196 protein-coding genes, 3 tRNA genes, 2 pseudogenes and 1 CRISPR repeat array (2 of these 202 only partly in view) are annotated in these 230686 nt (G+C 47.0%); of the genes and pseudogenes, 104 read left to right on the top strand and 97 right to left on the bottom strand.

The genetic code is table 11. The features are described from left to right. The 5 genes from OU814_RS10325 to OU814_RS10305 all read right to left on the bottom strand — a co-directional run. Window positions 1–657, bottom strand: partial view of an NAD-dependent epimerase/dehydratase family protein gene (locus OU814_RS10325; protein ID WP_268182533.1) — the 5' portion only. 300 nt of this gene lie to the left of the window's left edge; only the first 657 of its 957 coding nucleotides appear in the window; its start codon is at window positions 655–657; its stop codon lies off the left edge, out of view. Beyond that, entirely contained in the window at window positions 654–1778 is a 1125-nt protein-coding gene (locus OU814_RS10320; RefSeq protein WP_268182530.1) for a GNAT family N-acetyltransferase, read from the bottom strand. Before OU814_RS10320 ends, OU814_RS10325 begins: the two co-directional genes overlap by 4 nt. A 63-nt stretch (window positions 1779–1841) precedes the next feature. Continuing rightward, window positions 1842–3107: an FAD-dependent oxidoreductase gene (locus OU814_RS10315; protein WP_268182527.1), complete on the bottom strand. Its 1266-nt coding sequence runs from the start codon at window positions 3105–3107 to the stop codon at window positions 1842–1844. Window positions 3108–3150: 43 nt separating this feature from the next. Beyond that, complete coding sequence (locus tag OU814_RS10310) at window positions 3151–4689, bottom strand: phytoene desaturase family protein (protein ID WP_268182525.1); 1539 nt, start codon at window positions 4687–4689, stop codon at window positions 3151–3153. 237 nt (window positions 4690–4926) lie between these two features. Then, window positions 4927–5661: a GerMN domain-containing protein gene (locus tag OU814_RS10305; RefSeq protein ID WP_268182523.1), complete on the bottom strand. Its 735-nt coding sequence runs from the start codon at window positions 5659–5661 to the stop codon at window positions 4927–4929. Between the two features lie 214 nt (window positions 5662–5875). Between OU814_RS10305 and OU814_RS10300 the strand changes: the two genes are divergently transcribed. The 5 genes from OU814_RS10300 (at window position 5876) to OU814_RS10280 (ending at window position 10849) form a co-directional block, all read left to right on the top strand. Continuing rightward, entirely contained in the window at window positions 5876–8269 is a 2394-nt protein-coding gene (locus OU814_RS10300) for a response regulator (RefSeq protein ID WP_268182520.1), read from the top strand. A gap of 100 nt (window positions 8270–8369) precedes the next feature. Beyond that, entirely contained in the window at window positions 8370–9017 is a 648-nt protein-coding gene (locus OU814_RS10295; RefSeq protein ID WP_268182518.1) for an Hsp20/alpha crystallin family protein, read from the top strand. Window positions 9018–9039: 22 nt separating this feature from the next. Beyond that, entirely contained in the window at window positions 9040–9213 is a 174-nt protein-coding gene (locus tag OU814_RS10290) for a hypothetical protein (RefSeq protein ID WP_017285856.1), read from the top strand. 68 nt (window positions 9214–9281) lie between these two features. Then, a complete protein-coding gene (gene ybaK, locus OU814_RS10285) occupies window positions 9282–9791 on the top strand; it encodes a Cys-tRNA(Pro) deacylase (RefSeq protein ID WP_017285855.1) in 510 nt (169 codons plus the stop codon). A gap of 65 nt (window positions 9792–9856) precedes the next feature. After that, complete coding sequence (locus tag OU814_RS10280) at window positions 9857–10849, top strand: glycosyltransferase family 2 protein (protein ID WP_268182516.1); 993 nt, start codon at window positions 9857–9859, stop codon at window positions 10847–10849. Between the two features lie 5 nt (window positions 10850–10854). Here the strand turns inward: OU814_RS10280 and OU814_RS10275 are convergent, their stop codons facing one another. From OU814_RS10275 to OU814_RS10255, 5 genes are all read right to left on the bottom strand, one after another. Continuing rightward, window positions 10855–11778, bottom strand: a complete 924-nt coding sequence (locus OU814_RS10275; RefSeq protein WP_268182514.1) for an RluA family pseudouridine synthase — start codon at window positions 11776–11778, stop codon at window positions 10855–10857. Between the two features lie 37 nt (window positions 11779–11815). Beyond that, complete coding sequence (locus tag OU814_RS10270) at window positions 11816–12160, bottom strand: HepT-like ribonuclease domain-containing protein (protein WP_017285852.1); 345 nt, start codon at window positions 12158–12160, stop codon at window positions 11816–11818. Further along, window positions 12132–12458: a nucleotidyltransferase family protein gene (locus OU814_RS10265; RefSeq protein WP_017285851.1), complete on the bottom strand. Its 327-nt coding sequence runs from the start codon at window positions 12456–12458 to the stop codon at window positions 12132–12134. Before OU814_RS10265 ends, OU814_RS10270 begins: the two co-directional genes overlap by 29 nt. Beyond that, complete coding sequence (cobA, locus tag OU814_RS10260; RefSeq protein ID WP_017285850.1) at window positions 12455–13264, bottom strand: uroporphyrinogen-III C-methyltransferase; 810 nt, start codon at window positions 13262–13264, stop codon at window positions 12455–12457. Before cobA ends, OU814_RS10265 begins: the two co-directional genes overlap by 4 nt. 146 nt (window positions 13265–13410) lie before the next feature. After that, the gene (locus OU814_RS10255; protein ID WP_268182510.1) at window positions 13411–14139 is read right to left on the bottom strand and encodes a sirohydrochlorin chelatase; all 729 of its coding nucleotides are present in this window, start codon (window positions 14137–14139) and stop codon (window positions 13411–13413) included. Window positions 14140–14233: 94 nt separating this feature from the next. On the opposite strand from OU814_RS10255, the gene OU814_RS10250 reads away from it, so the two are divergent. Further along, window positions 14234–15292 carry a hypothetical protein gene (locus OU814_RS10250; RefSeq protein WP_017285848.1) on the top strand — a complete coding sequence of 353 codons (1059 nt, stop codon included), beginning with the start codon at window positions 14234–14236 and terminating at the stop codon, window positions 15290–15292. Window positions 15293–15297: 5 nt separating this feature from the next. Here the strand turns inward: OU814_RS10250 and OU814_RS10245 are convergent, their stop codons facing one another. Continuing rightward, window positions 15298–16578: a hypothetical protein gene (locus OU814_RS10245; protein WP_268182507.1), complete on the bottom strand. Its 1281-nt coding sequence runs from the start codon at window positions 16576–16578 to the stop codon at window positions 15298–15300. A 417-nt stretch (window positions 16579–16995) separates the two neighbouring features. On the opposite strand from OU814_RS10245, the gene pds reads away from it, so the two are divergent. Both pds and OU814_RS10235 read left to right on the top strand, forming a co-directional pair. Then, window positions 16996–18411, top strand: a complete 1416-nt coding sequence (gene pds, locus OU814_RS10240) for a 15-cis-phytoene desaturase (protein ID WP_017285846.1) — start codon at window positions 16996–16998, stop codon at window positions 18409–18411. Window positions 18412–18422: 11 nt separating this feature from the next. Next, window positions 18423–19391: a phytoene synthase gene (locus OU814_RS10235; RefSeq protein ID WP_316425900.1), complete on the top strand. Its 969-nt coding sequence runs from the start codon at window positions 18423–18425 to the stop codon at window positions 19389–19391. Here OU814_RS10235 and OU814_RS10230 read toward each other — a convergent pair. Beyond that, window positions 19388–20200, bottom strand: coding sequence for a C39 family peptidase (locus OU814_RS10230; RefSeq protein ID WP_017285844.1), 813 nt, complete (start codon window positions 20198–20200; stop codon window positions 19388–19390). The two genes, OU814_RS10235 and OU814_RS10230, sit on opposite strands and share 4 nt — an antisense overlap. A gap of 149 nt (window positions 20201–20349) precedes the next feature. On the opposite strand from OU814_RS10230, the gene ilvD reads away from it, so the two are divergent. The 3 genes from ilvD (at window position 20350) to OU814_RS10215 (ending at window position 25297) form a co-directional block, all read left to right on the top strand. Continuing rightward, the gene (gene ilvD / locus OU814_RS10225) at window positions 20350–22035 is read left to right on the top strand and encodes a dihydroxy-acid dehydratase (protein ID WP_268182485.1); all 1686 of its coding nucleotides are present in this window, start codon (window positions 20350–20352) and stop codon (window positions 22033–22035) included. 348 nt (window positions 22036–22383) lie between these two features. Continuing rightward, window positions 22384–24252, top strand: a complete 1869-nt coding sequence (locus tag OU814_RS10220) for a GTPase family protein (protein WP_268182483.1) — start codon at window positions 22384–22386, stop codon at window positions 24250–24252. 97 nt (window positions 24253–24349) lie between these two features. After that, window positions 24350–25297 (top strand): GDSL-type esterase/lipase family protein, encoded by a 948-nt coding sequence (locus OU814_RS10215; RefSeq protein ID WP_268182481.1) that lies wholly within the window; start codon window positions 24350–24352, stop codon window positions 25295–25297. A 130-nt stretch (window positions 25298–25427) separates the two neighbouring features. Here OU814_RS10215 and OU814_RS10210 read toward each other — a convergent pair whose 3' ends face one another. Genes OU814_RS10210 through OU814_RS10200 form a run of 3 tightly spaced genes read right to left on the bottom strand, consistent with a single transcriptional unit; the run spans window position 25428 to window position 28786 of the window. Beyond that, window positions 25428–26093: a GAP family protein gene (locus OU814_RS10210; RefSeq protein WP_190653010.1), complete on the bottom strand. Its 666-nt coding sequence runs from the start codon at window positions 26091–26093 to the stop codon at window positions 25428–25430. Then, complete coding sequence (locus OU814_RS10205) at window positions 26086–27321, bottom strand: ATP-binding protein (protein ID WP_268182478.1); 1236 nt, start codon at window positions 27319–27321, stop codon at window positions 26086–26088. The genes OU814_RS10210 and OU814_RS10205 overlap by 8 nt, the downstream gene beginning before the upstream one ends. Before the next feature lie 4 nt (window positions 27322–27325). Next, window positions 27326–28786: a site-2 protease family protein gene (locus tag OU814_RS10200; RefSeq protein ID WP_268182476.1), complete on the bottom strand. Its 1461-nt coding sequence runs from the start codon at window positions 28784–28786 to the stop codon at window positions 27326–27328. A gap of 104 nt (window positions 28787–28890) precedes the next feature. Between OU814_RS10200 and OU814_RS10195 the strand changes: the two genes are divergently transcribed. Then, complete coding sequence (locus OU814_RS10195) at window positions 28891–29619, top strand: MBL fold metallo-hydrolase (protein ID WP_268182474.1); 729 nt, start codon at window positions 28891–28893, stop codon at window positions 29617–29619. Here the strand turns inward: OU814_RS10195 and OU814_RS10190 are convergent. Then, window positions 29611–31650: a PAS domain S-box protein gene (locus OU814_RS10190; protein ID WP_268182472.1), complete on the bottom strand. Its 2040-nt coding sequence runs from the start codon at window positions 31648–31650 to the stop codon at window positions 29611–29613. The two genes, OU814_RS10195 and OU814_RS10190, sit on opposite strands and share 9 nt — an antisense overlap. A gap of 200 nt (window positions 31651–31850) precedes the next feature. On the opposite strand from OU814_RS10190, the gene OU814_RS31315 reads away from it, so the two are divergent. Beyond that, entirely contained in the window at window positions 31851–35624 is a 3774-nt protein-coding gene (locus tag OU814_RS31315; protein ID WP_326498296.1) for a DUF4912 domain-containing protein, read from the top strand. 15 nt (window positions 35625–35639) lie between these two features. Beyond that, the gene (locus OU814_RS10175; protein ID WP_268182469.1) at window positions 35640–36479 is read left to right on the top strand and encodes a carbonic anhydrase; all 840 of its coding nucleotides are present in this window, start codon (window positions 35640–35642) and stop codon (window positions 36477–36479) included. 79 nt (window positions 36480–36558) lie between these two features. On the opposite strand, the gene OU814_RS10170 is transcribed toward OU814_RS10175, so the two are convergent. The 6 genes from OU814_RS10170 to crtR form a co-directional block, all read right to left on the bottom strand. Continuing rightward, window positions 36559–37530 (bottom strand): ABC transporter substrate-binding protein, encoded by a 972-nt coding sequence (locus OU814_RS10170; protein WP_268182467.1) that lies wholly within the window; start codon window positions 37528–37530, stop codon window positions 36559–36561. A gap of 134 nt (window positions 37531–37664) precedes the next feature. After that, a complete protein-coding gene (locus tag OU814_RS10165; RefSeq protein ID WP_017285832.1) occupies window positions 37665–37922 on the bottom strand; it encodes a hypothetical protein in 258 nt (85 codons plus the stop codon). Between the two features lie 145 nt (window positions 37923–38067). Continuing rightward, entirely contained in the window at window positions 38068–38433 is a 366-nt protein-coding gene (locus tag OU814_RS10160) for a phage holin family protein (protein ID WP_026148352.1), read from the bottom strand. A 91-nt stretch (window positions 38434–38524) separates the two neighbouring features. Then, entirely contained in the window at window positions 38525–41794 is a 3270-nt protein-coding gene (locus OU814_RS10155; protein WP_268182462.1) for an efflux RND transporter permease subunit, read from the bottom strand. Between the two features lie 38 nt (window positions 41795–41832). After that, window positions 41833–43269 (bottom strand): efflux RND transporter periplasmic adaptor subunit, encoded by a 1437-nt coding sequence (locus OU814_RS10150; RefSeq protein WP_017285829.1) that lies wholly within the window; start codon window positions 43267–43269, stop codon window positions 41833–41835. Window positions 43270–43669: 400 nt separating this feature from the next. Beyond that, window positions 43670–44605 (bottom strand): beta-carotene hydroxylase, encoded by a 936-nt coding sequence (gene crtR, locus OU814_RS10145; protein WP_017285827.1) that lies wholly within the window; start codon window positions 44603–44605, stop codon window positions 43670–43672. A 226-nt stretch (window positions 44606–44831) separates the two neighbouring features. Here crtR and OU814_RS10140 point away from each other — a divergent pair, with 226 nt between their 5' ends. Then, a complete protein-coding gene (locus OU814_RS10140) occupies window positions 44832–45629 on the top strand; it encodes a COP23 domain-containing protein (RefSeq protein WP_017285826.1) in 798 nt (265 codons plus the stop codon). 126 nt (window positions 45630–45755) lie between these two features. Here the strand turns inward: OU814_RS10140 and OU814_RS10135 are convergent. Then, window positions 45756–45828: transfer RNA gene (locus tag OU814_RS10135), tRNA-Gln, on the bottom strand. A 169-nt stretch (window positions 45829–45997) separates the two neighbouring features. On the opposite strand from OU814_RS10135, the gene OU814_RS10130 reads away from it, so the two are divergent. Next, window positions 45998–46423, top strand: coding sequence for a hypothetical protein (locus tag OU814_RS10130; RefSeq protein ID WP_017285825.1), 426 nt, complete (start codon window positions 45998–46000; stop codon window positions 46421–46423). Here OU814_RS10130 and OU814_RS10125 read toward each other — a convergent pair. The 7 genes from OU814_RS10125 to OU814_RS10095 form a co-directional block, all read right to left on the bottom strand. Then, window positions 46407–46733 carry an MGMT family protein gene (locus OU814_RS10125; protein ID WP_190653003.1) on the bottom strand — a complete coding sequence of 109 codons (327 nt, stop codon included), beginning with the start codon at window positions 46731–46733 and terminating at the stop codon, window positions 46407–46409. The two genes, OU814_RS10130 and OU814_RS10125, sit on opposite strands and share 17 nt — an antisense overlap. Before the next feature lie 4 nt (window positions 46734–46737). After that, the gene (locus OU814_RS10120) at window positions 46738–47100 is read right to left on the bottom strand and encodes a hypothetical protein (RefSeq protein ID WP_017285823.1); all 363 of its coding nucleotides are present in this window, start codon (window positions 47098–47100) and stop codon (window positions 46738–46740) included. Window positions 47101–47126: 26 nt separating this feature from the next. Continuing rightward, window positions 47127–47549 (bottom strand): hypothetical protein, encoded by a 423-nt coding sequence (locus OU814_RS10115; protein ID WP_017285822.1) that lies wholly within the window; start codon window positions 47547–47549, stop codon window positions 47127–47129. Window positions 47550–47833: 284 nt separating this feature from the next. Further along, the gene (locus OU814_RS10110) at window positions 47834–48727 is read right to left on the bottom strand and encodes a tetratricopeptide repeat protein (RefSeq protein WP_268182454.1); all 894 of its coding nucleotides are present in this window, start codon (window positions 48725–48727) and stop codon (window positions 47834–47836) included. Window positions 48728–48795: 68 nt separating this feature from the next. Continuing rightward, the gene (locus tag OU814_RS10105) at window positions 48796–50343 is read right to left on the bottom strand and encodes an ABC transporter ATP-binding protein (RefSeq protein ID WP_268182452.1); all 1548 of its coding nucleotides are present in this window, start codon (window positions 50341–50343) and stop codon (window positions 48796–48798) included. A gap of 136 nt (window positions 50344–50479) precedes the next feature. Then, window positions 50480–51427: an ABC transporter permease gene (locus OU814_RS10100; protein ID WP_268182449.1), complete on the bottom strand. Its 948-nt coding sequence runs from the start codon at window positions 51425–51427 to the stop codon at window positions 50480–50482. A gap of 6 nt (window positions 51428–51433) precedes the next feature. Continuing rightward, window positions 51434–52528: an ABC transporter permease gene (locus OU814_RS10095; protein ID WP_017285818.1), complete on the bottom strand. Its 1095-nt coding sequence runs from the start codon at window positions 52526–52528 to the stop codon at window positions 51434–51436. Window positions 52529–52644: 116 nt separating this feature from the next. Here OU814_RS10095 and OU814_RS10090 point away from each other — a divergent pair, with 116 nt between their 5' ends. The 7 genes from OU814_RS10090 to OU814_RS10060 all read left to right on the top strand — a co-directional run bounded on the left by OU814_RS10090 (window position 52645) and on the right by OU814_RS10060 (window position 62714). After that, on the top strand, window positions 52645–54051 hold the full coding sequence (locus OU814_RS10090; protein ID WP_268182445.1) for an ArnT family glycosyltransferase: 1407 nt from the start codon (window positions 52645–52647) through the stop codon (window positions 54049–54051). Then, window positions 54048–54410, top strand: a complete 363-nt coding sequence (gene folB / locus OU814_RS10085) for a dihydroneopterin aldolase (RefSeq protein ID WP_268182443.1) — start codon at window positions 54048–54050, stop codon at window positions 54408–54410. Before OU814_RS10090 ends, folB begins: the two co-directional genes overlap by 4 nt. Before the next feature lie 783 nt (window positions 54411–55193). Beyond that, a complete protein-coding gene (locus OU814_RS10080; protein ID WP_268182441.1) occupies window positions 55194–56297 on the top strand; it encodes a glycosyltransferase family 4 protein in 1104 nt (367 codons plus the stop codon). Window positions 56298–56730: 433 nt separating this feature from the next. After that, a complete protein-coding gene (locus OU814_RS10075; protein WP_268182439.1) occupies window positions 56731–57396 on the top strand; it encodes a hypothetical protein in 666 nt (221 codons plus the stop codon). A 973-nt stretch (window positions 57397–58369) separates the two neighbouring features. Beyond that, on the top strand, window positions 58370–59896 hold the full coding sequence (bchB, locus tag OU814_RS10070) for a ferredoxin:protochlorophyllide reductase (ATP-dependent) subunit B (protein ID WP_268182437.1): 1527 nt from the start codon (window positions 58370–58372) through the stop codon (window positions 59894–59896). A 367-nt stretch (window positions 59897–60263) separates the two neighbouring features. Next, window positions 60264–61184, top strand: coding sequence for a DNA polymerase III subunit delta' (locus OU814_RS10065; RefSeq protein WP_268182435.1), 921 nt, complete (start codon window positions 60264–60266; stop codon window positions 61182–61184). Between the two features lie 180 nt (window positions 61185–61364). Further along, window positions 61365–62714 carry an FAD-dependent oxidoreductase gene (locus OU814_RS10060; protein WP_268182433.1) on the top strand — a complete coding sequence of 450 codons (1350 nt, stop codon included), beginning with the start codon at window positions 61365–61367 and terminating at the stop codon, window positions 62712–62714. A 15-nt stretch (window positions 62715–62729) separates the two neighbouring features. Here OU814_RS10060 and OU814_RS10055 read toward each other — a convergent pair whose 3' ends face one another. Both OU814_RS10055 and OU814_RS10050 read right to left on the bottom strand, forming a co-directional pair. Beyond that, entirely contained in the window at window positions 62730–64109 is a 1380-nt protein-coding gene (locus OU814_RS10055; protein ID WP_268182431.1) for a serine hydrolase, read from the bottom strand. A gap of 148 nt (window positions 64110–64257) precedes the next feature. Then, entirely contained in the window at window positions 64258–64977 is a 720-nt protein-coding gene (locus tag OU814_RS10050; protein WP_017285808.1) for an RNA methyltransferase, read from the bottom strand. A 60-nt stretch (window positions 64978–65037) separates the two neighbouring features. On the opposite strand from OU814_RS10050, the gene OU814_RS10045 reads away from it, so the two are divergent. The 7 genes from OU814_RS10045 (at window position 65038) to OU814_RS10015 (ending at window position 70057) form a co-directional block, all read left to right on the top strand. Further along, window positions 65038–65196: a DUF2256 domain-containing protein gene (locus OU814_RS10045; protein WP_071596137.1), complete on the top strand. Its 159-nt coding sequence runs from the start codon at window positions 65038–65040 to the stop codon at window positions 65194–65196. A gap of 61 nt (window positions 65197–65257) precedes the next feature. Beyond that, window positions 65258–66211, top strand: coding sequence for an isoaspartyl peptidase/L-asparaginase (locus OU814_RS10040; protein WP_268182427.1), 954 nt, complete (start codon window positions 65258–65260; stop codon window positions 66209–66211). Between the two features lie 288 nt (window positions 66212–66499). Then, window positions 66500–66682, top strand: coding sequence for a hypothetical protein (locus tag OU814_RS10035; RefSeq protein WP_268182425.1), 183 nt, complete (start codon window positions 66500–66502; stop codon window positions 66680–66682). Between the two features lie 81 nt (window positions 66683–66763). Further along, complete coding sequence (locus OU814_RS10030; RefSeq protein WP_190652986.1) at window positions 66764–68032, top strand: valine--pyruvate transaminase; 1269 nt, start codon at window positions 66764–66766, stop codon at window positions 68030–68032. Between the two features lie 3 nt (window positions 68033–68035). Continuing rightward, entirely contained in the window at window positions 68036–68563 is a 528-nt protein-coding gene (gene rimM, locus OU814_RS10025) for a ribosome maturation factor RimM (RefSeq protein WP_017285804.1), read from the top strand. Window positions 68564–69074: 511 nt separating this feature from the next. Beyond that, window positions 69075–69605 (top strand): hypothetical protein, encoded by a 531-nt coding sequence (locus OU814_RS10020; RefSeq protein WP_017285803.1) that lies wholly within the window; start codon window positions 69075–69077, stop codon window positions 69603–69605. 134 nt (window positions 69606–69739) lie between these two features. Next, complete coding sequence (locus tag OU814_RS10015; RefSeq protein WP_268182421.1) at window positions 69740–70057, top strand: hypothetical protein; 318 nt, start codon at window positions 69740–69742, stop codon at window positions 70055–70057. A 96-nt stretch (window positions 70058–70153) separates the two neighbouring features. Here the strand turns inward: OU814_RS10015 and OU814_RS10010 are convergent, their stop codons facing one another. The 7 genes from OU814_RS10010 to OU814_RS09980 form a co-directional block, all read right to left on the bottom strand. After that, window positions 70154–71917 (bottom strand): mechanosensitive ion channel family protein, encoded by a 1764-nt coding sequence (locus OU814_RS10010; RefSeq protein WP_268182419.1) that lies wholly within the window; start codon window positions 71915–71917, stop codon window positions 70154–70156. 152 nt (window positions 71918–72069) lie between these two features. Further along, a complete protein-coding gene (locus tag OU814_RS10005; RefSeq protein ID WP_268182416.1) occupies window positions 72070–72768 on the bottom strand; it encodes a hypothetical protein in 699 nt (232 codons plus the stop codon). A gap of 65 nt (window positions 72769–72833) precedes the next feature. Beyond that, a complete protein-coding gene (locus OU814_RS10000; protein ID WP_268182414.1) occupies window positions 72834–73439 on the bottom strand; it encodes an SH3 domain-containing protein in 606 nt (201 codons plus the stop codon). A 144-nt stretch (window positions 73440–73583) separates the two neighbouring features. Then, window positions 73584–74645 (bottom strand): PrsW family glutamic-type intramembrane protease, encoded by a 1062-nt coding sequence (locus OU814_RS09995; protein ID WP_268182411.1) that lies wholly within the window; start codon window positions 74643–74645, stop codon window positions 73584–73586. A 94-nt stretch (window positions 74646–74739) separates the two neighbouring features. Continuing rightward, window positions 74740–74913 (bottom strand): hypothetical protein, encoded by a 174-nt coding sequence (locus tag OU814_RS09990; RefSeq protein ID WP_268182409.1) that lies wholly within the window; start codon window positions 74911–74913, stop codon window positions 74740–74742. A gap of 19 nt (window positions 74914–74932) precedes the next feature. After that, the gene (locus OU814_RS09985; RefSeq protein ID WP_268182406.1) at window positions 74933–76903 is read right to left on the bottom strand and encodes an alpha/beta fold hydrolase; all 1971 of its coding nucleotides are present in this window, start codon (window positions 76901–76903) and stop codon (window positions 74933–74935) included. Window positions 76904–76978: 75 nt separating this feature from the next. Next, window positions 76979–77608, bottom strand: coding sequence for a hypothetical protein (locus OU814_RS09980; RefSeq protein ID WP_197693296.1), 630 nt, complete (start codon window positions 77606–77608; stop codon window positions 76979–76981). A gap of 555 nt (window positions 77609–78163) precedes the next feature. On the opposite strand from OU814_RS09980, the gene OU814_RS09975 reads away from it, so the two are divergent. Continuing rightward, a complete protein-coding gene (locus OU814_RS09975; RefSeq protein ID WP_268182403.1) occupies window positions 78164–79519 on the top strand; it encodes an AAA-like domain-containing protein in 1356 nt (451 codons plus the stop codon). A 7-nt stretch (window positions 79520–79526) separates the two neighbouring features. Beyond that, a complete protein-coding gene (locus OU814_RS09970) occupies window positions 79527–83453 on the top strand; it encodes an AAA-like domain-containing protein (RefSeq protein WP_268182401.1) in 3927 nt (1308 codons plus the stop codon). Window positions 83454–83503: 50 nt separating this feature from the next. On the opposite strand, the gene OU814_RS09965 is transcribed toward OU814_RS09970, so the two are convergent. Together OU814_RS09965 and OU814_RS09960 are read right to left on the bottom strand one after the other, a co-directional pair. Then, entirely contained in the window at window positions 83504–89716 is a 6213-nt protein-coding gene (locus tag OU814_RS09965; RefSeq protein ID WP_268182398.1) for an ATP-binding sensor histidine kinase, read from the bottom strand. Window positions 89717–90012: 296 nt separating this feature from the next. Continuing rightward, window positions 90013–90504 (bottom strand): hypothetical protein, encoded by a 492-nt coding sequence (locus tag OU814_RS09960; RefSeq protein ID WP_190651026.1) that lies wholly within the window; start codon window positions 90502–90504, stop codon window positions 90013–90015. Window positions 90505–90829: 325 nt separating this feature from the next. On the opposite strand from OU814_RS09960, the gene OU814_RS09955 reads away from it, so the two are divergent. The 5 genes from OU814_RS09955 (at window position 90830) to OU814_RS09935 (ending at window position 94554) form a co-directional block, all read left to right on the top strand. Next, the gene (locus OU814_RS09955; RefSeq protein WP_017285788.1) at window positions 90830–91429 is read left to right on the top strand and encodes a Crp/Fnr family transcriptional regulator; all 600 of its coding nucleotides are present in this window, start codon (window positions 90830–90832) and stop codon (window positions 91427–91429) included. Window positions 91430–91579: 150 nt separating this feature from the next. Further along, entirely contained in the window at window positions 91580–91822 is a 243-nt protein-coding gene (locus OU814_RS09950; RefSeq protein ID WP_268182393.1) for a hypothetical protein, read from the top strand. A gap of 104 nt (window positions 91823–91926) precedes the next feature. Continuing rightward, window positions 91927–92508 (top strand): histidine kinase dimerization/phospho-acceptor domain-containing protein, encoded by a 582-nt coding sequence (locus tag OU814_RS09945; protein ID WP_268182391.1) that lies wholly within the window; start codon window positions 91927–91929, stop codon window positions 92506–92508. Continuing rightward, window positions 92499–92828, top strand: coding sequence for an ATP-binding protein (locus OU814_RS09940; protein ID WP_326498307.1), 330 nt, complete (start codon window positions 92499–92501; stop codon window positions 92826–92828). The genes OU814_RS09945 and OU814_RS09940 overlap by 10 nt, the downstream gene beginning before the upstream one ends. A gap of 625 nt (window positions 92829–93453) precedes the next feature. Next, window positions 93454–94554: a glycosyltransferase family 4 protein gene (locus OU814_RS09935; RefSeq protein ID WP_268182389.1), complete on the top strand. Its 1101-nt coding sequence runs from the start codon at window positions 93454–93456 to the stop codon at window positions 94552–94554. Window positions 94555–94716: 162 nt separating this feature from the next. On the opposite strand, the gene OU814_RS09930 is transcribed toward OU814_RS09935, so the two are convergent. The 5 genes from OU814_RS09930 to OU814_RS09910 form a co-directional block, all read right to left on the bottom strand. Continuing rightward, window positions 94717–95148 carry a DM13 domain-containing protein gene (locus OU814_RS09930; protein WP_268182387.1) on the bottom strand — a complete coding sequence of 144 codons (432 nt, stop codon included), beginning with the start codon at window positions 95146–95148 and terminating at the stop codon, window positions 94717–94719. Window positions 95149–95363: 215 nt separating this feature from the next. After that, window positions 95364–97025, bottom strand: a complete 1662-nt coding sequence (locus tag OU814_RS09925) for a GAF domain-containing sensor histidine kinase (RefSeq protein ID WP_268182385.1) — start codon at window positions 97023–97025, stop codon at window positions 95364–95366. Between the two features lie 451 nt (window positions 97026–97476). Beyond that, on the bottom strand, window positions 97477–98151 hold the full coding sequence (locus OU814_RS09920) for a response regulator transcription factor (RefSeq protein WP_017285780.1): 675 nt from the start codon (window positions 98149–98151) through the stop codon (window positions 97477–97479). Further along, on the bottom strand, window positions 98148–99152 hold the full coding sequence (locus OU814_RS09915) for a sensor histidine kinase (protein ID WP_268182381.1): 1005 nt from the start codon (window positions 99150–99152) through the stop codon (window positions 98148–98150). Before OU814_RS09915 ends, OU814_RS09920 begins: the two co-directional genes overlap by 4 nt. Window positions 99153–99421: 269 nt before the next feature. Next, entirely contained in the window at window positions 99422–99781 is a 360-nt protein-coding gene (locus OU814_RS09910) for a hypothetical protein (protein ID WP_268182379.1), read from the bottom strand. A gap of 254 nt (window positions 99782–100035) precedes the next feature. Here OU814_RS09910 and OU814_RS09905 point away from each other — a divergent pair, with 254 nt between their 5' ends. From OU814_RS09905 to OU814_RS09875, 7 genes are all read left to right on the top strand, one after another. Then, window positions 100036–100428 (top strand): hypothetical protein, encoded by a 393-nt coding sequence (locus OU814_RS09905; protein ID WP_268182377.1) that lies wholly within the window; start codon window positions 100036–100038, stop codon window positions 100426–100428. A 48-nt stretch (window positions 100429–100476) separates the two neighbouring features. After that, window positions 100477–100773: a hypothetical protein gene (locus OU814_RS09900; RefSeq protein ID WP_268182375.1), complete on the top strand. Its 297-nt coding sequence runs from the start codon at window positions 100477–100479 to the stop codon at window positions 100771–100773. 681 nt (window positions 100774–101454) lie between these two features. Then, window positions 101455–102729 carry a precorrin-3B synthase gene (gene cobG, locus OU814_RS09895; protein WP_268182373.1) on the top strand — a complete coding sequence of 425 codons (1275 nt, stop codon included), beginning with the start codon at window positions 101455–101457 and terminating at the stop codon, window positions 102727–102729. Continuing rightward, a complete protein-coding gene (locus tag OU814_RS09890; RefSeq protein ID WP_268182371.1) occupies window positions 102722–103345 on the top strand; it encodes a precorrin-8X methylmutase in 624 nt (207 codons plus the stop codon). The genes cobG and OU814_RS09890 overlap by 8 nt, the downstream gene beginning before the upstream one ends. 3 nt (window positions 103346–103348) lie before the next feature. Then, window positions 103349–104044, top strand: a complete 696-nt coding sequence (locus OU814_RS09885; RefSeq protein ID WP_017285772.1) for a precorrin-2 C(20)-methyltransferase — start codon at window positions 103349–103351, stop codon at window positions 104042–104044. After that, entirely contained in the window at window positions 104032–105411 is a 1380-nt protein-coding gene (gene cobJ, locus OU814_RS09880; RefSeq protein ID WP_268182368.1) for a precorrin-3B C(17)-methyltransferase, read from the top strand. The genes OU814_RS09885 and cobJ overlap by 13 nt, the downstream gene beginning before the upstream one ends. A 71-nt stretch (window positions 105412–105482) precedes the next feature. Further along, on the top strand, window positions 105483–105938 hold the full coding sequence (locus OU814_RS09875) for a hypothetical protein (RefSeq protein WP_190651008.1): 456 nt from the start codon (window positions 105483–105485) through the stop codon (window positions 105936–105938). Window positions 105939–105948: 10 nt separating this feature from the next. Here OU814_RS09875 and OU814_RS09870 read toward each other — a convergent pair whose 3' ends face one another. Further along, the gene (locus OU814_RS09870; protein WP_268182365.1) at window positions 105949–107271 is read right to left on the bottom strand and encodes an SGNH/GDSL hydrolase family protein; all 1323 of its coding nucleotides are present in this window, start codon (window positions 107269–107271) and stop codon (window positions 105949–105951) included. Window positions 107272–107930: 659 nt separating this feature from the next. On the opposite strand from OU814_RS09870, the gene OU814_RS09865 reads away from it, so the two are divergent. Continuing rightward, on the top strand, window positions 107931–109136 hold the full coding sequence (locus tag OU814_RS09865) for a hypothetical protein (protein WP_268182363.1): 1206 nt from the start codon (window positions 107931–107933) through the stop codon (window positions 109134–109136). A 102-nt stretch (window positions 109137–109238) separates the two neighbouring features. Here OU814_RS09865 and OU814_RS09860 read toward each other — a convergent pair whose 3' ends face one another. Then, on the bottom strand, window positions 109239–109676 hold the full coding sequence (locus OU814_RS09860; protein ID WP_268182360.1) for a type II toxin-antitoxin system VapC family toxin: 438 nt from the start codon (window positions 109674–109676) through the stop codon (window positions 109239–109241). A gap of 26 nt (window positions 109677–109702) precedes the next feature. Beyond that, on the bottom strand, window positions 109703–109927 hold the full coding sequence (locus OU814_RS09855) for a hypothetical protein (RefSeq protein WP_268182358.1): 225 nt from the start codon (window positions 109925–109927) through the stop codon (window positions 109703–109705). Window positions 109928–110020: 93 nt separating this feature from the next. Between OU814_RS09855 and OU814_RS09850 the strand changes: the two genes are divergently transcribed. The 3 genes from OU814_RS09850 to OU814_RS09840 all read left to right on the top strand — a co-directional run bounded on the left by OU814_RS09850 (window position 110021) and on the right by OU814_RS09840 (window position 111885). Continuing rightward, complete coding sequence (locus OU814_RS09850; RefSeq protein WP_268182356.1) at window positions 110021–110611, top strand: helix-turn-helix domain-containing protein; 591 nt, start codon at window positions 110021–110023, stop codon at window positions 110609–110611. Between the two features lie 31 nt (window positions 110612–110642). After that, a complete protein-coding gene (locus OU814_RS09845; protein ID WP_017285764.1) occupies window positions 110643–111230 on the top strand; it encodes a Uma2 family endonuclease in 588 nt (195 codons plus the stop codon). A 112-nt stretch (window positions 111231–111342) separates the two neighbouring features. Beyond that, the gene (locus OU814_RS09840) at window positions 111343–111885 is read left to right on the top strand and encodes a Dps family protein (protein ID WP_017285763.1); all 543 of its coding nucleotides are present in this window, start codon (window positions 111343–111345) and stop codon (window positions 111883–111885) included. Window positions 111886–111942: 57 nt separating this feature from the next. Here the strand turns inward: OU814_RS09840 and OU814_RS09835 are convergent, their stop codons facing one another. Beyond that, window positions 111943–113442, bottom strand: coding sequence for a phytoene desaturase family protein (locus OU814_RS09835; protein ID WP_268182352.1), 1500 nt, complete (start codon window positions 113440–113442; stop codon window positions 111943–111945). Between the two features lie 136 nt (window positions 113443–113578). Beyond that, window positions 113579–114166: a Uma2 family endonuclease gene (locus tag OU814_RS09830; protein WP_268182350.1), complete on the bottom strand. Its 588-nt coding sequence runs from the start codon at window positions 114164–114166 to the stop codon at window positions 113579–113581. A gap of 167 nt (window positions 114167–114333) precedes the next feature. Here OU814_RS09830 and fxsT point away from each other — a divergent pair, with 167 nt between their 5' ends. Then, window positions 114334–117318, top strand: a complete 2985-nt coding sequence (gene fxsT, locus OU814_RS09825; RefSeq protein WP_268182348.1) for an FxSxx-COOH system tetratricopeptide repeat protein — start codon at window positions 114334–114336, stop codon at window positions 117316–117318. On the opposite strand, the gene OU814_RS09820 is transcribed toward fxsT, so the two are convergent. Beyond that, on the bottom strand, window positions 117302–117547 hold the full coding sequence (locus OU814_RS09820) for a hypothetical protein (protein WP_268182346.1): 246 nt from the start codon (window positions 117545–117547) through the stop codon (window positions 117302–117304). The genes fxsT and OU814_RS09820 overlap by 17 nt on opposite strands. 2 nt (window positions 117548–117549) lie before the next feature. Between OU814_RS09820 and OU814_RS09815 the strand changes: the two genes are divergently transcribed. The 9 genes from OU814_RS09815 to menB all read left to right on the top strand — a co-directional run bounded on the left by OU814_RS09815 (window position 117550) and on the right by menB (window position 124983). Beyond that, the gene (locus OU814_RS09815) at window positions 117550–117768 is read left to right on the top strand and encodes a hypothetical protein (protein WP_268182343.1); all 219 of its coding nucleotides are present in this window, start codon (window positions 117550–117552) and stop codon (window positions 117766–117768) included. A 3-nt stretch (window positions 117769–117771) separates the two neighbouring features. Further along, entirely contained in the window at window positions 117772–118113 is a 342-nt protein-coding gene (locus OU814_RS09810; RefSeq protein WP_268182341.1) for a type II toxin-antitoxin system PemK/MazF family toxin, read from the top strand. A 152-nt stretch (window positions 118114–118265) separates the two neighbouring features. Continuing rightward, window positions 118266–118478 carry a hypothetical protein gene (locus OU814_RS09805; protein ID WP_268182339.1) on the top strand — a complete coding sequence of 71 codons (213 nt, stop codon included), beginning with the start codon at window positions 118266–118268 and terminating at the stop codon, window positions 118476–118478. A gap of 16 nt (window positions 118479–118494) precedes the next feature. Continuing rightward, a complete protein-coding gene (locus OU814_RS09800) occupies window positions 118495–118776 on the top strand; it encodes a type II toxin-antitoxin system RelE family toxin (protein ID WP_268182337.1) in 282 nt (93 codons plus the stop codon). Window positions 118777–118910: 134 nt separating this feature from the next. Beyond that, a complete protein-coding gene (locus tag OU814_RS09795) occupies window positions 118911–120287 on the top strand; it encodes a cytochrome P450 (protein WP_268182335.1) in 1377 nt (458 codons plus the stop codon). A gap of 109 nt (window positions 120288–120396) precedes the next feature. Continuing rightward, window positions 120397–121779 (top strand): isochorismate synthase, encoded by a 1383-nt coding sequence (locus tag OU814_RS09790; RefSeq protein ID WP_268182333.1) that lies wholly within the window; start codon window positions 120397–120399, stop codon window positions 121777–121779. Then, the gene (locus OU814_RS09785) at window positions 121776–122453 is read left to right on the top strand and encodes a Uma2 family endonuclease (RefSeq protein ID WP_017285752.1); all 678 of its coding nucleotides are present in this window, start codon (window positions 121776–121778) and stop codon (window positions 122451–122453) included. Before OU814_RS09790 ends, OU814_RS09785 begins: the two co-directional genes overlap by 4 nt. Next, window positions 122450–124153 carry a 2-succinyl-5-enolpyruvyl-6-hydroxy-3-cyclohexene-1-carboxylic-acid synthase gene (menD, locus tag OU814_RS09780; protein ID WP_268182330.1) on the top strand — a complete coding sequence of 568 codons (1704 nt, stop codon included), beginning with the start codon at window positions 122450–122452 and terminating at the stop codon, window positions 124151–124153. Before OU814_RS09785 ends, menD begins: the two co-directional genes overlap by 4 nt. Further along, window positions 124150–124983 (top strand): 1,4-dihydroxy-2-naphthoyl-CoA synthase, encoded by an 834-nt coding sequence (gene menB, locus OU814_RS09775; protein ID WP_017285750.1) that lies wholly within the window; start codon window positions 124150–124152, stop codon window positions 124981–124983. Before menD ends, menB begins: the two co-directional genes overlap by 4 nt. A gap of 184 nt (window positions 124984–125167) precedes the next feature. Here the strand turns inward: menB and OU814_RS09770 are convergent, their stop codons facing one another. Further along, window positions 125168–126070 carry an ADP-ribosylglycohydrolase family protein gene (locus OU814_RS09770; RefSeq protein WP_268182329.1) on the bottom strand — a complete coding sequence of 301 codons (903 nt, stop codon included), beginning with the start codon at window positions 126068–126070 and terminating at the stop codon, window positions 125168–125170. 192 nt (window positions 126071–126262) lie between these two features. Here OU814_RS09770 and OU814_RS09765 point away from each other — a divergent pair, with 192 nt between their 5' ends. Beyond that, complete coding sequence (locus OU814_RS09765) at window positions 126263–126673, top strand: XisH family protein (protein WP_268182326.1); 411 nt, start codon at window positions 126263–126265, stop codon at window positions 126671–126673. Further along, complete coding sequence (locus OU814_RS09760) at window positions 126664–127017, top strand: XisI protein (RefSeq protein ID WP_017285747.1); 354 nt, start codon at window positions 126664–126666, stop codon at window positions 127015–127017. The genes OU814_RS09765 and OU814_RS09760 overlap by 10 nt, the downstream gene beginning before the upstream one ends. 135 nt (window positions 127018–127152) lie before the next feature. Here OU814_RS09760 and pdhA read toward each other — a convergent pair whose 3' ends face one another. Beyond that, window positions 127153–128184: a pyruvate dehydrogenase (acetyl-transferring) E1 component subunit alpha gene (pdhA, locus tag OU814_RS09755; protein ID WP_268182322.1), complete on the bottom strand. Its 1032-nt coding sequence runs from the start codon at window positions 128182–128184 to the stop codon at window positions 127153–127155. Window positions 128185–128531: 347 nt separating this feature from the next. On the opposite strand from pdhA, the gene OU814_RS09750 reads away from it, so the two are divergent. The 9 genes from OU814_RS09750 to OU814_RS09710 all read left to right on the top strand — a co-directional run bounded on the left by OU814_RS09750 (window position 128532) and on the right by OU814_RS09710 (window position 143511). Next, window positions 128532–130619, top strand: a complete 2088-nt coding sequence (locus OU814_RS09750) for an IMS domain-containing protein (RefSeq protein ID WP_268182319.1) — start codon at window positions 128532–128534, stop codon at window positions 130617–130619. Window positions 130620–130683: 64 nt separating this feature from the next. Further along, on the top strand, window positions 130684–131685 hold the full coding sequence (locus tag OU814_RS09745) for an AEC family transporter (protein ID WP_017285744.1): 1002 nt from the start codon (window positions 130684–130686) through the stop codon (window positions 131683–131685). A gap of 80 nt (window positions 131686–131765) precedes the next feature. Further along, window positions 131766–132530, top strand: a complete 765-nt coding sequence (locus OU814_RS09740) for a response regulator transcription factor (protein WP_017285743.1) — start codon at window positions 131766–131768, stop codon at window positions 132528–132530. Between the two features lie 54 nt (window positions 132531–132584). Then, window positions 132585–133871 (top strand): sensor histidine kinase, encoded by a 1287-nt coding sequence (locus OU814_RS09735; protein ID WP_190650965.1) that lies wholly within the window; start codon window positions 132585–132587, stop codon window positions 133869–133871. 157 nt (window positions 133872–134028) lie between these two features. Then, window positions 134029–134817, top strand: a complete 789-nt coding sequence (locus OU814_RS09730) for a pseudouridine synthase (protein WP_268182313.1) — start codon at window positions 134029–134031, stop codon at window positions 134815–134817. Next, complete coding sequence (locus OU814_RS09725) at window positions 134814–135605, top strand: helix-turn-helix domain-containing protein (protein ID WP_017285740.1); 792 nt, start codon at window positions 134814–134816, stop codon at window positions 135603–135605. Before OU814_RS09730 ends, OU814_RS09725 begins: the two co-directional genes overlap by 4 nt. A 161-nt stretch (window positions 135606–135766) precedes the next feature. Beyond that, window positions 135767–137104 (top strand): UDP-N-acetylmuramoyl-tripeptide--D-alanyl-D-alanine ligase, encoded by a 1338-nt coding sequence (locus tag OU814_RS09720; protein ID WP_268182310.1) that lies wholly within the window; start codon window positions 135767–135769, stop codon window positions 137102–137104. 159 nt (window positions 137105–137263) lie between these two features. After that, on the top strand, window positions 137264–140452 hold the full coding sequence (locus OU814_RS09715) for an MFS transporter (protein ID WP_268182307.1): 3189 nt from the start codon (window positions 137264–137266) through the stop codon (window positions 140450–140452). A gap of 200 nt (window positions 140453–140652) precedes the next feature. Then, window positions 140653–143511, top strand: coding sequence for a UPF0182 family protein (locus tag OU814_RS09710; RefSeq protein WP_268182305.1), 2859 nt, complete (start codon window positions 140653–140655; stop codon window positions 143509–143511). Window positions 143512–143522: 11 nt separating this feature from the next. On the opposite strand, the gene OU814_RS09705 is transcribed toward OU814_RS09710, so the two are convergent. Then, window positions 143523–145583 carry a recombinase family protein gene (locus OU814_RS09705; protein WP_268182302.1) on the bottom strand — a complete coding sequence of 687 codons (2061 nt, stop codon included), beginning with the start codon at window positions 145581–145583 and terminating at the stop codon, window positions 143523–143525. Between the two features lie 165 nt (window positions 145584–145748). On the opposite strand from OU814_RS09705, the gene OU814_RS09700 reads away from it, so the two are divergent. Beyond that, window positions 145749–147215, top strand: a complete 1467-nt coding sequence (locus OU814_RS09700; protein WP_017285735.1) for a proton extrusion protein PcxA — start codon at window positions 145749–145751, stop codon at window positions 147213–147215. A gap of 89 nt (window positions 147216–147304) precedes the next feature. Here the strand turns inward: OU814_RS09700 and OU814_RS09695 are convergent, their stop codons facing one another. Continuing rightward, window positions 147305–148261, bottom strand: a complete 957-nt coding sequence (locus OU814_RS09695) for an RNA polymerase sigma factor, RpoD/SigA family (protein ID WP_190650944.1) — start codon at window positions 148259–148261, stop codon at window positions 147305–147307. A gap of 322 nt (window positions 148262–148583) precedes the next feature. On the opposite strand from OU814_RS09695, the gene OU814_RS09690 reads away from it, so the two are divergent. Next, window positions 148584–148733 carry a hypothetical protein gene (locus OU814_RS09690; RefSeq protein ID WP_268182299.1) on the top strand — a complete coding sequence of 50 codons (150 nt, stop codon included), beginning with the start codon at window positions 148584–148586 and terminating at the stop codon, window positions 148731–148733. 198 nt (window positions 148734–148931) lie between these two features. Here OU814_RS09690 and carB read toward each other — a convergent pair whose 3' ends face one another. From carB to OU814_RS09665, 5 genes are all read right to left on the bottom strand, one after another. Then, on the bottom strand, window positions 148932–152168 hold the full coding sequence (gene carB, locus OU814_RS09685; protein WP_017285733.1) for a carbamoyl-phosphate synthase large subunit: 3237 nt from the start codon (window positions 152166–152168) through the stop codon (window positions 148932–148934). Between the two features lie 87 nt (window positions 152169–152255). Then, on the bottom strand, window positions 152256–152546 hold the full coding sequence (locus tag OU814_RS09680) for a protealysin inhibitor emfourin (RefSeq protein WP_268182296.1): 291 nt from the start codon (window positions 152544–152546) through the stop codon (window positions 152256–152258). A gap of 15 nt (window positions 152547–152561) precedes the next feature. Then, window positions 152562–153635: a M4 family metallopeptidase gene (locus OU814_RS09675; RefSeq protein WP_268182294.1), complete on the bottom strand. Its 1074-nt coding sequence runs from the start codon at window positions 153633–153635 to the stop codon at window positions 152562–152564. Between the two features lie 132 nt (window positions 153636–153767). After that, the gene (locus OU814_RS09670; RefSeq protein ID WP_017285730.1) at window positions 153768–154028 is read right to left on the bottom strand and encodes a hypothetical protein; all 261 of its coding nucleotides are present in this window, start codon (window positions 154026–154028) and stop codon (window positions 153768–153770) included. A gap of 4 nt (window positions 154029–154032) precedes the next feature. Next, window positions 154033–154806, bottom strand: coding sequence for a tetratricopeptide repeat protein (locus tag OU814_RS09665; RefSeq protein WP_017285729.1), 774 nt, complete (start codon window positions 154804–154806; stop codon window positions 154033–154035). 608 nt (window positions 154807–155414) lie between these two features. Between OU814_RS09665 and OU814_RS09660 the strand changes: the two genes are divergently transcribed. Continuing rightward, window positions 155415–156170 carry a 2-phosphosulfolactate phosphatase family protein gene (locus tag OU814_RS09660; RefSeq protein ID WP_017285728.1) on the top strand — a complete coding sequence of 252 codons (756 nt, stop codon included), beginning with the start codon at window positions 155415–155417 and terminating at the stop codon, window positions 156168–156170. A gap of 74 nt (window positions 156171–156244) precedes the next feature. On the opposite strand, the gene OU814_RS09655 is transcribed toward OU814_RS09660, so the two are convergent. The 4 genes from OU814_RS09655 to OU814_RS09640 all read right to left on the bottom strand — a co-directional run bounded on the left by OU814_RS09655 (window position 156245) and on the right by OU814_RS09640 (window position 159367). Continuing rightward, window positions 156245–156315: transfer RNA gene (locus OU814_RS09655), tRNA-Gly, on the bottom strand. A gap of 162 nt (window positions 156316–156477) precedes the next feature. Next, complete coding sequence (locus OU814_RS09650) at window positions 156478–157026, bottom strand: Uma2 family endonuclease (protein WP_268182291.1); 549 nt, start codon at window positions 157024–157026, stop codon at window positions 156478–156480. 125 nt (window positions 157027–157151) lie between these two features. Further along, on the bottom strand, window positions 157152–158774 hold the full coding sequence (locus OU814_RS09645; protein ID WP_268182289.1) for a B12-binding domain-containing radical SAM protein: 1623 nt from the start codon (window positions 158772–158774) through the stop codon (window positions 157152–157154). A gap of 74 nt (window positions 158775–158848) precedes the next feature. Further along, window positions 158849–159367, bottom strand: a complete 519-nt coding sequence (locus OU814_RS09640; RefSeq protein ID WP_017285725.1) for a DUF4330 domain-containing protein — start codon at window positions 159365–159367, stop codon at window positions 158849–158851. A 179-nt stretch (window positions 159368–159546) separates the two neighbouring features. Between OU814_RS09640 and OU814_RS09635 the strand changes: the two genes are divergently transcribed. After that, window positions 159547–160377 carry a M48 family metallopeptidase gene (locus OU814_RS09635; protein WP_268182287.1) on the top strand — a complete coding sequence of 277 codons (831 nt, stop codon included), beginning with the start codon at window positions 159547–159549 and terminating at the stop codon, window positions 160375–160377. Window positions 160378–160534: 157 nt separating this feature from the next. Here the strand turns inward: OU814_RS09635 and OU814_RS09630 are convergent, their stop codons facing one another. Together OU814_RS09630 and OU814_RS09625 are read right to left on the bottom strand one after the other, a co-directional pair. Beyond that, window positions 160535–161287, bottom strand: coding sequence for a metallophosphoesterase family protein (locus tag OU814_RS09630; protein ID WP_268182285.1), 753 nt, complete (start codon window positions 161285–161287; stop codon window positions 160535–160537). 143 nt (window positions 161288–161430) lie between these two features. Beyond that, entirely contained in the window at window positions 161431–162153 is a 723-nt protein-coding gene (locus OU814_RS09625; protein ID WP_017285722.1) for a DUF1995 family protein, read from the bottom strand. A gap of 73 nt (window positions 162154–162226) precedes the next feature. On the opposite strand from OU814_RS09625, the gene OU814_RS09620 reads away from it, so the two are divergent. Beyond that, the gene (locus tag OU814_RS09620) at window positions 162227–163126 is read left to right on the top strand and encodes a class II fructose-bisphosphate aldolase (RefSeq protein ID WP_190650924.1); all 900 of its coding nucleotides are present in this window, start codon (window positions 162227–162229) and stop codon (window positions 163124–163126) included. A 2-nt stretch (window positions 163127–163128) separates the two neighbouring features. On the opposite strand, the gene OU814_RS09615 is transcribed toward OU814_RS09620, so the two are convergent. Both OU814_RS09615 and gshA read right to left on the bottom strand, forming a co-directional pair. After that, complete coding sequence (locus OU814_RS09615) at window positions 163129–163299, bottom strand: hypothetical protein (protein WP_154660817.1); 171 nt, start codon at window positions 163297–163299, stop codon at window positions 163129–163131. A gap of 258 nt (window positions 163300–163557) precedes the next feature. Beyond that, entirely contained in the window at window positions 163558–164877 is a 1320-nt protein-coding gene (gshA, locus tag OU814_RS09610; protein WP_326498295.1) for a glutamate--cysteine ligase, read from the bottom strand. Window positions 164878–164952: 75 nt separating this feature from the next. Here gshA and OU814_RS09605 point away from each other — a divergent pair, with 75 nt between their 5' ends. Next, the gene (locus tag OU814_RS09605; RefSeq protein ID WP_017285718.1) at window positions 164953–166557 is read left to right on the top strand and encodes a DUF1565 domain-containing protein; all 1605 of its coding nucleotides are present in this window, start codon (window positions 164953–164955) and stop codon (window positions 166555–166557) included. Window positions 166558–166570: 13 nt separating this feature from the next. On the opposite strand, the gene OU814_RS09600 is transcribed toward OU814_RS09605, so the two are convergent. Then, a complete protein-coding gene (locus OU814_RS09600; RefSeq protein WP_225885719.1) occupies window positions 166571–166870 on the bottom strand; it encodes a DUF3493 domain-containing protein in 300 nt (99 codons plus the stop codon). Window positions 166871–166939: 69 nt separating this feature from the next. Between OU814_RS09600 and OU814_RS09595 the strand changes: the two genes are divergently transcribed. The 4 genes from OU814_RS09595 to OU814_RS09580 all read left to right on the top strand — a co-directional run bounded on the left by OU814_RS09595 (window position 166940) and on the right by OU814_RS09580 (window position 170937). Further along, window positions 166940–167011 (top strand) — tRNA-Thr (locus OU814_RS09595). Window positions 167012–167303: 292 nt separating this feature from the next. Further along, window positions 167304–167846: direct repeats of the CRISPR family, unit length 37 nt; unit sequence CTTTCAACCCACCCATGTCTAGGAGGGCGATTGCGAC. Between the two features lie 622 nt (window positions 167847–168468). Beyond that, window positions 168469–169164 carry a DUF4058 family protein gene (locus tag OU814_RS09590; RefSeq protein WP_268182278.1) on the top strand — a complete coding sequence of 232 codons (696 nt, stop codon included), beginning with the start codon at window positions 168469–168471 and terminating at the stop codon, window positions 169162–169164. A 185-nt stretch (window positions 169165–169349) separates the two neighbouring features. Continuing rightward, window positions 169350–170123: a peroxiredoxin-like family protein gene (locus tag OU814_RS09585; RefSeq protein WP_268182276.1), complete on the top strand. Its 774-nt coding sequence runs from the start codon at window positions 169350–169352 to the stop codon at window positions 170121–170123. Further along, entirely contained in the window at window positions 170116–170937 is an 822-nt protein-coding gene (locus tag OU814_RS09580; RefSeq protein ID WP_268182274.1) for a class I SAM-dependent methyltransferase, read from the top strand. Before OU814_RS09585 ends, OU814_RS09580 begins: the two co-directional genes overlap by 8 nt. 26 nt (window positions 170938–170963) lie before the next feature. Here OU814_RS09580 and OU814_RS09575 read toward each other — a convergent pair whose 3' ends face one another. Further along, a complete protein-coding gene (locus OU814_RS09575) occupies window positions 170964–171296 on the bottom strand; it encodes a hypothetical protein (RefSeq protein WP_268182273.1) in 333 nt (110 codons plus the stop codon). 210 nt (window positions 171297–171506) lie between these two features. Further along, window positions 171507–172214 carry a hypothetical protein gene (locus tag OU814_RS09570; RefSeq protein ID WP_268182271.1) on the bottom strand — a complete coding sequence of 236 codons (708 nt, stop codon included), beginning with the start codon at window positions 172212–172214 and terminating at the stop codon, window positions 171507–171509. A 173-nt stretch (window positions 172215–172387) separates the two neighbouring features. On the opposite strand from OU814_RS09570, the gene OU814_RS09565 reads away from it, so the two are divergent. Both OU814_RS09565 and OU814_RS09555 read left to right on the top strand, forming a co-directional pair. Next, complete coding sequence (locus OU814_RS09565) at window positions 172388–172564, top strand: hypothetical protein (RefSeq protein ID WP_268182269.1); 177 nt, start codon at window positions 172388–172390, stop codon at window positions 172562–172564. A gap of 170 nt (window positions 172565–172734) precedes the next feature. Next, window positions 172735–173882, top strand: a pseudogene (locus OU814_RS09555) (ISAzo13 family transposase). Window positions 173883–173884: 2 nt separating this feature from the next. Here the strand turns inward: OU814_RS09555 and OU814_RS09550 are convergent. Both OU814_RS09550 and OU814_RS31360 read right to left on the bottom strand, forming a co-directional pair. Beyond that, entirely contained in the window at window positions 173885–174220 is a 336-nt protein-coding gene (locus tag OU814_RS09550) for a hypothetical protein (protein WP_268182264.1), read from the bottom strand. A gap of 388 nt (window positions 174221–174608) precedes the next feature. Beyond that, window positions 174609–174704 (bottom strand): WYL domain-containing protein, encoded by a 96-nt coding sequence (locus tag OU814_RS31360; RefSeq protein WP_442786143.1) that lies wholly within the window; start codon window positions 174702–174704, stop codon window positions 174609–174611. A gap of 125 nt (window positions 174705–174829) precedes the next feature. On the opposite strand from OU814_RS31360, the gene OU814_RS09545 reads away from it, so the two are divergent. The 4 genes from OU814_RS09545 (at window position 174830) to OU814_RS09530 (ending at window position 178768) form a co-directional block, all read left to right on the top strand. Then, on the top strand, window positions 174830–176323 hold the full coding sequence (locus OU814_RS09545) for an ATP-binding protein (RefSeq protein WP_268182261.1): 1494 nt from the start codon (window positions 174830–174832) through the stop codon (window positions 176321–176323). Further along, window positions 176320–176583: a hypothetical protein gene (locus OU814_RS09540; protein WP_017285469.1), complete on the top strand. Its 264-nt coding sequence runs from the start codon at window positions 176320–176322 to the stop codon at window positions 176581–176583. The genes OU814_RS09545 and OU814_RS09540 overlap by 4 nt, the downstream gene beginning before the upstream one ends. Window positions 176584–176825: 242 nt before the next feature. Continuing rightward, window positions 176826–177497: a response regulator gene (locus tag OU814_RS09535; protein WP_268182257.1), complete on the top strand. Its 672-nt coding sequence runs from the start codon at window positions 176826–176828 to the stop codon at window positions 177495–177497. Window positions 177498–177502: 5 nt separating this feature from the next. Continuing rightward, complete coding sequence (locus OU814_RS09530) at window positions 177503–178768, top strand: hypothetical protein (RefSeq protein ID WP_268182254.1); 1266 nt, start codon at window positions 177503–177505, stop codon at window positions 178766–178768. On the opposite strand, the gene OU814_RS09525 is transcribed toward OU814_RS09530, so the two are convergent. Genes OU814_RS09525 through OU814_RS09515 form a run of 3 tightly spaced genes read right to left on the bottom strand, consistent with a single transcriptional unit; the run spans window position 178702 to window position 185320 of the window. Further along, window positions 178702–179910 (bottom strand): tetratricopeptide repeat protein, encoded by a 1209-nt coding sequence (locus tag OU814_RS09525; RefSeq protein WP_268182252.1) that lies wholly within the window; start codon window positions 179908–179910, stop codon window positions 178702–178704. The genes OU814_RS09530 and OU814_RS09525 overlap by 67 nt on opposite strands. A gap of 6 nt (window positions 179911–179916) precedes the next feature. Continuing rightward, window positions 179917–181104 carry a S8 family peptidase gene (locus OU814_RS09520; protein ID WP_268182250.1) on the bottom strand — a complete coding sequence of 396 codons (1188 nt, stop codon included), beginning with the start codon at window positions 181102–181104 and terminating at the stop codon, window positions 179917–179919. 4 nt (window positions 181105–181108) lie between these two features. Then, entirely contained in the window at window positions 181109–185320 is a 4212-nt protein-coding gene (locus OU814_RS09515; protein WP_268182248.1) for a DUF7910 domain-containing protein, read from the bottom strand. Between the two features lie 235 nt (window positions 185321–185555). Between OU814_RS09515 and OU814_RS09510 the strand changes: the two genes are divergently transcribed. Both OU814_RS09510 and OU814_RS09505 read left to right on the top strand, forming a co-directional pair. After that, entirely contained in the window at window positions 185556–186170 is a 615-nt protein-coding gene (locus tag OU814_RS09510) for a CHRD domain-containing protein (RefSeq protein ID WP_268182246.1), read from the top strand. A 22-nt stretch (window positions 186171–186192) separates the two neighbouring features. Continuing rightward, window positions 186193–186492 (top strand): hypothetical protein, encoded by a 300-nt coding sequence (locus tag OU814_RS09505; protein WP_268182244.1) that lies wholly within the window; start codon window positions 186193–186195, stop codon window positions 186490–186492. A gap of 310 nt (window positions 186493–186802) precedes the next feature. Here OU814_RS09505 and OU814_RS09500 read toward each other — a convergent pair whose 3' ends face one another. Further along, the gene (locus tag OU814_RS09500; RefSeq protein ID WP_268183946.1) at window positions 186803–187090 is read right to left on the bottom strand and encodes an SDR family oxidoreductase; all 288 of its coding nucleotides are present in this window, start codon (window positions 187088–187090) and stop codon (window positions 186803–186805) included. Between the two features lie 38 nt (window positions 187091–187128). On the opposite strand from OU814_RS09500, the pseudogene OU814_RS09495 reads away from it, so the two are divergent. Beyond that, window positions 187129–188286, top strand: a pseudogene (locus OU814_RS09495) (IS701 family transposase); the annotation flags it as partial. 518 nt (window positions 188287–188804) lie between these two features. Here the strand turns inward: OU814_RS09495 and OU814_RS09490 are convergent. From OU814_RS09490 to OU814_RS09445, 10 genes are all read right to left on the bottom strand, one after another. Further along, window positions 188805–190001 (bottom strand): cupin domain-containing protein, encoded by a 1197-nt coding sequence (locus OU814_RS09490; RefSeq protein ID WP_268182240.1) that lies wholly within the window; start codon window positions 189999–190001, stop codon window positions 188805–188807. Window positions 190002–190034: 33 nt separating this feature from the next. Continuing rightward, on the bottom strand, window positions 190035–191501 hold the full coding sequence (locus OU814_RS09485; protein WP_268182238.1) for an MBL fold metallo-hydrolase: 1467 nt from the start codon (window positions 191499–191501) through the stop codon (window positions 190035–190037). Beyond that, the gene (locus OU814_RS09480; RefSeq protein ID WP_268182236.1) at window positions 191498–192634 is read right to left on the bottom strand and encodes a quinone oxidoreductase family protein; all 1137 of its coding nucleotides are present in this window, start codon (window positions 192632–192634) and stop codon (window positions 191498–191500) included. The genes OU814_RS09485 and OU814_RS09480 overlap by 4 nt, the downstream gene beginning before the upstream one ends. 27 nt (window positions 192635–192661) lie before the next feature. Continuing rightward, the gene (locus OU814_RS09475; protein ID WP_268182234.1) at window positions 192662–194437 is read right to left on the bottom strand and encodes a hypothetical protein; all 1776 of its coding nucleotides are present in this window, start codon (window positions 194435–194437) and stop codon (window positions 192662–192664) included. Between the two features lie 32 nt (window positions 194438–194469). Continuing rightward, window positions 194470–196230 carry a 2OG-Fe(II) oxygenase gene (locus tag OU814_RS09470; RefSeq protein WP_268182232.1) on the bottom strand — a complete coding sequence of 587 codons (1761 nt, stop codon included), beginning with the start codon at window positions 196228–196230 and terminating at the stop codon, window positions 194470–194472. Between the two features lie 64 nt (window positions 196231–196294). Continuing rightward, window positions 196295–197245 carry an FkbM family methyltransferase gene (locus OU814_RS09465; protein WP_268182230.1) on the bottom strand — a complete coding sequence of 317 codons (951 nt, stop codon included), beginning with the start codon at window positions 197243–197245 and terminating at the stop codon, window positions 196295–196297. Window positions 197246–197257: 12 nt separating this feature from the next. Continuing rightward, window positions 197258–198712 (bottom strand): MBL fold metallo-hydrolase, encoded by a 1455-nt coding sequence (locus tag OU814_RS09460; protein WP_268182228.1) that lies wholly within the window; start codon window positions 198710–198712, stop codon window positions 197258–197260. A gap of 213 nt (window positions 198713–198925) precedes the next feature. Then, the gene (locus OU814_RS09455) at window positions 198926–199258 is read right to left on the bottom strand and encodes a Nif11-like leader peptide family natural product precursor (RefSeq protein ID WP_268182226.1); all 333 of its coding nucleotides are present in this window, start codon (window positions 199256–199258) and stop codon (window positions 198926–198928) included. A gap of 11 nt (window positions 199259–199269) precedes the next feature. Beyond that, window positions 199270–199986 (bottom strand): FkbM family methyltransferase, encoded by a 717-nt coding sequence (locus OU814_RS09450; RefSeq protein ID WP_268182224.1) that lies wholly within the window; start codon window positions 199984–199986, stop codon window positions 199270–199272. Between the two features lie 4 nt (window positions 199987–199990). Continuing rightward, the gene (locus OU814_RS09445; protein ID WP_268182222.1) at window positions 199991–203290 is read right to left on the bottom strand and encodes a type 2 lanthipeptide synthetase LanM family protein; all 3300 of its coding nucleotides are present in this window, start codon (window positions 203288–203290) and stop codon (window positions 199991–199993) included. A gap of 814 nt (window positions 203291–204104) precedes the next feature. Here OU814_RS09445 and OU814_RS09440 point away from each other — a divergent pair. Together OU814_RS09440 and OU814_RS09435 are read left to right on the top strand one after the other, a co-directional pair. Beyond that, window positions 204105–204458 carry a Nif11-like leader peptide family RiPP precursor gene (locus tag OU814_RS09440; protein WP_268182220.1) on the top strand — a complete coding sequence of 118 codons (354 nt, stop codon included), beginning with the start codon at window positions 204105–204107 and terminating at the stop codon, window positions 204456–204458. 221 nt (window positions 204459–204679) lie between these two features. Then, window positions 204680–205009 (top strand): Nif11-like leader peptide family natural product precursor, encoded by a 330-nt coding sequence (locus OU814_RS09435; protein WP_268182218.1) that lies wholly within the window; start codon window positions 204680–204682, stop codon window positions 205007–205009. Window positions 205010–205100: 91 nt separating this feature from the next. Here OU814_RS09435 and OU814_RS09430 read toward each other — a convergent pair whose 3' ends face one another. Continuing rightward, window positions 205101–205763 (bottom strand): 2OG-Fe(II) oxygenase, encoded by a 663-nt coding sequence (locus OU814_RS09430; RefSeq protein WP_268182216.1) that lies wholly within the window; start codon window positions 205761–205763, stop codon window positions 205101–205103. 186 nt (window positions 205764–205949) lie between these two features. Further along, the gene (locus OU814_RS09425; RefSeq protein WP_268182214.1) at window positions 205950–206207 is read right to left on the bottom strand and encodes a hypothetical protein; all 258 of its coding nucleotides are present in this window, start codon (window positions 206205–206207) and stop codon (window positions 205950–205952) included. A gap of 631 nt (window positions 206208–206838) precedes the next feature. Between OU814_RS09425 and OU814_RS09420 the strand changes: the two genes are divergently transcribed. The 14 genes from OU814_RS09420 (at window position 206839) to OU814_RS09355 (ending at window position 218965) form a co-directional block, all read left to right on the top strand. Then, entirely contained in the window at window positions 206839–207207 is a 369-nt protein-coding gene (locus OU814_RS09420; RefSeq protein WP_268182212.1) for a Nif11-like leader peptide family natural product precursor, read from the top strand. Window positions 207208–207235: 28 nt separating this feature from the next. After that, entirely contained in the window at window positions 207236–207601 is a 366-nt protein-coding gene (locus tag OU814_RS09415; protein WP_190650303.1) for a Nif11-like leader peptide family natural product precursor, read from the top strand. 19 nt (window positions 207602–207620) lie between these two features. Beyond that, on the top strand, window positions 207621–208541 hold the full coding sequence (locus OU814_RS09410) for a TauD/TfdA dioxygenase family protein (protein ID WP_268182209.1): 921 nt from the start codon (window positions 207621–207623) through the stop codon (window positions 208539–208541). Between the two features lie 118 nt (window positions 208542–208659). After that, window positions 208660–209064, top strand: a complete 405-nt coding sequence (locus OU814_RS09405; RefSeq protein WP_268182207.1) for an NHLP leader peptide family RiPP precursor — start codon at window positions 208660–208662, stop codon at window positions 209062–209064. A gap of 210 nt (window positions 209065–209274) precedes the next feature. Next, window positions 209275–209580 (top strand): NHLP leader peptide family RiPP precursor, encoded by a 306-nt coding sequence (locus tag OU814_RS09400; protein WP_268182205.1) that lies wholly within the window; start codon window positions 209275–209277, stop codon window positions 209578–209580. Between the two features lie 240 nt (window positions 209581–209820). Beyond that, window positions 209821–210168 carry an NHLP leader peptide family RiPP precursor gene (locus tag OU814_RS09395; protein WP_268182203.1) on the top strand — a complete coding sequence of 116 codons (348 nt, stop codon included), beginning with the start codon at window positions 209821–209823 and terminating at the stop codon, window positions 210166–210168. A 168-nt stretch (window positions 210169–210336) separates the two neighbouring features. Further along, window positions 210337–210714 (top strand): NHLP leader peptide family RiPP precursor, encoded by a 378-nt coding sequence (locus OU814_RS09390; RefSeq protein WP_268182201.1) that lies wholly within the window; start codon window positions 210337–210339, stop codon window positions 210712–210714. 122 nt (window positions 210715–210836) lie between these two features. Further along, complete coding sequence (locus OU814_RS09385) at window positions 210837–211190, top strand: NHLP leader peptide family RiPP precursor (RefSeq protein WP_268182199.1); 354 nt, start codon at window positions 210837–210839, stop codon at window positions 211188–211190. Window positions 211191–211237: 47 nt separating this feature from the next. After that, complete coding sequence (locus tag OU814_RS09380; protein ID WP_190650291.1) at window positions 211238–211660, top strand: NHLP leader peptide family RiPP precursor; 423 nt, start codon at window positions 211238–211240, stop codon at window positions 211658–211660. 47 nt (window positions 211661–211707) lie between these two features. Beyond that, a complete protein-coding gene (locus OU814_RS09375; protein WP_268182198.1) occupies window positions 211708–212064 on the top strand; it encodes an NHLP leader peptide family RiPP precursor in 357 nt (118 codons plus the stop codon). A gap of 97 nt (window positions 212065–212161) precedes the next feature. Then, window positions 212162–212536 carry an NHLP leader peptide family RiPP precursor gene (locus OU814_RS09370; protein ID WP_242044333.1) on the top strand — a complete coding sequence of 125 codons (375 nt, stop codon included), beginning with the start codon at window positions 212162–212164 and terminating at the stop codon, window positions 212534–212536. 42 nt (window positions 212537–212578) lie between these two features. Continuing rightward, on the top strand, window positions 212579–213460 hold the full coding sequence (locus tag OU814_RS09365) for a phytanoyl-CoA dioxygenase family protein (protein ID WP_190650286.1): 882 nt from the start codon (window positions 212579–212581) through the stop codon (window positions 213458–213460). A gap of 11 nt (window positions 213461–213471) precedes the next feature. Then, the gene (locus OU814_RS09360; protein WP_268182197.1) at window positions 213472–215649 is read left to right on the top strand and encodes a prenyltransferase/squalene oxidase repeat-containing protein; all 2178 of its coding nucleotides are present in this window, start codon (window positions 213472–213474) and stop codon (window positions 215647–215649) included. Window positions 215650–215677: 28 nt separating this feature from the next. Then, the gene (locus OU814_RS09355) at window positions 215678–218965 is read left to right on the top strand and encodes a type 2 lanthipeptide synthetase LanM family protein (RefSeq protein ID WP_268182195.1); all 3288 of its coding nucleotides are present in this window, start codon (window positions 215678–215680) and stop codon (window positions 218963–218965) included. Between the two features lie 127 nt (window positions 218966–219092). Here the strand turns inward: OU814_RS09355 and OU814_RS09350 are convergent, their stop codons facing one another. From OU814_RS09350 to OU814_RS09320, 7 genes are all read right to left on the bottom strand, one after another. Beyond that, entirely contained in the window at window positions 219093–222011 is a 2919-nt protein-coding gene (locus OU814_RS09350) for an NHLP bacteriocin export ABC transporter permease/ATPase subunit (RefSeq protein ID WP_268182193.1), read from the bottom strand. Window positions 222012–222052: 41 nt separating this feature from the next. After that, complete coding sequence (locus OU814_RS09345; RefSeq protein ID WP_190650277.1) at window positions 222053–224278, bottom strand: NHLP family bacteriocin export ABC transporter peptidase/permease/ATPase subunit; 2226 nt, start codon at window positions 224276–224278, stop codon at window positions 222053–222055. Window positions 224279–224283: 5 nt separating this feature from the next. Continuing rightward, window positions 224284–225780: an NHLP bacteriocin system secretion protein gene (locus OU814_RS09340; RefSeq protein WP_268182191.1), complete on the bottom strand. Its 1497-nt coding sequence runs from the start codon at window positions 225778–225780 to the stop codon at window positions 224284–224286. Next, complete coding sequence (locus OU814_RS09335; protein WP_268182189.1) at window positions 225777–226883, bottom strand: cyclic nucleotide-binding domain-containing protein; 1107 nt, start codon at window positions 226881–226883, stop codon at window positions 225777–225779. The genes OU814_RS09340 and OU814_RS09335 overlap by 4 nt, the downstream gene beginning before the upstream one ends. Before the next feature lie 19 nt (window positions 226884–226902). Further along, on the bottom strand, window positions 226903–228090 hold the full coding sequence (locus OU814_RS09330) for a DUF7005 family protein (RefSeq protein WP_190650271.1): 1188 nt from the start codon (window positions 228088–228090) through the stop codon (window positions 226903–226905). A gap of 166 nt (window positions 228091–228256) precedes the next feature. Continuing rightward, window positions 228257–229651 (bottom strand): AAA-like domain-containing protein, encoded by a 1395-nt coding sequence (locus OU814_RS09325; protein WP_268182187.1) that lies wholly within the window; start codon window positions 229649–229651, stop codon window positions 228257–228259. Window positions 229652–229735: 84 nt separating this feature from the next. Beyond that, window positions 229736–230686, bottom strand: the 3' end of a protein-coding gene (locus tag OU814_RS09320) for an AAA family ATPase (protein WP_268182185.1). Its footprint extends 4350 nt past the window's final position; the window shows 951 of its 5301 coding nt (coding positions 4351–5301); its start codon lies beyond the right edge, outside the window — the gene reads right to left on this strand; its stop codon occupies window positions 229736–229738.

The raw sequence follows: 230686 nt of genomic DNA, 5'->3' as shown, positions 1-230686 counted from the left end.
TTTTGCGCGATCGACGGCGAGAATCATTGCTTCTGCAAGATCATCGACATGGACAATTCCGGTGACTCTGCTGCCTCCTGCCCAAACTTTCAGCCGGCCTTTTTGAAATGCACTCAAGACAGGTAGGAAGTGTGGATCATCTTGACCGAAAATGCCAGAAGGCAGAACGCTAGCAATCCATAAGCCATCTTTTACCGCTTGATTAACGAGTTGTTGAGCTTCGTATTTCGTACGATCGTAAGCAGAAGAAAACTCTGCTTGAGTACGCTGGAAGGTTTCATTAATCACGTTACCCTGCGTATCCCCAAAAATCCCGATCGTGCTGCAATAGATCATTTTGGGGACATTGATCGCTTTCGCGACTTCTAAGACAGCACGAGTTCCTTCAACATTCACCCGCTCCATTTCAGCCGCATTCACAATCCCAAGTTCAACATAAGCGGCGGTATGAAAAACGACATCTACGCCTGTCATCGCTTCCGTTAAAGCAGCACGATCGGTAATGTCACCATAAACAAATTTGACATCACAATCCGCAAGGCGAGAGATATTACTAGATTTGCGAACTAGTCCAGTAACTGAATCACCTCGCGCTAGGAGTAATTTGACTAAATGAGATCCGGTAAATCCATTTGCTCCAGTTACTAATGCTCTCATAGCTGTTTTTCATACATACGATAGGTCTTGTAGATTTTAGCGCCTGCGGCTTCGATCAATTTTCTAGAACGATCGTTGTCTTCATAGACCCAAGACAGTTCTGCTCGTTTGTAAGGTTTTCCTTTCTTGAGTCCACCTTGGAGTCCTAAGTAGATTAATCCGAGGGGCACAAGCTTTCTCTGGAATTCGGGTAGAGAGCAAATGGCAATCACTCGACCTTGATTAATTTGGCGACGATACCAGAGGAATTTCAGAATTCCAATCCAGTTGAGCTTGCCATTGACGTATTTCAATGGAATATTGTAGTCGGGTAATCCCATCCAGAAGCCAATCATTTCACCGTTGTATTCTGCGATCGGAAAAACATCGGGATCGACTAAATCTTGCAGCGATCGTGCTTCGTCTAAGAATTCTTCTAATGTTCGAGGAGTTGAACTCCAATTATTCGCAAATGCTTTGTTGAAGAGGTTATATAAGCTCACACAGTCCTGCTCAAATTCCTCGCCTTTAGTTCTCAAAGGTCGGAAAGTAACACCTGATTTACACGCAATCTTGTAGCCTTTTTCAAACTCAGGAGAAAGGGGCTGATCGAGTGGAAAATCATAGGCATAGGCATCTTTTGCTTTTGTCCAGCCGAGGGTTTCTAGATAAGTTGGATAGTAGGCTGGATTGTAAGGCATCATCACCATTGGAGGTGAGCCAAAGCCATCCACTAAAAATAAACAGTTATTGTGAGTCGAGAGATCAATTGGGCCTCGAACTTCGGTCATGCCTTGCGATCGCAACCAATTCTCTGCGGTTTCAAACAGTGCTTTTGCGACCTCAATATCATCAACGCACTCAAAGAAACCAAAAATCCCGATCGCTTTTCCTTCGCGTTCCACTAAGCGATCGTTTACCGCTGCGACGATTCTTCCGATCGCAGTGCCTCGACTAATGGCAATAAACTGTTTGAGTCTGCCATATTGAAAAAAGGTATTTTCAGGCTTGAACTGCTTCGCGACATCGCTCCGTAAAGGAGGAACCCAGTTTGGATCTCCGGAGTACACAACCCAAGGCACATTGATAAACATGTCTTGCTCGGTTGCAGATGTCACCGGAAATACGTCAAAGGTTGGCATGATTCTTGACCAGTTCTTCACTGCTGACTATACACTGGCAGAATCCCCGAAGCAATTTTTGAATTATGAGCTGGCATAAGTTTCTTGGTTTCGCACACTTGACGATCGCTCAATTCCAGCTATCCGATGTGCGACTCGCAGTGCCGAAGTAATGGCTCCCTCGTGCAATCCATCTCCAAGATATGCGCCAGCATGATACGTATTGTTTTCTCCATTGGTGCGGATGACTTCATTTCTGTATTGCAAAGCGTCTACCCTATAGAACGGAGTATGGTGCTGCTGAATATGTAGCACCTTCGCAGGATCAATCAAACTTTCCAGATTAAACGCTAAGCTATACTGCACCGATGAGGAAATGCCGCAGAGTTGATTGAGATACGCGTTATATCCCCATCCTCGATCGGTTTGAAAGAAATCAAATTCTGAAAAGTGCTGAACCCCATGCTGCTGATACATTGAGCGATCTGTATGCATCAGGGTTTGAACATGGGTTTCTTGCCAATTCGCAAACCGCTGAATTTCTTCTGGCGTTGGATCACCCAGTAATTTCAAGACTTGATCAGGCGGCGTTGCAAAGACGACTTTATCAAATATCTGTGTTGCTCGATCGTTGAACGCAATTCTGACGTTATTAGGCGTTCTGAGAATCTCTGTAATCCTGCAATTGGTGACAATCTCGCCCTGAAAGCGCTCTAAGATCTTTTTGATATAAGAATAGACACCACCTTTAATTCTGACCCAATCGACAAACACATAATCTCGTAGTGCTGGAATTGCTAGCTCTGCGGGAAAGTTATCGATCGAGCTAAATGGCATTGAGTAGCTATACATGGTCAGCAACTTCAGCCAGTCCATTTGAATGCACGATCGCTGCCAAAAATCAGACATGGATTGCCCATGTAGTGATTGAGGCGTAGCACGGCGCGTCTTTCTCCATAACCCGATTGAGCGAGCATAAAGCAGAGTCAGGTTGAATGTCTCGATCGCATGTCGCATTCCCGCAAAATTCTGTTGAATCACACCTCTCGATAGAAAGTGCCGCCCATTTTGAAAATACAAAGCAGACCCAACTTGGACAGGCTCTAATTCGACTTCTAGCTCTTGCATCAATTTCAGAAAGTTCCGAAAAGCAACTGGAAATTCTAGTACTCCGCCTTCTAGTACCTGATCACAGTCAGAGCAGCTAGGTTGGACGTTTTGATTGAGCGTGCGAATGTGTCCACCTAAAATCGACTGACGTTCAAAAACACTCACCTGATGCCCTTGTTGATGAAGCAAGTAGGCAGTGACTAGCCCACTTGCTCCCCCGCCTACGATCGCGATTTTCATTGTTATTCTTCCAGACGAATCGGATGTTTTAATCTATGAATTTTTAGCCTTTCGATAAAATCACATCGCCTGATAATCGTTGATACAAAAGTGCTCCCGTCCAAAAGGTCGGAGCAAATCCGGGATATCCTGATGAAGCATTACAGAAGTAGAAGTTCTTCAGCGAGGTTTCGCGATTGAGTCTACCTAGCGTCATGTTTTTTGGGGTCAGACTTGAGCCGTAAGAATTCCCCTGAGGACACCCACAGAATCGCTCATTCGTCGTTGGGCTGCCAGTTACTTTGAAGACGATATGCTCTCTAAAATTCGGAACATAGTACTGCTCAACCACATCTAAAATCGAGTCTAAGATCTCTTCTTTTTTCTGGTAGTACGCTTTACGATCGCTCTCCTTCAACTTCCGAAAGTACTCGTAGTTCGCAACCGTCAGAAATTCCACAATCTGACAGTCTTCCGGGCAGTCTCGGTGCGTGTCGCTCATCAATGTGGGTGTTGTAATCGCAAAGCTAGGACGAGAAAAATCATTCTTCTCATACATCTCATAGAAAGCTTCGTTTAAGTCTGGATGCTCCGTGTGAAATGTATTCCATCTTCCAAAGCCATAGTCTCGCAAATCTAAATCTTTCACCACACAGTACGCCATGTAGTTTGAAGGCGAATAGTCATAGTTCAGTTTTTGCCGAATCGATCGCGAAAACTTCTCTTCTCCAATCATTTTGGCAGCTTTCTTCGGGTCGATGTTACACACGATCGTATTGCCTGTAAATTCATGCAGTTGATGCGTAACGCGATCGAAGGTTTGCACCCCAATGACTGCATTATCCTGAAGCATAAAATTGGTAACTTCCTGATTAAGCAAAACTTCGCCGCCATTTGCTTCGATGACGTTGACGAGGGAATTGATCACATGCTCAAAATGCTGCACAGGGTAGAATGCGCCGTTTTGATACCCTGTAAACAGAATTACCCAAGCATAAAATGACAGTTGATCCGGTGGAAGTAAAAAGTCTTGCCATTGTAGAGCTAGTAGAGTTTGTGCCTCTTTCGGGAGCTTGAATTTATCAAACACATCCTGAAGTGTGCTATTGAGATAGAGCACTGTAGAGAATACTTCTCCAGAATGCTGTAACAATTCAACTGGATTGATCGGTGGCGATAATCGCTTTAAGCCTGAGCCAGTCTTTTCTACTTCTAAAACAAACCGGCGAATTTGATCGGTTGCTTCAGGAAAAAGAGCTGACAATCTGCGAATCAGTTCTTGTGGGTCTGAAGGAATGTTTAGCTTGTACCCAGGCATCCGCATGTGGTCGAATCCATCGGGATCGTACCGATTAAAGGTGACATCCTGATCTAAGCCTAGTTTTTTTAAGACTCGATTGACGGTTTGCCCTTCTCCACAGTCCCAAACATAATGCAACTGGGCATTAAAACGATACTTCTTGGCTAAGGTAAACGTATGCCCAAACCCGCCTGGATACTCATGAGCTTCTAAAAGCTGCACTTTTTTGCCAGAGTTTGCCATGAGAGCTGAAAAGACCAATGCGGATAAACCACTGCCCACAATCAGATAATCCGTAGTCATGGGACATTTCCTGCAATTGTGATTAACGAGTAAAAAAGCCTTGTTCGCTTGATATTGACGGATGCAATGAATTTACTCATCCATCTCTAGATAGGGGCACGATCGCGCTCTTATCTGCCATTACTGAGAAAAGAAGCCAGCCAATAGCAGAGGAACGAGCAATAGAGCAGCAGCAATCAGAAGCAATGTGCCAGGCTCAACAGTGAAAACCCACGGTTTTTTGGGATCAGACATTATTTACTCCTGAGTTAAGTAATCGTTGACAAATTGTTGACGGGTCATCGGTTGTCGCAAGATTAAACCTTCGCCGCCTAGCGGATTGTCTTCATTCAATGGTTTCCCTTCTACAGACAAGTACACTTTGGCTTGTGGATCAAGACTGGTCGCCGTATAAAGCACTTGTGCGACTCGATAGATCATCGAAGTACTGCCACCGCCTTGTGTAAATTCTTGCGACAGGTTGAGGTGAATGCCATCCGGTTTGATCTGCAAGCTTAACAATCGCGTTCCCTGCGGAATCGTACTGTCTAAGCGATCGAGCTTCGGATGCGTGAAGAGATAATTGAGTGCTTCAGTCAGGGTAGCAGTTTCAGTTCGTTGAGGAACGCGCGACATGGCAACTGGAACCATCTCAATCTGTTGTCCTCTAGCTTGTAGCCAATAAACTTGAGCAGGAGGCTCAAAGATCGGTTGGGTGACCGTTTCTTCCCCAGATGGAACCCGTTTCGGTGCAGTAGGCGCAGAGAAAATTGGAGTCTTTGGGGTTGGCTGAGCTTTTGCTGTCGAGTGTGGACCTGTACTCGGAACTGTGTTTGCAGATTGCTCGATCTGAGTCGAGGGTTGAGACTGTATCACCAAGCGAGGATGGTTCGTTTGCCAGATGATCCAAGCCGTGCCTCCGGTTAAAGCTAAAAGCAGCGATAATCCAGCAATGACATCAGGATGAGGGGAACGAGGGATCTGAAGTTTCATAAGACACTCCTGTCCGGAGAATCATGGTTCAGAGGCAGGAACTGCTCTCTTAGCTTTTACTCTAAATCAAAAAATTGAGGAACTTGTGAGGATGAAATTGTAACGGTTTGCGAAACTGTTTCATTGAATTTTTGTTACCAATTCTTTCTAGAAACTGTCAGCATCTTCAGACTGGCACACAATAGAAATGGCAACCTGGCTATCAAGAGGCGTTATGAGGATTCTAGTCATTGAAGATGACGAACTAACGGCTCAGGCATTGACTACGATTCTTACTGCCCACCACTATGCTGTAGAAGTCGCGAAAGATGGCAAATCCGGACTCGCACTCCTCGACAGTTTTGAATACGATCTATTAATTCTAGACGTTGGACTGCCGGACTTAAACGGGATCGAAGTTTGCCGACAAGTCCGCAGTGCAGCCCCGACCCCTGACAAACCCCACACTCCTCAACTTCCGATTCTGCTCCTCACGGCTTACCAAAGTCCTCACGATCGCGCACTTGGACTGGATGCAGGCGCGGATGATTATGTCGTAAAACCTTTTGATGAAGAAGAATTAGTCGCCAGAATCCGCGCACTGCTTCGTCGAGCGAGTTCGACAGGGACTCCGATGCTCGAATGGGGAGATTTAGAATTAAATCCTAGCTCTTGTGAGGTCAGTTACGGTTCTACACCGTTGATCTTAACGCCAAAAGAATACGGACTCTTAGAACTCTTCTTACGCAACAGTCGCAGAGTTTTTAGCTGTGGCAATATTCTCGAACATTTATGGGCTTATGATGCGCCGGGAGAAGAAGCCGTTAGAACGCATATCAAAGGCTTGCGTCAGAAACTCAAAGCAGTGGGCGCACCTGCGGATTTTATTGAAACGGTTTATGGGATTGGATATCGGCTCAAACCTTTAAGCAATGCTGCTCTACTGACATCGACGATTCCGACTTCGGTCGAGCAAGAAGTTCGATCGAAGCTCGGAGCAGTTTGGACAAGCTATAAAGAGCGGATCAATGAACAGATTGCAATTATCGAGCGCGTTGCTTGTGAGTCTGATTGGACACTACAGGCATCAGCGACTCGACAAGCCCATACCTTAGCTGGAGCTTTGGGCACGTTTGGGTTTACAGAAGGCTCACAGATTGCTCGAAACATCGAACAAATCTTGGCAGGATGCCCCTTAAAGCCAAGAGCATTGACCCAACTGCAAGAACTGCTTGCGACGCTCCGTCGAGTCATTGATGTTCCAGCTTCGAGTTCTGCTCCGATTTGTCCAGAAGTCACTCCGGCGATCGCGAATCTAGCAACTGTTCAGTTGCCCTCTATCCTGGTCATCTCGCAGGATCGTGATTTTCTGGATGCGCTAGAGAGTGAATTTTTGTTGTGGAACTATCAATGCACGATCGCGACGACTGCGAAAGCGGTAATCAAGATTTGCCAAAATGATGCTCCTAGCCTTGTTCTCCTCGATCTCGACTGTTTTGATTCGATCTCAACCAGCATGGCATTGCTGACTTCGTTGCAGCAATGCTGCTCGACGATTCCAACGATTGTCCTAACCTCGCACAATGAACTGACAGAACGCCTAGAAGTTTCCCGACATGGTGGACGATTACTTTTACAAAAAACAACTCCGATTCCACAAGTCCTAGAGGCAGTCTCTCAAGTCCTTCAACGCGCACTACCCACACCATCGAAGATTCTAGTTGTCGATGATGATATCGCTCTCCTTGATGCTTTGACAGTCTTGCTTAGTCCTTGGGGATTGAAGGTGTATACGCTCAATGATCCGCATCGCTTTTGGGAAACTTTAGAAACGGTTTCGCCGGATGTGTTAGTGCTTGACTTAGAGTTTCCTGATTTTAAGGGGATTGAACTCTGTCAAGTCGTGCGGAACGATTTGCATTGGCATCACCTACCCGTTGTGATTCTGACTGCTCATTCAGAATCTGAAACGATTTCTCAAGTCTTTGCTGCGGGTGCGGATGATTTTGTTAGTAAACCGATCGTGGGTGCAGAACTGGTCGCCCGGATTCTCAATCGGTTAGAGCGGGTCAGACTCGTTCGCCAAATTCTAGACACTGACCCGCTGACGGGCGTAATGAATCGGCAGAAATCAACCCAGGAACTAGAAGCATTTTTACGATCGTCGGATCGGTCTCACCAATCTGTTGCGATCGCGGTAATTGATGTCGATCATTTACGCAGTGTCAATGCCCAATATGGTCATGCCGCAGGCGATGCGGTCTTGCGGCAATTTGGGCATTTACTCCAGCAATCGTTCTGTAGCGAGGACATTGTTGCACGCTGGGGTGGAGAAGAGTTTGTGATTGGCATGTATGGCGTAACGCGCGAAGATGGTGTGCAACGCTTGATGCAAGTGCTAGAGCGATTGAATCAGCAAGCTTTAACGACCGAGAACGGAGAAATCGTACATGTGAGCTTTAGTGCTGGAGTTGCACAATATCCCGAAGATGGCAAAGACTTAAAAACTCTCTATCGCACAGCAGATTTAGCGCTGCGTCAAGCGAAACGCTTGCGAGAGGAAACCCATTCTCAGCATACGATTAGCTCAATTCTCCCAGCCGAATCGGATGTCGTTTTAAAGTCTTGAGCGATCGTGCTTCCTCACAAGTTCCTCACAGTGTTTTTTTATCCTGAACTTAGAGCGATCTTCCCTCGCTCTCATCGAAAGAACGCCAGGAGGAACAGATATGTCGCTGATTCATTGGCAACCGCTGAAAGATTTGGAAACTCTGCGTCATCAGATGAATCAGATGTTTGATACGTGGACGCATCATGACACGGGAGGTGCACCGGGACGTGGAATGACTTGGACACCTGCGATCGAGCTAAAACAAACCGAAACTGATATTGTTCTCAAAGCAGAAGTCCCAGGTGTGAACGCGAAAGATTTAGATGTTCAAGTGACCGAGAATGCTGTGTCGATCGCGGGCAGCCATCACGCTGAAGAACGAACCGAAACCGAAGGCATGGTTCACTGTGAGTTGCGTTATGGTCAGTTTCAACGTTGGGTTCCACTACCAACACCTGTCCACTATGAGCAAGCTAAAGCAGACTTCAAGAATGGCATTCTTACTTTGACCTTGCCGAAACTTGAACCCACTCAGCAACCTGTGTTCAAAGTAAATCTAGAAGACAAGCTGCGAACTACAGCCACCCAAAATCGTCTCGATGATGAACATCGTCAGCAGACCGTGCATCGCCGAGCGGAAGATGCGCTGGAAACGATGTCGGAAGGCGATTTGGATCAAGCCGTCCGAGAAACGGTGACTCAGGATCGACAACACGAAGAACATCGGCAGGACGCTGTTCATATGCGAGCAAAGAGCGAAGGCTAACTTGATTTTGAGGAGAAATGGTATGTCTACTACACACGATCGATCTCTATGGCAAACGGTGAAATCGATTCCGCATAACGTGATTCAGTTTATGTCAGGCGCGATCGTTCGGATCTTTGGCACGAGTGATGATGACTATCCTGCCACTGGGGTGCAACCGTTTGAAGGAGAACCAACCAAGGAGAAACATTTCTAACTTGGCTGGTTCTAACTTGACTATGGAAGGCTGGTGAGGAGTGACAAAAGCTGAGAGGTTTGATTACTATGATCAAGCCTCTCAAATTTTTGGTGATGAAGACGAATGCGGTTCGAGTTCTAGATAACTTAGGAATCTCTTACGAACTCAAAGAATACGAAGTTGATCCAGATGATTTGGCAGCAGAATCGGTTGCCAAAAAGATTGGGTTGCCTCCAGAACAAGTGTTCAAAACGTTAGTCGCGCGCGGGGATAGAAATGGCATTTGTCTTGCCGTCATTGGGGGCGATATGCAGCTTGACCTGAAGGCACTGGCAAAATTAACGGGCGATCGCAAAATTGAAACTGTCGCACTCAAAGAAGTTCAACCTCTCACAGGTTACATTCGCGGCGGAGTCACGGCACTCGCTTGTAAGAAGGATTACCCCGTTTATGTCGATGAATTGATTGAACTGTTTGACACGATTTCGATTTCGGCAGGAATGCGCGGATTGCAGATTTTATTAGCGCCGAGCGATTATCTTCGGGCGGTAAAGGGGACGTTGGGAGCAATTGCACAAGACAAACCGGCAACTTAATTCGAGAAAAAATGGTCTTTTTGACATAAGCTAAAGCTTGCTGATTGTTTAAAATTCTCACCTCCATGATTTCTAGTGAATTGTCGATCGCGCTACCCGTAACTGTTCAGCCTGATGTGTCGATCGTCGTGCCCATTTATAACGAGGTTGAGAGCATTCCGAGATTGCTAGACGCGATCGGGACAAGTGCGAGCAATGCAGGCTTGAGCTACGAAATTATCTGCGTGGATGACGGATCTAGAGATGGTTCGGATGCACTCTTAAAACAGCAGGCGCAACTGCGGAATGATTTGAAAGCGGTCATTCTGCGGCGAAATTATGGACAAACTCCGGCAATGGCAGCCGGATTTGGGCAGGCGCGGGGCAAGGTGATTATTACTTTGGATGGCGATTTACAGAACGATCCCAGTGATATTCCGAATCTTTTGCAGAAGCTTGATGAAGGATACGATTTGGTCAGTGGTTGGCGAAAAAATCGTCAGGATGCCTCTCTGACTCGTGTTTTGCCCTCGAAGATTGCAAACTGGCTAATTGGCAAGGTGACAGGCGTACAACTGCACGATTATGGCTGCTCCTTAAAAGCGTATCGCTCTGAACTAGTTGCCGATATGAATCTTTATGGCGAATTGCATCGGTTCTTGCCTGCTCTCGCGTTTATTGAAGGTGCAAGAATTGCAGAAATCCCGGTGAAGCACCATGCACGGCAGTTTGGTCAAAGCAAGTATGGACTCGATCGAACATTTCGGGTTGTGATGGATTTGCTGACGGTTTCGTTTATGCGGAAGTTTTTGACCCGTCCAATGCATGTGTTTGGATTGTTTGGATTAGCTTCGTTGGTTGCGGGACTCTCGATCGGACTTTATTTAGCATTGATCAAAATTGGCTTTGGCGAAGATATTGGACAGCGCCCGCTCTTGATTTTGGCAGTGGTGCTGTTTCTAGCAGGCTTGAATCTGTTTAGTTTTGGCTTACTCGCTGAAATTTCCATGCGAACCTATCACGAATCGCAAGGTCGCCCGATTTATCGGATTCGGGAGATTGTGGGACGCGAAGAGTAGATTTGTTAGGACTGCGATCGCCGTCTTAGTACGTCTGCTAACTTTGTGAATGACTCCGGCAAAGGTGCGATCGCTTCAATCCATTCCTCTCGAACCGGATGAATTAATTTCAATCGCCAAGCGTGCAAAGCTTGTCCTGGAAGATTCACACCGATCGATCGTCCTGAACTATAAAGTGGATCTCCAACAATCGGATTGCCCATAAAAGCGCTATGAACTCGAATTTGATGGGTTCTTCCTGTTTCTAGCTCAAACTCTAACAGCGTATAGTTTCCCAATCGCTCTTTAATTTTCCAATGCGTGATCGCGCGTCTGCCGCCTTTTTCTTCGGGAACGATCGCTTGTTTTTGACGATCGACGGGATGCCGCCCAATCGGTTGATCAACTGTTCCACTCTCTTGCTTGGGTGCGCCATAGATGATCGCGTAATAGTCTCGCCGCGCTGTTTTCGTCCGAAATTGCTCTTGCAGATGATGAAACGCAGCTTCTGTTTTTGCAACGACGATCGCGCCTGTTGTATCTTTGTCCAGTCGATGCACGATTCCTGGACGTTGAATTCCATTGATTCCGGGCAGACTTTCACAGTGAGCTAGTAAAGCATTCACCAATGTTCCTGAATCATGTCCGGCTGAAGGATGCACAACCATACCTGCCGTTTTGTTAACGATGATCAGCGAATCGTCTTCGTAGAGAATGTCTAATGCGATCGCTTCTGGTTTGAGTTCAAGCGGTTGAGCTTCGGGTAGTTCAATCTGAATGAAATCTCCATCTGCGACCTCTGCTTTTTTCGATTGGCAGAGTTCTCCATTCACTTGAACGTGACCGGATTCGATTAATTTTTGAATCCGCGATCGTGACAGATCAGGCAGTTGATCCGCCAGATATCGATCGATGCGAATATCACTTTCTTCGACGTAAAATTCAATCAACTTTAAGGTACTTTCACCAAACTATCTACGCTACATCTTACTGTGATTTATCTACTGAAATGACTTTCTCTAGCTCTAGAATCAGAACGGGTAAGCTGTTCACAACAGTATCCCAGACCACATTCAGATCAAGCTCATCGTATTCGTGGACAAGCCGATTTCTCATTCCATTGATCGCAATCCAGGGAATTGTCGTTAAAGCTTGTTGAGTTGCTTTAGAAATTCGGTTTGATGCTTCTCCAATAACCAAAAGTCTACGAATCACGGCATCTTGAAATTGCAAATCAGTTGCCAATTCATTTTTTGTCCGTCCAGCAATGTAATTCATCACAATCTGGGCAGATTGCAACATATCAAGCAGAGATTGAAGGTCGCGATCCATAAATAATTTGAGCAGACGAGAGAATGGCATTTCGACGCAAGTAGTTGCGACTCGTTTCAATCCCGTGACGAGTGACTAAATCAACGTCTCGATGAAAAAGGGTTTTTAGCTCGTTCTCCATATAAGTTAAGTCAAATAGAGTCGGATGAGCATCTGGATGAAATTGCACCATTACGTCAATATCGCTATCTGAGCGAAAATCTTCCCGTAGAACGGAACCAAACAGAGCGAATTCAATCACTTGCCAGCGATCGCAAAACTCAGCAATTTTCTCCATTGGTAGCTCGATCGCAATCATGGCAGAGCATCTCCATTTCTCAAAGTATTTGGAAATTGTGGACGGCACTCAGACAAAATCTCATGTAAGTTCACGACATTGCCAATTACCGCGATCGCTGGCGCACCAAAATTTGCGGCTTCCATCTGTGCAGGCATCGTCGCTAAGGTTCCAATCAATTCCTCTTGCTCCGGTCGAGTGCCCCATCTGACCATCGCGATCGGCGTTTCTAAACTCAATCCACCTTGATTTAACTGTTCAATAATCGTCGGCAAATTGTGAACGCCCATGTAAATCACGATCGTTTCTGACCCTTGAGCGATCGCGCTCCAATTGACTGCCGGACGATATTTACCTGCTTCCTCGTGCCCGGTTACGAACGTCACCGATGAACTATACGATCGATGCGTCAGGGGAATTCCTGCATAAGCAGGAGCCGCAATTCCGGAAGTAACTCCAGGAACCATTTCGACAGGCACACCTGCATCAATTAGATCCGTCATTTCTTCACCACCGCGCCCAAAAATAAACGGATCGCCCCCTTTCAAGCGCACTACGATCGCAGCTTCTTGAGCTTTATCGATCAACAACTGATTAATCTCAGACTGTGCCATCGAATGCCGTCCGCGACGTTTTCCAGCATCGATTTTCTCAGCGATCGGATTGATCATCGCTAAAATCGGCTCACTCACTAACGCATCGTAAACAACAACATCCGCGCACTCTAACAAAGTCTTACCTTTCAGCGTCATCAAACCGGGATCGCCAGGTCCCGCACCGACTAAATATACTTTACCGATACCAGCCGAATGTGTTGTATCTACCATGAGTGTGGCGAAGTTTGCGAAGGGGAAAAACCGAGTATGGCTCAGTCTACTCAATTTAAGAGTCTACTCAATTTAAGAGTCTACTCAATCTTAAGAAGTGATATCTACTACGTTTGAAACTGGATAATTGAAAAATTGTGAAATGATTATCTCAGAATACTAGCGGACTGCGTTGATCGCATTGCTAATTCTGGCGCAATCCATTCCACAATCAGATTGACAAGATCCTCGCAAAAGTCAAATGCACTGAGTAAATGCAAAGACGAGTCTGGATATTTCTCGGCAAGCGTTTGAACCGAAGCCGAGATCGCATCTGTTATCCCGCCTGAGAAGAGAAAGTAAGGCAAAATCACAATTTCCTGACATCCCTGCAATTCCGCCAAACGTGAATCTAATTTCGGCTCAACTGACCAATATGCGGAAACAGCATCGATCGCGGTTGCAAGTTCTTCAATGACAGCGTTTCCACCAGGGCGACGGCTTCCATGAGACAGCAGAATTCTTGCATCTGAAGGAATCTGACGAATTCGCTTGGCTAAAACTTTCTCCAATCCTGCATAACTGCCCAGATGAGGCATCACTTTGAGTTCGGCTGAAATGTTCGATCGCGCGATCGCAATCTGCTCTGGAATGTCTTCCATCACATGCACGCCAGGTAGCAAAAAGAGAGGCACAATCTGGATTTGAGAGAGGTCAGGATGCTGACGGCTAAACTCCTCGATTTGCTCATGTAAGGGAGTGGGAGCGCATTCTAAAACAGCCGCTCCTACTGGAGTAGAAAGTTGCTGTTCGATGCGATCGCGCAGTTGATCGATCGCGATCTGGGGGCGAATATCCCGACTTCCATGCGTAACGAGAAGATAGGCAGAACGCAAGACTTAAGCCTCTCAAGAATTGTGAAGTTACGTAACATAATAGCGTTTCTGCTTCTGCTCTAACCGAGGATCAGAAAGATTTTAATCAAAGGCGATGAGAAAGCGACTGCTGCTATTGATTTTGGGTTTCGCATTACTGCTGACTCAACGTGCAAGTGCTTATACCCCTGCACAGCCTTACTCACTGTGGTTTTACTTTGATCGTGCTCCTGAAGCGGTGCAATTTGTGGAATGCAAATCGACAAGTTCTCTGCTCTGTGATCAGCCCAAGTTATTAATTCAGTATGGGAACTGTACCGATGTCGTCTGTTTGAAAACGCAGCCCGTTTTGCGATCTCCATACAAATTTGAATGTGCAGAAACGGCTTGTCTCTATCAGGAACCACTTCAGAGTCAAGGTTCTAGAGATCCGATCTTTCAATTGATTGTTCAATTTTCCAATCAAGCTCGCTCCACTCCGCCTTTTACGGCTGATTTTCGTAGTCGGATTGCGGGATATCGCGATCGCCATTTCACGGTAATTCGTCAGAATCAATCGCTCCAAGTCGAACCTGACGAAGCAATGAAGCCAACCCGTTGGGAAGTGTTTGGCATCGCATTGACGATTACACAGTGCAGTGAATTCGCGATCGCGCTGCTCTGCTTGGGTGTTCTCAGATTTAATCGATCTCAAGTTGCAAGAGTGTTGCTCTGGATCGGATTTGTGAATCTACTAACCTTTCCAGTCGTGTGGTTTTTCTTTCCATCTTTGCAAGCGTTTCAGTATCGATCGACTCGCGTCTTTGGTGTATTCAGTTTATTCAATGCGATCGGGTTTAGCCTGGCACTGGTTCATCAAAAAACAATTACGACGAAAACAATCATTAGAACTGGAATCGTCTGGTTTTTCTGTTTACCGATCGTACTAATTGCTGCATTCTTGTTCGCGGTGCTGGTTGGCTATGCAGAATTTCTACCGACAGCTTTAGGCGTTCCCAGTCTGATCACACTGATGACTTCTCAAATCTGCGTGGCGATTTGGGAAGGATGGTTATTAGCGCGATCGCAAAGTGGTCTATCGAACTATCATTCTTACTGGTTAAGTTTGTTGATCAATCTATGTAGTTTTCTATCCGGCTTAGCATTACTTCCTACATTGCAGCAGGTTGGGTGAGCGGATTATTTCGGTACCACTTTTAAAATAATCGGCGCATCTGGTACATCCATCGTTACTCTTCTCGGAGCGGAAAATGTCGCTGTTGCACTCGACGATCGATTCGGTAAAAAGGTCGCTGCTGCTTTAGTTGGAGTCAACAAATTCACGGTCACTCGCTGAGTTTTGATCGCGTCTGTACTTTCGGTGTTCAGCCACATGACTAAGTAAAAGTCACCATTCCTCTTCTGCAACAAGGTATGCCGTAAGTCTTTTACATTGCCGCTGAAATAGTAAGATAAGCTTCCAGGAGCACTGCTGCCAGACTGATCATTCAAAATCCGAATCAGATTACGTACCGCATAAAAGGCAGGTTTCGGAGTGCCATCAGCGCGAATGATGCCAAAGTTATTCTCTTGATCTGGAGCCGGACGCTGATCCATGAGTTCGTAGATAAACGTGCGTTTGATCCCACGATTGAAAAACTCCAAATACGTTCTTGGAATATACTTCGCAGAGACTTGCTCGGTCACAGCTTTGTGCGTTGTGACGCGATCGTGAATGGCATTGTGGTATCCCGTCTCGGTGACAATAATCGGTCGATCGCCTGAAAATTGTTTTGTGAGCGGCAACCAACGCCAATCAAAATCTTGCCCCGGCACACGTCCCCCTGAATAACTGTGCATATTGCCCAGTTCACTATAAGCCGCGAGCGATCCAACTTTTTTCCCATTTTCTGGTTGTGCCATGGAGGGAGCCAGCACCGGAATATTTGCCGTGGCTCGATCGCTCTTAAGCGCGCGGAACATATCCGCTTGATAGTTGCGCAATCCCTCTGGAAAAGACTTACCCTTGTAGCTCATCCTTTCCGCATTCACATCCCATTCGTTCGGTCCTTCTACCCCTGCCACATAAGGTAGTGCTTGCTTTACCTGATCGACGACATTCTGCGGTGTAATGTTGTCACGTGGATCCATCACTAACGTCGATCGAATCCCCTGTGCTCCTAAGCGGCGCATTTTGGCATACATTTTGGGATCATTCCCGCCGTCGCGAATATGTCGAATCCCCAACTCTCGCAGTCGGGGTTCAACCACATCTTCAAAGCGTCCATAGCTCGTATCGATGTAGCGCAAATGCGTTGCAATCCCTATCGAATCAATAAACGTATCCGCAGGTTTTGCACGTTCTCGAACCGTATTCGCGATCGCGACCGTCATTCCATAATCTGTGCTGAGCGGCTGACCTGTAAACACCTGAAGTGCGTATGTTCCTGCACTGAAAACCGCAGCGATTGATTCGATCATAGTTCTATCAGAGGGACTAATAATATCGCTTCGCTCATTGAGCAGTTTGAGATCTAGATTATTCAGTTAGGTTATCAAGCCTGACGTCAATTGCTGTCGATTGAGCCAGATTAAACTGAATGAAAATTTGAAGCATTGATTAGACTCGATGAATCATCAATGAGGATGAGATCATTTCGTTATCTGAAATGATCATTCATCCAAACGTAAATTCGATCATCCGTCTCCACTTTGAATCTTCTGTAGGATTCGTAACGCCGTTCACGAAGCTGAACACTGAGAAGACCTGCGAGACCCTACAGAACTTGAAGATTCGCGGTTTTATTGCGCAACTTTCTTAAAAAACTCCGAAAATGTAACGGATTGCAACGTATAATTAAACCCAATTGTCGATCACAGGTTAGGTGAACAGACTACATGCGAGTAGCGATCGCCGGAGGCGGCTTAGCAGGATTAGCCTGCGCGAAATATTTAGTCGATGCTGGACACACGCCAATCGTGCTGGAAAGCCGCGATGTACTAGGTGGATTAGTTGCAGCTTGGAAAGATGAAGATGGCGACTGGTACGAAACGGGGCTTCATGCCTTTTTCGGCGCTTATCCGAATATGCTGCAATTAATGGGTGAATTGAACATCCTCGATCGACTCCAGTGGAAAGAGCATGCTCTGATTTTTAATCAGCCTGAAAAGCCTGAAACCTATTCCTACTTCAGCGTTCCCGACATTCCCGCTCCCTTTAACGTCATTGCTTCGATTCTGAAAAACAATGACATGCTGACCTGGGAGCAGAAAATCCGCTTCGCGATCGGGCTGTGGCCGGGTGTACTCCGCGGTCAAAAGTACGTCGAAGACATGGATAAGTACAGTCTGCTGGAATGGCTACAGCGTCAAGGCATTGGCGAACGAGTCAGTTCTGATATCTTTATCGCTGCCTCGAAAGCACTGACGTTTATCAATCCTGACGAAGTTTCAGCGACGATTATCCTCACAGCACTCAATAAATTTTTACAAGAACGTTACGGCTCTAAGATTGCTTTCTTAGATGGTTCTCCCACAGAAAGATTGTGCCAACCGATCGTCGATCACATTGTTGCAGGCGGGGGCGAAGTTCACCTGAAAAAGCCGCTCAAGCAGGTCTTGTTGAATGAAGATCAGTCTGTGAAAGGCTTCTTGATTCGGGGACTAGATGGCGCACCCGATGAAGTTATTACCGCAGATAAGTACGTCTCTGCCATGTCTGTAGATGTGATGAAAGTCCTGATGCCAGAGCCTTGGAAAGCAATGCCATTTTTCCAAAAGCTCGAAGGCTTAGAAGGCGTTCCGGTGATCAACTTACATCTCTGGTTCGATCGCAAATTGACAGACATCGATCAGCTATTGTTCTCTCGCTCCGACTTACTGAGTGTCTATGCTGACATGAGCATCACCTGTAAGGCGTACGAAGACCCCGATCGCTCAATGCTGGAATTTGTCCTAGCTCCTGCAAAAGATTGGATCGACAAATCCGACGAAGCGATCATCGAAGCGACGATGAAAGAATTAGAGCGGTTATTCCCGCAACATTTAACTGGGGAAAATCCTGCTAAGTTAAGAAAATATAAAGTTGTGAAAACGCCGCGATCAGTCTACACGGCTTCTCCGGGTCGTCAGGCATACCGCCCATCGCAGGAAACGCCGATCGCAAACTTCTATCTTTCAGGAAGCTACACGATGCAGCAATATCTAGGAAGTATGGAAGGAGCCGTGCTTTCTGGTAAGCTGACAGCGCAGGCAATTACGAACGCGCCTGCTTCAACTGCCACTGAATCACCCCGATTAGTGACCAGTCAGTAGCAATTCGCACTTTGTCAACTTCCACCCTTTCCTCCGTCTTACGAATGCTGCAATTGCCCGAACAACCCTCTTCCTACCTGCGATCGCTAGCTTCTGTCGATGAGGCTTACGAACAGTGTCGCCAACTGATGGAACACTTCACGAAGTCTTTCTACTTAGCGACGCTGCTATTCCCGCTCGAAAAGCGGCGGGCAATCTGGGCAATTTATGTCTGGTGTCGCCGGACAGATGAACTTGTCGATGGCTTTAATGGCAAGCAAGCCACGAACGATACGCTTGATCAGTGGGAAGAGCGCTTAGAAAAAATCTTCGCGGGCTATCCCGAAGATGATTTCGATGTCGCACTGGTTGACACGGTGGAGCGCTTTCCGATCGAGATTCAACCGTTCCGCGACATGATTGCGGGGCAACGGATGGATCTCTATCGCAGCCGCTATGAGACGTTCGATGAGCTTTACTTGTACTGCTATCGGGTTGCAAGTACGGTTGGTTTGATGTCCACAGATGTGATGGGGCTAGCTGAGCCAGATACGACTGCGCCCTGGTATCGTCCTGAACCTAGCTATTCGCCGTTAGACGATGCGATCGCGCTCGGTGTCGCGAAACAGTTAACGAATATTTTGCGCGATGTGGGTGAAGATGCGCGTCGGGGTCGGATTTATCTACCGCTTGAGGATTTAGCGCGGTTTAATTACACCGAAGACGACTTGATGAAGGGTGTGAATGACGATCGCTGGAAAGCCCTGATGAAGTTTCAGATTGAGCGAGCGCGGCAGTTCTATGCAATGGCAGAGCGTGGCATTGGTTCATTAAATGAAGATGCCCGCTGGCCAGTTTGGTCAGCCTTGATGCTGTATAGCCAAATTTTGAACGCAATCGAGAACAATAATTATGACAATTTCAACCGTCGGGCTTATGTACCCGGGTTGAAAAAAATGTCGTTGTTACCGATTTCTTGGCTGAGAGCCAAAGTCCTTTAAGCTCTCGACAGCCGATGTAGCCACATAAAGTTTGGTCCTTCTGGCGAAGCACAGCGCTGAATCAGATTGTAAGAATACGAGAGATTGTCGCCCGGCAAATCATTGCGATAGCCGTCCTCAAACCACTCGCCAAACGGATCATTCACGCGCAAGCCGACGCGATCGTATCCGCGCACGACTAGAATATGTCCAAAGCTCGTAAAGTATCCATGCAGAATGCAGGGCTTGCCTTCGGAGATCGCTTTACGAATATCGAGCATTCGCCCTTGTAAAGTCAGGTCATCTTTTAATCCATAATCCTCTGCCATGATCGCCAAATCATGCGGATCATGGCGGCTTAAGCCTTTATTTTCCATGTAGCGATAGAGTTCGTCCTCAAACTGCACCGCATTTGTTCGCTTCGGAATCTGGAAATACCGCATCACCATCGCAAAACTTGTGACATTGCAAGCTCCTTTCGGATTCTCAGCATTGTTGAGTTGCGTATGATAAGGGACATTTAAGAGCTTCGACGACGGTAGCGAAAAATTCGGCAGTCCGATGCTGGCTTTGCGCTCAAAGTTTTTCACCTGTCCGCGTTGATTAAAAATCTGAACATGCGGCTGAAAGACGTACCAGGTATTGCGCGGAGGTCTGCCCAAAAACTGATCAACGAGTGCAACCCGAACATGATTATTGCCCACGGGTTTGTAAGAGTGAACAGTAAACTCCTCACCAACTGGGACACTGATTTTATCTTGAGCCGATAGCTTAGAAGAATCCGCCGTGGACTGTTTGAAAGTTGTAGATTGCAGAACTTTGAGTTTCATAAGATTAAGCTTCCCTGACGCTAGCAGTTTACTCCGGATAAGCGATGTCAACTCAGGAATCAGACGTAAGCCGCGCCGTTTCGGATCACAACGTCTTAAAATGATCAGTCTGTATCATACTGACCGATTTTAGACTAGCGAGAAAGATCATGCCCGAAAATCTAAGAAGCCAAGCTATCACTCAGGGGGTTCAGCGATCGCCCAATCGTGCGATGCTGCGCGCTGTGGGATTCCAAGATGCCGATTTCACAAAGCCGATCGTCGGGGTTGCAAGTGCTCATAGTACGATTACGCCTTGCAACATGGGAATTGCACCGCTTGCCATTCAAGCAGAAGAAGGCATTCGGGCGGCAGGCGGTATGCCGCAGATGTTTGGCACGATTACGATTAGTGACGGGATCTCGATGGGTACGGAAGGGATGAAATATTCTCTCGTCTCGCGAGATGTGATTGCCGATTCGATCGAGACTGCTTGCACTGGGCAAAGTATGGACGGCGTAATCTCGATCGGCGGGTGTGATAAAAACATGCCGGGAGCCATGATTGCGATGGCACGAATGAATATTCCAGCGATTTTTGTCTATGGCGGCACAATTAAGCCGGGTCATTTAGACGGACAAGATTTGACTGTCGTTAGTTCGTTTGAAGCGGTTGGACAGTACAGTGCTGGCAGAATTAACGAAGCCATGCTGTATGCAGTGGAGCGAAGTGCTTGTCCGGGTGCGGGTTCGTGCGGTGGAATGTATACCGCAAATACGATGTCCTCGGCATTTGAAGCGATGGGCATGAGCTTGATGTATTCGTCTACGATGTCGGCGGTGGATCCTGAAAAAGCAGAAAATACCGCACTGGCTGGAAAGGTCTTAGTTGAAGCGATTCGCAATCAAATCCTGCCGCGAGACATTATTACGCGCAAGTCGATCGAGAATGCGATTTCAGTGATCATGGCAGTGGGTGGTTCGACGAATGCTGTGTTGCACTTTTTAGCGATCGCGCATTCAGCGGGTGTGCCTTGGACGATTGATGATTTTGAAACGATTCGCGAACGGGTTCCGGTGCTCTGTGATCTCAAACCTTCGGGTCGTTATGTGGCAACAGACTTGCATCGGGCGGGTGGAATTCCGCAGGTGATGAAAATGCTGTTAGCTCATGGCTTGCTGCATGGAGATTGTTTGACAATTACTGGAGAAACGATCGCAGAACGGCTAAAAGACATTCCCGAGGAGCCGCGTGCGGATCAAGATGTGATTCGTCCTTGGGATCGACCGATGTATGCGACTGGACACTTAGCAATTCTCAAAGGCAATTTAGCGACAGAAGGATCGGTTGCGAAAATCACAGGCGTGAAGAATCCGAAGATTACAGGCCCCGCTCGTGTGTTTGAGTCTGAGGAAGAATGTCTAGATGCGATTTTGGCAAACAAGATCAATCCTGGCGACGTTCTCGTCATTCGCTATGAAGGTCCGAAGGGCGGCCCTGGAATGCGCGAAATGCTCGCACCGACTTCGGCAATTATTGGCGCAGGATTAGGCGATTCAGTGGGCTTGATCACCGACGGACGCTTTTCGGGTGGAACCTACGGCATGGTTGTCGGACACGTTGCACCGGAGGCGTTTGTCGGCGGTACGATCGCACTGGTTCAAGAAGGCGACGAAATCACGATCGATGCTCCCGCTCGTTTACTTCAGTTGAATGTAACCGAAGAGGAATTAGAAAAACGCCGCGCTGCCTGGAAACCCCCTGCCCCGAGATATACCAAAGGTGTGCTAGCAAAGTATGCCAAATTGGTCTCGTCGAGCAGTTTGGGGGCAGTGACGGATTTGGGATTGGGTTGATTTGAGTAGAGAGATAGAGAGAAAACTAGAATGATGCCTTAGAGGGTGTTTGAAAAGCATCAACAATTTCCTCGCTCCGTTCTAGCTCACCCTGGAATAGAATTCCGGGCTAACAGTGCGAAGTCCTTTTCAAAGGACTGAAGACCTGATTTTGATTGGCTGTTAGTCCCTTCAGTGGACTTCGTTCAACTAGCCCTGGACTTCCAGTCCGGGGGCGGGTGAATGCGATGAACGATACTTTTCAAACATCCTCTTACTCTCCACTCTCCATCTCAAAATTTCAAATTTTTTCCCAACGATCTTCTCCCCAATCTGCCCTAGCATGGAGAAAACCATTGGAATCAGGCTATGGTGCGACTTCGGATTTGGCAGTGGATCGTTTTGGCACTCCCGATCGCAGTTGTGATCGGGTTTCTGCTGATTTCAGCAGGACTTCAAATCCATGAATGGGGAATCAACTGGATTTGGGCGATCGTGGCAGTAATCTTCGTCGGGTGGCGCTGGCTGCTGGTGAAATGGACACAGCCTGCACTCAGTCAAGTTGAAGCGATCGTTGCTGAACTCTCAGAAGAGACAATCGAACTCAGCGACTCTCCTGCAACCAATGCGACTCGACAAGCCGAAACCGAAGTTCAGAAAATCTTAGCTGAAGCTCAATTCGATCCGCCCATCTGGCAGGACTGGAACATCTTTTGGCAACGCTGTCAGAGTTTGATTCGCGCGATCGCAAATATTTACTATCCAGATGCTCAAAAGCCGCTGCTGAATATCTATGTTCCACAAGCGTACTCACTGTTGCGTGGAACTGTGGATGACTTAGATCAATGGATGCAAAGACTTGCACCTGTCTTGAATCAAGTCACCGTGGGGCAAGCTGTTCAAGCTTATGAGATCTATCAAAAACTAGAGCCTTCTGCGCGGAAAGTGCTGCGAGTGTGGAACTGGGCGCAATGGTTTCTCAATCCTGCGGTCGCAGTTGCTCGAACTGCAACACAGAGTAGTAGTAGCAAAGCAACTCAAGAACTTCTAGGCAATCTTAGCCAAATGTTGCGAGAAGCAGTTTTGCGAAATCTCGCAAGACAAGCGATCTCACTCTATAGCGGCAAGGCTGCACCTGTTCTACCTGCGATTGAAACACCTGCAAAATTCCAAACCTTAAAAGAAGTCATTGCTCAAGCAACACCCGTCGAAACAGTCGCACAAAAGCCTGTTAGCTTATTGCTTGTCGGTCGAACTGGAGCCGGAAAAAGTAGTTTGATCAATACCTTGTTTGTGCAAGCACAGGCAAAAGTCGATGCACTGCCTTCGACGGATCAAATCCAAGATTATCGTTGGGAAACAGAGAGTGGAGAGACTTTAACGCTCTGGGATACACCGGGCTATGAGCAGGTTGAACGCTCTGATTTTCGGCAGCAAGTCCTCGATTATGCTGCAAAAACAGACTTAGTTTTACTCGTTTCGCCTGCACTCGATCCAGCATTGCAAATGGATTTGGACTTCTTGAATGCACTGAAGGCGCAAGAACTGCCAACCCTTGCGATCGTCACGCAAGTCGATCGTTTACGTCCGATTCGAGAATGGACTCCACCGTACAACTGGCAATTCGGCGATCGCCCCAAAGAAGTCTCGATTCGAGAAGCAGTTGCCTATCGTCAAGACGTGTTTGGCGAAGTTGCTTCATTCGTCTTGCCACTCGTCACAGCGGGTGAACATCGAGAAGCTTGGGGCGTGGATGACTTATCGATCGCGATTCTGAACAGCCTTGATCCAGCCAAACAAGCGCGTCTCGCCCGATTTCTCAAAAATATTGATGCCCGCACTGTAAGCGCCGCTAAGATTATCGATCGCTATACCTTCCAAATGGCGACGACTCAAGGCTTAACTGCATTTCTAAAAAGCCCCGTTCTGAGATTTCTGTCCACGATCGCGACAGGTTCACCCACATTAGCCCTATTACTCGCAGAACAAATCCCGATCGAGCAATTACCGATCGTCGTGGGTAAATTGCAAATGGCATATGACCTCTACCAATTGCTGCAACCCTCAGCCCCGCTTGATTTTAAAGCCTTGTGGTCGATCCTGAGCGATAGCTCATCAACCCCCGATCGAGTTGCCTGGGCATTTGGACATGCGTTAACCGAATATTGGACACAAAACTTATCGATCGAAAATCTGGAAATCCGCTACCGCCACTACTTAGACGCAAAACCACTGTGAAATTTAGACAAATCTTCTGTGAAGGATTGCAAAACCCTACTGACTGTGTAATATTTATCACGTTATTAGGGATAAACAGCAATCCTCCGAGCAGTCTATGACAGCCCCCACCGTCTTTGCCTTGACGTTTGCATCTGCGGTATTACCCACACCATCGGTATCCGTTCCTCCGACTTCGCTCCCGCCAGAAAAGTTCCCGATCTCAATTACTGAACCCAGAATCGCATCTTCTCCGTTGAGTTCGACGGTTTCAGTTCGACCTGAAGTGGAGATCCAGCCTGAGTTTTCTTCAGAGGTTGCCCCGCTGGTGTCTGCGCCTCGATCGGGTGGACAACTTTACCTGCAACGCTTATCTGCTTTGAAAATCGGCAAACTCTACACCCGATTGCCCAGTGACAGTTTCCGAGAAATTTGGCAAAATTCCTCTGTTCAGCCGACGTATGAACAGTGGCGAAAATTACTTGCTCTAGAAGCGAAGGCGGTATCAAGACGCAATGGCGATCGTCAACTCTCGATTCTACTCGGTGATTCCTTAAGTTTATGGTTTCCGGGCGATCGCTTACCGCAGTCTCAAATCTGGCTGAATCAAGGCATTTCTGGTGATACGACTTGGAATATCTTGGCGCGCTTACCGGATATTGCGAACACCCGCCCCGATCAAATTTACGTAATGGCAGGGGTGAATGATTTGAAAATGGGGGCAAGCGATACTGAAATTATTTGGAATATGCAGCGAATTCTCAAGCAGCTTCGCGCAATGCATCCTCGCACCAAGGTGATTGTCGAATCAATCTTGCCGACTCGCACCCCCAGAATTCCCAGCGATCGCATTATCCATATCAATCAGCAATTGCAAGAACTTGCACGCCAAGAAGGAGCAACCTATCTCGATTTATTTGCACAATTTGCCGATCACGATGGTCAGATCCTATCGGAATATACGACCGATGGAATTCATCTCACAGCTCAAGGCTATGCGACTTGGCAGACTGTGTTCCAGGATTCTGATACAAGGGTCGCGGCGGCTCCGGTTCTGGCAAATTGATCTGAGATTTGAGCGGGGAATGTAGTCGTCGATCGCATGAATTTTGCGGAGTGGGGAGATGGGGAGAAAGAAACCGATTTTCCTACCCCCCTATCAGATTGATGGTGATGAACTCGTCGATATGCAGCATTCAAATCACCGATCGCCCAAATCCCTGTGCGATGCTATCAGCGATTAACACAATGCCGAGTAAAATCAGCACAACTTGAAACAGAACCGGAAACCAGCGGCTTACAAATTCTTGAATGAGCGCGATCGCTTGAGTAGAACGATTTTGAGCGATGACATAGACGACCACGAGCAGAATCAACGGCAAAACAAAGATGACATCGTAAAACAGTAAGAGCAATGCTAACTCTGTCAAAGATGGATTCGTGCGAGTCATTTGTTCGATCGCGGCTAGATAAGGCAGTGCCGTTGGCGCTTCAGTGAAGGCGAGCATGAATCCAAAAAGAAACATATCGCTCGGTTTCAATGACTTTGGGCGTTTCACTGCTGTTTTCGATATCAATTTCTGAAAATTCCAGCCAAGATATAAAAGTGCAATTCCTAAAAGAAATTGCAAAATGAATAGAACCGCACCCAATTGATTGAATACTTTTGCAATTAATTGCATCATGCCGAATGCAATCAGCATTCCTGCAATCCAAGCCGCTAAGATTTCACCCAAAATAAATGCGATCGATCTCGGAACAGGCTTTGGTGTGGTCAATAGATACACCTGCGCTGCAACTGCATTCGGATTAATACTATCCAAGAGCGCGATCGCGCTAATTGTCCAAAGTAATTCACTCATGCGTCAGTTCGGATTTGAGAAAATCAACAAACTGGCGAGCCGTTCTTCCCGATCGCCCATTGTGTCGCGTCGCCCACTGTAACGCCCGAAACTCTAAATCATCTACTGAAATGCCCGCCTGCTCTGCAAGGTGATGCACAATTTTCAAATAAGTCGGTTGATCCGCAGGTTCAAACGTTAACGTTAACCCAAAGCGATCGCTAAACGATAGTTTCTCTTGCACAGTATCCCAGTTGTGAATCTCATCAGCATCTCTGGGTCTAGGTCGATCGTCAAAAAATTCTCGAATCAAATGCCGTCGATTTGACGTTGCATAGACCACAACATTCTGAGGGCGAGCCGTTAAATTGCCTTCTAGAACCACTTTTAATGCCTTATACGCATCGTCATCTTCTTCAAACGACAAATCATCGACAAAGATGACAAACTTCTGAGGTAGATTGCGTAATCCTTCAACGATCGCAGGCAAATCTCTCAATTCTGACTTTGCCACTTCAATCAATCGCAGATTCTCATATTTACCCAGTAGTGATTTGACCAGCGACGATTTCCCTGAACCGCGACTGCCATACAGCAAGATATGCAGTGCAGGTAATCCAGCCAGCAAAAATTCAGTATTCCGCAACAGTTGATCGCGCTGAGACTCATACCCGACTAAGGCATCGATTCGCACCGGATCAGGAGTCGCGATCGCGTTTAATTTCCCATTCTGCCAACGGAATGCAGAGTACTCGGCAAACCTTCCAGTTCCAAACTTGCGATAGAACGAGAGTAACTCAATAAACTCACCTGCCCAATCTTCAGAAACTTCTAAGCGTTTCTGAATTCGTTCAAACTCCTGATACCGAGAACGACTATCGACCTGAATCAAATGATCTCGCCAAGGAACGAGATCCAATAACTCAGCAAATTGAGCACACCCAAGTTGATAAACCTCTTGCAGAATTCGGGCATCACGCCGAACCGCATGGATCAATTCATCGGGAATAAAACTTTCATGCGCTTGCTGAGTAAACGCATTCTCTGAAAGCAGAATTCGATTCAGCAAGTAATCTTTCCAGCCTTGCCGGAGTTTTGCTAACGCTGAAAACCAATCTGCGTAGGCCTGAATTGCAATTTCAGGGCGATCGAGATTCTCTAGTACAGTGAGAAAAGCACCAGCGATCGCATCTTCAAAGACATCGCGATACACCAACAGCGATCGACATTTCTGAACCAATCCTTTCATCACTCTACATTCCCAACACAGCCGTTAAAAACTTTGGCACAGGCAACACTAAAAGGATTAAAATCACCAACGCCATAAATCCAATCGCCTCACGCCATCCATCAACCTCAACCACATCATTTAATGTCGGTTCATTTAATGCAGGCAACAACAATAATAAAACCGCCCAAAGCAGCAGATGAGGATACACAATCGCCAACCCAAGCAATAAAAATCGCGAAATCCGACCAATTCTCGCCCCGATCCGCCGTCCAAAGATAGCATGAACCATTCTCCCACCATCAAGCTGCCCGATCGGCATGAGATTAAATGCCGTGAATAATAATCCGATCCACCCCGCGATCGCTGTCGGATGTAATCGAATCGCTGCCTCCGCGGTCAACTCTTCCCCAAAGACTAACTTACTAAACAAGGCAAGCACGATCGACAATCTTGGATCAAGCGCCCGAAACTGAAAAATTCCGGTCTGTCCCTGAACCCCGACCAATTCCGACTGCACCAAGCCCCACGCTAACAGCGGAATGCTCACACTCAACCCCAAAAACGCCCCAACTAGCCCAATATCAAACAACGCCTTGCGATTCGGAATCCGCGATGCCAACCGCGTAAAGCCCCCAATCGTCCCAACGGGGAAAAAGGGCAGTGGAATAATCGGAATAAAATACGGCAACGTCGTTGCAACCTGAAATTTCCGTGCCGTGATGAAATACCCAAAACTGCGCGCACCAAAAAACATCAAAATTGCGATCGAATAAGGAAACCCATCCTCCAATAGTGCCGGAATCGTTGGCACTCGTCCAACCACCTGCAATCCTGCCCAAGTCGTCGTAAATAGCGTGAGAAATCCTAGCACAAACGCAAATCCAGGACGCAGCGCACCCGGCTGATGTTTTGCTTCAAACGCGGGCACAGAATTCAGCACCAATTCAAAAAATGGCTCTCCTGGAAAATATTCCTGAAAAATCACATCAAAGCGATCGCCAAACTGCGCCTCAATATTGGTCCGAATGATGTCATATGCCTTTTCCGGCGCAGTTCTCAGTTGTCCACGGCAAACAACTCCCTGCGGATGATACTCCAAATGCCGCAGGTAAAAAACTGACCAAGGAAAGCAGGTTTGCAAATTCGATTCTTCGGCTGGATTGAGAGGGCGGAGGCTGGCAAGACTAGGAGGTTGCAGATCGGGAATCGGTTCGGGCGGAACTGGCTCATCGATCGGCTCTGATCGAGAAATGCGCCCTCGTTGAATCAGATACAAGTACAACACCAAACAGCCTGCAAATAAAATTGCGGTATATCTCAGGGGCATCGTCTGTCCTTGTGACACAACGGTCCAGATCAACAGAATCAAGACAGGCAGCATTGCCACCAGCCACAGTAGCCACACGGGCGTGCGCGTGAGACTTGCGACCCACTGGGTAATAAATAGATAGGTGATCAGTCCGAGCAGCAGAAGCCAAATCATGAGCCGAAAAAAAGGGGTCTAGGGCATGGAAGAGAATTGCAGGATCTGGCACAATCAACGGTGGCGGTTTGCCATATTCTTTAGTTTGAACGATTTAGAAGTTTGTGCCCCTAGAATCTTCAATTCCTTTAACACCCCAGTCACGCCCTGCAAAAGCTCCACGTCTGGTTTTGACTGAGGAAACCTGTGCGCAGGATCGTCTTGTCCCAATTTTCGCATTTCCACCGAATCGTGACACACTCGGTGGAACATCCTATCTCATTGTAGAAAAAGAGGGAAATGTGCTGATCGACTGCCCAGCGTGGGATGAGCAGTCGCGATCGTTTCTCGATGCCCAAGGGGGTGTAAAACAGCTTGTGATCACGCATCGCGGCGGAATCGGCAAAGTTCGCGACATCCAATCGGCGTTTCACTGCGACGTGATCATTCAAGAGCAAGAAGCCTATTTACTCCCGAATCTTACCGTCACTCGATTTCAGGAAAATTTAATGATCTCGCCACATCTAGAGGTCATTTGGACTTCAGGACATTCGCCTGGAACCGCCTGTGTGTATTTGAATGCGTGCGGCGGTGTGCTCTTTTCGGGACGGCATTTAGTCGCAGATTCTCAAGGCAATCCTGTACCGCTCAGGACTGCGAAAACGTTTCACTGGCTGCGGCAAATTCGCAATGTGCAAAAATTACTCGATCGCTTCGATCGCGATACGTTGAATTGGATTTGTCCGGGTGGAAATATTGGCTTACTGCGAGGCAAAACAGCGATCGATCACGCCTACGAGAAATTAGCCCAGCTTGATTTGGAGCAGTGTGTCAAACAACAGCCTTTACTGTGATTGACGAATGGGAAGTTCGATCGTAAATTCTGTCCCCTGACCGGGTTTAGATTGGCACTTCAACCTGCCGTGATGTTGATCGGTGACAATTTGATAGCTAATTGCCAGACCCATTCCAGTACCTTTGCCCACAGGTTTCGTCGTAAAGAATGGGTCAAACATGCGAGCTTGTACCGATTCAGGAATCCCGACACCACTGTCTAGAATTCGGATTCGCACCCAGTTTGCACTGATAAATTCGGTGTGAATCTCAATCACTGGCGCACAAACTTCGCTGACTGCATCGATCGCATTCGTCAAGATCTGGAGGAAGACTTGATTTAAAGAACTCGCAAAACATTCCACCTTCGGCAGTTGGTTATAGAACTTTGAAACTGTGATTTTCGACTCAGCCTGATGCAGTCGGCTTTGCAGAATCGTTAAGGTACTTTCAATCCCGTCGTGAATGTTCACAGGTTTCAGTTGCGCTTCATCGAGTCGAGAAAAGTTACGCAGAGACAACACAATTTCTCGAATTCGTTCTGTTCCGGTTTGCATTGAATCAAAGATACTTTGCAGATCTTTGTAAATAAAATCGAGATTGATTTCCTCGATAAACGCTTCAATGTCTGGAATTGAATGACACTCATGAGTTTGATACAACTTAATCAACGCAACAAGATCCTGAAAGTAATTCATAGCGTGAATAATGTTGCCGTGAATAAACCCAATGGGATTGTTGATTTCATGAGCAATTCCGGCAACGAGTTGCCCCAGAGAAGACATCTTCTCACTGTGGATCAGTTGCGCTTGCGTTTTTTGAAGTTCTTGCAAGGCATTTTCTAGATCGATCGCTTGTTGTCTAAGCTTTTCTTCATTGGCTTTGCGATCGCTAATATCGCGCACAATGCTCAGAATACTGACGACTCCTCCGTTTGAGCCTCTAATGCTAGACGTATTACACAACGCCCAGTACCAGTCTCCATCTTTACGTCTAGCCCGAAACTCGATCGCAGATTGCCGCTCTCCAGTTTTCAAAAGCTCCTCGATGGAAGCTTGAACAATGTGCAAATCCTCAGGATGAATAAAGTCGGACAAGGGTTTGCCGAGCAGCTCTTTGGCTAAGAATCCAGAAATTTCAAAGACTTTAGGAGAAATATAAGTAAAGAGACCCGTGGGCGAAAAGGCACAAATTAAATCATTGGCATTTTCCACAAAGCTGCGAAACCGCGCTTCACTTTCTGCGATCGCGCATTCTGCCTGCTGGCGCTGGGCTTCAAGCTGCTTGCGATCGCTGACATCAGTGACAATGCCATCCCACACGATCGCTCCATCAATTTGCAGTTCCGGCTGTGAATGTCCTTCAATCCACTTGATCTTGCCAGAAGACAGAACATTCCGCCCTGACCATTTCCAGGGTTCAAGCGTTTCTGCTGAGTGTCGAATCGATTCTTCAAATGATGCGCGATCGTCGGGATGAATTTGACCAATCAGCAAGCCTGGATCTTCTTGAATTAACTCGGGTTCGACTTCATAGATGCGCTCAGAAACCCGGCTGACAAACGGAAAACTCACAGTTCCATCCGGCTCAAGCCGAAACTGATAAATCATACTGGGAATATTCGTTGCCAGACGTTGAAATCGAGCTTCGCTTTGTGTCAGTGCCTTCTCCACATTTTTTTGGGCACTGATATCGCGAACCAGGACTAAAGCTTCTGTCTCACTGTAACGGCGGACTCGAACTTCTTCGTATCGAATTTCATCGTTCCATTCGATCTGCTGTTCATACACTTGCATCTCATTCGTCGCGATCGCAGATGCAACATATTCCATCTGCTGTTGAGCGACTTCTGCTGGAATGATTTCATCTAAGCGTCTACCGTGCCAATCGAATTCTCGCCCGTATGCTTTGAAGTTTTTGGGGAGGTGATAGTCGAGGCAAACCCCGTTGCGATCAATCCGTAAGATTAAATCTGGGATTGCGTCTAATAAAATCTGATAATCGCGATCGCGCCCGCTGGAACTGGGGTTTGTCCACTGCTCAACACTCATTGCCTATCTTCATACAGGAATCTTTCGTAGAGTTCCCGATTTAAACTAGGCGCTTACCAATGCGATAGAATCATCCTTACGGGTGCGCTCGATCACATCGCAAGATCCTCAACGCATTGGCAGAGGCGGATTTTGAGCGATCGCTATATAATACTTTGCAAAATCCAAGATCTGCACTGGTGTAAGAGGCGTTTGAATTAATGTTGCCAAACCAAAAATCGTCTGCGCTCGGTTTTGCGCTGCTGTTAACGACTGTTGCAACGGTAAAACCCCTAGAATCGATCTTTGTTCCTCAAACTTTGGCTCAAGCCGCGCCCACAAGTTTCCCGTTTCCGTCTTCTGTGCCCTCAGGGACAACGATTCAAATTGATGGTTCGAGCAGTATGGTAACCATCAACCAGGCTTTGAAACAACGATTTGAGCAGCAATTTTCAGGCAGCACCATTAATCTCAACTACTCGGGCACGCCAGCTGGATTACAGGCATTGCGCGATGGCAAAATCGACCTCGCTGCGATCGGTCGTCCGCTCACCGCATCCGAACGCCAAGAAGGTTTAGTGCCTGTTGCCCTCGAACGCGGCAAAATTGCCATTATCACCAGTCCAGACAATCCCTTCAAAGGCGGGATCACCGTTGTTCAACTCGTCAAAATCGTTCGGGGTGAAATCACCGATTGGTCAGAATTAGGCGGCGCACCTGGAAAGATTCGGTTTATCGATCGCCCCGATCTCAGTGACACCCGGACAGCATTTCGGAACTATTCTGTCTTCATTCAACCGTCTGAGTCAGTCAGCAGCAGCAGTCCAATTCGTACCCCTGAAGACAGCACCCAAGCGGTTGCCCAACAGCTCGGTCAAGACGGCATCAGTTTTGCCCCTGCCAATCAAGTTTTAGGGAATTCCAGCGTCCGGATCGTGCCCATGCACAACACGTTGCCCAATGATCCCCGCTATCCGTTCTCACAGCCGTTCTACTACGTCCATAAGGCGACTCCTTCTCCGGGAGCCGCTGCACTGTTGGGTTACATTACTTCGGATGTAGGACGTAACTTAGTTCAAACCACAGAAAGCGATCCGGCTTCACTCGCTTTAGATCCTGCGACTCTCTTTGCCGCTGGAACGGCTGCAACGGTTGCCTCATTGAATCCAGGAAATCCAGGAAATATCGGCGCAGGTGCAGGTTCTTCTCCCGCTCCCGCCCCCTCTCCTGCTGGGGCTGCTACTCCAAATTCAACTTCAGGAACGGCTCCAGATAGACAAGCCCCAGATTCAACTGCTAATGCGCAAAAGATTGCAGAACAAGTTCCGGCTGGATCTGCCAATGAACCAACGATCGTCGGGCAAGTCCCGGCTGGATCTGCCAATGCGCAACCATCGTCTAACAACGACACGAGTAACAACGATAGTGGTATTCCAGGATGGCTCTGGTGGTTACTGCCACTCGGATTGGGAGCACTGCTTTTAGGTTGGCTTTTACGCGGTCGGCGATCGACTCCCTCAACTGCTGAAGTTCCACCTGCTGCGCCCTCTCCATCCTCTGCTCCAACAGCACCGCCTCCACCTCCGCCACTTATGACTCCGAGCGAACCTGATATCAGTCTGGCTTCTCGCGCGGAATCTGTGATCTCATCGGATCGCGCAGCGATCGCGGAAGTTCAACCCCCGACGATTCCCTCGGCTGCAATGGGTAGAGCAGCCGTCATTGCGGGTGCTGGAGCCGCTGCCGCAGCATCACAATTAGGACGTGCTGATGCGGGTGACAGTCCTGAACCGATCCCACAATCCACAAGTGAAGTCGAGCCACCTGCTGAGGTTGCGGGTGCTGGAGCCGCTGCCGCAGCATCACAATTAGAGCAAGCATTAGAGCACTCTGATGTCGAGGGCGTTCCTGAATCAACGACTGCTGCATCTGCAATTGAGGTCGAGCCGACTGCTGTGCCTGAGCGCCCCTTAGTTGAAATTCGAGAGATGCCGCCGATTGAAATGACAGCACCTTCAATCGAACCTCCCGAAGCTCCGCCTGAATCCGATTTTGATCTCTCTGGTGCAGCCGCTTTAGGGTTAGCTGGATTAGGGACTGCGGCTTGGATGAACCGGACTCGATCGGGAGTCCCACCCGAGCCGGAACCCCTTGTAACGTTAGATGCGATCGAGGATTTAGACGCGCCAGAAGATGCCATACTCGACCAACCTGCGATCGAGCTGAATCTCGATGAGGCACCCAGCGTTGTCGAAGCAGTTCCACAACCTTCTTACGAGCAGTTAGCGTTCGAGCAAGGCGTTGCACCGATCGAGGTGACTGACGCGACAGAACCGCTGGCCGAAAACTCAAACAATGCTCAAGGCATGATTCCAGAAATTGCTGCATTCGGTGGTGCTGCTGCCTTGGGAGTGGCAGGAATGGGGCAAGCGGGAGATAATTTTTCCGGGATTGATCCAGAACCGCAGTTAGAAGAAGTGATCGAGCCAGAGGACATCGACGAAACTCCTGCGAGTGTTGAATCTTCTGATCTAGAAATTATCGATGCTGAGCCGATCTCCGACGATGAAGCGCGCTCAATTATGGATAATTCTGAAGCACAAGTGATCGAACTTGAGGAGCCACCTATAATTGCGGCAACTTCTGAAGTCGAATCTGTAGAAGCAAGTTCTTCTATTCCAGAAATTGCTGCTTTAGGTGGAGCCGCAACAGCAGCAGGGTTAGCAGGCATCGCAGGTTCTCGCTTAGCAGATCAAGAAGCCAATCTTGAATCTCCTCAGCCAGAAGCGCCCGACACTCAGGAGACACCTGCCATGATTGATCCTTCTCAACCCGATGCAAGCGCAGCATCTACAGACGAATCTACAGACGAATCTGCATTACCCGGAATCGCCGCAGTCGGCGGAATCGCTACCGGAATGGTCGGTATGGCAATGGCACGATCGGATGAGGGTCAAACGATCGTAGAATCGGCGCGGTTTGATGTCGGACAGACCGATTTGTCGAGTGAAGCTTTAGCGGATGTGGATGAAGGCTTACCGGATTTACCAGATGGCTACGGGGACAGTCGGATTGTGCTGATGCCGCGCGATCCGCAATGGGCTTACGCCTATTGGGACATTCCTAACGAACACAAATCCGAACTGCGTAATCAAGGCGGACAGAATTTAGTGCTGCGATTGTACGATGTCACGGATGTCGATTTAGCGCATCAAAGCCCGCACAGTTTGCAGCAGTTTGCCTGTGACGAAATGGCGCGCGATTGGTATTTGCCGATTCCTGTCAGCGATCGCGATTACATTGCAGAAATTGGGTACATGAGCGGGGATGGACGCTGGTTGATGCTGGCGCGATCACACTCTGTACGCATTCCTCCAGCTTATCCGTCTGCCTGGGAAAACGATCAATTCGTCACGATCGACTGGGAAGAAGAACTCACAGGTAAAACTTTCTTGACATTAGGATCACCCGCCGCTGAAAGTGAAATAGGCAGTCCGAATGGCATGTATGATCAGATCTTCGACCTGTCACAAGGCGCAGAACTGCAACGCATGGCTGGATCGATTTTCGGTTCAATGCAGCAGGTTCCGGCTGCCGCTGTCAGTTCGTTTGTGTTCCCGTCGGGGATGGGAATGTGGGCATTGCCAACGGTTTCGGGCATGTCAGGCATTGGCATGTCAGGAGTCGGCATGTTCTCAGGTAGTGCGATTCCGGCTCGTCCGCGCAAATTCTGGCTGGTTGCAGATGCGGAACTGATTATCTACGGGGCAACAGAACCGGATGCGACTGTCTCGATCGGCGGACAAATCATTCCGCTCAATCCAGACGGAACCTTCCGATTCCAGATGTCCTTCCAAGATGGTTTAATCGATTATCCGATCTTGGCAGTCGCGAAAGATGGGGAACAAACGCGATCGATTCATTTGAAGTTCAATCGCGAAACCCCCAGCCGCAATACGAATACCAAGGATGAAGCGATCGATGAGTGGCAATGATAACAGGAAGGGAGAATGAAAAAGTTAATTCAAGGACATCAGCAGTTTTGGGAAAGCTATGTGCCGTCTCATTTGGATCAGCTTGAGGAACTGTCGCATGGGCAGAAGCCCAGAGTGCTGTTCATTACTTGCTCGGATTCGCGGATTGATCCAAATTTGATCACCCAAGCGGGTATTGGTGAACTGTTTGTGATTCGCAACGCAGGCAATATTATTCCACCGTTTGGAGCCGCGAACGGCGGAGAAGGAGCAGCGGTTGAATATGCGATCGCGGCTTTAGACATTCAGCAAATTATTGTCTGTGGACATTCGCATTGTGGCGCAATGAAAGGCTTGTTGAAGTTGAACAAGCTTCAGGAAGACATGCCCCTAGTATATGACTGGCTCAAACATGCTGAGGCAACTCGCAGATTAGTCAAAGAAAATTACAGTCAGTACAGCGGCGAAGAATTGCTTGAAATTACGATCGCAGAAAACGTCCTGACTCAAATCGAAAATCTCAAAACTTATCCGGTCGTTCATTCCCGTCTATATCAAGGCAAGCTAGAAATTTACGGCTGGGTTTATCACATTGAAACGGGTGAGCTTTTGGCATTTGATCCGGAGACCCATGCTTATGTGCCACCTCAAAGCCAGCTTTCGCCGCGTGAACTGGGCGCATTTTATGAGAAAACCAGCGCGCCACCCGTGGCTTGTAATTTGCCTCACAAAGAGGACAATGGCAAGGGTCAGTTGCGCCAACCTGTGACGATTCGCTCTCAAGTCAAATCCGCTGAGCCTGTCCCTCAAACCGAGGTTATGCCTTGGTTGACGGCTGAGCAAGCCCAACGGATTTATCAAGGATCAAAGCGGTAGAATGCACTATTTGGGGCGGATCGTCGCCCCTTAAAAAGTTTGAGCATTGAACGCAAAGTGATGTTTTTACAATGCGCTCTTAAAGCGCTTTCACAAGCGAATCATCGTAGATAGATTTCACATCTAGCGGTTGTTGAACGACTTTAAAATCGTAAGCAGCTTTCGCAACTAGCTCGAAATTTTTAATCGCATTGTTCGGATTTTGAGGATTGAACCCGATCGTTTTGTTGCCCTCAATATCAAACAATGCAATTCCCGTAAGCTGTGCGCGCAGTTCTGAAGAGGAAGTCCCTAAACGTTGAGCAGCAAGCGCGATCGCAGATTCATCTCCGGCTTCTAGCAATTTAATTCCTTTGTCGGCTGCTTTCAGAAATGTCAGCAAATCGGCTCTGCGATCGGAAATTAACTGCGATCGTGTAACCAGCACATCTGCAATCAAATTTGTACCCTTGGTACTAAAGAGAAGCTCTCCGCCGCCTTCCTTCAATGCCTTGGTTAGAAATGGCTCGTAAGTGACAGCAGCATCTACCCGTTGTGCATTAAATGCAGCGGCAGCAGCGGCAGCAGACATATCTTTAATCTTGAGATCCTTTTCGCTCAGCCCCCCTTTTTCCAGATAAGCCCGCAGGAAAACCTTCTCAAACAATACATTTTCACGAGCTACTGTTTTGCCTTTGAGATCTGCCGCAGTCTTAATTCCACGTCCGACAATGCCATCTGCCCCATTCGAGTAATCACACAGAAAGATAATTTTTAGACTGGGGTCTTTTCCAGCCATATCAATCACATCCCCGGCTGTCACCCAAGCCAAGTCCGTTTTTCCTGCTAGAAACGCATCAATTTGCTCAGTGGTTGACTGATACAAAATATCTTGAATTCTCAGTCCTGCTTGCCCATAAAAATCTTTTTTCATGGCAATATGATGCCCTGAATAGCCAGACCAAGGCGTTGCAGAAACAGCGAGAGGAGTCGATTGAGGAGAACAAGCAACTGACCAGAAAAACGTAATACAGGCAATAATGATCAGGCTAATAGACCGAGGCTTAAACATCTACAGATTCCTTGAGAACCATAAAATAGCGCCAGCCTCTTGCAGAACTGGCGCTGAAATAGATATTAAGCTGAGAGTATGATGCAGTTCAGAAAGCACAGGTAGAATTCAGCATTCTGGCTGACGATCGCCAATCAGTCCTCGCTCAAGCTGCAAAACTCATCAGTCGTCAGCAAAAGTTCGCCATACTCTGGAACCCAAGCGAGCCATTGATCCTCAGCCACTTGGCAAAGAAGCCGCCCCTGGTCAGAACTGTAAGCTGTCGGGGGATTGAGCAACTGCACCCACATCGATGGCGTAAATCGCGGAGCGCAGGAAATCGATTGTGCTTGAAGCATCTGCCAGCCAGCACCCGATCGATCGAACCCATAAATTTCTGAATTAAGAGACATAAGCAAACTTCTCTGAAGCGAAGAGTCAAATCTGTAGCTTATAATACATTTTTTTATCCTTCAGGGCAGGATCTGTATTAGAAAGTTACCTGAAAACCCCCAGAGGTCGCGCCTACCGACTGGGGGTTGATCAGATTCGAGTCATCTAGACGTTTGGCTTCAGATCAGCGTTGCGTTCTGCAAAGTACTTATTCAAGAAGGTACTTGCCAATGACAGAATCACCGGAGCCACGAGGAATGAAATCAGTCCGTGTGCTTGGAAACCTGGAACTAAAGCCGCCGCTAGGGTAAAACAAATACCGTTAATCACGATCGAGAATAAGCCCAACGTTACTAAGTTAATCGGCAACGTCAAAAGCGACAAAATCGGCTTCACAAAGGTATTGATTAAACCAATCACAATCCCTGCAATCATCGCAACTGCAAAGCTTTCAATATTCACGCCCGGTAAAACAATATCGACGACAAGTAAGCTCAGTGCAGTCACTAAAATCGTTAGAACATATCCCATGAGTTTTCCCTCAAATCTATCAATACGGATTTTTTCTAACCCTAATCGTGACTGATCTGCTGAGGAAATCCCCTCTCCATCCAGGTAGATTTCAATCTCTTTCGGAAGTCGCTGCTGATTCACGGGGATGTTTACTATTGCCCTCCAAACTTCCATCAACTGGAGCTAGACGTTTTGCAGGTTTTCTCAAGCGATCTTCAAATCCTTTAATCACAATATAAAGGACAGGAACAATGAACAAACTTAGGAAAGTTGCGACAACCATCCCACCGACGATCGCAGTTCCCAAAGATTGACGAGCCGCCGCTCCAGGTCCAGTTGCAATCACCAAAGGAAGTGCGCCGATCGCAGTTGAGATCGCAGTCATGAGAATTGGTCTTAACCGTTCTCGTCCTGCTGCAACGACTGCACTCGCAATTCCTTTACCGGCAGCACGCTCCTCATTGGCAAATTCAACAATCAGAATCGAGTTTTTACTCGCCATCCCGATCAGCATCACGAAGCCGATTTGAGTGTAGACATCATTTGCAGTCCCCCGCAAGAGAACAGCTAAGAGTGCGCCTAGAATTGCTAGGGGCACAGTCAGCATGATGATCACTGGATCAATGTAGTTCTCATACTGAGCAGCTAGGGTAAGAAACACAAAGACGATCGCTAATCCGAAAATAAAGAACGCTGCGCCCCCGGATTCGATTTCTTCCAGTGAAAGCCCTGACCATTCAAAGCCAAAGCCTCTCGGTAAGGTTTCTCTAGCAACCGCCTCCATCGCTTGAATGGCTTGCCCAGAGCTTGCCCCCGGTGCCGGAGCGCCGTTCAACTCGATCGAGCGGAACAAGTTGTAGTGAGTGATAATCGATGGTCCTGTATTTTGGGTGACTTTGACTAAGTTCCCCATCGAAATCATCTGTCCAGTTGTACTGCGAACATACAGCTTTTTAATATCTTCAGGGTTCGATCGATATTGTTGATCCGCCTGAACATAGACGCGATACGCTCGGTTGAACTGGTTAAAGTCATTCACATAGGTAGACCCGAGAAAGACTTGTAAGGTATTGAAAATATCATCGAGCGGAACTTGCAGTTGATTGGCGCGATCGCGATCCACTTCTACCGCGATTTGCGGCGTATTCCCGTTAAAGTTCGGACGTAATTGAGCAATCTGAGGACTTTGCGGCGAAGGATAAGCGGTTGCACGACCAATAAATTTACCCAAAGTCTCACCCATCGCTTGGAAGCCTAAATTGGTGCGATCCTGCAAGTGAAACTCAAATCCACCAAAGTTGCCAATTCCAGAAATAGCAGGCAAATTAAACGGCAGCACAACCGCTTCCTGAATCGATGCCATCTTGGGGAACAGTCCGAAAGGTTTTGGGAAAAACCCACCAATAATCGAGTCTAAAGATTGATCTGCACCGCGACGCTGATCCCAAGGTTTCAGGGTAGTAAAGATGATTCCGTTATTCGGAGTTGCGCCACTAAAGCTAAATCCGCCGACTGCAAAAATGTTGGCAACTTCTGGTTGAGCTTTGAGAATCGCTTCTGCTTTTTCTAAAACTTTTTCGGTATAGCCAAGCGAAACCCCTTCAGGCGCTTGCACAATTGTGATAAACACCCCTTGATCTTCATCAGGGATAAAGGCTTGCGGCACAAGGTTATAGACAAAGTAGGTCAGCGCTAATGCTCCTGCAAAAAAGGTCAAGACTAATCCTTTTTTGCGCACGACGCGATCGAGGTTTCTTGCATAAGCATCACGAGTTTTATCAATGCCCCAATTCACCCGCCGGAAGAACCAGTTATTGCTAGCCGTTTGTCCACGACGCAGCAGTAACGCAGACAGCATCGGTGTAAACGTCAACGCGTTAAAGGTAGAAACTGCGACCGAAAATGTGATTGTTAAAGCAAATTGTCGATAGAGTTGTCCGGTTGTTCCTGGGAAAAATGCCACCGGAACAAACACGGTCATCAAGACCAATGAAGTTGCAATCACCACTCCAGATAAAGTGTTCATTGATGCGATCGCAGCTTCCACTGGATTCATATCTTCATCTTGAATCCGCCGAGTGATGTCTTCAATAATCACGATCGCATCATCGACTACTAAACCCGTTGCTAGGGTTAAGCCAAATAGCGTCAGCGTATTGATCGAAAATCCCAGGATCTTGACAAAGATGAAGGTGCCAAGAAATGCGATCGGAATCACGATCGACGTGATCAGTGCTGCTCTCCAGTCTTGGAGAAACAAGAACAAAATCAAGACAACTAAGATAATTGCCTGAATCAGCGAATCAACAACCTCACGTGCCCCTGCTTCAATAAAGACAGTCGTATCAAATGCTACGTCATACTTTAGTCCAGGCGGAAAGTTACTCGATAAGCGTTGCATCTCATCTTTGACAGCTTTTGCCACATCTAGCGCGTTACTGCCAAACTGTTGGTTCACTCCTAACCCAACGCCTCGATGCGTCACGCGATCTTGCGTCGTAAATCGCAGCAATGATCCATAATTCTCAGCCCCAAGTTCAGCCCGACCGACATCTCTCAGCCGCACTAAAGCGCCAGACTGTGCCGTTCGGATGACTAAGTTATTAAATTCCTCAGCTTCTTTGAGTCGTCCTTGTGCCGTGACTGAATATTGGTATTCCTGTCCGGGGACTGCTGGCGCTTGCCCAATCTGTCCCGCCCCAACTTGCACGTTTTGCTGTCTGAGCGCTTGCACGACATCTTGCGGCGTTAACGTTCGAGCAGCAAGCCGTTCTGGGTCGAGCCAAATCCGCATGGCGTAAGTTCGTTCACCAAAGATCTGGACTTCGCCCACGCCTTTCAGCCGTCGCAAAGCATCTCTCAAATACAAATCTGCATAGTTACTCAAGTACAGATCATCATAGAAATCTTGATTTTTCTTGGGGTCTTTTTCCGAGTAAATCCCGATCGCGAGTAGAAAATTATTGTTTGTTTTAGTGACCTGAACTCCAGTTTGAGTCACAGGACCAGGTAAGCGCGATTGCACAGTCGAAACGCGATTCTGCACATCAACAGCAGCTAAATCCTGATCTCGTCCTAAATCAAACGTCAGGTTAATGTTACTTACACCATTATTGGCACTGGTCGATTTGATGAACTTAACGCCAGTAATCCCGTTCAACTCGCGCTCTAGAATGTTCGTGACGGTCGATTCAACGACTTCAGCATTCGCACCGACGTAGTTCGCTGTCACCCCAACTTGAGGCGGAGCAATGTCTGGATATTGCGCGATCGGTAACGTCGGAATACAAGCAATCCCTAACAGTGTGATGACAATCGAACACACTGTCGCAAACACAGGACGTTTAATAAAAAAATCGGAAACAGACAAAATCACCATAATAGATTCACGCCTGTGAAAGGACTATTGTGAGAGGGCTATTGCTGAGAAGACTGTTGAGCAGGAACTTGAGCAGCATCCATGATCGCAGCACAATTTTGCAGTTGCAAAATTCCAGAAGTAATAATGCGATCGTTGGCGCTCAGTCCTTCGACGACTTCTTGTTCATTGCCAATAATTCTGCCGAGTTGAATCGGCTTTTGGGCTGCAACTAACATGTCCGGATTCGCTTCAAATTTTCCGCCCCCTTGAGGTGCGGCTGGCTCTGAACACCCCGATGCACTTAGCGGAGCAGCAACAAAAATAAAATCTCTTCCCCCTAATCGAGAGATTGCCGTTGTGGGCACGAGTACGCCAGGTCGATTACTCCAAACAACGCGCGCGCGCACAAATTGCGAAGGTCGCAAGTTCCGCACATTCTCAAAAACTGCTTTTGCTTGCACTGATTGCGTAGTCGAATCAACATTCGGGGCAACAAAGGAAATTCGACCTGTCTGTACTTCTTTGCCTTGATCATCGAGCAGTTTGACAGGTAAGCCTAACCGCAAAGCACTTGATCGCTCTAACGGGACTTGAATCTGAACTTCTAATTGCTGATTCTGAGTAATATTCAACAATTGGGAGGTCGGACTCACTGTATCACCGACTTTAATCGGGATTTCCCCAACGGTTCCAGTAAAAGGAGCAGTGATCGTATAGTACTGCAATTGAGCTTGTCCCTCTGCAATATTGGCTTGGGATTGTTCAAAAGCTCGGCGATTTCGCTCAACGACGGATTGCGCGCGGCTAATCGCAGAACGTTGCGCAGCAATATCTGCATCTGCTTGTCTCAAGGCTGCTTGAGCAGTCTGTAGAGCATTTAAACGCTGATCAAGAATTTGTTTACTGGTTGCGCCCTGTCTTTGCAATTCGACAAAGCGATCGTACTCTTTCTGGTTCAATTGCACGTTTGAAAGTGCTGTCGCACGCTGAGCTTGCAGCGATCGTAAAGTTTGCTGTTCGTTTTCAACATCTGCTTGGGCTGAATCAATGTCCGCTGCTGCCGTTTGCGATGCCGATTGCCGACTCGCAACTTGAGCACGTTGTTCGCGATTGTCAATTTGTAAAATAGCTTGCCCGGCAGTCACTTGCTGACCAGGTCTGACATAGATTTGCGAAATCTGTCCACTGACCTGCGGTTGAAGCGTAATGGATTGCCGAGAATCTAAGGTAGCGGCATAGTCAGAGCTATCTTCGATCGTTGAACTTTTCGGGTTTGCCAACGGGACTGGAGTCGGTTGAGGCTTCATCTGACTCACAATCATCAGAGGCAGAATAATCCGATTAAAGACAATCCAACCCAATCCGCCAACAACTGCAAGTCCAATTAACCCTGGAATCAGAAATTTACGCCAGCGCGGACGACGAGGCGGCAATTCTGAAACTGGGGCATCTGTCTGAGCGAATCCAGCGCGATCGGTATTTTCGCCATTCATATTCAAAGTGCTGTCAGGAGGGTTGAATGAAACGGTAGAAGGGGCGAAATCGTCGATCTCAAACTACCGAGCGGTCTTAAAGAAGCTGAGAAACAGATGTATTATTTTAAGAATTCTACCAGAGCATTTCGTACATTACTAAGAATACGAACCATATTGTCTCACTCCACAGGTAGATCTTAGCAACAAAAAAACTAGCTCCGTCTATCTTTTCGAGAGTGAGCATAGCCTTGTACCTCGATCTAAGTTTTGCCCGACTAGTAGAAGATCCTTATGATAATCTCGAACACCCAAAGGCGCAAAAAATTCCAGCACAAACAGCACTGGAATTTTTCTGTTAGCTCTCTGTGCCTACTCTATGTACCCAGTCATCCCCAAGGTGAGCCGAATCGACGATGGCTTATAGCTTGGATGAGAGAGAAACTTTGGGTTCTTCAGAAATCGGAGTTTCTTCGCGCTTTGGCTTGCGATGAATCCGAATGCCTAGAAAGATGTCATAGACAAATCCTAAGAAATCTTCTTTCAAAAGCCCGATCGATTGGGGTGATCCCTTCTCATCCAAAATTGGCTTCGCTGCATAATAAGCAGCTTCATACTTATACCAAGGGACAGCAGGCCATAGATGATGCACCAAGTGATAGTTCTGACCCATAATCAGCCAGTTCAAAATCCTACTCGGATAGACTCTCGCATTCAACCAACGATCTCGTTCCTTAAATGGACGATGAGGCAAATAGTCAAAGAATAATCCCAAGACTAACCCCACGATCGCTAAAGGCACAAACCAAAAATTGAACACATATCCCAGAAAATGAAACTGGCACGCAGCGTAGATTACAAGCGCCAAAGATAGCCGTGCCAAGAACCACTCAAAGAGTTCATTCTTCTTCCATAATTTGCGCTGGAAGAAGAAGAATTCGTGATACATAAACCGTGCATTGATGATCCACAAGGGTCCGAATGTAGATACAACATGATCTGGATCGTTTTCTGGATCATTCACATGAGCATGGTGCTGAATATGAACCCTCGTAAAGACGGGGTAAGAGAAACAGAGGAGGAATGCGCTCCCGTGACCCAAAATTGCATTCATCACTTTATTGCGATGAGCCACACCATGACAGGCATCGTGGATGACTGTTCCAACCATATGTAATGCCAAGACATTAAGGCAGAAACTAATCCAATCCACCCATCCCCAAAACCAATATCCTAACGTCGAGATAATTGCGATCGCGACCGACAGCAAAAAGATCAACAACGTTGGATTAAAATCACCAGGCGCTCCCAGTAACTCCCTTGGAATCGTCAGGGGCTTCGTTGCCGCCTCCGACATCACACCGTCTCTCCTTGCGAATACTCAGAAAAGTATACGTCAAGGCATGTCTTTAAGTTAAGTAACGGCTTTCTAAGATTTTGCAATCGACCCGTTCGCTTCTCTCTAAAGGTAGATTCTTTTGCAGTTGGGAACTTCAGAAGATCAATTTAGGTCAATCCAGTTAGAACGCCGTTCAGAGTTCAAATCTTTCTAAATTAATTCACAACGATCGAGGTTGATTCCCATGTCGCTACGACCTGTAAGCTGGGCAAAAAATAAAAATAAAGTAGTTCGAGGAACGTTACTTTCGTTGAGTGCGATGATGATCGCAAGTAGTGCAGCTGTAGCACAAACGGCTCCAGGCGATGTCATCATTCCCACTGAACCCGATCGGGGCGGTTCAACCACGATTCCGGTTCCCAATCCGGACGGTTCAACTACGATTCCTTCTCCCACGGCTGCGGGCACTCGGTTTGCTTGCCGGGTGAACAATGGACAAAATACGGTGATGTATTTCCCGGAAAATCAGCCGAATCAGGCTTATCCGTGGGCAGTTCCCAGCAATATGGGTGGGGGCTGGGATGCTCTACGTCGGTGTAATGAAATTGCGCGTCGTCTTGAATCATATCGCCCTGATGGTCTGCGAGAAATGACGACTGGCGTTGAGAATGGCTACAACACGATTTGTGTCACGACGGATCGGGTGCCAAGCTGCCGAATTGTGTTGACGGTTCCCAATGGACAAGATCCGTTAGCGACCCGCGATCGTGTTTTCCAAAATCTCTCAGTAGCGGATAGTGGTCAGCAAACCCAAGGCGTTCTAACTTATGGCAGTGGTCGTTCTGATGTGCTTGACCAGTTGGGGAATCTGCTTGGAGTTCGAGGTCGTCGATCGACTGCGGTGACGAATGGTCCAATTAATCTCAAGCCCTTCCTGTCTCGTTCAGATCGAGGAACTGGGGAAAAATTAGTCGGTGGGGTGCAGACTCGGACAAATCGTCCGGCAGTTCAATCGACTCCTCGGATTTTTCAACGCCGCTAAGGGTAGGGAGATGAGGAGATAGGGAGTCAATCCCTAATCTGGGAAAAACTTTTTTCCTTCTCCTCTTTTTGCTCAAAAACAGTAAAAGGAGCGAGATTAAATCTCGCTCCTTTTACTGTTTAGATACTGGGGCGCTAGGATTCGAACCTAGGAAATGCCGGGACCAAAACCCGGTGCCTTACCGCTTGGCTACGCCCCAACGCGCTGCCTTACGTATATTAACACTAAACCCCAAGAATATGTCAAGAATTTTTAGAGACATACAAATCTTGGTATCAAGTCGCACTGCTTCCGAGTTGAGATGTTGCGTATGATGAAGAGATAAAAATCTAGTTTTTTATCTCACGCTGATTGGGAGCCGCACGATCGTGAATGCAGCAGAACAAGCGACTAGTTTAGAAACCGCGAGCAAGATTGCAACGATTACAAATTTAATTAAAACTGACTTCCCAGATGCACGAGTCGATCTCAAACCTTGGGCAAATGACCCAGACACCCGTGAACAAGTTGATCCAGACTCGATCGATATCGGATTTCATTTTCCAGGGCGCAGTCGCTTGTTTCAGTGCCGCAGTGTCCTAATTCAGATTCGCTTTCACTCAGATGATGAAACTCACATCAGACGAGCGATTGGCGTTGAGACCGCTGGATTTGATCACCAAGGTAAACAGTGGCAGATGTCCACCGTTCAGGATTGGATTGCTGAAGGAGAAGGTCAACCCGCACCCGAATCGGTGATGCGATTGAAAGAATTTTGTCAGCGAGTTTTAGAAGTCTTCAATCAAACTGCGTGAGATCCGGTTGCCAGCGATAGCGATTCAAACTCAGTTGGGTCGCTTTGAAAACAATGCCTTCGGCTTCTAAACGCGATCGCTGAATATGATCCATCCCTTCTCGACGCGGCGACATCGAGATTTCTCCTTTAGCATTCACGACTCGATGCCAAGGCACAGCCAACGTGTCATCTGTGGCGCGAAATAGGGCATATCCGACTAAACGCGCTTGTCTCGGCAGTCCTGCAAGCTCTGCAACTTGTCCATACGTTGCGACTTGCCCATAAGGAATTTGGCGAACGACGGAGTAGATTTTCTGATACTTCGACATTCTCTTATTGCAGACTGCAAATAAAGGCGGCGAGAGCTTTATGGTAATTCGTCTCAGGCTTCATCCACGGGTCATTGACCGTTGTGTAATTGATTCTCGATCGCGTGGCAAAATAGCCCATCCGAATTGTTCTAAACTGCTGTGCTTCGCAATTCATTTCCACTCTCGAATAGGCTGCTTCCGCATTCACTAGATCGTAAATGATTTTGTCGTCAGACTTAATAATGCTATTTGTCTCAATGTAGGAAGTCCCATTTACTTCAGTGTTCGGAACAGGCTTCCAAGCTGGATTTTGCAGCTCGAAGGTTTCGGCTTGAGCGGGAGTCGCAATCAGCAATGCAGCGCTTATGAAAAGAATCGATCGCATTACAACTCCCAAACTCAACTTTTCTATTATGGGTTACTTGGGCGAGACAGACGATCGCGAATCTTTTGCAAAGAATTAGAGGTATTGATCGGCGATCGCGGTTGTGGAAGGTGACTGTCAGGCCAATTAGGCAAATCAAAACAAGGACATTCGGTAGGTGGCATCCCCAGAGATCGAGTGGGAACGGGCATTGCACACCGCGCACAAGGATTAATTTCCCAAATGGGTGAAAGTAAATCTGTAATCGTCTGAGTTGTGCCTTCGATATAGCAGTCTCCGGCTTCAGGAGAAGTCACTAACTTCCAGCAAGCCTCAAACTCATCGCTATAACGATCGCCTGCAATCACAGAAGTCGGCTTGACGGCTTGCTGTCCATTATGTGTCATGAGCCGCTTTCCTAACTGTAACCAGTAGGCGAGATACTGTCTAACTTGCTGCTCAGATGCCATAAAATGAGTCACAAAAGATACCTTTAACTTTGCGAGGTTTGAGAAGAATTAGTCTCAATCCCAGGGCAGGTTAATGGAGTGGGATTTTGAGACGAATGATCTACTCCTCTAGGGTATCGTGTCGCTTACCGAGTCAGTGTGAACAAAATCTTTAGAAAGTCTGATCTTTAGAGAATGTCAGTGTAGTAGAGTCCCGCTGGAGCGAGCTTTTGATATGTCAGAGCTTGCAAGTTGGGGAATGAGGAAAATAGCTCCCTGCTCCCCCAACCCATATAGGACTGCGATCAATTCGCTGTGAGTTTAGTGGGTGAATTCCCTTGAGTTAGCTCTTGGATAAAAGGCTGGCTGCCAAATTGGCGGGCTAGCCTGATCGCTTTCTGGGTATCTGCTCTTGCCGCTTGGTTTTGTCCAATTTGTTCATAAGCCCGAGCGCGGTACTCGTAAGCTTTGACATAAAAGGGATTGAACCGAATTGCAGTTGAGAAATCCTCGATCGCGGCTCGATAATCCTGCATCCAGAAATAAGCAACCCCGCGATCAATATAGGGACGCGCCGAACCAGAGGGGAGCAACTTGACAGCTTGATTGAACAAATTAATCGCCGCCCGAAAATTGCGTGCATCAATCTGCTGATAGCCTTGCTCGATCAATGTCCAGAGTTGGGAGTTGGGAGGTTGTCCTGCGGTGGCAACACGCAGTTCGAGTAGGCTCAACTCGCTCTGATATAAATGCCTGGAAGTCTGACGAGCCAAAAGTGCTGCACTTTTTTCAGTATCGAGTTTGGCTTGGCGATCGTCGCCTAATTTCGCGCGCACGAGTGCTAAACCAGAGTACGCGATCGCGGCTGTTGGATCAATTTGCAAAATGCGGTTATAGCTCTCCATGGCTTGTGCAAGTTGTCCACTTTGCAGCTGGGCAAATCCTCTGCCGCTATAGGCTTCCTTGAATTTTGGATCGAGTCGGATCGCTTGGTCAAAGCTCGCGATCGCATTTTCATAATTGCGAGCTCGCAACTGCTGCAATCCGCGTTCAAAGGCGCGATCGCTTTCGCTCGGCTCCATTAATTTTGGAGCCGTCGGCGACACTTGAGCGAAAGATAACGGCTGCCAACCGCCGAGTGAGATCATCAGGCTTAAACATGTAAACAGACAAATCTGAGCACCTTGGGGTGTCTTCATAGCGGGATTTCAGTAAGGAAAGGCGACAAATTCGTAATTTTTTACAGAACTTGTCGGTGACTTCCTTATTAGTGCCCAGTCATACTGCGTCCGATCTCATTAAAGTCGGCATTGTCAATTGAACTTTCGTATAAAAACTTACCGCCGCTAATCACAAGAATGCGATCGGACAATTTCAGCAATTCATCTAAGTCTTCACTGACGAGCAGCACCGCAACGCCGCGATTGCGGGCTTGCAGAATTTGCCCATGAATATCTTCGACGGCTGCGAAGTCTAGACCAAAGCAGGGGTTGGCTGTGATCAAGAGTTTAATGTGATCCGAGGAAAGTTCGCGCGCCAGAACAGCCCGCTGTACGTTTCCGCCCGATAAGTCACGAATGGGTGTCTCAGGCGTTGGCGTTTTAATTTTGAAACTTTGAATCAGAGATTGGGCTGCGTCTCGAATCGCTTTGAAGTAGAGCAGAATTCCTTTCGATTGGGGAGGACGATCGAAGGTTCTTAAGGCTAAATTTTCTGCCACACTCATATGCGGCACGCAGGCATTTTTTAGCGGTTCTTCAGGGAGGACAAAGACGCGATGTTCATACATTTGCGCTCGTGTGGCTTGATAGCGTTCTCCATTGACGAGCACTTCTCCCGCTGTGGGCTGTCGCTGTCCAGCTAGCACTTCCACAAATTCGCGCTGACCATTGCCTGAAATTCCAGCAATTCCGACAATTTCACCACTGCGAACATTCAGATTAATGCCCGAAACGGCTTCGAGTCCGTTATCTTTATCGGCGTGCAGATCGCGAACTTCGAGAACCGGAATCGGAGCATCATGCGTCACTTTCTCAACGGGCTTGGGTTCGCGCCGTTCGCCCATCATCATTTCTGTGATGTCGGGTACGGTGAGAACTTTCATGCTGCCTGTTCCAGCTAATTTGCCGCGTCGCAGTACGGTGATTTCGTCTGTAAAGCCTGTGACCTCACGCATCTTGTGGCTAATCAGTAAGACACTGAGTAAGCCTGCACTAACTTGCTCTCGAAGCAGTCCTAAAATTTCATCGGCTTCGTTGGGAGTCAGGACTGAAGTTGGTTCATCGAGAATCAGAATTTTGCTCTTTAGGTATAGCAGTTTCAGAATTTCTAGCTTTTGTTTTTCCCCGGCTGCCAATTGTCCAACTAGCGCATCTAACGGCAATTGAAAGGGCGAAGTTTGCATGAAAGCCGAGAGCTTTTCACTCTCTTCTTTCCAATTAATGACTAAATTTCCTCCCGATCGCGCAATCACTAAATTTTCTGCAACCGTCATCGCGGGAACAGAGGTGAAATGCTGATAGACCATGCCAATTCCATATTTTTGGGCATCGCGCGGAGATGCGATCGTACAAGCCTGCCCGTCTAATTTCACCTGTCCGCTGGTTGGCGTATAGAATCCCATCACACATTTGACCAGGGTGCTTTTCCCGGCTCCGTTCTCACCGAGTAGGGCGTGGAACGTTCCAGGTCTGAGGGTCAATGCCACATGGTCTAGAGCGGTAAACGTTCCGAAGCGCTTCGTCATTTCCTGAATTTCGAGAAGTGGCGGAGCGTTTCGAGTCTCGATCGTAGAGGTTTCAATTTCGGTTGTCATGATTACTAGTGCGGTTATCTTTGCGCTTCGGTTCCGTTGGCTGACTTATTGTTTCAATCTTCCAGCCTGCGAGACTGTCATCCTGAGACGGGAAGCCTGGCGATTTTTTGGAGGTTCTTCCCGGATCTCTACCCTTCTAATTCAAAGTTCCCAATGCTCCCGGTGCTCCTGAGATGGTTCGTTTCGGGGAACAGGTCAAAATCATAATCACTAACGTCAACACATACGGTGCTGCATTAAACAGATAATATCCCCCGTCGATGCCGACTGCTTGCAGGGCAGGGCCGACAGCTTGTGCTCCTCCAAAGAGGAGTGAAGCCCACAAACACTGAACGGGATTCCATCGTGCAAAAATCACGAGTGCCACTGCCATCAGTCCTTGCCCACTCGAAATCCGTTCTGACCAACTTCCCGGATAGTACAGCGACAAATACGCGCCTCCAACTCCGGCTAAAAATCCACCTGCCATTGTGCAGAGCATTCGCACTTTCTTGATCGAAATGCCCATTGCCAACGCTGCTTCTGGATTGTCTCCTACAGCGCGGATAAATAAACCCCAGCGCGTTGTTTTGAAAAACCAGGTCATCGCAGGTGCAATCAAAATTCCCAGGACAAACAATGGATTAATTTTGAAAGTCTGCTGGATTTGTGCGATCGAACTCCAATCTCCGAGTCCAATTGCCGGAAGTTGCGGCGCAGAAGGTTGAATGAACGGCTTTCCGAAAAAGAATGCCAAGCCACTGCCAAAAATAATCATGGCAATCCCCACGGCGACATCATTGACTTTGGGTTGTTGAGACAGCCACGCATGAATGAATCCCAAAAACACTCCCGAAAGTCCAGCGACAAAGACACCGAGCCAGGGAGAAAGAGCACTGCCAACAATGCCTTGTGTAAGATAAGAAACGCCATAAGCACTCATCGCTCCCATCAACAACGTTCCTTCTAAGCCGAGGTTGATCTTGCCGCTTTTCTCGGTCAAGCATTCTCCTAAGCTGACAAACAAAAAGGGCGCGCTACCTCTCAAGGTTCCCGCCACAATGGCTAAGGGCACTCCCCACCAACCGATCGCTTCTGTTGCCATATTGAATTAACCTCCTAAAACTGCAGACGCTGCGGGCACTTTCGGTGCGGGTTCTTTGAACACTCGGAATCGACCGTACAAAGATTCGCTGTACAGAACCACGAGGAACACTAACCCTTGAAGGACAAAGACGGTAGCATCGGGCATTCCTAACCGTCGCTGCAAGATGCTCCCACTGGCGAGAATGCCGCCAAATAAAATGGCAATTAAACCCGCAGCGATCGGGTTATTTCGGGCAACGAATGCAACGAGAATGCCAGAATAACCGTAGTTTGCGTTCAGGGATTCATTGGCTCGTCCATGCACTGCGGCGATTTCAACCATTCCCGCGAGTCCTGCACAAGAGCCTGCGAGAAAACAAATCGCGATCGCAAGTTGTCCGACTGGAAGTCCAGCAATGCGGGCAGCTTTAATGTTGCCTCCCGCCGTTCGAGCCGCGAATCCAAACGTTGTGCGCTGGATTAAGAAGTAAGCAATCACACAGGCAATAATGCCGTAGATCAAACCGTAATGCACTCTGGGAAACAGGGGGATTGTGCCTAAGCGATCAAGGTCTGGAATGGCATAGCTAGAAGGTTTATTTAACGAGCTTGGATCGCGCATCGGGCCACCGACGAGATGATTTAACAGCGCGATCGCAATATAGTTCATCAATAAGCTACTAATGGTTTCATTTACACCTCGGTAATGGCGCAGAGCACCAACGATTGCAATCCACAATCCGCCTGCACCCATTCCTGCAAGCGCCATCATCAGTTGCGTAATCGTGGCTGGAGCTTGATTGACCGCAGAGAGTCCAACGATCGTTGCGGCAATTCCTCCGATGACCAGTGCGCCTTCATTGCCGATGATTACTAGCCCCAAGCGGGCGGGCAATGCGGTACAGAGAGAAGTGAGCATCAGCGGCGCGGCGCGGATCAGGGAATTTTGGAAGGACAGCCAACTGCCGAATGCAGCTTGATAAATCGCTCCATATACTTCAAAAGGATTTGTCCCAACTGCGAAGCAGAATAGACCAAATAGAAAAAGTGAAAACAACAGAGCGCCGATCGGAATACAGATCGCCTCTAAAGTTCTCCGCCATGTCCCGGTGGTAAGCATATCAAAACACCCTATGCTGAATAGGGCGAAGTCTACAGTTGAGAAGTCATCCTTTCATATTCACGATGTTTTCACTGTGTCTAAATTGACGTTTTGTCAGAGTGTCATAGGTTTTAATGATCTTTTTCTTTTGTGCTTTTTTGCTACTGCGAATAATATTTTGGTGGTTTGCGTTCCCGAATTCGGATGAAGCTTACTACTGGGTATGGGGACAACATCTCGATTGGTCTTACTATGACCATCCGCCTTTAGAGGCTTGGATACAAGGTCTGTGCACTTCTTTGTTCGGACGTTCAGCGTTCGTGCTCCGACTCCCGAACTTGTTCAGTAATGTTGCTTTTTTCTACACTTATTATCGAATTGTTATTTATCTTCATAAAAATCTAGAGTTTTGGAAAGTGATGCTTTTGGTAGTATCATCGCCGCTCTATTTTATATTTCTAGGTTTTGCTTGGCATGATCATTTGTTGATCACAGCTTCACTTATATCTGCGTATTTATTGATTCGGTTTTTAGATACTTATTTGACAGATGGCAGAGGAGAAACTTGGCGGTTGTACGCAAGCGCGATCGCGCTTTCTTTCGCGTTTCTTTCTAAATACAATGCGATTTTTGTCGCGATCGGCTTTTTTGCAACGGTAATCACACATGCTCGATTACGACCGTTATTTCGCGATCGCAGGCTGTATATCGCAATTGCGATCGCGCTGACGGCTTTAATTCCAATCATCATTTGGAATGTCTCAAACGACTTTCTGTCTTTTCGATATTATGTCGATCGTAGTGTTCGCCCAGTCGATCCTGGAATCAAAATTGGTCCATTTCTAGGGTTTACATTAGTTTCACTGTTTGTTGTTCCGCCGTTTAGCTGGATTGGCTTTTATCAACTGTTGAAAACTCGCTTACCCATTCAATCGATTTATCCAACTGTAGCGTTTTGGGTGTTTGTTCCTTCAACAATTGGATTAACTATCATTTCGCTTGTTTCGGCTGCATTGTATTACTGGAACATTACAGCGTATCTATTATTATTTCCGCTGCTGCCTTTTGTGTTCCGAAATTTCAAAGCACAGGCGATCTATGGCTTGATTATTTCGGCAGTACTTGTTTTTCACTATACGGTCTTCCCGCTGACTGCCTTGATTGATCAACAGAGTGATCCAGATTCACGAATGTTATTTGGATGGAAAGAGGTTGCAGCGATCGTTGAATCTGAATCTCGGACGCTGAATGATCCACTGCTCATCACGTCTGATTATCGGTCTGCTTCAGCCTTAGCGTATCAAATGAACAATCGCAATGTGATTGCAATTAGCGATCGCATTGATCAATTTGACTTTTGGCATCGGAATTTACCTGATGGGAAAGATGCAGTCATTGTTTCGGATGATTGGTATCCGGCGGAATTAATGGTACTCTCAAAATTCGATCGTACTTCTGAGCCGATCACGATTTCTGTAAAACGCTTTGGAGTCTGGATCAAAAATTACTATGTTCGTAAAGGCTATGGCTTGAAATCATGACGGATTGCATTCACTTAAGCCGAATTCGTGGCTACGGTTACATGGGCGCATTGCCAGAAGAACAAATTTTGGGTCAATGGTTTGAGGTTGATCTCACCTTATGGTTGGATTTATCCAAGCCAGGACGCAGTGATGTGTTGGCAGATACGCTCGACTATTGCAATGTGATTGACGATGTTCAAACGCTGATTAAGACTTCAAAGTTTCTTTTGCTAGAGAAGTTAGCAGAAACGATTGCAAATCAGGTCTTGAGCTATCAACAGGTGAATCAGGTGCAGGTCAAAGTGGTCAAGCCAGCCGCTCCGATTCCTGGGTTTGATGGCAAGATTACGATCGACATTCTCCGCAAAAAAGGTTAACTGCTGCTTGACTCTAATTCTGCGTGACTCCATGATTTCTTCAGTTAAGATCTGGGTCAAAGCTGATCACGCATTGAGCGTACCGTCGCTTTTGACGCGTAACCGACCCTTTATTAGAAGAAGGCGAGAATTACCCTGCTCGACATCAATGACTTCCGCTTTTATATCGCTAATACATTCGATTAATTTGACTCGAAGTTCATCGCCCGTCTTCACAGTAGTTCCATGTGCATTACGACACGTTAAGGCTTCAGGTGCTCGCGCGGGATGATTAGTCTGTAATACAATCGTGTTACAAGTCTTGGACTATCGCCGGACTAATGCACGTACTACAACCGTCCTCAAATGTGCATTCTCTCGGTTAGTCCAAACAGTTGATTGAATTCAACCAAAAAACGCTGGAATCTAGAACAGAGAGAGTATTGAGCGATTCTGGAACAACAGGGACTTCTGCTGAGCGCGCAGGGGAGCAAAGGAAAGGGTAGTGCACTAGCCCTATGGATCGCATTTACAGAACCCAGCAGCTGGACATTCAAGAGTATCTACATCTGTAGACTACTACTTAATGTAAAGAATGCTTTTTCAGTCGGTCAAACGAGATCAAAAGCGATTATTATTTTTTGACTAACACCTATCCAAAAGTGTTTCAAACCTATACTCAGCAAGAATTTTAAGGATACAACCCAGTGTTGTAATTACTAAAACTTTTATAGGAAATGAGTTTTCGTCGTCCTGCACTTTTCGGTCTTTCTGTTGGCTCAATCTTCACGAAGCAGCATGGTTATGAAATGGTCAACCAATTCAATTGTCATTTATGCAAATCTGCCCTTCCATGTTGAAAATTGGGCAGCCCCTTCGATCGAGCAGGGTACTGGGGGAAGTGAGGAAGCCGTTATTTATCTAAGCCAAGAACTTGTACGTCTTGGTTATCAGGTAACTATATTTAATCCTTGTGGAGAATTAGCTGGAGTTTATGATGGGGTTGCTTACCATCCGCTTGAACAATTCAACGCAGAGGATGAGTTTAATATCCTAATTATTCATCGGTACTGGCTCCATCCGATGATGATGCATCTTAAAGCTAAAAAAATTGCAATTTGGCTGCATGATAACCCACAATTTCTACCTGCAATCGTCGAGGATCAGCAGCAGCAGTTTTTATCCAGCTTCGATAAGCTATTTGTCTTATCTAACTACCATCGATCATTTTTGCCAGAGTGGATTCCTTCAGAGAAGGTGATGATAACCCGAAATGGTGTCAAGCTGGCTGACTTTGCTAGAGAAGACATTCCTAGAAATCCTAAGCGGTTGATTTATATTAGTGATTATTTACGAGGGATTGAGCATCTTTTAACCCAATGGCAAGCTGTTTTAGCTGAAGTTCCTGATGCCGAAATCCATTTGTTTTATGGATGGAAAACCTATGATGCTCTGGTCAATTCACCTTTAATTGCCAAATTCCCCCAGTTGAAAGGCAAGAAAGAAAAGTTTCTGCCGCTTTTAGATCAGCCTAATGTTTATGAGCATGGGCGGGTTGGACATCAACAATTAATTGAGGAACTCTTTGCATCAGGAATCTATGTTTATCCTTGTGCAACTCCTGTTGAGATTTCTTGCATTGCTGCCATCAAAGCTCAAGCCTGTGGATGTGCTTGTGTTGTGACTAACTTCGCAGCCTTAGCTGAGACGGTACAGGCAGGAATTAAAATTGATGGGTGTGCTGGTGAATCCACTGTAGATCAAGCTTTTCTTAAGGCAGTCACCGATTTACTCAAGCACCCTAAGAAGCAGGAAGCCCTGCGACAGGAAGCTTTAGCTATCAAGTCCACTTTGGGATGGAATACAGTTGCTCAACAGTGGCAAGACGAATTCTTTTGTGTTGATTGACTCACCTGCATGGATATGAACCGATAGCGCTAAGGAAGTTAAGCCATTTTCGCAGAGTTTGCTCTTCTGTGGGCCGAGCAGGCAATCGCTACGAATCAAGCAGACTTCGTACTTTCTTGGCTACCCCGATTGAGGATGTAAGTGTCCAGCATCGCCTTGACATCCTTGTGACCCTGTAGTTCTTGAATAGTATAAAACATAACCAGATTAGAGTAAGTAGGTTATGAAGCAATGTCATATAAAAATATTTATGCTCTAGTGCAAAGGGAAAATGTGCCGAACCGTAAATGCATCTGGCGCATTTGCACAACTGCAACGCAACAAAGTGCCTGAATCCAGATTTGAATGCGGAATATAATTGTGAGCAAATGTATTAACTAAAGTGGAACAGAAACAAATTACTCAACTTTGAAAATAGAAACTCACAGAAGATATGGAAAAGTATGCCAATTTGATATTTGCTTCTTTTTCTAGTGCCATTTCTATCAGGCTATTGCCGTTTCTTGAAAAGATAGTACAGCCTAACTTCCTTGCTTTAGCTATAGCCTGTATCATTGGAGCATTAACCTTCGGTATCCTAAACTTTCTCATTGATCTTCCAAAAAGGTTTAAGAAAATCAGACTGCTTTTAGATCCAATACATGGAATAGAGGGATATTGGTTTGAGGAAGTAGAGAATACTCCAGACCATCCCTACAGCTATGCTTGGATTGAGTGGAACCATACCACAAAATCTTTTCGATACAGAGGAATCAACTTTAATCAGGATTTAACCGTCAATGCACGTTGGCGCTCAAGGACTATAACTATCAACAAGAGCGAGGAAAAAATCGATTTTTTGTTTGAAGCAACAGTTATAAGTAATAGACAAAACGTAGAAGGTTATGGAACTTTAGAGTTTTTTAACCCCATTAGTGGTCATTATCACGGTGGAACAGGAGACTTTGTAGACAGTGGTACAAAGACAAAGAGATATACCCTTAAAATGGAAAGAATAGAGGATGATTTTGTTAAGAAACTAATAGGTCGAAAAGAAATTAAGAATGAAGATGAAGTTAGATTTATTATTAAAGAGGTATTGAAATTTAAACAAGCATAAATACCTTGAAAAGAGTGATTATTGACGATGGCTTCGTTGAGAGTGAAGCATCGCCGGCCCCGAATGAAAGATGCTGATGAGGCACACTCTAACACCTGACTCGAGCGAACTATTAAGAAATTTCGATGGCACTACAAAGGTTATTTGCGCCCGTTGAGTCAGAGCGTTATCCCTGAACTCACTTTTCCAAAGTTTGATTAGCTGCCGCACCCCGCAGAAGTTCGATCCCGCAGGGTGCTATGGCTTTATTTAGGAGAGTTGAAGGTTCAGCTGGCTCGAAATCGACACGACAATGCCCTTCTTCCGCAGCTCGCCTAACGCTTTGTACGGAATTTCCCTCATCCAACTCCCAGCGTGCAGCATAGCTGATCCCTTCGGGTGCGCAGACGGCAACAACATTAATCACAAGATTCAGCTTGCCCGGATAGTCCATCTGCAAAGTAAAAAAGACATAATCGCGATCGCTAGTGAGAAGTCTAAGCCTGTGGAGCCGTAACACCTCATCTCGGTCAAGTAAGCAATGGTCATCAGAGGAAGAGTTAGGCTGAGTTATCGTTTATAGTACATAAGTACAAATAACTTGCACGAAGTATTTTCTGATGGCAATGCAAAAGAAGGTAAGCTTGATTATTATTTGTGTAATTCTGAGCAAGAGATATTCACGCTCGTGTGCTTGTGAAACTGCGATCGACAGAACTAGTTCACCACGATAAATAGGAAGATAGGGAGCACTCTAAACTTCCAGGTTCTCCCTACTCCCCCACTCCAAATCCATTCATAGAGTTTGTTGTAGTTTAGCAACGAACTATTAAGAATCACTGGCTGTGAAATCACGCTCTAGCCGCTCCTGAGAACGGTTTGCAGCTTTTTTAATGGCAGTGCGATCGCGTAACACATCACAAAGCAAGCGCAAACGCGGTCAGTAACTTTGAGAGAATGCAAGAGCAATCTCCACATCATCATTTCACGCTTCATGAAATTAGCTTATTGGATGTACGCAGGTCCCGCGCATATTGGCACTCTCCGCATTGCCAGCTCTTTTAAAAATGTTCATGCCATCATGCACGCGCCGCTCGGCGATGACTATTTCAACGTCATGCGATCGATGTTGGAACGAGAGCGTGATTATACTCCAGTCACAACCAGTGTCGTCGATCGACATGTACTGGCTCGGGGATCTCAAGAAAAAGTCGTCGATAATATCACTCGTAAAGATGCCGAAGAACATCCTGATTTGATTGTTCTGACTCCGACTTGTACCTCTAGTATTTTGCAGGAAGATTTGCAGAATTTCGTCGAGCGAGCACAACTCGAAGCAAAAGGCGATGTGATGTTAGCGGATGTGAATCACTACCGCGTCAATGAGCTACAAGCCGCCGATCGCACGTTACAGCAGATCGTTCAGTTTTACATTGCCAAAGCTCGCAAGCAAGGCAATCTCGTCACCGAGAAAACCGAAAAGCCCTCCGTCAATATTTTCGGAATGACGACGCTCGGATTCCATAACAATCACGATGCGACTGAATTGAGAAAGTTAATGTCGGATTTGGGCATTGAAGTCAATGCGATCGTGCCTGCAGGTGCAAGTGTTCATGAACTAAAATCCCTTCCCCGTGCTTGGTTTAACCTTGTGCCTTATCGCGAAACAGGGTTACTAGCAGCCGAATTTTTACAGCAAGAATTCAACATGCCTTATGTTGACATTACGCCGATCGGCATTGTGGAAACAGCACGTTGTATTCGCAAAATTCAGCAAGTGCTCAATGCTCAAGGTGCAAATGTTGACTATGAACCCTTCATTGATCAGCAAACGCGATTTGTGTCTCAAGCGGCTTGGTTTTCTCGATCGATTGACTGCCAAAATCTCACAGGCAAAAAAGCAGTTGTTTTCGGAGATAACACTCATGCAGCAGCATTGACAAAGATTTTGGCACGCGAGATGGGCATTCATGTATTGCTGGCAGGAACGTATTGCAAATACGATGAGGCATGGTTTAGAGAACAAGTGAGCGAATACTGTGATGATGTCTTAGTCAGCGATGATAATGGACAAATTGCAGATGCGATCGCGCGGCTCGAACCTGCTGCAATTTTTGGCACTCAAATGGAACGCCATGTTGGAAAACGGCTCGATATTCCGTGTGGTGTGATTGCGGCTCCGATTCACATTCAAAACTTCCCAGTGGGCTACAAGCCATTTGTTGGCTACGAAGGAAGCAATCAGATTGTAGATTTGATCTACAACTCGTTTACTTTGGGCATGGAAGATCATCTGCTGGAGATCTTTGGCGGTCACGATACAAAAGAAGTGATTACCAAATCTGTTTCAGCCGACTCTGATTTGAACTGGAGTAAAGACGGACTGGCAGAACTGAACCGTATTCCGGGCTTTGTGCGTGGTAAGGTGAAGCGGAACACTGAGAAATTTGCCCGCGATCGCAATATTACTCAAATCACTGCCGAAGTTCTTTACGCTGCGAAAGAAGCGGTGGGGGCTTAGTTCATCATTCAGTCGTCGCGAAGTTGAACACTAGCGGCGACTGATGGAACTATGCGATCGTGTTTTAGATGATGTTTGAACAGTACCGTTCATTGCAGTTCACCCGCCCCAGAAAAGTAATCGTTCATCGCATTCACCCGCCCCGGAATGGAATTCGGGGCTAGTTGAACGAAGTCCACTCAAGGGACTAACAGCCAATTAGAATCAAGTCTTCAGTCCTTTTAAGGACTTCGCACCGTTAGCCCTAGACTTCCAGTCCGGGGCGAGATAGAACGGAGCAAGAAAACTAGCACTCTCGCAAGCGAATCTGCGCAATTCTCTACTCGCTTCGATTACACTGGATCTCTGTCTTTCACAAGCGCTGTCCATGTCTGTTTTCGCTGAGTTAATCGGGCAATCTCAAGCTGTCGAATTGCTAGAAAGTGCGATCGCGCAAGATCGTCTCGCTCCGGCTTATCTATTTGTGGGTTCTCCGGGCATTGGGAAAAGTCTAGCTGCTGAATGTTTTCTCGAAACCTTACTCGCATCGTCTCGATCGCGGATTCTCAACCGTAATCATCCTGATTTGCTTTGGGTTGAACCGACTTATCTCCATCAAGGTAAAAGACTAAGTGCTGCCGAAGCTGAGGCTGCTGGAGTCAAGCGCAAAACTCCCCCGATGATTCGCTTAGAACAGATTCGAGAGGTCAGCCAATTTCTCAGTCGTCCGCCATTAGAAGCGGTTCGATCGACCGTTGTAATTGAGCAAGCTGAAACCATGCCCGAAGCGGCGGCAAATGCTCTACTCAAAACCTTAGAAGAACCCGGACGAGCAACCATTATTCTCCTCGCGCCCAGTCTTGAGTCAGTTCTCCCAACGATTGTTTCTCGCTGTCAACGCATTCCTTTCTCCCGACTCGATGCGACTTCAATGGCAGAAGTCTTGAGTAAAACTGGACATGAAGCGATTCTGGCACAGCCGCAGTTACTAGCACTAGCACAAGGCAGTCCTGGAGCCGCGATCGCACATCAGCAAAAGCTCGATTCAATTGATCCAGAACTCTTACAGGCTGCAATGACCCTTCCGAGAACATTACGAGAAGCCTTGACCACGGCAAGAGCGATCGCAAAAAACACCGATAGTGAAACACAACTTTGGCTGATTGATTACTTGCAGCAAGGCTATTGGGCACAGATGCAACATCAGGAGCGACCTCTGCAACTTTTAGAACAAGCGAAAACAATGTTACTGGCTTACGTTCAGCCGCAGCTTGTCTGGGAAGTGACTTGGATGCAGTTAATCAATTAACCGTGATGATCCCCTGATAAACCAGCGCATATTCTACACGGGCATACGTTAGTCTAGGTAAGGTGTTTTAAAGGTGAGCGCTGATAGCATTCTATTTCGGTGCGGAATCATAATGTGAGCGCAGAGTCTTTCTATCCTTTAAAAACACCCTCTAGGTAAATCTCGATCGGCACTTAGGAAATGACAGAGCAAGTTTATGATGTGGTTGTAGTGGGCGGTGGCGTTGCAGGAGCCGCTTTACTTTATTCCCTGGCAACGTTCACGGATTTGAAACGTGTGGCACTGATTGAAAAATACTCACAGGTCGCGACGGTCAATTCCAAATCAACGAACAATAGTCAAACCATTCATTGCGGCGATATCGAAACGAATTACAGCTTGGAAAAAGCGCTGAAAGTTCGTCGTTCCGCAGATATGCTTGTGCGTTATGCCACCCAACTACCGCCTGCAATTCGCGATCGCGTGATTTACCGCTATCCCAAAATGGTTGTGGGTGTTGGATCTCAAGAGAGTGATCTTGTCCGGCAACGGTACGAGAACTTTAAGCCGCATTTTCAAAACATGCAGCTGCTCGAAAAAGCTCAAATTGCTGAACTTGAACCGAATGTGGTGCAACTCAATGGGCAGGAGCGACCCGAAGAATTAGCCGCGATCGCAATTCAGAATGAGTATACTGCCGTGAACTATGGGGCTTTGGCACAGTCGATGGTGGCGCAAGCACAGGAAGTCTCAGAGAAGACCGTCGATCTAAGATTAGGCAATCCTGTGCAATCGATCGAGCCTGTCGGCGAAAATTATCGTATTACGACCGCAGATGCTACGATTACGGCTCGATTTGTGGTCGTTTCAGCAGGCGGACACAGTTTACTATTTGCACACCGGATGGGCATCGGTTTGGAATATTCTTGTTTACCGATCGCAGGAAACTTTTACTACACGCCGCAAGTGCTCAATGGCAAAGTCTACACGGTGCAGAATGACAAACTGCCTTTTGCTGCCATTCATGGCGATCCAGATGTCACCATGCCTGGAAAGACGCGCTTCGGACCGACAGCACTGCCGTTACCGCTGCTAGAGCGCTACAATTTGCAGACTTTTGTAGATTATTTAGAAGTGCTGCGTCTCGATCGGAGTGTCAGTGGTGTGCTCTGGGATTTATTCAAGGTTCGAGACATTCGCAACTACATTTTCAAAAACTTTGCCTTTGAAATTCCTGTTGTCAATCGTCGTCTGTTTCTCAAGGATGCTCAAAAGATCGTGCCATCATTACGGCTTTCAGATCTTGAGTTTGCGAACGAAGTCGGTGGAATTCGTCCGCAATTGATTGATAAGACCCAAGGTAAATTAATCCTAGGACAAGCAGAGATTGATCCAGGCGGCGGAATCCGGTTTAATGTGACACCTTCACCTGGAGCAACGACCTGCTTAGGCAATGCGGAAACCGATCTCTTACGCATTCAGCAACATCTCGGCTGTACGGTCGATCGCACTTGGTTTAATGCCGATCGCGCTGCCGAAATCGAGGTCTAGACCCCGAAAATTTCATCAAGGCTGCGCGATCGTCGATGGATTCGATGGCTCTGCGCCTTGTGGATTGACAGGCGGACTCATCGTTGGGTTCGTCTGTGGACTCAGCGTCGGACTCGGTGAACTCGCCTCCGGCTGCTGATTGAAATATTGGTACGTCAACTCAGACATTTTGCGAATTGCATCACCCGCGCGATCGTCATTATGAGGACGCTTCACCATTGCAGCCATAAAGTACCGCTTCCCATTTGGCAAATCAATCATGCCCACATCTCCCAACATCATGCCAATATCGCCAGTTTTATGAGCAATCACTGCTCCCTGTCCTAGCCCTTGTGGAATCAATGAATTGTTCACTACTTTCCGCATGATGGTCAGCATTCTTTCATGCGATCGCATTGAGACTAATTTGCCACTATTGACTGCACTGAGGAGTGTTACCATATCGCGCGGACTACTCGTATTCGTGCCTTGCAGGTCTGGTAGAGCATTCTGGATGACGGTATTGGTCAGTCCCCAAGCTTGAAACCGTTGGTTCACTGCCTCTTTTCCACCCAAGAGATCAATGATCATATTCGTCGCAGTATTGTCACTAATATCAATCATCTTCGTTGCAACTTGAATTGCCGGGAACTGCGAACCCGGTTGAGAATCTTGCAAGTCACCAGACTCTGCTGCAATTTGTTCTTTTTTGAGAGTCAGAGGTTGATCTAATCGAACTTTACCTTCATCAACTGCCTGAAAAAAAGCAACTAAAATCGGAAACTTAATCGTACTAGCAGCAGGGATCGCATTCGAGCCATTGATATCAAAGTAAGCACCCGTATCTGCATCAACCACCATTAAGCCAGGGGTTAATTGAGTTTGCGGTGCGATCGCGCTTTGAATCTGAGTTTTCAGTCCGCCAATCTCTTGAGCAAGTTCTAGCTGCAATGTCGGCGTGCTGGGAGCAGCAGGCGGGGATTGTTCAGTTTTAGGAGCTTCTGCTGTCGTGCGACTGGCTGGATCAAAAATCGATAAACTCGTTCCTGCAATCACCCCAATTCCAATGCCTAAAATCAGCAATCGAGTGCCGTAGAGAAAGGCTAGTGCAGATGCACTTTTGGGACGGGGCGGGGCGATTGCTTTGCGTGCAGGTTTAGAACGACGCGGCTCAGGCGGTGGAACCACTTCTAAACGGCGACGAGCTTGCTGAGTGCGAGACTTAGGAAACTCCGCTGTTTTTTCCATTGTTTTGTCCGTGCGCCGTGCTCGACGAGTGCGAGGCGGTTCAGGTTCAGAACTGCGGCGGGGTTCAACCGGACGACGGCGCGATCGTGGCGCTTGTGCAATACGAGAACGCACACCAATCTCAGAGCGGTTTGAATTTGATCCTGACTCGTCAGTTCCGTCCCACATTGAAAATTCTCTCCGTTGATCAAGCGTCAAGTTTTTCGCAAAATGCACGCTATCCGTCTTCGTTTTTGAATCCGAGATTTGCGTTGTTTCACCTTACATGTCTTAGGGATTTTACATTGACTTCGTGAAACTGATCCGATCCAATTGTCTAATCTTCAGAAGTTTTTGTTTGTATCGCCCATTCCACTTGCCGCAAAATCCCGCGCAGCAAGGAAACTTCCGCTTCTGAAAGTTCAGCCCGATTAAACAGATGGCGAAATTTTTCCATTCGACTTGCTGCGGTATGCGGTTGCAAATATCCAATTTTCAATAAAACCGATTCAAGATGTTGATAATAGCGATCGAGTGCATCTAACGAACACAAATCGGTGAATGTCTCCGAAGTTACTGGCATTTGAAAAAGCTCATAACAACAAATTGCGACAGCCTGAGCTAAATTCAAAGATTGATACTGATCGCTCGTCGGAATATACACAAACCGCTGAGCATATTTAAGCTCATCATTACTTAAGCCCCGATCTTCAGACCCAAAAAGGATCGCTGTATTTAATCCCGGCTCCAACAACCAAGGCAATGCCTGACGAGGATGTTCCAATGTCGTGTCCAGCCGCGATCGCACCGCAGTCGCTACTGCCCGATGACATCCCACCAATGCCTCCGGAATCGACTCCACAATTTTTGCAGCTTCTAAAACGTCGATCGCGCGCATTGCCATTTTCCGAGCATCATCCGATTGCAAATCGCATTTGGGATTTACCAAAACCAACTGATGCAACCCCATATTTTTCATCACCCGCGCGATCGACCCCACGTTTAACGCACCCGCAGGCTCGACTAAGACAATCCGAACTTGAGAAACTTCCGGCATGATCAAATCGTAAAAAGTAAGCTAGAGAGAAGCAAACCTCATCTTATCCCGCCTACCGTCATGCCCCGCCATCGCGCCAAATCCGATCTTCCCACCAAAATCTGTCCCGTCTGCGGTCTGTCTTTCACTTGGCGGAAAAAATGGGCAGATTGCTGGGACGAGGTGAAATACTGTTCCGATCGCTGTCGAAACCGCAAAAATCAGCGTGCCTCTGAGTAACGGAGAACCCTGGCATGATAAGCTTTTGTGCTATCTAATCCCAATTACGAGGATGCTTAGCATGTCTGTCGATCGCGTTCAGCCCAAGTTGATCATTCATGGTGGAGCCGGAAGTTCGCTCAAAGGTAAAGGGGGAGCCGAGGCGGTTCGGCGATCGCTGCACAAAGTTGTTGAAGAAGTCTATGCCCTTCTCCTTGCAGGTGCGACCGCAACCGAAGCGGTTGTCACCGGATGCCAACTTTTAGAGGATGATCCCCGGTTTAACGCTGGAACTGGCTCGGTCTTGCAATCCGATGGTCAAATTCGCATGAGTGCTGCCTTAATGGATGGCGCACGGCAAAGATTTAGCGGAGTGATTAACACCTCACGGGTCAAAAACCCGATCGAACTTGCCTTATTTCTGCAAACGTCTGACGATCGCGTTTTATCAGATATGGGTTCAGCCGAATTGCTGCGAGAATTGCAACTTCCTCTCTATGATCCCCTCACCGAATTGCGCTTACAAGAGTGGATTCAAGAGCGCGAAGGCAACTTTAACCGCGCCATGGCAGGCGTTGTCGCTGAAAAAGAATTGATCTCGGAATCGGCTGGACGAGGCACAATTGGCGTTGTGGCATTGGATCATCATGGACGACTTGCTGCTGGCACCTCGACAGGCGGAAAAGGCTTTGAGCGGATTGGACGCGTCAGCGATTCTGCAATGCCTGCGGGAAATTACGCAACTTCAGAGGCAGCGATTAGCTGTACTGGCATCGGCGAGGACATTATCGATGAATGTTTAGCCGCAAAAATCGTCATTCGTGTGACAGATGGACATTCGTTATACAACTCGTTTGAAAAATCTTTCAAAGAAGCCGAGAAAAACCGCCGCGATTTTGGCGCAATCGGACTGACTGCAACCGGAGAGATCGGCTGGGGGAAAACCAGCGAGGTACTTTTAGCGGCGTATCATACTGGCGATCGCATCGGTGACACGCTAGAACTGCCAGACGGAATGGAAGTCGGAACTGTGTGACAGTTAAAATTCCGTACACTGACTAGAAATTACTGAGAAACCTATGCGTATCTACGGATGTGCTGAGGAAAATGCGTAGGTATGCTTTTACGTAGAGATAGGCAAGTCTACCGAAGTAAGGTCGTCTATGTTTAGGGGGTCTCACCCCTCAGCCCTCAAGTGTGAGACTTTCCCTAAGATCCTGATATCAGGGCAATTCCGATATCTATCTGCAATCTCTCACTCCCCCTGAGAGATTTGCCCCTTCCGTAATTTCCGCATCAGTCACCCTTCCCCAAGCGTTGTGTTATGGCACTGGCACAGGTTTATCAACTCAAAATCGAGGTCGCTCAAGCGTTTTATCAGCTTGGTGTCACTTATCATGCGATCGGTAATGCCCCAAAAACTTGTGAAACCCTTCGTCAAGCCGAGCGCTTGTTGAGCGAAGTCGAAGCGGTTCAGAAAATTGAGCAAGTGTTTCGCCATCCTTAAGCACGGTTGCAGCAAAAATTAATGTTTGAAGTGTGCCTTTCGTCGGTAGCATCAAGATTCCCTTATTAGTTGTAATCTCTGATGAATCCTGCGCTAAGCCAACTCGGAACCGATATGTCGCGTCTGTCCGGAGTCCGGGCAATCATGAAGGACATTATTGAGACGTTACGAGCCGGAGCCGGACAGACTTTCATTAATCTCAGTGCTGGCAATCCAGTAATTTTGCCCGAAGTAGAACAACTTTGGCGAGATTGCACGACAGAACTCCTTGCTAGTTCCGAATACAGTGAGGTTGTTTGTCGGTATGGTGCAAGTCAAGGGTATCAACCGTTAATTGATGCGATCGTTCAAGATTTTAATCAACGATATGGCTTAAATTTGAGCGATCGACACATCTTGATCACGCCCGGCAGCCAAAGCCTTTACTTCTATGCAGCTAATGCATTTGGGGGTTACACCGCGAGCGGAGAACTGAGAAAGATTGTTCTTCCTCTGAGTCCAGACTATACCGGATATGGCGGGGTCACACTGACTCCAGAAGCGCTGATTGCCTATCGGCCTGAATTAGAAATCGATCAAGAAAACCATCGCTTCAAGTACCGTCCAAATTTCAATCAGTTACAAATCGATGAACAAACTGGATGTGTCATTTTTTCTCGTCCATGTAATCCCACGGGAAATGTTCTCAGTGACGATGAAGTGAATAAAATCGCAACACTTGCAGCAACATACGATGTCCCAGTGTTGATTGATTCTGCTTACGCTCCACCTTATCCAGCCTTAAACTTTACAGACATGACTCCGCGTTTTGGAGGGAATGTTGTTCACTGTATGAGTTTATCGAAAGCAGGATTGCCTGGAGAACGGATTGGAATTGCCATTGGCGAACCTGAAATTATTCACACCCTCGAATGTTTTCAAACGAATCTCTGCATTCATTCCCCGCGATATGGACAAGCGATCGCAGCGCGCGCGATTCAATCCGGCAGACTTGCTGAAATTTCAACCAATGTGATTCGACCGTTCTACCAACACAAAATTGAAATTGTTGAAGCAACGCTCGATCGTAGTATGCCGCGATCGCTGCCTTGGTATCTTCACCGTGGAGAAGGCGCAATCTTTGCGTGGCTATGGTTGGACGAATTACCGATCACAGATTGGGAATTTTATCAAGCATTGAAACAAGTTGGAGTCATTGTTGTTCCGGGTAGCACTTTCTTCCCAGGCTTACGAGAGGACTGGCAACACAAACAACAATGCTTAAGAATCAGTTTGACTGGAACTGATTTAGAATTACAAACTGCGATGGAACGACTCGCGCAAGTTGCAGAGCAAGTTTATGGAAGATAAAGCATGGGTTATTTAGAAATCGGGAAAATTGTTGCGGCGCAAGGACTAAAAGGCGAACTGCGAGTCTATCCCAACACAGATTTTCCCGAGCGATTTGAAGAACCAGGAGAGCGCTGGCTATTGCGTCCTAACCAAACCGAACCCGAAGTGATCGAACTCGTCTCCGGTCGCTATCTCGATGGCAAAGGTTTATATGTGATTCAAATTAAAGGCATTCGCGATCGTGATGCTGCTGAAGCTCTGCGCGGCTGTCAACTGCTCGTACCTGATAGCGATCGACCAGATCTCGAAGAAGGCGAATTTCATGTCGCAGACCTGCTGGGCTTATCGGTATACGAACAAGCTAGTCAAGAATTAATTGGAACAGTCAGCGATGTGATTCCGGCTGGACATGATTTATTAGAAGTCAAAAAAGTTACGCCGGAAGGCAGAACGATCTTAATCCCATTTGTCGAAGCGATCGTGCCCGTAGTTGACTTAGCGCAACGCCGAATTGAGATTACCCCTCCGCCTGGATTGCTGGATCTCTAGGCTAAATCGCTCTATCGCCATCCGGTTATCTCGGATAAGTAAACGATTATTACTAAAACAAATCTGTTTAATTCCGCATGGTAGCTTAAATAAAGGTTAGCTCCGCTACAAAACTGGATTGTTCAAGACAGAGTAAGGATTAGTGAATTGTGAAGCTAGGGATTAAGTAGTCAGAATTTGGACTGTCACGTTGTCAAGTAATCCCAACATGACAGGCATGATTTGATGGTTATGTAGCAGATTTAGGGCAAGGTGTCGGCAACGCTATGCAATAGCAGAGTCGATATTTGCATGTTCGATCGCTCATTTTTCCGCCGTGTTGATCAGACTGATCCCATCAGAAAAATTTTCAGATATCTGCCTTCCGCTTTCCGAAATGACTTCCTAAGAGGGAGTAGTAATACGTAGACCGTGACTGAAACTATTCACTAGCCCCCGTGGTGAAATCAAACTCAGTCAACCGCATCCTCGCACCCCCTGTTAAAGACTTTATTTATTGAGAGGGCATTCCATGAAAGCATTACTGACTTACCTCCTCGCCCCTGTTAAACAGGTAACCCCCGTGATTGCTGGCTTCTCGCTTGCGGTTGCAGGTTTAATGGCGATGAATGCACCTGCTCAAGCTGCTCCCCGCACTCTGGTTAACACTGCAATGGCGCAGGCAACCACACTGCCGGATGGAGTTTACCTGTATGGGCAATCTGCACAGCCGAATCAACTTGGTCAAGCTTACTTTGTGTTTGAATCTCGGCAAGGCAAATTAGTTGGCGCACTCTACATGCCAAATTCCTCGTTCGATTGTACCTATGGTTCAGTTGAGCCTGAAAAGCTTTCGCTCATGGTGATCGACACATACGATCGCTCTGAGAATCCTTATGTGATTGCAACCGAGCAACCTGAGACAACCGTTGCATCGCGCTTAAATCCGGTTGCATCTCCGGTGAGCCTAGAAGGCTACCACCGCATTCAACAAGTGAGTGCAAACGATCAGCGCATTTTGAATACGTGCAAGCAGAACTATCAAACTCGCGTTTGGAAGTAGATGAAATGCAGGGGTTAAGTGTGGGTGCTGATTGATTTCAAGTTTAAACAGCACCCGCTTTCTCTGAACTCTTGGAAAAATTGGTTAAATTCAGCTGAATCGTCCCAGTTTAGCGCTAAGGTTTAGGCAAATTTTTGCTCTTTAAGCTTTTGGTGACGCTGGTGAAGTATTTTTTTCTATCCGATGGTTGGAGTGTGGGTCGAGTCTGGGAGCTAGGTGGCTTGTGGAATGAGACCGCCTGGAGACGCAAACCTCAAATTGATCGATTGAATATTTGTATTTGGGAAAATGGCGAAAAGCTCTGGCTTTATCGTGTTGAAGATGAAATTTTAATGGTCGAAGTCAAGCCTACTGAAAGTGTCGAGTCAAGCTCGATCGGGCAAGTGGTTTTGAAACGGTTAATTACAGCAGATCAAGCGATCGATCTCATTGGTAGCAATGTGGAATCTTGAATCATCAGTTCATAAGTGGTGGGGGCAGTTTGCCCTCATCATGAGTTCAACAGACCTGTTCTGCTCCGGCGATGATGAGCGAAATCATGCTCCAGGTTAGGAAATTTTGTTGAAATCTGTGTGATAAGTGATCAATTGAGGTTTGCCAATCTGAATTTGATTCGCTTCAAAAGCTTGCCGAACTCGTAATCGAAATTCTCGCCCAACGCTCCATTGTTCCATTGGGGCTGTTTTAATCCAAACGCGCACGAGCATTCCGGTATGCGAGAGATCATCGATTCCTAAGACTTCAGGCAGTTCGGGTATGCGATCGCGCCATTGGGGATCATCATACATTTGCTGTGAAACTTGCTTTAGGACATCAAGCACTCGTTTGGGGTCGTTTTCATAAGCAACTACGATCGAAAAATCAATCCGTGACCAGAGACGGGTGAGATTACAAACATTTGCGATCGTGCTGTTCGGAATTGTAATTAGGTGACCTTCGCTATTTCGCAGTTGAGTTACCCGCAAATTGAGATTTTCTACCAAACCGCTCTGCTGATCAATTTGAATCACATCTCCGACCGCAAATTGATCTTCCACTAAAATCAAGCAACCATTGACGAGATCTTTAATCAGACTTTGAGACCCAAAAGAAATCGCCAAACCAATGACTGCGCCTCCCGCCAAAATTGAACTCGTCGGAACGCTGAATAGATTCAGTGTCCAGATGATTCCAACCATGACTAAAGCAAAAGTAATTAGTCCTTTCAAGGCTTCCGCGATCGTCGTACTTCTCATGACGACCCGTTGAGCTTCTCCTAACGGAAGCAGCGAACTCTGTTTCCAAGAGTGCATCAAGCGATCAATTAAACTTTTGCTGATTCGGATCGCTAAACTGATGCCAAACCAGAGAATTAAGAGTGCGACAGGCGTTGCCCATAAGTAAAAGCCCCACCTCATCAAAACGGGAACGATCGACAGGATATGAGCAATGCCGACATACCACATCAGGATGAATATCCACAGCAGCGCCCATTTGAGAAACTTGTTAAAGTCTAATCGCCGCTTTAGGCTAAATTGATGTTGCAAAGTTGCTAAAAACCGCGATCGTAGATTTGCAATTTCTCTTGCTTCTGTTTCTTCGGGGATCTCTGATTGCTGCGCTTTTTCTTCTTCTACAAGCGCGTCTAATTGTTGCTGATACCGAGTTTCTATTAAGTTTTGCTGATGAGTTAGACCTCGCCGCAGTAACCAAATCACTCCACTCGACACCAGCAATCCCAGTAAGATTTGTGATGCTTGTCCAATGCGTTGCTGTAAGACTTCTGGTGCGGTCATCTGCTTGAACCGAACCATTTCAGCTTGAAGAATTTTTTTCCACTCTTCTGCTAATTCGTCCAGAGGTTTTCCATTGAAGTCAGCATCCGGTTCTGTCACTGTTACTAATCGAATCGGGCGAGTAGATTGACCGTCACTAATCTGAAGGATTAGGTGTTTATTCAAAGTTGAGATCGCTACTGTTGGAGGCTGTTTCGCCTCAATTGTTCGAGATAATACTCGCCACAACCGCTCATTCACCTCACTGGCTCGAATCTCGATCGGTAGTTTATCGTCTGGAACTTTGTCTCGATTCAGAATCGTGGGTGAAGTTACCTCAAATAAGACTTTGCTATCTAAAGGCGATCGAATCGCAGCCGTTTCATATTCCCCATAGCGATTTACCCCATCAGGTAGAGTGAACGAAGAATTGGCAGAATTCGTTGGCAATGGGGGTAGTTGACTCTGAGCGAACGGAGTCCAGCCAAGAACTAAGCTGAAGGTGAAGGCACTGACTAAAACAAAGTGAATCAGAGAAGAACGAAACAGTCTACGCATAGATAGCTCCTACAGATTTACCCCCGCTATGGAACTAAACTACGAATTGCGCTGTAATGCAACCGCTCTCGACTCAATTCGATGGAGATCTGAGACTTGTTACCTTCGGCATTTTGACGAAAGCTAGGGTAACAAGACCATTGCACAGCGATCTAAAATCGGTTTCTGCTGTTCCAATCTCCTGAGTCACAGATTCCCCGGAAACGTTCGATTCCATCAATTGCAATTTGACCACTCCGCCGATCGATAGTAACGCGCGGTTTGTTCAGTCCATTCAGTCTGTATCTTCCCGTAATCTGATCAGAGGTGATTTTGAGGTCATCGAGGTTCCACCATCCATCTTTCCCGCCTGCGTGAATCGGTGGGACAAGCTTTCCGGTCAAATGGATTTTTCCCTTCTGATTGCGAACCTCGACTTGCACCTCAGAATCGAAGTCGGCTGTAGATGCCTCAATGCGATCGCGTCGGACAAATCGGTGGCGGCGATCGCTCCATTCATAACCAGTGCGGCTTTCAACGCTAGGCTTGCGACCTTCGCCGTAGCAGATCAGTGTCAGACCTCGCCGCGCTGAGTCGCTATTTTCATGGGTCGGACTGCCTTGTTCTCGCAGATAGGTGTCGATCGCGGACTGAGCTTCACTGATGTCTCGCGAATTACAGGAGCGACCATTTTGCAGGCGTTTGCCTTGGGGATTAAACAGGACAGTACATCCACTTCTGGGTCTCATCCCAGTGACGCTTAAATTCCCATTATCTAACGTGTCAATCACGGCTTGAGCACTAGCAGAACTTGCCCCAGTAAGAGCGAGTAAGCTGAGGAAGATAGGAGCTAGGATTTTCGAGGATTTCATGGATTATCTTAAAACCAATTGATTTGGACAGTTTGTTGATTTTTTGCAGGAGATTGACTGCTGCGCTATTCTGCGAAGAGGATGAAGTCACTGCGAACCCAGCCAATTGACTTAGATTGAACAAATTGCACCTTGCACCAATTCAGGTCGCTACCAGGAGTATCTTTATTCTGTACGCACTGAAGCACAGTCACCTTGTCGCCTGGAACTCCATAGCTCGGTGAACTGGAGTTGACTGTTGGCTGCGATCGCACATTAATCTGAGCATTCGCACTGCTGGCTTTTAGTGTACTAATGCCTCTTGGAGCCGCGGGTGCAGGTCGGATGGTTGTAGAAGCTGTGCTCCAGTACACATAGACCAAACCGCTAGGCAGTTTGAAAATCTGCCCTTTGTCTCCCAGTCCTGACTGACGATAAACAGCACCACCTCTTTGATCGACAAAGTTACCAGGGCTGCTTCCAGTCGGTGTAAACTCATTGCGGATTCCATCTGCCCATTCGATGGAAATATTGCCCTGCCGTTGAGAGAACTTACAAGACATTGAAACGGTTGCTTTACTTTGTCCATTTGGATAGTATTCGCAACGGGCATTTACAGTATCAGCTTTAGCAGGTACAGCAAAACTAGCGGAAGCGATCGTGGTTAACAGTAAAATTAGGTTTCGTTTCATTGGAATGACACTCCTAAAAATGATGTTTCAAACTGGTCTACATTGCTGAAGCTAAGAATCATGTTACGGACATGCTGAGACTGTTGAACATGGAGAAAATCTGAAGAATGATCAAATCGCTCAAACTGCCTTTGTGAACAAGAATCAATGATTTGTCCTGAGCGATCGAATTGCATTTCGTAGTCTGCTAACAGGCTCTACTTCGTCTATGCGAAGCCCGAACTGTGTTGCTGTGTGTTTCTGCATTGCTAATAGATTCTGGTAAAGTACCATCTTTGATCCGAGCGCTTTTGGAAAGTTCTGATACTTTCGCTTAAAGAACAGTCGTTCGCTCATGACTTTTTTCAACTCTTCTTCTGGAACCACAGTCAATTCTTCAGTAGACAGCTCGGCCGCTTGCAGTCTGTTCTCCAACCGAAACGATCGTCTGATTTGTACCACTAGAATAATGATTAAAACAATGTTGTAGATGTATGCCCCATATCGCATTCCTTCCCATATCGGACTATACATCTGACTTGTGCTGCTAAGGTCTACAGGAATGCCTCGCAAGAAAGCCACAGCATTAGCAATAAGCATCATGCCAACAATAAGCAGACCCAGATCATAGGCGCTGTGCATCACAGCAACGAGCAAATAAAATAGAACAAATCGTTTCCACTTGTGCCATCCACGCTGTGTTGACTCTGCTGCGAACCCGATTCCCATTCCGATAAAAGCCGACCAGATAATGTGAGTGCCTAATCCCCACAATCCGAAGCGCGTCGATTGTTGAACCATAACATCCAACACAGGAGATTTATGGATCAAATCAGCGATATAGGCTCCTATCTCGATAACGTTAAAGCCCATCCCTGCTAGCGCTCCATAAACGATACCGTCTTTTCGAGTCCGGATCAGGTTCGGGATGTAAATTGCTAACAAGAGGACGGGTAAAATTTTTAGCCCCTCCTCGACAAATCCAACGGTTACCCTTGGAAAAGGAGATCGATCGTTAAAGAATGCAGCAGCAGGAGCAGTGATGAACACAACACTGGTGATGGTGAGGAAATGAAAGAAGCGAACGCGCCGCTCTCGATCTAGAAAAGCAAGTAGGAAATAGCCCAAAATCGAGCCTGCGGCAGCATAGGGAACCCAAAGCCAAACGGAAAATGGGTTGTTGGTTGCGTAGAGACCGAAACACGCTAGCACCGATACGACGACCATGATCCCCAATAAGATCGCCTGTCAGCAAGGCGATCGCCAGCGAGAATTGTACAGCAGGTAGTCTTTGACCACCGGATCGATTAGAGTAATCATCCTAGTCATTGAGCAGGTAAAGAATGAGAATCAGGAAAAGATTGAGAACAATCAGCGCGATCGCTTTGAGAACATCAATGTGTGGAATCGGGAGCAATGCAACGATCGAGGCTCCCAGCGCATAGTCTAAGATCAGATCCCGAACTTTGACATTGACCTGAGCAGGATGCTCCATGACGTGCAGAACACTCCTATTATCGAGATGGGAGAACAAACTTAGGCTTCAAATCCTCTCTACATTCCGCTTTGGGAGGACGAACCGGATTATTGACAAAGGCAGCCCCAGCATCTCGCGCACACTGCGAAAATAACAATGCACCATGCCCACCATTCGGAAATTCTAGGTAAGTGCCGTTGGCTAATCCCGCGGTTGCCTCCTTGCCGATTAGGGTTGGGGTTTGGCTATCATAGCGACTCTGTAGCACGAGAGTTGGAATGTTGCTCTTGAGTACGCCAGCGAAGGCAGCAGGTTTGACTGACCAGAACTGACAGATCGCATAAGCTGCCCTGCCTGCATCGACTCGCGCTCGTCCCAATTCAGGCATTTCCATTGCTTTGGACACCGCAGCACTCCGGGCGGGATCATTGCCTGCAATCATATCCTGACAGTCCATTGAGCGAAAGGATCCCTGAGCTATCCCGTGATCTACAGAAGATGTTGAAGTCAGAATCCCTGAAATGATCTCATAAGTGTGACGAATTTCTGCATCGGGCAGCGTTCTCAAAGGCTGAGTTAACGGCTCTCTCATCTGTTTGGGAAAGATTTCGGCGATCGAGGCAATCAAGGTATTGCGATCGCGCGGCTGTCCCTTGAGAAAGCCTACTCCGTAAAAATTGCCTCTAGCAATGGTGCGGTCTGCTTCTGGCAAAGTCTCGATCGCATCTAGGACTTGCTTCACCCACTTTCGAGAAGGTCGTTGTGATTCTGCTAACTGAATTCTTTGAGTCAGTAGCTTTCGAGCCTCTGCCCTTAATTTATCTGATTTAGCGATCAAATTCTGAGGTTCACCAATGGGGATGAGCTTGGTTGCAGGGGTTTTAAAGATGCTGCCTGATACAACCCCGACATATGTTGTCGTGACTCCCTGCTCTAATTCAGAGATGATCAAGGGCACATAGTTACGAATTCGATTGTCTGCATCTGTATTGAGCGAAGTGATCAGATCGGCAAAGGCATCAGGGGTAACACTCTCTGGAATCGGTTTGTCTGACTTAAAATTCTGTTTAGGTATTGGGATCGGCTTTTTATCAAGGGATTTGAGCAGTGCGATCGTGCGGGCTTTGAGGTTTGGATAGGCTCGATCGCACACTGCATCTTTCTGGCAATCCTCAATCAAGTTAAGGGTTACCACTTCAAGGTCAAGCGGATTAGCTTCGTACTTCTTGATATTGGGTGGAATAGTAGAGTCTAGGATCACGCTGCGAACCCGTTGAGGATGATCCCGCATGACGCGCATCGCCAAGTAAGTTCCGTAAGAGATCCCATAGAGATTGACTTGATCGTATCCTAGAGCCGAAGCAAGGCTGACGACATCTTTCGCGTTGTTGGAGGTGTTGTACTGAGTGAGATCATTCCCGTGCAGTTCTAGAACATTAGAACAGAGCGCGAACTGTGCCAAAGATTCACCTGTCGGATCAAGCTCGTTTTTGAATTTTGTAGCAAACGTTTCAAACTTCTTTTTCCACGGGCTGCCTGGAACCGTGAGCACCTGTGCAATGATATTGAGGGTTTGGGAACAAGCTAAATCGCCAGAATATTGTGATCCGCGTTGGTCAAACAGAATCACATCGCGGGTCTGACGCTGATGGTTATGAGCCTGAGTAAAGAATGATAGCGCTGAAATATCACTCCCGCCTGGCCCTCCGTGCAAGACGATTAGGGGATCAGGTTGGGGCGTGAGACTTTTACTTCGCAAGAGCGCGTAAGTTAGCTCGATTTGCCGCCCGTTAGGTTTACTGTAGTTTTCGGGAACAGTAACTACACCACAAATAGTGGTTTTTCCTTCGATTTCATCCGGATTGATCGGGGTTGGGCAAGGAATCTGAGTATTGCGAATTGGCTTCACAGTAAGCTGCTGAGTTTGCCCAGAGGCAGCCTGAGCAAGAACCACAATCGGAACTAGGGCGTAGTTCAACAAAAGCGCCTTCAAGAAACGTTTCATCATAGTTTAAACTTCTAGTTTTCGATAATGCGATCGCGAGTTCGTGGGGCATTCAGAACTCGCGATCGACACTAAGATCTACAAGCCGCCTTCATTGACATCCGAGAACTGATAGTTATAAAACTCAGTTCCGGTTACTTCATTGATGATGACGACTCTTGCAGTACCGCGATCGTACATGACTCGCACCCGTCCATCCGATCCCACAAACATATTGCCAGAGGTGCGCTTCAAGATACCAGAGAACTTGAACTCTGCTTCTGTAATGGTTGCTGCTATCTCGTTTGCGTTGCGAGAAGTCATTTGGGTGATTGGAGTTGCAGATTGCATCGTATTCGGATTTGCAGGCTTGGGTTTAGGAGATGCAGTGGGAATCCAATAAACGTAAATTGACTCATTTGCAAGGCGATAGATTTGTCCTTTGTTGCCGAGTCCCGATTGCCGATAAGCAGCGCGACCGTTTTGGTCGAGATAGGTACCAGGCTGATTTCCTCGCGGACGTAGTTCATAGCGTCTGCCGTTCTTAAGTTGAATGCTGACAAAGCCTTGTCGTTGTGAAAAGGTACAAGCGCCGGAAGATTTTGCGCGATCTTCTCCTTTTGGATAAACATCGCAACGAGCATTCACAGTGTCCGCTTTTGCAGTCATTGCAGGACTGAGAGATGCGATCGAGACTGCTACTGCTAGAAGAGAATTTTTAAGCCTCATTTCAAGAAAGCCCCCTAGTTATTATTGGAATGTGGAGAGCAAGAAATCGTACATTAATTGCGCTTAGTAGCGCCTGATTTTAGAAGAATAAATCGGAGCTTAATTGATTGCTGAACTGGCTGTACGCGCGAGGTTATTGCAACTACTAAGCGAATTAAACTAAAAGCATCATAAGCCAAGAAATGTTCAGAAGATAGAGTGTCAACTCTCTTATGTAGGATTTATAACTTCCCTAAATTAGAGGAGGCGAGTTTTTCTGCTTCAGATAACAATATCCCTTTACTATTTAAATCAAATCAGTCAGAAAATACTGAGATTAACCGACAATTAGCCAGAATAAATCAGTTAATTAATTCTAAAGAAAATCTTGAATTTCTAATTGAAGTTAGCGCGACGATAAGAGACAAACTTCTATCGTAGAAATAGACTGAATCTATCAGTTAAGTCAGTTAAGTTATAAATACCAATCTAGTTTTAACCGACTGTCCATGCTAGTCTTGAGCATAGAAAATTAATCGACGATCGCACCTCGATTCTTTCCCTTCCTAGCTGCCCATGACCTCGACCCCCAACCCTAAATCGAGCACGAAGCGAAAGCGTGGAATCTCTCTCAGTCCAAGTGGTTTGCGACGATTGAATCAGGCGATTCAGATTGTAGAAGCCTCAGAGAATGCTGGAAAGCGATTCACAGTCGAAGAGTTAAGCAAGCGAACTGGAATTTCGACTAGTACTTTGAGCCGTTTGTGGGCATCTAAATCTGGCATCGATCGCAGAATTCTACATTTACTATTTAACGCATTTAAGCTGGATCTCCTCGATGGCGATCTACAAATCGATTCGGATGAGGTTGAAGCAAAAGAGATTCAATCTTGGGCTAGTACTGCTTCGACGATCGTGCAGATCCCCTATCCAAGTGGTTCGCTTCCAGTTGATTCACCGCGCTATGTGAGTCGTCCGGAGGTAGACGATCGCGCCTTGCATGAAATCGTACAGCCGAGTTGTGTGCTTCGCATCAAAGCTCCTAGTGGTTTTGGCAAAACTTCGCTGCTCTTGCGGCTCTTACATCACTGCAATCAACTTGGATACGCAACGGTTTCGATCAATCTTCAGCAGGCAGATACAGAAGCGCTTGCAGATTCTCACGCCTTTTTTCGCTGGTTTCGTGCAGTGCTAGCGCTCAAGCTAAAGTTGGATTCTAGTCAGGATCAATACTGGGATGAGCTACTTGGAAGTAAGCTCAGCACAACCCTGTATCTGCGAGAGACAGTTCTACCGCAGTTACACCGTCCACTGGTTCTGATTATTAATGAAGTTGAGCAGGTCTTTGAATACGCTGATACTGCGAGAAACTTTCTGCCTTTACTACGATCGTGGCACGAAGAAGCCCAGCACGATGAAGTCTGGCAACAACTTCGGCTCGTCGTTGCCTATTCAACCGATGCTTACCTACCGTTAGACATCAATCAATCCCCATTCAATGTTGGGCTACCTTTAACGCTGCCAGAGTTTAACCAAGAACAAGTGCAAACTCTGGCTCAGCTTTATTCGGTCAGTTGGAGTGAGCAAGATTGCGATCGTATCCTGGCACTCAGCGGCGGCAACCCTGCTTTAGTCAGTCTTGCTCTCTATCATCTGAATCAGGGCATGACATTCGACGAATTACTACAATCTGCTTGTACTTTAAAGGGAATTTATCGAAATCATCTTCAGCGCCTGCTTGCTCAAGTGAATGGAAATGCACAGTGGACAGAACGCCTTGCTCCCCTGGTACAAGGAACAGATGCAATCCATCTTGATCCAATCTTTGCCTACAAACTAGAGGGAATTGGACTGATTCAGCCTACATCGGGTGGATGGAAACTGAGTTGTGAACTCTATCGAACTGCGTTTCAAACTTATTTACTGAATTAATCCCTGCATGACAAACTCATTTCACTATAAAGTGGGTGGTAGCCTTCAGGCAGATGCTCCGACCTATGTTGTTCGACAAGCTGATCTTGAACTCTATCGGGCACTGCAAGCAGGGGAATTTTGCTATGTATTCAATGCGCGGCAGATGGGAAAATCATCGCTGCTCGTGCGCGTTAAACAACAACTTCAACAAGCTGGAGCAGAGTGCGCTTATCTAGATATGAGTCGATTAGGCAGCGATCGACTGACTCCGAAGCAATGGTATTACGGCATTATTGTAAGTCTGCTCCAGAGCTTTCAGCGATTGAATCAAGTCAACTATCGAGAATGGTTTGCGGCTCATGCCGATTTACCGCTCATTCAATGCTTAACTGCTTTTATTGAAGAGATTCTATTTGCAGAGTTTGCAACTGCACCGATTTATATCTTTATTGACGAGATTGATAGCTTACTTAGCTTAGAGTTTCCGGTCGATGATTTCTTTGCCTGGATTCGCTCTTGCTACAATCAGCGATCGCATGATGTTCGATATCAGCGCTTTAATATTGCTCTGTTTGGGGTAGCGACTCCTGCGGATCTGATCGCCGACAAGCAGCGCACGCCTTTCAATATCGGTCGCGCAATTCAACTGGATGGATTTACTTCAGAAGAAGCAATCCCACTGGCAACGGGACTGCAATCTGCGATCGATCATCCGATCTCGGTTCTGCAAGCGATTCTGCACTGGACAAAAGGACAACCCTTTCTCACGCAAAAGCTCTGTCAACGAGTCATTGATACGATCGAGCAAGCAACTTCGCTTCAGATTCCCCCCGGTATGGAATCCTTTTGGGTCGATGAATTAGTCAAAGCCCATCTTCTAGACAATTGGGAAGCCCATGACGAACCTGTACATTTGAGAACGATTCGAGATCGACTATTCTGGAATGAGAATCGCACTGGACGACTATTAGGCATCTATCAACAACTTTTACAAGGCGAGGCAATTCTCCTAGATGATAGTCGAGAGCAGATCGAACTATTACTCTCAGGCTTGGTTGTTCGGCAAGGGAATTTACTGGCGATCAAAAATCCAATCTATCAGCAAGTTTTTGACCTGAAATGGGTCAATCAACAATTCAGTACCCTACGCCCCTATGCCAATGCGATTAACGGCTGGATTGCTTCTGCTCGAACTGATTCGACCTATCTTTTACAAGGGCGAATGTTGCTCGACGTACAGCAGTGGGCACACAACAAAAGTCTCAGTGATTTGGACTATCAGTTTATCGCTGCAAGCCAAGATGCAGAACGGCAGCGCATTCAGCAAGAGCTAGAAACTCAGCGAGAAAGCGAACGATTTTTTCGGCAACTTGCAGAAGCGGTTCCTCAAATTGTGTGGATTGTGGAACCTGATGGCACCTTGTCTTACACGAATCAGCAAGGAAGTATTTTCTCTGGGCGCTTGTTTTCTGAAGTCGCAGATTGGAAGCGATTGGATGTTATTCATCCCGACGATCGAGAGCAGAGTCTTACAGCTTGGACGCATTCTCTTGCAACCGGGGAACCTTACGAAATCCAACTGAGAATACAAGATGCGACTGGAAACTATCGTTGGTTTCTGAATCGAGCGATTCCGATTCGAGATAGCAATGGGCAGGTTGTAAAATGGTTCGGAACCAGCACAGACTTGGATACGCTCAAACGAGAAGAAGAAGTTCGACGCTTGCAAGAAGTGGAAAAACGACTTCATCAAGAGCAACGCGCGGGTCGTCTGCAAAAATGGCTGCTCGGAACAATTAGCATCGCCTTTGTGATTGCGAGTGGACTCGGACTCTATGCCTTTGCCCAAAAACACGAAGCGACTCTGCGCGAAATCGAAGCGATCGCAAATCTTTCAGAAGCTCAATTTGCCTCTGGCGATCGCTTAGATGCCCTGATCACTGCTATCAGAGCACATACTCAACTGAATCAGTTACAGAATGCCCCTGTTGAGCTTACTGCTCAAGTTGATCGAGAGCTTCGCCGCTCTGCTTTTCAAGCAGTTGAGCGTAACCGATTTGCTCCGGATAAAGGCAGAGTTCGAGGTGTTGCAGTCAGTCCCGATGGGCAAGGCGTTGCCACAACCCACGATCGACCATCTATTATTTTGTGGAAAGCTGACGGCACTCAACTCGCCACCATTCCAGAGAAGGCTCAAAAAGTCCTGTTTAGCCGAGATGGACAAGTTCTAATTACGGGACTAGATGACGGAACAGTGCGATTGTGGAGCAGTCAAGACGGTAAGCCGATTGCAGTTTTTAAGGGAAGCGACAAGCTCATAATGTCGATCGACATCAGCCCGGATGGACAACAGATTGCCGCAGCAACGGGTAATCTCATCAAAATCTGGAGCTTCGATGGCAAGCTGATTCGTACTTTAACTGGACATCAAGCAACTGTGTGGGAAGTAAAATTTAGCCCCGACGGGAAATCGATCGCGAGCGCGGGTGCAGATAACACTGTGATTGTTTGGAACTCAGAGGGCAGCAAAATTCGCACATTAAAAAATCCAGTTGTCTCGAATGAAGGCGAAAACCGTCTCGTGGGTCTAGCTTTTAGCCCGGATAGTAAACTGCTTGTTGCAGGCGATTGGTACGGCAATATTCTCTGGTGGAACAACGAAGGTAAGCTGATCAATACTACTTCTGAGCATCGTAATGCAGTGGATAGTCTAGTCTTCAGTCCCGATGGACGAATGCTAGCGTCTGGCAGTTGGGACAGTATGATCAAGTTATGGGATATGAATGGAACGCTACTGAGAACTTTACCTGGGCATCCTAGCGGTACTTTGTCGATCGCATTCAGTCCCGATGGACAACAGCTTTTCTCTGGCGGTGAAGATGATCTGATTCGAGTCTGGCAACTCTCGTCTGATTTTGTCACTATCTTGCGCGGACATCGCGCCTCAGTCTGGAGCGTCAAATTCAGCCCCGATGGACAAACTATCATTTCCTCTGGATCGGATGGCACGATCAAGCGTTGGACCCAAAGCGGTCAACTGTTGCAGCGTCTCCCTTCAGAACATGGGGAGGTTTGGGCAGTTGATTTCAGTCCAAATGGACAAACGATCATTGCGGGAAGCGATGATGGTACGCTGACGTTTTGGAGCAAAGAGGGCAAACTTCTCCGCACAGTCAAGGCTCACACAGCCGCAACATTTGGTCTGACGTTTAATCCGACTGGCGAAGAAATTGCTGCTGTAGGTTGGGACGGAACCATCAAACTCTGGAACCGCGATGGCAACTTGATTCAAGCTTTAGAAAAAAGTCGAGAGTTGTCTGATAAACTCACCGATCGCATTAACGCTGTCGCTTTTAGCTCAAATAACCAATGGCTTGCAACCGTTGGTCGAGACGAATTCATCCGGCTCTGGCAGCGCAACGCTAACGGGCAATTTACTCCCCGCCCTCAACTCAAATTTAACGGACAGCAAGGCAATCTTTGGGATGTCGCCTTTAGTCCCGATGCTCAAATCCTAGCAACAGCCGGCGAAGACAGTACGATTAAACTCTGGTCATCGAATGGAAGCTTAATTCGCACCTTGAAAGGACATCACGATCGCGTCAATTCAATCACCTTTATTCCACCGAACGCTGGACTGCCTGCTGAATGGGGAACAGTTATCGCTTCTGCAAGTTGGGACAAAACCATCAAACTCTGGAAACTGGATGGAACACTACTCACCACACTCGAAGGACATGAAGACAGAGCCTTAGATGTGACGTTTTATCCAGCAACCCCAACGAGCAGTGCATTCCTCGCTTCTGCTGGACTTGATCGAGCAGTGATTTTATGGCGGCTTGATCGAGTGCTCAAGACCGATCAGATCTTGAACGCGAGTTGCATCCGAGTGCGCGACTATTTGCGGAGTCAGTCAGAGTTGAACGATCGACAATCTCTGTGTCAAAATTAAATTGTTTGACTACAGATGAATGATGAATTTGGATAATCGTCGATAACTATCTATGCAGGCAGTTGGATCAGGAATTCAGTTCCCGCCCCCAAACTGGAGTTGACTAAAATCTGACCTCCATGTTTTTCCTCCACAATTTGACGGGCGATCGCTAACCCCAAGCCGGTTCCTTTTCCAACACCTTTTGTGGTGAATAAATGGTCAAAGATTCTTTCTTTCACCACTTCGCTCATACCCTTGCCATTATCCCGAATCCGAATTTCGACGTGATTGCCTACGATGGCGGTCTGAATCTCAATACGTTGCGGGTTGGCTTCTAATTCAGCATAAGAGAAGCCTTGTGCCATTTCATCAAACATATCGATCGCGTTTGCCAAGATATTCATGAACACTTGATTCAATTGTCCAGGAAAGCACTCAACAGCCGGTAATGTTCCATACTCTTGAATAACTTGAATCGCTGGGCGAGCATCATTTGCTTTGAGGCGATATTTCAAGATGAGCAACGTGCTGTCGATGCCTTCATGCAGGTCAGCACAGACTTTATGCTCGGTATCGGCGCGCGAGAACGTGCGAAGACTATTACTAATTGACTTAATGCGATCGACGGCACCTCTCATTGAGTTCAGTACCTTCGGCAAGTCCTCGTAGATAAACTTCAAATCAATGTCTTCCGCATTGTCTTGAATGGGTGCAGCTGGGTCGGAATAATGTTGTTGATACAGTGCTAGGTGTCCGAAGACATCTTGCACATAATCGCTGGCATTTCTGATACTGCCATTGAGAAAGCCGATCGGGTTGTTGATTTCGTGAGCGACTCCAGCGACTAGGTTGCCTAAGGATGCCATTTTTTCGCTTTGCACCATTTGGAGTTGAGCATTTTGCAATTTGGCTAAGGCTTGTTCAAGTTCCTGAGATTTTTGCAAAACCGCATTTTCAGCCCGTTTGCGATCGCTAATATCTCGCGCCATTGTCGAGAAGTACTCAACTTCCCCATGACTCGATTTGTGGGCAAGCACCACTTGAGAAATCGGAATCTCCTGTCCAGTTTTATCGAGTACGGCTGTTTCACCGATCCACATCCCCGAGCGGACAGCTTCAGGCAAGGCTTGATTCGCAATGATCTCGATTGCCCAAGCAGGGTGGTGATCAGCAATATTCGTTTCTGTTCGATCGAGATGCAACAGATTGCGCCAAGCCCGGTTCACGTAAAGAATTCGTCCTTCCGGATCAGCGGTGCCAATAAAGTCTGAGGTACTCTCTAAAATGGCGAGTAACCTTGCTTGCTCTGCTTCAACCTTTTTGCGATCGCTAATGTCAATCACAATGCCATCCCAAACGACTTCGCCATCCTCCCGACGCTCGGGTTGAGAAATCGCTTGTACCCACTTCATGGCGCCAGTCGGTGTTATGATGCGCCACTCATGCCGAAATGGTGTGAGATTCTGAGCAGACGCTAGTACAGCTTGAAAAACTCCTTCTTGATCGTCGGGGTGTTCAAACTCTCGCAGGCTATACTTCCCACTCATCAGATCTTCTGCTGCGACCTCATACAGAGTTTGGCAGCCTGAACTTACATAAGGTATCGATGATGTGCCATCAGGCTGAATCCGAATCTGATAGATTAACCCTGGAATATTATCTGCAAGCTTCTGGAAGCGGGTTTCACTGACTTTTAACTGTTCTAAAGACTGTTCTAGCTGTTGTCCGTAGACTTGAGATGCTTGGTAAAGACGCGCATTCTCTAAAGAAATTGCTGCCTGAGTACAGAGAAAATTGAGCAGGAGCAAGCGATCGCGCGTAAACACGCCACTCGTGGAGCGATTTTCTAGGTAGACCATGCTGATCAAATTTCCCCGATTCAGGATGGGCACGCAGAGGACACTTTTTGGCTGATGTTTGCTCAAATATTCATCAATTACGGGTAACTCTGTGTCGCAATTGTCAATCAGCACCATATCTTGGGTGCGTTTGACATACTGAATCAGTTTAATCGGCAGATGAGCATGATCCGCTAAGGGTTCTGTACGAAGTGCTGTCGCGTCAGCTGTGGCGATCGCTTTTACAATCCAGTCTCCCGCTTGATCGGGTAAGAGTACTGCACAGAGATCGCTGCCTGAGTATTGCAGAATCACTTGCGTCAGTTGATGAAGTAAGTCATCGAGTTGAATAGTTCCTGACAGGCTTTGGGATGTCCTGAGGATCGCGTTAAAGTCTAGCGTGAGATTAACGCTCATCTCAGAAGAATGATTTGAACTAGTAGCGGGATGGATCGAAAGTGGTAAAGCAATTGGGGCAAGAGTTTCGAGCACATTGAAAACTGGACTCACGGGCTGGAGAATTGGATGAAGTAAATCTGGATATCGGGTTTCCAGATCAGCTGTTTTGGCTTTGGCTCCCCAACGGCTGTAGCAGTAGTATGCTTGCTGTATGTAACTTGCAGCAATTTTGGCTTTGCCCCAGTGGAGGTAAAATTTTGCTGCCAGTTCGTTGGAAAGCGCTTCATCTTGAATAAAACGATTTTCCTTGGCAATGGCGATCGCGCGATCGTAAGCTTCGATCGCATTCGTTTTATCGCCGAGAACTCGACATCGTTCTGCTTCCACCAGTTCCCAACGATGTTGATGGTTCATTGGGGCTAAGGTTGCCCAATGGTGCAATTGGTCTTGATGCTCTTGCACTTTGAGGAGTATTGTTTGACGCTCTTCGTCTGCAACTTCTGAAACTTGAGCCAGTTGAATGAGTGCCTCAAACCAGGAGTAGAGCGGAACCATAAACGTTCCTAATCCGCCATCAAGGTATTGGGCAGTTTGGGCAGAGGTTTCGATAGCCTCCCGATTTTTCTCAAAGAGATAGTAAAGAATCGTTTGGTTAATGTGCCAGATAAACAACGCAGCGCGATGATTCATCGCTTTTAGCTGAGGCAAACATTGGTCGTGGTGAAAAATCTCGCCAGTGAGCCGATAAGGAACTGCGGTCTGTCCTAGTAAATTCAGAACAGTTTGTTGATAGATCTCTTGGTAGGGTAGGCTGAATGTCTGTTTGTATCGCGCAATCGTTTGACGGTAAGCCTCCAAGGTTGGAGCCAAATCGACTAAGTCCTGCCCTGCATGATAGGCGTAATAACAATAAGCTGTTGCATTCAAGCTCAGGGATTCAATGTCTCCAGTTTCCAGCCCACTCTGGTATGCTTCCTGCAAAGGCGGAAGCATGTTAGATAAATGGGTTTTCCAATGTTTGATGTAAGTATGAACTACATACCAGGAACGACTCTTGAAGGGTTTGGCTTGTAGTTGTTCTAGTAAACTTAGCGCTAACTCTCCAAACTCATACCCGTTATCAATATCACCGATCACACAACTCAGAATCAAACCGTAGTCTGCGTAAGTAAAGATAGAAACCGGGCTGTTCCCAAATTGGATGGATAATTCAACTTGCTTGAAAATTAGTAAGGGCATTAAGTTCGGTGCTGCCATGTAAGCCGCAGACACCAATACCGTCAGGATTTCCATCGTAGCTAATCGATGGGAATCAGTCATTGCGGGCAGTTCGAGTAAACGCTGAGGTGCTTGATCTGCCCAAAGCGATCGCGTTACTCCAAAGGCTTGTCCAATGTCTGCTTGGGTGGGTTGGGCTGGAAATTCGATTCCTAATTCTTTTAAGACCTGTAAACCAACGGCGATTGAATCGAGGAATTGCCCTTGGACTTTGGCTCCCATGATTCGGATTTGCTGTACTTTGATGGTATCGAGTAAAGTTCTAGCATGGTGCAACACGATGCCTGCCCACTGTTCCATCTGCTCAAAATCTGTGTTCAGATAGCTGGCTTCAGCAATTTCTTCATGCAGTGCCAACATTAGTGGATAGTGGCTCTCCCACGCGGCTTCTGGCAAGAGTTCAATTCCTATCCTCAGATAAGCGATCGAGGCTCCATAAGCTGTCGAAGTCTTCGCTTTGCGGCCCGCTGCTACGTTTAACTCCGCCAGTTTTTCCCGTTCTGGCAGATGTGTGATCAAGGGAATGCCCACATTAAGATGATTAGCAATTTCAAAGAGGCGGTCTTCCCGTTCCTGCTGAGAAGAATTCTGGAGTAATAATTGCCCCATTTTTAGATGCGTAGACTGCTGCTGACCAGCAGCAATGAGAGAATAAGCAGCTTGCTGTACTCGATCGTGCAAGAATTTATAAATCACAATAACTTCGTTCTCTTGCGTATCTCGATCCTGCGATTGAAAGAACTTGTAGGTTTCATTGATCGGGAGAATCAATCCTTCTTGTAATGCCTTCCATAACTGACTTGCTGTTTCGATCGAGGATTGTTCTGCAACGATTGCCAAGGTTTTCAAGTCAAATTGGTTGCCAATGCAAGCGGCAAACTTTAACACAGTCTGCGTCTCCACAGGCAGCTTCTGCAACTGCTGCGCCATGAATTCCACGACATCATCAGTAAGTGTTAACTGCCGCATTGATGCTAAATCACATTGCCAGTATCCCAAATTAGCCTGGAATGTAATCCATCCCTCTTCATAAAGAGCTTTGAGAAACTGCGTCGTAAAGAAGGGATTGCCTTGGGTTTTTTGATAAATCAGTTGCGTGAGAGGACGTGCTAGGTCATCAGTGCAACTCAAAGTGTCAGCCACTAACAGATTTACCGTCATTTCTCTCAGAGGAGCAAGGATAATTTTATTGATCGTGGCTTGTGCTTTCTGAATTTCTTCCAAGGTCAGCATTAAGGGATGGGCTGTGAAGACTTCGTTATCGCGATAAGCTCCCAGAATCAGTAAATAGCCAGAACTCGCTTGGCTCATTAACAACTTCACAAAGTTCAGTGAAGCAGAATCTGCCCACTGCAAGTCATCCAGAAACATAACCAGAGGATGCTCTGAGGTGCTAAACACCTGAATAAATTTCTGAAACAGAAGATTAAAACGATTCTGAGCCGCAGTGCCAGAAAGTTCTGGCGCAGGAGGTTGCACACCAAGAATGCGTTCGAGTTCCGGAATCACTTCAATAATGACTTGAGCATTCTCGCCTAAAGCTTTAAGAATCCGGGATTTCCAGGTGTGCAGTTGCTCATCTGATTCTGAGAGCAGTTGTGCCATCAAGTCGCGGAAAGCTTGAACAAAGGCAGAGAAGGGAATGTTGCGATTGAATTGGTCAAATTTGCCTTTGATGAAGTAGCCGCGTTGTCGCACAATCGGCTTATGCACTTCGTTGATGACCGCAGTTTTGCCAATTCCGGAGAATCCCGCGACTAGCATTAATTCGGTCTGTCCCTGCGCAACACGATCGAAGGCATCGAGCAAGTCTTGCACTTCCGCTTCTCGTCCATAGAGCTTTTCGGGAATGGTGAAGCGATCGCTGAGATCGCGAGTGCCAATCTCGAAAGGTATCACTGTGCCGATTTCTTTCAGTTGATGTAGGCAAGTTTCCAAGTCATACTTCAGACCCAAGGCGCTTTGGTAGCGGTCTTCCGCATTTTTTGCCATGAGCTTCAGCACGATTTCCGACACGGTGATCGGGATCTCTGGATTGAGTTCATGGGGTGCACTCGGGACTTTAGCGAGATGACTGTAGACGAGTTCCATCGGGTCATCGGACTGAAATGGAAGCTGCCCGGTCAACAGTTCGTACAAGGTGGCTCCAAAAGTATAGAAGTCACTGCGGTAATCAATGCCCCGATTCATTCGCCCGGTTTGCTCTGGAGACAGGTAAGCGAGCGTTCCTTCTAAACTGTTCGGATTCTGGATTTCTTGGGTTTCCCGAGGAAGGAGTGACGCGATGCTGAAATCGATCAGCTTGACTTGTTTCGAGGTAGGCTGAATCAGAATATTTGCAGGCTTGAGGTCTTTATAAATGACCCGCTGCTGGTGCAAATCGTGCAGAATCTCGGTCAGTTGTATCGCGATCGTCAAGACCTCACACACGGACAGCGCGGACTGACGGGCATAGTCGTGAAGGGACAGCCCGCCAATGTCTTCCATGACTAAAACATAGCTGTTGCCATAGGCTTCAAGGCTATAGGGACGAATCACCCCTGGCAGGTTGAGGGCTTTGGCGATCGTGTATTGATTGCGAAAATGCAACAGATCGTCGAAGGTGGGATACTCCTGCTGTAGGAATTTCAGGACGACAGGACGCTGGCTAGACTCTTCCACCGCGCGATAAACCCGAGTGCGTGATCCAGCATACAACTGCTCCACGATCTCATAGCCAGAAAGGCTTGGAAAAGGCGTTGGATGGGTAGGAGTTGCTGGTGCCATAGGAAGGATGCGGCTCAAAAATCTAGGTTTTTTCTAGATTTCCCCTGACCTTTGGCGCGAGCAACAGGCATAATCTATGGGTTGGGCTGAAGATCACCTTAGTAATTGAGCTATGTCTAGTTTCTGAAAGGCGGCATCGACTCGGGAATGACGACTCCACCTTATTTTTAAGACTGTAAGAGAACTTTGAAGAAAACGGTCATCTCTATTGTTCAGTCTATCAATGAAAGAAATGGACAAAGTTCAGACATCTGAGCTTTGTCCAGCATTGGTGTGACAATAAGCAAGCTGAGCGATTAATTTCGAGGAGGAACTTGAATCCGAGCTGTACCAATTGGGATTTCTGCATTGAGTCCAACTTGTTTAGCTGTGACACTATAGAGTAAAATTTCGCCTTCTTCCATGGTGATATCGGTATCAGAGAAATTAATCTCGATTGTTTTTCCTGAAATTACGGGCTGATTGAACACGACTGCTACTCTTCTATCAACTCTCTCAATTTTTGCAGGAATCATTTTACCTGTTTCATCAGCCACAGTGATGCTCCGAAACTTTGCCATTTGAGGAGGAACGAGAACCATCACATCTTGTAATGACATTCCCAAAACCATCACACGGATCAGATGATTTTCACCTCGAATTTCGGAACTACTGATAAAAGGGGAATTGAAGCTAAAAAACATCTGATTGTTCTGGGATCTCACCAGAGGAGCGGTAGCAGTAGCAGGAAGAAATGTTGCTACTGAAAGTGCGATCGAGGATAGACCAACTAAGACAAAGCGTTTCATAAGCATTGTCCTGGATAAAAAGTGGTTGGATACGATTGAGTTCAGTCGAGTGTTGAATTGCCTAACTAGATAATGCTGTATGAAGCTCTAGAAAACCTGAGAGCGAGATTAAGGTTAGCTGAGAGATAGAGCTTGTAAGGAGGTTACTACGAGCATGAGGAAACTATGTTGTGCTTAAAAGATGAGGACTCACAGTTTAGGGTTTCTCAGCGTGTATAAAGTCATCTCTCATCAACCGTTAAAGCAAGTAGTGGATACTAGGCAAATTGCAGTCGTATATCCTGGTTGACCTAGGGATTAGAAGATTACCGTTTCTCTTAAAGATATGAACTTCTCAAATTTTGACCAACTTCCTACCGCCTTACAGACCGTCGTCACTCAACAAACCTTGACGATAGGTCAGGCGCTCTTTCATAAAGGTGAACCTGCTGACACAGTATTTGTGATTCAGTTTGGACGGATTCGGTTACTGCATTACACCGAAAGTGGGCAGATTGTAAATCACTACCAAGTCAATCCCGGTGAACTTTGTGCAGAGTTGGTACTATTCATTGAGACTTATGCTTGCACTGCGATCGCGGAAGAACTCACTCAGGTTTTAGTTTTTCCGAAACAAGCCTTTCTGAAAGCACTGCAACAAGATTCGGATCTTGCGATCGCGTTTATGGCACAAATGGCGTATCGATTGCACTTGACGAAAACAATGCTAGAAGTCCGTGGAATTCGGTCAGCACGAGAACGGGTCTTGCATTATTTACGGTTTGTGATGCCAACGGATCAAAACTCTGTCCTCTTAAAGCAGCCTTTGAAGAGCATTGCCTATGATTTGGGGATCAGTCCGGAAGTATTATCGCGTACTCTGACTCAATTAGAGATCGAAGAGGTTATTTTACGGGAAAAACGTCGAATTACACTCCTCGAATAAGCTGTAATCAACTTAAAATAATCTAAAGAATAAAGAATGCTGCAAAATTGATTTGAATCAAAGACAGGCAGAAAATTACCGCCTATTCTCGTTAAAACAGACGAAAGAATATTTCCTAAGTGATGAGAGCGCATGATCAACCAGCAGAGGATGCAACACGTCGATCAAAAGCAGAGCATTCTGGATTCTTTGACGACTTTAAGCTATCGTGCTCATGATTTAAGCAGCTATCTGCATGAAATTACCCGTGCAGTCAACCAACTCCTCGATTCTGATTGGACAATCGTGGCGCTCTGCGAAGGCAATACGATTCAGGTGATTGCGAGCAGTCTAGAAATCGAGACTGAGGCTGAAGTTTCGCTACATGGCACGCTCGCGGAAAGAGTTATGTAAAGTGGCGAGCCTTTTCTGATCGAAGATGCTGGGTGTGAAGCACTGCTAGATACCTATTTTTGTTATCTAGGTGTTCCCCTTCGGGGACGGTTCCGGGCGAGATTGTGGGGACAATTTGTTCGTTTAGTCAGCAACACCACCAGTATCGTCAAGATCTCATCGCCTCTGTCGAACTCTTTGCCGAACGAGCAGCAACGGCGATCGATAACTATCGCCTCTATCAACAACAACAGCAGTTTAATGAACTGCTCGAAGCAGAAATGATCAAACGCACGATCGAACTCCGCGCCGCACAAGCAAAATTGATCGAGCAAGAGCGACTCGCCGCGATCGGAGAGTTTGCTGCGATGATTGTGCATGAAATTTGCAATCCACTCACAACCGTTCAGCTTGGATTAAATCATTTTTCAAAGCTTGACTTACCCGCATCGGCTCAAGCGCGATTGTCACTAGCAACCAATGAAGCAGGGCGATTAGCAAATTTACTCGATGAGATTCTACTTTACTCCAAACCTCAAGTGTTGCAGCTCGCTGAAATCGAGATCAATACTTTTGTTCAGGCCTTACTGATGCTGTTGCAATCTATGCCCCAAGCGCAAGAACGGAGGATTGTCTCTGTTCCTTGGGATTCACCAATTTATATCTTGGGTGATGCAGCCAAGCTCAAAAAGTTTTCATTCATCTGATCCGCAATGCTTGTGAAGCGGTTGATCCTGGTTCAACAATTCTATGGACAATGAGCTTGTTGCCAGAGCAGCTTTGTCTCTCAATCCAGAATGGGGGTGATCCGATCGCGCTTGATAGTCTACCAAAATTAACACAGCCGTTTTACTCGACAAAAGCGGAGGGAACTGGATTGGGACTCGCGATCGTCAAACGCATTGTCGAAGCTCATCTCGGAAGTCTGAGTATTACTTCTTCTGAGCCTGAAGGAACAATTGTGCAAGTGCAATTGCCCCTTCAACACCAGTCTTATCAAACCTTAGTCAACCAAGAAGCCGAATAATTTAAGAAGAGATTGTGAAATGTCACCCCAAATTTGCACAGAGCCCTAAGAGTAGTATCCTTGTTCAATAAAGGACAAATGGAACGAACAACAGAAGTAGCAATGTGGTAGAAAGTAGTCACGCTTAAACTGTTTGTGCTTCTGTCCGAATTGAAGGGTCATTTCAGGTCCATCGCACTGAACAAAAGTAAGCTCAGTATGAATTCAAGACTTTGTAGAGGCTCTATAACTTCCTTCATATCAAAGGTAAGCTACTTCGCTTTGATTAAATCTATCTCAACCATAAGTCCTTGCTCTCTCACGGTATCAATGCTGCCTAGAATTATCTGATATATCTCGGGACTTCTACTGAATATTTAACCTAAGCTTTACTAAAATTCTCCTATTATAAAGAGTCTATAAGCACTACTTCTCAGTATTACTGACAGTCGTAAGTCACTGTAAGATTTGAACAGACTGCACTCGGCATCTCCACAGTGCATCTATAGCGACGCTGTTGCAATGAAATTGCAAAACTTAAGATAAATCTCAGTATTGGCTTGTTCATCTTCAACTTAAGGCTTAAATCTAATTCGTCTAAGCCTTTAGCGAATCTACCTGTACACTTTATCTATCTGTGTAGACGATGAGACATCATATAGTTTTAAGTAAGCCATTTGATTTAGAGCAATTCAGCGAAGGCGCAAGACAAGGAATAAATCCACGCCATGTCTTAGCAGACTTAAGCCAGAAACTTGATGCGACGATTCACAAAACCGGAAATCACCCGATCACGTTTCTCGATCGAGTGTTTGCGAAGTTCTTCGGCACGTTACCTGAACAATGGGCAATGGCTCGATCGATAGTGCCCCAACTTAGCAATGAAGATATCGTCTTTTGCAATGGGACTGATGTTGGCTTTCCATTAGCCATGTTGTGTAAGGTTGCAGGCAAGCGCCCGAAGCTCGCGACGCATGTGATGGTTCCCGAAAATAGACGGGTACGTTTGCTTCTGAAGTTGTTTGCGCTAGACACTCATATTGATGCTTTTCAGGTTTACAACCAGAGTCAGGGCGACTTTCTCCAATCGTTTCTCAATCTCAGCAGCGATCGTGTTAGCGTGTTCGCGCTTCACACCGATACGGATTTCTTTTCCCCCGGTGCGACTTCTCCGAGTAAATCCCGTCCTATCATTGCGAGTGCAGGCTTAGAGCAGCGAGATTATGTGACGCTTGCCGAAGCAACCCACGATCTTGATGTGGATGTGAAAATCTGTGCAGCTTCCTGTGCGGCAAAAGCAGCAGGAGCGGGGGGATTTCCGAAAGTCATTCCGGCAAACATGGAAGCGCGATATTATGATTTTGCGGAATTGCGCCAGTTGTACCGCGATGCTGACATTGTGGTGGTTCCCGTCGTGAATCATACCTATTCTGCTGGATCAACGGTTGTCTTAGAGGCAATGGCATGCTGCAAGCCTGTGGTTCTCACCAGTACACCGGGTCGTAACACAGCTTTGAGAGATGAAGGTGTGGTGAGAGGTGTGCCAGTCGGCGATGCAGCGAGTTTAAGAGCAGCGATCGTGTCTTTGCTCAACAATCCCCAAGAAGCTGCGGCTTTAGCACAACGCGGACATGAAAAAGTGCTGCGGGAAAATGCTACGGAAAAACACTTGCAGTCCTTAATCTCCCTATTAACTGCCATGGAGACAGAATCAAGCGGCGATCGCGCTGTCACTGCAGAGGCTTGAGTCGTTCGATTACGGGCGCTTTGTCACTAATGCTGTTGTAGAACTTCTGACTTTGCCAGATTGAGCATACTCAGTCTGGCATTACCATTTCCTGTCTCATGCCCTGGCTACTCCCTGTAACTAGAGCCACTTGAAGGTCAAGTGACATTACAATTCTCCGAATTAACTTAATGGAGCAGTCCCAAAAGTTGCATTAAACTTACGACACCAAATTACAGTGGACTGAAAGCTTTTTAGGTCAACATTGGCTGGAATCGCATAGCTTTGAGCACCATTAAACTTTTGTAAAGGTGCGAGAACGACATATTCTCCCTCTTTCAAGGGATAGGAAGGTGGTTTTGCAGATCTCAGTACATTGTTGGAACGATGTAAAACAACAACTAAATCAGGTCCCAAACTGGAGGTTTTAAACCCTTGATCTAGTTCTAGGAAAGATTTGCCATTCTGAGTAACAATTTGAGCTTTTCCCTGGGTTGGATGTTCTCCAGACTGAAAACTGCCTGATTTTACAATGGTTGATGCTGGAGGTTTCGCTTGAGTTGCTAATTCTGGTTTTGCTGGAGGTTCCGGTTCCGTTGCCTGATTCTTAGCCATCGTTCCAACGCACCCAACAAAGATGAGAGAAGCTAGACTGAGTGAAATCCAATGGTTTACTTTCATGATTAAAGCTTTCTGGATGAATACACCCCTGATTATGATGGTTAGGTTGAGCAGCGAAATGATGAGCGCTTAAACAGTCCAGAACAAAATGCTGATATTTCACAGAGAAAGTTTTCAGGTCATTCTCAGCGAATTCTCATCTTGAGGATTTATGGTGTTAGAGGCAGCAATACTTGAACGATCGTTCCTGTTGTCGCAGAGGATTCGATACTCAATTCACCTTCATGAGCTTCGATGATCCGTTTGACGATCGCGAGTCCTAACCCAGTGCCCGCTGTTTTTGTCGTGAAGAAGGGTTTCGTTAAGTTGGGCAGACTCTCTGTAGGAATCGGTTGACCCTGATTTTGAATGTGAATGCAAGCTTGATGATTTCTAAGCGTATAGAGCTTAACCGTTACCGTCTCTCCGGTATTGCTGGCTTCATAGGCATTGATGATTAAGTTAATGAACACCTGTTTCAGCTTATCTTGATCCGCTAAAACTTGAATGGGTGCGGATGCGATGTCCACCTTTAGGTATTTCTCCGACGCAGCAGGAATGGTCTTGAGAGTATCAAGTGTTTCGGTGATCAATTGATCCAAAGCTAACTGCGATCGCTGTAAAGTTTGCGGTTTAGAATACAGCAAAATTTGGTTCAATAATCGCTGTAAACGGTCGGCTTCATCTAATGCAAGCGCAAGATATTCCTGAAACCGCCCTGTCAAATTCAGCCTTTTGAACGTATTTAGTCCCATTGAAATTGTCGTCAGCGGGTTTCGGACTTCATGCACAATCATCGCAGCTAGCTCACCAATTTCTGCGAGCCGTTCTAAAGCCTTCTCGGCTTGTTTACGATCGCTAATATCACGGGTTACGCCTACAATCAGCGGTTGTCCGTTTGTATCTTGAGTTAATCCGATATTTGCAGTGAGCCACCGCCAGCCACCTTGTTTATGAGGAGCACGATATTCTGTTCCAGATTGTTTCTGTCCGGTTGAAAGCAATTGTTCGATCTCGCCAATACAAGCTTGAATATCATCAGGATGGATGAACGATGTGATCAAGTTTCCTTCCATTTCCGAAGGCTGGAATCCTAACACATCAGCAACATTAGGAGAAACATAGGAAAATACATTGTCCGGCGTGATTGCAAAGATAATATCATTCGCATTCTCAACGATTGCTCGAAACTTTGCTTCTGCTTGTTTGAGTTCTGCTGTGCGCTGCTCAACCCGTTGTTCTAATTCAAGGTTAGCAGTTAATAACTCTGATTGGGCGGCGCGGAGTTCGAGTGTTCGTTTCATGACCTCCGCTTCTAACATTTCATTGAATTGTTGCTGCTGTTGGTAAAGCTGATAGTTATCGATCGCCGTTGCAGCTCGTTCAGCAAACAGTTCTGCTAGCTTCACTTCGTTTTCTGTAAAGCAACGGGGCTGCCGTTGGAAAGAGCAAATTGTCCCAATCACGTCACCGCTTGAGGTTCGTAAAGGCACTCCTAAATAAGCCTGATAGCCTTCTGGTGCCTGACCATAATCCTTACAGGTACTTGCATTCTCGACGACTAACGGAGCGCCCGTTTTTACAACTGTACCAGTCAAGCTACCATGCAGCGAATACACCTGATTTGCTGCTTCCCCTAGCTCGATCGTACTTGCCAGAATCCGCTCGCTATCCCCTTGGCAATAGGTCACAACCGACCAGTCTAACCCAATCAGTTCGCTAACTCCTTGCGCCACTTCATACAAATAGGAGCTGAGTTCGCCCGTTCGATAACTCAGGGAGGATAGAATTGCTAAGGTTCGCTGCTCCGGTCTCGAAGGAATCGTCATCATTGCTTCCGATACTCCTCAAGGAGCGATGTACATTATGATGCAATTAGTTTGATCAAGTCTGCAAGAAATGGGCGTCCTTCAACTTCTGATAAAGTATCCTAAAGTTCTTTTGATGGAGATTGCTGTTCTTTCAGCAAAAATTAACCTTTCTATTAGAACTGCATCATCTATGCAATGTGACTGAATTCAGGGATACAACCAAAATTCCTAGAACTCAGTTTTTTTGAAAAACTCTGAGTTCTCGCATTGTGTAGCCTTTGCCAACGTTAGTGTACGATCGAGGATTGTCCATAACTTGATCATTCAGCAGCAGCAGCAGCATGGCTGCTCGTAATATCCCAGTAGAGAAGTTTTAGCCCTGAAAGGACACTGTTCGATTAGCCTTTCAACTTGGGTGAGACAGCATCGCAATGCTCCGCTTTAACCCGTCCTGATGGAAATGCTGCTTGAATCAATCGCGTAGCGTATAGCCAACTCCCCGAACAGTATGAAGGAGTCTCGGCTCTTGTTCTTCTTCTAATTTCAGACGTAAATAGCGAATGTAAACTTCAATAATATTAGAATCGCCGATGAAGTTATATCCCCAAACATGCTCAAGAATCTGATCACGAGTAAACACCTGACGCGGATGCCGCAAAAGATACTCTAGTAAATCGAATTCCTTTGCAGTAAGAGAAATCGATCGAGTGCCGCGATATACCTCGCGAGTCTTCCGATTCAGGCGTAAGGTATTGAACTGTAAAATCTCTTCATCACCGTCTTGCACTCGACGCAAATGAGCGCGGACTCTTGCGAGCAGTTCCTCAATGCTAAACGGTTTCACCATGTAATCATCGGCTCCTGCATCCAGACCCGCAACGCGATCGCTTACCTCATCGCGTGCCGTTAACAGAATGACTGGAACTTTACTTCCGGTCGATCGCAATCGCCGACAGAGTTCTAAACCAGACAATCCTGGAAGCATCCAATCGAGAATCGCCAGATCGAGCGTCGCCTCGCGAGCAAGCATCAAGCCTGACATGCCATCATGCGCGACACTAACCGTATAGCCCTCACTAACCAGTTCTAGTTCGATAAAACGAGCAAGTTTAACTTCATCCTCAACTAATAGAATATGAGCACTCATGATCGGGTTCCTACTGCTGGAAGTGTTAATGTGAACGTACTGCCTTCACCGGGTTGAGATTCGACAGTAATATTGCCGCCCATCCGTTCTGCTAATGTTTTTGCGATCGTCAATCCTAAGCCAGTCCCACCAGTTGTTCGTGCCCGCGACGGATCAGTTCGGTAAAATGGCTCAAATACAAAGGCTTGTTGTGATGGGGAAATACCGCTTCCGCGATCGCGCACTTGAATAATCGCTGTGTTGCTTTCTTGGTGGAGTGTAATGATGATTGGAATATCTAAATTGGAATGTTTAATTGCATTGCTAATGAGGTGATCTAGAATTTGCATTAAATAGTCGCGATTTGTTTGGACTCGGATTGGCGTTGTGGATAATTTGGTTTCAATATTACAAGACTCAAACTGTTCGGTCATATTGACGACATCGTGAACAAAATCGTTTAAGATAACGACTTCTTCATGAATTGCGATATTAATACTTTCTATACGCGCAAGATCAATCAAGTCTTTTAAGATGAGCGTCATTCGCTCTGCTTCTGTGATTGCCATCGCAAGTGTTTCTTTTTGCGTATCTGTCAATGTTTGATTTTGTTTTTGACTCCGCTGGAGATAGCCGTAAATTAAACTCAATGGCGATCGCAGTTCATGAGCGACCGCATTCGTAAATTGTCGCTGTTGATCTTTAACCGTTGCTAGTTGAGTAACGATCTCATTCCAACGTTGCGCTAATCCTTTGATTTCGGTCGGTGCAGGGTATAAATTGAGCGGATAGGGATCTAGTCGATGAGTTGAAGAAGTTGTCCATTGATGGAAATGTCGTAGTGCTGAAAGCAATCGCCAAACTAATCCGAGCATGATCAACATCAGCACGCCAATAAAAATTAAGCTTAAGGTCGTTAACTGAGCAGCGAGCGTGAGAAATTTTGCAGTGGTTGCTGCATCAAACGAACTCATCGACAGAAAGTTTTGCACATCTCGACGACTGAGAAAAACGAAACTCACAGCAGCGATCGCAGAAAAGATCACGATACAGAAAAACAGCCGAAAATGGAGTGAGTTGGTATCGAGGTGATTCCATCTCAGTCTGAACCTTGTTCTTGAAAATCTACTCAAGCGACGCATGGAGATCACCTACTTTGACGCGGATAGCGTTCAAACTCAGTCTAGAATTATCAACGTCTAGAATTATCAACGTCTAGACTTATCAACTCATTGTAGACTAGCTGGAACTCAACGAAGAAGCCAAATCGTTTCGGCTTCTTCAGGGGCACTCAATGCAGGTTAAGGTCGCGCAACTGATTGTCTACGGCATTGAGATAACCGCGATCGTTCAATATAGAAGCTGGCAGATGATGAGTATTCACTGCGGCTTGCACAATGTCTTTAGCGCTAACTTTGCCAGTATTATGATCTTGAATCAGGCTGCCATAGCCATTGATGCTCTGAGACTTGAAATAGCCGCGATAAGCAAAATGTGCAAGATCAGCCGGAGATAATCTGACGGTGGTTTGAGTCGTGCCTAGATTGTTGCTCGCGATCTCTTGGTTGATGCGAGGCTGAGCACTTGCGGGAACAGTTGAAGCCGTGGAGACCAGCATGAGCGAGAATGCTGTCAATAAGAAGCGTTTCATCATCACTCTCCTGAAGCTAGTAAGTGTTTGATAACAACAAGCATGACAAACTAGCCTGAATGCGTTCTGATCAACCGCTGAGAATTGACTGAGAAACTGATCTTAGGCGCATCAGCATAGTTTTCTGAGAAAATGCTGAGTCTGGCATGAGTTTTCTACACGGTTAACTTCACAGAAGGTTTAGTTTCAGTTTAGGCTCCTCTCAACGAAGACCTGCATTCTGGAATTAACTGAACTCCTCAGGAATGAACTTCATGAAACTTACTTCTTTACTCACCACAACTTTCACCACGGCTGCTTTAGTTGGCATGGTCACAATTTGGGATGCTCCACTCAAAGCCGTCAATCCTCACCTCATGCAGGCATCAGCAGCTCAAGAAATGAAAGATAGTACAGGCTTAACCCCGTCGCAAAAGATCGCTAAAATTGTCCAGCATAAGGGACAGTTTGGGGGTGGCGATGAGTTACGACGCTACTTCTTTGGCGATTTAGAGCCAGTCTCCGTGCAGCCTGGTGGTGCAGGTATGGTGGTCAATCTCTACAACAAAGCCAACAATACTACATTTGCTTACTGTGCAACCTATGATGTGGTTGTGGCAGTTAAGTCGGGTCGTGTTACACAATTTGCATCTAGTGAAGTGAAGTAACGGGGCTGTTTCTTCTCGTACTTGGAAAGGCTTCATCAGTGAAGAGACATGATCACCAAAGCACCATCTTACTTCTTGAATCAAATTGTGATGAACTTCAGAAAGGGAACGAGATCGCATCAAAAAGTCCCAGGGCAACTGTACCTCTGGATGGCTATTTTGATTTTCGGTGCTTCAAGTGCGGTCACGCGCAAGCTCGCCGAAATTGGTGCTATCATTCTGCTCGGACTATTCTTCAGTCAAATTGGTATTCGTCACATCTGCCGACGGACAAAGTGCGATCGAACAATGCAGCAAGCCGAGCAAATGGGCATCGAAATGGATCTGGGCTTTAGAGGAGTATAATCCTTTAGCTTCTTTGAATATCAGTTTGGGCTTCCTAAATCTGAGTTATTTTCTCAACAAGCTGTCTGGCATGACCTTATCGTTATCGTTTGTGCGCGACTGATGCGCCACTGTCGAGAATGGAAGACGGTGTAGTCGAAACCGTATGGCAGTGGTGCAGAGGAAAAAATCGCGCAAGCCTTGATTGTGCCCACAACAGCAAGTTGGGTGTTGTTGTGGGCGTTGTGTGTATGATTAGAAACAGAATGCTCTGCCAGTGTCAGCATTTCGATGATGCGGCGAACATGGGCGTAGATGAATTTGAGCATTAAAAAAACATTTAGGGCAACTGAAGCCGAAACCGAACGCTGCTGAGATGCATTTGGACATAACGCGATCGCAGTACCATCGTTCGTCTATAGATCTAAAACATTACCGCCCCTGTCACGCTCATTCATGTTCTCAGTCATCCATGCCAAAAATTGAAGCTCAATGGATGATTTCGCGTTGAGAAAGATTTAGAGAAGTTTGAGAATCGAAATCTTGCGCAATCGAGTGTGATATGCTTCATTGGCTTGGATTGGGAAAATCCGGTGCAAATCCGGTACTGTGGCGCAGCTGTGATGATCATCAAATCGAGTCAGAATGCCAATTCCAAGTCAGTCTTCATTCAATTCTCTGCGAACCACGGAGAAGGAGCATATGAGTGAGTTAGTGAGTGCAAACCCCTGTCCAGGGCTATTTTATGAAACGCCTGCCCAAGATGGAATCTTGATGCGAATTCGAGTTCCAGGCGGGATTTTGACTGTAGCGCAGGCAAGTGCGATCGCTGAAATTACCGATCGCTGGAAGACTTCGACGATTCAAGTGACGAATCGTGCGAATCTTCAGTTTCGAGCGGTTTCATCGGCTCCAGAAATCTTTGAAATCTTGAAAAATATTGGGCTTGCGGCAAAAAATGCTCAGGTGGATCATCTGCGCAATGTGATGGCAAGCCCAACCGCAGGAATTGATCCAAGCGAATTAATCGATACGCGATCGCTCGTTCAAGACATTGATACTTACATTCAATCTACGCTAGAACTAGCAGGTCTGCCCCCAAAATTTAGTATTGGGATTGATGGCGGTGGGCAGGTGAGTATCGGAACGCGATCCGAACAAGCTTGGCAACATCGATACAATGAGATCCAACTTTCAGCGATATCATCGAATCAGCTTCAGTTAGCTTTTGCAGCAGATAAACAACTGTATGAAACTGGAATCGTGATTGATGTGGCGGAGTGTGTTTCTGCGATCGCAACTTTAGCCAAAGTTTATTTGAGCTATGTCCAACAATCTCAGCGTCCGAAAAAGCCAAGGATGAGAGATATGTTGAAAGATTGGGGGGTTCAAGGAATTCTCGATCGTGCAGGGTTTGCAACCTTCAGCACTGCAATTTCTTTAAAGTCTGGGATTGCTTCCCTTATCGGAGTTCATCCTCAAAAGCAAGCTGGATTGTTTTATATTGGGATTGCATTACCTTTGGGGCAACTCTCGATCGCGCAATTTCAACACCTCATCGAACTTGCTAAAACCTACGGTTCAGGCGAAATTCGACTAACACCGTGGCAATCGATCATTCTGCCAAATATTGCCGATCCATCTACCGTATTGCAAGAGCTATCTGGTTTCTCAATTGACCCGATTCAATCCTCGATCGTTGCCTGTGCTGGCAAGCCTGGATGTGCTTCTGCTGAGACACATACGCAAGCTGATGCTCATGCTTTGACTCAGTCCTTAAAGCATCCCATTAATATTCATATTACAGGCTGTCCAAAAGGTTGTGCTCAACCGAGTCCTGCTGATATCACCTTGCTTGGAACTAGGATGGAACAGTCCGAAGCTTACTATCTTTTTGCTGGAGAGGAACTGCTGACAGAACAGCCTGTGTCAGACCTCTCTACGATCGCTCAACTTATCAATGCTCGATATGATTGATTACATTCGCAACGGTGAGGATATTTACCGTAAATCATTTGCCATTATTCGGTCTGAAGCGAATCTCGAACGGTTGCCTGCGGATTTAGCTCATGTCACAGTGCGATTAATTCATGCTTGTGGAATGACTGATCTCGCGAATGATATTGAGGCTTCTCCGGATGCGGTTCAAGCAGGTCGTCAGGCGTTAGCCAATGGAGCCGCAATTTACTGCGATGCTCAAATGGTGGCAAATGGGGTGACTCGAAAACGTTTGCCAGTCGATAATCCTGTGATTTGTACCCTCAATGACCCAACTGTTCCAGAACTGGCGCAAAAGCTGAACAATACGCGATCGGCCGCTGCTTTAGATCTTTGGGACATGAGAGGAGCCGTGATTGCGATCGGGAATGCGCCGACTGCATTATTTAGATTGCTGGAATTGCTCGATGAAGGTGCACCAAAACCTGCGTTGATTTTAGGCTTTCCCGTTGGTTTTGTTGGAGCGGCAGAATCGAAAGCCGAACTTGCAGCCAACAGTCGGGGTGTTCCGTTTATTACCTTGCATGGACGGCGAGGAGGAAGCGCGATCGCAGCAGCGGCAGTCAATGCTTTAGCAAAACAAGAGGAGATATAACTTATGACGGGTCGGCTTTATGGAATTGGAATTGGTCCTGGAGATCCAGAACTGCTTACAATGAAAGCGTTTCGCGTTTTGCGATCGGCGCAAGTTGTGGCATATCCGCTCTCAGATAGTGCTTTGAAATTAGCGCGATCGATTGTGGCAGAGTACTTACACCCGGAACAAATCGAAGTTCCCATGTATTTCCCATTTAAGCTCGAAGAATCTGCACAGCCCTACTACGATAAAGCAGCAGAAACCCTTGCAGAACATCTTCAGCAAGGACGCGATGTCGTCGTTTTGTGTGAAGGTGATCCATTCTTCTATGGCTCATTCATGTATTTGTACAGTCGGTTGTCTGATCGGTTTCCTACCGAAGTGATTCCGGGTGTATCTTGTGTCATGGCAAGTCCAGCGATGTTAGGGACACCTTTGACCTATCGAAATGATGTGTTTATGGTTGTCTCGGCAATTATGTCGGCTGAAGACTTGAAAAAAAGCCTAGCAGTTGCAGATGCAGCCGCGATCATCAAACTGGGACGGCATTTTACAAAAGTTGTGACTGTTCTGAAAGAGTTGGGATTGTACGATCGAGCAAAATACATCGAGCGAGCAACAACTTCTCAACAGCGGATTGTTCCGATTAGTGAGCTTGATCCGGCAGAAGTTCCTTATTTCTCTATGATTGTGATTCCGAGCAAATGGCAACCTTAATTGCAGTCATCGTTTTAGGTCAGGCGAGTGTGCCGATCGCGCGTCAAATTGTCGATGCTCTACCCAATGCGACTTTGTATGGGCTAGAGCATCGCACGACAGGCGTCGATGTTTCCTTTACTCAATTTGGCGAAACCGTTCGAGAGCTATTTACCCAAGGAACTGCGATCGTCGGAATCTGTGCAGCGGGAATTTTAATTCGCACTATTGCTCCCTTGCTGTCAAATAAGTGGCAAGAGCCGCCCGTAATTGCAATGGCTGAAGATGGGAGCGCAGTCGTTCCATTACTCGGTGGATTGCAGGGCGTAAATGATCTCGCTCGCCAAATTGCAACTGTCGTAGAAGTCGTACCTGCGATTACAACCACTGGAGATATTCGATTTCGCACCGCATTGCTGTCTCCGCCTAATGGCTATCGGTTAGTGAATCCCGATGATGCAAAAACATTCCTCGCTGAGCTACTGGCAGGAGCGACGGTTAAAATTGAAGGCTCTGCGCCTTGGTTAGAAAAGAGCCAGTTACCGATCGCGGATGATGCAAAGCTCACGATCAAAATTACAACAGAAGCAGTTCAAGGCAGTTCAGAATGTTTGGTTTATCAATCTTCTAAGCGGCTTGCCATCATTGGAACAGGTCCCGGATCGGCTGAATGGATGTCCCCTCAGGTCAAAGCGGTACTTCGAAATTCAACCGATTGGATTGGCTACCAAACTTACTTGAACTTAGTTGAACCGCTGCGCACCTATCAAAATCTGCATGTGTTTGATAATCGCGAAGAGCTAGACCGGGCAGCATTAGCACTCGATCTTGCAGCACAGGGCAGATCTGTTGTAATGGTTTCTTCGGGTGATCCGGGAATCTATGCGATGGCAGCGGCAGTGTTTGAAGTGCTAGAACGCGATGCGAAGCCAGACTGGCAGACGATCGAGATTCAAGTGTGTCCAGGAATTTCTGCGATGCAAGCGGCTGCGGCTCAAGTGGGTGCGCCGTTAGGGCATGATTTCTGCGCGATTTCACTTTCGGATATTCTCAAGCCTTGGAACACGATCGCGGATCGAATTTGTGCTGCCGCGAAAGCAGATTTTGCGATCGCATTCTACAATCCGATTTCTAACACTCGCACTTGGCAGCTTGAAAAAGCAAAAGAACTGTTGTTGAATTATCGATCGCCCAATACTCCGGTCGTGCTGGCGCGCAATTTAGGAAGACCTGGACAGCAGACGCAAGTGAAAATGCTGAAAGATTTAGAGCCAACCGATGCAGATATGAGAACAGTCATTTTGATTGGATCAAGTCAGACCCGAATTTTCAATCAATCAGAAAGCAACGTTTGGGTCTATACGCCTCGTCACTATCGAAAAGATTAATTAAAAATTAAAAAAGTTTTCGCTTCCCCGGTATAGTAATGCTACTCAATATTTTCTCTGAGTCGATTCCTATGCCGCATCGTCGTGAAAACAAGTATCTCCGTCCACCTGTCGGTTATACGCCACCCACCGATCCGCATCAACAGGCAATTCGTCCGCCGATTGGCGGGGTCATCCCTTCTCATGATTTGATGGTGCCGCCTCCGATTGTAACGACTCCTCCTCCTGGCTATTTGAGCTATGAGATTAAGCCGCCGATCGGAGGAGTCGCGATTCAGCCATCTTATTTGCCGCCGATTGGCTCAGAACCTTCAACTTTGGTTCCAAGCGCGTCCGTTCAGCCGCCAATTGGGGCTGAACCGATTGAATGTTGTTCGTTTGCGCCCCCGATTGGCTCAGAACCTTCAACCCTGATTCCAAGCGCGCCCATTCAGCCCCCAACTGGCGCACATGCTGCAACGCTGATTCCGAGTTATCAAATTCAGCCCCCAATCGGGGGCGCACCGATGCCCTATCGAACTCCTTAGCGGATGAGGATTAGGAAGGCGGCACATCACCGCCTGCATAGGGTTTCGGCTGAACGTGCAGTTTGGGCGTGATCGTGTCAAAGAGACGATTCGCGATCGCGCGATTTGCAGTGTCTGTAAGATGAATGGCATCTTGGAAGACTTCACCCTGCGTTCCGTTCGCGATCTCAGTTAAATTCAGCGTCGATAGCTGAGGTGAGCCTTTTTTCACCTGCTCGATCGAGCCTTGAAGCTTGGTATAACCTGATTTGATCTGCTCTGGGTACTGCGACCCCAACTGCTCTAGAATCTCTTTTTCTCGTCCGGCAGGCTTTGCGCTGCGAATCGATACTTCAGGTTGAAGTCCCACAAATAAAGGAATTTTAGCAGCAGAAGTTAGACGTGCCACTTGTTGGAGATTTTGACGATAGCGATCGGTACGTCTTTCTAGCTCTTTGGAATCTGCCGTGAGGTGATCTTGAACAGATGTATCAAATGCGGGCGGAATCATTTGATGGAAGCTAGCTTGTGGGCGTAAGACCCAATATTGGAACCCCTTAACGAGATAGAACTGATCAAAAAAGTTACGGATTCCATTGCCTAAGCCTGCCATCAAATGCCGAGGCGCACTTTCTAACATCGCGTCTGTCCCAGGCATATCTGCGCCTTCTTGGGCACTCGGAACCAAAAGGTCAGCATAGCCATTCATCAGAACGATCGCATCGGGCTGATAAGGCAAAATTTCAAACGCCAGTTGGGCGAGTTCGTTCCCAGAAGCATAGCCGGGAACTGCGGCATTCACCACGCGGTAGCGGGCTTCTCGAATTCGGGGCGGGAGTTTTAGCGCTTTTTCTAGCTCATCTGCGAAGTAAGGCAGCGTATCCGGTCGAAATTTATTCGGACTCGCTTTCTGAGCCGCGACTTGTTGATTGAGTCGAGTTTCGAGTTGACCCGCGATCGTACTTTGATTGTTGGTGCTCAGTTGCCCAAACGCTGCTGACCCGCCCAAAATGAAGACTCGGACTTCATCTTTGGGTTTATCTAAGCTAATCGGCTGATCGGAGCGGAACCCTTGATCATTAATTTTCCAAGCCGAATTTTGCTGATTGCCGACTAAGCGGTAGCCCATGACAGGACTGCGTTTTGCTGCTAATTGCCCATGATCTGGCAACCCGTCAAAAGGTTGCCCTTTCGCATCTAAAAACTTCAAGCGGTAGGCTGTTAAATTCAGCGGTTCGCCTTCAAAGGCGTTCAACTCTGCGGTTTTGCCTGTAGCACTGACGACCAACCGCGTTAATAATTCCAGCCCCAGTAGAACTAGCGGAATGGAGAGTAAGATCCACCGCTTCGGCACCGCCTTCTTCTTTTGGTATAAAGAACGGCTAGACCAGGAGGACTTTCGGCTAGACCTAAAAAACATTCACAATTCCTCTTTACGATCGCGTTGGGGGTTACGAGAGTCCGTATATTACCCAGGGAGATGAAATTTGATCGAGCACCTAAAAAAGCCTCGCTGATGCGATGGGCTTCAGTCAAGTTTGTTCGATCGCACCCCTTAATATGTCAGTACTCGGTCACTCGAATCAAGCTCGTTTGCTAATCAGTACATTCTGGTTGATGTGGTTTCAAATCTTACTACTATCCGATGCAATTTGATGATTTATTTTAAATAAATTTGTTGGCATCTACTGCCCCGATTCGCTAAAACCTCGGCAACAAGAGCAATTCAGAACTAAGAAATATTCGAAAAAATAAAGAATTTTCAACGCGATCGTCATCTCTTTCCTCGTTGATTGCCCGTTGATTTTCTAAAAATGGGTTGATCGACGAGCACCGTTCATAGATTTGCTAGTAGTTCATCACAATAGATTGTGAGATTGTGATAAGGAGATAGCGAGCCATCTGAGCCTGGTTTCTCCCCACTCCCAACTCCCCACTTCCCTACGGCAAGATAATTGGGTACACAGGTGAAATGATCGGGAACGCTAGCGGTAAAGATCTAGAAGTCCCGCTATGGAAATTTCAAAATGTTACGAGGTGTTGGGATTAGAGTTGGGCGCATCGATGGAAGATGTTGACGCGGTTTATTCAGCGCGATTAATGCAAGCAATTCGGCAAGAGGCAAAAGAAGAAAAAGCGTTGCTGAAAGCTGCCTATGAACGAATTCAGGAACATATTTATCAGAGCGTCGAGACTGCCCAGACACGAGATCCCATTACTGAGTTATTGCATCGCTTGAATTTAGAACACTTTCAGGTTCGGATTCAGCAAGAAATACTGCAAATTTATATCAAAACAAATGGGAAAGCCGAGGTCGCTGATCGGTTATATCAGCACCTCACTCAATTGGAATTACCAGAAGAGATCAGCAAGATCGTGATTTATGGAATGCGAGCGTCGAAAGCTGTTCTTTGGAAAAAGCAATTTGATCTGAATGTAATTGAGAAAAATGATTTAGATCTGTATTCGTTTAAAAATCGCTATGTGTTGTTCTTAGCCTTTCCGATCGCAATGAGTTTTGCTGTTTTGCTGCATACGATCGGCTTTCACCGGGTATTCATCTTTTTGCAAATTTGGATCCATGAATTTGGACATGCCACGATCGCTTGGTTTTCAGGACGACGGGCACTGCCTTTGCCCTTTGGCTGGACAACTGTGATTCCTGAGCGATCGCTGTTTGTGTATTTTGGGGGATTGATCCTCTTAGGTTTGCTGTTTCGAGCAGGATGGCGGGAGAAAAAGCGATCGACGATGATTGTGGCGATTGTTTGTGCGGTGATTCAGTTTGGCATGACTTGGTTGTTGCCAGAAGACACCTTTGATATGTGGCTGTCTTTTGGAGGAGTGGGCGGAGAGTTTTATTTGAGTGCTTTGCTGATTGCTGGTTTTTACTTTCGGCTTCCCGATTACTTTCGATGGGATTTCTGGCGATATCCTGCAATGTTTTTGGGAGCAAATACGTTTTGGACAATTTTCTCGTTTTGGCGATCGGTAAAGCAGGGAACTGAATCGATTCCGTGGGGGTCGCTGATTGCTGGCGATTCAGTTGGCGATATGAATCAACTCAGTGAGGTTCATAACTGGAGCAATGCCCAAATTATCAATACTTATACGGGGTTGGGAAATCTCTGTTGGTTCGTCCTGTTGGGCTTGTACATTTTCTTTGTGATCAAACATCGACGTTGGATTTTGGAACGAATTGTGAGCAAGCCACTTTAGTCGTTATTCTGAGCTTACAAATTGAGCAGCGATCGTGCTAAGAGTACGATCGCTGTTTTTTCTGTTACGACTTGCTAGCTTTATTGAAGCAGGAAGAAAAGCTTAGCTTGGAACTTGTACCAATCGAGAAACTGATTCTCCCAATCGCGTAAAATCCTTAGCGTTCAGGGTTAGAAGCGTATCAACTTCGGCTTTCAAGGCAGCTTGAGCAATCAGCGCATCATAAACGCCTCCACCTGCACGTCCCATATTGACCATTTGAGCTATCGCAGCTTGATAATCCTCTATCGTCAATACGATCGCTTCAAATGAACTCAAAGTTTCTGTGATCAAGCGTTGTGCTTGTGCTGGACTAATCCGAGGACGAAGCGGCAAATTTGTCAAAGTCGAAAAGCACTTAGCGTAAGACCGAATCGCAATCACACCTTGAATTTCACCTGACTTAACCTGCTCTAACCAAGGAAGACATTCCGAATGGCGCGGATGCACAGGCACGATCGCTGCAATGACAACAGACGTATCAAATAAAACTCTTACCAAGCTTCTAACTTCCTATCTCGTACTGCTCAATCTTGCTCAACTGCAAACTCAATGTCTTCAGGTGTTACCCCCTCATCAAGTGTCGCTTTTACGACTAAAACTCCATTCACATACTCAAATAAATCCTCGTCTGCAACATAGTGACTCTCTGACTTATGCTGCAAATCCTGAATAAATCCCATCACCTGCACACAATCTTCTTCGCTCAGATTGGCGATCGCATTCTGCAAAGATTCCTTGATTGGCGACATGATATCTACTAATACGCATACTCTCTATTCTAACAAAATTCTCATGAGATCGCGCTGCTGGTAAAGTTGAGACAATCTGGTATTTTTGCTGTCATGGACTACACACCGCAAATTCGAGAACTGATGCGATTGCGTCAAATCAAAACCTTTCGCGAATTACGCGATCGCACAGGCATCTCTGAGAAACAGTTACTCAAACTCCGCAAAGGCGAACTTCAACAATTAAAGCTCGAAACCCTCACACAGTTTGCGACAAAGTTAGAGTTGAGCCTAGCAGATTTACTAGCACTGTTCGAGCTAATCCCATCGTTGCAAAAAGAATACGATCGACTCAAAGCACAGCTATCTGAACAGCGAGAAACTTTACTACAAGAGTTCCAGCAATCGAGCCTACAAACTTTAGAACCGTGGTTACTGCAATGGTCTGCTGCTGCTTATGCGGCGCAGCAAAATCCGCAAGCGCCTGCGGTGAAGCTTTTACCCTTAGTTCGTCCGATTGAACAGCTTTTACAAAACTGGGGAATTGAGCAAAGCGCGATCGTCGGTTCTGAAATTCCATACGACCCGCAGCAGCATCAATTGATGGGCGGCATGGCTGAAGCTGGTGATCTAGTTCGAGTGAGATATGCAGGATATCGGCAAGGAGAACGATTGCTCTATCGTGCCAAAGTCAGTCCCGTATAATAAAACTACTCTCGTTGGGAATGTCGATCGTATGATTCTGCAAACTTCAAAACGTGATTACACCCCCGAAGAATACCTGGAATTTGAAATTCACTCAGAGGAACGGCATGAGTACATTGACGGTGAGATTGTTCTAATGACAGGTGGACTTCCGAATCACAATAAAATTGCTGGAAATCTTTACATCGCATTAAGCATTGACCTCAAGCGAAAACCGTATGAGATCTACATTACGGATCAGCGACTTTGGATTCCGAAGAAACGTATCTATACCTATCCCGATGTCATGGTCATGCCGCAACCCATTCAATATCAGGAAGGTCGGCGCGATACTTTGATTAATCCTATTTTTGTTGCAGAAGTTCTATCAAAATCCACTCGGAGCTATGACCGGGAGGAAAAGTTTGAAGCTTATCAAACGATCGCACAATTCCAAGAGTACCTGCTCATCGATCAGTACAAAGTTCAGATTGAGCATCGAATTAAAGACGATAACGGCATTTGGACGACCACAACTTATGAAGATGAGAATTTAGCGGTTTCGTTGAACTCTGTGCCTTGTCAGTTCGTGATTGCAGACTTATACGACAAAGTTGATTTTAGCGCTGACCAAGAATAAACCGCTCTCAAGGATGGGATTCTCGATCGCTGCCTTCTTTCCTGCGACTGATGCTGTTCTCGGTGGAATTTGGTGAACTAGTCAAGGAAACCGAAGATAAAGAGTAATTGCCATGCGTAAGATTAATATTGGTTTGTCGGATGAACAGCGTCAAGGCGTTTGTGAACTGTTGAATCGTGATTTGGCAGACATGAATCTGCTATTGATCAAAACAAAGAAATATCATTGGGATGTGACTGGTCCTGAGTTTCGATCGCTACACCAAATCTGGGAAGAGCAATATACTATTCTGAATGAATCGATCGACCAAGCGGCTGAACGGATTCGCGCTTTGGGTGAGTACCCTGTCGGAACCGCTGCTGGTTTTATCCAATATTCGTCGATTAAGGAACATACTGGTGACGTTCCTTCTTCTTCTCAAATGGTGATCAACCTAGTAGACGATCACGAGCAAATTATTCGCAATTTGCGTCAGCACATTGATCAGTGTTCTGAAGATTTCCATGATGAAGGAACGGCTGATTTTCTCACCGGATTGATGGAAGGACATGAGGAAATGGCTTGGATGTTGAGATCGTTCGTTCAAGGTAAGCGCGTTGAGTCTGATAATGAAACGCCGAACGAAGTCAAATTCCCAGCAGGTGTTGCAAAGTAGTTCGCAAATTTGAGTGAACTTCCTAGTCAAATACCCAGTGCGAGAGTGCTGGGTATTTTATTGGATTTGTTTCAAGAGGTCTAAATGCTTCCGAACAGGTGCGATCGTATTTGCGGCAATCATTCCACTTGCTGCTACCGCAGGTAATCCAATTCCCGGAAAAGTTGAATCACCACAGCAGAGCAAGCCTGAAATGGGAGTTAAAGCACTAGGAAATAATCCATCTGTTGCCCGAATTGCTGCGCCATAAGTTCCGCGATGTCGGCGGAGAAATCTTTCGTGTGTTAAGGGGGTTCCAACTAAAGCGAGTTCGGTTCTCGATCGAATATCGGGTATCACCCTCTCCAAAGCTTTCCACATCACTTCGGCTCGCTGTTGTTTGAGTTCTGGATAAGAGTCGCACTTCTCCCAAATCTCATAAGGCTCATTTCCGGGAGTATAAACATGAATTGCATGTTTCCCAGTTGGAGCAAGAGAAGGATCGAGTAGAGATGGAATCGAAATTAACACAACATTCTGCGGTGCTGTGATGCCTAAGCTCCAATCATTGACCACAATGTGGTGGCAAGCTAAATGATCTAAACCTTGCCCATCAATTCCTAAGTGCAAGTGCATAAAACTATCACACTGCGGCGTATCTTGGCGCTGCTGAGTAAATTTAGGATGGTTGACGAGCTTCAAAGTATCCCAGATTGAGGCGTTGGAGATCACATAGCTTGAATGCAGTTCTTCTCCATTTCGCAACTTGACTCCCACTGCTTTTTGATTTTCAACTAAGACTTTCTCAATGTGAGCATTGAGGCGAATCTTGCCGCCGAACTTTTTCAAGCCTCGAACTAAAGCATCAACGATCGTGCCACTTCCACCTTTTGGATAGTCAAGCTGCACATTCGGGCGATACCAATCTGCAAACATAAAAGCGACTTCAGCCGCATTGGTACTATCGGCAGGTAATCCTGATAGTAAAAAGCAAAGTAAATCCATCCAGTTGCGAATAAATGGATCACTCACAACTTTATCCATGACAGGCGAAAACGCTCCTGTAATTTGAGAAAGTCCGATCGCATTTTGCAGCATCTTAGGAAGATATTGTCCAACACTCAGTAAGGCTCCAAAATCATATCGAACAGCAGCAGGTGGAAGCGCGATCGCAGCTTTTGCCAAAGGAGCCATGACTTGTTGTAATTTTTTCCACTCAGCGACCGCATTTTCGCCTCGGAGTTGCTGTAAAACCTCACAGAACTGTTCTGTGCCGACTTGGGTATCAAACGTGCCTTCAGGCAGACAACAGCCCCAAGTGTCGTAATTCAACCATTCGATATCTTCGTTGATCGCATCTAAAACTTGCCGCAACGGATTCGGAGATGGACTGTAAGACATGCCTGAATAGAGCGACGGGCCTGAATCAAATTTGAAGCCATTGCGCTCAAATCCGTGAGCGGCTCCCCCTGCGATCGCATGACTTTCGCAAACTAAAACATCATAGCCATATTTTGCCAAAATCGCCGCACAGCTTAAGCCCCCGATTCCGCTTCCAATGACGATCGCATCTACCATTTTGCACTTCCAATCTTCAAATCTCATTGTAGAGGACGAGATCGTATACCAATCTCCAGCACGTCGTTCTATCTGAAAATGAGATTGCTTTGGTTTTGAGATGGAGCGATAGCACTTTGAAGGAGAATGATCCAGTTTACTCCTCGATAAATCGATCGACCTGTAGCTCAAATCCAGGTAAAACTGTTTCGCCTGAGAGTAGAGTGGGGAGCGATCGTACTTCTTTTTCCTGTCCTTGCCGATAGATCTCGACTTGTTGATCTTGGGGATTGAGCAACCAACTGAGCCGGACTCCGCTTTCGAGATATTCCTGCATTTTTTCTTGCAAAGTTGTGAGATTATCAGTCGCCGATCGCAATTCGATGACAAAATCTGGAGCAATGGGCGGAAATTTCTTGCGTTGTTCTGGGGTGAGGGCTTGCCATCGAGACAATTCGACCCAGGCTGCATCAGGAGAGCGGCTCCCACCGTTAGGAAGCTTGAAAATCGTTGAAGAACTAAAGACTTTTCCGAGTTGAGTTTGGCGATTCCAGTTTCCTAAATCAATGATGTAATCTGCTTCTCTCTCACCGCTTTCTCCACCAACGGGGGGCATAACAATCAAGGCTCCTTTTGCGTTCTGCTCAATGTTCCATTCGGGGTTGTTGATGCAGAGTTGATAAAATTGCTCATCGGTGAGATGAACGTGCTGGAGATCTAGCTTTAGAGGAAGAGTGAGTTCCATGTTGGGTGTCTCCGTTGCAGAATTGAAAATCGAAAGGGACGATCGCGGGTTGAGCAAGCGTTTCTTTTATCGTACTGCTGCCATTGTGAGATGAAACGCGGATGCTTTGCGGAAACCATTGGGTTCTGTAAGTATAAAAGAGATATCCCCCGTTCAGAATTTTTTAGATGAGTCCTGAAACGCCTGTTGATTTTTTCATCAGCTACAATCACCACGATCGAGGATTTGCAGAATGGATTGCCTGGATTCTTGAAGCGGAAAGATACCGCGTTGTGATTCAGGCATGGGACTTTGGCGCAGGTGGGAATTTTGTTCTCGATATGCAAAAAGCGGCATCGGAGGCGAAACGAACGATCGCGGTGTTGTCGAAGCATTCTCTGGAGTCGGGGTATGTGCAAGCAGAATGGGCAGCGGCGTTTGCAAAAGATCCAATGGGGATGGAACGATCGCTGATTCCGATTCGGGTGGGGGAATGTACGCCACAGGGATTGTGGGCGCAGATTGTCTATGTGGATTTGGTGGGGGTGGAGGAGGCAGAGGCGGAAGAACGGGTAGTGCAGGCGGCAAATCGAGCCGTGACGAAGGAGCGGGGGAAGCCTTCCGAGAAGCCGGAGTATCCTCGATCGCAGATTGAATCGAAGCCTGTTTATCCGCCGAGTATTCCAGAGAATTTGCCGCGTTTGAGTGATGTGTTTGTTGGGAGAGCGGAAGATCTCGAAAAGCTGCATGAGCAGGTGAAGACTGGAAAGCCGACTGCAATTTCGGCGATCGCGGGAATGGGGGGAATTGGTAAGACGGAATTGGCGGCGCAATATGCAAGTCAGCAGCGAGATTTGGGGGTTTATCCGGGGGGTGTTTTGTGGTTGAGTGCAAGAACGGATCTGGGTAAGCAAATTATTGAGTTTGCGCGGGGTCAGTTGCAGCTAAATATTCCAGAGGATGTTGAGCCTGAGAGGAAGGTGCAGGACATCTGGAAGCAATGGCAGCAGAAAGAGACTCTGATTGTGCTGGATGATGTGAAAGATTATGGGGCGATTCGACGGTTTCTGCCGCCACAGCGATCGTATTTTAAGGTTTTGCTGACGACGCGATCGCGCTTTGGATCTCCGGTGCAAAATTACGAAATCAAGGTGCTGAGTGAGGCGGCATCGTTGGAGTTGTTGAGGTCGCTGGTGGGGGATGGGCGAATTGATCAGGATTTGGATACGGCGAAGCGGGTGTGTGAGTGGTTGGGCTATTTGCCGTTGGGATTGGAGCTAGTGGGGCGGTATTTGGCGCGAAAGCAGGGAACCTCGATCGCGAAACTGTGGGAACGATTGCAAGCGCAACGGTTGGCGGCGAAAGCGTTACTAGAAGCTGAATCAGGGATGACTGCAACTTTGGGTGTGGTGGCAGCGTTTGAGTTGAGTTGGCAAGAGTTGAACGAGGACGCGCAGCGATTGGCGATGTGCTTGAGTTTGTTTGCTTTGGCTGAGATTCCTTGGTCGCTGGTGCAGGCTTGTCTACCGGATGCGGATGAAGAAGAATTGGAAGATTTACGAGATCAACAGTTAGTCAATCTGAGTTTGCTGAGTTTTGAGCGGGATGGGATGTATCAGATCCATCAGTTGTTGCGAGAGTTTTTTGCGGTGAAGCGATCGACGATGCTAGAAGAGGAGGCGATGAAGCGATCGTTTTGTGCGGTGATGAGCGCGATTGCAGATCAAATGCCGAGCGATTGGACACTTTCATCGATCGAGCAATTTTCAGCCACGATTCCACATCTGAAGGAAGCAACGACGACACTGGCACCTTGGCTGGTAGACGATGATATCTATAAACCTGCAACTCGACTGGGTCAGTTTTATCAGGGACAGGCAGCGTTTGCGGAAGCGGAGGAATGGTATCTGCATTGTCGATCGATCTCGACTCAACGACTTGGAGAATCGCATCCCAATGTGGCAACGAGTCTGAACAATTTGGCAGCACTCTACGAATCGCAAGGACGCTATGAGGAAGCCGAACCGCTCTTGATCCAAGCCCTGGAATTAATGCGATCGCTGCTGGGAGAATCGCATCCCGACGTGGCAACGAGTCTGAACAATTTGGCAGGACTCTACCGTTCGCAAGGACGCTATGAGGAAGCCGAACCGCTCTATCTCCAAGCCCTGGAATTAAGACGATCGCTGCTGGGAGAATCGCATCCCGATGTGGCAAGTAGTCTGAACAATTTGGCAACACTCTACTATTTGCAAGGACGTTATGAGGAAGCCGAACCGCTGTATGTCCAAGCTTTGGAATTAAGACGAACACTGCTGGGAGAATCGCATCCCGATGTGGCAAGTAGTCTGAACAATTTGGCAGGACTCTACCGTTTGCAAGGACGTTATGAGGAAGCCGAACCGCTGTATGTCCAAGCTTTGGAATTAAGCCGAACACTGCTGGGAGAATCGCATCCCAATGTGGCATTGAGTCTGAACAATTTGGCAGGACTCTACTATTTGCAAGGACGTTATGAGGAAGCCGAACCGCTGTATGTCCAAGCTTTGGAATTAAGCCGAACACTGCTGGGAGAATCGCATCCCGACGTGGCAACGAGTCTGAACAATTTGGCAGCACTCTACGAATCGCAAGGACGTTATGAGGAAGCCGAACCGCTGTATGTCCAAGCTTTGGAATTAAGACGAACACTGCTGGGAGAATCGCATCCCAATGTGGCAACGAGTCTGAACAATTTGGCATTACTCTACGAATCGCAAGGACGTTATGAGGAAGCCGAACCGCTGTATCTCCAAGCTTTGGAATTAAGCCGAACACTGCTGGGAGAATCGCATCCCAATGTGGCAACGAGTCTGAACAATTTGGCATTACTCTACGAATCGCAAGGACGTTATGAGGAAGCCGAACCGCTCTATGTCCAAGCGCTGGAATTAAGCCGAACACTGCTGGGAGAATCGCATCCCGATGTGGCATTGAGTCTGAACAATTTGGCATTACTCTACAAATCGCAAGGACGGTATGAGGAAGCCGAACCGCTCTATATGCGATCGTTAGCAATTAGTGAACGTGCTTTAGGAGTTTCTCATCCAACAACCATGACTATCCGCCAAAATTATTCAACCTGCCTCAAGTCAATGGTGTCGGCTTTCAATTTATCTACATCAATTCTCTAACAAATTCTTCGTAGAGAATCGAACATCCGAACTCTCCGATATCCGACAACACGATCGATCCTTCAAGAGCTACAAAGTGCATCAGACGAGGGTTGATTTTGGATTGGGAAAAGAGCGTTGGAGTTGCTTGCTGGACAGTTCGTAGTGCAAAGTCGATCGAACTTTCTAGGCAGCAAAGCGATCGGACAAATCTTGCCAGTACAATCAAATCAGACGCGATCGGAGACACTCATGAAAGCATACGAATTTCCAGCCCACATCACCGCCGATGGAAAACTAGAACTCCCCGAAGCCGTATTACCAAGCGAACTCAACAATCAAGCCGTTAGAATCATCGTCTTAACGAACGACACAGATCCCGCCTCAGAACCGACCCAATGGCAAAACCTCACCGCAACCCAATTCTTAGCTGGGTATGACTCCATTGATGCCATTTACGATGAGATCTAAGCAATGCCCACTTATTCATCCGGTGAAGTTCTCCTACTCTCATTTCCCTTCACCAACACCACAGAAGTAAAACGACGACCCGCCCTTGTCCTGCTTGACACCGGAGACAACGATCTTTTAGTTGCCCGCATCACTGGACAACTCAACCAAACCCCTTTCGATCTTGAACTTCAAGAATGGCAGCAAGCAGGCTTGAGAATACCCTCGATCGTTCGGCTTCACAAACTTGCAACCCTAGATAAAAAATTAGTCCAGCAATCACTCGGAACCCTAACGGCTTCAGATTTTCAGCAAATGCAAACCAAACTGCAAGTCTTAATCCAGTCGATCCACTCAATAGCCTGATATTTTCAGCCAGCAATCTTAGAGCAACGATCGCATATCCAAGCAAAAGTAACCGCGATCGCCCATTCTCAAGGCAATCTGCGATCGTGACAAAACTAGAAATAGACTAAAATTGAGCGAACGGACACCCAAGAGCGATCGCGCATCATCGTATGGAAAGCAATGAGCTAAAACAACTAGTGAAAGAGAGCCTAAGAGAAGTGCTTCGAGAAGAACGCCTCAAACTCTGCCAAGTTCTCATCCCCTACGTCAGTGACAAAGAGATGCAAGAAATCCAAACCAAACTCGGTTCACCTGCTGAACACAAAACCACAGAATTTATCAACATGACCGACTGGGTAAAGAATAGAACTCGTCCTCAGTAAAGCCTCAATCAAATTCTTGGAAAAACTCTCTGCCAAAGAAACCGAAAAACTCCAAGACAGACTGGCATACCTCTTGCAATCGATTGAAGCTGAAGGAATCATTCCCTTCAATGAGTTGGACATCAAGAGTCTGAAAGGAGACTGGAAAGGATTCTTCAGGATGCAAGCGGGAAAAGTCAGAGTCATTTTCACGATCGATACCGAAGCAGACGAATTGCAAGTCTACGACATCGACTTTCGAGGCAACATCTACAAACCCTTATCTCTTGGTGCAACTCGCACTCGCTTAGAAATTTAAAGTACGCGACTGCTGTATGGAGCGATCGCCCTCAGCGCAATTGATGTTTTTCGGTTTGTGTCTCATTGAGTAGAGGATGAGATTTGAATTGAAGAATTCCGTACACTAGAAACGTGTGTGCATTGCAATTTGCTATGACGTTGCCGATCGGTTCTTCCACTCCTGCTCTCTTTCAAACGCTGTCACTGGTCGCCGACCCGATCGCATTCTTCGATCGACAATCCGCTCAGTATGGCGATACGTTCACTACAAGAGTTCTCGGCTTAAATTCTCCGCCTGTCGTGTTTCTCAGCCATCCTGATGCGATTCAGGCTGTATTTACGACTTTGGCAGATGCGTTTGAGTTTGGCAAAGTGACCGATATCTTTCGTCCCTTAGTTGGGAATGAATCGCTGATCATGCAAGAAGGTGCAAGACATCAACGCCAAAGACAGTTATTAATGCCTGCTTTGCATCGCGAACAGTTGCATAGTCAGGGGCATTTAATTTGTCAGTTGGCGCAGAAGCGCATGATCGACTGGAATGTGGGAGAAACGATCGCTCTGCGGTCTGAAATGTCAGAAATTTCGCTGCAAGTGATTCTACAAGTTGTGTTTGGACTGGTTCCAGGCGCGAGATATGAGCGATTAAAACAGTTACTAGCTCAATTGCTCGAAGCGATTACTTCGCCGCTGTATTCGACTCAATTCTTTTTCCCCATCTTGCAGCAAAACCTGGGAGATTGGAGTCCTTGGGGCAAATTTCTCGACCAAATGGCTCAGATTGATGAATTGATTTATGCCGAAATTCGCGATCGACGTTCTCATTCTCTACAAAATCGTACCGATATTCTCTCTGTGCTCATGACAGCACGAGACGAACAAGGCGAATCAATGGACGATCAAGAATTGCGAGATCAGTTAATGACCTTGTTATTGCTTGGACATGAAACGACAGCATCGGCGTTGACTTGGGCGTTTTATTGGCTGCATCGAAATCCAAATTGTCTCGATCGCTTACGGCAAGAATTAGACGAATTCGGCGAAAATCCCGATCCGATCGTTCTTTCTCAGGCTCCCTATCTGACGGCAGTGTGTAAGGAAGCATTGCGAATTTACCCGATCGCGCTGATTTCCCAACCTCGAAAAGTCAAGCGAACGATTGAAATCGAAGGCTACACTTACGAGCCAGGAACCGTTTTGATTCCCAGCATTTATTTGGCACACCGCAGAGAAGCAACTTACGAGCAGGCGGATCAATTTAAGCCGGAGCGGTTCTTAGAACGGAAATTTTCGGCTTATGAGTATTTGCCATTTGGCGGTGGAAGTCGCAGTTGTGTCGGAATGGCGTTATCAATGTTCGAGATGAAACTGGTTCTGGCAACGGTTCTATCTTGGTATGAGTTTGAATCGACGTTGAACCGAGAGATTCGACCTGCAAGACGTGGAATTACGTTTGTGCCACCGGATTCATTCCAGTTGAAAGTGGTGCGAGATCGTGCCATCATCCCCGAATTGATTCACAATCCTTAACAGAAAAAGCGGATTTTACGTTACATAAATCATCAATTGGAAATCGGAAAACCCAAATCCCGTAAGATCGGCTTGAGCATTATAAAAGCCATGTTTGGGATAGTTTGTTATGCCTGCGATCCAGTATCAGCTTCATCCAAAACCTGATTCTAAAGATCTTTATCAATTTCTTCTCAGGTGTAAACAATCTACTCATCAAGGTGTTGCGAGTATTTCGATTAATGTTGAAGAAATCGACCTACTTGCCGTTCTCAATAGTTTTGTAAAGCCGGATCAAAAGCATTTCTATTTTGAAAACCACGGTGCAGTTTTAGCATTTGATACTGCATTACAGTTTGAAGCCGAAGGCAGCGATCGCTTTTATCAAATCAAATCATTTATCGAAACAACGAGGGAAAAATCCTATCAAATCGGTGATCTAGATTCTGAATTTTCTGGTATTCATTTTTTCTGTAATTTCTCATTCTTTGATCAGACGAGCGATCGCCTATTTCCTGCTGCAAGTGTGTTCGTTCCGGCTTGGCAAATTTCTCGCAACAAAGGTCGATCGACGATCGTTGCCAATCTAGAAATCTCAGAATCTTTCGATCCAACAACTGCGACAGACGAAGTTTTAAGCACGATTCAGCGAATTCGCAATGTTAAAGTGATTCGCCTCGCCCTTGATATTCCCAAACCTTTTTTCAATCAAAATCCTGTTTCAGACCGCTTTCAAAAATCCGTCACGGCTGCATTGAAACTCATTCAATCCAAGCATTTTCAAAAAATCGTTTTAGCTGATGCGCTAGATATCACTTCACCATTGCCCTTTAATTTAGTTTCATCCTTAAGCAATTTACGATCGCGCTATCCAAATTGTTATGTGTTCTCAGCAAGTAATGGCAAAGGGGCAACGTTTATCGGTGCAACTCCAGAGCGACTGGTCAAAATTGAGAACGATCGCTTATTTACAGTTGCTCTCGCTGGCTCAGTTCCCCGTGGCAAAACTCGCGCCGAAGATGCTCGTCTCTCAGCGACTTTACTCAGCCGCCAAAAGGAAAAACATGAACATCAAGTGGTGATTGACTCGATCGCACAACATCTGAGAAATTTAGGACTCACACCACAATTTTCACCTCCAAGCCTCTTACAACTCCCAAACATTCAGCATTTACAAACTCCGATTCGTGCCACGATTCCATCCGATTTACATCTCTTAGATGCCGTTGCAGAATTGCACCCCACGCCAGCTGTCGCAGGCGCACCGAAGCTGATTGCGTGTGAGCATTTGAAATCATTCGAGCCATTTGAGCGATCGTGGTACGCAGCTCCGATTGGCTGGATGGATCATCATGGCAATGGCGAATTTGCGGTTGGAATCCGGTCTTGTATTTTGCAAGGAAATCAAGCTCGACTCTTCGCAGGCGCGGGAATTGTGGCAGGATCAGATCCAGAGAAGGAATTCGCTGAAGTTCAACTCAAACTGCAAGCCTTGTTGAATGCCCTAACATGAACACTCCTTTGAGCAAAATTCCACCTTTGGAAAACGGCGATCGCTTATCCCGCCCAGAATTCGAGCGACGATACAGCGCTGATCCCCGAATCAAAAAAGCTGAACTCATCGAAGGAATTGTATACGTGGCTTCTCCCTTACGATTTGAACCCCATGCCGAACCTCATAGCGATATGAACGGTTGGCTGTATACCTACATTGTTTCTACTCCTGGCGTTCGTCTGGGTGATACTCCTACAGTTCGCCTGGATTTAGATAATGAGCCTCAACCTGACTTAGTTTTATTCATTGATCCATCCTGCGGAGGCAGAATTACGATCGACAAAGATCGCTATTTATCAGGTGCTCCTGAGCTAGTAGTTGAAATTGCAGCCAGTAGTGCGTCGATCGACACTGGAACGAAAAAGCAAGTTTATCGTCGAAATGGTGTGCAAGAGTATATCGTCTGGCAATCGTTTGAAAATAAATTGGACTGGGTTGAATTGATAGATGCGGAATATCAGCCAATTTTGCCAGATGAACAAGGAATCATGCGATCGCGAGTTTTTCCTGGACTATGGCTCAAAGCTGATGCCCTTTTAAGCGGAGATAGGCTTGCAGTTGTTCAAACCGTTCAAGCTGGTGTGCAATCTCCAGAACATCAAGCCTTTGTAGAAGCACTGCGATCGAGATGAACTTAGATTTTCGGAATATCAATACCTTGTGGGCATCGGTGCTCGTTGAGACATTAGCTCGATCAGGATTAAAAACAGCAATTATCTGTCCCGGTTCTCGATCGACTCCTCTAACTGTTGCTTTTGCTAGACATCCAGACATTGAAGCGATTCCGATTTTAGATGAGAGATCGGCTTCTTTTTTCGCTTTAGGAATTGCTCGAAGAACGCATCAGCCTGTTGTTTTAGTCTGTACTTCCGGATCAGCCGGAGCTAACTTTTTTCCTGCTGTAGTCGAAGCCAGAGAAAGTCGAGTTCCTTTGCTAGTCTTAACCGCAGATCGCCCGCCAGAGTTGAGAAATTGCAATGCAGGACAAGCGATCGATCAACAAAAACTCTTCGGCTCATTCACAAATTTCTACACTGAAATTACAATTCCAGAACTATCACTCCTGTCATATTTAAGACAGACCGTTCTGAATGCGATCGAGCAAACTCAATATCCGATCGCGGGCGTTGTGCATTTGAACATGCCCTTTCGAGAACCACTAGCACCGATTGAACAATCAGGAATGCCGTCTCAATTGCCTGCTAATTTCTTCGAGCATATTTCCCATTCAAAGTCCCCCACAAGTGGGGGATTTAGGGGGCTTCCTGACGACCTTGTTACCCAAAGAGGCATCATCATTGCAGGAGTCGCTCAGCCTAAAAATCCAAAGCAATATTGCCAAGCGATCGCACATCTCTCAAAATCTCTCTCCATGCCCGTTTTTGCGGAAGCGCTCTCTCCACTTCGGAACTACGCAAGCTTCAATCCGTATCTGATTTCAACTTACGACACCATTCTCAGAAACAAAGAACTCGCCAAAACCCTTGCGCCTGAAGTTGTCATCCGAATTGGCGAAATGCCAACTAGTAAAGAGGTGCGACTCTGGCTTGAGCAAATTCAACCCTTGCAATACGCCCTTGATCCGAGCGATCGCAGTCTTGACCCGCTGCATAGCAGAACCATTCACATTCGCTTGTCGATCGAAGATCTCCAATCCGTTCAAACTCTACCCGTCACCGACTTTCTCAAAGATTGGCTCGCAGCAGAATCTAAAATGCGTCAAATCATTGACCAAAGCCTTGCTGAAGAAACTGCCTTATTTGAGGGCAAATCTGCTTGGCTTCTGTCTCAAACACTTCCGCCTGATATTCCTCTTTTTATTGCAAGCAGTATGCCTGTGCGCGATGCTGAATTCTTCTGGAAGCCTGGAGATTTAAGGATTCAACCCTTTTTCAACCGAGGCGCGAACGGTATTGATGGCACACTGTCTACTGCATTGGGAATTGCTCATCATCAGACTGCCGTGATGCTCACTGGAGATTTAGCGCTCCTACATGATACAAATGGATTTTTAATGCGATCGCAGTTCAAAGGACATTTAACGATCGTGCTGATTAACAACAACGGTGGCGGAATCTTCGGAATGCTTCCGATTGCACCGTTTGATCCGCCCTTTGAAGAATTTTTTGCAACGCCCCAAAACATAGATTTCTCTAAACTCTGTCAAACATACGACGTAAAACATGAAATCATCGAAACTTGGGATCAATTGCGCGATCGCTTAAATCCTCTCCCACCTGATGGTATTCGAGTTCTAGAACTCAGAACCGATCGCCATCACGATGCCAACTGGCGCAAAACCAAACTAAAACACTTTGCGAATTTACTATGACTCTGGACTGGACACCTGTTAAAGACTACGAAGATATCCTCTATCACAAAGCCGACGGCATCGCCAAAATCACCATCAATCGCCCTCACAAACGCAACGCTTTCCGCCCTAAAACGATCGTCGAACTCTACGACGCATTTGCCAATGCCCGCGAAGATTCCCGCATTGGAGTGATCCTCTTCACAGGCGCAGGACCTCACACTGATGGCAAATATGCCTTCTGTTCTGGTGGAGATCAAAGCGTTCGCGGTCATGCGGGCTACGTTGATGAAGCAGGCGTACCGAGATTAAATGTTCTCGACTTACAGCGATTGATTCGATCGATGCCAAAAGCGATCATTGCTTTGGTTGCGGGATATGCGATAGGGGGTGGTCATGTCTTGCATTTGCTCTGTGATTTGACGATCGCGGCTGATAATGCAGTTTTTGGTCAAACAGGGCCAAAGGTTGGCAGCTTCGATGGTGGATTTGGCGCAAGCTACATGGCTCGAATTGTAGGACAGAAAAAAGCTCGCGAAATCTGGTACCTCTGCCGTCAATACAATGCTCAAGAAGCTCTAGACATGGGACTTGTCAATACTGTTGTCCCCGTTGAACAACTTGAAGCAGAAGGGATTCAGTGGGCACAGGAAATTTTGGAGAAAAGCCCGATCGCAATTCGCTGCCTGAAAGCTGCCTTAAATGCTGATTGTGACGGACAAGCTGGACTTCAAGAACTCGCTGGAAACGCAACGATGCTCTACTACATGACCGAAGAAGGCTCCGAAGGTAAACAAGCTTTTCTAGAAAAACGCAAACCTGACTTTCGCAAATATCCCTGGCTACCTTAAGCAATTCTCACCGTGATTTCAGGCATTGGTACTCAAGGTTTACAGTAGTATCCGTGCCTGCTGTAGAAATGTTGATGTCGTCTCCTCGACCAGAAACTGAAGCTAGCTATCGTTCCCAATTATCCACCGCAGACAGTTTTGAATTCTAACCAATCATCTCTTTGCGAGCGGTGTGTGTTGAGGCTTATGTCGCAGCAGTTTGTAACTGATCAGCAAGCTTAGTAATTTCATCGCGCATCGTCAGTTTTCTAAGCCAATCGATCGGGATACCCGATTCTCCGTAATACGCTCCAGCAACTTGCCCACAAATAGCAGCGGTTGTATCTGCATCATCGCCCAAGTTAGTCGCTGTAAGGATTGCTTGTTCATAAGTTTCTGTTGTCCAGAAACACCAAAGTGCAGCTTCTAAACTCTCGACAACATATCCTGTGCCACGTATATCATTGACTTGTTTACTTTGATACTCCCCACGAGCAATCGATTGAATGGATGGAGATGTAATTATTTCTCGATCATTCCCAAAAAGAATCTCTGTTTTGCTAGCTCCTGAGAGTGCGCGGAACAGGATGTCTCCAAACAAACGACTTGCCTCAATACACTCTGGTGCACCATGTGTTGTTCGAGAACTCTCACCGGAAAAATGTAGAATGCGATCGCGGTCTGAGAAATAAAACATGGGGATAGGTGCAAGTCTCATCAAACAACCATTTCCGGCAGACCGTGGACTCGTGGAACCGCTAAATGGATTGCCAGAGGTTTTGTATTGATGCAAGGCTTGACAGACTGTGTTACCAATGTCAAAGCAGTCACCAGTACTGCTCAGATAACCGTTCTCATACCAATTGCAGTAACGATGCATTTGATCGATCGCATCAAATGCACCAACCTCGACGAGACTAGTCGCCAGGCATAACGCCATTGATGTATCGTCAGTCCATTGACCAGGCTTGAGGTTAAATGGGCCTCCGCCGACCATATCTGTTACAGGAGAGAAAGAGCCACGACGCTGAAATTCAACCGTTGTGCCTACAGCATCGCCTGCAGCTAGTCCTAACAGACACCCTCGAAATCGTTCTGATCGATTCATAGAAATTTACTGTGTTTTATAGTCTGCGACTAGACTCATATCTGATGATTCTAACCGAGAGATTTAATTTCATATCCCTACTGTTTACCTCGTGCTGGATCGAGATCGCAGTTTCTAGCCCATGTAGAGATCATGCTCGTTTTTTGAATCAGAGCTTATCTACAATGAGAAGAGAATGAGCTTAGAAGTCTAATGGCAAAAGATCGATTTCATCAAGTTGTAAGAACTGCCCTAGAAAAGGAAGGGTGGAACATTACAGATGATCCTTACGAGATCAATGTGGATGATGTCGATTTTGAAATTGATTTAGCTGCCGAACAACTCCTTGCCGCAGAACGAGAAGGACGAAAGATTGCAGTAGAAGTCAAAAGTTTCATCAGTCCATCCAATGTTGGAGAGTTTCATACTGCTTTGGGGCAGTTTCTGAATTATCGGGACGCACTGACACAAATTGAACCCGATCGACGGCTTTACCTTGCAGTACGCGAGCCAATTTACACCACTTTCTTTCAGAGAAGATTTATCGTTTCAGCAGTTGAACGGTATCAACTTCGCTTGGTAATTTATGACGTACAACAGGAGGTCTTTACACAATGGCTGTAGAGCAATATCGCCAATACATTCGTCAGTTACTTTCTGAACGTCGATCGCGTGCTTCTCGACCTCGAAATGCTCAGGAGTACGAAGTCCAAACTTTATTTGATACAGAACAGGATCACTATCAACTGCTCTATGTGGGCTGGCGGGGTACACGTCGAGATTTTGGCTGCATTCTACATCTAGATATTAAAGATGGAAAGATTTGGATTCAGCATGATGGAACAGAGGAAGGAATTGCAAATCGACTGGTCGAGCTAGGTGTTCCAAAGCAAGATATCATCCTGGCGTTTCATGAACCTGAAATTCGTCAATATACGGATTTTGGAACAGGTGAGGCTGTGGCTTAAGAGACTCTCTCGTTTTCATCAGCTACAGCCACAAAGATGTTGCTTTCCGCACTTCTCAACTTCCAATTCCTAAAAGCCCTTGCGATTTCAATAAATTAATAAAAAAGGTCGATCCTAAGACCGACCTCAACTCGATTAATCCTCAGCAAAGATGTACTTATAAAGTTCACTCGGATCAGGTTCAGGACTCTCTAACCCAAACTTCACCGCATCCTCGACAACAGCTTGTACCTTCTTCTCGATGTCCTTCAATTCCGACTGCGTTACCAAACTCTGCTCAATCAGATAAGCCGAAAGCTTCTTCAACGGATCACGCGCTAACCAAGCTTCTTTCTCTTCTTTCGATCGCAGTTCATCTGGATCAGCCAGCGAGTGTCCTCTAAATCGATATGTCAAACACTCAATCAAAGTCGGCCCTTCTCCAGCCCGTGCCCGTCTCACCGCTTCTTGAGCCACGCCCCGAACCGCTAGCACATCCATGCCATCGACTTCGTAACCCGGCATCCCAAAGACACTCGCCTTTTTGTAAATTTCAGTCTGAGAACTGGCTCGATCGTGTGCCATGCCGATCGCCCACTTATTATTCTCGACCACGAAAATAATCGGCAACTTCCACAACGCTGCCATATTCAGACATTCAAAGAACTGACCATTATTCGTTGTGCCATCGCCGAAAAAGCAAGCCGTAACTTGATCCGCACTCTCATCACCCAGCACTTCACGCCGATACTTAGACTGGAATGCTGCCCCAGTCGCAACGGGAATGCCTTCTCCGATAAACGCAAATCCGCCGAGTAACCGATGCTCTGCTGAAAACAAGTGCATAGAACCGCCACGACCCTTACTACAGCCCGTCGCCTTGCCAAACAGCTCGGCCATCACCTCGCGAGCCGGAACCCCGCAACTGAGTGCATGAACGTGATCCCGATACGTACTACAGACATAGTCTTCGCTCTGGCGCATCGCTCGGATTACACCCGTCGAAACCGCCTCTTGTCCGTTATATAAGTGAACGAACCCGAACATCTTGCCGCGATAGTACATTTCGGCGCACTTATCTTCAAAGAAGCGACCGAGAACCATATCTTCATATAGCATCAAGCCTTCCTCGCGAGTCACTTGCGCGGGAACGGTCTGGAATGCGGGAAATGCTCTTTCTTGAACCATGAGAATCCATTAACCTCGCTGCAATACTCGACCCGAAAGTAATTGAAAACTGCGCCTAAGATTGCGCGCCATTCTGAATAATCTAATCTAAAATACCTTCCTGATGTATCAAAGATCAAATGCTCAAACCGGAAACGTATCAGACACAGAGGCAGATTTTAACAAATTTCAAGAATTATTTAACTTGAAGTGGTTCCATCTCTCTATAGATGAGATTATTGTTAGGATCACCTTTTAAAGTTACGCACCCGGAAGCTACCGACTTTGCATCTACAGGGTATGATGGCTGTCAACTTGAACGTCATCTTCTCAATCTTTACTCGATACCACTGCTGGGGACGTGAACCGTGCGTATACCGCTCGACTACTACCGAATTTTAGGTCTGCCGATGCAAGCGACGGCAGACCAACTGAAGCAAGCTCATCGCGATCGCACTTTACAACTCCCGCGCCGCGAGTACTCGGAAGCTGCCATTGCCACGCGCCGCAGCCTTTTAGATCAAGCTTATGCGGTGTTGTCTGATCCAGAGCAGCGTAAACAAGTAGACGAAACGCTACTCAGTACTCAGTACGAATCAGACAGCGATGCGATCACGATCGAGATTGACGATCAGCAACTCATTGGCGGATTGCTGATTCTCCAAGAGCTGGGTGAATATGAATTAGTTCTGAAGATCGGTCGTCCTTACCTCAGTAGCGGAACTGCAACGATTAAAGATGGGCGCTTTGGTGATCCCCGGATTGTATTATCAGATATCGTCTTGACGATCGCGCTTGCGTGTCTCGAACTGGGTCGGGAGCAATGGCAACAAGGACAGTATGAAAGTGCCGCCGAAGCGCTGGAAACTGGGCAAGAATTGCTGTTACGAGAAGGCTTGTTTGCGGGAGTGCGGGGTGAGATTCAGTCTGATTTGTATAAACTGCGACCCTACCGGATTTTGGAACTCTTAGCGCTGCCGGAAAGTGAGGCGAACGATCGTCAGCACGGATTGCGCTTATTGAAAGACATGCTGCGAGAACGGGGCGGCATTGATGGAACCGGAAACGATCAGTCTGGGTTAAGCATTGATGACTTTTTGCGGTTCATTCAACAATTGCGCGGTTATTTGAGTGCGGAAGAACAACAAGCCCTGTTTGAAGAAGAATCGCGTCGTCCTTCAGCTGTCGCAACTTATCTAGCCGTATACTCGCTGTTAGCCAGAGGATTTGCTGAGCATCAGCCTGCCTTGATTCGCCGTGCCAAAGGGATGTTATCGCGGCTGGGCAGTCGGCAAGATGTCCATTTAGAGCAATCGGTCTGTGCCTTACTGCTCGGTCAAACTGAAGAAGCGAGCCGAGTCCTCGAACTGTCTCAAGAATATGAGCCGCTCGCCTTTATTCGTGAAAATTCCCAGGGTGCTCCGGATCTATTGCCCGGACTGTGCCTTTATTCTGAACGGTGGCTTCAAGATGAAGTCTTTCCCCATTTCCGCGATCTAGCGAAGCGCGAAGCCTTGCTGAAAGAGTATTTTGCAGATGAGCAAGTGCAGGCTTATCTCGAAGAACTGCCCGCAGACGGTGAAGTTGTGGCGGATTGGTCTTTAGGAGAGCGCGGACTCCATCGCGAATTGATCTCAAGCGTTAGCCGCAATGGTCGATCGCGCAGTCAAACCTTCGTGACTGAAGAGAACTTGGGGGGCTATCGTTCTGCAACGGCAACGCTGACCGCTGAAACCGCTCCGCTGCCTGCGGCGGAAAGGTCTGCAAAACTCGGTTCAAATGGCGCAAGAACAAAGCCGCGATCGGAACGCCCTCGAAATGGTCGTCCTCGTCCGGCTCAAGCGCGCTTTCAAGCACCGGATCACGATGAATCCACTGCACCTCCTAGAGAAAGCCGTCGATCGCGCTGGTTGCTCCTTTTACTGGGAGTGGCGATGGCGATGGGGTTAGGGTTCCTGATGATTCGCGCACTCAGAGCCATTCTAAGTCCTGGCGCTCCAGCAGTGGATCCGCTGCTCGTACAGCTTGATCAGCCCATTGTGAACTTAAAACCCGCAGAACAGCCCGTTTCACTCACGGGAGAGATGAATGTCGCTCTGGCACAAACCGCGATCGAAACTTGGCTCAATGCAAAAAAAGCGGCAATGGGAAGCAATCATGACCCTAGCAAACTGACGCAAGTTTTAGCCGAGCCGAAGCTTGCAGAATGGCAACGTGCATCTGACGAAGCAAAACGCGAAAACCAGCACATTGAATACGATCATGCGGTGAAAGTAGACACGGTAGAGGTCAGCCCGACCGATCCGACTCAAGCGATCGCTAAAGCAACAGTGACAGAAGTTCGTAAATATTTTTCGCCGGGTCAGCCTGCCGAGACTCAGACCGATCGCGATATGACAGTCAGCTACACCCTTGTTCGTCAAGACAATCAGTGGAGAATTAAAACCTGGCAGTAATTTTTTGCCAAAAATGTCTCTCTTCTGACTGTACTAATTCCTTTCATGATCCGTTACGATAGCGATGGGAGTAGCGCCCAGTGGCGGAAAGGGCATGATCGGAAGTTTGGTTCACGCTTACACCCCCTTAATCCTTTGGACAGGGGTGGGAGCATTGTTGTTTCGTTTTTTACCAGAATCGTTTCCAAGATTCTTAGGTCGAAGTCTTTACTGGGTCGGTGTTCCTTGGCAGATCTTTGCCCTGGTACGAGAAACAGATTTTTCATCCAATATTGGGATTGTTCCCGCAGTGACGATCGCCACCCTCGGCACAGGGTTAACGATCGCGTGGCTTGCTTTGCGAATTTTGATTTGGCTCAAAACTCAAGTCAAACCCGCTTGGCTCGATAAAATTGAACCTTGGTTTCCGCCGCTTGACCGCGCTTCTCAAGGTACATTTGTGATCGCAGCGACGATCGGCAATACTGGGTTTGTTGGGTTAGGACTTATTCCGGCTTTGATTGGCGATGGAGATCTCAGTTGGGCTGTGTTTTTTAGCGTGACGCAAAATCTTGTGGGAACCTTTGGCGTTGGCGTTTTAGTCGCGAGTCACTATGGGCGATCGGAAACTCAAAGTACGCCTTTAACCTTGCTGCGTGACATTTTGACGGTTCCGACGTTATGGGCATTTGCGGCTGCTTATTTTACTCAGTCGATCGCATTTCCCAACTGGGCAGAAACGCTCTGCCAATCGTCGTTATTGTTTGTGATTCCTGCTTCTTTCCTGCTGATGGGGATGCGCTTGATTCAACTGAATGGAATTGATAGTCTGAAAGCAGCGGCTGTCCCGGTTGCCTTGAAAGCAGTCATTTTGCCAAGTTTAGTTGCGATCGCCGTTACCTTATTAGGACTGAATCACGATGCCCGGCTATCGTTAATCATCATGGCAGGCGTTCCCAGTGCCTTTGCCAGCTTGATTTTGGCAGAAGAATACAACTTAGATCACAACCTGGCAGCGAGTAGCATCGCCCTCAGTACGATCGCCATTCTGGTGACAATTCCGATCTGGCTGGTAATCAGTTATTAGAATCATAAAAAACTGTATAAATCCATACTAGATTCTGGATCAATGGTAGAATTTTGCCGACAAGTCGAGATGCACTTTATATGCCGACCCCGATTCTGACCGAATCCGCACCCATCTCACCCAAGCTTACGCTCGGACGCATTTTGGTTGTCGAAGACGAAGATTTAATTCGAGATACGATCGCGCTCACCCTTTCTGATGAAGGCTACGAAGTAACGACTGCTGTAGATGGGCAACAAGCATTAGCGCGATTACAAGCGGCGATGAATGCAGACCGTAGCAGCGAGACGGCTCTGCCTGACTTGATTATTTTGGATTTAATGCTGCCTTATATCAACGGATTAGATATTTGTCGTTGGATGCGACGCGAAGGCAGCAGCGTTCCCATTCTCATCCTCAGTGCCAAAGGCAGCGAGATGGATCGCGTTGTCGGACTCGAAGTCGGCGCGGATGACTATCTGACCAAGCCTTTTGGCATGCGGGAATTAGTCGCGCGCTGCCGTGCGCTCCTGCGTCGTCACCAGCAATTTCAGCCCGCTCAGACTGAGCCGACTCTGCAATATCAGGAAGTCACAATCTATCCGCAGGAATGCCGGGTGACCGTGCGTGGTGAAGTCGTGAACTTCTCTCCCAAAGAATTCAAACTGCTCGAACTGTTTCTGCGTCACCCCAAACGAGTTTGGTCACGAGATCAACTGCTCGAAAAAATCTGGGGACACGATTTTATTGGGGAAAGTAAAACAGTTGATGTTCATATTCGTTGGATTAGAGAAAAGCTAGAAATTGATCCGAGTAATCCGCAGTATTTAATCACAGTCAGAGGCTTTGGGTATCGATTCGGTTAAGCTAGGAGTCATGAGCACAACGCTCATAGTGAACTCTCGCCCCCTGTTTTGCCTGTGTCTGTTTTCTGGTTTCTGGCTGGACTTGCGATCGGAATTCTGCCACTGACGATTTACCGGAGTCATCTTAGTTCTCGCATTGACCAGTTGGCAAAGACGCTGCCGCCGGATGAGGCAAGCGTGGACTTATCGATCATGTCTCGATTGTCCATGCGGCTTGCACATGATCAAGCTCAGACGGAACAACTCGAACGCAAACTGGAAGTTTGGAAGCAGATTCTTTACCTGGCTCCCATCGGCTACTTGCAAGTCGATGAAGAGAATCAGTTGATTTGGTGCAATTCTGCGGCTGTGCAACTGTTGGGGATCAATCAGGGCGATGACTATGCTCCACGGCTATTGTTGGAGTTAGTGCGATCGTATGAACTGGATGCTCTGATCGAAAAAGCGCGGGAAAAAGGTCAACCCCATCAGCGCGAATGGCGATTTTATCCGGCTTCTGCCGATGCTGAAAACCTCTCTCAAGCGCGCTCAACTCCGCTGCGAGGGCTGGCTTTTCCACTTCAAGGTGGAGAAGTGGGTGTTTTCTTAGAAGACCGCCAAGAAGCGGTTACTCTATCGCAACAACGCGATCGCTGGACTTCTGATGTCGCCCATGAGCTTAAAACTCCCCTGACTTCGATTCGACTGGTTGCCGAAACCCTGCAATCTCGCATCGATCCCCCAAATCGTCAGTGGGTGGATCGCCTGCTCAATGAAACCTTGCGCTTAAGTCGTTTAGTTCAAGACTTGCTGGATCTGAGCCAACTGGATCTCAATCCGGCGCAGCGATTGAAGTTAAAGCAAACGGATCTCGTCACACTGATCAATGCTGCTTGGCAAAGCTTAGAACCGATCGCAAGTGAAAAACAAGTACAATTTTATTACAGTGGTCTAGCATCTGTGATCGTTCGCGCAGATGAGGCTCGAATGCACCGCGTTTTTCTCAACTTACTGGATAACAGCCTCAAGTACAGCCCAAACAAAGGGATCATTCGGATCGAAACCAGTGTAAACGACCAATCAGTTTCCCCCCAGATTCAAGTCGATCTCGTTGATGCTGGCGCAGGATTTCCTGAAGACGCTATCCCTCATATCTTTGAACGCTTTTATCGAGCTGATCCTTCCCGAGTTCGTTCGACTCAAGGGCGAGAAGCAATGCAGCCAACCAGCGGCAGTGGTTTGGGACTTGCGATTGTCCGACAAATCATTGAAGCCCATCAAGGCACTGTGCGTGCACAAAACCATCCTGAAACGGGAGGGGCATGGGTACAAGTCATTCTGCCCTATGAGCGAACTTCATAAATACTTATCGCTAAGTCGCAGCGGATTACGAATTCCGAACGATTCAATTCTTCCGCCATTTTACTGAATACAGGCTGATGTAATATTTGTACATATTAGTTTTGATGCACATAGTTACGGTGATGTTTCGGTATTACTCCTCTTGCCCAATCTTGTCATGACCGAAAGAGTACAAAAAATTCTTTCACAATGGGGAATCGCCTCCCGACGGCAGGCGGAACAGATGATTCTCGAAGGACGAGTTCGGCTGAATGGCGCGATCGCCGAATTGGGACAAAAAGCTGACCCTGACCTAGACCAAGTCGAAGTCGATGGGCAAGTGATTTACCCCCAAGATCGCCCCGAATTTCTCTATTTACTCCTCAATAAACCTGTAGGAGTGGTCACGACCTGCCACGATCCGCAAGACCGCCGTACTGTTCTTGAGCTTCTCCCTGAAGACTTAAGACAGGGGCAAGGTCTTCACCCGATAGGGCGGTTAGATGTAGAATCGACCGGAGCGCTTTTATTGACCAACGATGGCGCATTGACTCATTATCTGACTCATCCGCGCCATCACATTGCGAAAACCTATGATGTCGAAGTGGTGGGACAATTGTCTAGTTCCGCTCTGCGGCAATGGCGAGAAGGCGTAATGTTAGACGATCGAAAGACTTTGCCTGCAACTGTGAACATTCTAAACCGGAATTCCTCTGGTACACTATTGCGAGTTATCTTACGAGAAGGTCGAAATCGGCAAATTCGGCGCATTGCTGAGCAGTTAGGTTATCCTGTTGTTCGGCTTCACCGAATCGCGATTGGGGATGTTTTACTCCAGCCACCGAGCAAATCTACCTTGCGCCCAGGACAATATCGCTCACTCGAAAAGTTTGAAATTCGCTTGTTGAAGCAGGGAATGACCCTCCCAGAGAGGTTGCCAGCACAGATGAAGGAGCAGCGCAGATGAGACAGCAAACCCTCCAAACGAATCGAGAACAAGCCGAACGGCTCGCTGAATTGGGTGCTCGACTCCGCGATCGCCGTCAAGCACAAGAGATTCCCCTCGAACGGGTGGCAGGCACGACTTGTATTCAGCCCCGATTGTTACGTGCGATCGAACAGGGCAAGATTGACGAGTTGCCTGAGCCTGTTTATATCCATAGTTTTATCCGCCAATATGCCGATGCGATCGGGCTAAATGGTGTGCAATTTGCCAGCGAGTTTCCAACGACTGGTGTGATGGCACTCCCTCAGATCCGTGCGCCTTGGAGAAGTCTGCCCGGAGCACAGTTGCGCCCGGTGCATCTGTATCTGCTCTATCTGCTGCTGATTGTTGGGGCAGTGAATGGCTTATCGTATTTTCTCAATCGATCGGTTCAGTCGGCAGTGGCAACGATTGAGATGCAGAAGCCTCCCACGGTTCCGATGGGACCGATGTTCCCGGCGAAGCAGGAGACAGGGGCTAAGAAAGTTGCTCCATCCTCGAATAAGCCTGTGCGGGTTGGCATGACCTTGACTGCGGAGTCTTGGGTGCGAGTGACCGCAGATGACCAAGTTGCCTACGAAGGAGCGTTGCCGAAGGGGACGCAGCGGACTTGGACAGCAAACAAGCAGGTCGTGGTCACGGCAGGAGATGCAGGGAGCGTGATTGTTTCTTATAACGAGAGCGCGGGGCAGCCTTTAGGCTCACCGGGAGAGGTGGAAGAGAAAGTGTTTCCACCAACTCCGGCTATGGCAAATGCAAATCTGCCGTAGAGGGTAGAAAATTCGAGAGAAATGGGGTGAGTCTCGCCCCATTTTTTTTCGTCCCATGGTTTTTGGGAGTGGGGAGTGGGGGTAGCAGGAGCTTTCGATCCCCTCTAGGCAAGCGTAGCGCCAAGATGTAAACTCAATCCGTTAAACGCCAATTGATTCTCATGTCTTTCCACGCAACTCTAGAGCAGATTATTTCAGTCCTTGAGGCATCTTTTCAGAATTTACCTGATCGGTCATGCACGGCAACTTCCATCACAACAGATAGCCGTGCTGTCAAACCAGGTGAAATCTTTCTGGCATTACGTGGTGAGAAATTCGACGGACATGATTTTGTAGAATCCGCGATCGCGCAAGGGGCAATTGCCGCGATCGTGGATGCTCAATTTGATGCAGGTGATCTTCCTGTCCTGATCGTTCCAGATACCTTGGTTGCGTATCAAGCGATCGGGCATTGGTGGCGGACTCAATTTAAGATTCCAATTATTGCGATTACTGGGTCAGTTGGAAAGACGACGACAAAAGAATTGATTGCAGCAGTTTTATCGAAATACGGCAAAGTTCATAAGACGCAAGCAAATTACAACAATGAGATCGGAGTTCCAAAAACACTTTTAGAATTAAATCAAGATCATGATTTTGCAGTGATTGAAATGGGAATGAGAGCGCTCGGAGAAATTGCGCTGCTGTCTCAGATTGCAAGTCCTGATATTAGTGTGATTACCAATGTAGGAACAGCGCATATTGGAATTTTGGGATCGCGAGAAGCGATCGCTCAAGCCAAATGTGAGTTACTGGCTGAGATGCCGAAAGATTCAGTGGCAATTTTGAACTATGAAAATCTGCTTTTACTAGAAACAGCAAAAACAGTTTGGCAAGGCAAGTCCATCACTTACGGGCTGAGCGGTGGTGATGTGCAGGGACACTTGATCAATCCTGAAACTCTGAAAGTAGAGGATCTAGCGTTTCCTCTACCTTTGCTAGGAGAACACAATGCACTGAATTTTTTAGCAGCTTTGGCAGTGGTGAAAGCTTTGAATCTGGATGCATCGAAGCTGACCGAGGGAATTGAAGTTGATTTACCGAGCGGTCGAGCAAAACGCTATGAACTCTCAAACGATGTCGTCATTTTAGATGAGAGCTACAACGCTGGATTGGAGTCAATGCTAGCGTCTTTGAAATTGCTAGCACAGACCGAAGGAGAACGGAGAATTGCTGTGCTTGGAACCATGAAAGAACTGGGCGACTGGTCAATTCAATATCATCGGCAAGTTGGAGAACAAGTCAAGAATTTGAAACTCGATCGACTGTTGATTTTGGCTGATCCCGGGGAAGCTGAGGCAATGGCAACGGCAGCGGCTCCTGTTCTAGCCGAAAAGTTTGAAAATCACGAGGCAGTTGTTGCTCGACTGAATCAATTGATGCAATCAGGCGATCGCTTATTGTTTAAGGCTTCTAGAGCGGTAGGTCTCGATCGCGTCGTCGCTCAACTCCTCCCATAGGATCGACCTTCTCCTCCTTTCAGAAGACCCCCCCTCTCACCTGAGAAAGATGCTTAGAACCCGTACACTCAGCGATTCTAGCGTCAAAGGTAGTGTTTCAAAATTGCAGCCTCACTGACACAGATGTTGTGTTAGGCGAAGTCTGATGAGGGAATTTCTATGAGTCAAGTAACAAATTTAACATTGGAACTCGGTCAGAGTTTTCTGGCGCAGGTTCCGATCGACGGACGGGTGTCAACACCAGAGCAAGCTGCATTGGTGTTTTCAGGTCCTCGATTCTTTGTCGCTCTAATTTCAGGCATTGTATTAGCGTTTGCATTTCAATTACTGTTTACAAATCTTTCTGTCGCGGCTGGGATTTCGTATCTCGGACGATCTTCAGATGATGATGATCATCATGCTTCTGGCAATGGTGGCGGAACGATTCGCAAAATCGGATTCGCAGTGGGCATGTGGACGCTGATTACAGTGTCCATTTCATTGTTCATTGCTTGCTTATTAGCTGTGAAATTGAGCTTGTTGACCACTGCTAGTCTGGGTGCGATCATTGGTGTTGTCATCTGGGCTGCCTACTTTACCTTATTGGTTTGGGTCAGTTCGACGACAGTTGGATCATTGATCGGTTCTGTCGTTAATACGGCAACTTCAGGCTTCCAAGCGATCGTTGGAACTGCAACCGCAGCACTGGGAGCAAGAGCGGTGAATCAGCAGGTTGTTTCGACCGCTGAAGCCGCTGCCGCCGCCGTGCGACGAGAATTGGGATCTGGGCTTGATCCAGCAAGTGTGCGCGATTCATTAGAAGACTATCTAGAGCGGATTCGTCCGCAACAGTTGGATTTTCGCAATATTCGAGGCGAGTTGGAAAAGCTGGTGCACGACCCTGAACTCCAGAATATTGTTGGTTCAGGATCTCCAACCGATGTGATTGATCGATTGCGCAGTGTCGATCGCAATACGTTTGTGAATTTGATCAGCAACCGGACAGATCTCTCGAAAAGAGACGCGGCTCGATTGGTTGATCAATTAGATTCAGTTTGGAAAGACACGATCGGACGCTATCAACCTCGCCAAGACCCAACTCAAGAACTCGTTGAGTATCTGAAAACGGTTCAATCGGGGCAAGTCGATACGAATGAACTCAGTCGCCGCTTGGATCAACTGACTGAAGAAGTGCGCCGTCAAGGTCAAATCTTGCAGAACACTCAGCAAGATCAAGTTTCGGGAATGCGCGATACTTTATCTTCGCTAGCACAATCGAATAAAGCAGAGCAACCGAGCTTAGTTGATCGTGCGATGCAGTTCGGGTTCTCAACGTTGATGGGAACGGTCATGGGACGGACGGATCTCTCTGATCTCGATGTTGAAAAGATCATGGGACAGCTTCAAAGTGCAAGAGACAAGATTACTCAAGGCGCACAGAATGTCGCTGAGAAAGCAACTTCTGGCTTCAGTCCGATTAAAGCTGACGTTGAGAACTATCTGTTAAATAGCTATGCTTGGCACTTTAATCGTGAGACTTTAGAGACCGAATTTCGTGAAGTTCTCTATGATCCAGAAGCTGATCCGGCTGTGGTGAGACGCGAATTAGAACGCCTCAATCGTGGTGATTTTGTCAACCTGCTAACGCAACGCGGCGACTTACCTGTGGCACGAGTTGCGGAAATTGCCGATCAGCTTGAAGTCATTCGCTCAACTGTGCTGAGTACAGTTCAGCAGGCAGAAGAACAGTCCGAATCGACGGATCTCAGAAGTCGGGTTGAGCACTATCTGCGCAATACCAACAAAGATGAGTTGAATCCTGATGCGATCGAGCGTGAAGTTGCGCTTCTGCTCGATGATCCAGAGGCGGGTTATGACGCGCTGAGAACTCGGTTGAGCCATTTCGATCGCGATACTTTGGTGCAATTGCTCAGCCAACGGCAAGATCTCACGCCTGAGGAAGCGGATAACATTGTGGGTCGATTTGAATCGACACGCGATCGCGTGCTGAATTCTGCTCAAGACGTTCAGAACAGAGTGCGTTCTGAAGCAGAAGCCCTACGATTGAGAGTGGAATCTTACCTGCGCAATACAGATAAGAACGAATTGAATCCTGAAGGCATCAAGCGCGATTTCCGATTGTTGCTCGATGATCCACAGGCTGGAGCTTCGGCACTGCGAGGACGATTAAGCCAATTCGATCGCGATACCTTGGTGCAACTGCTCGGTCAGCGTCAAGACTTGACTCCTGAAGAAGCCGATCGCATCGTTCGCCAGCTTGAAGATGTTCGCCATAACATTCTTCATGCGCCTCAAATTGCCGTTAGTAAAGCGAAAGATCAAGTTGATAGTGTCACGACGACAATTGAAACTTATCTTCGTAATACGAATCTCTCTGAGCTTGATCCAGAAGGGATTAAGCGCGATTTGACGATATTACTCAATGATCCGAAAACAGGCGCATATCGCTTAGGTCGGCGATTATCGCAAGTGGATCGAGACACGATCGTCAAACTGCTTGCTCAGCGCCCTGATTTAACAGAAGAACAAGCAAACCGCATGGTCGATCAAGTTCAAACTTCGATTCGTAGCATCGTGCGTGCTCCTCGTCGCTTAGCTTCTCGAACTCAGCATCGCGTGCAAGACTTCCAATCGACCTTTGAGAACTATCTGCGGAACACGGACAAAGAAGAACTCAATCCTGATGGAATTAAGCGCGATTTAACGATTTTGCTGAGAGATCCGAGAACTGGATTCGGTCTGCTCGGAGATCGCTTATCTCACATCGATCGTGCAACGATGATTGCGTTGCTCGCGCAGCGTCAGGACATGACCGAGGAAGAAGCCAGCCGCGTGGTTGATCAAGTCCTCTCGGTTCGTGATCAATTCACCGCTCAGATTCAAGCGATTCAAACGCGGATTCAGAGCGTGATTGATGGCATTCTCAATCGCATTCGGGATTACCTGAATTCGATGGATCGCCCCGAATTGAACTATGACGGCATCAGCGATGATCTCCGCACCTTGTTCCACGATCCGAAGGCAGGTTTTGAGGCATTGCGAGATCGCTTAGGCAGCTTTAATCGCGATACGCTCGTCGCCTTGCTGTCTTCCCGCGATGACATTTCCGAAGCCGAGGCGAATCGGATTATCGATCGCGTTGAAAATACTCGGAATACGGTTTTACGCCGAGCTGAGCGGTTCCAGACCGAAGCTCAAATGCGGTTAGAAGAAGTGAAACGCCAAGCGCAAAAACAGGCTGAAGAAACCCGCAAAGCCGCAGAAACAGCAGCTTGGTGGTTGTTCGGCACAGCTCTTGTTTCAGCAGGTGCATCAGCCTTAGCAGGTGCGATCGCCGTTGGCATCTAAGTATTGAGATGAACTCTCTCTAATTAGCTCCTATCCCCAAATTGCCATCGCGCAGTTTGGGGATAGCTATAGATTCAGAGTTGAAATGGGTTCTCCAGTCCTAAATCAGATCGCTACATATCTTGACCCTACATTTCTCTGTAACCCTGCCATCAGTGCTAGGCTTAGTCATGCTTTCTTTTGATTAACCCTCAGTCACCGTGTTCAAACAGATTTTCTTGCGATTTCTGATTCTGTGCTTCGGAGGATGGATTCTTCTGGATGTCATAGCGCGCTTCGGAGCAGAACTTCTCTGGTTTCAGGAAGTCAGCTATCTCCCAGTCTTTCTGCTCCGACTTACGACTCAAGGATTACTGTGGCTTGGGGTGACAGCTATTACGATCGCATATTTTCGCTGGAATCTGAAACGAGCCAATCAACTCAAACATCCATCTCCTCAAGCGGATACCCTCGAACTTCGCAAACCTCCGCTCTCGATTCTGCCCCTGCGCTTAAGAACCCTGTTGCCGCTCACATTCGGACTCAGTTTGCTGCTTGCGTTAATCCTCATTCACTACGGGCAAATCGCAGTGCAGTACTGGCAGATTGGAGAGGTCAACCTACCAATGCCCATTTCGATGTTTAATCTCTTCGCAATTTGGCAAGTTGGACAGCAGATTAGTACACAGGTAGGGTATACATCTGGAGCAATTTTGGCAGCGATCGCTGTACTCGTCTATCCGCAGTTTACATTGAGTGCGATCGCAGTTGTTTTTGCGGCTCTGCTCGGATTTATTGCTGCACAACACTGGGCAACGGTCTTACAGTATCTTCAACCCACGGCATTTAATGCAACTGAACCGCTATTCAATCGCGACATCGGATTTTATATTTTCACACTGCCTTTTATTGAGCTTTTAGTTCTTTGGTGGATTGGACTTACACTCTATGGATTTATTGCTGTTGCTTTAACTTATCTCACATCTGGACATAGTTTAAGTGAAGGTAGATTTCTTGGATTTTCGCCTCCACAGCAACGTCATCTGTTCGGTGTGAGTGCTGGAGTGATTGGAACAATCACAATTGGCTATTGGCTCAGTTGCTATGAATTGCTATATTCCAGAAGAGGCGCATCTTTCGGAGCTAGCTATACCGATGTCGTCGCCCAACTCCCGGCTTATATTGTCCTAGGAACAACTGCGAGTGTAATTGCACTTTACCTTTTGGGACGCTGTATCTTTTGGCAGCCCCAATCCAAACGGCGGCGTTGGGTTGGAATTGGCTTAGTGGTGTATGGAGTATTAGCGATCGCAGGGATTTTCATTCCTGAACTTGTGCAATCGGTGGCAGTTCAGCCGAATGAACTGGTTCGAGAGCGTCCCTATATCGAGCGAACGATCGCGCTAACTCGGCAAGCGTTTGGCTTGAATGATATTGATATTCAAACGTTTAACCCACAGGGACAGTTGAGTGAAGCGGATCTGCGGAACAATCCTCTCACGATTCGCAATATTCGCCTTTGGGATCAACGCCCACTTTTAGACACAAACCGTCAGCTTCAGCAGATCCGGCTGTACTACCGATTTCCAGATGCAGACATCGATCGCTATACCCTACGGACAGAACCCACTGCGCCGCGAGAACAGCGGCAAGTCCTGATTGCTGCGAGAGAATTAGATTACAACGCGGTGCCGCAAGAAGCTCAAACTTGGGTAAATCGCCATTTAATCTATACTCATGGCTATGGCTTTACGGTCAGTCCAGTAAATACCGTAGCTGCTGGAGGACTTCCCGAATACTTTGTTAGAGATATTGGCAATGAGGGAGAAGGGGCGCTAGTCACGTCAAGTCCATCGATTCGAGAAAGTATTCCGATCGAACGACCTCGTATCTACTATGGCGAAATTACAGATCCTTATGTCATGACGGGAACTCGCCAACGAGAGCTAGATTTTCCGAGCGGAAGCGACAATACCTATAATTCCTATGATGGACGCGGCGGAATTGCATTAAATTCGCTCTGGCAACGGGCATTGTTTGCCGTATATCTCAAAGATTGGCGAGTCCTTGTCACGCGAGAATTTACCCCACAGACCAAACTCCTGTTTCGCCGAAATATCAATCAGCGAATTCGAGAGATCGCACCTTTTTTGATGTACGATCGCGATCCTTACTTAGTTGCTGCTGATAGTAGCACTGCTCCGGCTCAGAACAATCTTTACTGGATTGTTGATGCTTACACCACGAGCAATCACTATCCTTATTCCGACCTAGTAGAAGGAATCAATTACATTCGGAATTCTGTGAAAGTTGTGATTGATGCTTATCACGGATTTGTTACCTTCTATGTCGCCGATCCCACTGATCCGATGATTCAAACTTGGTCTAGGATTTTTCCCAGTTTATTTAAGCCATTGAGCGCGATGCCAGCAGCACTCCGGCAACATATTCGCTATCCTGTTGACTTCTTCAATTTGCAATCCGATCGCTTGATGACCTATCACATGACTGATCCGCAAGTGTTCTACAATCGAGAGGATCAATGGCAAATTCCGAATGAAGTGTACGGCAGCGAAACGCGCCCTGTTGAGCCGTACTATCTGATTACGAGTTTACCAAATGTTCCATTTGAAGAGTTTATTTTACTGCTTCCCTATACTCCTCGCCAGCGAACAAATTTAGTCGCTTGGTTAGCAGCCCGTGCTGATGGTGAAAATTATGGTCGCTTGCTACTCTATACCTTTCCGAAAGAGCGGCTAATTTTTGGAACTGAACAGATTGAAGCCCGAATTAATCAAGATCCAGTCATCTCTCAGCAAATCTCTCTATGGAACCGCCAAGGCTCAAAAGCAATTCAAGGGAACTTACTAGTTATTCCGATCGAACAATCGCTGCTGTATGTTGAACCACTTTATCTAGAAGCTGATCAAAACAGTTTACCGACCTTAGTCCGAGTGATTGTTGCTTATGAAAATCGCATTGTGATGGCTGAAACCTTAGAGCAAGCTTTGCAGGCTATTTTCCGGGACGAACCCACGCCTGAACCGATCGTTCGTCCCGTTGAAGCACCTACGCCCTAGTCGAAGATAACTTAACTTAAAGGAATCGCTGCATTCACAAGCGTCGTCAACACTCCGGTTTGTTCTTGTCCGCTCGTCGAAAGGTCGCTGTAGCACAAGAATAAGCGCTCCTCAGCACGGGCTAGTAGATCGAGTAAAATGCGTCGTAATCGTTGTTCATTCATCATCTGAGTATCTTCTACATCCCAGACTCGCCCTGGCCAATCTTGCAAAAATAATGGAGCCGCAAATAGTGAATCGACTCCACTTAACCAACGTGACGAGCCTGCATCTAGCCAAAACTGCCACCGATGCGATCGCCGAGTGGAACGATATTGAAACACAGTTGCCAATGTCACCGCATTCGGCTCAATCAACCGGACTGGGAATGGATTTGCAGTGACCGCTCCACTTCTGAGCAGTTGAATAAAATTTCGCACCGTCAGCGATTGAGGTGCATCACTGAGATCGCTCCGGCGCAATCGATCGTCTACTTCCCAATAATGCTGAGCCGTCTCGATCAATTCTCGCAGTCCAGCCAGTTGATCAAAAGGCAGATGACTTCCCCCAAAAAAGAATCGCTGAATTGCTCGATCGAGCATGACGACCGGGCTAGCAATCAAACGATGGTCTAACTGCGATCGCTGTGACTCAATCCAGCGCACAATTCCCTCATACGCTTCAGAGGCTTGATACCCTAAACGATCCCAGCGAGGAAACGTATTTGCAGCAAGTAAACGCGGTTGGTCTGGATGTGGCTCGAAACAATGATCAGCAAGTAATCCAGCCCGAACCGGATCAATCACATAGGTTGTTGTCAATTCAGTTTTTTGACTGAGAATCACCAGCATTTCAGCGATCGTATCGCGGTTCGTCGCTCTGCCTAAGCCTGGATAGATCAGCGTCAGTAAAGTGAGCAGCGATCGCACAATCGGGCTACTGGCTAAAGGGCGCTGATCGTTGAGTAACTCGACTGGTATATTTTGGCGGGTCAGAATTTCTCGTAACGCATAGCGAGAAATCGGATCAATCCCAGGCCCAATTAAAGCAATCTCGCGCGGTTCGACTTGCCCGGATTGCACGCCTTTAATGATCACTTCTGCGGTGTGGCGAATCAATTGTGCCTGAGTTGTGGTCTGAAGCGTTTGAATCGACTCTGGCAAACTCGCAAAAAAGATCGGATCACTAACGAGATCTAAAATCGATTCTCCTAATTGATCGATCAAACAAGGATGAGTACGATCGCTCAGTTCCACGACTGTACAGCGATCGCTTAACTGTGCTAAGTAAGCTGGATCGGCTCCTAAGCCTAATCGCACCGCTCCATTCGGGTTAAAGCTAAACGCGCAAGGGATGTTTCGATCAAGCAAAAAATCAAACAGCGATCGCACAATTGCCGGATACTCATCGAGATCATCTGCGACGACCGCCTGAAACCGCTCTAACAAATGCTGCTGATATACCGGATCATGGAGTAAATAACGCCCGTACAAATCTGTGATCACGCTATAAGTCAACAATCCCCGCCGCAAGCACCAGGCTCGCCAACGCTGCATCATTTCCCCAATTGTTTCTGGCGACAAAGCTAATTCTGAAATTTTTCCTTCAACTTTTAGTAAGCCTTGATTGAGCAATGCTGGAATTTCTTCGATCGACAAACCACTTAAGGCTGCAAGCTGCATCAAATCTAGAACTCGCCGCACTAATCTAGCTTCAGGAATGCCAGCTTCAGCGATTGCGTGATCTAATTCCACTCGCCAAAGTTTGGTCGCGAGTTCTTGCTCATTCTCAGGGCGCAACCTTAGCGGAAACTGAGCTTTTAGATCTAAGCGTTGCACCAGCAAAGCCCAAAAAAGCGTCACTTCATCCTCAAAGAATCCGAGCGGCGTTGTCGCGCGAAACGGAAATTTTCCTTGCGTTGCTTCGCTAATGCGATCGCTCAATGCCAGACGATTATCTCCGATCGCTGCCAGCACTAAAATTCCAGAGCGCTTCATTTTCATCCATTCGCAAGCTTGTGCCACCAATCGATCTGTTTTGCCGCTGCGAGTGGCTCCTGTAATCCAGACAGATTGAACTGTTTGCTTTTGCACGGAATCGCCTCAACACAATTTGCTAGGATGTTGCTCACCTTTAATGATAAAGATGTTCTTGTATTCTAGATCTTCTGAAAAAGCAGTTTTAGAATAGAGCGATCATTGCAGTTTGCCTCTGCTTCTCCACTGATGTTTGATCTTGCACTTGCTACGTCTTGAGCTATGAACAATAATTCGCTGTTGTCACAATTGAGAAACTACGTTCGGCGTGCTGAACAATGGTATCTTGAAACCCCAGATCGAGCGCTAGATCAGGCTTATGATGCGGCTCTTAAAATTAGAGCGATCGAGAATGAGCATTTCGGCGGACAGAAAATTTCGCCTCGTGCGACTCAGCTTCGAGGGAATGCACTCGCTTATTTTGAAAAAGATTTGCAGAAGTATCTGCGAAACATTCGGATGAGATTGACCGAGTTTCATCGCAGTCGTTCAGCCTTGGCGATTACCAATCCCAATCAAACGGCGGATACATTACGGACGATCGAAACTACTGAGGTAGGAACTGATCGATTTGTGCCGACTGTCCAGGATAAACCCTCCATCACGCTCGAAAAGCTGCGATTTATTGATGAAGTGTTGATGCGATATGCAGAGGAGCAACTGACGTTAGAAGCAGTTTCAGCTTCGATGCTTGCAGTTGAAATGAATGGAAGTCCCGATAAAACAACCAAACCTGACAAAAAGAATTCTGACCCCAATCTTACCGTTGCGGATACTCAAAACGTTCCAGCGAATGCAGCCGAAAAGTCCGAAGATTTTGAAAGCCTTTCTGATAAAACTGGGTTACTGCCTCGATCGATTCTCACGACGCTCAATCGGCTGAGGCGAGATCTCGATCCCAAATCCGAAGCCGAAGTGCTACAAAATTACAGAGTTTCAAAGGTCAAAACTTTATTAGCAGTTCGATTCGTTCTCATTTTGATTTTGGTGCCGTTGCTCGTGCAGCAAGGGGTTCGCAATATTGCATTATCGAACTATCTGATTCCGGGTGCGTGGATTACGCAGAATTTCAAAGTTGAAAACCCCGATCGTATTTTTCTCAATGGCGAAATGGCAGAGGAAGCTCTGAGAGAATTGCAGGGCTTCGAGGAACGTCTGAAATTTGAAAATCTGCTCAGAGAGACGTTTGAACGAGAAACCTTGCCTGCTGAAGAACGCGAAGCCAGAGTCAAAGAGCGATCAGAACAAGTTGAGGTGCGAGTTCGAGAAAAAGCGACTGAAATTGCAGCCAGTTTTTCGACTCAAAGTGCGAATGCAATTAAAAATTGGATTGCTGATATCGCAGGCACGATCGCATTTGTCTTAATTTTGCTGAATGGTAAACGCGAGATCGACATTCTCAAATCGTTTATGGATGAGACGGTTTACGGACTCAGTGACAGTGCTAAGGCATTTATCATCATTTTGTTTACCGATGTCTTTGTCGGCTTTCACTCTCCCCACGGGTGGGAAATCATTCTTGAAAGCGTTTCAAAACATTTCGGCTTACCTGCTAATCGCGATTTCATTTTCTTATTTATCGCAACGTTCCCAGTGATTCTAGATACGATTTTCAAGTATTGGATTTTCCGGTATCTAAATCGTGTCTCACCTTCTGCGGTGGCGACATATCGGGAGATGAATGAGTAGAGGAGTAGAGGGGTAGGGAGTGGGGAGAAACGCTCTTACCTTCAATGAAAACTCGAAAGGCTTTTCCTACTCCCCACTCCCCAATTTTTCTAGCTCGCCAAATACTCCCCCATATCCCCTTTCCGCTTCCGCAATTTCGTCAACGCTTCGCGCTCAATCTGACGGACTCGCTCTCGGCTAATATTTAAGCGATCGCCAATTTTCGCCAGGGTCAACGCCTTGCCATCTTCTAAGCCAAAACGTAACGCTAAGACTTCACGTTGCTGCGGAGTCAAATCTGACATCAACGCATCTAAATCTAGCTTTAGCGAAGTCTGTGCTGTAAATTCTTCGGGCGACATGCCTGGATCTTCTAGCAGTTCCCCTAATTCTGTATCCTGATTATCCCCAACTCGCAGATCGAGCGATAAGGGTACTCGTGCGCGTTCTAGATAATCGCGAATTTGTGCGATCGGCAATTCTAATTCGGTGGCGAGTTCTCCTAGCGTTGCTGCTCGACCTAAGCGTTGAGACAGGCTACGCTGTGCTTTTTTAATCTTATTGAGCTTCTCGGTAATATGAATCGGTAAGCGAATCGTTCGCCCCTTTTCTGCGATCGCTCGGGTAATTGCCTGCCGAATCCACCAGTACGCATAGGTTGAGAATCGATAGCCTTTGGTGGGATCAAATTTTTCGACCCCCCGCTGCATCCCAATCGTTCCTTCTTGGATTAAATCCATCAGTTCGACATTGCGCTTGGTATACTTCTTCGCCACAGAGACGACTAACCGCAAATTTGCCTCAACCATGCGACGTTTTGCGAGTTCTCCCTCCGCTAAAATCTGTCGCAACTCGGTTTCTGAAACTTCAGCCGCCTGTGCCCAAGTCGCGTCATCAGGGCTTGTCCCTAACTTCTCGATTAAGGCATTTTTGACCGAATTGACGATCGCCAATCGCTGTACCTGTTTTCCATAGAGCACTTCTTGTTCATGGGTCAGCAGTGGGACGCGACCAATTTCGCGGAGATAAGCACGGACGGAATCAGTTGGAGTCTGAGCGGTTTTCATATCAAGATCAGAAAGCGATGGGTGTGGGCAATTGGGTGAAATGTCAGACGCTCGAACGCGCGTAAATTCAGAAATCTAAATGAAGGTGGACACGGCTAGAAAGTGGTTGCTATGAAGTGCGCTAAGCTTAGGCTGAAAACAGCCTCGCTAGGAAATGGTTACATAGCCATGTGTCAAAGACATGGCGAAAACTCGTAAACTCTGTGTGCCGCTTTTGACCTTTATTAGATTTGTCTAGGTGAATGGTTATATTAAGATTATCTCTTATTGTGTTAAGTCTTGTAAAGTTACTGAGAAAAAAATCTTGCTAAAGGAGGATTAGATGCCAATCGGCTCAGCGAAGCACGCCTTAGCCAATACGGTATCAGAAACGAACTTTACGAATGTCTTATCTGTAACAGAATTGAGGAGTTTAGCCAAGTTTCTGCCCTCGATCGAATATGACAATCTGACTGAGGAAACCTTTAAATAATATTAAGAGCACAGTTGAGAAATGAAGGGCGATCGCGGTTAGATTTATATCCGGGTTTGCCGCAAATCGTTATATAGGCATACGCGATCGCTCTTAGAATAGGCATCTATCTTTTGGCAGAAGATTAGAGTGGGGAGGTTAAAAAATCGTATCAAGCCTAATGGCTTTCTATTCCCCCCTTCCCCGCTCTCTTCTCGCTCATCGACGTAAATAATCCTGCAAAGCCGTTACAGTCAAAGCCTCAGCCTGCATTGATCGAATCGCTGCTGCTGTCGCTTTTGCCCCTGCGATCGTGGTAATCATTGGAATCTTGTACGTCAATGCTGTTCGTCGGATTAAGCGATCGTCTTCGTGCGCCTCTTGTCCTGCAGGAGTATTGATAATCAACTGAATCTGCTCATTTTTGATAGAGTCCAGTACATGCGGTCTGCCTTCATGCAGTTTGAGTACGAGTTCGACATCTAGCCCATGTTCTTTTAGCGTTTTGCAAGTTCCAGCAGTTGCAACGACTTTAAAGCCAAGCTCCATCAACTCTTTGACTGCCGGAACAACTGCTGTTTTTTCACGATCGTTCATCGACACAAACACGGTGCCTTGACGCGGCAAACGCTGACTGGCAGCGAGTTCTGCTTTGGCATAGGCTTTCCCAAAATCAGAATCGATCCCCATAACTTCGCCCGTCGATCGCATTTCTGGACCCAAAATTGTATCGGTTCCAGGGAATTTCTCGAAGGGGAGAACGGCTTCTTTGACTGAGATGTGCTGTGGAATGATTTCCTGCGTAAAGTTCAAATCAGCCAGGGTTTTGCCGGACATGATTCGCGCTGCCATTTTTGCCAGTGGCACCCCGATCGCTTTCGACACAAACGGCACCGTTCGAGAGGCGCGCGGATTTGCTTCAATGATATAGACTTGATCCCCTTGCACCGCAAACTGAATGTTCATCAAGCCAACCACTTTCAAGGCTTTCGCAAGTTGAACTGTCCAAGTCCGAATCTGATCGAGAACGGCTGGTTTTAAAGTGACAGGTGGGATCGAACAGGCTGAGTCTCCAGAGTGAATTCCAGCTTGTTCGATGTGTTCCATAATGCCCCCAATCACGACATGACCGGTCTGATCGGTGATTGCATCCACATCGACTTCGATCGCATTTTCGAGAAACCGATCAACCAAAATCGGATGATCCGGCTCCACTTGAACTGCATACGTCATGTACCGTTCTAACTCAGTGTCCGAGTAAACGATCTCCATCGCTCGCCCACCTAAGACGTAGCTTGGGCGCACGACGACCGGATAACCAATCTCACGCGCAACTTTCTTCGCACCGGAATAATCCCGTGCAAGCCCGTTTGCAGGTTGTTGAATGTTCAACTCGCGCAGGATTTGTTCAAAGCGTTCGCGGTCTTCAGCCGTGTCGATCGAGTCCGGCGACGTTCCCCAAATTTTGGTCGAAACTGTGCCTTGTTTGAGGAATGCAGCGAGGGGAACCGCTAATTTCAAAGGCGTTTGTCCTCCGAATTGAATAATCACCCCTTCCGGCTGTTCCATTTCGATGATGTTCAACACATCTTCTTTGGTCAGCGGCTCGAAATATAAGCGATCGCTGGTGTCGTAGTCGGTCGAAACGGTTTCAGGGTTGGAATTGACCATAATGGTTTCAAACCCGTCTTCTCGCAACGCAAAAGACGCATGACAACAGCAATAATCGAACTCGATCCCCTGTCCGATGCGGTTCGGCCCGCCTCCTAAAATCATCACTTTCCGTCGAGTTGAGGGGGCAACCTCATTCTCTGCATCGTAGGTAGAGTAGTAGTAGGGAGTGAAGGCTTCAAATTCAGCTGCGCAAGTATCGACGGTTTTGTAAACCGGAGTCACATTCAAGGATTTGCGGTAAGCCCGAACTTCGTCTTCAGTCGATTTTGTAGCATACGCAATTTGACGATCGCTAAACCCTTGTTGCTTAATCGCAAGCATTTTCTCTTGCGTCAACTCTTTGAGCGTCAACCGCTTCAGGGTTTTCTCAGTTTCAAGCAAGTCAGACAACTTATCGAGAAACCAGGGATCAATGTTCGTCAATTCATAGATTTCATCGTTCTGCATTCCCATCAGCATGGCATGACGCACGGTGAAAATTCGATCGGGATTCGGCGTTCTCAATCCGGCGCGAATTTGTTCTAAGCTCGGCAGTTTTTCCGGCTTATCACAGCCCCAACCTGCGCGACCCGTTTCGAGCGATCGCAACGCTTTCTGAAACGATTCTTGGAAGGTTCGACCCATTGCCATTGCCTCACCCACCGACTTCATTTGCGTCGTCAAATACGGTTGAGATCCTGGGAATTTCTCAAAGGCAAAGCGGGGGATTTTGGTGACGACATAATCGATCGTCGGCTCAAAACTCGCAGGGGTTTTCTTGGTAATGTCATTCGGAATTTCATCCAGGGAATATCCGACAGCGAGTTTGGCTGCCATTTTTGCGATCGGAAATCCTGTCGCTTTAGAAGCCAATGCCGAACTACGAGAAACGCGCGGATTCATTTCAATCACAACGACTTCACCCGTCACCGGATTGACTGCGAATTGAATGTTTGATCCGCCTGTTTCGACTCCAATCTCGCGAATAATTTTGATCGAGGCATCTCTGAGCCGTTGATATTCTTTATCAGTCAAGGTCTGAGCCGGGGCAACGGTGATCGAATCTCCGGTATGAATCCCCATCGGATCTAAGTTTTCGATCGAGCAAATAATCACCACGTTGTCGGCGAGATCGCGCATGACTTCGAGTTCATACTCTTTCCAACCGAGCAGCGATTTTTCGATGAGAATCTGCGAAACCGGACTTGCATCCAGCCCCGACTGAGCAATTTCCTCGAATTCTTGCTGGTTATAGGCGATGCCGCCGCCTGATCCGCCGAGTGTGAACGCAGGACGAATAATCAGGGGATATGATCCAATCTGATGCCCGATCACTTTTGCTTCTTCGAGCGTTTCTGCGAGTCCGGATGGGCAGACCCCGACTCCGATCCGCTCCATTGCTTCTTTGAACAATTTGCGATCTTCCGCCATCTCGATCGCAGGTAACTTTGCTCCGATCAATTCGACGTTATATTTCTCCAACACGCCACTTTTTGCCAGCGAGACGGCAAGATTGAGCGCAGTCTGACCGCCCATCGTCGGCAATAGTGCATCCGGGCGTTCTTTAATAATGATTTGCTCGACTAACTCAGGAGTCAGGGGTTCAATATAAGTGCGATCGGCGGTTTCGGGATCGGTCATAATTGTCGCCGGATTTGAGTTCACTAGAACCACCTCAAATCCTTCGTCTCGCAGTGCTTTACAGGCTTGAGTCCCAGAGTAATCAAACTCGGAGGCTTGCCCGATGACGATCGGACCGGAACCAATGAGCAAAATTTTGTGCAGATCTTGGCGACGGGGCATAGTAAATTTACGCTCTTCTTTCTAAATCCAAACCATTCTAGAGGCTTTCGATTCGATTTCTGTACTGCCTTTATCTAATCCCAAGGATCAGTGCGCTTTTTCTTGTACCCATGCCATTAATGGACGCAATTGGGCAGGCATATTCGTCTCACTAACTTGGATCGTGTGCGATCGTTCATCAGTTTCGATCGATAACTGATATCCAAACCGATCGGGCTGAGGAGCGCGATCGATGACCGAATTCAGTTGAAAAAAATCTGCGTCTTTGACTAATTGTTCTAGTTCTTGCGCTTCAGACAGGGAAAGATCCTGAGTATCGATGGTTCTCATGATCATTAACCCCGCGAACCCGCCACTCTGCTCTAGCGTGACTTTCATCTTTCCCTCTGAAATTTAAATCACTCCAACGGTTCTCCAAGCATTTTGAACGGCTTGTTGCTCTGTGCTATCTATGCCGTATAACTCAGATGCGATCGTTGCGGTTGCCCGCGCTGCGTCTTGGAAATTCGATGAAGTCCGTAACCGCTCGGTCAAGGCAATGTACCAAATCTTGCCCGCTTTTTCCCAGGCATATCCGCCTAAGGCAGATGCTACTAGGTAGAAGGCGCGATTGGGAATTCCAGAATTGATATGCACTCCGCCATTGTCTGCTGTTCCTTTGTAGAGATTTTTCATCTCTGCAGGCTGGGGATCTTTGCCGAGCACTCGATCGTCATAAGCTGTTCCGGGAGCTTTCATCGATCGCAATGCCTCGCCATTGACTTTAGCAGTCAGCAATCCGGCTCCAATCAGCCAATCAGCCTGATCTGCCGTCTGATTCAAAACTTTCTGCTTGACTAAAACGCCAAATACATCCGAAAAAGACTCATTCAAGGCCCCTGACTGTCCTTGATAAACCAGTCCTGCTTCAGTTTGAGTAATGCCGTGTGTCAATTCATGAGCAATCACATCCAGCGAAATCGTAAAGCGATTAAACAATTCCCCATCGCCATCGCCATAGACCATCTGGCTACCGTTCCAGAAGGCGTTATTGTAGCGCTGCCCGTAATGAACTGTCGAATTGAGGCGCATTCCATAGTCATCGATCGAGTCACGCTCATAGACCTCTTTGAAAAAGTCATAGACGGCTCCTGACCCATCAAATGCCTCGTTAACTGCAACATCGGATACGGCTGGAGATGTTTCTCCCCGTACGATTCTCCCAGGCAACCTTGTTCTATTTGCTGCGTTATAAATTGTTCGACGTTTTTCATTTGCAGCGACAAGGAAAGGCTGGATGGCTGCACCTATGACTTCCCGCCGTCCTCGAAACTGTTCTGAAACCCGAAGATTTTGTAATGCCCAATCGCGCTGAGTCTCAGTTCCATTGATAATGATGCGATCGGTGATATGAGGCGGCACGATGCAACAGATTGGACAAATATGCTGATCTCTACGGCGGCAGCGAGATTGACGACGGTTTCTCATATGTAGATTGCTCCTAGTCTCTTTCAAAGTGAAGAATCTGACTTGCCTGTAGCGCTCATCCACTTTAAATCGCTCTGAGACAGAGTGCTTCTCTAACTACATTTTCTTCAGAAAGTCGAGATCGTAACTTGCTTAAGAGTTGTTTGAGTAAGTTCCGGCGTAGCCGATAAATCCTTTTAGCGTACGATTGATGCGGATTCCAGATCCACCTTCGTGGTGAATCTCAACAGTTTCAGCTGGGTCAAGATTAAATGTCTGTGCGAGCAATAAATTCAGTGTGATGGCTTGAAATGCAACTGTGGCACAGTCGCTCAGATGGCGGGTGATCGTAATTGGGATTCCCGATGGGTCGAATGTGCCAATACAGACTGAAATTGTTGTGTTGTCTTCCATATTTTTAGGAATCTGTGAGTGCTTTGATCCAATTATTCACCTGAGATCGCACTCGATTACCCGAAATCTCAGATTCTGGGATCAAATTCAGCGCCCGGCGATAATCAGCCATCGCGAAATTCCAATCGCCTACTAAATGGTGCGCTCTTCCTCGGGCTGCATAAATGTGGGCTTCCAATATCGAATTGTCGTCGAGATTAATCGACATTAATTCTTTGATTTGCAGAGCGTGTTCAAAATTTTCGATCGCGTCTACGTATAGTCCCAAATCCCGAAAGGTAATGCCTTGATTTAACCAAGCTCGAATATTGGTAGGGTCAAGATCGACTGCCATGTCATAATCTGCGATCGCGGCTTCTAATTCTCCTTGAGCCGCATAATAATTGGCGCGATTATTATAAGCCCCTGCGAGTCGAGGATTGAGTTGGATCGCTTTGTTGTAGTCTTCGAGCGCGGCATCTTGATCACCGCATTGAAAATGGACTAAACCTCGATTGTTATAATCCAGCGCATTCTTAGGATTGCGATCGATCAAAATGGTCAATCCAGCGATCGCTTCTACATAATTGCCTTGTCGAGCTTCTGAGAGTGATCGCCGCCGAAGTAGGCGATCTTGAGCAGAAGCGTCAAGCCAAGTCGTTGGACGCGAAGAACGCTGAGCGTTGAACCGGGTAGGATTGGACGATCGACGGCTCGGAGCCGCAGCACGCCCAGAAATGACTGCACGGTTCTTTTGAGTATTTAGGGAACTACCATTTAGAGATGTACGAGCGTTCATGCCATCCTCACATGTCTATGAACTAAAGTTACCGACTCGCTAACTGAATTCTTTCTGCCCTAGTGCCACAAATGAATACGTCTACGGTCAGAGATTGGATGTTCTCAAACAGCAGAGCATAGATTTTCTGCATTTTAGGGGTCAGAACTCACTACACGAGAGTCCGATTCCATTTCTGAAACGAGCCATTTCATAGCCGTCAAAAAAACACCAGAACTTTAGACATCAACAGGAAGGGATAGCGGTTAAAGGTTTCCGTAACTTTGCGGAATCTTCGCACCAGCTTTGCACAGTCTTAAAGTTCCCACTCAGTATTATTTTGTCTCAAATCATCCAGAGTTTTAGTAAGAATACGGAGGCTGTTTTGGATTTTGCAGCGATTCGGCGATCGACACGGCAGCCAACTGTGGGATTTTACAATACGAATGTGAACTCGCAGCGTTGCTTCATACTGTGCAGCCAATGACGACTTCGGACTACTATTGATTTGACTCTATAGTGAACCGCTAAGATATGTTTCACATTTTCTCCAAGCATTTAGTATTCTGAAGTCTGCGACCCTCTTCAATTTTTGATTTTTTCATCGCAGTCCTAATTTCTCTACAATCATGAAATTCTCTGTATTCCACACGCCCGAACTGACCCCAACCCAAAACGCTGCGGATTGTGCGATCGCGATTGATGTTCTTCGAGCCACAAGTACGATCGCAACGGCGCTATCCTCAGGTGCGGATGCTGTGCATGTCTTCAGCGATATGGACAAACTCATGCACCAAAGTGAAGCCCTTCCGCCCGAAAAACGGCTTCGGGCAGGAGAACGGGGCGGCAGTAAAGTCGAGGGCTGTGATTTAGGAAATTCTCCACTTGACTGTACTCCTGAATTAATGACGGGTCGTCATCTGTTCATCAGTACGACGAATGGCACTCGTGCTCTGCAAAAGATTCAAGCTTCGCCAACAGTACTGGCGGCAGCATTAATTAACCGCAAAGCCGTTGTTGATTATTTGGTTGAACATCAGCCGGAAACTGTTTGGATTGTCGGTGCAGGATGGGAAGGGTCTTTTGCGCTAGAAGATACGGTGTGTGCTGGTGCGATCGTCCAAAGTGTGGCTGAGCGACTGGGTTGTTCTCTAGAAGAATTGATTGGCAATGACGAAATGGTTGGTGCAATTTCGCTGTATCAACAGTGGAAAAGTAATCTGCTCGGTTTGATGTACCATGCCAGCCACGGCAAGCGGTTGCTCCGATTGGATTGCCTCGAAGATCTGAAATATTGCGCTTCGTTGGATACGCTCAATGTTCTGCCGATTCAGCGTGAGATTGGCACATTGGTCAAACATGCCGTGGTCGCTCATGCTGCGTAGTATCTCATGAAGATTAGAAAAGATTAAAAATTCTGCTAACCTCCGGTTTGTCGCGCTGGAGGCTTTTTTTTGGAAGCGGGTAGCGAGAATCGAACTCGCAACTAAACCTTGGGAAGGTCTCGTTTTGCCACTAAACTATACCCGCGCTGAATTTCTAAATCATAGCAAAATCAGCACTATCTCAATCTTACAAGAATTGGAAAAATTGAATCGATTGCAATTAAGGACTGATATCGGACTCAATTCCTTGTTTTCAAAAATTCTTAAGATTTGAATCGATTAAGAAGAACGATCGCGAACTCTAAACTCAAGGATTGATGATTCTTAGCACATCGATCGCTAACTCTGGAAATGCCAAAGGATTGAGAGTGCCGCTTTTTACTCGGAATTCAGTTTCATATTCTCCACCTTCAGGATCTCTCATGACGATCAACTCGTGGGTTTGAATACTGACAATCCAGTACTCCTGAATTCCTGCTTCAGCATAAATCTTTGACTTGATCTCTAAATCTTTCTTTAACGTGGAGTCTGAGTATTCGATTAGCCAGAAGATGTTTTCAGGATAAGGATGGTGAGATCTGTATTCTCGACGCTCACAGACTGAAATATCTGGCTCAGGCTCACTTCCATTGGGTAAGGTGATCGGCTTGGCATTTCTGACTTTCGCCCGATCGCCCAAAAGCAGGAGGAGATATTCATGTGCCTCGCTGTTAGAATCCTCATGATCAGGGCTTTCTGGAGCCATCTCGATAATCTCTCCACGTAAAAGCTCAACCTTTTTATCGGCTAGGAATCCTTGCTCGATTAACCTGTGGTATTCCTCGATCGTCCATTTCAAGTGGGGGAGAACTATCATAAGGTTCTTTATCAGAGAGACGATGAACTCAGTTACCTAAAATTTTGACACACTCGCAAAGCTTGGATTCGATAGTCTCTTTCATCAACTTTCTTTTCAGTCTCTTTGCCTAATTGCGAAATGGCTCAATGCCCAACCGCTAAAGGCTCAGGAAAGCTTGATGCCATATGCTTTTCTAAGGTGCTTTGCGGTAATGCTCCTTGTAAATGGCTCCAAGGCAGAACCCGATCGACTGTCCAACGATCGAAGACATAATCATTCAAATCCGGCAATTGCCCTTTCAATTCCTTAAACGCTCGCCGATAGCTGCCCAAGCTATCCCCGTAATGGCGCGTCAATTCTAAAAGCTTCGACAATCGACGATCGCCGCGCGACAATAGCGCCTGAATCACAGACCAGTTATAGCTTTCAGGTCGAAAATCAATGCCATTCGATCGCAGTTGTTTCTGCAAACTTTGCAAGCGTTTCTCAGCTTGCGGATTCACTCCAAACCACTGAAATGGAGTATGAGACTTGGGCACGAACGTACTGCATCCCAAGGTTAATCGCAATCCAGGCGCAGCTTTTTTCAGCGATCGCATCATTGCGACTGTCTGTTCCACATCCTCAGATTCTTCTCCTGGAATTCCTACCATTCCGTAGAGTTTCAGCGAATTTAGCCCGCCTGCTTTCGCATTCACAGCCGCTTGGACAATCTCATCGGTTTCGAGTTTTTTATTGACAATTTTCCGAACGCGATCGCTCCCACTTTCGACTGCGATCGTGATCGATTTCGCATCATGTTTTACTAACGTTCGTGTTAGCTTTTCTGTCACCGTATTGGTGCGAACAGAAGACAGACTAATTCTCACATCATCAAATTGAGGTTGATTCAGATGATCTAATAAGCTTTCAAATTCGGGATGCTGAGTCACAGATGCGCCGAGTAACCCTAGGCGATTTGTAACTGTTAGCCCTTGCTCGATCGCGGGAATCAATGAATCCTCAACATCTGCAACTCGAAACGGCAAGGTTAAATAACTGGCTAAACAGAAGCGGCACATTTCTGGACAACTGCGCACTACTTCCACCATGAAAATATTTTCCCAAGCGGCTTTCTCAGTCACAACACTCGACGCAGAAAGAGTATTGCCTCGATAAGTCTGTTTCTGAACTTGCGCCGGAATTGTGGCATCGATCGGGGTAATTGATGCGATCGCACCATCAGGACTCTGATAGGTCACTTGGTACATACTCGGCACATAGATGCCTGGAACCCTTGCCAAGTGCTTTAACTGCGTGTCTCGATCGGCATGTCTGACTTCTTGATAAGCATGGATAAATGCGTCGAGAAGAATTTCTCCATCACCTAGCAAAAAGACATCAAAAAATTCTGCATAAGGTTCGGGGTTCGCCGTCAGCACGGGGCCGCCTCCGAATACGATCGGATGAGAATGACTCCGCTCTCGGCTCCAGATCGGAATCTCCAATGATTCCAAAACGCCCAGAATATTTACATAATCTAATTCCCAGGACATTGAGAATCCAAGCAATTCCGGATTCGCAGGCAAAGGCTCATGAATATCCGTAAACAGACGCGCAACATCGAGATCCGATCGCGCTGCAAGGGTTGCCCAAACAACTTGATATCCGAGTGAGGTAATGCCAACACTGTATTCGTTAGGAAAAGCAAAAATAAGCGGAATTGCGTCTGCTTGAGGAGTTGCAGGCGTGAATAAAAGGCGTTCGGATGAGAAAGGAGAAGTCACAGGCTGGGAGCTACGCGAAGAAAATTAGAATGATTACTGACTTCAGCCTAGCACCCAGTCTTTGAATATCGGGTCTAGGATTTATTGATGCGGATGGCAACAACAGTCGTACCAAAGGTATAGGTCGGACCATCTAGCTCGATCGTCGTTCCAACCTTGACCTTTTCACCTCCTAATACAGGAGTGCCGTCTACGATTGGGACTTCATTCGTCAACGTCATTAGCATGTCATTCGTTAATGCCAATTCTGGACGCGGATCGGGAAATACCTTCAACGTTCCATCAGGCTGAGGCGTTGCCACTGTCCGAGGCAAAAATCTCAGTTCTTTGAGCTTGACACTGCCAGACGGCTGCTTTCGCACCAGAATGTTCGTCGTATCGCCAACTTTAATAAAGCTTTTAGGATTTGACGCGCTCAGTCCACGTACCACAACATCGACTTCTACAGGCTGTCTTGCGCCTTGTGCTCCTGCCCCTGTTGGTCCGGGATAGACAAAGATTCCAACCACCACCAGTAAAATTACTAGTGCTGCACCCACATCTAGGATGCTGATTTTCCCGAATAATCGACCTTGAGAATCCACAATAGCCATAGTTAAGATGTCTAGATGTCGTGTACGTTGTGTGTTTGCCATGCAACGCCTGTCAAGATTAGCATGACTCGACTCAGCCGTATCAGCAAATTTGTCGAAAATTTGCCTAAACGATGCAACTAAATCGAGTCGCGTTGCGTCCTACTGTTTAGCGCCTCACGCATTTTTCACGCTCTCCTATGATTACAAAAATACTGCGTCGCCGTTGGCTATATCCCGTTTTATCGATCGCGATCGCGGCTGGCATCTGTTTCGGTCAGCCCATGCTCGCACAAGCTATTTCTTGGACTGATCTGCTTCGAGGTGGGATTCAAATCATCCAAGCGAATCAACTGTCTCGATTGTCGGATAGTCAAGAAGTCGATTATGGTCGGCAAATTAATAATCAGTTAACGACTCAAGAAGTCCGACTGGTCAGAGATCCGAAACTCACCGCTTATGTCAATGAAATTGGTCAAAAACTCGCAGCCAATAGCGATCGACCGAATATTCCCTATACGTTCCAAGTCGTCGATCAAAAGAGTATTAACGCATTTGCAACGATGGGCGGTTTTGTCTATGTGCATCGCGGTTTGTTGGATGCAGCGGATAATGAAGCTCAAGTCGCCAGCGTCATTGGACATGAAATCGGACATATTGCTGGAAAACATGCGCTCAACCAAATGCGCCAAACAGCAGTGCAGCGAGGGTTATTGGCAGCAGGGGGACTCGATCGTAGTACGATCGCAAATCTAGGGGTACAAGTCGCGCTGCGCTTGCCGAATAGTCGCCGCGATGAGTACGATGCGGATGCGCGAGGAGTTCGCATGATGGGACGGGCAGGATATGCTCAATCTGAAGCAGTCACCTTTATGCGCAAGCTGTTGAATTCTGCTTCACCTCCAACGTTCTTGGCAAATCATCCAGCCACGTCTGATCGCATCACTCGAATGCAACAACTGATTCGCCAAAATCCCGGTTCGGGAACGGCAGGACTTGATCCCGCAAGTTATCGGGCGCGGCTTCGATAGAAGTTTGAAAGTCTGAAAACGCGAGAGTAGCCGTTATACAGTCAATCTGATAAGGGGATAGAGAGAGGAGGAAGATCCGAAATAGGATTGCTACTCCCCTCTCTCCATCTCCCTACTCCCCCATTTCCCAGCTTCGCAAAACAAATACGCTGAACGATTACCGCTTTAAAACCTGCCGCCCTCTAGGCTGAGGTTCGATCTTGGTTGTGACCTCATCAAGCCCCAGTGTCCGCACCTGATTGGTATACATATTTGCCTGATGCACGATCGCATTATCGATATCTAAGGCAGTCAGCCAGCCGCTTTTAGGATGATACGCGCCTGTGTCAATGCCAAGCCATCCTTGCCCCCGAGCGATCGCTCCCGGTACAACGCCTTGAAAAGTAAAAGTGATCGTATGTCCAGTAATAATCACCTTGTCTGAGAAATAAGGTTGAGTCGAGCGATGAAACTCATCGCGAATCCAACAGAATTCAGCATATCCTTGCTGTTCGAGCGGCATTTCAGGATGGACTCCAGCATGAACTAGCCAGACATCCCCCAAATCTAAATAAGTCGGTAATGTGCGAATCCACTGCACATGCTCGACAAGCACGTCCATATCGGTATAACTTGCAACTGTTGCTCGTCCGCCACTTTGAAGCCAAGCCTGCAAAGCAGGTGCATACACTTGCCCATTGGGAAACGCTTCGAGGAGCAAATGCTCGTGATTTCCAAGTAAAGATTGGTAAGGACTGTTTTTAACAAACTCAATGACTTGATAACTTTGCGGACCTCGATCGATTAAATCCCCTAGAAAATAGACCTGATCCGACGCTTCCGGCGCGATGGTATCCAGCAAATTCATCAAGCCATCGTAGTGACCATGAACATCACCGATCACGATTCGACGGGTGGGTTGCTGACTCATGCGATCGTCCTTAGGAAACAGTAAGACTAGAAATTACACAGCAGAAACTGAGCATACGGATCTGAGCGTATGCCACAATTATGCCCTGTCCACTTCTAAAGTTGACTGAAATTTGACTGAAACGCGGATTTTCTATGGGAACTTTATCTTCCTAACGCCTTGATGAATTGTTGCAATCCGGCGAATAAACTTGGTTTTGCCGATTGACCTAATGCTTTGGCAAAAATTTCATCGAGTTTCTCAGAGTCAGGGCGATCGCGCTCCTCGGCAATCAGTTCATAAGTGCCATCAGGCGCATACCAGACTTGCCAAGGGGACGGATAGCAGCGAAAAATTGCGGATTGATCATCCAGCGGACGCAAATAATAACAAGGCTCGATCGTGTCTAAAAATCGCTGTCTCAGTTGCCGTCCTGCATAGCCAATGCCGATTGTTGCGACGTCTTCTAATCTTGGATTGAGCAGAATCACTGGGCGTTCTCCGGCGGCATTGCAAATTTGCTCGACTGGGGGAACTTCCACGGCACTCGGAGAAACAAAGACGTAAAGTTCGTCTTCGGGATCAACTTGTTCTGTAACGGGGGTCGTCTGCCGGGAGCCTGCAACATCTAAGCTGCGGATTTGGTGGGGTAAGTCGCCCCAATCTCGTTTTGCGAGTGCAGCAATCCCGGAGTCTGTGAAAAAGAGTTTCAGCCCTGCACCGCGATCGCGAAACATCGTAATGAATTGCTCTGCGATCGGCATTGGTTTCAACTCTGGAAACACGAGTTCGACTTGTAACCGGGTATAACCCGCTTCTAGAGCCGCTTGGGTCGCGATTTGGGCTTGCGCGATCGCATCTTCTAAGGTATCTGGCAATTCAGGCATAACGATTTTTTTAAACTGCAAAGTCTTATCGTACAATTCGGTCTAGTCTTAATTCTATCGGGAGCCGCAACGGATGCTGACTTCGACACGGGAACTCTTGGAAACGGCTCGCCGAAATATTTTTGCGATCGGAGCGTTCAATGTTTACAATCTCGAAGGCGTAAAAGCAGTGATCAACGCCGCAGAGATCAGCCGCAGTCCTGCCATGCTGCAATTACATCCAAGCGCTTTGAAATACGGCAGCTCTCCTCTAGTTGCTCTGTGCTTAGAAGCCGCAGAAGCTGCAACTGTGCCCATTTCAGTACATCTCGATCACAGTACTTCCGTGAAAGATATCGATCGGGTTTTGCAAGACGGTGTGCGCTCAATTATGGCGGATGGCTCGCCGCTTCCCTATGAGCAAAATCTAGAATTTACGCGCCATATGACGCGATTGGCTCATTCTTATCATGCGATCGTCGAAGCGGAGATTGGACGAATCAGCGGCACAGAAGACGGATTAACGATCGCTGAAAAAGAAGCAAAAATGACTGATCCTCAGCAAGCTGTCGAATTTGTCAAAGCGACGAATGTTGATGCTTTGGCAGTGACGATCGGGAATGTTCACGGGGAATATAAAAGTCCGCCCCGCTTAGATTTTCCGCGCTTAGAACAGATTCGGATGTTACTCGACATTCCTCTCGTTTTGCATGGTGCATCTGGGTTGCCTGCCGAGATGATCGCGCGATCGATTCAACTTGGGGTGTGTAAGTTTAATGTCAATACCGAAGTCCGGCAGGCGTATATGCAGGCACTCAAAGATGAGATTTGTGGGCAGCAGGAGAAGGACTTACTAGAAGTGACCGGGGAAGCGATCGCAGCTATGCAAGATGTGATTCTTGAGAAACTAGAATTATTTGGCTCTGTCGGTAAAGCTCATCTCCACGAGACTCCCTATGCTACGGTTTTGGCAGCAGCAGCCCACAGAAATTAATATTAATTGCCGTACAGACCGGATAAAGATTGACGCAATGGAGTCATCGAATCGACCGATCTCGCTTGCGAGTCAAAATTTGGTAGAGGCAAAAGAGCGGCAATGGTTCCCGTGATTGAGAGGAGCGCGAATAGCCGGATCAGCATCCGCCGATCAAAACGATGATGCATCATGAGCTTGCTGCGTAAACAACTTACAGGTTTTGCCTGTAAGTGTACCGTGCGATCTCGATCGTGAAAATTCGCTAAAAAAGGACAAATTATCAGCTTCGATCAACATTTGGATCTAATGTGGTAGTCCTAAATCAGGTGGGGAGTGGGGAGTAGTTCTTTTGGTAGTTCCCTGCTCCCTACCCCCTACTCCCCACTCTCTTGAGCAGTTACAACTCAACAAGATCGACATCGTTTGTCGTCGAAACCAGATCGCGATTACTAAGCAACCAATGATTGGCAAATTTGCCCTTCGAGTTCTTTTTCTCGCAGTTGCATCGTTTGAATCGATTGCACCAGGATTTCTCGATTGTTCAAGCCTTGTTCGCTCAGTTTGATCCAGCGTTGTGCCTCATTGCCTTCGCGGAGAATCTTCTTCACAGGCAGCAAGAAACAGCTAAAGCCTGCTTTTTTCGCGATCGCAAACGTCTCAGCATACAGTTGCTCAATCCATTCGCGCGCCAAAATCGGCTGTCCGTCTTGCCAATGTCTCAACTCTGCATCCAAACTGGATTTAGCGGCAGCAGCCTCATTCTCATTGGCAATTTCAACTAAATCTTCTGCATTCAACTTGCTCTGCTGCAACGGATCAAGACTGGGATCTGCAATCAATTGCTGCAGCCGAGCTTCTAACAATGCAGTCACTGCCAGCAACGCGATCGGATCAGAGACTAAATCACAAATTCTCAATTCTAAGCGATTCAAATTGTAAGGACGGCGATCACCGTTCGGACGCACCGCAGACCAGAGATGACGCACATTTTGCATCGTGCCGATCGCAATTTGCTCCTCTGTCCACCGAATAAAGTGAGCATGGCTTTCAAAGATTGGCACATGAGCAGGCGTTTTCGGAAACAGTCCCCAGCGCGTGGAATGATACCCCGTCATTTCGCCATTAAACCAAGGCGATGCAGCGCTCAAGGCTAAATACAACGGCGCTTCCATTCTCACTAAGCGACACGCTCGCATCAATACTTCAGGATCACTGATGCCAATATTAATATGTACACTTGCAGTAACGACTTTTGTACCGTAAGTCTTCTCAATATAATCATGATAAGGATTGGCTGGATCAGATCGCCAAAACCGATCGCCCTGTCCTGCTAAGGGCAATGTACTTCCTGGAATTAAGGTGTAATCACCTTTTGACTTTAAAAATTGACGTAACCGCAGCCGAGGCGTGACCAAATCACACAGCGATCGCTCATATCGAAAACAAGGCGGGGTCGTGTATTCAACATTGCGGCTATCGGGTTCTCGGACAAACCCATCTAACGCCGCAACAATCTCATCAGACATCCCGACGACATCTCCTTGAGGTGTGCCGGTATAGACCTCAATTTCAAACCCTTTTGATAACATCACTGACTCCCAACTGGCTGTCGTCTCTTCTAGTATCCGAGAAAACCGATCATCTGCCACCGTCTGAAGAAATGCGATCGCACTCTTCTTACAAAGATCGATCAATCCTTCATATTTCTGGTGCATCGCTTTCCGAAATCTTGCGGTATATTTCAGTAGCCAATCCTGGGGAACTTGCATCTATCCAGGCTGGTCATTTTCGATTAGATACAAGGTCAATCCTGGCATTCACCCCCTTCCCTGTATAGAGAACATATGACACGTCTAGGCACTTCTAAAATTCTTGCGATCGCGCCCTTGGGCTTGATTTCCTTACTCTGGCTCGGTGGACAAACGGCGCTGAAAGCCCAAGTCACCCCACCTCCAGAAACGCTAACCGTTCCGCTCAACACTGTGGGGACGACAATCTTATACGTTAACCCTGCCAGAGGAACGGATCAAACCACTGCCGGGCGGACAGAGGCAGTTCCCTTCAAAACGCTGAAATTTGCCCTCGATCAAGCGACCGCAGGCACGATCGTTCAATTGGCTCCTGGAACTTACAATCTTCAATCTGGCGAAGTCTTTCCCTTGATTGTTAAAGCAGGGGTAACGGTTCGAGGAGATGAAGCAACCAAAGGTCAATCCACGATCATTCAAGGAGGGGGCGATATTATCAGTCGCTCTTTCGCAAAACAAAATGTATCGATGTGGTTGGCACAAGGGAGCCAGGTTCGCGGGGTGACGGTAACAAATGAAAACTCGCGTGGAACCGGAATTTGGGTAGAGGAAGGTAGCCCCACGATCTCAAACAACACGTTTGCCAATAGCGTTCGTGAAGGGGTCTTTATTACAGGGAATGCCAGCCCAACTGTAACGGACAATGTTTTTGTTAAAAACCAAGGCAATGGAATCTCGATTACGAGAGCTGCGAGCGGTCAAGTGAAGAACAATTCCTTTACTGAAACGGGATTTGGGCTTGCGATTAATGGAACAGCAACGGCGCTGATTGAAGGCAATCAGATCGTCAAAAACCGGGGTGGATTTGTGATTGGTGATTCTGCAAAACCCGTGCTCCGAGGCAATATGATTGCGGATAGTAGCGAAGATGGCATTGTAGTTCTTAGTAGTGCTCAGCCTGATTTAGGTACACCGGAAAGCCTTGGCAATAATACGATCCGCAATAGTAAAGGGCGCGATATTAACAATACGACTCAGAATGTTCTTACTGCGATCGGGAATCAGCTGGATCAGAAAAAGATTGCAGGTCTGATTAATTTTGCTCCTGGTGGCGCAATCGCTTTTTCTGATGTACAAGGACATTGGGCGCAGCAGTATGTCCAAGCTTTAGCATCAAGGGGGATTATTACGGGCTTTCCAGATGGCACATTCAAACCGAATGATCCGGTCACGCGTGCTCAGTTTGCCGCGATCGTGCTGAAAGCGTTTGCCCCTGCTCCCAAGAATGCCGCAGTCAACTTCTCAGATGTTTCTAGCAGATATTGGGGCTTTGCTGCGATTCAGTCGGCTGCGCGCGGTGGGTTTATGGCAGGATTTCCGGGTGGGACGTTCCGACCTGAACAACGGATTCCGAAGGTTCAGTCCTTAGTGGCTTTGTCGAATGGATTAGAGTTTGGAGCGGGTGATCCGTCGCTCCTGTCTCGCTTCCAAGATGCAGCTTCGATTCCAACTTGGGCAAGAAGTCCGATCGCGGCGGCAACTCAACGTCAAATCGTGGTGAACTATCCGACGGTCGGACAATTTAATCCCAATCGGGATGCAACTCGCGCAGAAGTTGCTGCATTTATCTATCAGGCGTTAGTGAGCGCAGGTAAGGCTGAAGCGATTTCTTCTCCCTACGTGGTGGGTGTTGCCCGTTAGATTCGAGTTCTGGCTATTTTGATGAACGATTCTCGAATCGAAAGAGCCAGACCATCAATGCAATTACGCCCAGTTGCAGGGCAAGATTTGGAAGTGCCGTTTCCAGATCTCGTCCTGCCAGCGTTTGGGCGAGAAAGACGAAAGCTCCAATCGCGCCTGAGCCACCAAATGCAATGTAGATAAATTTCCGCAATCCTCGATAAGGTGCAGCGGCTTCGGCTTTGAGCCGCGCATATTTTTCGGGATCGGATTGTCTCAGACGTTCGGATTGCTGGCTCATATAATAAGGGAGGATTTTTGTCGATCGTGACATGAGATGGAATTTTCTGCAATTTCTGTTTCAGAAACGAACGATTATCTGTTATACTGCATGAGGCCTTTTGCCGATGTAGCACAGTGGTAGTGCATTCGATTCGTAATCGAAAGGTCATGGGTTCAAATCCCATCATCGGCTTCCTAAGTAGATTGTTGAGCGACACATTATTTGACCGTGGCGACACATTATTTGTCAAAATAAAGATTGGACATTTAATTTGTCGTCTCAGTCCAGCACTTTATTCAGTTATTCAGCATTTCGCGATGTATTACGAATCGAATGCACCTTTCAACCCTCTCTGAAAGTTAGTTATTGAATAAGTTCAATAATTTCTGGAAGTCTTGGCGGAAACTCTGCAACCTACCCACATCTAAAATTTAAGAGGGCGATTGCGACGCAGACGAGCTAGTGATATTTAGTTGGATGCGGTTCTTTAACCCACCCATGTCTAGGAGGGCGATTGCGACTATAGAGCTAGAAGACTGGATTGACGATAAGCAAATCTTTCAACCCACCCATGTCTAGGAGGGCGATTGCGACGTTGAGCAAGTTGCATCTGAGGATGCCGTGATGTTCCTTTCAACCCACCCATGTCTAGGAGGGCGATTGCGACATCACAGGTAGCCAAGGTCAGTTTGACGACTTTTGCTTTCAACCCACCCATGTCTAGGAGGGCGATTGCGACTCACAATTACACCTGGCGGGTTCGATGTTGTTGAACTTTCAACCCACCCATGTCTAGGAGGGCGATTGCGACTGCCAAAAATGCAATCCGACTTCAAACCAGACGCGTCTTTCAACCCACCCATGTCTAGGAGGGCGATTGCGACAGTCGAAAGAAAGTAGGCTCGAAAGTTTTTCAAATCTTTCAACCCACCCATGTCTAGGAGGGCGATTGCGACATGCGATCGATCGCTATCTGACTGAGTTTGAAACCTTTCAACCCACCCATGTCTAGGAGGGCGATTGCGACTCCTAGCGCCTAGAATCCTTTTGTTTAACAGCTTCTAAACTCTACTTTGGCAAACCTCTTATCCAAGTTCGATAAAGTAGTTTCTTGAAGCGTTGTCTAAATAGCACAGATTCGTACGATTCAATCGGGAAGAGGATTCAGCAATTTGGCGAACCTCCTAGGGATTTTGTCCTCGCTTTGGTTTGCCAAAAAATTGGAGAGGGTTCCTCCTTGCTCGGAGGCGATTCGGTAGCTGCCACAAGTGCATATCTGTACCACACTGTTGCCAGGGGTAGAGCGTTGCCTATCGTAATCGGGAGCGCACCTATGCTATACCTGAAGAACAGATATTCGTCAGATATGACTTCCCACCTACATACAGCTTTAACTGTGAGATGGCGACTCGAAGGCACACAGCTACCAGGGTCAGTTTGATCGTTGTCAAACGATCAAACTGACCCACATTGTTCACAGTTCAGCGACTCAAAGAGCTTGAACTGCGGCGCTGTTAGTTTACATATTAACTTGTCTAGGTTCGGACGTACTAAAAACTTGGGTTAAGTTTTGGTGAGAGCACGGGAGTGATAAAGCCTAAAAATCTCATCTTATAAGAGCTTTAGCGAATCGATAGTTGTGACAAATAATGTGTCGAAGTAGTCAATTAATTTGCCGCTCAACAGATCACCTCAGCCAAAAGTATCGTGTCGAAATCGAGAAACGGACTTACTTCAGTGATGACGATGAAAGTTTGCTGGTCGGCATTTCTGATGTGGCAGTCGTGACAAGCAAAGTGGAGCCTATTTCCTCAACGGTTCAGTCTTCGCTATCTGTCTTGCCCGAAAAAGTGACCGTTCCCATTCTTGAAGAAGTGAATGAGCGGTATCTAGAGATTCGTGAGGTAGCAACGGGAACCGTCGTCACCGTTTTGGAGATTCTATCTCCAAAAAACAAGCGGACTGGGGAGGGAAGAATTGCCTATGAACGCAAACGAAATCAGGTGTTGGCGAGTGCGACGAATCTCGTTGAGATTGATTTACTCCGAGGAGGCAAGGCGTTTCCGATCGCGAGTCAACATCTTGGAGACTATCGAATTCTGATCTGTCGAGGTCATGAGCGTCCAAGAGGTGATTTGTACGCTTTCGGATTGCGTCAACCGATTCCAATCATTCCGATTCCGATCGTGCCAGGTGAAGCAGAACCAATGCTCGACCTACAAGCTTTACTGCATTGGGTGTATGACAAGGGACGATATCAGCTAGCTATCGACTATACTCGTCAACTTCAGCCCAAACTGTCTGAATCAGACTGTCAGTGGGTAGAGACATTACTAAGATGCTAATGTGCTGACGATTGTATGAACTCTGTATGGACAAGTGAAACAAGAACACTGCCATAGGAGCAATTCGTTGTTTTACGAATATCAGCGAATCGGCACGATTGGTTTCAGATTGGCAATCTACTGCAACTGAATTTGGTAAACTTTTACTTCTTAAGGTCAGTTGTTTAGTCTTTCGGGTTCGCATCATGAAGTTGTACGATCACTTGATTCAAACCCAACGTCAACGCATTAGTGATGGTGCGATCGTGCCCATTTTAGACGGCTGTAACGCGCCTCGGCAACTGGTTTTGATTTGGTCGCAGTTGGGCGATTTCGATAACCTCGAATATGCTTGGTGGTTGAAGCGAGAGGCAGAAGTGCTGAGATCGACAGAAGTTGCAGTTCGAGCAGTGGGCATTGGAGATCGTGCTTCCGGCGAGAAATTCTGCGAATACACAGGTTTTCCTCCCGATTGTCTGTTTGTAGACCCTACTGCTGAACTCCACCAACAGCTTGAATTGTATTCGGGACTCTCGCTCAAGTTGCCATTGCTTTCGACAGAACAGAATGCCTGGTTCAATCTCTTGCTTATGTGTGCAGGCATTGGGAGTCCTGGAACTTTAACAGAAGTATTTCGGGGATATCGCGGAGATCGCACTGCACCACAGTTGATTGGCGATGATGAGACTGTAAAAGCTGCACCACTCCCGCCACTCAAAGGTTCTACTTTCCGGTGGGCAGGTGGCAGCGGTTTTCAACGTCCGTTTGAACTAGCAACCTTGCGACTTCGTAATATGACGGAAGTGCTGAGTCATTGGAAGACCTATGTGCCAAATTCTGCTTATCTGACTCAACGCGGGGCAACGTTCTTGTTTAATGCTCAAGGTGAGTTGTTGTATGAGCACCGCGATCGCGCAATTCTAGGTTTTGCGGCTCAGATGAATCAACCGCTTGCTTTTTTGGAGGGACTCAGTGAGTAAAGAAGAGGCACTTGCCAGGGCAGAAGCTGTATTTAATGCTGCATCAGATTACTTTGATGCGCCAGCGTTGTCGTTTTGGAATCGTTTTGGACAACAGACGATTAATCACCTTGCATTGCGACCAGGCGATCGTGTTTTGGATGTATGTTGTGGGTCTGGTGCTTCTGCGATTTCTGCGGCAGTTCGTATGGGTTCGACAGGGCAAGTTTTGGGCATTGATATTGCAGAATCGCTCTTGCAATTAGCGCGTGACAAAGCCCAACAACAAGGATTGGAAAATATCAAATTTCAGGCTGGAGATTTTGAGACGTTGGGATTCCCGGATGAAAGTTTTGATGCGATCGTGTGTGTATTCGGAATCTTCTTCGTTCCAGATATGCAGGCGGCTGTTCGAGAGCTTTGGCGGATGCTGCGTCCAGGTGGGAAACTTGCGATTACTTCTTGGGGAGAGCGAGTGTTTGAGCCTGCGAATCGAGTGTTTTGGGATGAGATCGCATTGGAACGTCCGGATTTAGTCAAGTCCTTCACGCCGTGGGATCGAATTCGCCATCCTGATTCGCTTAGAGGTTTACTGGAAGAAGGTGGTGCAACCCAGGTTGAGGTTTTCGCTGAAATGGAAACCCACGATTTAACGACATCTGAAGATTGGTGGACGATGTGTTTGGGTGGGGGCTACCGAGGGACGATCGATCAACTCGATCCAGATGCTAAGGAACGAGTGCGACAAGCCAATCTACAATTTCTGCGAACTGATCAGGTTCACGCATTAGAAGTTGATGTTTTGTATGCGATCGCGCAGAAATCAGAAGTTTAATTGATTCGACTCATTTCGGAACTGGTTCATTTCCATTGATTGCATACATCACGCATTGCATCGACCATGCCTCGGACGGCTTCTTTTCCGCCGAGATGTACGATCGCTGGGTACAGTGTGGCGAGGTCTTGCATGAGGTCAGCGCGGGTTCGATGGGCGAGGAGATGGAGATGAGATTGCCAGTTGCTGAGTGAGAGGATGGCAAGGGGAAGACGGGGAAGATAGATACTAAGAAGTTCAGCACAGGAAGGCTTGTGAGTAATGCTATAGATAATAGTGTAAGTTTGGGGCAGGAATGATTCAGGTAGTTGTTGAGCTAACTCAGTCAATATCTTCACTTGATCGGATTCATCTTCCATCAACTGTATGAGCAAAAGTATCTCTGAAAAGTATGTAGAGTCGATCTGGGCGAGATTCATCAATGCGAGTATCTGCTCATACAAACTCCAAACATCTGAGCAAAACGATGCCATCAGCGGATTTTGCGCTAGTAGATCTGGTGCAGAGGTTTCCTGAATTATCCGCAACGCTGACAAAGCTTCTGAAAAGTAAGAAGAGTCAATTTTCGCTCACTCGATCAATAGCTTTGTTCGACTAGATTTATCCTGAATTGACCGTGCAACTGACAAAGCTTCTGAAAAGTAAGAAGAGTCAATTTTGGCTAATGTAACCAATACTGCTGCCCATTCAGGCGTATTTGTAATGAGTAATTTCTCTACTTGACTGGATTCATTTTGAATCGACTGCAAGAATGACAACAGGTGAGCACGAAACGCTGAATTAATTTTAGCTAAATGAAACCACATCTCCGGACGACTGTACTCATACTGGATTAACTCTATTGATTCTACGGCTGTCAATAATTTAGGAGAATCTACAGCCTCATTTTCTGCTGACGCAATTAACACCCTTGCCCGACTAATCTCGTCCTGAAACGACCCTGTGACTGCCAGCAACTGAGCAAAATTCACAGCGTCATTTGTCGCTAACTTTATTAGTACTCTTGCTCGATCAGATTCATCGTGAATCAACTCTGCGGCTGACAATGCTTCTGAAGAATACGTAGAGTCGATTTGTGCCAAATCACAAAGCATCGCAGCACGTCTGTAATCATCCTGAATTAAGCGTGCAGCATTTAATGCCTCTAAAAAGTACGCACTATTATTTTTTACTAATTCTAAAAAAAACTCTGCCTTTCTCTCAACATTACGAATAGTCCTAGCAACATTCAATAAGCTTGGAAGCAACTCATTAATATCATTCTTCGCAACTTCCAAAAGAATTTGAACTTGATTAGATCTCCTGCACGAATCCTGAGCAGTGATTTGAACGTTTGAAAAGAGGGTTAGAAGCTGCTTAGGAGACCGATGCCATGTATGATCGCATTCAACATCTGCCGCCGAACTTATTCAAACGCAAGTGAGGAGTCAAGCGCGAAACCTTCGAGAAAATGGTCGAAGTCCTCAAACCAAAGCTCATGCGCAAGGGGAAACGTGGCGGACAAGGCAAGTTTGGTGTCGAAGATCAACTGCTCATTGCGATGGCATACTCGCTTTTGTCAAAAACTGCACTTCAGGAAATTCGGCTAATCGGCGGCGAATGCTCCAATCTAATAAGTCTCGGCTAAAAGCAAGCAACGTTAAGGAGACTTCTGTCAAAAGATTTACCCAGACTTTAGAATAGTCCTCATTCTCTCAGAAATCTAGGAACAATCGGGTGGACAGAATCGATGAGCAAGCACAAAACCCCATCCTCACTGCCTATCAGGTTGAGGATCTTCGATTAGCAGCGTCCAAAATGCGTGGGGCAGAACGACGGAGCTTTCAGGCAGAGATGGCGCTGAAATATTGCGAGGGAAGCGCCCGCATTGCAGAGCGAGTGTTGGGCTGGGGACGAGTGAATGTGGAAACTGGGCTAGGGGAACGTCGCACTGGACTGGTGTGTATCAGCGCGCAAGTAGGCAATAGTGGGGCGAAACGCTGGGAAGAAAAGTATCCCGAAGTTGCTTCAGCGTTGCAGCAGATCGCGGAAGATCACGCTCAACAAGACCCGACGTTTAAGACGACGATTGCTTACACGCGATTAACGGCACAAGCGGCGATTGCTCAACTGCGAGAACAAGGGTTTGGGGAGGAGCAATTGCCTGCACCCAGCACGATGGCAGTGATCTTGAATCGGATGGGTTATCGATTGAAGCCCGTGGTCAAAGCCATTCCCCAAAAAAACTGCCCGAAACCGATGCGATCTTCGACAACATCAAAGCCAAAGATCGCAAAAGTGAAAACGGTAGCATCAAACGATTGAGTCTGGATTGCAAAGCCACGGTGAACATTGGCAAGTATTCTCGTGGCGGGCAAACCAGAGGCAATCCTCAAGCGCTTGACCATGATATGGGATGCGAGGAAACGTACATTCCTTGTGGGATTGTGGATGAAGATAGTGGACAACTGCATCTCTACTTTGGCAGTTCGCATAAAACCAGTGATTTCATCGTCGATACCCTTCAAGATTGGTGGAGTCGCTTGACCCTCAAGCAACAGAGACTGACCGAACGCTTGCAACTCAAAGTCGATAATGGACCAGAGAGTAGTGGGATTCGCACTCAGTTTCTCAACCGCATGGTCGAATTTGCAGACCAGATTGGCGTATCCATTCAACTGCTTTACTATCCGCCCTACCATAGCAAGTACAATCCCATTGAACGCTGTTGGGGCATCCTCGAACAGCATTGGAATGGAATTCAACTGACCACGGTGCAAACGATGCTGGCTTGGGCAGAAAGTATGACTTGGAAAGGCATTCATCCCATCGTGGTGTTGAACACCAACCCTTATCCAAAAGGTATTGCACTTTCCAAAGTTGAGATGCGTGAGGTTGAGCGCAGATTAGAACGCAATCCAGACCTACCGAAATGGGATATCTTAATTCGACCACTTAATGGGTAAAGTCATTGGAAGAAGTCGCCTAAGTCTGAGGGAGCCCGAGCTGCCAAGCCTGCAGAAGTGAAAAAGATAAGGTCTTGCATACTGTCTAGCTCGATCGCGCCCCGACCAATTAATTCTGCTCTAAGCCCCGGAAACAACTGTTCAAAGATCTGTTGTCCCCGTAGCATCAGCGTGTGTGGAAAGCGAGAGTGGGGCACGACCTTTCGTGGCATTGGCTGATCCGGGTAGACATCGCGCTCAACGATCGTAACGAGATCAAAATGGTTTGCCAGTATCCGAGCCATGAGCAGCCCTGTCAAACTACCGCCAATGACTAAAGCATGAGATTTGTGTTGCATCATGACCTCCTCTGAAGTGTCCAACCAACTTGCTCAGACTGAGTTGCTCATCATCTCTCATTCTAATTACATCGTCTGAAGCTTTTGTAGGTGCATTAAGCAGCGTTAAGTAGATAAAAGTCGCGACTAAACTCAGACCAGGAACAATAGACCTGTTGGGGAATAGTGACAAAAATCGCTGCAATGCTGGTATGGTGAGGGTTTGAAGGATTTCACAATTAAATCGCCGCAATGCCTACTACGAAAGAGCTTTAAGGATTTTTGAGCTTATTAACCAACAACTCTAATGAAACTTTGTCAAGACAGCATTTCGCAAATGCAAAATCTGGTAAGAGCACACCACTTCCTCAACCGCTGCGACTAAATACCAGGTGCTTCCTTTGTCAACTCATTCTAGAGGATTGACGACTCGTTCAACTTGTTGACCATTCCCGTGCTCATAGCTCAAGTAGACTTGTTGTTCCTGCCAAATTGCAGTGTGCAGAACCAGAAAGGCGAATATCTCTTCTCGCCCAGCAGGTAATCATCACACAATATTTCTGCCAACTCAAGATGAAACGCCTGAGATCCGGGGCATTCTAGGGAGCGAAGTTCACCCCTCATTGCTGCATGTCGGCTCTATTTCCACAGCCCCAATCTACTCAAGCTTACATTGAATTTCTGGAGAAATCGATCGCTCAACTGCAAGCAGATCGTCAATCTTGGATTGCAACGGAGCGAAGTTTACAAGCTCAGGTTCAAGCGCTGATTCAACTGTCTCAAAGCGAAGCCCTTAACCAACGCGATTTTCAGGGAGCCTTAGAAGAACTGACCGAAGTGACAGCACGGGTGCTTCAGGTAGAGCGGGTAAGCGTCTGGCTCTTTGATCCAGACCGTACGAGCATCCGATGCTTGGACTTGTTTGAGCAGAGCCACGGGCAACACGTTCAAGGGATCGAATTACAGGTCACCGATTATCCCAATTATTTTGCTGCGGTTGAATCAGAACCCTTGATCGTGGCAGAAGATGCCCAAACCAACCCGAATACTTGTGAATTTAGGGAGGGGTATTTAATTCCTCTCAACATTCAGTCGATGTTGGATTCTGGATTTCAGTTAGATGGACAAGTTGGAGGAGTCATTTGTTGTGAACAGGTGGGGACGAAACGAGAGTGGAGTCAAGCGGATCAGAACTTTATTCGCTCTGCCGCGCATTTGATTTCTTTGATTGTGGAATCCCATCGTCGTCAACAGCAAACTCTAGAATTACAGCAAGTCCTTGAAGATCTAAAGCAAGCTCAACTGCAAGTCATTCAAAGCGAAAAAATGTCTGCATTGGGTAATTTGGTTGCAGGAATTGCTCACGAAATTAATAATCCAGTAAGCTATCTAAGCGGCAATATCCAGCCTGCTGTGGACTATTCCCAGAGTTTATTTCAGCTGATTGACTTATATCAAGCAACATATCCGATGCCAGGTGCAGCGATTCTTGAGGAGATCGACGCGATCGATTTGGAATTTTTGCGAGAGGACTTCCCTAAGGTGATGCGATCGATGAGAGAAGGAGTCAACCGGATTCAGGCAATCAGTCAAAGTTTACGTCTCTTTTCGCGTGCCGACCAGGATCACAAACAAGCCTTCAATGTTCATGATGGACTTGAGAGTACTCTTCTGATTTTGGAGCATCGACTGAAGGCAACTGAGTCCCGTCCTGCGATCGTGGTGAGCAAACAGTATGGCGACCTGCCGCTAGTTCAATGCTTTCCAGGACAATTGAATCAGGTGTTTATGAACCTGCTGGCAAATGCGATCGATGCGTTAGAAGAATCCAATCAAGGGAAAGCGTTGTCAGACCTTCGAGCTTGCCCAAATCAAATTACGCTTCAAACCTGGGCATCTGATGAGTACGTATCCATCCAGATTTCAGATAATGGCACAGGAATGTCAGAAGCGGTTCAGAAACGCATCTTCGAGCATTTGTTTACGACGAAGGCTGTGGGCAAGGGCACAGGCTTTGGATTAGCGATCGCCCAACAAATCATGGTCGAGCAACATCAAGGTTGCATTCAAGTAAATTCGCGGTTAGGAGAAGGGACATCATTCTTGCTAGAACTGCCTTTATGAGCGCTCAAATTGCTGAAGATAGAGCTATCTTCAGGACGACAAAAGCTCTGGGAGCCGAAACGAGCGTCAAGGTAGAACATCCGGTTGAGGCACTGCAAAGTATGACTGGAGAAGCCGGAGTCGATCACGCAATTGATACGGTGAGAGTCGATGCGGTTGCACCACAAGTATGGCGGCTGGACAAGCCCAAACCTAGAGGCAACAATTCCAACAACAGATGCATGAGATTCCCCCAAATTAATCCGCAAAATGACAACTAGCATCTAGACAATGCTTCTTCTCAAGCTTTGGAATGGGCAGTACAGGCGTTAGCCAAAGCCAGAACTTTATCGATCATTGGGGTGTATCCACTGACACATAAATTTTTTACCAAGCGATGACCAGCGCAAACCGGGTTGGGTCAACGTTGAATTTGAGCGTGGATTTGATTGCCAGGTAAAATTTAGTACTGGTCAAATCTGCCAATTGAGAGTTGACTAACAGCCCTATCGTTCCGAACGCAATGATACCTGATTCCTCAACAAATTTGCTGTCGCTCAACATTCTGATCGTGGACGATCATCGACTTCTCCTGAATGGGACAATCGAACTCGTTCGCGATCGCTTCCCGGATGCTCAGATTCTTTCAGCCCAAACGGTTCAAGACGCATTTGTCCAAGCCAAAGCGCAGGCACTCGATTTAGTGATTGTAGATCTATCCTTGCCAGAAACTACTGAAACAACGGCTCACGTAGAGCATGGATTGGGATTGCTAAAACACCTGATGCAAACCTATCCAACCCTAAACTTAATGGTGCAAAGTAGTAATGTAAAAGCCTTGATCCGCCTCATGCCAGACATGGATGCCCATCAAGGCGGATTGACGATTGCAGACAAAAGCCTCAGCATCGATGCCACGCTAATGCGGATGGAGTGGGCAATGCAGGGTTTGACGCATACAAAAGATTTACAAACGGATCTAGAAGTCAAACCAGAGTGGTTAGAAGTGCTGCGACTAGCGTTTGAAGAAGGCTTGCAGGACAAAGCAATCGCGCAGACCATGCACAAATCAGAACGGATGATCCGTCACTATTGGTCGAAAATTCAAGACGTGTTAGCGATCTATCCAGAAGAAGGTAAAAATGTACGAGCGCTCACGCAAATTCGTGCGCGTGAAACTGGGTTACTGGATTAAGTGCTATGTCTATCCTGCTCGATTCCCAAAATGCTCTGAAACGACGAGTCATGCTAGCAGTTTTAAGCTTGAATATGTTCGGCGCAATCATTGCTACGATCCTGCATCGTCTAGAACCGCACCCCTCCCCGCTCAATTTAATTGCACCTCCGTTGCTCGTGATATGCTCGCTGGCGCTGCTGATTCGTCTCTACATAGTGCCGCAGAGCTTGCAGCAGGTGATGCACGTTGGCTTTTTTTTAGCCGTGCTCTTGATGATCATCCCCAGTTGGTTTTTTACGCTGCAAGCGTTCCTTTCGCCGGAGATGCCTTTAGTGGGCAGTTTGCCGCCGTTGATTTCTGGGTTGTTCCTGATTCTGATGTTGATGATGATTATGCTGCGTCCTCGCCGTTTAATTGGGGCGGCGATCCTGACTTGGGGTGCGATCGCACTGCCGATTCTGACGTACTTTATCTTTCATCCAGTTGAATTGACGACGTTGCGGGGACTGGATTTAGCGATCGCACTCGGACCTGCGATGGGCGTTCAAATTGTGCTGATTTTGTTTTTTAATCGGTTGCAGGATTTAGTCGATCGTTTGTATCGGGAACGGCTTCAGTATTACGAACAGATTATTGAACGACAAAGCATTCGGCAACGCGCAATGGAACATGCAGTGACGCAAATTCATAATGGTCCGCTGCAAACCTTGGCATTGTTAATGCGGGATGTACAAAAAGGGCGATCGACGGATTTGCTTCAGCGATTAGATGCGTTGAATGCTGAAATTCGTGCGGTTGGGCATAGTCTCACCGACCCATCTGAGGTTGAGACAACGGAACACATACTACGTCTTGGAGAAGGGACTCAGATTGACCTGAATCATCCACTCCATCACCTTTTTCATGAAGTGTATGCGGTTACGCTGAAGCGCCAACTTCCCCACTTCAAAACCATTCAAGTGAAGGTGCGGAATTTTGCGCCGTTAGAGTCATCCATGCTGACGCTAGACCTCAAACGAGACTTGTGTTTATGGTTGGAGGAAGCCTTGTGCAATGTTGGAAAACATGCTCAGGGAGTGACTCGGCTTACTGTGACTGGACAACAGTGTGAAAACCATTATGTGCTGCAAATACAAGACAACGGTGTCGGGTTAGATCCAGCATTGAACCCTCCAGAAGCAAAGTTCTGTACTTTACTAGCACAACGGTTAGCAGGAACGTTTCAACGCACAACGTTAGCTAAGGGCGGCGTTCTCTGCAAGCTCTCTTGGGCTTGCCGTCCAAGCTGAATCCAGCGATCGTGTTCCGGCAAGCGCGAATCTGCCGTCGCAAGGCAACGTTGCCATTCTAGTTTGGCATCGGGTAGATGCTTTTGATCAGACAAGACTTGAGCCATCAAACAGTGGGCATCTGCTGCTTTGGCGTTGATTGAGATCGCGCTTTGCAATTCAGTTTTAGCCTCAGTCAGCCAATTCTGCTGAAACCTTGCCCAACCTAAGTTCTTGTGTAGGTCATACTTCACGTCAGCATTTTGCACTTGATCGTTCGAGTTGACCAAGAGTGAAACGGCTTTGTCAGGTTGATTTTTGATAAGATAGAGTCGTGCAAGTTGATTGACCGCAGGTTCAGATCCACTCCGAACAGCAATTTGATAAGCGGCTTGTGCTTCCTCGGAATTTTGGAGTGCCTCATGCAGTGTGCCTAAATAGTAATGAACTTGTGAGTGAGTTGGATCAAGTTTCAAGGCACGTTGATAGTAAGTCTGCGCGAGGACTAGATGTTTCTCTTGCTGAGCTTTGATAGCTTGTTTGAGATAGCCCGCTGCAATATTAGGAAGCAACGATCGTGTTCCAAATAATCCAAGCAATAGCGCTAGGGCCAGGAGGAATTTGACTTCCTGAAGATGATAAGTCGGAATGTGAAAGCGACGAAGCGTGTTTTCAATTCCCGCCTCTCCCGATTTTGTAAACGTTCCACTGGCAGTTAGAAGCGCTAGTAAACTTTGACTGACCACAGTCAACGCGCCAAAGGTATCAATACCACCGGAGAGGAAACGCCCACTCAGATCGAGAAGTAATGCTCCAGAGGTTGCCATCATCGGTACACAGAGCGCACTCCACAACCAGTCGTAGCGATCGCGCCAATCTCCTGCTGGCTCAAACCACCACCACCAAGCATCCTCAGTCGGTTTTACAGTAGTTCGGCAGTTCGGTAAGTTAAGAAATTGAGCAATTCGGGTTCCTTGTTGTTGTAATCGCTGATCGAGATGAAGGAGTTTCTGAAGATTAGCCGCATCATAGTCCTTCCGTAAGCACTCGATGCGATCTCGGACAAGCAACAAATCGAAAAGCTGCTCCTCCAGAACTGGATCGACCGCCGTTTCTAAATCGATCAACTTCATTGCATACTGTTCCAAGAGCGCTAAAGACACACTGATTTACCCTAAATAGAATGGATCGATAGTCGTTGAACTGAGAAAATAAACCTCCGGTTCGTCCAACAGTGCATAAAGCACGTCTGGCGTTGCCATGAGCGCGATCGCGTTGGCGCTTGGAATCCACTTCAATTGAATCTGTGGACGATGAAGTCGCTGGAGGATCGGCTCAAGATTGCCTGAAATAATGGCGATCGCAGCAATCAAGTCCTCTGAATTTGCAGCATCAAGCTGTCGCAGCAATCTTGGATCAACTCGATGAGGGATTTCTGAAATGGGGAATGGAGCGCGATCGCATTCCTTACCATTCAACAAATACTCCACGGCTGCGATCGGATTGATTAATCCATGACCGACTCGCTGCGGGGGCAGGTGAGGCAGGGGCGTACAGCTTGCGAGCAAGGCTTGTTCTACCTCCTCAACTGTTGCCGTCGGTTTAGCTTGGAAGAGTAACGCTGCAACTCCAGCCACGATCGCTGCCGCCATCGACGTTCCAGTTTGGCTCGCAAAATTGCCATCCGGTTGAGCAGATAGCAAATGAACGCCGGGTGCAACGATCGCAACCCCACTTCCTGAAAAGCCTGGAACTTGGTCTTGATCATTGATCGCGCCGACCGCAAGCACCCCTGGATAATTGGCGGGAGAACAAGCAATTCGTCGGCCCTGATTGCCAATCGGACAAACCGTAAGCACCCCTTGCTGACGCAATCGAGCTAAAACAATCTCAAACAAGGGATTATAGCCCGGTACGCCCAACGACAGACAGAGCACTCGGATTTGCTGATCCAAAAGCCAATCCAGTCCTGCTAGCACTCTAACCAGGGGATGTCCGCCTTCAATCACCATGCCAGAGCAGAGTTTTGCTTGGGGAGCAATGCCGCTCACGTTTCCGTGTGCCGAAGGCATCGCTTCCCCACAGAGTAATCCAGCAGTATGGGTTCCATGATTGCCAGAATCCCAAGGTTGAGCATTTGGAACTCGATCGCCCCACGGATCAAATTGGGCAAAGGTGGCAATGCGATCGCATAGCATTGGATGCTTCGAGTCCACTCCTGTATCCAAATGCCCAATTCGTACTCCAGCCCCAGTCAATCCCCGTTGCCAACAGGTTTCGATCTGAAGTCGGTCTAATGCCCAGTTGAGTTGGGACGATCCTTCGGAGCTTCGCAAAGCGAATCGCGTTTCACTCATCCACTTACCCATCCGCTAAATCTACAATTCCTACTACCAGGGCATACCCATAGCAAACCCCATCTAAAGCCGCCAAGACGAGAGGCAATTGGGGAGCTTTGTCTGACAGAATGGGGAGACGCAGAAATGATAGGGTTTGCGGAATCGTCGTCGTCACGTTCGCTGCGTCTTTGGCAGGTGATGCCTGTGAGCGCTCAACATACACACTCGATAGTGCCATATCGATCGCACCCAAGATTGAACTCAGAACCATCGTTCCTGCATTCATCCGCCTCAAGCGTTCAAATGGAATGGGCTGAGTTTTATCTTTGTGCGTCATCTTCAAGTATTTATGAATGCAGACCAAGCTGAAGAGTTCTAGACACAACATTGAACCTCGGAAAATATAGAGATAGATTGACCATCGGTCTGCATCAGAAAGCTCTCCCTCTTTTTTATTCAGGGTATCAGCAATGAAGATAGAGGCGACCACGCTAGTAAGACTCAGAACAACCGTGAATTTCTCAAGGAGCGTCATGAATTTAGGAGTCACTTGTCCTTCTTTCCGCTCAGGTTGCGAGTCCAAAATTACATCACAGAGACCTCTGACTGAATCGACAATCAAGGCAGTGAGGCTCCAGTTGGCGCTCTCATCTAGTGCGAGTGCGAGTTTGGGTTCATTGTGAAAGGGGGTACGACCCCAGATCAATTTGGAGGTGACAGTGACCGGAATCGCTAAGAGCAAGGTCGCGAGATTTAACATCGTTAGGGGTTGACCTCCGCTAATCTGGCGGAACAATGCTTTCACAAAGGGGATGTTGACTTCGACCTGCATGAATTGCAGCAACTGCGACAGGATGCTAGGAATCACCGCGATCAGATCATTGAGCAGGCTCTGCAACAGATCCAGGAAATCATCCATCACCTGGCTGACCAAAGCAAACAAAGCACTCAAGAGTTTGTGCGGTTGACTAGGATTAGCAATGAGTTTTGCGATCGCATCTCCCAAGCTCTCGACTCCCGCCAAAAAAGTCGTTTGGATCTGCTCAAATTCTTGAAAGAACGAGTTGCCGACTTGTGCGATCGCGGGATCGGTTTTAGCATCACTGGGAAAATCTGTGCCCGCAGCACCCCCATCGGTAATTGACGTTAATTTAGCAAACAACCACTCTAAGGCTTCGGGTTGTTTATTGTCACCCTTGATCGAAGTGCTGCTCTGAGCGGATTTTCGACGTTGTTGCTCCATATCACCCTTGAGCGTTTTACGTTGATTTCCCACTAGGTCTCGGAGCGGGTCTGCGATCATCTGAGTTAACCGATCTGAACGCAATGTTACCTCGATCGCTTCTGCTAAGTAACGCTGTGTTTCTAAAATGTCATTCCAGGCAAACAAGAAGCGCAGGTACTCAATAAACTTTTCGAGAGCAACGCCAATCCGTTGAATTAGCCCTTCCGCAAAAGCTCCCACCTTTTCCGCAGTATCGATCACCCAAGTTGTGACTTGACCCGCAGTTTCAGTAATCACATGGATAACATCGTTCGCCACATCCGTTACGGTATCAGCCACATCCTTCGCCACACCCACAACGACAGAACTTGCGGTTGACACTGCTGATGACAATGCATTACCAACGCTGCTAAAAATTCCCTGCGCTAGTGTTCCACCTTGAGCAGTAGCGGTGGTCAGCAGGTTTTCAAAATCAGCCTGACTCAAGGTTGTTGTCGCGGGTAGAGTAGTGTTAGAACGGTTCGTGCCAATTCCGCCCGATCGCATCAAGTTGAGCTTCCAAGGGTTGAGAATCTTTTTAGGATTGACGGTGCGATCGACGGCATACTTATCGCTGGAATTGGAAACATATTCCACGGTCGCAAGGGTGTTTTGGATCGAAGTTTGGACGGCTGCAATCTGAGATTGATTGAATTTGCTGCGATCGACGAGGAGATTTCCAGCGTTATCTTTTGCGTCCCAAAGTCCATTCGCAGGGATTTCCGCTAGTTTACCGTGGGCATATTTATCTGGGAAAATCACAATCCGTTCAAAAGATTGCATCGTGTTGGTGCGAATTTTCAAACCGGGGGTGTTGATACCTTCGGCTTTGCTGGTGATCATCAATCGCTGCATCTGATTGGGAGACAAGCGCACCGATCGCTCTTCATTCACAACATAGACCTGATCCTCCACCATAATGCTCGTGGTATCGGTTGCCCAGACATCGACACTTGTGACCTCGATCGGAAATTGCAAAATGCTGCGATAGGACGAGAACTCTTGCAGGGTCTGATCACTGTTGAGTTTGTAATCTTGACTGAGGCAACAGGTGAAATCAATCCCAACTTGAGTAGGGGGGAGATTGCGCCAAATCCGCAGTGATGACATTGCATCATTGCCAATTTGCGATCCTAAAAGTGAGGGTGTGTTTTCCACCACATCTTCTGCTAAGTTCGCTTGTAGGACAGAAATTTTGTCAGTCAGATCTCCCAAAGACAAAATTCCCAGGGATTTTTGTGCCGTTGTGAGCCAATCTTCAACACTGTTGGCTGTTGTCGTTGATAATCCGTAGCGTGTGTCTTTATAAATGGTTGCACCTGTTTGATTGCCAAGGATGATCGAAGACACTTGATCATTTAAGCCATTGATATCTGTAAATCGAGCGACATCACTTTGGAAAATCCAGGCTTTGCCCCAGTAGCTGACGTTTTCGTAGAGCGCCACTTCTCCGGGTAGAACTTCCCCAACTTGGCTTTCGTTCTCAGCAAATTTAATCGCACGAGTGAAGATAGCACGATTTTTCGCTTGATTGGTCACTCCAAAAGCACCTGACCATAGCATTTCAAAGGTTTCCGAAGGTCCGATCGCGCTGCGGTTTGCAAAGACCTGATTTTTTCCACCCCATTGCACACTAACATAGTGGCCCGTTGACGCTTTGATTGCAACTTGGTTGTCGATCAGTTGAACTAACTCGAAAGTTTCCCAAGGTCCGATCTGCGATCGATTTGCTACAACTTCTTTCCCTCCACCGCCTTCGGCACAGAAATATTGACCATTGGGGTGTTTGAATGCCACCTTATTGCCATCAAGCCGAATCATTTGGAAGAACACCACACTGTCGGCTGCCGGATTGACAAAGAGTTTTTCGCCTTCGACATAGACAGATTGACCATTCAAGGCACGAAGACTGATGACTAGATTGCCGGATAATTTGATGGATTGAAAGCTAATCCAGCGATTGCTACCCACTTTTAGCGAAAACTTGCGACGGTTGGGGAGATCTTCTTCCACTAAGGTCAATGGTTGCCCCTGGCTAGCCGCCAAATCACTGGTAAAAGCCTCGCGTTCGCCCATAATCTTCACTTGCTGCTGATCGTTCGCTGCAGGTGCAAGGGGCTGAATCGCAAAGAGTTCGGTTGCCCCTGGATCCGGTAGAGTGGTGATCACGCCGCTCTGCGCTTGACTGAGATATTGTCCATTGGGAGTCTTGATTGCCCATTTCCCGGTGTAAAGCTTGCCTGTCGTAGACCACACTTTCAGGGATCTCGGCACACTAGTGAGACGAGTCGATTTCAAATCCGCGATCGCGCCTAAAACAGGCTGTGACGTTCCCTGAAAGTTACCCTCACTAAAGAGTGTAACGCCAGTCTCTGGACCCACTCGCAACTGAGTAAACGCGGATGTGACAGATAGAGGAGCAAGGCTAGCAATATCGCTAGTCAGCAGTCGAACTTCGCCTCTAGCCGTCCGGAGTTCAACTTCTCCCGATCGCAGGGGGATACCCGGTTCAGGAACTCGCAGGACTCGCCAAGACATAGGCTGACTGGCAAGCATTATAGAAGGCATGGGTTCGAGTTCAGCTGATGAATTGCTTACGCTTAACCAGAATTTCCGGCTCGTATTGCTACTCCCTATTGCCTCAAAGGTGAAGCTGCCATCGGTGCCTTGCCGAACTCGCCAATGGGTTCCGCTAGTTGAGGTACCTTGAGTTGAGGCAAGTCTGATTGTAGCGGTGTTAAATTGTGCATCTAGCCAAAATTCCTGACCGTTACCTGATGCTCCCAAGTTCTCGAATTGATAAACCTCTACATCTACTTGATGCACTTTCCAGTAACACGTCTTAGAGTCACTGGTAGTGGGAACGAATCCCAAGAGACGTTTGTCGAGACGACCATTGAGCCATACGAATCCAATATTAGACTCCGTACGCTTGAGAACAATCGTGCTGCCATCCACTAATCCGGTCATATTTTGATGCTCCTGAAGCGTTAGGGTTTCATTTCTGGCTTGAACTTTTGTAGATTTCAGCGTTCATTGCTTGCTGTTCACCGTTTTAGTTTTTGAGCTTCATTCTGTCATTGCCGAAAAGTGCAATACTGAATGGTCAAAACCGGAAGTCCTGATTGTCCGAAACTGCTAATGATCTCATCGCAATTTTGTTCTCATATTGGAACCACTATGCAATTTACTGAGGTGACAGTGCATGAAATTTTTGATGGGTGTTGTGATCAGCGTGATCGTGATTCTCAGTGGTTGGTTTGTCCCCGCGATCGCTGCCAATGTCCCGAAGGGCGATCAGTCTTTCACTGAGTACGAAGCCTACTTACATCCCGCTCAAGAAGCTGATCCCGAACTCAATGTCCAATCCTACGCTTATGGAAAGTTGCGGTTCCCTAGTAATCTCAGTGCTGGGAAGTTCGACTTCCAAGTCACAGGTGTTGATGCCGAAAATGTCACCGCATTCCATATTCATTGCGGCACGCCAGGCGTTTTGGGACCGATTATCGTAGACTTTTCTCAGTTTGGGGATTTGAAACAAACGCTGAAATCAGGACAATTATCCGGCACGATCGCCAATAAGGGGCTAACCTTTGTCAAACAACTACCCATTCCACCCAAACCGGGTTCTGGAAAACTTACCTTGCCGCTTCCAGAAGGATGCCCCAGCGACATTAATTTTCCAGTCCAGCAAGTTCAGACTATTGCAGGGTTAGAAGCTCTAGCTCGAAAAGGCGCTCTCTACTTCAATCTGCACACCGAAGGGCACGAATTCTACGGCGAACTACGAGGCCAAATCTATCCGGCTAAAACACGCTAGTCACTTAGACCACAGGGGATTCATGGTGCCTTTCTTTCTGGCGATCGTCCTATTGGGCGGTGTAGTGTACTGGATCGCTCACTATCGACAATTGATCGAGCGATCACACCGTTTAGAGCAACAAATCCAGACCCATCAACAACAGATAGAACAAACCTGGATAGAAATTCACAATGGTCCCCTGCAAGTGCTGGCATTTCTGATGCGAGAGGTGCAGACTCATAACTTGGCGCAACAAGAGTTACTCCAGCACTTGCATACGGTTTATCGCGAGATTCAATCCGGTGTGCAAAGGCTCCAAGATCCTTCCTCTAGTCGGTAGTAGGGATTGGACTTCCAGGAGATGATGTGCTCTGTGATCGCATCCACTAATCCTGATTGATCGCGCTCTGCAACAGAGTACAAATCCAACCAAACAATCGCGGTATTTGACGATCAATTTGAACCATAACTCCTCAATTTTTGTCGGTTTGCTGGTTCTGACCTCACTTTAAACACCAACCGATAAACTAATAACGACTGTTAACACGACTACACAAAGAGGCTAATGGTTTGCTTGAGCGGTAACCAATCGTTTTTCGATGAATTAGGGATTGTTAGTCGGCTCCAAGCAGATCCTTCCACTACGGCAACTACGCAAAACCGCCGTTTACTCCTAAATTTTGTCCTGTTAACCATCCCGCAGACTCACTCACCAAAAACAGAACAACGCGGGAAATATTCTCTGGCTCGCCAATCCGTTCCAAAGCTGACATTGACGCTAATCGCTGGATTGTTTCCTCAGTTTTACCCTCTAAGAACAAATCAGTATTGGTGGGTCCCGGAGAAGTGGAATTAACGGTGATGCCTCGCGTTCCAACTTCTTTGGCAAATACCCGTGTTAATTGCTCTACCGCCGCTTTATTATTACAGTTGTAGATAGATTAGGCTGAAGAGAACTACCTGAGATAACCGTTGTATGGATAGGATCTCGATTGACCCTTCCCAAGTCTTTCTAAGCGGACAGGCGCTAGAAACGGTCTACGAGTGGAGTAACGCGCTGAAATCGTTTCAGCAACGCCTGAGTCCTTACTTTGCCCGGTGTGAAGCGCGTCAAGCGGCTTTCAATTACATTCAAGCCTTGCTCAGTCCGGTCGAGCGGAAAAATGGTTGGCAAATTGCTGAACAGGTCGGCAATGCGAATCCTTACCGAGTTCAGCATCTGCTAAGACGTGCCCAATGGGATGCGGAGAAACTCTGCCAGGAAGTGCGACAGTATGGGGTGAGCGGTCTAAGCGAACCAGACGACATCTTCGCAGTCGATGAAACTGGATTTCTCAAACAAGGCAACCAGTCAGTCGGAGTACAGGTTCAGTATTATGGCACAACCGGACATCTGGAAAATTGCCAAGTGGGTGTCTTTTTAGCTTACATCACTGGTCAAGGGCATACCCTGATTGACCGTCGTTTGTACTTACCTAAATCGTGGGCAGATGACTCAGACAAGCGGGGCAAGGCAGGCGTGCCAAAAACGGTGAAATTTGCGACCAAAGCGCAGCTCGCCCAACAAATGTTGCAATCGGCATGGGATGCTGGGCTTCGTTCTGCTTGGGTGGTTGCTGATGAAGTGTATGGCAATGATGCTGGCTTCTGGTGGTGGTTGGAGAAGACTGGGCAACAAGCTTACGTACTCACTGTGAACAAGAAACAGCCCGTGGTGATAGGGTGGCAGCCTTATCGAGCCGAAGCAGTCTGTCAGTCTTTGCCACCGGAGCAATGGCAACGCTTGAGTTGTGGTCAAGGAAGCAAAGGAGAACGAGAGTCTGAATGGGCGAGGGTCGCAATCAATTGTGGCGATTCTGAGGAATTCCAGCGGTGGTTAGTATTTCGTCGTTCTCTTGAGCAGAGCGACGAAACACCACACGTTAGCTACTACCAGGTCTTTGCACCCAAAGACACATCATTAGCAACGATCGTGAAAGTAGCAGGAAAACGGTGGGGTATCGAAGAGTGCTTCAAGTTGGCAAAGAGCCAATTGGGATTGGCAGATTATGAGGTGCTTTCTTGGGTTGGCTGGCATCGGCACATGACCTTAGTATTAGCCGCACAAGCATTCTTGACCGTACTCCGCGCTCAAGTAGAACCACTGATACAAAGCGCTGATAGTTCATCCCCCCTTTTTGCTCAACCTGGCTCTCTGGCTGTGTTCAGAATGCTGGGCGAGTGATGATCAAATTAAGTGTATGGGAGATGCAACGCTGGCTTTGGCGGCTTCTGTTTCCAAAGGTCTGGTCACTTGAATTCATTTTGCATTGGTCTTACTGGCGCAGAGTGCATCAAGCAGTAGCTCGATACTATCACTACCGCAAACGTTCTCAATCCTAGATCTACAACTGTAATATCAAAGCTGTTTGGTTTTAACCAGTCGCGAAAGTTATGGGAAATGCCTGCTCAGGAAAGTCCATCCTCTCTCGTTCGCTGAGGTCGGCGGGATTGGGACAGGAAGCTGGACAAAATTTGATTCAGGAGAAAAGACTTTGCTATTTCAGATCCTCAGTGTAAAGCACTGATTGAGCGCTACCCAGATAACCCGAGAACATCAAGTCGAAGCTTAATCTCAAGCTCTTTCAACTCTAAAATCGTCGCTTTTGTTATTCATGCAACAAAGCCGTTTGCTACTTTGAGTAACCCTCCGCGAATTAATCGCTGAACTAAGGTGACTTTTGCTTCATCAGTCAAAACATCAGGTAGTTCTTGAACAACAAATGTCTCAGTGTCAGCAATAAAGCGTAAAGCCGGTTCGATGTAGCTTAATCCCTTGATCGTGTTGCCCGGAAATTGAATGCTGACGTTAAATCCTTTCGGAATAATGCGGCATCGCATTCCAGATCGCTTGACGATCGTTGAATTGAGGTGAACTTGATCTAAAGCATCAATCTGGGCGAACTGCCCATCAGGAATTTGAGGGATTTGCCGAATGAAGCGATCCTCCATCATTTGCATCACTTCATCGATCTGAAAATTGTTCATTAAATGTTCAATCAAATCATACATCTGCGTCTTCAGACTCGACTTCAGATCTTCTTGATCGAGAAAGCCAATCGGTAGCGCTTTACGAAAGCGCTCATCTTTCATGCTCACTGCGGTTAAAGCAGTGACAATCAGATCGAACCATTGAGCGGGATAGATTCCAAGTGTAAGGTGTAGTGAGGAGGTTTCGGTGGTTTCTGCATGGTGAACGAAGCCCCGGGGAATATAAAGCAAATCGCCTGCTTCTAACCGCACCGATTCTATCGGTTCTCCTAAATGTTCTTCTGAGAATATCGGTTGAAAACTGCCAAGGAGTGGAGTGACTTGCGATGGATGATGCACGTGCCATTGCTTAGAACCCTCAACCTGTAAGACAAACACATCGTGGGTATCGAAGTGAGGCTTTAATCCTTTAGAACTCTTGGGAGATAGATAAAGATTCGCAATGATGAGGTGATTCAAATCAGCTTGCAGCGTCTGACAAAGTGTAGCTAAAGGCTGCCAAAATTGCTGCAATCCGTTAATAATGAGGGTGTGTCCTTCCTGATATGCTTTGTAGAGTTGATTGAGGTTAAAACTACCGTCGGTATTGATATACGTGCTGGGCAGAAGCTCCTGCTGATTTTTAACGACTCGAATCTCCGGAGGTTTGAGCCGGGAGAAGTTTAAAATAGCGTCAATATCTGCGATCGCACCCAGTTGAGCGTAATAGCTTTGATCTCTGTTCTTCAACAGCAAAGGCTTTTTCTCCCAGTAGTGAGCGAAGAAGTCTGTAGCGTCAAGGGGAGCGATTAAGTGATCGAAGTCAAATTGCGACACCATAGTTCTGATTCCGTGAGTGCGATCGCCTATTGTTTAAGCAGAATGATTAGCTGGTTGCTGGGATTTTTTGAGTCGAATCAGCAGATTGCCCAACTGGAACAGGGTGGGTTCAGACTTAGTGCTAGGTGGAACTGAGTCTGGAGATGTCCATTTTTTCAGTTCTTCGTAAACATTGTTACTAGCAATATAGTTGGGCGAAAACCTGAGTCGAATTGGGTCTGCGATGGAAGTCATATCAGGCGATACCGCTCCCCATTGGCTCATTGAATAGATGGAATGAAACCCTCGATATTCGCCACTACAGAGCAGATAATCCCAGTCTCGTTTTTTGTGAATTAAGCTATACAGACTCGATGCTGTGATGTAAGAGAATAGATTGGCATGCGGATTTCGTCCAGGTTTGACTTGGATTGTATCTTGTGAGAAATCAATGCTCCATCTTCGGCGATCGCGATTTGGAAAAGTAACTTCTATCTGATATATCACCTGCCAGTGACAATGTTCATAAAAGAGCGTGCGCTGATGCTCGAGAATAAACTGTAAAAAATCCTGACAAATTTCAGTTTCAATCGTTTGCTCTAGCGTCTCTAGTTCGATCTGTTCTGGATTAGGATCAGTGAGCGGATTACCAGCAATTACAGGTGCAAAGTCAACGAGATCACGATCATCTACTAGCATCTTGGCATAGTCAGAACCCGCAAGAAATTGCTCATACTGTCCTTGATTGAGAGTAAAGCAATCGCCTGGATTCAGTTGAAAGATCGTTTCTTTCAGGGTTGGAAAAGCAGTCTCAAGGTCGTGACAGAAGCGTTCTCGCGTGACAGGAAACACAGTCTGATTTTGCCAAGCTGACTCACCAATGTATTTGAATCCTTGTGCTCCGGGCGCGATCGCTTTTGGTTGAACTAGACTGATCAAATTGAATAGACAGCCATAATACTGTAAGGGAAAAGCGAGCGGTTGATTTGCCTGATATTTGCCTTCCATGCTGATGTGCCAAGTGGTCAGCAAGAAATCGATCGTCGGAAAATTAGCTCGTACCGCTTGAATCGTGGGCGCTGCAAAGTAAGTATCAACTGTGTTCCAAAAGACCCCAGATTCGTCAGCAATGACCATGCCAAATTCTGGAACTTGCACCTCAGAACGAGTGGTCATCAATGTCGTCGCGCCTGCGCAAACCTTAGTAAAGTCGGCTAATGAATAGATCTGAGTATAGCCTAACTGACGCAAGCAGTCTTGCAGCAGAGGGTCTTTCGGGATCAAGACATCCATTGTTTTGGGAAGGTAGGCAAGCGATCGTAAATCAAAATGATCGAGATGCCGATGGGAAATGACCAGGAAATCAATGTCTTTCGGCAACTGCTCAACCATCACCTCGCGCTTGGGGCAAGACTCATTTAAGCCTTCGCAAAACGGATCCCATAGCACAGGATCCATCAGAATTTTGCAATTCTGCGTTTCAACGAGCAGACTCGCGTGACCGAGGAGATGAATTTTCATAGGGCTGATTCATAGCGATAAATGACTTTGCCAAATCGATCTGGATCATGATAGGTTCGTTCAAAAAATTCTTTGACTTGAGTTCCGGTAAACACAGAATCGATCACGACCCTCAACCGACCTGTCGCGTAATCGCGGAGCGCGCGTTGTAAGTCTTCAGTGGTTCCCAAGCAATTCCCGATGATTTGTAGATTATGCATCATCGTATATGCGAACAAATCTCGACCTAACATACCATGATATTCAAAAGGACGCTCGGTGATATGAGAATACTGATCGTATAAACCACAGGTAATATATTTACCGCGATTTGGAGCAAGTAAAGGAATGACTTTACCAATGTGCAAGTCAAAGAAGGGATCAATGATGCCGTCAAAGCCCCCCGTCTTTTGGCAGATTTCTCGGATCGCGTCAAAGTTGAACCAGTTCGAGACAGTTGGATCGATTTGAATCAGTTGATTCACGCCGAGATCTTTTAACTGCGGTTCAAACCTGAGCGAGGTCGAAGTCGCATATATATTGACATCGAGATGCTTCAGGACATTGATTGCAAACAATGAGGTATTCGATTTTGCAGCAGTGACGAGAACATTCGCTCCTGGTTTAAGGTCGAGCTTGCGAATCATGCTGTAAGTAGTTTGCCCGCCGATACTAAAAGCTGCTGCAACTTCATCGGGCATCTCTGGCGGAATTTTGAGAAGTTGAGCCTGATGAAAGACCTGATATTCTTTCGATCCACTATTGGTTGGAATACCCGGTCTCAGTTCTGGAGCAGCAGGTTCGGGATAACAGCAATTCCCGATTACACGATCGCCAATTTGTAGCTGAGTCACGTCTTGTCCGACAGCTACAACTTCTGCGACAAACTCAGAGCCAAGCGTGAAAAATCGATCGCTTGGAGCCTTTACTGCCATTTTTAAGATGAATGCTTTGTCGCGATAATTGCAGGAGAAAGCACGTTTCCGAATCAGGACTTTTAAGGCGTTTTCAGGAGCATTCGGATCGAACGTAATATCACCCGTGTGAATCAGTCCACAGAAGATATCGATTCCTTCTATAGACAGTTTGCCAACACTGTCAGGAGGCGTGACTAGAAGCTGAAATTGATGACCACAGATCGAAATATTTCGCATTGAATGACACCAAATGATGATCAGTTGTTAAGCATGAACTAATGCAGTTGTGGCTAAATAGGGAGGGAGCGCAAATTTTGCGATGTACTCGCAATGTGTAGCGCAACGGTAACGCGGATGAATTTCTGTTGAAGAGGAGCGCAAATCATGACGTGTCGGAGTACAGGATTCAGATAGGGCTAGATAAGCTAATGCAGTAGAGATTGATCGTTGAGCATCTTCATAGAGAGAAATGCCATAATGGTGATCTTGAATTTTCTGGATCGCTTTCTGATGAGTGCTAGCAGCATTAACCATGAGCAAGCCTAATATGGTTAATGGAGGAGTTGCTGGATCGATCTGCAGACTAGAGTAGAAGGGCATAACCGATGGGAATTGTCCTTGTTTATCCATAAAGTTGAGTAATCTCAGTTGAGCCGCTCTCATCGTTCGTCCTCTAAATCCCAACGCTGCCATCGTTAAAATTGCTAACGAAGTTGAGAAAGAAGGATCATACGTGCCAAACGAATAGTCTTGATTCATGCTGGCTAGCACTTCTTCTAAGAGATGCTGACGGAGATCCGTTTCATGTTCAGCGATCGCACAGGCAGTGACCCAATCGACCAAGTAGGGATTTGCAAAATATAACCCACTCCGATTGGCTATCCCTGCGGCTAGGTAGCTTGTGGAGGTTTTAGAGTCTAATCCTGCCTCTCGCCGAAGCGCTCTGATCATACAGGTCGTGGCATAATCTGCCTGACACCAATGGCGACAACTCTCATCCACTTTCATCTTTCCAGGTTGTCGATCTCTCGACCACAACTGCGGATAGTACCCTCCCTGACCATCGGCAAAGCGTTCTAGTGCCTCTACAGATTCAGAATCCTGAATGCCTTGCAGGATTAAAGCAGAATCGGTCGCAGTAATTAAACGATCAGTATGAAATGCCCAGAGTAAATCCTGACGATGCTTGAGAAGATGCTGAGTGATGGCTTGCCGAGATTCCTGAGCTTGAACTGAGTCAGCTTGATTGAGCGCCTTGAGAACAAAGCCAAGCGGAACTAAATCGCCATAGGGAAAGGGAGCTTGTGGTCGTGGAGGATGACAGGTCATCGCTTGTGCATCTGCATCCTGAAGTAAAGAGAGCAATCCTTCTAAGCTTCGCGTTCTTGCCCAAGCAATTCGAGTCTCTGCGGCTTTCAGTAATCCAGCTTCTAGAGGAGGATCGATTGTGCCATGCTGTAAGAAAAATAGATTGCAATGTCCAGTTCGAGTGAAATGCGATAAGATTCCAGCATGAATGTGGACGGGTAGTCGATTCTGAAATTCTGCTACATAGTAGCTGCCTCGTTGCTCACCTCCTAAAAAGGTTACTCCCACTGCCTGAAGGAGTTCATAATGTTGTTGAGACGGTTCTTGATCGAATACTGCTTGGGCTTGTCCTAGCCCTGCTTGGATTTTGATGTGGAGTAAAACAGGCGAATAAGGAGCCGTCTCGCCTAAGCCCAAACAACCTGCTTCATCGACAGCAAACAGTGATAGTCGATCGACAAATCGATCGTAGAGAGACGTAGAATTGCGATCGTGAGTCCAATGTTTGCCTGATGCAACTTCGATTAGAGCAGATTGATCAGAATAGGCTAAAAAGTGCCCAATGTTTGCCAAAACGACATGACTATAGGGAGATAAGTCGATTGTCCCCGGAAGGTGGTACATCGCTTTGATTACAGATTCATCTGTAACTTGACGAATCGATGCAAGGTCAAACAGAACCATCCAATTGAGATTCGCAGGCAAGATGTGGAGAATTTCGGAGATCAGCATAGGATTAGGAAGATAAAGGATTGTAAGAAAAGTTATGCCTGAGAATCAGTCTGACGCTCTGCTCGCCAGATCCAACCATTGATTGTGAACCGACTATCTGCAAATGCTTTAGACGGACAATTCACGGGCAGGACTTCGTGGATATAGCGACTCGGAAAGAAGACAATGCTATTGTTACGGGGTTCAATCAGTTTGTAGCCTAGTGTTCCAATCGTTTCGTGAAGAGAGCGATTCAACACTCTTAACTGCCCACCTGTAAAGGGTTTTGGCTCACGATAGAAATAGTAAACAAACGTAATGATACGTCCGGCTGTCTCAGGCACATTATCATCGACATGAGCCTTAAAATAATGACCATCATTGTGGGCAGTGAGTTGAACTTCTAACTGAGGCGAGAAAGGAGCGATTCCTAATTGCTTGAATAAGTCTGGTAATTTTTCTTGAATACGTTGAGTGATTAAGTCTACAATTTCCGGCAAGTGACTCTTACAGATGAGAGAATGCCGATGATGGAAATCGTAATCCTTTGAGATATCGCCTTGATGAGATTCTGTCAGAACTTGGCTAAATAAAAAGCTAGATTCACGCGTCAGCGCTGCTTCTAGACATTGATGATATTCTTCATCAGTGAGGAAATTATCAATCTGAACACTGATCTCGTTGACCTGCTGCCCTTGAGCAAATGACTGTTTGTTCAAGAGACGATGCGACACCCAGGCATAAGCTTTTGCTTCAATGGCGCGATCGGCTTGATACACAACTTTGATATGGTGCAAACCTCGCATAAAAACAACTTCACTGCAATTGCCCAAAAACTTGGAGAGGTTGAGTAAATGTGCAGGGAACTGATCTCGGTGGGTCTTTTCACGCACAAAGCCAGGATAGTCAAGCAAAGCCTCTTGCTTTTCAGGGAGACATAGCTCATGTGTAACAAGATACTGCAAAAACTCAGACCATTTGGGCTGGAGTTTGGGCTGAAAAGTTAAGTAACATTCCAATCCGATTTTGGGCGCGATTCCGGTTTCTCCGATGTCAATGTCGAGATCGATACGTTCGGCATAATGACTCAACTCTTGAAGCTGATTGTGCAAAGATACTGGACAGCCTGACCACCCTAGCGTCTCTAAATACTCAATGATTTGCCGAGTTGAAATGCCCCGGATGCACAATCTTACCTGCTTAGCCCCACGTGCTAGCATTAACCCCACTTGAAAAACATAAGCTCCTAAAGGTAACGCATTGACAGCGCGGAAAGTCTGCTGTTCCAAAGCCGAAGAGAGGGGGGCACCTTGGAGAAGGCGAATCGCAGTTCGAGTCACCCAAGTATGAGCAGAGGGGTCTGCAAACGGGTCAGCATAAATCATATTCGAGCCGAAGAAGCAACTCGGAATAGGCGGATGACTGGATAACTTATGGACATCAAATTCTAGCCAGAAGTTACTGACCTTTTGATGCAAAGGAGAGAGGGTGTTATGCCAACAAGTTGCAAATTCGCGAATTTGTGCCCAGATCGGTTGTTGAAACAGCTCTGGCACAAACATATCAGGCGCTTCACCGCCTGCTAGCATTGCTTGTCCCAGTTCTCCTGCGCTAATGCAGAGTAAGAAATCGGCTCTCGCGTTCGACTCGCCTAGTCGGCACTCAAATCCAAAAAAATTCGTGCTTTGGCTGGGTAGATATTGTGCGATCGCTTCAATCTGCTCCCAACTCTCTTGATCAATCAGTTGATCTGACACAAACGGCTTCGTTAGTGCTAGGTATTCAGTCAAAGGATGTTCTTGGGTACAAAGCATGATTGAAACTCAAAAAAATGAAGAATAAAATTCCAGGCAGGATGAAACGGCTCAAAATAGTTTCTTAAGAGCTAAGTCTAAGCAGTTCACTCGGTAGGAGCAACTCAATCAGATTTTTAATGTCATACTCCAATTGAGACGCGCCCACTTGAAGTAATTCGATCGCACAATCTTGCAAGCTAAATACCTCCATTAAACTCGCTAATTTCAAAATTCTGGTTTTATCCCAAGCAAATTGTTTGGTTGATCGTAAATTCTTAGATTGCAAATCTTCTACCCCGTCTCTGAGATATAAAGCTTGCGCCCATAGCACCTGACCCATCCGAGTATCGCCCAATGTACCTGTCGGCAAAGCAAGAGTATTGCGAGCATAGCGATACAGGTCTAAATCGAACAGCTTAAATCCCAAAGAACTCAGAAATAAATCAATCTGACTAAAAGTAGGTTGAGATCTTAGAGCATCGTGAAATAAAACTTCTAGACTCAAGCCTAAAACAGACTCTTGCAGTACAGTAGTTGCGCCCTTTAAGACATCTAATTCACTTCCTTCTACATCTAATTTTATAAAATCGATCGCGGGAAATTTCATGGACTGAGCAAACGAATCCAAATCAGTCGTTTCAAGTTCAATCGTCTTAACCACTTCTAATGCTTGGGCATGTTCAGATGGAAATCGTTGTAGAAATTGATGATTTGCAGGATAAAAACTAGAACCTCCTGGAAGGCGACAGAGAGAAAAAAGTCGTTGCTCTCGTTGTCGCCCTAAAGCAGCAGTATAAAACTGAACTTTAGGCTTAGAACTCAGTTGATTGAGTTGATTGAGTCGCTCACATTCTGCAACATCAGGCTCAAACCCAAGACAGACGAGTTGTTGATCATAGGCATTCCAATGCGGCTCGATTCCACCTCTCGCACCCACATCGCAAATGATCATCGGAGCACTCGCAAAAGCATGGAGACGCTTCACCAAATATTGCGTCATTTTAGGGTGGGTGTTGATGTGAGTATGCGCCATAAGTCCGTTACCCTAATAGAAAATGCGATCGCATTGAGCCGTTTGTCCCTGCGTGACATATCCATCTCCAATGCGCCAGGGAACTACTTCGGTAGAACATCCAAGCTGTGAAAGTTCATCAATGACTGCTTGAATCAAAGACTGATCATGGAGAGTATACTCTCCCGGTTCTGCCCAACTATGGGCATAGGGCATACAGACTTGTGCATCGACAATCTGACAAATCTCTGCGACTCCTTTTGGACCTAGCGTTGCTAGGTGGAAGCCTTCTGTTTTGTTCGTCACTGAAAAGATTTGAGGATTACTCAGGAGGTTGCCGATAATATCGACTCCCCAACTCGAAAGATCAGTTCCGATCGAGTTATAAGACAAAGGTTGAAAGTTGCTTAGGACTTGATCCACTGTGCCAAACGTCTTTCTCACATATTCCGCAACTTCTGTCATCGAACCCATCGGATCAGTTCCAGCATCAACTAAAAACCAAGAAGAATAGTAGGGAGTTTGGAGGAGATAGGTGTTGCCCCAATTACGCAGATCGGGATGTTTGGGAGTGTTGTACTCTGGAACAAGCGGTTGTTCTCCATAAAATGGCAAGACATGAATCTCAATATCCCCGATTGTGATTGGATCGGCATACCAATCCACAGCAATGACATTCTGAAATCCCAAGTTTTTAAGCTGAGCTTGCATATCTTCGCAAGTAATTGAGCCACGCGGAACTTTGGGAACGATGATAGGCAGGTCTGGTGGAAACATCATCAACGTAGGGTAATTCCAGTGGTCGTAGTGGCTATGAGAGATGAGAATGCCATCCACATAGCCTTCTAGAACGGCACGAGTGATGTCTTGCTGGATTCGAGATAAGCCGTATGTAGAGTGAAGTTGCGGGTCTACTAAAATTCCAGTTGTCTTAGTGCGATAAAGCAGTGCAGCATGTTGGAGCCGAATGACACCAGGTGTATCGATCAAAATGGGTTGTGCAGGTCGAGGCTGCTCTTGGACTACACTTGCTTTCATGAAGCGATCGAGTAAATTCACCATCGCATCGCTGACTTGCTGGCAAATCTGGTGATAGCTATATTTTGCCTGACCGCAGAGGTGCAGCAATTGATGAATTTCTAGTAGGGTTTCTGGCTTGCGAATGATTTCTGGTTTTTGAATCGGAAGAAAGGGAGCGAGCAGCGCATTGCTAAAGGAAAAAGATAAGACCGGATTGCGATCGGGAAAGAGCAAAGGCGTTTTGAGTGAAAAACTTTCAACAATATTGTTCGTATCGATTTCAAAAAAGGCTTCGGCAACGTTAGAGTGCGTTTCGGCAGCTTGAGCGATCGACGTTGCTAAATCATCTGACTCCAAAAAATGGTTCAGAATGTCTTGAATAAAGGGTTGAATCGTATAGCTCCCATAATCGCCAACTGTTAGAGTGCGAAGCTGAGATCCCCTTGTAAATGAAATAACGGATTCCATTTCAGTCCTCTTCATTAAAATCTGTTTAGGAAGTTGCTCAAAGATCAGACGCTGATGAAAATTACTTTGATACTGAATCTGCTCAGAAGATGTTTGAAAAGTCTCGTTCATCAGATTCACCCGCACTCGTGGCACTTGGGGCGAGAGAGAATAGAGCGAGAACCTAGTTGATCCTTTTCAAACATCTGCTCAACCAGGAAAATGAAACAACACTCACCATTTAATTTCGGTATGTGATCCGAACTGCGCGTTTAGCGTAAAAAGTCCTATATCTAAAGTAAATAGGGCTTCTCCACCTGCGATCGCTTCTAAATCCTCATCACTGAGTTCTAGTCCTTCCTCCTCTGATACTTGTTTTAATTGTGCTTGACGCGCTTGGACTGCAACCCATAATTCATCAGAAGTAAAGTTATAGCCTTTCTGATTCCCCAACTGTGTTGCCGCTTCTCGGTCATCCTCCTGCTGTAGAACAGTAACCAATTCAGCTTGTAAAATTCGATCCTCAACGACTCGTTGTATGAATTGGTTGGCAGCCTCTAAGCTCATGATCAGTGCCCCTATGATTCAGAATCCATGAGGTCTTGATTGAGATAGAGTACAACGCCACCAAAACTATGCTGAATTTCATATTGCTTAAACCCGAATTTTTCCATATAAGAATGCAGGTCTAAAGCTGTGTTTTCACCGTCATAGATCGAGATGCTATTGAAGGGATTCACTTCACTTTGCACCCATTTCATTTGACGTAGATACTCTCCCATCCCCTGCACAATTCGCAATTCTGAACCCTGAGTATTGAGGGAGAGAAAGTCATAGTCATCTTTCTGCAATCCGTGCTGCTCTAAACAAGTCGGTAAGGTGAGTGACGTTAATTCAATCTCTTCCAAGGTTTGAACGACTCGATAGTAAGGAAGGATCGCTTCGACCGAGCGATTAATCGGATAAACCGATGAATATGAGTGATCATTGATGCGGCTTCCCACTCGATTCTTATAAAACTTTGTGGGTTGATCATCCACATCAAGAATCAGGGCATTGATGCAGACCTGATGATAGGGGCTGACATTTTTAACTAATTGCTGAAACGACTCTGGAACTGCTTCGATCCAAACCACAGTATCGACTCCAGTTTGAGCATATCGCTCAGCTTCTTCTCCAATGTTACCGCCGACATGAATGATCCCTTTTGGCACAATGGGAGTACCGTTTACTACCGTACCTACAAAGTCTTTGGATTGTTCATGCTGTTTGCGGAGATTTTGAAGCAGCGTCATTCGTTTAACCCTCCCATAGTAAGACGGATGGCAGACGGTCAGGATAAGCAATTCTCAGAAGCTGATAGCCAATTCCTGACAATCCATGAAAAAAGCCTGGCTCAGTCACTCCAGATGGCGTAACCTCAGATAGGATAAATCCGCCTTGAGCCTGCGCTCTGTTGAGCACAGTACTTGCGGTTTGACGAGCAAAGCCCAAGTGCTCTGGTTGGTTCAACTGCTGGGCTGCAAAGAGAATAGTTTCAATCCGTCCGAAATTGCCCCAGCACAGGGCATCATTTCCCCAGAGCATCGATCGCTGAGTCGTATTCAGCGCGATCGCAATTTGTTCGCGAATGTCTGCGGTATCTAGCACAGATAAGCTGCCTAAGCGAGCTAAGGCAATACCCGGTGCTCCCTGTGCCCAACTCAGTTGAGTCTGATTCGTCTGAGATCGCAGATCTCGCCAGTTTTGAGCTTCGGGAGAGAACTGAGTTTGTTCATACGCGATCGCTTCAACTGCTGCGTCAAAAAACGGTTGATCTTGGGTGACAGCATAGAGCCTCAGGAGCGCATATGCAATGCCAGCAGCTCCGCGAGAAAATCCAGTCAGGGCTTGCTGTCTTCGCCAGGTTTTCCAAGCTTTTACTCCGTCAGTTCCACTTTGATGAGCGAGGAGATGCTGACCACAAGCTCTTGCTTGTTCTAGAAGAACTGCTCGATCAGAAGCTTCGACCCGCGGGATCAAGGCAAGTAAGCTCAAAATCGTACCTGCTGTTCCTCCGATTACATCAAACGTGCGATCGCCTGAAATCTCTTCTAAAGTTATCCAGGTTGTGATGCGTTGCGCAACTTCGACGAGTTCGGGCACTCGCAGCCATTCGCTGATCCAACTGAAAGCGTACACGATTGAACCTAATCCGTCTCCGCCGCCAATCCCTAAAAATTTTGCTAGCTTCAGGATAGAGGATTGATCTGGAGTGCGAATCGCCTCCAACAAGGGATTCAGCGCCAGTAACGCCAATTCTTGCCAAGTCGAGTCTTGGGTGATATGGTAGAGCGCTGCAAAATACAAGGCTAAGCCACACTGTCCGTCATACAAACTTGCTCCAATTCTCTGAATCGAAAAGGTTTGAGTGCGATGCTGATAGTATGCACTCATCCAAGAAATACTGCTATCTTCAGCCATAATTGCAGAGCGGCGAAGCGTTTGAGCGATCGCAATGGCTTCATTAACACACTGCTCAGATGACACTGATGTGTCAACCTGGCAAGTCGAAGGTTGTGCAGATTCAAACTGAGGTTCTTCTAAAAACCGAGCATAAAAAGCAGTTTGAATGACCTGAGATTGAAACGCGAGATCTGATTCACTTAAGGCTTGAATGCGATCGCAGACTTGATCAAAACTAGAGCGATCGAACAGATCCGGAATCACAGTTCCAGTGGGCAGCGTTAAGTCGGTGCTAGAAGTATTCGCAGTGAGGAGCGGAATATCAAGCTGTTCTAGAGAGTATCTCTCTGCTTCTAGAATGCGCCAGTAACGAGGCTTTTCTGATGATACAAGATACGCTCGGCTTAAGACATCTAGCCCAAGACTACGAGCGATTCCCGCTTGGAGAAACATCGGAGAGAGAGAACGCGCCAAAATTGCACCATAAGTTTTCGTATCCCGAAAGAGCAACCGACACTCTTGGTGAGCAAAGTTCTGAAGGGGACTCTGATCGGATAAAAGCATTTCTCGATACCGGATCAGCCACCGATACATCTGCTCAAATCCAGTGACAATCTCGCTGATAAAACGCTCTGGTGTGACGGGATCACCTTTTAAGATCGGCAAATTTGATTTTTGTTCAAGCACCGTAGTGAGCGAACCGTAGCTCACCTGCATTCCATCTGTATTGATATGCTTCCAGGTTGAAGTCGGAACGGATTGATCTTCTAATTTTCCTAATCCACTGACATCAAAACTGAATAGGTCATTCACTGCTAACCTGCTTTGAGGCAGCAATGCTGTACGTAATACTGAGTTAAATAGCTTTCGAGAGAGTCCAGTTGCAGCATCTGACGACTCTACAGACTGAGCAGGAATTTTCGGATGCAGCAATGCCTCCATATCGACTAATATTGGATATTCCCCGTGAGCAATCAGATTTTCATAGTGATAATCGGTTCCCTCTAGCGTGTGAATTAAGCAGAGCAGCATCCCCGATCGCTGATAAAAGCGACGAACCGCTGCTTCAGATTCACAGGGCATCGCAGCGATATATTCTAACCACCCATAAGTTTGATAGTCCAACACGATCGGAGCTTTGAGCGGCAGGGGAATGTCGTGATGATTACACCAGTCTAAGAATTCGCGAAAAGCAACTTCCAGTGCTAGTTCTCTGGGTTTATAAACGACCTTTAACCCGGTATCAAAGGTCAGGATCATGACGGAGCGTCCGCCTTTGTGAGCGTCCGCGACGCTGGCATCAATGGATACGACCTGTGTCAATGCGCGATCGGGAGAGAAGGTCTGTTGAATTGTCGTCCAGTCTGCTGCTAACCGAGTCAGCAGTTCTGTGGTTGCTTCGACCCAAGACTGAACGATGCTAACAACCAGGCGCGCTAGAACACTGTATTGCTGGAATAGCGAGAGGAGTCCATCTTGTAATTGCTGATCGACAAATGCCTTATATCGATCACAACGAGGAGCGCTTTGCACCGAAAGTAATAGAAAATCGCGCAAAGAATCGCCTGTGGAGCGAAAGTTGGAGAATTCATGGAATAAGGGAGTTACACAAACCGTTGCAAGTTCTTCGATGAGTTTGTGTTCTAATGTTGCATGGGTTGAGTCTGATAAAAGGTACAGGTGATCAGCCGTTCCCAAGCGCTGTTTCAGCAACGACTGGGCAACTTGCAAACTGGGGAGGCTAAGGTGCTCGAATGGAACAGGCCGATCGAGATTAAGGGCGCGGTGGGATGTCGGTTTACAGCGATGTTGGGCAAGTGCCGCATCCATGATTTGTTGCAAAACTTCCACCCAGTCAGGTAAAGCCTTCACCTCTAACGATTGATCTTGCAGAAGTGCTTCGCTCACTAAAAGACGTGCTGTTTCCAGTGGCAAAGCTTCCCAGTCTAATCGTTTTTGAAAGGTTGCCCAATTGCCTTTGGCAACAACTTGGCACCAAAAGTCTAAGCGTCTGTCAATTTCGGCTTGCGTTTCAGGGGATGAATCTGGAGTTAGCAGGGAATGAGCGGGTAATGCTTTCAACTGCTCTGAAAGAGTCCGCGATCGAGCGGCGATCGCAGCCAAGATGTCGGTGGAGGAATGAGTCGTTAACATGATTTATAAATTAAGCCAATTTCCGAGCTTTGACAATTAGAAATAGCAAAAAAATGCAAAGTGAATTCCATCAATGCAAACGTAACAAAATGTTTTTATGATGTGTTGGATAGAGTTGCAAATCTAAAAAAAATCTAAGTGTTAATTGGTATCAAAAGGTATCAATCTAGAGCAATTTTGAAGGGGCTTTGAAGCAACCGAATCTTGAGCCGAAGCCGTATCTATGTCAGACAAAAGGGTTAAAAAGTATCAAGATGTGTCTTACTGAGCTGAAAGATTATGGAACTATTCAGCGAAAAAAGTAGGAAAACGTATTTAGCCGATTGAGGATTTGTTTTCGATATCAGTTAAACATTGAGTTAACATTTTTTCACTCAGCGATTCCTTGAAAAAATGAGCTGTTGAAATTGGTAGACAACTTCTTTACGCATGTAGTAAAGTTTATTTTCAGGATTGATTAGCAAAAACTTTCAAAGTTTCTGCTGATTGTTCTAGTTGACCCTGAAGCAACAGTTTGGGCAAACGGTGCAAAGTTTGTTTTAGCCGATTTCTGAAATCGATAGTGAGCGATCGCAGATTATCCTGTTGACTGACCTCTACAGGTCATAAAAGTATTGTGATTTGAGTTTAGATTTGAGTTGAAATACCTTGCTCACTATCAAGGTATTGACGGAGTTTTCATCAGTACGATGTGCAAGAGTACGATGTGCAAGTGATAAGCCGAGAGCCGCAGCGTTACAAGAGCGCTGCGCTCCTGCCTTTCTGTTGATTTCAAAACACAATTCTATTCTGTTTAACGTATCAGGAGATTTTCATGAGTGCTGAAGCGGTCAATCAATTTCTGCAAAAAGTTGCAGAAGACCAATCTCTGCAAGCTGAGCTAGCAAGTGTTTTGGGAGCACCCGACGATCGAGATTTAACCACTCAGTTGGCGAAGCAAAAAGGATATGATTTCACCTCCGATGAACTCTGGGCAGAAGTGCAAAAGCGCCAAGCCGAGTTCGATCGACTGCGGGAATCAGGTGAACTAGAAATGAGTGACGAAGAATTAGAATCCGTCTCTGGAGGTATAATATTTACTCTCGTCTATCTCATTGGATCGGCTATCGCCACTGCAGTTGCCACTAGTGCCGGGGGTGGCATAACCTACGCTAAAACCCAATGGTAAATCGCTGTTCATTCAATCCTAACGCGGGTTCCACCGCTAGTAGTAGACATTGAATAAAATTTGCTTCGCTAGCTAACGGTTGAACCGTCTCTGGGGTTGTCTGATTGACCGTGACGGGGAAAGACGATCTTCAGATCATTCTGCTGACTAGCTTGTAGAAGTTAGTTAGCTTTTGTAGTTCAAGTTTGAACATCTATCGCAACATAAGGAGTTTTGGTTTCATGAGTAGACAATCTGTGACTGACTTTTTGCAGAAAGTTAGCGAAGATCAGGCATTACAGGCTGATCTGGCTAAAGCATTGCAAGTAGAAAACGATCGCGAAGCGGTTACTACACTGGGCAATCAGAAGGGCTATGACTTCACTTCTGACGAACTCTGGGAAGAGGTGCAGAAACGTCAAGCGGAGATTCAAGCCCAAGCAGATTCTGGAGAACTGAGTGATGAAGAATTGGAAGCAATTTCTGGAGGACTCAGCCCCCTAATCTTCATTACATTAGCCGCACAGGTGAGTGTGTCTGTTAGTGTTGCTGCTACCACTCCAACTTGGTAAATCAGTTACAGAATAGAAGATCTCTAGCTCCCTTCCTCTTAGGGAAAAGGGAGCTAGAGATGAGGAAAACTATACTTGCATTCAGCAACATCTACGAGCCGCGAACTAGAGTTTGACTGAGGACTTGATGAGGAGATGCCTTGGGGCGAAGTCCACGAATCCAGCCATTGATCGTAAATCGACTGTCAGCAAAGGCATGTGAGGGACAACGAATAGGCATAACCTCATGAAACTGACGACTTAGGAAGAAAACAATCCGATTGTTCCGTGGCTCTATGCTTTGAAAAGAATCAGCCTTATCATATAGATGATTTATAAATGTGCTGTCATACAGTCGCAGTTCTCCTCCAGAGAAAGCTTTGGGTTCGTTGTGGAAGTAATAAACGTAAGTGAGTAGTCTGTTCTTAATTTTAGATTCAGGACTTCTATCGTAAATCCCATTATCCGTGTGAAGTTTGTAATAGCTTCCATCATTATGTGCTGTGAGTTGAGCCTCAATTTTGGATATCTCAAGTGAGGGCAAGCTCAGTTGGGCGAGGATGTCAGGAAATATTGCTCGAATGCGAGCTTCAACAATGCTAGAAAATTCAGGAAACGAGAACAGAACCCAGGCTTTCCGGTGAAGTGATCCCTCGATCGTCATGTCTGCTGATACAAAATGAGATTGCTGTTGAGCGACGTAATTGAGCAGATGACGATGCTCTTCCACAGATAGCCAATTGTCAATCTGAACATAATGCGCGGCAAATTTCATGATGATTCTGCTGAGAGTGATGACGGATCTGAACCGCAAAGTGTTGAATGCTAGTCGGATCAAGAATTTTGAACAGGATTTGATCCTAGCTGCTGCTTGATGATGCAATCCTGACCTGAAAACTGCTTGATCCGATAGCAAGCAACGGAAACTATCAGACTTTGACGTTGAAGTTAAGTTATAGCCCTAGAAAACTGGACCTAGTATTGAAGGCGCAACCGTAGCTGGTGGAGGTGGGGGTGTGGTGGTGACTGTTGAAGTAGTTGTTCCTGTTGTGAGATAAATTAACCCTGCTCCTGACATCTCTTCCAGTTCTTCAGCGCTAAGTTCTTCAGTATTAAGCTCTTCAGTTGTAGCCTCTATAGTCTCTTCAGCAGATGGATTCTCGACATTTTGTTCAACAGGTTGAACAGGATTGATTTCGTTGTTAGATTGGCTTGTCACGATCGCATCTCCTAATGTACTAATTCGTTTTCTCGGTGTCTTGAAGAATCGGTAGGCAAAACCTACTTCATAAACAAAAACCTACTTCATAAACTAAGCTAACTTCCTCATTTTGACAACTGAAAATCTAGAAAAAATGTCGTGCATTCTCAAGTAACAAAATGTTTCTGGTTGAGTCTTAAATTGTAAAAAATAGCAGGTGTGAATTGGTATCAAATAGTATCAAAATGTAGCGGATTTGCAGGCAGCCTAAGCATACAAATTGTGGGGAAAAAGCACAGCGTGCTAAACGATCAGACACGAAAGAATAAGAAAACATGCTCTACTCATTCAACACTGCTCAACCTCGTCAGAGTAGGAAGTAGGAAATAGTATCAAAACGAGTGAAATCGTTTCAAATAGATGCGAGATCGAGCAATTTAAACTTTTCTTTTGCAAATCAAACTAATTATTGAGACTGCTAGACAATTTTGGCTATATCTAGTTAAATCTAGTGGCATGATTGACGAGAAAAGTTTTGCAAGCGCTTTGAACGTTCGTTGAAAATTTCTTTTGTTCCTTTAAGCGCGACCCAATTCAACATGATCTGAATCTACTGTAATGACTGAAATCAGAGTCAAGGAGTTTTACGATGAGTACGCAGGCTGTTACTGATTTTTTGCAGAAAGTTGCTGAAGACCAGACCTTGCAAACAGAGTTAGTGCAAGCTTTGAAGGCTGACAACGATCGAGAAGCCGTCACGCAACTGGGCAATGTTAGAGGCTATGAATTTACGTCCGAAGAGTTGTGGGCAGAAATTCAGGCACGTCAAGCTGAGATTGAGCAGAAGCGAGCGAGTGGAGAACTAGAACTCAGTGATGAGGAATTAGAGGCAGTGTCTGGAGGTGAACTCTTTTTTGTAGCGACGATGGTTGCATTCGGAATTGCCTCAGCCGTCGGTTCTATTGTAGGAACGGCGACAGCGCACCTGTGGGGTATCGACGCATCAATTAAGTGGTAAAAGTAAGGGGTAAAGGAGCATTAGCATCATGAGCACACAAGCAGTCACTGATTTTTTGCAAAAAGTTGCAGAAGATAGTACTTTGCAAAGCGAACTAGCAAATATGATCGGAGCCGAGAACGATCGTGAAGCTGTCACCCAACTCGCACAGCGGAATGGGTACGAGTTTTCCTCAGAAGAACTCTGGGCAGAAGTACAGAAACGCCAAGCCGAATTTGAGGCAAAGCGGGAGTCTGGTGAATTGGAGTTAAGTGATGAGGAGCTTGAAGCAGTAGCAGGCGGAGAAATTGTCTCGATCGCTATTTCTGCTATCTTCCTTGCAGTCACAGTCGGAGGTAGTGTCCTCGCAGGAACGCTGGCTGCTACCGCTATCAAAGGACCAGCAGCCTGGTAGCTGTACCGAGAATGCCATCATGCCCATTCCTGCAAAAACGTCATTCGTGCAGCCCCAAACTCAATCTCAACTGCTTGTGGATCTCAAGGTCGTTCCACTCTCGCCCTGTATTGGGGCAGAGATCGAGGGAATTGATCTGTGCTATCCATTGACGCGGGATGAGCAAGCCACTCTAGATCTTCTTCGTCAGCGCTACAAGGTTCTATTCTTTCGGGATCAGTCCTTAACGGTTGAACAATTGATTCGATTCGCGAGTCAATTTGGAGAGTTAGAGCAATACGTGAGTGACGGTTTGCAGGCGGGAAGGAGTGTTCATCAGGATTATCCAGAATTAGTGTCTTTCTGCTACAACACCGATTACCCAGGTCGGGAAAACTTTTGGCACTACGATATTGCTCCGCAGGGCACTCCCTATGCTGCTGCGATTTTGAGAGCGGTGCAGGTGCCGGAATTGGGGGGAGACACTTTATTTACAGATGTCGGTGCAGCATATCGAGCGTTGAGTCAGGAGATGAAGCAAACTTTAGCGGGGTTAGTTGCCCTAAATGACTATTTGCCGATTCGGCGGATTGCCAGAGCCAAGGGAATGTCTGAGGCTACTTTAGCTTGTTATGATGCAATTTTTCCAATCGTTGAAGCGCCGCTCGTGCAGAATCATCCGGTTACGGGAGAACCGATTTTGTGGGTGAATTCTACTTTTACAATTCGGATCAAAGATCTGCCCGATGCAGAATCACGATCTCTCTTAAACCATCTAACCGAGCATTACAAACTGCCTGAATTTCAATGTCGGTTTCGCTGGACACCGAATGCGATCGCGTTTTGGGACAACTGGGCATGTCAGCACTATGCCATCAACGATTACTATCCTCAGACTCGGATCATGGAACGACTTTCACTTGTGAGTTGGAGCAATGACAATGGCTGCGAGTACAAGTAACTACCCGATGGAAATTAGCGTTGCCATTGTGGTGATGTGTCTATTGGTGATTGCAATTCTCTGGCTGCCTGACATTTTAAGCAAAGACTAATGCAGTGTAATTCATGGGAGAGCACAGATGACAACAGACTCGAATTCAGGGCGGATGAGCGAGGTTGAAACTCAGTTGATCAGCCGAGCGATACAGGATGCAGCATTCCGCGATCGTTTGATTGCAGATCCGAAAGCCGTTCTTGCTGAGCAGGGGTTAGCAGTTTCAGAAGATGTAAAGATTCAAGTTTTGCAAGAGACATCGAGCCAGTATTATCTTGTCCTACCAGCAGCAGAATACAGTGCGGCTGACAATACGATCGCCCTATCAGATGCTGAGCTAGAAGCGATTGCAGGGGGGGCTGCGAGTCAGGTGACTTCATGGACGGGCTGTGCTAGCGGACAATCTGGCTGCATTGTATCCAACATTTGCAATAGCTCACCCCCTGAGGGGGCTGCAGGCGCGGGTGGTCCTTTCGTACCAACACGCTAGCCATACGCTCAAATATCCAATCCTGATGATACTGGTTTCTATAAGTCGACCTTTCGTAAAATATTCCTGACCTCATTAGTGTTTCATAACATATGAAATTCAGCCCAGATCGCACGGTTAAGGCTCATGTCTTCGCGCTCGATCTGCACTGAATGGGTTCCTCTACTAGCGAGTAATTTTATGACCACCAGCAACCCATCTTCATCCCGTATGACTGATGTTGAAGCACAGTTAATTGCTCAGGCAACGCGAGATGCTGAATTTCGCAATCGTCTAGTTGCGAATCCCAAAGCAGTTCTCGCGGAACAAGGTATCACGATTCCAGATGACGTACAGATTCAAATTTTGCAGGAGTCTGCTCGTCAGTATTACTTGATCTTACCTGTGGTTGAAGTCAGCGATGCTACCAAATTATCGGAACAAGAATTAGAGACTGTGGCAGGGGGAGGAATGGCTGGACTCAGTTATACCTGGAATAGCGGCTGGACAGGCTGTGCGGGTGGATGTGGTCTGTGATTCAGAGCTTTGGTTGTGAGAATTATTACAAGAGTTAGAAGTGGTGGCTGGGGGAGTAACTACAAATGTCTCTTCTTGGACGGGTTGCGGTTCTGGAAATTCGAGATGCTACTGGAGTGCTGGCGCTCAAGGCTGCTGATTAGGATGAAAGACATCTGACTCAAGCAGCATGTTTGTTGGATTGCATTCTCTCTTGCTCAATCTATCACCAATGTTTCATCTACTGGAGATTAAATTTCTATGACTACTAGCGATTCGACTCCATCAGCACGAATGACAGATATTGAAGTGCAGTTAATTCGTCAAGCAACGCAGGATAAGGCATTCCGCAATCGCCTGCTCACCGACCCGAAAAGTGTCCTCAAAGAGCAGGGATTAGCTCTCCCCGATGACGTGCAAATTCAAGTCTTACAAGAAACTTCCAATCAGTACTATCTCATTCTGCCAGCAAGCAATGTCTCATCCTCAGAAGGTATTTTACTCTCTGATCAAGAACTAGAAGGCGTGGCTGGGGGTTCAGCTACAGGTACAGCTTGGACAGGGTGCAATTGCATCATTAGCGCAACTCAAGGAAGATTAACTTGTTGATGGGAAACGCCAGGTAGAGAGGCAAAAACACCTGCTGCGCTTTTTTAGTAGATTGAAATCATAACACTCAGCAGAGATGACAGCAGCCATTAGACTCAGATGCTCTGTCTGTCCAGGTTGAGTTCCGCCTGCTCAATCGGTGATTTATCAATTGGAGATTAAATTTCTATGACTACCAGCGATTCGACTCCATCAGCACGAATGACAGAGATTGAAGCACAGTTAATCCATAAAGCAATGCAGGATATGGCATTTCGCGATCGTCTCTTAGCTAACCCCAAAGCCGTTCTCGCTGAACAAGGCTTAGTCGTACCTGATGATATTCAAATTCAGGTGTTGCAGGAAACTTCCAATCAGTACTTCCTTGTCTTACCGACACTGTCATTATCTGAAGAGGAGACCGTTGATCTATCCGATTCAGAATTAGAGACAGTTTCTGGAGGCGTAGATACGACGAACACTTCGTGGACCGGATGTGCCTCTGGGCGATCAGGATGTATCGTCTCTACGAACTGTCAGGCTCGTGACTATCCTGGTACCTTGTAGCAGCAGGTTCAGGTGAGCCAATTTCCCTGTTTTGAGTTTGGCTGAACAGACTAGACTATCGAATGTTCAGCGGCATTGTGACGAGACAAACCTTCAATGATGGCCAGATTATTACTATGAGTATGCACGAAATATCTGCATCTGGACGCATCACAGATGTAGAAGCGCAAATCATCAATCAAGCAATGCAAGATAGTGTGTTTCGCGATCGCTTGCTCACTAATCCCAAAGCAGTTCTCTCAGAACAAGGGTTAGCAATTCCAGAAGATGTGCAAATCCAAGTGTTACAGGAAACGGCTAATCAGTACTATTTGATCTTGCCCTCAATGAGCGGAACAGAGCCAGCGAGTGCGCCCCCACTTTCTGAGGCTGAACTAGAAGCTATCTCCGGTGGTGCGGGCATTGGTAGACCAAGAACATCTAACACAAGCTGGACGGGCTGTGCATCAGGACAAAGTGGTTGTGTTGCAGGATAGTGAGGCCTAGAAGTAATGTTTTGTGGAGTTAACCCAGGAGATTGACCGTGAATGCGAATGAGATGCCTGCAATCGGACGGATGGCAGATTTGGAGACACAATTGATTGATCAAGCAATGCAAGATAGTGCATTTCGCGATCGCTTGCTCACCAATCCTAAATCAGTTCTCTCAGAACGAGGTTTGACCGTGCCCGATGAGGTGCAAATCCAAGTTCTTCAAGAAACTTCAAGCCAGTTCTATCTCGTGCTTCCATCACTTGCTGATGAGTCGGGATCAGAGGCGATCGCACTCTCCGATGCAGAGTTAGAGGCAGTCTCAGGAGGAGGATCTAATGTGTCCTCCTGGACGGGCTGCGCATCTGGGCGAGTAGGGTGTGTTTTGAGTACCCCAGAGACGACCCCGACGACCCCAACAAGTTCCTCTTCTTCAGGTTACACTCCCCCAAACACTCCAAATCCATCATATTAACCAATCCTCTATTCCTATTTTTGCTGAGTTAATTTTAGGAGAAACATATGTCAGATTTCACTTCCCCATCAGGGCGGATGACGGAGATTGAAGCTCAGTTAGTGAGTCGGGCGGCTCAAGACCCGGCATTCCGCGATCGCCTGCTCGCTAACCCTAAAACCGTTTTAGCAGAGCAAGGACTCGTTATCCCAGACGATGTGCAAATTCAGGTCTTACAAGAAACACCCAATCAATATTATCTAGTCCTGCCTGAAGCCGTGACAGGGTCGGAATCTGAAGCAAATGCGTTGTCAGAGCAAGAATTGGAAGCGATTGCTGGAGGATCTTCTACGTTCTCGACTTGCAAAACGGGATGGACAGGCTGTGGTTCCGGGCAGAGTGGATGCGCGATTAATGTTTTATAGCTCCTGAATCTGAAGCGTCTGCATGGCCAGAGGTAGCTGACTGAGACAGGATTAGAATTTTACCCACGTTTAGCGCAAAATTACGAGGACTAGCATCATGACGACCAACGATATGTCTGCATCTGGGCGCATAGCATCACTGGAAACGCAACTAGTCAATCAGGCAATGCAGGATAGTACATTCCGCGATCGCTTGCTGACCAATCCCAAAGCGGTTCTGGCAGAACAGGGTTTGAGCGTGCCCGATGACGTGGAAATCCAAGTTTTACAAGAAACGCCGAATCAGTTCTATCTCGTGCTTCCAGCAGCACCCACCTCGGAATCAGATACAATCGCGCTGTCCGATCGCGAATTAGAAGCAGTGGCAGGGGGCGCAGATTCAGGAGTCTCTTCTTGGACGGGCTGTGCTTCTGGACAGGCGGGTTGCGTTTATAGCAATGGCTGCACTTACATCTGTGCAGGAGGAGCTTAGCCCCCCTAATCTGCCCAATATCAATTTATTCACAGGCAACTTATGAGACAGAGCATCTTTTCCCGTTTCGCAATCTTGCCAGAACTGAACGGCGATTATCCTTTGCTCCCAGAGCAGATCGAAACGTTTCAACAAATGGGGCATCTGCGGCTCGATAGCATAATGACGATAGATGAAATCGCAGCCTATCGTCCTGGACTCGTAGCAGCCGTCAATCGCTACGATCTAGAACGCAAAGCAATGGAGAAATCTGTCGCAGGGCAAAGTCAGGGTTGGAAATTTGTCGAAAATCTCTGGCAACTGGATGCGACCGCTCGCCAATTTGTTCTAGCAAAACGATTTGGAAAAATTGCAGCTGATCTCTTAGGTGTGGATACCGTTCGATTGTTTCGGGATCAGTCCTACTTCAAAGACCCCGGTGGTGGTAACACTCCTTGGCATCAGGATGGCTACTTCATGCCCCTCGATACCCAGAAAATTGTCACGATGTGGATTGCCATTTCCGATGTGTCGGCTGACATGGCTCCGATGACCTTCGTGACAGGTTCTCATTTACAAGGCTATATGGGAACCTCGATGCCGATGGATGCTTCCCTGAACGAGTTTGAACATGCGATCGCACAACGGGGCTTCCAGTTCTGCAACTATGGCGCGATGGCAGCCGGAGATGCCAGCTTCCATTGGGGGTGGACGCTCCACAGTTCTCGCCAAAACACCGATCACAGCACCCGCGAAGCCTTCGTGGTGGTTTACTATGCCGATGGAGCTAGGGTATCGATGCCACCCGTATCCTCAAACGCTCTGCCCCAAGAGCACTTTGCTGCTGTGATTCGCCAGCATAATCTCAATACCTGTCTTCCCGGATTGCAGTCAGGAGATCTCGCCGTCACCGACATGAATCCGATCGTCTATCAGCGATCATAGGAGCTTTTACCATGTGGTTGTACTCCCTGGAACACTCTCTGACTCAAATTGAGCCAAACCTGACGCCCTTGATTGCTCCCAAAGCCCTAGAACAGTTGAAAGCAGTCAGTCGGTTCTTTCCCGATGCGCTGACCGACACCTATGGATTTGAGTATCGTCTGGCTCCCGCCTCATCAACGGTTGATTTTGCCATTCATATCGACAAACCCGAAGGTGCAATTCTCGCCGGATATCATCCCAACCAGCGGCTTCCAGAGGTCTTCGATCGCCATCCGGCGTGGCAACAGATTCAGCAGTTTTGTGCTGCTTGGGCTGATCCGTCCGCTTTGCTGCACTATCACATTGCCGATCTGTGGCTAGAGTTTGATTTAGAGCGTGATCAGGTTGATGATCTGCCTGTCCCCGGAGTGTTATTTAGACCAGAGCAAAGCCAACCCAGTCTTTCTACTAGGTATGACTGGATTTGGGAACAAGCACTGCCTGTGCTTCTAAATACAGCACTTCCAGATGCGGTGCAAGCTAAACTGATCGAATGTCTGACCTGCCTTCCCGCCAAAACCGGGGTATTTCAAGTGGGAGTGATGTTGAGCCGAAGCGTGCAGGCTGTGCGCTTGTGTTTGGTTGGCTCACCCTCTCAATTGATTCCCTATCTTGCTACTCTGGGCTGGCAAGGCGATGTTGCAGAGCTAGAAGCGATCGCCCATGCTCTCATGCCCTACGTCGATGGCATCATCTTGTCTCTTGATGTGGGAGAACACCTCTATCCGCGAATCGGTATTGAAGGCATTTATCTGTCTCGCTATCTGCCCTGTGTTAATGGACAATGGCGTTCTCTTCTCAATCATCTCGTCCAAGAAGGACTGTGTGAGGCACAAACCCGAGATGCGCTCTTACAGTATTCAGGCTATAGCGTGGGTAAAGCGATTCATCAACGCATTTATGTACGAGGATTGAATCATCTCAAATTACTCTATCAACCTGGGTTACCCCTTGCTGCCAAAATCTATTTTGGAGTGATGCACAAGTCAACAAGCTGCTTGGTAAATCCTGTTCATGTTCCAGTCGCTTCGTTGAACTCTGAAAACAGAATATCTCTGCACAAGAAACCTCGATCGCTGGATTCAGCCTTATCTTCAGCCGTGAGCTTTTTGTTAGCAGCTCGTGATCCTCAGGGATGGTGGGCAGATTTTCGCTTAGCAGCAGGCATCAGCGATGAATGGGTAACTGGATATGTGGGAATGATGTTGTCTGGTGTGTCAGATGATCGTATTCCATCGGTCATGCAACAGTCCTGGAAGCTGCTGAATACCCGCACTCACCGAGCAAATCAGACGTGGGGATATAACCGCTTTCCACCCGGAGATGCAGACAGTACAGGATGGGCAATTCAGTTAGCAGCGACCTTAGAAGAAACAGAGTCAGAGCGAATCCAGCAGGCGGTGCATTCTCTGCTGTCCCATCAACGACCGGATGGCGGCTTTTCGACCTATGAGCGAGCAGAACCGATTCGAGCCTTTATCCATGCGCCACCAGAACAGACTTTAGAGGGTTGGTGTGGTTCTCATCCCTGTGTGAGTGCTGCGATCGCGACTTTACCCCATGGAATTTTACCGTCCACTTGTCGATCGCGATTGCACCACTATTTACAATCGACTCAATCAGCAGATGGAAACTGGGACGCTTACTGGTGGCAAGATCCTGAATACAGTACAGCCCTAGCAGCAGCAGCGATCGCGGTATCTCAACCAGATTCACCACGCATCACTCAAGCAGTCAATTGGGGACTGAATCGCCTGACTGACGAAGGCTTTATCCCCACATTAGATCATCCTACGGGTTCCCCGTTTGCGACTGCCTGGTGTCTGCGTTTGTTGTTATTGCAGCCAGAAAATCCTGCTGTTCAGGCAGCAATCGTCACTGTAGTGGATTGGCTTTTAGACCAGCAACAGCCTGATGGCTCTTGGGCTGCTTCCGCTCGATTGCGAGTTCCCTACCCGGATGACCAAATGCCCAATCAATTTGACCAATGGATTTACCACGGAACGGTTCAAGGCAGTCTCGTATTTGATCACGCTCGCATCTTTACCACCGCAACGATTCTACAAGCATTAGCTCAATTCCAGCTCTACTCGTCGAAGCACCTGGACGGGAAATCAGTTCAAGATGAATTAACAACAGTTTTGGCATAACAACTAATCCGATGACAGGAAATCGTGAATGAATTTTACAAAAACTGGGATCACTACCGCACAATTGCATCGTCTTGTCGCTCAAGCAAGTACGCTCTACGAACGGCTTGACTCCTCGATTTTCTTACCCGCTTTAGATTCGTTCGGTGAATCCCGATTACAATCGCGCTTAGATGCCTGGTGTCAAGCGGTTGCCAAAGGCGATCGCGATCGCTTTCATGAGATTTTAACCTGGGATGGATTGACGCTAGAGCAAGCAATGCAGGCAATCTCCCCCGTCGAAGTTCGTTCAGGTGTGCCATTGCCTGCTTGGGCAGAACTGCTGAGAACCGTCTTGGACTTTGCACCGTCTACATTGACCCTTCGAGACCCATCAGCGACTCGCTTTCTAGACGCGGAGAATCCTCTGCCGTTTGAGGAAGTTTTTACCCCCTTTGTGTCCGTAGCTCAGCAAACTTTAGCTGAGCAGACCCATCACCTCACGCCACGCCTCAGCAACCTCGCTCATGCAGCTTTAGAGCGATCGCTCCTCACTCACCTGATTGATACTGCTTCTCACGCGATCGATCTGACCTTCAGAAATTGGCGAGGACATCAACAGTCCTCTTTTTCTCGCTTGCTCAATCAACTTCAAGCAGTCCCCGGTAACAGTCTTTATCTCAAATTTGTGCAGGAAATGCTGCAAGGCAAGCTGCAATTATTTCTGCAAGAGTATCCCGTACTCGCTCGCTTGTTAGCGACGCAAACCCTCCATTGGATTAACTTTTATACTGAATTTCTCCAGCACTTAGATGCAGATTGGACTGAGATCGCCACAACGTTCACACCGGATCAAACGCTAGGGCAAGTGACAACGATCAAGCCAGCGCTCTCTGATTCACACCGAGATGGGCGAATGGTCATGGCGCTGGAGATCGAACCGAATTTGCGCTTGATTTACAAGCCAAAACCTCTGGGAATCGAATATGCCTATAACAAACTGCTAACCTGGCTCAACGATCGAGGATGTCCCCTGCCGCTCAAAGCCTTACAAATTCTTTACCGAGAAACCTATGCCTGGGTAGAATTTGCCGAAGTTCGCCCTTGTGAAAATACTCATCAGCTTGAACGGTTCTATCAACGGGCAGGCATGGTTCTCTGCTTGATGTACGTACTCGAAGCGACAGATTGTCACTTTGAAAATCTGATCGCGAGTGGCGAACATCTCGTAGTGATTGATGCTGAAACCTTACTGCATCCGCGATTTAAATCCGAATCGATCGAGCTAGCTCAAACGGCTCAGAGCATGGCACTGTATCAAATGGGAAATTCTGTCTTACGAACGGCGCTGTTACCGTCTTGGGAGATGGATGATCAAAATAGCACGGTCTTTGACTACAGTGGACTCGGCAGCTATGAAGACTGGAATCTAGTCTACAGAGGTTTACAGTGGTATCAGACGAATACCGACCAAATGGTTTTGAGACTGCAAGACATTCCAGTGCCACCGCCCGTTGGCAATGCTCCGACATTGAATGGGCAAGTTGCTCATCTGCGGGACTGGGTCGATGCAGTCATGACTGGATTTGAGCAGATGTATCGGTTTCTGCTTTCACATCGAGAGGCACTGCTCGCAAAGGACAGTCCTTTGTGGAATATGGAATCGCAATCGATTCGAGTTGTCTTTCGGCGCACCAATATTTATTTCAAATTACTCAAAAAACTCAGAAACCCAGAATATCTCCGAGATGGAGCCGATCGCAGTATTGAATTAGAACTCCTGAAACGGGCGATGATTTCCGCACAGGACAGACCGCCTTTTTGGTCAGTGATTCGCTCAGAGCAGCGACAAATGGAACAATTAGACATTCCTTGTTTCACAGTTGCTGCAAATCAAGCGGTACTAGAGTTGCCCGATAGTCGAGTCGAGAACTTTTTAGGAGACCCCAGTTTTGAAGTCATGCTAGATCGGGTTCGGCGCTTGAGCGATGCGGATCTGAAGTTTCAATCCCAATTGATTTATGCCAGTTTAGGAGCAAGAACGATCGCTGGACATGGAACTGCGGTAGATGAGTCCTTAATGCAACAATCCGAGCAGCGCAGTTTGAGCCACGATGCACTCCTTGCAGAAGCGATCGAGATTGCTCAACGTCTTCAAGAGCGTGCGATTTCTGCTCCAGATGGCAGTGTGACCTGGCTTGCTCCGCAGTTCATGCCTCAAGATGAGCGATTCCATCTCCAGCCCACGGACAATGGACTTTATGACGGCAAATTAGGAATTGCTCTGTTCCTCGCGGCACTAGCACAGGTGACTTCAGAGAATCAGTATCGACACTTGTGTATGCACACATTACAAGAGCTTCATCAGTCGCTCAATCAGCCGGAACCGAACCTTTCAAGTGATATCGGAACAGCAATTGGACTCGGCGGTACAATCTATAGCCTGACACAGATTAGCCTATTTCTAGACGATCAAACGCTCCTCGAACAGGCTGTGAAAGTTGCACATTCTCTGACTCCAGAGACGATTGAGCGCGATCGACGTTTCGATATCATTTCGGGCACCGCAGGAGCGCTATTGAGCTTGCTCAAACTCTATCGCGTTACTGAAGAGGCTACGGTGCTGAAATCTGCGATCGCGTGTGGTCAGCATTTACTCAATGAAAGTACGCCGATGGCACAAGGTCGAGCCTGGAAAACGCTAGATGGGCAACCACTCGCAGGTTTCTCGCATGGAGCTGCTGGAATTGCCTATGCATTGTTGCATTTAGCCGAGGTGTCTGGACAAGTTGAATTTCGGACGGCGGCAATTGAAGCGATCGCATATGAACAAAGTCTCTTCATTCCCGCAGTCGGTAATTGGCCAGATTTACGAGATTTTTCAGCGCTGATTCGAGGTGATCGTCGCAAAGTAGAAATCCCCCTGATGTCGAGTTGGTGTCATGGTGCAACGGGGATTGGTCTCGCTCGGGTAGGGGGCTTGCAGCAGTTTGCGACTGATGAAATTCACCAAGAAATTGAAACCGCAATTCAAACCACAACTCATTTTCTGACCTTATCAGGAGTTGAACAGCTTTGCTGCGGCAAGATGGGGCAAATTGAGTTGCTGTTGACCGCGAGCGATCGTCTGGCTCAGCCTAGTTTACTCGCTGATGCTCAACGGTATGCATCTCAAGTTATTCACTCCGCAAAACGACAAGGGGGATACAAGCTAGAAGCAGCGCTTCCGATCAGCGTCTATGTTCCTAGTTTCTTCCGAGGAGAGGCAGGAATTGGTTATACCTTGCTCCGGTTGATCGCACCTGCCCAAGTTCCTTCGGCATTGTTGTTTGACTAAGTGATGTGATGAGATAAGCAATTGAATTCTATGGAATCTTATAGAATTCGGAGCGAATTGAACAAAGTCCGCTGAAGAGGATGAGGAGCGGTTTCAGCGGACTTTGTTCTGTGTACTGAAATATCAATTAATCTAACTGCCTAGCCGCCAATCTAGCAAACAGTCCATCTTGATTCACCAATTCATCAAACGTCCCAACCTGCACAATTCGCCCTGCTTCCATGACATAGATACGATCGGCATTGCGAATCGTACTCAGACGATGAGCCACTACAATTCGACTCGCATTTAACCGATCCAAACTCTCAGTCACGATCGCTTGAGTCCGATTATCCAAAGCACTCGTCGCTTCATCAAACAAAATAATCTTCGGCTTCAACACGATCGCCCGTGCAATCAATAATCGCTGCCGTTGTCCACCCGACAAGTTCAGCCCCCCTTCACTCACAACCGTGTGCATTCCCATTGGCATATTCTGAATATCCTCAGCAAACCCTGCCATCTCAGCCGCTTCCCACACCTGCTCTAAAGAAACAAGCGCTCCGCCCGTAATGCTCTCAGAAATCGAACCTGCACCAATTCGACCATTCTGCAACACGACCCCAAGCTGTCGTCGCACCGCCTGCACATCCAAACCTGCGAGATCCTGACCGTCATAAAACACTGTGCCTGCACTGGCTTGTTCAAAGCCAAGGATGAGCCGCAACAGCGTCGATTTTCCACTTCCAGATGCTCCGACCAGTGCTACAAACTCTCCAGGTTCTACCGTCAAACTCACATCATCCAGAATCATCGGACCATCTTCGCGATAACGAAAAGCAATATGATCAAGCGCGATCGCACCTCGCAATCGACCGGGATCAGCTTTCGTGAGATCCGCTTCTGGTTTCCCTTTGACGATCGGTTCTGCCCGCTCCCATAGCGGCACAATGTTTAACAGATCCGTGACCGTATTGCTGAGATCATTCACCCCCCCTAAAAACGTGCCATAGGCAGAATTGAATGCCATAAATGTCCCCAGTGTTAGCCCTGGGATGCCTTCTTTTTGTGCCGCTTCGATAAACGAAAGTGCAAACCAGTAAATCAGAACAGAACTGAGCACAGGCAATGCTTCAGTCAAGACGGTTACACTGTTATCAATGCGCTGAATTCCAGCAAGTAACCGGATGCGCTGGCTAAATAACTTTGTCCAGGCTCCAAAGGCGCGATTCTCAGCTGCCGCTACCCGCAGTTTTGCTACCCCATTAATCAGTTCCACATTCAGACCGTTTAATTTGCCATCCAGCGCTTCTTTTTTGCGCGTCTTGCGAACCATCAATAAGCTCGACACCGAAGTCAGTATGGAAATGACGATCGTGATGCAAATACCCACAAACGCTAATTTCACGCTGTAGATGAACATCAGTGCTAGATTCAACAGCGCGAAAACTGCATTGAGTAACGTGCGCTGAGTTGCGCCACTCAATTGAGCGCGAATTTGGCTAATCGTCAACATTCGCAGCAGCAAATCGCCTGTATTGTATTGGCGAAAAAACGCTGGAGGCAATTGTAAGAGCCGATCCCACACTGCCGTTTGCAAGGTTAGGTCGGCAGCATTTTCGACCCGAATCGATGCTAATCCTCGCGTCATCTCAAAGGCAGCTTTCCCACAAGCCGCCGCAAACAATCCCAATCCCAACTGCCATACGATTTCGCGATCGCCAGAAGGAATTGCATCGCTAATCAACAGATTCGTCGCCTGTGGCACAACCATCCCCAACAGCGATCCCAAGATTCCCATACTGACCACAATGATCAAATCTGGAATATGCCCCCGAACCGCAAAGCTCAAAATATCTGAAATACGAGTCAGAGTCTCAGGCAGCGCCCGATAAAACATATAAGCATCACTGCTCAGCGTGTTCGCAATCTCATCCGTCACTAAGGTTCGCTGAAGCGTGATCGGATCAAATAGTTCGTAGCGATTGCCGCGAACTTGCAATAAAGCCACAGGCTGATTGTCTTGGGTATAAGCGAGCAGAGAGCCGTTCTCTTTTTGCCACCAGTTTCCCACAAGTTTGACCTGGCGGGTGCGAAACTTAGAAGCTCGCGCGATCGCGTCAAGGGGATCTCTCAGCCGTTTCACGTCTTCTGAAGCAGCAGGAGGACGAACGGGAATCCCTAGCGCATGTCCTACCGCTCCGGCAGCCACTAACAGAAATGAGCCTTCTTGCAACGGCATCGTACCCGCAGGTTCTAGCGTTGAGACTAGCTCCTGCATTGCACCGACCGTGATCTGATGATTCAGGCGTTCTCGTTCTTGAAATCGCTGAAATTCACTTTCTAGATCGATCTGTTCTAACTGATTGATGTAGGTCAATCCATAGGTGTGAAAGCGCGCTAAACTCTCCGAGAATTCGTGTTCAAGGTCGATTTCTTCAAGCGGAACACTTTCCACTTCTACCTGATTTTCTGCGACGAGCCAAGTCTCTGAGGTCAGAGGAAACAGCGGACTGTTGACCTCTAAGTTCAACAGGTCAAATCCCAGCCAGGATACTCTCCCTTGCTGAATCCGAATCCACTGAACTTGCCCGACTGGAGCTTGCAGCACTTGTTGAGGAAACAAAGGGAAGTAGCGGGATGTTGCTTGGATAGTTTTGCCAGCACTTTCGATTTCGGTTAAAGGATATTGTTTAAACCAACCATTCCAGTGCTGAATCCAGCCCTCGACCCAAATGCCTAGATCAGGATCAGCTGCCATTTTCGCTGTAAAATCTGCGATCGTAAAAGCAGTCAGTTCTGTCTCTTGGGCTGCGACTGCAATCACACCCCGCTGTTCCCGCTCATTGCCCGTTGGCAAGAGAGGCACGTCAAACAACACCTCTCCTGCTTCTAAGGTGAATAAATAGCGTCGAGTTCCTTTAGGCTCGTTCTGCTCATCGAGTGCCGTTGCAAAGAGGGAAACTGCACCAGATTCAACCCGCCAAACTCGATCGCGCTGTGCCAGCAGCAACGGGGTGTTACCTTTTAAGAGTTGAGAGGCTGGCGTGAAGAGAGATTCAAACATGATGTGAAGAGAACACAGTGCATTGAGGACGAGAAATCTAATTAAGCGATCGCGCTTTCGGCTTCACTTGTCGTGGTGCTGATCAGGGCTTGATAGGTTCCGGGTTGCTGCCGTAGCTCGTCGTGAGTGCCCCGCTGTACGACTTTGCCTTTTTCCAGCACAATGATTTCGTCGCAATCTCGAATGGTGCTGAGTCGATGAGCGACAACTACACAGGAACAGCCTCGACGTCTCAAATTGCGATCGATGATAAATTCGGTTTCAGCATCAAGCGCACTCGTCGCTTCATCCAGCACCAGAATCGAGGGATTTCTGACCAAAGCACGGGCGATTTCTAGTCGTTGTCGCTGTCCGCCACTCATGTTCATCCCGCCCTCAATCAGGGTGGCATCGTATCCACCTGGCATCGATAGAATCAAATCGTGAATCACAGCATCTTCACAGGCTTGGACTAAATCATCTAGAGGAATCGTGGCATCCCAGAGCGTGAGGTTATCCCGCACAGTTCCCCCAAACAAAAAGATATCCTGTTCGACCATGGCTAGAGAGTTTGCTAGCACCGATCGCGCAATCTGATCGCGCGGTCTGCCATCGAATAAGATTTCACCTTGCCAAGGCGCATATAAGCCCGTGATCAATTTGGCGATCGTCGATTTGCCAGAGCCACTGCCCCCTACTAATGCCACTCGTTGCCCAGGTTTAATCGTCAGACTTAAATTTTCGACTAAAGGCGCTTCCAATCTGCTGTAGCCAAATGAAAGATTGCGTAGTTCTAGATAGCCTTGTAATCGCACAGATTGAGCCGTAAGCATTTGACCACTATCTTGAGTGAGACTGCGTTCTGCCTCTGGATCGAGCGGATTTTGCAGCACATCATCCAGTCGATTCAAATCGGCTTCTAAATCTTGGAGCGTACTGCCAAAATTCAGCAAGCTATTCACTGGACTCAAAAAACTCTGAGTCAACGACTGATACGCAACGAGCATCCCAATGCTCAGGCTGCCTCCCATCACACGAAAGCCCCCAACCACTAGAATGGCAGTCGTCGCGATCGCCGTCAGAAAGGTCGGTACGGTCGATAAAATTTGGTTCGGTATCGCCGCTTCTCGCTGAACGTTAATCTTCTTCGCGTAATAGCCCGCGAACTTAGAAAACAGATCCGATTCTAATCCAGAAGCCTTGACGCTCTCGATCGATAACAAGCCTCCGATCGCGACCCCAATCGATTTTCCGCCTTCTTGTCCCAGTTTAGTATTGGCATCTTTGCGGCTCTCAGATAAGAGCTTGAGCATGAGGAGGTTTAAGCCTGCAAACACGATCGCGATCAGCGTCAGCACCCAATCATACGCAAACATGATGACACCATAGAGCGCAATCATCACCGTATCAATCACAGTCGTCGCTAACTGACTCGTAATCACCTGAGCAACTTTATCATTCAGGCTGGTGCGGCTACTAATTTCTCCTGCATACCGTTGAGCATAGAATCCCACAGGTAAGCGCAAGGTATACCAGAGAAACTGCCCTGATAGTGTGACCGAGAGTTTGACCAGTAATCGCCGTAAATACGTCAGGCGAAGTCGCGCTAGCAACCCTTGGAGCAGTGCGGTCACAATCATCCCCAACAGCAACGGGCGCAACCACTCCTCTCGGTTTTGTACCAGCACTTCATCGACAAAGACTTGAGTAAACGCAGGAATTGCTAAACGGGGCAAGGTGAGCAGTAATCCAGCCAGTAAACAATATACGATCGCACGGCGAGAATAGTTCAAGCGTGCTACCAGAGCTGGGAGCATTCCCTGCTTCTTTCCGCCGCGCTCAAAATGAGCACCGGGCTGCATGATCAAAACTACGCCTGTATAGTTGGCGCTAAATTCCTCATGCGTCACCTTTCTGCGCCCCGAAGCAGGATCATTCAGGAACACCTTATCCTGACCAAACTGTTCAACGACTAAGAAGTGATTAAATCCCCAAAAGATGATGCAAGGGAGTTGAGCTTCTTGCAGCCGTTCCAGTGACATTTTGAAGCCCTTTGCCTCCATGCCATAAAACCGCGCCGCTTTCATCATATTCGATGCCTTACTGCCATCGCGCGATACACCGCACTCCCGACGCAGTTCAGGTAAAGGCACAATCCGACCATAATACGCGAGGATAATCCCTAACGCTGCCGCTCCACACTCCACATTCTCCATCTGAATCAGCGTCGGAGTCTTGTGAGGATTGGGCTTAAGCGGCTCAAGCAAGCGGGAGATGAAGAAAGTCATGATCTCTAATACACTCCCGTCCAGCTACGAAATAGCGGGATGATGTAAGCGATCGGCGCAATCTCCCCAACTCGGACCTGCACAGTAGCAGTCGTTCCAGAGGTGAGCGTTTGATTGGGACCATTAGAAGAAGTCCACTGATAGCCGCTAAAGGTATTGCGATCCGGTTGAAGTTGGATCATCACTTGGACGGGGGCAGACTCTCCTGCAAGCTGTTTTGCCAGTTCAGCATTTCCGACTAACGCTGTGATACTTTGCGAACTCACAGGGTAAGGAGAAACTTCGATCACCTTGCCGACAATCCCGCCAAATCTCTCCCGTTTGGAAATACTGGGCGAAACTTGAGACATCATTCCAGCTTGAATTTGCTTCCCGTCTTTGTCAGGAAAAAACGTGAGGCTCACCAGTTGCTCTGCTGGGTCTTCAGCCTGAATTGCGCCTAGTCGCCCACCGGCTTCGATCACCTGCCCATTCATTGCAGCCACTTCTAAAACGCGACCATCATAAGGGCTGATAATCTTACCTTGAGTCGAAAGCTGTAACTCGAGTTGAGCAATTTTTCGCTTGACTTCATTAATTTGATTCGTCTTATCAAAGGTTTGTTGTAATTCTTGCTCGACGAGTTTTGCTTCTTGCGTGACGATCTCTTGCAGTTTATTCTGGGTTTCTTTAATCGAACCCTGATTCTGTAAATATTGCTGCTGAGTTTCCAATTCTTTGACATCAAGCTGCTGCAACTGAGTTTCTAAGTCTGCAATTTGCCCAATTTTTTCGTTATATTCTTGCTCAGCCTGAAGGACTGTATCGGAACTGACTCCCCCCATTTGCTGCAATTGACGACGAATGTTCACCCGTTCTTTCAAAATGGGCAGTTGATCTCGCATCTGAGACAATCGCAGTTCTAGTCCTTTGCGATTTTTTTCAACTGCGAGAATGCCCTTATCTCGTAAGACAGGCGCCATTGCTTGCCCTTCTTGTAATTGGGTTTGCAAGATCGTCTGCTGCTGTTGTAGGTTTTGGCGTTGTAGGGCGAGCTGTCGCTTTTGCGCTTCGCCTGTGGCTCCGGTTTGAGATTGCAATTGCTTGAGCTTCTCTTGCTCTTGCTGAAGTTCTTGCTGAGTTGCTGATTGATCAAGAATGCCTAAAATTTCTCCTTTACGGACTTCCTGACCTGGTTGCAGAGTCAGATTCACAATCCGCCCTGCACTAGGAGTCTGCACCTGTAAAACTCTACGGGGGCGAAGTAACACACCTTGTCCGGTCACATTGATCGGCAATCGACCAAAAATCCCCCAGAGCAGTGCGGCGATCGCAAGTCCTGCCATCGTTGCTAAGGGGATCCATGCTCTGAGATCAACGACCTCAACAAGTTGATCCAATTGTTCGGGAGAAGTTAAGCGATCGCTGGCTTCTTGCCGAAATAAGTTTTTAGAAGGCGTATTGTTCTGAGGCGTATTGCTCTGAGGCGTCGTTTTTTGAGTGGGTTTATCTTGTAGAGTCATCGCATACCTCTCACATTCAGTTGTCGGAGCATCCAATCAAACCTAGCTCCTCCTAAGGTCAATCCATCGAGTAATTCGAGATCGATTTCATCTTCATATCGCACCGATTCGGAAAGAAGTGCGCCAGCTTGATAGGTGTTTTGCCCATAGCCAAGGCGACTGATCAACCCTTCGAGTCGTTGCGAGAGCAAAATCGATAAAACCCGGTAAAACCGAGATGCCATCGCTGGATCTTGTTGTAGTTTGAGTGCCATCTGCTGCGTCGATAACACTAATAAAGTCGAGGGTTCGATCGCTTGAATCGTGTAATTGGAGAGGCGTGTGGTGAGTAGAGCAGTCTCTCCAAAAATTTCTCCTTTCGCAACGCGAGCAATTTCGCGCCCAACCACAGCTTCGCTGCCTTGAATGCGATCGAAGATACTCGCCATTCTGCTTTTCTGACCTTCCACGATCGCAATCGAGAGCATTCCTTCTAGAACAATGTAGAGTTTTTCGAGCATCCGCCCTGCCTGAACTAATTCTTCACCGGGGATCACATCTTGCACAACCGCATGTTCAATCATCCAGTCCACATCGCGATCGCTCAGTTCACCAAAGAGCAGGGGACCATCCTGTAACGGCGGAATTTGCAGCCCTTTGCGATGAGAAAATGTTTCTAGTAAATACTCAAACCGTTTGAGCAATAGAATCGCGATCGCGCGGTAAAATCTCGCAGCAAACTCAACATCGCGTTCAAAATGGGCTTGCAGTTGCTCATAGGGCAAAACCAGGACAGAAGTAGGTTCGACCGCTTGAACTGCAATAGAAGAGGGAGCTTTCGTCAAAAAAACAGTCTCTCCGACGACCTCTCCGATCTCAAAGCGCAGCACATCCTGTCGAGTCGAAGGATTGTCTAGAATTGCAGCATAAGCCCGCCCTAGAGTATTGCTCTGATCGCTTTGAATCGTCGCCACCAAAGCTCCTTCGAGAACGACGTAGAATGCTTCAGGCACATCATTTTGTTGAATCAAGAACTGATGCGTCGCTACTTGCTGTTTACGACCTGCTTGCGTCATCCAATCAATATCGCTATCGATCAGTTCTTCGAGCAATACTTCTGCCATGCATTCTAGTCCTCATGAGTTATCGGGTAGACATCGATCGCAAGGTGTGATCAACTGCGGTTTGAATCAGTTTATCTCCTTGGCTGCAAGCTAGTTCTTCGAGCGTCAATCCAGCCAGTGCGATTAAAATTGCAAGTTTTTCGGATCGAGTTCGATCCTGAGTCAGAATCTGTTGATCAAATCGTTCTAAGTTCTCTGCTGCTTGCTTGACCAAGATTTGCAGGACTCGAAATGCTCCATCAGAGATCTGAGGGGTTCCACGATAATTTTCTAATCTTCCTCCTAGACGATAGACCGGAAAGGCTTCTAATCCAACAAAGCGCAAGAACCAATCTGAACGGTAATACCCAAGGGCTGCAACAATTCCCATGTAGTCTGCAATCAACTCATCAAGGGCATTGTTGCGCATAGAGTTGAAGAAACGTCGAGTGCAGTAGTGAGTACATTCATGCTCTAACCGAATCTGCAAAGAGTAAGCAGTCCATTCCGCTTCTGGAAGACCAAGGTTGGCAGCAGACACACCACTATAATCACCGGGACTCAGGAGAATGAATTGATCCTGATAGTGCGTTTTTCGAGGAATGAGTTGCTGGAATTCGACAAGCCATTCCGTTTCAGTCGTTTGACCGGGATGCTGAGCTTGCCACTGATGTTTGTATCGGTTGACTCGATCCCAATTGTTGTATCCACTTATAATACATGATCCCATCGAAGCTGGAACGAGAACGGGTTCGTTTCGCTTAGCGAGAGCTTGATAGAGGGCAATAAAATCCTCTCGGCACCCAGCCACAATCACCGGAATTGCGCCTGCTAGGGTTGGGTGAATCCACAGTTTCAGGTGGTTTTCAGCTTTTAAATGAAGCGACGATCTCGCAATTTTTGGATCGAGTACCGCACCTTTTCGAGTCACAGATTGGTACTGCTGCGTCGTGCTGATGCCTGCTTGAATGGGAAATTGGAGCTGAACTAATCGAGACTTCAAGGCCGAATAGACTCCCACCCGTTCAGAGTCGCTCACATAGTCTTTCCACGCTTCTATCTGAGGAGCAAAAGCCGAAACATCATTGAGAAATACGTCTAAACAAGCGCTTTCTTGAAGTTGCTCCAGCTTAAAGTGATTTTCATTGTAAGTTAGCAGTTCTTCAACTTCGCTACTGATTGCTCCTGCTGCTTGAAGAATCTCAGTCCGAAATTGCTGTACATTCATTTACACAATCTTTTACTAAACTTGTTACTAAATTCAGCTATGCTTCTCATCGATCGAACTTTATCAAATCCCCTGCTAGCTCGGAAAACGTTTTAACTAATCTTATTGATGACACCATTTGATACTTTTTCACACTTGAGTTGGCAAGGCTTGACATTGAAAACCGTTAAAATTTTGGCAGCAAATGATCGCTGAAATATTGCCGATACAGTTCGCACCGCAAGGTCGCCTGATTATCTTTCACCTTGATCAGCCCCATGCGCTTCAACTTTGTGGTTTCAGTCAGCGTTAAGCTCACTGGATCAGCAGAGACAACTAGTGTTTTCAATGCATTCACTAAATCCGTCTGTCCCTCTAGCAATGCTAGAATTTCTTGCATATGACTATTGTAAAATCCCGCTTCAGTCGGCGCCAACCGCAACAACTCATCGAGAGACAAGTTATCCTGTACGATATGGTAGAGAGCTAAGCGTACTAAGTAAGGATGACCGCCGACCATTTGCGCGAGTTGCTTAGCTTGTGCAATCGTCCAGTCTAATTGATGCCGTTGTGCTAACGTTTCGATTTGCCCGACATTAAATTCCGGCATTTGAATCGGCAAGCCAACATTAATAGATGAGGATTGATGCATTTTCTCTGCAATATAGACATCTGTTGAGTGTACTAGGACAAGCCGCAAATTTTGCCAGATTGAATTCATTTTCGCTTCTTCGTACCAAGCTCGGAGCAAGGCAAAGAAATGATCAGCAGTTTCAGGATAAGGAAACACAGCCTCTAATTCATCTAATGCAAGGACTAAAGGCTGATCCAATTGCGGAAGTAAGTAATTTTCAAAATAGTCTTTACAGCTGATTTTGCTGCCAAAAACCCCATCCCAGTGGTCTTCTAACTTCAAGGGCAATTGCAGCCCCCGCGTCACTCGCGCACAAAACCACTGCAGAAATTGATCCACATCCTGAAGCATTTTACGGTCTACAAGCTGTAGATTCAGTGCAACAGTTTTATAGTTCTGTTCGCGAGCATGGTTTAAAATCCTGGCAAGGAGCGAAGTTTTTCCTGTGTGGCGAGTTCCTTTGATCCGAATCAAGCGTCCTGGCTTTGAAATGGCGTAATAGCAGCAAAATTCGATATTCGGGAAATCGATATAAAAAGGAGAACCCACTTCGACAGGTCCTTCAGGAAATTGCAGTTCCTCGATCACGGGAATCGGCAGCAGTTCAGGAAAGTGGGCCGAAGCATCTGTGCGACGAAGCATCGGAATGGGTGCGATCGCGTCTTGCAAATCAAGTGCTTCGGGTCTTGACTGAGCATATCGCTCGATCGCGGCTCGAAAGGTCTTTTTGTTGACTTCTGCGTCTAGTCCTGAAGATAATAGCTCCCACAATGCAGACCCGACTTTTTTGAGATGCGTATCGGAATAACGGCAAGTTTGCGTCATTTCCTCATAGGTTTGATTCAGCCATGCACTGCGAAAAATGAAGGCATGTAAGGTATTCAAGTTTTGCCCAGTTTTTTGAAAAACTAGGGTATTTGCAAGCGTCAGTGCAACTTCCACATCCATTGAAACGTTTAGGGTTTGTTAAGGTAAGCCGAAGTAACGAGAATGAGCACATTAAACTTCGTAGCAGTTGAAACCGATAGCCTGCTACTTTTGCTTAATGACCAGCAATGTAATGTCATCAAAAATTTTCTGTTGACCAATATGACGGCGCACATCGTCGATCACTGCCTGTCTGATCTCCTGAACAGGCAGGCTCCAGTGTTGGCTCACGACCTGACACAATTGATCTAGACCATAGAGTTCATCGGCGAGATTAGCGGCTTCTGTAATTCCATCGGTATAGAGAACTAATCCATCTTCTGACTGTAATTGCACCTCCAGATATGAAACAAATTCACTGATATCTTGCACAAGCCCAATCGGGAACCCCAAATCACCTGTCTTCATTCGTTCGATCGAGCCATTCGCACGAACAATCAGCACTTCTTCATGTTGTCCACTGAGTCTCAATCGCCCCGCTTGATAATCGATTAAAGACAAGGTGAGATTGCGATCGGAGTTCATCCGTTGGACATTCTCATAAATCACTTGATTGAGTGTACTGAGGAATCGAGCCGAATCCTTTTCCTGATTAATCAACAGCGTTCGCACCGCAGTTTGCACCATCAGCATGAGAATCCCGCTCTCTAGTCCATGCCCGGTGACATCACCAATACCGATTTTGACCAAGCCATTGTTTTGCAGCACATCATAGTAATCGCCGCCTACTTCATCAGCAGGTTCCATAAAGCCAGCAATTTCTAAACCTGAAATTTGACTCAGTTCGGCTTCTTTTGGCAAAATAATTCGCTGAAGTTGGCGTGTTACGTCTAGCTCCGCACTCATGCGTAAATTTTCAGACTGCAATCGCTGATTGAGCAGCATAATTTCTTGGTTAGCCTGAGCGAGTTGAGCGGTGCGATCTTCAACTTTTTGTTCCAATGTTCGATAGAATGAGGCGTTTTCTAGCGAAATCGCAGCTTGTGCTGATAGGACATTCAGAACCGTAAGGCGCTCTGGAGTAAAAGTATCCGTTGCGAGCGAATTTTCGAGATA

This window comes from Leptolyngbya sp. GGD (genome assembly GCF_026735145.1).
GTDB classification, from domain to species: Bacteria; Cyanobacteriota; Cyanobacteriia; order Leptolyngbyales; family Leptolyngbyaceae; genus Leptolyngbya; species Leptolyngbya boryana.
This window is presented reverse-complemented; position numbering and strand designations above follow the sequence as displayed.

Bases quoted from the DNA above. Each gene is read 5' to 3' on its own strand.
- OU814_RS10320 (WP_268182530.1), bottom strand. From the start codon at position 1,778: ATGCCAACCTTTGACGTATTTCCGGTGACATCTGCAACCGAGCAAGAC.
- OU814_RS10315 (WP_268182527.1), bottom strand. From the start codon at position 3,107: ATGAAAATCGCGATCGTAGGCGGGGGAGCAAGTGGGCTAGTCACTGCC.
- OU814_RS10310 (WP_268182525.1), bottom strand. From the start codon at position 4,689: ATGACTACGGATTATCTGATTGTGGGCAGTGGTTTATCCGCATTGGTC.
- OU814_RS10305 (WP_268182523.1), bottom strand. From the start codon at position 5,661: ATGAAACTTCAGATCCCTCGTTCCCCTCATCCTGATGTCATTGCTGGA.
- OU814_RS10300 (WP_268182520.1), top strand. From the start codon at position 5,876: ATGAGGATTCTAGTCATTGAAGATGACGAACTAACGGCTCAGGCATTG.
- OU814_RS10295 (WP_268182518.1), top strand. From the start codon at position 8,370: ATGTCGCTGATTCATTGGCAACCGCTGAAAGATTTGGAAACTCTGCGT.
- OU814_RS10290 (WP_017285856.1), top strand. From the start codon at position 9,040: ATGTCTACTACACACGATCGATCTCTATGGCAAACGGTGAAATCGATT.
- ybaK (WP_017285855.1), top strand. From the start codon at position 9,282: ATGATCAAGCCTCTCAAATTTTTGGTGATGAAGACGAATGCGGTTCGA.
- OU814_RS10280 (WP_268182516.1), top strand. From the start codon at position 9,857: ATGATTTCTAGTGAATTGTCGATCGCGCTACCCGTAACTGTTCAGCCT.
- OU814_RS10270 (WP_017285852.1), bottom strand. From the start codon at position 12,160: ATGGATCGCGACCTTCAATCTCTGCTTGATATGTTGCAATCTGCCCAG.
- OU814_RS10265 (WP_017285851.1), bottom strand. From the start codon at position 12,458: ATGATTGCGATCGAGCTACCAATGGAGAAAATTGCTGAGTTTTGCGAT.
- cobA (WP_017285850.1), bottom strand. From the start codon at position 13,264: ATGGTAGATACAACACATTCGGCTGGTATCGGTAAAGTATATTTAGTC.
- OU814_RS10250 (WP_017285848.1), top strand. From the start codon at position 14,234: ATGAGAAAGCGACTGCTGCTATTGATTTTGGGTTTCGCATTACTGCTG.
- OU814_RS10245 (WP_268182507.1), bottom strand. From the start codon at position 16,578: ATGATCGAATCAATCGCTGCGGTTTTCAGTGCAGGAACATACGCACTT.
- pds (WP_017285846.1), top strand. From the start codon at position 16,996: ATGCGAGTAGCGATCGCCGGAGGCGGCTTAGCAGGATTAGCCTGCGCG.
- OU814_RS10230 (WP_017285844.1), bottom strand. From the start codon at position 20,200: ATGAAACTCAAAGTTCTGCAATCTACAACTTTCAAACAGTCCACGGCG.
- ilvD (WP_268182485.1), top strand. From the start codon at position 20,350: ATGCCCGAAAATCTAAGAAGCCAAGCTATCACTCAGGGGGTTCAGCGA.
- OU814_RS10220 (WP_268182483.1), top strand. From the start codon at position 22,384: ATGGTGCGACTTCGGATTTGGCAGTGGATCGTTTTGGCACTCCCGATC.
- OU814_RS10215 (WP_268182481.1), top strand. From the start codon at position 24,350: ATGACAGCCCCCACCGTCTTTGCCTTGACGTTTGCATCTGCGGTATTA.
- OU814_RS10210 (WP_190653010.1), bottom strand. From the start codon at position 26,093: ATGAGTGAATTACTTTGGACAATTAGCGCGATCGCGCTCTTGGATAGT.
- OU814_RS10205 (WP_268182478.1), bottom strand. From the start codon at position 27,321: ATGAAAGGATTGGTTCAGAAATGTCGATCGCTGTTGGTGTATCGCGAT.
- OU814_RS10200 (WP_268182476.1), bottom strand. From the start codon at position 28,786: ATGATTTGGCTTCTGCTGCTCGGACTGATCACCTATCTATTTATTACC.
- OU814_RS10190 (WP_268182472.1), bottom strand. From the start codon at position 31,650: ATGAGTGTTGAGCAGTGGACAAACCCCAGTTCCAGCGGGCGCGATCGC.
- OU814_RS31315 (WP_326498296.1), top strand. From the start codon at position 31,851: ATGTTGCCAAACCAAAAATCGTCTGCGCTCGGTTTTGCGCTGCTGTTA.
- OU814_RS10175 (WP_268182469.1), top strand. From the start codon at position 35,640: ATGAAAAAGTTAATTCAAGGACATCAGCAGTTTTGGGAAAGCTATGTG.
- OU814_RS10170 (WP_268182467.1), bottom strand. From the start codon at position 37,530: ATGTTTAAGCCTCGGTCTATTAGCCTGATCATTATTGCCTGTATTACG.
- OU814_RS10165 (WP_017285832.1), bottom strand. From the start codon at position 37,922: ATGTCTCTTAATTCAGAAATTTATGGGTTCGATCGATCGGGTGCTGGC.
- OU814_RS10160 (WP_026148352.1), bottom strand. From the start codon at position 38,433: ATGGGATATGTTCTAACGATTTTAGTGACTGCACTGAGCTTACTTGTC.
- OU814_RS10155 (WP_268182462.1), bottom strand. From the start codon at position 41,794: ATGGTGATTTTGTCTGTTTCCGATTTTTTTATTAAACGTCCTGTGTTT.
- OU814_RS10150 (WP_017285829.1), bottom strand. From the start codon at position 43,269: ATGAATGGCGAAAATACCGATCGCGCTGGATTCGCTCAGACAGATGCC.
- crtR (WP_017285827.1), bottom strand. From the start codon at position 44,605: ATGTCGGAGGCGGCAACGAAGCCCCTGACGATTCCAAGGGAGTTACTG.
- OU814_RS10140 (WP_017285826.1), top strand. From the start codon at position 44,832: ATGTCGCTACGACCTGTAAGCTGGGCAAAAAATAAAAATAAAGTAGTT.
- OU814_RS10125 (WP_190653003.1), bottom strand. From the start codon at position 46,733: ATGTCGAAGTATCAGAAAATCTACTCCGTCGTTCGCCAAATTCCTTAT.
- OU814_RS10120 (WP_017285823.1), bottom strand. From the start codon at position 47,100: ATGCGATCGATTCTTTTCATAAGCGCTGCATTGCTGATTGCGACTCCC.
- OU814_RS10115 (WP_017285822.1), bottom strand. From the start codon at position 47,549: ATGGCATCTGAGCAGCAAGTTAGACAGTATCTCGCCTACTGGTTACAG.
- OU814_RS10110 (WP_268182454.1), bottom strand. From the start codon at position 48,727: ATGAAGACACCCCAAGGTGCTCAGATTTGTCTGTTTACATGTTTAAGC.
- OU814_RS10105 (WP_268182452.1), bottom strand. From the start codon at position 50,343: ATGACAACCGAAATTGAAACCTCTACGATCGAGACTCGAAACGCTCCG.
- OU814_RS10100 (WP_268182449.1), bottom strand. From the start codon at position 51,427: ATGGCAACAGAAGCGATCGGTTGGTGGGGAGTGCCCTTAGCCATTGTG.
- OU814_RS10095 (WP_017285818.1), bottom strand. From the start codon at position 52,528: ATGCTTACCACCGGGACATGGCGGAGAACTTTAGAGGCGATCTGTATT.
- OU814_RS10090 (WP_268182445.1), top strand. From the start codon at position 52,645: ATGATCTTTTTCTTTTGTGCTTTTTTGCTACTGCGAATAATATTTTGG.
- folB (WP_268182443.1), top strand. From the start codon at position 54,048: ATGACGGATTGCATTCACTTAAGCCGAATTCGTGGCTACGGTTACATG.
- OU814_RS10080 (WP_268182441.1), top strand. From the start codon at position 55,194: ATGAAATGGTCAACCAATTCAATTGTCATTTATGCAAATCTGCCCTTC.
- OU814_RS10075 (WP_268182439.1), top strand. From the start codon at position 56,731: ATGGAAAAGTATGCCAATTTGATATTTGCTTCTTTTTCTAGTGCCATT.
- bchB (WP_268182437.1), top strand. From the start codon at position 58,370: ATGAAATTAGCTTATTGGATGTACGCAGGTCCCGCGCATATTGGCACT.
- OU814_RS10065 (WP_268182435.1), top strand. From the start codon at position 60,264: ATGTCTGTTTTCGCTGAGTTAATCGGGCAATCTCAAGCTGTCGAATTG.
- OU814_RS10060 (WP_268182433.1), top strand. From the start codon at position 61,365: ATGACAGAGCAAGTTTATGATGTGGTTGTAGTGGGCGGTGGCGTTGCA.
- OU814_RS10055 (WP_268182431.1), bottom strand. From the start codon at position 64,109: ATGTGGGACGGAACTGACGAGTCAGGATCAAATTCAAACCGCTCTGAG.
- OU814_RS10050 (WP_017285808.1), bottom strand. From the start codon at position 64,977: ATGCCGGAAGTTTCTCAAGTTCGGATTGTCTTAGTCGAGCCTGCGGGT.
- OU814_RS10045 (WP_071596137.1), top strand. From the start codon at position 65,038: ATGCCCCGCCATCGCGCCAAATCCGATCTTCCCACCAAAATCTGTCCC.
- OU814_RS10040 (WP_268182427.1), top strand. From the start codon at position 65,258: ATGTCTGTCGATCGCGTTCAGCCCAAGTTGATCATTCATGGTGGAGCC.
- OU814_RS10035 (WP_268182425.1), top strand. From the start codon at position 66,500: ATGGCACTGGCACAGGTTTATCAACTCAAAATCGAGGTCGCTCAAGCG.
- OU814_RS10030 (WP_190652986.1), top strand. From the start codon at position 66,764: ATGAATCCTGCGCTAAGCCAACTCGGAACCGATATGTCGCGTCTGTCC.
- rimM (WP_017285804.1), top strand. From the start codon at position 68,036: ATGGGTTATTTAGAAATCGGGAAAATTGTTGCGGCGCAAGGACTAAAA.
- OU814_RS10020 (WP_017285803.1), top strand. From the start codon at position 69,075: ATGAAAGCATTACTGACTTACCTCCTCGCCCCTGTTAAACAGGTAACC.
- OU814_RS10010 (WP_268182419.1), bottom strand. From the start codon at position 71,917: ATGCGTAGACTGTTTCGTTCTTCTCTGATTCACTTTGTTTTAGTCAGT.
- OU814_RS10005 (WP_268182416.1), bottom strand. From the start codon at position 72,768: ATGAAATCCTCGAAAATCCTAGCTCCTATCTTCCTCAGCTTACTCGCT.
- OU814_RS10000 (WP_268182414.1), bottom strand. From the start codon at position 73,439: ATGAAACGAAACCTAATTTTACTGTTAACCACGATCGCTTCCGCTAGT.
- OU814_RS09995 (WP_268182411.1), bottom strand. From the start codon at position 74,645: ATGGTCGTCGTATCGGTGCTAGCGTGTTTCGGTCTCTACGCAACCAAC.
- OU814_RS09990 (WP_268182409.1), bottom strand. From the start codon at position 74,913: ATGGAGCATCCTGCTCAGGTCAATGTCAAAGTTCGGGATCTGATCTTA.
- OU814_RS09985 (WP_268182406.1), bottom strand. From the start codon at position 76,903: ATGATGAAACGTTTCTTGAAGGCGCTTTTGTTGAACTACGCCCTAGTT.
- OU814_RS09980 (WP_197693296.1), bottom strand. From the start codon at position 77,608: ATGAGGCTTAAAAATTCTCTTCTAGCAGTAGCAGTCTCGATCGCATCT.
- OU814_RS09975 (WP_268182403.1), top strand. From the start codon at position 78,164: ATGACCTCGACCCCCAACCCTAAATCGAGCACGAAGCGAAAGCGTGGA.
- OU814_RS09970 (WP_268182401.1), top strand. From the start codon at position 79,527: ATGACAAACTCATTTCACTATAAAGTGGGTGGTAGCCTTCAGGCAGAT.
- OU814_RS09965 (WP_268182398.1), bottom strand. From the start codon at position 89,716: ATGGCACCAGCAACTCCTACCCATCCAACGCCTTTTCCAAGCCTTTCT.
- OU814_RS09960 (WP_190651026.1), bottom strand. From the start codon at position 90,504: ATGAAACGCTTTGTCTTAGTTGGTCTATCCTCGATCGCACTTTCAGTA.
- OU814_RS09955 (WP_017285788.1), top strand. From the start codon at position 90,830: ATGAACTTCTCAAATTTTGACCAACTTCCTACCGCCTTACAGACCGTC.
- OU814_RS09950 (WP_268182393.1), top strand. From the start codon at position 91,580: ATGCAACACGTCGATCAAAAGCAGAGCATTCTGGATTCTTTGACGACT.
- OU814_RS09935 (WP_268182389.1), top strand. From the start codon at position 93,454: ATGAGACATCATATAGTTTTAAGTAAGCCATTTGATTTAGAGCAATTC.
- OU814_RS09930 (WP_268182387.1), bottom strand. From the start codon at position 95,148: ATGGCTAAGAATCAGGCAACGGAACCGGAACCTCCAGCAAAACCAGAA.
- OU814_RS09925 (WP_268182385.1), bottom strand. From the start codon at position 97,025: ATGATGACGATTCCTTCGAGACCGGAGCAGCGAACCTTAGCAATTCTA.
- OU814_RS09920 (WP_017285780.1), bottom strand. From the start codon at position 98,151: ATGAGTGCTCATATTCTATTAGTTGAGGATGAAGTTAAACTTGCTCGT.
- OU814_RS09910 (WP_268182379.1), bottom strand. From the start codon at position 99,781: ATGAAACGCTTCTTATTGACAGCATTCTCGCTCATGCTGGTCTCCACG.
- OU814_RS09905 (WP_268182377.1), top strand. From the start codon at position 100,036: ATGAAACTTACTTCTTTACTCACCACAACTTTCACCACGGCTGCTTTA.
- OU814_RS09900 (WP_268182375.1), top strand. From the start codon at position 100,477: ATGATCACCAAAGCACCATCTTACTTCTTGAATCAAATTGTGATGAAC.
- cobG (WP_268182373.1), top strand. From the start codon at position 101,455: ATGAGTGAGTTAGTGAGTGCAAACCCCTGTCCAGGGCTATTTTATGAA.
- OU814_RS09890 (WP_268182371.1), top strand. From the start codon at position 102,722: ATGATTGATTACATTCGCAACGGTGAGGATATTTACCGTAAATCATTT.
- OU814_RS09885 (WP_017285772.1), top strand. From the start codon at position 103,349: ATGACGGGTCGGCTTTATGGAATTGGAATTGGTCCTGGAGATCCAGAA.
- cobJ (WP_268182368.1), top strand. From the start codon at position 104,032: ATGGCAACCTTAATTGCAGTCATCGTTTTAGGTCAGGCGAGTGTGCCG.
- OU814_RS09875 (WP_190651008.1), top strand. From the start codon at position 105,483: ATGCCGCATCGTCGTGAAAACAAGTATCTCCGTCCACCTGTCGGTTAT.
- OU814_RS09865 (WP_268182363.1), top strand. From the start codon at position 107,931: ATGGAAATTTCAAAATGTTACGAGGTGTTGGGATTAGAGTTGGGCGCA.
- OU814_RS09855 (WP_268182358.1), bottom strand. From the start codon at position 109,927: ATGTCGCCAATCAAGGAATCTTTGCAGAATGCGATCGCCAATCTGAGC.
- OU814_RS09850 (WP_268182356.1), top strand. From the start codon at position 110,021: ATGGACTACACACCGCAAATTCGAGAACTGATGCGATTGCGTCAAATC.
- OU814_RS09845 (WP_017285764.1), top strand. From the start codon at position 110,643: ATGATTCTGCAAACTTCAAAACGTGATTACACCCCCGAAGAATACCTG.
- OU814_RS09840 (WP_017285763.1), top strand. From the start codon at position 111,343: ATGCGTAAGATTAATATTGGTTTGTCGGATGAACAGCGTCAAGGCGTT.
- OU814_RS09835 (WP_268182352.1), bottom strand. From the start codon at position 113,442: ATGGTAGATGCGATCGTCATTGGAAGCGGAATCGGGGGCTTAAGCTGT.
- OU814_RS09830 (WP_268182350.1), bottom strand. From the start codon at position 114,166: ATGGAACTCACTCTTCCTCTAAAGCTAGATCTCCAGCACGTTCATCTC.
- fxsT (WP_268182348.1), top strand. From the start codon at position 114,334: ATGAGTCCTGAAACGCCTGTTGATTTTTTCATCAGCTACAATCACCAC.
- OU814_RS09815 (WP_268182343.1), top strand. From the start codon at position 117,550: ATGAAAGCATACGAATTTCCAGCCCACATCACCGCCGATGGAAAACTA.
- OU814_RS09810 (WP_268182341.1), top strand. From the start codon at position 117,772: ATGCCCACTTATTCATCCGGTGAAGTTCTCCTACTCTCATTTCCCTTC.
- OU814_RS09805 (WP_268182339.1), top strand. From the start codon at position 118,266: ATGGAAAGCAATGAGCTAAAACAACTAGTGAAAGAGAGCCTAAGAGAA.
- OU814_RS09795 (WP_268182335.1), top strand. From the start codon at position 118,911: ATGACGTTGCCGATCGGTTCTTCCACTCCTGCTCTCTTTCAAACGCTG.
- OU814_RS09790 (WP_268182333.1), top strand. From the start codon at position 120,397: ATGCCTGCGATCCAGTATCAGCTTCATCCAAAACCTGATTCTAAAGAT.
- OU814_RS09785 (WP_017285752.1), top strand. From the start codon at position 121,776: ATGAACACTCCTTTGAGCAAAATTCCACCTTTGGAAAACGGCGATCGC.
- menD (WP_268182330.1), top strand. From the start codon at position 122,450: ATGAACTTAGATTTTCGGAATATCAATACCTTGTGGGCATCGGTGCTC.
- menB (WP_017285750.1), top strand. From the start codon at position 124,150: ATGACTCTGGACTGGACACCTGTTAAAGACTACGAAGATATCCTCTAT.
- OU814_RS09770 (WP_268182329.1), bottom strand. From the start codon at position 126,070: ATGAATCGATCAGAACGATTTCGAGGGTGTCTGTTAGGACTAGCTGCA.
- OU814_RS09765 (WP_268182326.1), top strand. From the start codon at position 126,263: ATGGCAAAAGATCGATTTCATCAAGTTGTAAGAACTGCCCTAGAAAAG.
- OU814_RS09760 (WP_017285747.1), top strand. From the start codon at position 126,664: ATGGCTGTAGAGCAATATCGCCAATACATTCGTCAGTTACTTTCTGAA.
- pdhA (WP_268182322.1), bottom strand. From the start codon at position 128,184: ATGGTTCAAGAAAGAGCATTTCCCGCATTCCAGACCGTTCCCGCGCAA.
- OU814_RS09745 (WP_017285744.1), top strand. From the start codon at position 130,684: ATGGGAGTAGCGCCCAGTGGCGGAAAGGGCATGATCGGAAGTTTGGTT.
- OU814_RS09740 (WP_017285743.1), top strand. From the start codon at position 131,766: ATGCCGACCCCGATTCTGACCGAATCCGCACCCATCTCACCCAAGCTT.
- OU814_RS09730 (WP_268182313.1), top strand. From the start codon at position 134,029: ATGACCGAAAGAGTACAAAAAATTCTTTCACAATGGGGAATCGCCTCC.
- OU814_RS09725 (WP_017285740.1), top strand. From the start codon at position 134,814: ATGAGACAGCAAACCCTCCAAACGAATCGAGAACAAGCCGAACGGCTC.
- OU814_RS09720 (WP_268182310.1), top strand. From the start codon at position 135,767: ATGTCTTTCCACGCAACTCTAGAGCAGATTATTTCAGTCCTTGAGGCA.
- OU814_RS09715 (WP_268182307.1), top strand. From the start codon at position 137,264: ATGAGTCAAGTAACAAATTTAACATTGGAACTCGGTCAGAGTTTTCTG.
- OU814_RS09700 (WP_017285735.1), top strand. From the start codon at position 145,749: ATGAACAATAATTCGCTGTTGTCACAATTGAGAAACTACGTTCGGCGT.
- OU814_RS09695 (WP_190650944.1), bottom strand. From the start codon at position 148,261: ATGAAAACCGCTCAGACTCCAACTGATTCCGTCCGTGCTTATCTCCGC.
- OU814_RS09690 (WP_268182299.1), top strand. From the start codon at position 148,584: ATGCCAATCGGCTCAGCGAAGCACGCCTTAGCCAATACGGTATCAGAA.
- carB (WP_017285733.1), bottom strand. From the start codon at position 152,168: ATGCCCCGTCGCCAAGATCTGCACAAAATTTTGCTCATTGGTTCCGGT.
- OU814_RS09680 (WP_268182296.1), bottom strand. From the start codon at position 152,546: ATGAAAGTCACGCTAGAGCAGAGTGGCGGGTTCGCGGGGTTAATGATC.
- OU814_RS09675 (WP_268182294.1), bottom strand. From the start codon at position 153,635: ATGAGAAACCGTCGTCAATCTCGCTGCCGCCGTAGAGATCAGCATATT.
- OU814_RS09670 (WP_017285730.1), bottom strand. From the start codon at position 154,028: ATGGAAGACAACACAACAATTTCAGTCTGTATTGGCACATTCGACCCA.
- OU814_RS09665 (WP_017285729.1), bottom strand. From the start codon at position 154,806: ATGAACGCTCGTACATCTCTAAATGGTAGTTCCCTAAATACTCAAAAG.
- OU814_RS09660 (WP_017285728.1), top strand. From the start codon at position 155,415: ATGAAATTCTCTGTATTCCACACGCCCGAACTGACCCCAACCCAAAAC.
- OU814_RS09650 (WP_268182291.1), bottom strand. From the start codon at position 157,026: ATGATAGTTCTCCCCCACTTGAAATGGACGATCGAGGAATACCACAGG.
- OU814_RS09640 (WP_017285725.1), bottom strand. From the start codon at position 159,367: ATGGCTATTGTGGATTCTCAAGGTCGATTATTCGGGAAAATCAGCATC.
- OU814_RS09635 (WP_268182287.1), top strand. From the start codon at position 159,547: ATGATTACAAAAATACTGCGTCGCCGTTGGCTATATCCCGTTTTATCG.
- OU814_RS09630 (WP_268182285.1), bottom strand. From the start codon at position 161,287: ATGAGTCAGCAACCCACCCGTCGAATCGTGATCGGTGATGTTCATGGT.
- OU814_RS09625 (WP_017285722.1), bottom strand. From the start codon at position 162,153: ATGCCTGAATTGCCAGATACCTTAGAAGATGCGATCGCGCAAGCCCAA.
- OU814_RS09620 (WP_190650924.1), top strand. From the start codon at position 162,227: ATGCTGACTTCGACACGGGAACTCTTGGAAACGGCTCGCCGAAATATT.
- OU814_RS09615 (WP_154660817.1), bottom strand. From the start codon at position 163,299: ATGATGCATCATCGTTTTGATCGGCGGATGCTGATCCGGCTATTCGCG.
- gshA (WP_326498295.1), bottom strand. From the start codon at position 164,877: ATGCAAGTTCCCCAGGATTGGCTACTGAAATATACCGCAAGATTTCGG.
- OU814_RS09605 (WP_017285718.1), top strand. From the start codon at position 164,953: ATGACACGTCTAGGCACTTCTAAAATTCTTGCGATCGCGCCCTTGGGC.
- OU814_RS09600 (WP_225885719.1), bottom strand. From the start codon at position 166,870: ATGTCACGATCGACAAAAATCCTCCCTTATTATATGAGCCAGCAATCC.
- OU814_RS09590 (WP_268182278.1), top strand. From the start codon at position 168,469: ATGTGTCGAAGTAGTCAATTAATTTGCCGCTCAACAGATCACCTCAGC.
- OU814_RS09585 (WP_268182276.1), top strand. From the start codon at position 169,350: ATGAAGTTGTACGATCACTTGATTCAAACCCAACGTCAACGCATTAGT.
- OU814_RS09575 (WP_268182273.1), bottom strand. From the start codon at position 171,296: ATGGAAGATGAATCCGATCAAGTGAAGATATTGACTGAGTTAGCTCAA.
- OU814_RS09565 (WP_268182269.1), top strand. From the start codon at position 172,388: ATGGTCGAAGTCCTCAAACCAAAGCTCATGCGCAAGGGGAAACGTGGC.
- OU814_RS09550 (WP_268182264.1), bottom strand. From the start codon at position 174,220: ATGCAACACAAATCTCATGCTTTAGTCATTGGCGGTAGTTTGACAGGG.
- OU814_RS09545 (WP_268182261.1), top strand. From the start codon at position 174,830: ATGTCGGCTCTATTTCCACAGCCCCAATCTACTCAAGCTTACATTGAA.
- OU814_RS09540 (WP_017285469.1), top strand. From the start codon at position 176,320: ATGAGCGCTCAAATTGCTGAAGATAGAGCTATCTTCAGGACGACAAAA.
- OU814_RS09535 (WP_268182257.1), top strand. From the start codon at position 176,826: ATGATACCTGATTCCTCAACAAATTTGCTGTCGCTCAACATTCTGATC.
- OU814_RS09530 (WP_268182254.1), top strand. From the start codon at position 177,503: ATGTCTATCCTGCTCGATTCCCAAAATGCTCTGAAACGACGAGTCATG.
- OU814_RS09520 (WP_268182250.1), bottom strand. From the start codon at position 181,104: ATGAGTGAAACGCGATTCGCTTTGCGAAGCTCCGAAGGATCGTCCCAA.
- OU814_RS09515 (WP_268182248.1), bottom strand. From the start codon at position 185,320: ATGACCGGATTAGTGGATGGCAGCACGATTGTTCTCAAGCGTACGGAG.
- OU814_RS09510 (WP_268182246.1), top strand. From the start codon at position 185,556: ATGAAATTTTTGATGGGTGTTGTGATCAGCGTGATCGTGATTCTCAGT.
- OU814_RS09505 (WP_268182244.1), top strand. From the start codon at position 186,193: ATGGTGCCTTTCTTTCTGGCGATCGTCCTATTGGGCGGTGTAGTGTAC.
- OU814_RS09490 (WP_268182240.1), bottom strand. From the start codon at position 190,001: ATGGTGTCGCAATTTGACTTCGATCACTTAATCGCTCCCCTTGACGCT.
- OU814_RS09485 (WP_268182238.1), bottom strand. From the start codon at position 191,501: ATGAAAATTCATCTCCTCGGTCACGCGAGTCTGCTCGTTGAAACGCAG.
- OU814_RS09480 (WP_268182236.1), bottom strand. From the start codon at position 192,634: ATGCGAAATATTTCGATCTGTGGTCATCAATTTCAGCTTCTAGTCACG.
- OU814_RS09475 (WP_268182234.1), bottom strand. From the start codon at position 194,437: ATGCTGATCTCCGAAATTCTCCACATCTTGCCTGCGAATCTCAATTGG.
- OU814_RS09470 (WP_268182232.1), bottom strand. From the start codon at position 196,230: ATGCTTTGTACCCAAGAACATCCTTTGACTGAATACCTAGCACTAACG.
- OU814_RS09465 (WP_268182230.1), bottom strand. From the start codon at position 197,245: ATGGCGCATACTCACATCAACACCCACCCTAAAATGACGCAATATTTG.
- OU814_RS09460 (WP_268182228.1), bottom strand. From the start codon at position 198,712: ATGGAATCCGTTATTTCATTTACAAGGGGATCTCAGCTTCGCACTCTA.
- OU814_RS09455 (WP_268182226.1), bottom strand. From the start codon at position 199,258: ATGAGCTTAGAGGCTGCCAACCAATTCATACAACGAGTCGTTGAGGAT.
- OU814_RS09450 (WP_268182224.1), bottom strand. From the start codon at position 199,986: ATGACGCTGCTTCAAAATCTCCGCAAACAGCATGAACAATCCAAAGAC.
- OU814_RS09445 (WP_268182222.1), bottom strand. From the start codon at position 203,290: ATGTTAACGACTCATTCCTCCACCGACATCTTGGCTGCGATCGCCGCT.
- OU814_RS09440 (WP_268182220.1), top strand. From the start codon at position 204,105: ATGAGTGCTGAAGCGGTCAATCAATTTCTGCAAAAAGTTGCAGAAGAC.
- OU814_RS09435 (WP_268182218.1), top strand. From the start codon at position 204,680: ATGAGTAGACAATCTGTGACTGACTTTTTGCAGAAAGTTAGCGAAGAT.
- OU814_RS09430 (WP_268182216.1), bottom strand. From the start codon at position 205,763: ATGAAATTTGCCGCGCATTATGTTCAGATTGACAATTGGCTATCTGTG.
- OU814_RS09420 (WP_268182212.1), top strand. From the start codon at position 206,839: ATGAGTACGCAGGCTGTTACTGATTTTTTGCAGAAAGTTGCTGAAGAC.
- OU814_RS09415 (WP_190650303.1), top strand. From the start codon at position 207,236: ATGAGCACACAAGCAGTCACTGATTTTTTGCAAAAAGTTGCAGAAGAT.
- OU814_RS09410 (WP_268182209.1), top strand. From the start codon at position 207,621: ATGCCCATTCCTGCAAAAACGTCATTCGTGCAGCCCCAAACTCAATCT.
- OU814_RS09405 (WP_268182207.1), top strand. From the start codon at position 208,660: ATGACAACAGACTCGAATTCAGGGCGGATGAGCGAGGTTGAAACTCAG.
- OU814_RS09400 (WP_268182205.1), top strand. From the start codon at position 209,275: ATGACTGATGTTGAAGCACAGTTAATTGCTCAGGCAACGCGAGATGCT.
- OU814_RS09395 (WP_268182203.1), top strand. From the start codon at position 209,821: ATGACTACTAGCGATTCGACTCCATCAGCACGAATGACAGATATTGAA.
- OU814_RS09390 (WP_268182201.1), top strand. From the start codon at position 210,337: ATGACTACCAGCGATTCGACTCCATCAGCACGAATGACAGAGATTGAA.
- OU814_RS09385 (WP_268182199.1), top strand. From the start codon at position 210,837: ATGCACGAAATATCTGCATCTGGACGCATCACAGATGTAGAAGCGCAA.
- OU814_RS09375 (WP_268182198.1), top strand. From the start codon at position 211,708: ATGTCAGATTTCACTTCCCCATCAGGGCGGATGACGGAGATTGAAGCT.
- OU814_RS09370 (WP_242044333.1), top strand. From the start codon at position 212,162: ATGACGACCAACGATATGTCTGCATCTGGGCGCATAGCATCACTGGAA.
- OU814_RS09365 (WP_190650286.1), top strand. From the start codon at position 212,579: ATGAGACAGAGCATCTTTTCCCGTTTCGCAATCTTGCCAGAACTGAAC.
- OU814_RS09360 (WP_268182197.1), top strand. From the start codon at position 213,472: ATGTGGTTGTACTCCCTGGAACACTCTCTGACTCAAATTGAGCCAAAC.
- OU814_RS09355 (WP_268182195.1), top strand. From the start codon at position 215,678: ATGAATTTTACAAAAACTGGGATCACTACCGCACAATTGCATCGTCTT.
- OU814_RS09350 (WP_268182193.1), bottom strand. From the start codon at position 222,011: ATGTTTGAATCTCTCTTCACGCCAGCCTCTCAACTCTTAAAAGGTAAC.
- OU814_RS09345 (WP_190650277.1), bottom strand. From the start codon at position 224,278: ATGACTTTCTTCATCTCCCGCTTGCTTGAGCCGCTTAAGCCCAATCCT.
- OU814_RS09340 (WP_268182191.1), bottom strand. From the start codon at position 225,780: ATGACTCTACAAGATAAACCCACTCAAAAAACGACGCCTCAGAGCAAT.
- OU814_RS09335 (WP_268182189.1), bottom strand. From the start codon at position 226,883: ATGGCAGAAGTATTGCTCGAAGAACTGATCGATAGCGATATTGATTGG.
- OU814_RS09330 (WP_190650271.1), bottom strand. From the start codon at position 228,090: ATGAATGTACAGCAATTTCGGACTGAGATTCTTCAAGCAGCAGGAGCA.
- OU814_RS09325 (WP_268182187.1), bottom strand. From the start codon at position 229,651: ATGGATGTGGAAGTTGCACTGACGCTTGCAAATACCCTAGTTTTTCAA.